The following is a 186,507-nucleotide window of genomic DNA, read 5'->3' as shown; positions in this document are numbered from 1 at the left end:
ACCGTGCCGTTAGGTACAACATAACGGTAACAATAAAACATAGAGCACACATATTGTGCCTTTAGGCACGACATATTGGTAGATAACAACGTAAAACATCCCACCGTGCCGTTAGGTACGGTATATTGGTAACAATAAAGCATAGCATACAAACCGTGCCGTTAGGTACGGTATATTGGTAGATAACAACGTAAAAACATCCCACCGTACCATCAGGTACGGTATATCGGTAACAATAAAGCACAGAATACAAACCGTGCCGTCAGGTACAACATATTATTAAAAAAATTACCATGGCCAACACATACACACAAATCCACATTCAAGCTGTTTTTGCCGTAAAAAACAGAGAAAGCTTAATTCACAATAAATGGAAAGAAGAATTATACAAATACATAACAGGCATTCTTCAAAACAACAACCATAAAATGCTAATAATAAATGGAATGCCTAACCATATCCATATTTTATTCGGAATGCGACCTACACAATCTTTATCCGAGCTCATGCAACAAATAAAACAAGACTCCTCAAAATGGATTAATCAAAAAGGTTTTATTAATGGAAAATTCTCTTGGCAATCTGGTTATGGGGCGTTCTCCTACTCTAAAAATGAACTACCAAGAATTATAAATTATATTAAAAACCAAGAAGAACATCATAAATCAGCTTCATTTTCAGAAGAATATTTGAAATTATTAAACGATTTTAAAGTTGATTTTGATGAGCGTTATATTCTAAAACAAATTGATTAAACAAACACCATATATCATGTCTCTGATGGGGCATCAAAATATTCAATCTTATAAATCTATTTATATTATAAGACAAAAAACTACATGTCTTGTCCTAAAATAGCTATACACTAAAACAAGTGTATGGAAATAATAAAACAAGAAGAAAATTATGTAGAACGTTCAAGCAAACAAGAACGTTATGACAAACGACTGATTTTAAAAATCGTCAAAGAAGTAGAAGAAGGTCTTCCAAGAAAAGAAGCAAACAGAAAATATGGTTTAGGTGCAAGTGCATTGTCTACATGGATGAAAAAGTACGGTTCAGAACATTATCATCAAAACCTAAAAAGAAAAAGCTATTCCAAACTTCAAAAACGCACCATTGTTTCAGCCATAGAGCAAGGCAGAATGAGTGTTAAAGAAGCTCAAGTAGCATACAATATCAAAACAGAAAAAACAATAAGAAGTTGGTTATCAAAATTTAAAGAAGAAAAAGTGGATATTTGTATCGAAACCCAACCTCAAATGGCAAAGCAAAAACCATCAAATACAGAAGCTTTAGAAAAAGCACTACAAGAGGCAGAATTAAAAATTAAAGCCTTAAATACACTGATTGATGTAGCCGAAGACCAGCTTAAAATAGACATTAGAAAAAAGTCTGGTGCCAAACAGTCTTAAAGATGAAACAAGACTTCCCAAAACTAGGGATAGGCTTGCTGTGTCGATTGTTTGGCAAAACAAGGCATGCGTATTACGATGCTTTATGGCGCAAAGAACGTAGTTTAATTAAAGAAGATATTGTACTTCAAGAGGTGCTTTCTATTAGGCAGCAATTACCAAAATTAGGTACTCGTAAACTCCATTATGTATTACAAAACAGACTTAAATCTCATAACATAACCATTGGTAGAGATTACCTATTTGGCCTACTGTTAGAACATAATTTACTCATTAGGAAACGAAAACGTAAAGCGATAACAACCAATTCAAGACATTGGATGAAAAAGTACAGTAACTTAATCAAGGATATGTCCATAACCCGACCAGAACAGGTTTGGGTTAGTGATATAACTTACATCAGAATGGTTAATCAATGGGGTTATTTAAGTTTAATAACAGATGCTTACTCCAGAAAAATAATGGGCTATAGTTTTAGAATGGATTTAACAGCTCAAGGCTGTATTGACGCATTACAAATGGCATTAAACAATAAAATATATAAAGAACCAATGATACATCATTCCGATAGAGGCTCACAATATTGTTCACACCAATATGTAAGCATATTAATTAAAAACAACGCAGCCATTAGCATGACAGAAAACGGAGATCCTTATGAAAACGCCATTGCTGAACGGATTAATGGCATTATTAAATCAGAATTCAACCTACATACAAGCACTTTAGGCTTTGAAAAAACATATAAGCACATAACACAAAGCATTAAAAGTTATAACAGTTTAAGATCACATGCTAGCTGTGATTATCTCACTCCAAATCAAGCACATTTAAAAACAACAAAACTTAAAAAAAGATGGAAAAACTACCAAACATATAATAATCCTAAAATGACTGTACAGTCATTTTAGGATTAAGAAATAATGTTGTATAATTATATCAGGATTAATTTTATAAACTGTATAGTTATTTTAGGACGAGTCAACAAGACAAACTTAAAGAACCTTTCCCGTACCTTTCCCGTACCTTTCCCATGGCTTCCCAATAACTTCATATTCATTATATTTCAATTTCTCTAAACTATTTCCAGCAATAAGTTCAACTGAGCAATATCATAGGCTTTACCAAACAATATCTTTAATTTTACAGAAAGTTATTAAATCTATCATTTTAATAATGAGGCAGTAAATTATTTTCATTAAAATAAAATTAGCTTCAGTAAACTCTAAGAGATTAGTATGGAATTTAGACCTCTAACTGCCCTATCTATCCATTTGGAAAGTCTTATTAAAGGACGATTATGGTTAAAAGTAATTATAGGCTTGCTTCTTGGAGCTGTTGTAGGAATTTTATTAAACCCTTCCACAGGATTAGTTTCAGAGCGCTTTGGTTCATGGATTGCTCATTGGTTGGAATTACCGGGTCAAATATTTATGAGGTTGATTCAGATGGTTATGATTCCGTTAATTTTCGCCTCTATAATTTCAGGGATTGTCAGTAATACCTCAGATAATCTAAAGACATTTGGTTTAAGATTATTTCTATATTTTATTTTTACAACCACTGTTGCTATAATTATTGGTCTTAGCGTAACACTTATTATGAAGCCTGGAAAATATGTGCTTTCTCTTGGAGGGTTTCCTAGTAGTGGAGAGGAAGAAATATTGCCAACAGAACAAACAACATTAATCGATAATGTACCAACAGCCATTTCTAATTTAATACCTAATAATCCGTTAGAATCAATTTTAATGGGAGAAATGTTGGGAGTGGTTATTTTCACTATAATCATTGGTATTGCTATCACACAGCTTAGCGACGAAACTGCAAATCCTATAATTAGATTTACAGAAGCTATTCAAAAAATATGTATGATTGTTGTTTCATGGGCTATGAAACTCGTGCCTCACGCTGTATTTGGACTAATAGCGGCATTATTATCTAGAATTGGAATTAGTATTTTCTTAGGTCTGGGTTATTATATGGGGGTTGTACTCATTGGTTTACTAATCCTCATGTCTTTTTACCTATTGTTAGTATTATTTGTTGGAAAGCAGAATCCATTCAAGTTTTTACAAGCAATTAGAGAACCTCAATTATTGGCATTCTCTACTGCCAGCTCTGCTGCTGTAATGCCGGTATCTATGAAAACGGCCAACGAGAATCTTAAGGTTTCCTCTCATATTAGCGATTTCGTAATTCCTATTGGAGCTACCATTAACATGGATGGCACCGCACTATTTCAATGTGTTACCACTCTATTTATGGCACAAGCTTATGGCGTAGAATTATCAATTATAAATTTAGTTTTAATAACCGCAACAGTAGTGGCAGCTTCCATTGGAACTCCTGCTATTCCTGGAGGTGGCGTTATTATTCTGGCTTCCGTGTTACAAAGTGCGGGCATCCCTATAGATGGCTTGATTGTTATAATTGGAATAGACCGGATTCTTGGAATGTTTAGAACCATAGTTAATGTTACAGGAGATTTAACAGCTTGCTTAGTATTTGATAGGTTCTACGGAACTTCAACAGAAACCAAAGTGATAACCACAGAATTACAACCAGCTGTTAATACCAAATAAAAATATATTAATCTTTAAATCGAAATTAAAATGAACACAACTTTAAAACAATTAAAAAACATACGTTCGGAAAATTGTATTAGTATTATTCTTAATACCCATCGAACAAAACCGGATTATTTAAAAGACGCTTTACAGTTAAAAAATTTGATTAAAGATGCAGAAAATAGGCTGATGGCTGACACCGACAAAAAGACGGCTCAAAACCTAGTAAAAAGGTTAAAGGATCTTGCTGAACAAATAGACCACAGTCAAAACTTAGAAAGCTTAATTCTTTTTGTAAATAAAAATACAGCTGAATACACCAGACTACCAATATCCGTAGTAAACCGTGTGGTAATTGATGATACTTTTGCTACCCGAGATTTAATTAGAGCTATGCATATTGAAGCCAATTACTATGTGCTAGTTTTAAGTCAGGAGAAAGTCCGTCTTATTGAAGCTTCAAATAATAAGGTTGTTAAAGAATTTGGCAACCCTTTCCCTATGGACAACAAACAAGAAATGTCTAGAAGTCAACCAGAATCATCTTTAGCTGCTCGTCAAACCAATTTAATCGCAGAGTTTTTTAATCAAGTAGATAAAGAACTTAATCACATTAGACATAGCAATCCACTTCCTGTTTTTATTTGTAGTTTAGAGGAAAATTATTCGGAATACTTAAAAATTGCAGACCAAAAACAGACCATTTTTGAAGTATATCTTAATAAAAATCAAATTTCACATAAAAACCATGATATTGTATCAGAAGCATGGCGAGTGATTGAAGAGTATCTTGGAAAACAAAATAATAAAAGAAAAGCGGAATTAGAAAAGGCAGTAACTGAGAATAAATTCTTAAGTGATACTAATGAAATTTGGAAAGCCATTACTGAAGGGAAAATTCAAACGCTTTTTATTGAACAAGGCTTATTTCAACCAGCTATTATGGAAAATGATGAAATTATCTACGTATCTGAAGATCAAAGAAGCGACACAGATGTGATTGATGATATCTACGACGAACTTATTGAATACAATATGAGTTATGGTGGAGATGTGGTCTTCCTTCCAAAAGGAGAATTAACAAAATTCAATGGCTTTGGAGCTATAACCCGTTATTAAAATATTCACTCAAGCAGTCTTGAAGTTTTGAGACTGAAATTATTACTAAAATTAAAATATCATAAAAATGAATACAGATAAAAAAGTTATTGTTATTACTGGCGGGGCTGGCGGAATTGGTCAGACTTGTGCCAGAGTTTTTAAAAACAATCCGATAGTAATTACCGACTATTCGCAAGAAAGTGTAGACAAAACAGTAGCAGATCTCACCAAAGAAGGTTATGAAGCTAGTGGTATTGCCTGCGATATTACAAATGCAAAAGATGTTGAAAAGTTAGTAGAATTCACATCAAAAACGGGAGAATTAAAAGCTCTGGTTCATACGGCAGGTGTTAGTGGAACAGTCCAAGATTTAAAAAAAGTATTCACTATCGACTTAATAGGAACAGACATTTTAATTAATGCATTTTATAAGCTGGCAACCCAAGGGTCTTCTGCTATCCTCCTATCTTCAATGATGGCTCATGTGGTTCCTTCCAACGAGGCTTACGATAAAGCTCTTGCAAATCCACAAGACCCAGATTCGTTTAAAACAGTAGAACCTTTTGTAAATGGAAGTTCAGACATCATGTATAATTTTGCAAAACGTGGGGTTATTTTACTTTCTCATAAATATGTAGATGCTTGGGGAGCAAAAGGAGCTCGTCTGGTTACTGTTTCTCCGGGAGTAATTGAAACCCCAATGGCATTAAAGGCAGCCGAAGAACATCCGGAACGTATGGAAATGATTAAACAGGCCACCCCTTTAAAAAGAAATGGAAATCCAGAAGATATAGCAGATGTTATTGGGTTTTTAACTAGTCATGCTGCCAGGTTTATTACGGGAACAGACATATTGGTAGATGGAGGTGTACTTCAAAATATTAAAAAAATGGATCATAAGTAACCTAGAAAATTAAGAGTTGCGAGTAGTTATTTTACTCGCAACTCTATAATTTCCAATCACTATAGTTTATTTCTGGTTTTAAGTAGCTTTAGCTGTGTGCTAAGTTAATTTACTTAAAACCTTAATGCCAAACAACAAAGAATTAATTAAAGTGAATAGTGTTTGTTATCTTCAACATACTTCTACTCATGGCATATAGCCAACGTAACTGCTCCCATACCAAATGTGCTTCCTGAAAATTCCTTTCTGAAGATGCTGTTTCTGAAGCTATATAGCGCATATTATTTGTTAACTGCTCATTAAAAAAAGCATCTTCATCTGGAATTGTAATTAGAGTCTTATCAGGACCTTCTTTCAACGTTTTTAATACCATGACTAAGTTCTGGTCTATCTTATTAGTTGCTTTTATAAACATTTCTGAAGCTTCTGTAGTTGGATGATATTGAATATAAGAACTTAAAGAAGATAAGGAGGATAAAAAAGTATGGTTTATCTCTACTAATTCGTAAATTTTATCTAGGTTTTTCTGTTTAGATTTTGGCTCTTGAGCCATACGCTGAAAGGCTGAATTTAAATTAGAAGTTTCTAAAAAAGCTATTTTACGAGACACTTTATAACTGGTTGGCACCTGACCTTTTAGTTGATAAAAACTACTAATTTCATTTAAAAAATCCTTATTAGCAGCGACACTAGTTTCTATATTTTCACTAATTTCAGAGAAGCTCCATGCCGGCCACAACCAAAGCATTGCCATATAAGATAAACCTGCACCTAATACGGTATCTATAATCCGGAATTGAATTACCGCCAAAACATCAGGTTGGAGAATGGCATAAATAAACACGACGCTCAAAGTAATAAAAGTAGCTGAAGCTTTATAATTTCGCTGTACCATAGAAAAGGCAATAACCAACGAAAGTATTCCTAAAGCACCATATACATACGGATTCTGAATTAAAAACACCATCCCCATTGCAATGGCTCCTCCAATTAATGTTCCAATAATCCGGTCTTTAGAACGGGTTTTTGTTAGTCCGTAACTAGGACGCATTATCACAATAATAGTTAAAAGAATCCAATAGGGATTTTGAAATGAAAATACAGTTCCAATTGTATAACCAATCATTACGGTTACAGATAATCTTAAGCAATGCCTAAAAATATTAGATTTAAAACTCAGGTTTCGTAATAGTAATTTTGGATCGTAATCCTGAGAAACCAGAAAGCGTTTAGACTCAGAACTATCTATAAATTCTATAGAATCCAAATCTGGGTTTCCTAAAAGCCATTTGATACGTTTTAATTTTAGAAACTGTTTTTCCTGATATTCCAGTAAATTTTGAAGCATTAAAAACACTTCATAATCACTTGTTTCTGTTTCAGTTTTAAGAACATTGATTTGGTCTTTCACCTGTTCAAAACATTCAGTTAAGTATTTATTATTAGGTAGTTTTTTACGGCTAGCTCCAACCTCAGCAATAGCTCTCAATTGATTAGCCATTTCAAAAATAAGCTTCTGAAAGCTTAAAATATAATCAGGATGTTTTTCTAATAAAGCATCCATCTTTTTATAGTTTACAGGATTCGCTACCGCTGTTTCAAGCATTTCCACAAGTCGAGCAAAAATTAATAAACGCTTTCCTTTATAGGTTGATCTCCCGGAGTTTTTTCTCGTATGAATTAAAATTTCTCTTAAAGTAGCGTGGTTTTCTACCAAGTCACTTTGTAAGTCCTGTAACTTGGTTTGTAAACTCTCCCGATTATTTTTTGGATCAATTAATTGTCCTCTAGTTTCTAAAAACTCTGCGGTAAGCGTAAAGGTTGTAGCTAATTTTTCTTCAGTTTGAGCCTTCGGATTAATATAATGCCACAACATGGTAACACACAAATACCAAAGCCCTCCTACTCCAATTAAAATGGCATACTCGTAAATTTCTAGGGTATCACTTGTATGAGCAAAACTTAAAACCAAAGCTAATAGTCCAGAAAAGCTAATTAAAGAAGCTCTAAATCCGTAAACAGAAATAAAAGCTATAGCAAAGGTTAAGATGCCTAAAACAGGAATTGTTAACCAAATTCTGTATTGTAAATACCCACCAATAAAACTGACAATTGCAATTAAAAGTGCAGAAAACAGAATGCCATTTATTTTATGTCTGGGGTTTCCACTAACATCACTGGGAGAACACCAAAAAGCACCAAAACAAATAGCTAACCCAATATCTAAATGATCAAACAGCAAACCTAAAACTATAGGTGTTGTAATTGCAAACCCAATGATAACAGCCTTCGAGAAGTCGTTGCTTTTAAAAAACTGTAAAAGCTCCTTATAATTTTTAGAAATAATCTGATTGACTTGGCCCAAACTAATGTATTAAGTGCGTAAAGGTACAATTTAGCAACGAAATGAGTGGTATTTTTACAAATATGACACAGCAAATTTTAAAGTTGAAAACAGAGCTTCTATTAATTGGTAAATTGAACTTTAAATAATCCAAAAAAACATTGTAGTTTACGTATTTTTGTTGAAAAAAGTAAGTCGTTGAAATATGTTTAGACATCAAGGTAAAAGTCGGACCTTAAAACACAATATCCATCTTGCAACGGTATTATCATTTGTTGCTGGTTTAGTTAATGTAACTGGCTTTTTATCTTTTAAGCAATTAACAACAAATGTTACGGGCCATTTTGCTCTTTTTGTAAACGATGTATCTAATTTTGAATTCTGGAAAGGCACTATTTACTTTTTGTATATCTTTTCGTTTTTATTAGGCTCGTTTACATCTGCTTTTTTACTAGAGAAGTTTAACGAGACCAAAAAAATGAATGTATTTGCTCTCCCCACAATTATTGAGTCTCTTATTTTAATAAGTATTGCAACTTTAAGCCATTTTACGGGTCTTCTTCATCCAAATACCATCATCTGTTTGTTACTTTTTTCTATGGGACTTCAAAACTCCTATGTAACAAAAATCTCAAATGCTGTGGTTAGAACCACACACTTAACCGGACTATTTACTGATTTAGGGATCGAACTGTCCCAATTATTATTCCCAAAAACAACGCTACAAAGAGCGAGTATTAAAGCTACAATTAAATTACGGATTTATATTATTTGTTTTTTCTTTTTAGGCGGACTTGCTGGTGGCTTTTTCTTTTCCAGATTAGACTTAGGACTAAACACCTTACTTATTGGTGCTGCTGTTTTATTGATGAGTTTATTTTACGATGATCTTAGATTCTGGTTGCTTGCATCTAAAAGGAAGCATAGAAAAACATAAATGTAAAACAGCTTTAAGGCTATATCTATTTTAGAAATAAAAAACATATAGCCTTGGTTATAGAATTACTCTTTTACATATACCAGGTGGGCATCTTCTTTTACAGTATAGTATTCTACACCATTGTAGAATTCAATTTCAAAGAAATCCGGAAGTTTCACTTTTAATTGGTTTCCTACAATGTTGCCTACAAAATCAAAACTACCATAAGATACACTGATGGTCTTATCGTTTTGAGTCCAATTAGTTTCTACGTCAAAGCCGTCTAAACATGTGTAAACATAAGTGTAATCATCAGGTGCAGTAACCTCTGGAGAAATATCCGTTAATGCGGTTACAACACGCGCAGAGCCATCGGCGTTTAATTGTACAAAATCATTATCGTAGCAAGGTGTTTCATCATACAGGTTTGTATCTGATATCCCATCACCATTAAAATCGAAGGCTGTTTCTATATGTAACGAAACCAGTTTCCAAGTTCCTTCGGGAGTCACTTCCATTGGTGCTCCATCATCGTCATCAGATGAGCAAGACATTAAAACTAAAAGACAGGTAAAAACGATTGAAAGATTAAATTTTGTTGTCATAATTGTATTGGATTTTATAAGGTTTCAATATGCCATCGAAACTTTATAAGAATGTCATCACAATCAATTAAAAATTAGCTATAACTTTTACTTTTCCAATCTTAGCTTGGGTTTTCACAGATAATACTTGTTTACTAATTGTCTTTATTTAACCTGAAACGCAGCCAGATTACTCCACGGCTCTCTGGACAGCGTTTATAAACTCTGTACGAGCTGCAGTTAGTTCTTCTGAACTTGCTTTTGGCCAGGCCGCCATTTGAGCAATTACAAGGTTTTTACTAGGATCAACATAAATCATCTGTCCAAAAATACCAACAGCTGCATAGCTCCCATTATTTGAGCGCCACCATAAATAACCATATCCATCGCCTTCTTCATTTGTTTTATATAAAACAGATGTGGCATCTTTTAACCATTCTTCTGAAATAATTTGATTATCGCCTAACTTACCTTGTTGTAACATTAAACTCCCCAAGCGTGCAAAGTCTCTTAAACTGGCAGATAATCCACTTCCACCAATATTTAGATTACTGCATTCGTCGGCAAGCCAATAAGCACAATGCTCCATGCCTAATGGTTTCCATATTTTTTCCGAAAGATATTCAGCTAAACTTTTACCTGTAGCTTTCTGAACCAAAATACCTACTAAATCGGTTTCTCCGGTACTGTAATTCCATGTAGAACCAGGTTGGTGTGCAAATTCTAATGGCTTCATATAGGTTAAAATATGCGACTCTGTTCCGTTACAAGGCTGTAAATACATTTGGGCCACATCTGAATTATGGTCTACATAATCTTCGTTCCATTCAATACCGGAAGTCATAGTTAATAACTGACGAACACTTACTTCTCCGTAATCATATCCATTTAAATCGGTAATATATTTTTTTAAGGGATCGTCTAAACTTTTAATAGCACCTTCTTTCAACGCCACTCCCACTAACATGGAAGAAACCGATTTTGCCACAGAGAAAGAAGTCCATAAAGTTTCCTTATTAATTTCTGGAGCATACTTTTCTAATTTGATAGTATCATCCTGTATCACAATCACTCCTTGAACGTTATTGTTGTTCATATAAGAAGTTAATGTGGTATTATTTTCCCATTGTGGAATTATATTTTCAGTTTTTTCGAATGCAGAACTTTGTGCAGCTGCTGCAACAGGAATACTTGGAAAAAGTTCCTGCATGATTGGAAAACGTCTTTCTTTTTCTTCCTGGGACCAAAAGAGCAGGCTTTCAAGTTTTTGTCCCATAGTTGTTCCTGGAATATTAGCTATTTCAATACTTTGATCTTTTGTTTCAAGTATTTCGCAATTTTGGGCAGTACCAAAAAGTGTTGAAAAAGCCAAAATTACGGTGAATAGTATGTATTTGTAATTGATCATTTTTACTGAAGTTTTATTGTTTAAACAAGCAAGTATAATTACTTAATCTCTTAAGGAACTTGTACTTAAAATATTAGTAACAGACTGGCTTATTACTGTCTATTTATAAGGCGAAAGTAAAACAAATTAGTGCGAAAAGAAATAATATTAAGCTTTGTTTAATGGTGAATATATATGTACTAATTTATAAACATTTAGCCGCTTTGCACTTGACTTTAAAACCCAAAGCCAAGCCCAAAAGCTATACGCATACCATCTACAGAATGAAAAGCACCTAAATTAGCAGATATAAGATCTATGGCATTAATAAAGACACCTCCACCATAAGAGTTATGCCATTTTTTAGAGCTATCATCTTCCAGCCAAACACGTCCGTAATCAAAACTTCCATACATTCCTATTTTAATAGGGATAAGAGGCGTTTTTAAACTACTAAAACTATAGCGTAAATCTGTGTTTTGATACAGGGAGTTTTTAGCTGTGAATCTTTGGTTTCTAAATCCACGAAGTCCGTCTTCTCCCCCAATTGAAGCAGCTTGATAAAATTCAAAACCATCACCAAAGTTTATATGAGTTTTGACCTTAGAGGCTAAAACTAATCGCCCTGAAGGAATTAATTTTCTTGCAATTCCTAATTCCGAAATAAGATAGCCAAAACTACGGTTGCTTACTTTTAAATTATCTTTATATCCTGCTTCAAGCGAAAAAATCAAACCATTGGTTGGATAAGCTGAATTATCGTAATTGGAGTAATCAAATTTAGCGTTAATCCCTATAAAATGTTTTTCATCAAATAAGTGCTTTGGTAGAATAATATCATCCGTTACATAACGATTATCTGTATTATCAATTTCATAGATTTCATAATTTACTCCAAAATGAATGATGCTTCCCCGTTTTGAATTCCAAATTAACTGAGGACTTATAGTAAACATTTTAGTTTTAACTCTGTTATAATCCATTCCATAGTTATCGTCGAAGTTTTTGGTTTCATTACCATACCCGAAGAAATTAACACTATAATTAGGACTTTGGAAATGAGACTCTAAACCAAAGTTAAAATCCCCAACAACGTTTGCAAACTCTCCCTGATAGTTTAGTTCAAAACCATTGGTTGCAAAGTAATAAGCTCCTTTTAATTTGTGTTGCGATGTAAACGGGTTTCGTTCAAATCCGTAAACCGTATAAGTGTTAGAAAAGCCTAATTTGAAACCATCATCAGGATTAGCACCTAAAAGAGGAAGAAACTGATTGGTATTATTTCTTACTTTTCTGTAGTCGTACACATTGGTATTATAGTCGTCTGTTAATCTAATTCTTGCTTTCTTTGCTTGGCTTATATTATTTTTCTTAGACTTATAATCGTAAATAACAATGTTTTTACCATGTTCTACTTTATAGTCGTCATTATTTTGTCCGCCAATTAAACGGATTTTGATTTTAGAAATTTTCCCTTGAACTTCAAAGCTATCGGTATCATCTAAACCGTAAATCCAGATCTCTTTAGTTGTGTTAGGTTCATAAACTTTATAATGAAACCGATCTTTTATTGTATCCTTTTTTTTACGATATACAGACACTTCTACAGCTCCTTTTTCTAGGGCTTTAACAAGAATATAATCATCTTTATTTGTAGCGGTTATGACGGCATTTTTACTAATTACCTTAACATATCTATCAGATATTTCTTGTAAATTCTTACGTCTATCTTTTAATATGGTTTTAATTTTTACAAGTGTTTTAGCATCTATTTCTTTCGGCATATTTTTAAAAGCCTGATCTATCACCTCATCTGTTATCTGAGATTGGATTAATTGTACTTGCTCATCCCAAATAGATTTATTTGATTCAGAAATAAATGCAACATCTAACGGAAATCCAGAAATATTAAAGCCTTTAACATCTTTTAAATTTGGTTCGTATTTTCTAAACTTTCTAGCGGCTGGAACCAGAGTAACTGCTGTTCCAAACAAAAAGCCCTCAGACATTTTGGAGAAGGCTAGATCTCTATCTCTTGGCAAAGGCTTATAAACTGTTTTATTGTCTTTTTCAAAAACCATCCAACGCCATTGGTCTTGATGTCTATCGGCATCTCCAATTAGCATATCGAATAAACGGGCTTTTATAAACTCTGTTTCATCAATAACTTTAGATTCATCACTCAATACCTCATCCAACATATCAACTGTACTAACAATCTCTCCTGTAAAACTTCCAGTTCCCAATCCTAAATGTCCATCGGAAGCATGTTCTTCAAAAAGATACAGTTCATCTCCAAAATCTTTATTAAAACTCCCTAAAGGATCCTGCTTGGGAATATAATATAGTCTTGGGTTTAGGTGCGCTAAATTAATAGCATCTGATAATGTAGCAAGTGCATAAGGTGCATAAGGATGAGCACCCGTAAAAACATCTTCAATTAAGGCTTCGGAAGCCGTGTCTTGAAATTGTCCTTCTACATATTGGTCTTTAAATATAGCAGCCTGTAAGAATTGATTTGCTTGCTTTTTCATGGCACGCATCACATAGCGTGTGCCATCAGAAGTTTTTAAATGTAAACTCTTAGACTGTGTCCCTCCTCCTTTTCTAAAAGGTTTTAATCCCCCCATTAAGGTGTCTAAATAAACAACCGGAGCAGAAACAAGGGTACTATAATCTTCCCGATATCTTTTTCCCCAAAGAAACTTATGAAAACTAGATTTATTTGTTTCTTCTTTAGTGTAAATAGATGCGTTTATCGAGTCTGAAGTTAATTTAGGGTATTGTACTTCTGAAATACTTTCAGGTTCTTTTATTTGCTTAAAAAATTCTACTTCTTCAGTATTTGAATTTACAAACTGAACATTTACAGCTTTATCTTTAGAAATATTTAGAACCGCATAACCTGGAACTGAATGTCCGTAATTATCAGGGTCACGCATTCTAATAGCTGTTGTTTTAGATCCAGCACCGCTTATAATCTGTACAATATTATCAAATTCTAGATACTGTAAACTGTGCTCATGACCGGAAAGAAAAATAACGTTTTCGTTTTGCTGAGCTGCAGTTATTAAGTTTTTTCTTAAATCGTTATAAAACTGATTTGATAAATCGGCATTAACTATTCCACTGGTCGACCTAATAACGTTTTTAATGGTTCCAAGAACGGGTATCGGACTCATGTGTTCTTTAACATCATAGCGTCCATTATGTGGACCTTCACTATACATGGGGTGGTGAATGGCAACTAAAGTTATTTTCCCCCTGGCTTTTTTTATTTCACTCCTAAATTCATCCAGAAAATCTTCCCGAGTTTTTAATTCGCATTTTTCATTAATAGTTGGGTGATTATTCCAATTAGTAATATACCAATGCGAGTCTACTATTAACAATACCGTATCGTCATTTAATTTGACTCTTTTAAAAGCACAGCCATTTTCTGGTTGAAAGGTGTTTTTTCCTAAAGCTGCTTCCACCATTTTCTCTTGCAGTTTTAGGCCTTTTAAACCGCTATACCAATCGTGATTACCAGGAATAAAATACACCTGACCAGGAAAAGTTTTAGCCACATCTAATTGTAAGTTTAAAGCAGTTTCTGCGTCTTTAATAGCCTGTTCGCCTTTTAAAGGAATTCCTTTAGGATAGATATTATCTCCTAAAAATAAAAGTAAATCGTTTTTATCTGCCTTTTTAAATTGGCTTTGTAATTTTCCCAAAGTTATAGGCGGACTACCATCTTCATTGGGCATGCCTCCATCGCCAATTAAAAAAACATTAGTTGTTTCCTTATTAATTTGCTGTAGTTCTGGTTTACTATTATCTGTATTATGTGGATTATAAGTAGCACAGCCACTTAGAACTAGTAATATAATTATAGAACTAACTAATATGTATTTTTTCATTTTATAACTTTATGTTATTAAACTGCTTGTATGTCTTCAAGGGTGAATATATCGGATACTTTTTGTAGTTCTTTATTTAAATCTACACGAATAGCTTTTAAACCACTTGCTCCTTGCAGCTCTTCTAATTCCAGTAACTCTATGTTTTGTCCGACATAGTTTTTTGCTTGTAAAAACTCAAAATAAGATAAATACTCACGCTCAATTTCTTTACTAGAATAAACCACACACAGCTTATGGGCTTGTGTTAAACGTTCGTTGGTGTTTTTTATATGTGCTTTATCTATACGCTTTTTTATCATTTCAAAACGTACATTATAAGCTCCGTCAACATCAAACTGTTTTTCGTCCATTCTATAGCGAATGCTAATAGGCTCATTATAAGCTAAGATTAAAGATGCCACTTCTAATTGCAACGGAAACCCTTTTTGTTTTTCATAATACATGGCTTCCATTTCGCAAGTTACCTGAAGCTGCCACAAACGCAAATTGTATAAAACTGTTGGATGATAGTGGAATTGCTTTGTAATAGATTGCCCGACATATAGATTGTGTTCCACACCATCTGTTTTAAATTTCTCAAAATAATGAGGAAAAATAGCCTGCGCTTTTATTTGTTGTTTTTCTAAAAATATAGCCAATGCTTCATTTCCCATTTTTATTGTCTCATCATGTGCCTTTCTGGCGAGATATAAGCTGTTAGTTGTTTTATCTAGGGATTTTAAAAATTCTTCCAGCTCTATTTTATTTTTTGAATTATGCAGAAAATGTTCAAATAAAGGGACGAGTTGCTTTTCAAAGAACAGACTGATTTCATGTTCTGTATTGGTAGTAAAGTTATCGTTCAAGCTTGCTAGGTAATTATCTATTTGAAAAATTAATTGCTCGTAAAACGGTAAATTTATTTTAGTTCTACCTATAAGTAGTTTTTTACTAATTTCTAACTGTTTTGTTAAATCTAATTTAATGGCTTCGTTTCTGGCATTTGATGAACCAACTACATCTACTTGTCCAAAAAGAGGAACCACATCTTTAAATACAATTTCATGAAACACAGGGTTTTCCCCATAGTTTCTTTCTTGTATATATTGTCTAGCTTCTTCTTGAAAACGCCATTCTACAGAAGGATGAATAGCTGTACACTCCTGCTGTATAACAGCACTTATTTCATTTTGATATTCCGAATATGTACGTCTAGAATAACTTAAAATAAACGGCATAATAGCATCCAACTTAACCATATTAATGGCATTTAGCTGGTTTGGCTTAAAAGCTGCCAATTCTACTATAAAACCAAGCTCTCCATTAATTGGAATAGGAATTAAAGCCGCACTTTTTAATCCTCTATCTAACAAAATCTTACTTAATCTATTGCCATTGGTTTTCTTGTGATAGGTTTCTACATTTGAAATAATTACTGGTTTACAATCTTTAAATAAACCGTTATTAATATGATTACAAGCATACTTTCCAACACCAACTTTTTCGTTTGGTAAAATGGTTAACATATCGAAACTTCTATCAAAAGGTGGCGTAATTACATTATCTGCTACACTATAGCTACCAAGTTGTAAATCTGGAATATTAAATATGCGTCTAATATCTTCCATTAGATATTGGAAGCTTTCTGTATTAGGTTCAATTAAATGGGTCTTAAAATCGTCTATACGCTCGTCTAAAGAAGTATCAAAAAGATTTACTATTCCAAATCCTTCAATGGTCCAGGAGTTTTTTGGAAAATACTTTTCCCAAACCTCAACTTTATCTGCATTAGTTAATAATTCATCTAAAATTTCTTTTGTAATTTCTATGGCATTTTTATTCGGATAGATATCAATAAAATCGGCATTAAAAGCTACACGGTATCTTTTTCTTTCTCCATTCTTATCAGTAATAGACAAGGTTTTAGGTCTTTCAAAATCTACTTGATAGTTATAATAAACATTTAATATAATGGCGTATATAAATAAGTCGAAAGAATCTTCATAATCTTTATATAGGTCAATAAATATATTTTCGTCTGTATTTGCCTTATTAATAATATTTTGAAGTCTAGAACTACAATAAAATATCTCATTAGTATAAGGAGTTACAGCTGCCTTAATTTCATTGTTCGTTAAGGTTGTTGGGAAAACAAAAGACATTAGTTGATCTAGAACAGCTGTATTATTCTGGATATCTTCTTTTAAGTCTGTTCCGGTTATTAACTTAGGATGCTGAGTAAAAAGCTCTAAAGCTTGCTCCGCTTGCTTCTGAACACTTAAGTTATTAGAAGCCAATAAGTCTTCAAATTTCTCTTTTAATAAGCGAAAAGAAATAATTACTTTAAAAGGACCCTTATCTCTTATTTTCATTGGTTTGTTTTTATTAAAATTATACAGAAAAATAGATGTAATAACTATAAATAAATGCTGCTGCTGAAATAATTATTCCAAACATAAAAACAGTATAGGTAATTCGTAATAGTTTATATTTTTTATTAAGCACTAGTCCCAAATAATATAAGTCTTTAGTTAGCGAATTATATAAAGTTTCTTGATTATTTATTAAGTAGTCGATTCCCCATTCAAAATCTTTCAAATTCATCTTTTGAAAGTTTCCAAAAAAGAGAATATTCGTTTTGTTTTCTCTTATCATGTCTTTAGTAATTGCGACATTAGATATTTTAGGTCTCGTAGATAAAACTGATAACACTATTGATGCAACGCTAAAAAGCATTAAAATTAAGGTAGGATACACTAGAAATAAATTAGACGGACTATCCAGTTTTGGAACCAAATTAGATAAGGCAACAGAAATAATTATAGCGTTTACTGAGAGTAAGATATTAGCTTTGGTATCTGCAATCGCGCTTAACTCTATGTGATTTTTTAATTGCACACGAAACATGGTTTCTACTCCTCTACCAAATCTTGTGTTTTTTTCTTTTTTGTTCTCTTTAGCCGAAAGTTTATCTATTTGTTTTTGAGTTTCTAATTGGTTTATTTCCTTTTTAGGTTGCCAAAGTTGTTTTGCAGAGTTAGAATAAAAAGAATGATTTTTAAGAAACTCCAGATTTTGTTTCATCCATTCTATTTCTGATAAATAACTTTGGTTTTTAGAATTCAATTCCCTCATCAAATTCTCGGAAATATCTTCAAAATCTTCAGATGCTGTATGGCCACAATCTGCATCTTTAATAATTCCTTCCAATTTATGCTTCGGTTCATAGTCACTTTTAGTAGCTAAAATTAATTGCTCAACCAGATTTAATGTGTCTTCAGACACTTCTTTTTCTTTTAAATAAGCATCTGCAATTTTTGCACTCTCTACCTCATGCCCAATGTCTGTATGAATATAACCTGTATCATGAAACCATGCTGCTACCAACAAGGCAAAGGTTTCCTGCTCTGTGCAAGCTTCCAAGCCTGCTAATTCTTTAGCGTTAGCTACCACACGTCTGGTATGAATAGCGTTATGATAATAATTTGTAGACGGGAGTTGTTTATTTAACAGTTCTGCTACATATATTTCTATTTGAAGTAAAAGCTCTTCTTTCATATTACAAATTTACATAGTTTAATAGTGAAGCATACAAGAAACCTCATCTTTACATCTTTTAAAAGTGAATACAATCTCTAAAATACTATAAATAGAAACGAATTTAAATATCATTTCAAAATTGTTTTATACTTTCTGCAAATTCTTTAGACGAAACAGATTCTAAAAACTTAAAAAAATGTTGCTATAATTAATAAAAATGGTTTTAATAAATATCAGGAGTTTGCTTTACAGAAAAACCTTTAAAATTATAAGTTTATAAATAAACCGTTCAATTACTTCTGTTTCCATTGATAGATGAGTCCTAAACTAAACCAACGTGAAGGCATGGGTACAGTGCCTGCTTCTTGGTATGTTGCATCAAACAAATTAGTAACCTCTGCATACAAACAAACAGATTTTATTTGGTAATTTAAGCGTATATCGGTAATATTATAAGCATTGGCAAGTTCACGCTTTAACCATCTGTTTTTTATTTGAAAAGAAAAGTCATTTGTTTGATAATGAATACCTGCAATAAACTGATGCTTTAAAGATTCTAATACATATTTAGACTGCAAATTATTTGAAGTATCCAACGAAGGTTGCAAATAATTATAGCTCACCTGATATCCAATAGATTGCTTATCTTTTAGATTAAAACGCTGTTGTAAACGTCCATAAATACCCTGCATGGTATTATTTCCTAAATTAACTGGAGAATAGGGTTCAGAAGAATCGTCTCGCACCCAATCAATAAAATCGGATATCTGTCGATAAAAATAACCTATTTTAATCTGAGTAACTCCTTTTTTATATTGCATATTTGTTTCGTAATTCCAAGCATTTTCTGGTTCAAGTAAAGCATTCCCGATATTTCCTGGACGTTGATCTAGGTATAAATCTGTAAATGAAGGAATGCGTTGTCCAGATCCCAAATTCATAGAAACTTTCCAATGACTATTAAACAGGTAAGCTAAGTCGATACCTGGATATATTTGCCAGCCAAAATCAGAATTATAATTCGCATAAGCTCCTACCGATCCATATAATTTATCACTTATATTAGTTTTAAATTCGACATAAGCTCCGTGATTATTACGTTTATGATTTCCTATATTAGAGCTATTAATTTTTTCCAATCGCGATTCCCAACCAAAACCAAAGCTTCCTATTTTGGTTTTAAGATTAGAATTTAATTCTAGCATTAAGGCATTGGTGTCATGTAAAGAGCGGCCTTTACTCAAATCGTCTTTGAAATAGCGATAATCGTCCTGGCCGTAGCGATTGCTAATTCTAGGAGAAATGGTAAAGCTTCCCCACCTATGTTTTGAAGACAGACTAAAAATGGAAGACTCCACAAGTTCTTCCGAATTAATATCGCCAGGAGCAGCGTAAAAACCATTGGCGCCAAACTTACTGTTTGCATAACCTGCCATAGCTTGAATACTATTATTGTAGTTAAAATTATAATGTCCATTATAAAAAATACGCGTGTTTTTTGATGCCGAATTATAACGCTGACCGTTATAAACACTTTGAGACACCGAAAAAAGCTGACTCTGTTTATCGGTTCCGAAAATACCTGTTAATGCCATAGAGCCACCACCGTATATTCCTGAACCATCACCTTCATCTTTAGACTTAAAAGAGCTTCCACCTTGAGCATCTGCAGACACCGAAGAGGTATTTCCTTTTTTGGTTACTATATTAACAGCACCAGTAAGCGCATTAATTCCATATATTCTTGCAGCAGCTCCTCGGATAATTTCAATACGATCTACAGCATTTAAAGGAACTGGAATATTCATCATATTATGAGCCGTTTGCGAATCTATCATTTTTACACCGTTAATAAGCACCAAGGTTTGCTCTGAAGTGCCACCATCAATAGAAATATCTGTTTGTGTTCCAAATGGACCACGTTGCCTAATATCTACTCCACCAATAAAAGTCAACACTTCGTTAAGAGATTTTACAGGTAAAGCTTGTATTTGCTTTTGGGTAATTACTTGAACATCTCGCGTTGCTTCACTAAAAGGAATATGCAACCGGTTTCCTTGAATAATTACCTCTTCTAAGGCAGTATTCTCACTTTTTAAATGAGGGGACACATCTTTTTGTTGTGCTAACACAGGAATTACAGCCAATAGTCCTAAAACGACTAGTTTGTTTTTCATAAATATTTATTTAAGGAATTACTTAAATTGATGTGCAAATATTTGTATAAAAACTGTAGCTTTGATAGTCCGATATATAAATAATGAGTAGTCCAGTAGATATTCCTTTTCACTCTTTTGTAAAAATAGATCGTCGTAAAAAAGATGCCATCTATTTACAAGTTGTTTACCAGTTTATTAATGCTGTAAAAAGCAATCTTTTAGAGGAAGGAGACCAGCTTCCTGGCAGTAGGTTAATAGCTAAAGAATTACAGCTTCACAGAAAAACTATAGTAGCTGCCTTAGAAGAATTGCAAGATCAAGGCTGGGTAGAAGCAGTTCCCAATATTGGAACTTTTGTAAAAAACCCTGAACAATCTACTAATGCTGCCGAAAAAAATCAAGGCTTTAAACACCCTCCAGAAAAGGCCTCTTTTTATTATAGAAAAGAATTTATTCTGGACACAGCTTTAGAAGAAAATCTAGGAACCTATTGTTTTACCGATGGGACACCTGATTTTCGGATTATGAAATTGGAAGAATTGGTACGTTTTTATACATCGGCAATAAAAAGAAAAAAACCATCGGGTTTTGTATCAAAAACGATTGATGGTAATTTATATTTTAGAGATCAACTACGATATTTTCTAAATGTTACCCGAGGATTCCACCTTTTAAAAGGTTTTGTACTACCTATGGCAGGATTCGAGCAAGTACATTCCATCTTAGCGCGTTTGCTTATACATACAGGAAGTGTCGTTTTAGTCGAAGAACTTAGCTATTTTTTACCCAATATGATTTATAATCAAGCTGGTGCCAAAATGAAAACTATTCCCGTAGATACAGACGGCATGGATACTAATTATATAGAGAAAAACTTTAATCCTGGCGACATTCGTTTTGTATACCTCAATCCCAGGTGTCATTATCCAACAACCGTAAAGCTCTCTGAAGAACGAAAGTTGCATTTACTCTTTTTAGCAGAACAGTACAATTTTATTATTATTGAAGATGATAGCGATTTTGAATTTTCATTAAATAAAAACAAACAGGACTCTTTATTTCGAAAAAATGGTGGACATCGGGTTATTTATGTCGGTGCTTTTGGACGGTTTTTAAATCCAGGGTTTCAACGAAATTTTATCATTGCTCCTAAAGACTTGTTGCAAGAAGGTGCAAAATACTTGAATATTTTTGGCAAACCAGATATTATGATGGATAAAGCTTTGGGAGAACTTATTCATCAAGGAGATATTCATCGATATCTAAGAAAATCTAAAAAAATAATTGCCGAACGCAGAGATATGTTTGCTCAATTACTTCAAATAAATTTTAAAAATCAAATCGATTTTAGAACACCAACCTCAGGTCTGGCCTTTTGGATAGCTTTTAAAGAGGTGTTCTCACTAACTCTTTTACAAAAAGCAGCAGGTAAAAAAGGACTCTTTATTCCAAGTATTTGTCTATACCAAAACCAATCTATTACAGCTCTAAGACTTGGATTTGCACATCTTAACCTACACGAAATGGAGACTGCTATAACACTACTTGCCGAAGCGTATTGGGAGGTAAAAAACTCTATATAGATAAAATTAAAGAGTGTCATAATTAGACAAAAAACCTGCTTCATTAAAATGTTAAAAAAAACATCCTTAAAAGGCAACTTATTCGTGTAATGCCATCAAACAAGCTGGATTATGGTTAAAAAAGTTGCTCGAACTCAAACAAATGTCATTATATTACATTATTTAAATCCAGAACGTCCTAAACAGTTATATTTTTCAATTCTAATGTATTGTATTCGTTAGTTTTACGAGTTTTAATTTGAGATGGTTTGTTTTTAGAAATGCCCAATTTCGGCCTATCGAAGATTTATCGTAAAACCTGCCCGACCGGCAGACGGGTTTAAGTAAACAAAATCTTGAATTAGCCATGATTTTTTAGATGAGGTTCGTCAGCCTACATTTTCCTGCCCGACGATGTAATTCAGGTGGATATGTTTCTCCCGATAGCTATCGGGATTGGGCAATACTAAAAAGAAAAATTAAATATTTTTTAAATGTGAGTTGTCTTGAGAAATTTATTTAGGACGAGATCTGATTTATACCTTAAATTGACACTAAAATAGATTCAAACTTTTGTCCACTCCTAAAAAAACTATATTTATAATTTTTGGACTTGACTTATAAGCTGTTTGTTAATAAAATATTAATCATTTAAAAACATTTACTAACAATTATTTGTAAGAAAGATATTTAATGACCAAATTGTAAACACGATTTTAAAAACAAGAATTCATGAAATTTGTTGGCAGTCAATTAGCCTTTTATTTAAGTGACAGAGACTTTAAGAGAAACTCTAAGATTCTCCTTAAATATTTAATTGTTTTAGGAGTTGTCGTCATCGTTTTCTCTGTTCTTTTCCATTTTATTATGGAGATAGAAGGCCAGAACCACTCTTGGATTACGGGTCTATATTGGACGCTAACCGTTATGAGCACCTTAGGCTTTGGTGATATTACATTTGCTTCAGATATCGGGCGTTTTTTCAGCATAGTAGTCTTACTTTCTGGAATTTTTATGTTGCTTATTTTTTTACCTTTTGCTTTTATTAGACATTTTTATGTTCCACTTTTAGAGTCGAGGAAAAAAAATAGAGTTCCAAGAAGTGTTCCAACGGGAACAAAAAATCATATTCTAATATGTGCTTATGATGCTATATCAAGAGATCTAACTGAGCGTTTAAAACAAGACCAAACACCTTATTATATTATTGAAAAAGATCCAGAGAAAGCCCTTAAAAAATATGAAGACGATATTCCTGTAATATTGGGTAAATTGGACAACAAGGATACGTATCTCAATGCGAATGTTAAAGAAGCCAAATTGGTTTTAATTAATAGAGACGACATACTAAACACAAAGATTATTCTTATCATTCAAAGCCTTGCACCCGATATTACTATTGTTGCTTTAGCTTCAGATGACGAAACGATAGATGTACAAGAACTAAGTGGTGCTAATTTTGTTTTACCAGTTAAAAGATGGCTTGGCGAACAATTGGCTAATAGGATAAATACCCAAAGTGCCAAATCTAAACCTATAGGACAATATGAAGACTTATTAATTGCGGAATTGCCTGTTCTCCATACTAATTTAATAACTAAAACAGTACGTGAAACAAAGTTAAGAGAAAAATACGGGGTTAGTATTGTAGGTTTTTGGAATCGGGGTAGATTAGAGCCTATAAATGGAAATGAAACCTTGACTCACGACACAGTTATGGTAGTTATTGGAAACAAAAAACAACTGGACAACATGGATGAGCTTTTTTACCCTATTCCCAGTAACCCCAATCCGGTTTTACTTATTGGAGGAGGTAAAGTGGGGTCGGCAGCTGCGCAATCTTTATACAAAAATGGTGTTTCTGTAAATTTAATTGATAAAGAAGAAGAACTATGTAAAAAAGTAAAGCCTTTTTGTAACAATGTTTTTATTGGAACAGCATCAGATTACGAGCTCTTAAAAGAAGCTGGAATCATGGAAGCACCAGCTGTATTACTTTCTACACATGACGATGCTATGAACATCCATTTAGCATCTTATTGTCGTAAATTAAACAAAAAAGTAAGAATTGTAAGCCGTATCTCTGAAGCTCAAAATATGGATATCATGCATCGAGCTGGAGCCAATTTTGTATTAAGTTATGCTACTTTAGGATCGGAAGCAGTTTTATCTATCTCTAAAGGACAAGAACTAAATATACTTGGCGAAGGAATTAATTTATTTAGTATTCCAGTACCACCCTCACTTATAAATAAATCTTTAGGAGAATCTGGTATAGGTGCCAAAACAGGAATCTCAGTTATTGCTTTAAAGAAAAACTCTGAAGTAACCACCATGCTTTCAGCAGATAGCATCATGTCTAAAGATGTCGAAATTATCCTATTAGGCAATATTGAAATGAGAGAGAAATTCAATGATATTTTCGTAAATAATAGTTAACTGTAGCTTTCGGCTTTAAACAAAGTAGTCATCCCACTTTCAATGGCCACAATCTGCATCTTTAATAATTCCTTCCAATTTAGCCCAATGTCTGTATGAATATAACCTGTATCATGTAACCATGCTGCTACCAATAAGGCAAAGGTTTCCTGCTCCGTGCAAGCTTCCAAGCCTGCTAATTCTTTAGCGTTAGCTACCACACGCCTGGTATGAATAGCATTATGATAATAATTTGTAGACGGGAGTTGTTTTATTTAACAGTTCTGCTACATATATTTCTATTTGAAGTAAAAGCTCTTCTTTTATATTACAAATGCACAATCAAAATAAAGTGAAACCTAAGACATACAAATCAAAAAAGCTGAACAATCACGTGATTATTCAGCTTTAATTAATAAATTTAATCCTTTAATAATCTGTATCGGTTATTTAGGACTAGACATAATCTCCATTTTACCTGAAGGCATTCTTCTATAAACTTTAGAATTAAGCAAATGTTTTCATGTAATCAATCACCTCTTTCCAACCAGGATAACCTGCTTCCTTATTAGCAAAATGAACGTGTTTACCATGAAATTCTCCTGCCCCATTTGCCGTACGGTCATCGATTAGGAAATCTCCTTTAGCCAAATGTTTGTTGTGTGAAAGAATCAATCTTTTATAGGCTGAATCTGGTAAGTGCTTTTTAACCCAATGTAACTTGTCTTGCCAGGCAGAAGGATTGTCCCAAGGTGCAGTAGATAATATATAGGTATCAAAGTTTTCATTTAGCCATTCATAAGCATCTATAGCTCCTTCTATAGGATCCATCAAGGAAAAAATACCTGGAACATCATCTAGATCGCCTTCATATTTTTCTTTATCTTCTTCAGAAATCCTATCAATACCAGATTGAAAGTTTACCAATACATTATCCATATCCACAAAAACAATGTGCTTCTTATTTTTTCTTTTTTGGTCTAAATCCGCTTTCTGCCTTTTGGTTTCTAGTACCACTTCTTTACAAAATAGATCGGAGGAATTGTCTCGAGAAAAGCAGTTATTATCTACTGGGCTTATACCAAAAGCTTTTCTTTTCCTATTTATTCGGTTTATGTAATCTTGCGACCAAGGATTGTATTTATCGGCAGTCATAAAATTCCATTCTTCACCAAACAAGGCAAGTTTTAAGCTTTCTGCTGAAAGGTTGGGTGAGGTTAATTTCATTTTTTCAAGTTCGTTAATTTCAGGATCGGTTAAGTATACTTTATAATTACTTAAAATTTTTTCAAGGGTTAATGTTTTCATAGATTGTTCTTATTTAATTTAGTTTTAAAATTATACATTAATTATTTTTATTTGGGTTTATTAGCTTGACAATAAAAAGCTTTAGTTAGTAAAAAAGCTAAAATTCACGGAAGTGTGTTTTTCTGCCATAATTATTTACTTATGCTCATTTTGTTTTAATTTCACATAGAAATGCTATGCAAGATTTTGCACATAGAGTTTTTTTATAGAAACCTTTGAACTCTGACAATGTTGTTATTGTGTTTTTAATTTATAAAAACACAAAAATCGATAAATATTTAAAAAAAAGAGTAAATCATATTTTTCCTAGAACTAGGCTCATCTTCTTAGCACCTTCGTCTGATTGGACAGGTTGCTATCACTATATGTGATTCTTAATGATATCTCAAATATAAGGAGATTTATTGAATAAAACACTTAAATTATAAACTTTTGTGGGTAATGATTTACAATAAATTAATGTGAAGGATTTGAAGTCTCACCTTTATCTAAACATTCATTTATAGGCTAGTTTTTTAATAGAAATAGTTGGATCGCCTATTTCAATACGATGATACATTTACAAATATGTACAGTTTCGATAAAAAGGTGCCACTTTATTAATTGGAAGTTGCCTCGATAAAGGTTAATTGTGAATACTTATTTTTTCATTTTTTCCAGAATTTTCTCTTTCCTATTATCTCTATCTGGATGGTATGTTTTATACATCTCTCCCATTTGAGATAAGTACTTTTCTGGATTAGTTGTTCCTCTGTGACACATAACACAATTTACCACATGAACCTGAGCGGGTTTTGGATCAGGAAAGTGAGGTTGAAAATATTTTTCATTAACTTCATTAGTCATAACTATCATCCCACGTGCAATTTCCTTCTCTATTTTCTCATCGCTTGAAAAATCTAATTCTGTTGGATCTTCTTTACTAGGTACATGACAGTGATTACAGTTTACCCCAAGGGATTTAGAATAATTTTTCATTAAATGTGTTAAGCTATCCTTTGAAATATCTTGAGGTAAGACTTTTAAATTATCCCAAGGAGTTTGTAGTACGTATTCTTTGTCTACTCCAGAATTCGACTTAAAAGCATAAAGTCCCAATACCATCAATAGAATTCCAATACTATAAAAAAGCGTGCGTATTTTTTTCTTAAACCTCATAATATATTGATTTTTAATAAATTGAAACTTAAATATAAGTAAAATTTCCTTTAGATTTGTTATAAATTATATGTTCAAAAGGTATCATTTAGCTTCGAGATCTCCTTTAAGAAATCTTAAATTTATTCTGGTTTATAATATATGGAATGTGAATAATTTTAGTGAAAACAGAAATTTATCAGCTTTCTAAGCAAAAAAAAGAGAGCTTTAAAAAGCTCTCCTCATTACCTCTAATATACCTTAATTTAATGTACGTCTGCTTTCACTTCTCCTGACTGATTCATCATCATATCGTGATCGTATTTGCAACATCCAGGTAAATTATCATAGGCTTCTAAGTTGCCAGTTGCTTTTTCTGTATCGTAGCCAGAAGCTGCAATAGCATTATGAATTTCCTGGGCATCTGTTTTAGTGTCATCAAAAGATACATCGATTTTCTTTTTATCGACATCCCAATTGGCACTTGAAACCCCTTCCACTGCATTCGCGGCTTTTTCAATGGTTTTCTTACACATGCCACAATTGCCTCTTACACCAAAAGATACATCTGTCATAGCCAATTCACTGGATACCTCAGTAGTTGTTTCTGCTGCCTGTTTTCCTTCGTTTTTGCAGCTTGTAAATCCGATAGCTGCCACAACAGCCATACTTAAAATCACTTTTTTACTCATACCAATTACATGGTTGTTTTTGTGGTCGTGACTTTTCTTTGAAAAATTCATTGTTTTAAAATTTAATAATTATACTTGGTTTTAATTTATTCTATAATTTGCTTTACTTCTCCACATTTTAACATGGCATCTCCAAAATAAGGATTTAGAACATGCTCCTCCGTGCTTAACCAATAGCCTCCCTGGTCGTTATTTGCCATAGGACAAAATTGAAGATAGACTTTTTGGTTAACTCCAAATGTTTCAACAGCATTTATTACGTGCAACGACAACTGTTTAAAATGTATTCTTTGTGCTTCCACTCCTTTTTCATCTACAATTAAAAGAGCAGATTTTTTAATTTCATTTTCCAAACGCATCCAACGATTATGTGCCTTGTCGTCTGTTAAAGTTTTCATGTCGATGTTGGCTAAATGATTGAGTAAATTGTTAGCATCGGTTACTACTGTTTTAGAATCGTCTTTAACTAAAGCATCTTTTAATTGGATATAATCGTTGAAAACTGTTTTCAATTGATTTTGAAAATCAACCGACACTTTCAATCTTTCATTCTTGTTAGTTGTTTCCGGATCCATTGCATGATGGCTCTCGTGGTTAGTAGATGATTTACTTCCGGCTTTATTCATCATCGATTTTTTACCTTGCAATTGTGCTGCAGCATCAACAGTAAATGTTCCATGGGTAACTATTTCATCACCATCAGCTAATCCTTCACTTATCTCATAATTATTTGCCATTCTATGTCCCAGAACTACATCTTTCATTTCAAAAACAGGCTCATTAGGATTTGTTTTAATATAAACCACAGAACGTTCTCCTGTCCATAAAACAGCAGATGCTGGAATTGTTAATACTTGATTTTTAGACGAAGAAATTCCGCCATCTATTTTTCCTTCTACAAACATGCCTGGTTTGAAAATACCGTTTTTATTATTCAAAATAACCCGTAAAGTGACTGTTCGTGTATTCGTATTTAAGGTAGGATTGATAAAATCGACTTTCCCCTGAAACTCATTATTTGGATAAGCATTGGTAGAGACCAGGACCTCCTGTCCTTTTTTGAACAGATCGATTTGGTTTTCGTAGACATCAAAATTTGCCCAAACCGTGTTGAGATTGGAAACTTTTAATAGGGGTTGTCCCTGATTGACATAATCGCCTTGATTAACCAACTTTTCGGTAACTGTGCCAGAAACTGTGGCATAAACAGGAACGTTCTCTGTGACTTTGCCAGATTCTTCTATCTGGTCGATCTGATTTTCCGATAACTTCCATAATTTTAATTTATTCCGAACGGCTTTGTATAAAGCTGGCTGCGATTCTTTCAACGAAGCTGCTGTAAGCAACTCTTGTTGTGCAGCATATAATTCTGGCGAATAAATGGTTGCCAAAAGTTGCCCTTTCTTAATTTCTTCACCGGTAACACTAACATATAATCGTTCTATTCTACCAGAGAAATAACTGACTTGAACTGTATTTGCCTCTTCATTTTCTACTATTTTACCGGATAGCTTTATCTTTTGACCCTTCTTATTTCCAGTACCTACTATAGTGGTTTGTACATTAGCCAAGGCCATGGCGCTTTCGGAAAGTTTAAATTCATCTGGCATTAAACCTTCTGAACCGTTTTCTGCAGGAATTAAATCCATACCACAAATGGGGCAATCACCAGGTTCGGGTTGCATGATTTGTGGATGCATCGAGCAGGTCCACATTTGATTGGTTTCTGATACCTCCTTATGATTGTGGATTGCTTCTGAATGTGATGAATCACTAAAAAGCAACCAACCTAGTAATATACCCATGACCAATAAACCTATATTTATGAATAGCTTTTTATTTTTCATTTTCTAATCGTTTAATCATTGCTTTCATTTCTTCTATTTCTTTTCGTTGTGCTTCTATAATTTCGTTGGCCAATTTTTTAACTTCTGGATCTTTTATGTCAGCTCTTTCACTTGTTAATATAGCTATTGAATGATGTGGTATCATAGCGCGTAACCAAAGTAAATCTCCAACAATAGGTTTTTGTGCTCTTACCAATCCTAATGCTGAGACAAACAGAATGAAACTACCTATAAGAATGGCTATGTTTTTCTTTTTGTTAGTGTACATTTTTCGCATAAAAAACCACATAATTACTGCCATTGCCGAAATACCCAAACAGGTCATATAAAAACGAGTCAAGCTAAAATACACGTGATCTATAGCATAGGTATTTAAATACATGGTAACGTACATGGCCACAAATGAGCACGCCAGCATTATAAAAAAGGTTTTGTAATTTTCTTTATTTGAATGTTCTTTTAAATCTTTCATAAATAATTATATTTTAATAGTTCTTAATCTCAAGGCATTTGCAATTACAGAAACCGAACTAAAACTCATGGCTAAAGCTGCTATCATTGGCGATAGTAATAATCCGAAAACCGGAAATAAAACGCCTGCTGCAATTGGAACTCCTAAGGTGTTATAAACAAGTGCAAAAAACAGATTTTGTTTGATATTTTTCATGACCGCATGACTCAGGTGTTTTGCTTTTACAATACCATGAAGATCTCCTTTAACCAAAGTGATCATAGCGCTTTCAATAGCCACATCTGTTCCTGTTCCCATAGCTATACCCACATCGCTTTTTGCCAAAGCTGGAGCATCGTTAATACCATCTCCAGCCATGGCAACTACTTTACCTTCTTTTTGAAGTTTCTCTACTTCTTTAAGTTTATCTTCTGGAAGCATGCTGGCTTTAAAATCTGCTAAATTAAGTTCTGATGCTACAGCTTGTGCTGTATCCTTATTATCGCCAGTTAACATGATTACATCAATCCCTTTATTTTGAAGTTCTTTAATAGCTTTGGCACTTGTTGCTTTGATTTTATCGCCAATAACCACATAACCAACAACAATTTTATCAATCGCTAAATATGAAACCGTCTTACCCTGTTTTTGAAAAGATTTGGCTTCTTCCTGCATGTCAGAAGTTATTTTAGCTTTCGCATAATCCATCATTTTCGGATTGCCAAGCGCTACTTTTTTACTGTTAATAGTAGCTTCAACACCTTTTCCTGTTACGGCGTTAAACCCCTCTGATTTTAAAATTTCTGTTTTCTGCTTTTTTCCGTATTTAACGGTCGCTTCGGCCAATGGATGTTCGGAATTATTATTTAATGAGACAATATATTGAAGTACCTCAGCTTCCGAAAAATTATCACCAAAAGCTCCAACGCTTTCAACCGTTGGTTTGCCTTCGGTAATGGTTCCTGTTTTATCCACAATTAAGGTATCTACTTTGTCCATTTTTTCGAGAGCTTCGGCATTTTTAATCAGTACACCATTTTGAGCACCTTTACCCACACCAACCATCACCGACATAGGTGTTGCCAGTCCTAAGGCACATGGACAGGCAATAATTAAAACCGCAATGGCATTCACCAAAGCATAAACATAAGTAGGTTCTGGTCCTAAAATAGCCCAGACTATAAAAGTGATTACAGAAATTATTACCACTACCGGCACAAAATACCCAGACACTTTATCTGCTAAATTCTGAATGGGCGCGCGACTTCTACTAGCCGTATTTACCAAATGAATAATTTGAGACAATAAGGTGTCGTTTCCAACTTTTTCAGCTATCATTAAAAAAGATTGATTGCCATTAATAGTACCACTACTTACTTTATCTCCCTCCACTTTATCTACAGGAACAGGTTCTCCCGTAATCATAGATTCGTCTATCGTGGTTTCTCCTTCGGTAATAGAACCATCTACAGGAATTTTATCGCCTGGTTTTACTTTTAAAATATCGTTTAATTCGATTTTATCAATATTGACCTCGACATCTTCACCATTAACAACTTTCGTGGCTTTATTTGGTGCTAATTTTAATAACTCTTTTACTGCCGAATTGGTTTTACTATGTGCACGAGCCTCCAGCACCTGTCCCATAAGTACTAATGTTAAGATTACGGTTGCTGCCTCAAAATACACGTGTACTGCTCCGGATTCTGATAAGAATTGCTCTGGAAAAAAGTCTGGAAAAAATAAACCAAACACACTAAATAACCACGCCACGCCAGCTCCAATACCAATGAGGGTAAACATGTTTAAATTCCATGTTTTGATACTTTTATAGGCCCGTTCAAAAAACATCCAAGTGGCGTAAAACACAACAGGAATAGACAATACAAACTGAATCCAATTCCAGTATTTCTGCTCTAGCACCTCATATAAAGGATTATTAGGGAGCATTTCGCTCATAGCAATTAAAAAGATGGGCAGCGTAAATGCTATGGCAATCTTAAACTTTTTTATAAGTTTTTTATATGCTTTCTCTTCGGAAGACAAATCTGGCTCCATAGGTACTAAATCCATCCCACAAATAGGACAGGCACCTGCTTCCTCCTTTTCAACCTCTGGATGCATTGGACATGTCCATTGTTCTGAATTACCAATTGACAGGTTTTGCTCTTCCACCAAATCCATTCCACAAACCGGGCAATCGCCTGCTTTGTCATAGGTTTTATCGCCTTCGCAATGCATGGGACAATAAAATGTTCCTGTGCCTTTGCCCTGAGGTTTTTCAACTTTTGTATCGTTATTAGGCTGTTCTCCTGGATTATGAATACTATAGTTACCTCCATCATTTTTCAAAGCCTCTTGGAATGTTTTTATCGAAAGATGAGATGCCATTTCAATAATAGCTTCTTCTTTTTCTAAATTCACCCTAGCTTTAGAAACGCCTTTCACTTTAGATAGTGTTTCTTCAACATGACTGCGACAACCGTTGCAGGTCATTCCGTGTATATGGTATGTATGTACCGTTTCACCATCTTTTAACTTATAAATTGAATATGTATCTCCATCCTTTTTTAAAGCTTCTTGGAAAGTCGCTAAAGGAATATGCGATACCATTTCAATGCTTGCTTCTTTCTTTTCTAAGTTGACTGTGGCTTTTGAAACACCTTCCACTTTTGAAAGTATTTCTTCAACATGACTGCGACATCCGTTGCAGGTCATTCCTTGTATGTGATATATATGTTTCATTTTTAATTCTGCTTTTAATAATTTTAAAATCTGTTATTAAACCTTAAGATAGTTATAAATCTAGATGTTTTCACTTTCTTTTTACTGAGTCAAATAATTAATAATTGACGTTTGCTCATAATAAGCTTTTACAGATTCAACTTGTCCCATTTGAAACTTTAGTTGCAATTCCTGAATATCTAAAACATCATTAAAATTAATCGTTCCCGTTTCATAGTTTTTAATAAGAATCTCTTCGGCATTTTTAGCCTGTTTTAGGTTTTTATCTTGAGTATTAAATTTTATGCGTGCCTGATTACGATTAGATATTGCTTTTGATAATTCTGAGGTCAGTATATTCAAGCGTTCATTTTTTTGTGATTCGATTTCTTGTTTACGCAAATCGTTTTGCCTGGTTTGAGATTTATACTTTTTATTAAAAATGGGTATAGAAACCGAAAGCATAGGCATTAGCATATCTTTATACGAACTGGTAATCATCGGGCTGTTATCCTGATTAATATACTCCAAGCCAAACCCGACCATTGGTCCACTCTCCTTTTGATTTAGCAATTCTGATTGTTCTACAGATTCATATAATTTGTCGTATTTAAGTAATTCCGGGTTTAGAGACAAAGCCTTATAATCATAAAAGCTGTCATCTTCAGGGATTTCCATATTGGAAACTACAGTTACCACATCATCATATTTACGATTCATCAAACTATTTAAAGCAACCTGAATGCCTTTGTTTTGTTGTGTTAAAACATCTTTTTCCTGCTGTAATTCATTTTGTCTAATCTGTAATCGCAAAACATCTACTGCCGAAGCTTTTCCTACTTCCAAAGAAGTGAGTGCCAATTGTTCATAAGACTTTAACAAGGCTATATTTTTATCAAGGACATGTTGTTTGGCCTGAATTTCATAAAGTTGATAATAAAACTGAGAGACAGACAGTGCCAGTTTTCTTTTGGCAATAGTAACTTCAATATATTGAGCATCGGCCATAGATGAAGCATAATTTTCTCTGGCTGATATGGTTCCAAACCAAGGAAGCATTTGCATGACAGAAACACTAAATCGTTCCATAGGCATTTCCATTTCGGGCTTTACTGCCATAACACCCACGTTAAATTCGGTGTTAGGTAGACTATTAGCTTCATTTATTTTTTCTGAAGTAATTTGATATTGAAGATCAAATTTTTGAATCTCCGGATTGTTTGTTAACGCTTCATCAATTAACAGTTCTAATTCTTGACCACTAATAAAGTGAATAATGAAAAATGAAAAACTAAAAATTAGAAAGTTTTTTTTATGTGATCTTATATAATTCATTTCATTGTTCTTTTAAGTTGAAATTCAGCTTTCCAGCTATACAATACTGGCACTACAAATAAGGTAATTAGCGCAATGAGCATCCCACCAAAACTTGGGATTGCCATAGGAATCATGATATCGCTTCCTCGACCTGTGGATGTTAACACTGGTAATAAGGCTAAAATGGTTGTAGCAGTTGTCATCAAACAAGGACGAATACGTTTTTCTCCTGCTTCAATTATGGATGCTCTAATTTCTTTTTGGGTTTCTGGGGTATTTCTATCGAAAGTTTGCATTAAATAGGTTGCCATAACCACACCATCATCTGTTGCAATTCCGAAGAGCGCAATAAACCCAACCCAAACGGCCACACTTAAATTAATTGGATGCATTTGAAACAGATCTCGCATATTTTCACCAAAAAAGTTGATGTTTATAAACCAGTCCTGGCCATACAGCCAAATCATTAAAAATCCACCTGCAAAAGCAACGGCAATTCCTGTAAACACCATTAAAGACGTTGTAACCGATCGGAATTGAAAATATAGAATCAAGAATATTATTGCTAAAGCCAAAGGCACCACAATTGATAAGGTTTTTTCGGCTCTTATCTGGTTTTCATAAGTTCCTGTGAATTGGTAAGAGATGCCCTTTGGAACTACTAATTCGCCACTATCAATTTTTTCTTTAATTAAAGCTTGTGCATTTTCGACTACAGTGACTTCTGCAAAGTCATCTAATTTATCAAACAGGACATAACCCACTAAAAAAGTGTCTTCACTCTTAATAACCTGTGGCCCTTGTTCGTATTTAATACTAGCCAATTCGCTTAATGGAACCGGACTGCCTTTTTCAACTGGCACATAAATCTGCTGTAAGTCTGTTGGATTTGCTCTTAATTCTCTTGGATATCGGACGCGAACGCCATAACGTTCTCTGCCTTCAACGGTTTGTGTGAGTACCATACCACCAATAGCAACCTTTAAAACACTTTGGACCTCTTCAATCGTGATGCCATACCTAGCAAGTTTCTCTCTATCGATATCAATTAATAAATACGGTTTTCCAACAATACGGTCGGCAAAAACAGCCTCCTGTTTAACACCTTCGGCATGTTTTAGTATGTCTTCTAATTGGACCCCAAAGGCTTCTATTTGTTTTAAATCCTGCCCTTTAACCTTTATTCCCATTGGCGCACGCATACCTGTTTGCAGCATGACCAATCGGGTTTCAATAGGTTGCAATTTGGGTGCAGAAGTAACACCTGGCAATTTTGTTACGCGCACAATTTCATTCCAAATATCGTCTGGGGATTGTATTTCTGGTCGCCAGTTGCGGTAAAACTCTCCATTGTTGTCTGGGATCAGTTGTTCCTTTGCATTTAGAGATTGCCACGCTTCACGTTGTTCCGCTCGCAATGACATGCCGTTTTTTAGTACAAATTCCTCATCAGCATTCACTTTATATCGTTGTCGTTCTCCATTTTCATTGAGCATATATTCTGGTTTATACTGAATGATGTTCTCATACATGGATAATGGTGCGGGATCTAAAGCAGACTCTGTTCTTCCTGCTTTACCAACTACGGTTTCAATTTCTGGAATACTGGCTACTGCCATATCCAATTGCTGTAAAACGCGTTTATTTTCTTCAACACCAGAATGAGGTAAAGACGTTGGCATTAGTAAAAATGAACCTTCGTTTAATGATGGCATAAATTCTTTACCTGTGTTTTTCATAATGAAAAACCCTGCAATAACAATAGCGGTTGGGATTGATAAAAACAATAATTTATTATCTAAACACCATTTTAAAATTCGTGTATAAAACTTTATAAATAAGGAAAACACACCTAATATACTGAAGCAAATAAGACCAACAAAAATGAGGTTCCAGAAAATACTTTTGTCAACCCCTAATGGTCGCCAATATTCTGCTAAAAGAAATACAATAGCTGTTGCAGAAATTATGATATTTAGAAGATTTGCTTGCTTAGCAGTCATTTTCTCTTGAAGTTTTAAAATGCCCGTAACTCCAAAAGCTATCAGAATTAAGCCCAACCAATAGCCATTAATTAACCCTATTAATCCTGCTATTATTAAAGCTGCATTTATAAGATACTTAAAACTTTTTTTATTACTTTTTCTTCTAAATAAAAAGGCCGCAAACGGTGGAATTAAAAATATAGCCACAATAAGAGCCGCGATTAAAGCAAAGGTTTTGGTAAAGGCTAAGGGTCTAAATAGTTTGCCTTCGGCACCAATCATGGTAAACACCGGAATAAAACTAATAATGGTTGTCATCACAGCCGTTACAATGGCACCAGATACTTCAGCCGTCGCGTTATAAACAATTTGGTTAATTGAACGTTTGTCATTCTGAACGGAGTGAAGAATCTCATCTTCAGAATCTGCATCGCTAAACTCACTTTCAACTTTTAACTTTTCACTATTCACTTTTCCCTTTTCACTTGCCTCATCCAAATGTCTAATAATGTTTTCAGAGAGAATAACGCCAACATCTACCATTGTTCCAATAGCAATAGCGATACCGGATAATGCGACAATATTAGCATCGACACCAAAGATTTTCATGGCGATAAAAACCATTAAAACGGCGACGGGTAATAAACCGGAAATTAAAATAGAAGCCCGAAGATTAAATACCATAATGATAATGACTAAAATGGTAATTAAAACCTCTAAAGTCAAGGCTTCATTTAAAGTGGCTAATGTTTCTTGAATGAGTTCCGATCGATCATAAAAAGGTACTACAGTTAGCTGTGATGTTCTTCCATCTTTTAATACTTTAGAAGGTAATCCGGCGCTTAATTCACTTATTTTTTCTTTTACATTATTGATAACTTCCATTGGGTTGGCAGCATAACGCGCTACAACAACACCACCAACAACTTCGGCTCCTTCTTTATCTAATATTCCTCTTCGTGCTGCAGGTCCTAAGGCAACTTTTGCAATATCTTTAATTTTAATAGACGTGAAATCCTCAGAATGCACTACGGCATTTTCAATATCAGAAATAGACTTTACATAGCCCAAACCACGTACTAAATATTCGGCTTTGTTAATTTCTAAAGTTTGTGCGCCAATGTCTTTATTGCTTTCTTTAATCGCTTTTACAACTTGATTTAATCCAATATTGTATTGGCGCATGAGTTCTGGATTGACATCTATTTGATATTCCTGAACATATCCGCCAATTGAAGCCACTTCCGAAACACCACTTGCCGACGACAAGGCATATTTTACATAATAGTCTTGAATGCTGCGTAACTCATGTAAATCCCAGCCACCAGTAACCTGGCCGTTTTCATCACGACCTTCTAGGGTGTACCAAAATATCTGTCCCAAGCCGGTGGCATCAGGTCCTAAAGCTGGATTTACATCTTCGGGCAATAAGCCATTGGGTAATGAGTTTAGTTTTTCTAGAATCCGACTCCTGCTCCAGTAAAATTCTATATCCTCTTCAAAAATGATATAGATGCTTGAAACCCCAAACATAGACGAACTTCTAATGGTTTTTACTCCCGGAATACCAAGCAAAGTTGTGGTTAACGGATAGGTAATTTGGTCTTCAATATCTTGTGGAGAACGACCATCCCATCTGGTAAAAACTATTTGTTGGTTTTCGCCAATATCTGGAATGGCATCTACAGCCACAGGATTGCTAGGTAACCCCGATAGCCATCGGGACTGTTCCCAATTAAAGGGTGCATTTACCAATCCCCAACCTATAAAGAGCGTGAGTAGCAAAACAGCTACCAATTTATTTTCTATTAAAAATTTGATGCTTTTATTTAGCATTGAAATAAGATTTTAGTAGTGAGTACAAAGTATCAAATACCTTGTGTTGAGAAACAAATTTTAAAGTTTCATCAAAACACAAAAAGGTCCTAACACAAAACAATTTGTATTATAACCAACTACTAAAAATCAAATTAAATAGGTCTCGTCTATCTTGAAGATGTCCTTGACGACGAGTGGTGGTTTGTATGCTTCAAAAGAAGATGCATTTTTATCTAAACCTTCAAAAAGGTTGATATAAGAATAAATAAATGAAGCAATAAATACCTGTTGTTGAAACGTTACTTTATCAACTTGAAGTTGTAACTCATTTTGACCTTCAATGGCCAATTGTTTATCATCACAACAGTTTTTCTTAGTAATAGAACATGCTTCGGTAGAGGGTTTTTCCATTTCCATACCACAACCTTTTGCTTTGTGGAAAATGGCAGTTTCTACTAAAGTATCTCCACAATAGTGCATATTTAAAGTAAACGACATTGTAGAGAATAACACTACAAAAGCCATCAATAAAGACCCTATTTTATGGAAAAACTGCTTCATATCTATTTACAAATATATAAAAATACAAGAACTATTGTTTTTGTTTAACAGAAGTTTAGGTTCTAAAACCTGTATTATCTAGCTTTCAAGAGTTTCGTTAAACTACATTTTTAGATGGTATATTTCCTAAAATAATCTATAAATTAAAGACTTCGGTTTAATTACTAGAAACTGAGACAAAGAAACCTTATAATATAATTTCATTGATATCATTTTTCAAATACGACTGAATATTTTTAAACAAATATAAAAGGCAAAAATCCTATCTTTGCGCACCTAAACAATAAGATGGCTCTCACATTACTTTCATCACCTTTACAAGGGTTTACAGATTTCAGATTTCGCAATGCCTTCCATCATTACTTTGGTGGCATAGACACTTTTTACGCCCCATATATTCGGCTCAATGGAAAATTGAAAATTAAGCAATCTTATCAGAACGACTTACTTCCAGAAAACAACACAACTTTAGAGGTGATTCCTCAAGTTATTACTAACGATCCCGATGAGTTTTTATATGTTGCTAAATATGTACAAAGTTTAGGTTATAAAGAATTAAATTGGAATTTAGGTTGCCCTTATCCTATGGTTACTAAATCTGGTATGGGATCTGGGTTAATTTGCAATCCGATTAGAATTAACGAGGTCTTAGATAAAGCTCATACTGAAACTGATATTTTGGTTTCTATGAAAATGAGAATGGGATATGAAAATGCTGAAGAAATTTTAGAGACCTTTCCTATCTTAGATCAATATCCACTTAAAAGTATTGCAATTCACGCTAGAATAGGTAAACAACTTTATAAAGGTCCTGTAGATTTAGATGCTTTTGAAAAATGTATAGGCAGTACCAAGCATAAATTATACTATAACGGGGATATAACCAGTGTTTCTGCATTTAAAGAGATTGAAAAACGATTTCCTGATATTGATCATTTTATGATTGGACGAGGGCTGATTGCTGATCCATTTTTACCCAATATGATTAAAAATAACAGCACAGAATATCCTGAAAACCGATGGGAGATTTTTTCGGAATTTCATGATAGTATTTATCAACAATACGATGAATATTTATCTGGACCAACTCCTATAAAAATGAAAATGTTAGGGTTTTGGGAGTATTTTTCTCAAGCAACATCAAACCCACATAAAACATATAAAGCTATAAAAAAGGCAACAAATCCGATAAAATATAGACTAGCGGTTGATCAAATTTTAAAAACGGAAATGAAACGTTAAATGCAATTGTGTTTAATCTAAAATTTAAGAACTTGCCATTTTACTTGTATTAAGTCTAAAAGATTTTCTATTCTATTTAGTTGTTTATACAAAATAAAAACGGGTAGAATCTCTTAATACTAAACGTGATTGCATTAATTAAAAAACTTACATATTATGAATAGCAACAGATCATACGGAATTGGTGGTAGTACACCCGAAGAAGAACTTTCAAAATTAAGTGAGCCAACAACAAAACCAGCTCCTATTAGTGAAAAAGAATTCCAAAACAGACTTGATAAAGCATGTACAGCTTTAAAAACAAAAGGATTGGATGCCTTATATATTAATGCTGGCACTAATTTATACTATTTTACAAATACAAAATGGAATCCATCTGAACGTTTAGTTGGCGCAATTCTTTTTGCAGATGGAAGTCTTAAATATGTGGTTCCTGAATTTGAAATAGGAACTTTCAATGATTTTATAGGAATAAAGGGAGAGCTTATTCCATGGGCAGAACATGAATCTCCTGTACAGAAAATAGCAGAAGCTGTAGCTGAAGGTACAAGACTAGCTATTGATGATACTACAGCATTTACAATGGTTTCACGCTTTCAGGAACATAAAAAGTTTAAAATTAGCAGTGCTGAAGAATTAATTAGAGACATCAGAATGCTTAAAAGTGAAGCCGAAATTGCACATATCCAATACCCGATGGACTTAACCATGCAAGTACATCAAGCTGTTGCACGAATTTTAAAACCAGGCATTACCACCAGTGAAGTTGAAAACTTTATTCATAAAGCGCATCAAAAACTAGGAATAGCTAGTGGTTCGTACTTTTGTATTGTGTTATTTGGTCGAGATTCTAGTTTTCCTCATGGAGTCAAGTCGCCAAATCCATTAAAAGAAAATGATATTGTTTTAGTAGATACTGGTGCCAGATACAATGGGTATCTATCGGATATTACCAGAACTTATATTTATGGAGACGCCACAGATAAGGAAAAGAAAATTTGGGCTAATGAAAAAGCTGCGCAATTGGCTGCTTTTGAAGCTGCACAACTAGGAAAACCGTGTGGACATATAGATGATCAAGTACGAGTACAATTAGAAAAAGATGGCTTAGGACCAGATTATGATTTACCAGGATTACCACATAGAACTGGTCATGGCATTGGACTTGAAATACATGAGCATCCATTTATTCTAAGAGGAAACGACATAAAGTTGCAAGCCGGAATGGCTTTTAGCATTGAACCCATGATTGTGGTCCCTAATGAATTCGGAATCCGTTTAGAAGATCATATTTATATGACAGAAAATGGTCCAAAATGGTTTACAGAACCAGCACATAGTATTGAAAATCCATTTGGAGTCTAAGCCAAAAATATAGCTTGCTTTTTTACAAAGTTGGAATTTAATTGAATCCGTCATGTTTTTTAGTATGACGGATTTTTTATTGATAAAAACAACAATAGTCACCAACAAATTATAATAATTCTAATCTTATTTTATCACGAACCCACGAACCCTTTTTCATGCTCTCATTTTTTAGACTTTTATTTTTTCATTAGTACATGTTTACCTTTTTCATTTTTTAACACAAATTAATTATAACACTATTTTTAACTAAATATCACACTTAAAATTTGAAAACAAAAACATCAACTACAGCTTAGTATCTCAAAAATTTAGATTAGCTATTATTAATTAATAAAAAAATAAACATGAAAAATTTACAAATAAACTTCAAACCATTAGTAATCTTATTATGTATTGCCGCTGCTTTCTGCAGTTGTAGCAATGACGATGACGTTACTCCTGCAAAAATAACCTATCAGGTAGCTATAAATGCCTCCCCAAGTGAGGGCGGAACGGTTTCTCCACAAAGTGGAAACTTTGATAAAGATCAACAAATAGATATAACAGCCACACCTGCCACCGGCTGGGAATTTAAAGAATGGCAAGGCGATGTAACGAGTACCAACAACCCGATGCAACTCACTGTAAATACGTCTAAAACCATAACAGCAGTCTTTGAAAGAGACCTGTTTTATCTAGCAGAAAACGGCGTAACCATACTAGCGCCAGAGGCTGCTGTGGGAGATGCCGGTGTTGTAAATGGTATTACTTACACCAAACGTACGGCCGACCAAATTACACCTGAAAATGCCGAAACCACCTGTACAACAGGTATTACAGATATGTCTGAATTATTTTTGGACCAAACCAATTTTAACGGAGACATTAGTCATTGGGATGTAAGCGCTGTAACAACTATGAACCGGATGTTTTATAAAGCTTCTAGCTTTAACCAAGACTTAAACCATTGGGATGTGAGCCGTGTAACAAATATGAGCTATATGTTCCGGAATGCAAGTCTTTTTAACGGAAACATAAGTAACTGGGATGTAAGCAGCGTGATGGATATGAGCTTTATGTTCGCGCTAACTGACGTGTTTAACGGAGACCTTAACAGTTGGGATGTGAGCAACGTAACGGATATGAGTAGGATGTTTTTGAGTAGCATAACCTTTAACAGCGATATAAGCAACTGGGACGTGAGCAACGTAACTGATATGCATAGAATGTTTCTGGCAGCATACGCTTTTAACGTAAATATAAGCAATTGGAATGTGGGCAGCGTTACAAATATGGAATCTATGTTTCGTGACACCCACAACTTTAACAGCAATATTGGTAATTGGAATGTGAGTCAAGTAACAAATATGGAAGGGATGTTTATCCGAGCCACTTCCTTTAATCAAAATCTCAACGCATGGAATGTTAGTAATGTAACAAACATGAAACACATGTTCAATGGTGCTTCCCTTTTCAACGGAAATATTAGTAACTGGATTGTAAGTGGTGTCACCAATATGGATTATATGTTTTCCAATGCAACCAACTTTAACCAAAACCTAACCAGCTGGTGTGTTATAAATATTCCTACAGAACCTATTAATTTTGCTTTCGGAAGTGCACTAACGGATGGTAATAAACCAACATGGGGTACCTGCTTTTAATACAAGCTTAAAATGAATGACACATCTATGGATTAAAAGTATATCGTTATGTACCTTGTGCCGAAAACATGAGAGTTTAGTTATAAAAACAGACTTTTCAGACTTTTAAATATTATTATATGATTGAAACAGGCATAAAAAATGAGCTAAAGATGGACACTAAAATAGTCACTAATAACCTATGTAAAAAGTGACTTGATATTGCCCCCTTTGGCTGATTTTATTGCTAAAACAAGAAACGAATACAATGAGTAAACTAAAAAAGGCTTGAACTATTTTAAGTAAAAAAAAACAGTTCTAATGGAAATAGTACACCAGGAAGATTAATAAAGGTATAACCAGAATTATTAGCCATACATTCTGAATAATATCCTACAAAAACTCAATAGGTTTTGTAGGATATTTTTATAATTATCAATTTGTGTCATCCAAAGTTTTGATGTTTATCAACAAAATTGTACTTCTAGTGTACAATTCTGCGAAATCTACAAATTTAGAACCTCCTATTTTCCGATACAATATCTTCCTAATACCGCTATTGTTGAGTTGATAAACATTAGGCAACAAATAGGATACAAATAATGCTTGAAAAGCATCAATTAAAGACAATGAAAAATAAATTGAACTACAAATATAGTATAAAAAAAACCACTCGTTAAGAGTGGTTTTCAATCAAAAACACCAAGCATTAATTAGCTATTCCAGAGCCTAAATAAGTACTGTTTGATACTTGATTACCATCAGCAGTGATAAAAGCCATAAAAAGCTCTACTGTATCTCCTGCGTAGGTTGTTGGGATAGCAACAATTTGAGTCCCAACTGTTCTATCAGCACCATCGGTTAAAGAAATAGATTCTTTCTTTGATGGATTGTAAACCAATAACATTGATTTATCAGTAGTGTTTGCATTTCCTTCAGCAGAGTTATCATCCCAGTTAAAAGTCACTTCTCCTGGATTAGCAAGATCAGTAGTAGGGTTTAAAGCAGTCGATAAACCTCCTCTACTGACTAATGCGTTAGGAAAATCAACCTCAAAGTTAGGTTCGATCCCTGTAATCGCATTATTTAACACATAAGACATAGCGGCATTAAATGCAGTCTTTTTTACAGCTAAAAGCTTATATCCTTTTTGGATAAAAGGTTTAACAGCCTGAATAAATTCTAAAGTCATTGTAAACTTATTTCTTTGGTTTACCTGACCTACAGTTCTTGGATTGGCTACACTTGAAGGTTTAATTCTTATGTAATCAATTCCTTTCCAGCTTCCACCGATAATGTTTCCAACTTTACCTGAAAGCCCTCCTAAAATACCTTGAGCAATTTTTCCCATAACATAAATGATTTAAATGAAACTTATTTTTCTTCGGACTTGGTACGGACTTGACACGAAGTTGTACCTTCCGTTGAAATATATGGCAACTTTTATGCTATTCGTTAGATATGGATTTTGTTGCTTTAGATTGCTTCCTTTTGCATCAGAAATAAAAAAATGAATATTTTTTTTACAAAGAAAAAGAGAAAAAAGAAAGCCGTTTCTTTGATGGCGTTGACATACTGTCAAGTTTTTTGGAAAAAATATTGCTAATGGAAAGGGTTTTGAAATTTGCGCCTGACCAAAGGGGCAAGATTTTTTTCAAAACCCGTAGGGCTTGAACTTTATAGTATGATGAGCGTGGGATGAAGGAAGCCAGCTAACTTTGCAATCTTTTTTATTTTTTGCTTTCATTCAAATTGTATAGAAAATTAATGCCTTTGACATCAAACTTAATGAATGCACTGTAAATCTTTTTTAACAAGTCTTTAGGTTCTAAGTTTTTATTTCCCTCTTCAGTGAGCCATTTTTTTACAATTGGATTCTTCTTAAGCTTTCCTCTTTCAACAGCAGCTGGACTAAAGGGAGTAATAACAAAAAACTCCTTTGATGACTCCTTGGCTTTCATCGATAGGTTATTTATTGCGGGAAGTGTTAAACGAACTTTGAAAATAATTTTATGTGAAAGTCGATCATTTAATAATTTAATATTCCTTCTTTCTACAGGAACCCATTCTTTATTTTTACTATCAAAACTGAAGTTTAGATCGAACTCAATTTTGCAGTTTAACTCTTGAAGACTTCTGAAAAATAAATTAAATGCAGATAAATTTCCCTTAAATGTATTTATCTTATCAGCAACTGAATATTTACTGTTACTTGTTGCAAATAGATTGTTACCGCCAAAAGTGGATGATGTATTAAATAAGATCCTATTCAAATTGCTGTTACTAAAAATGTGTTTCAATAAATCTAAATTGATAACAACCTCATCTAAACAAGAGTCCTTATGAGAATACTCTGTACGTCTAGTTGAATATATTATATCGGCATAATTAATTTCATTTGTATTAAGATATTTACATAAGCTCTGTTTTGCTTCAAATGGAGATTGATTACCAAATATTTTTTTCAACTCATCTTCTTGCAAAAGTATATCCCACATCATATTTCGGTTTCCATGATAAAAAGGAACTTTTGGTGGTGATATCTTGCTATTATCTGGATTGGATAATTTATCTATTTTATGTTTCACAAATACATCATTGTAGTGTAAATAGCTAATTGGTGGAAAAGTGCCAATAATGTATTTATCATAAAGTTGAAGTTTGAACATTTTTACATAAGGATGGATTTCAACTGGAGGTTCCTTAGGTAGCTTAAAATCATTTTCAATTAGAAAATTTATTAATTCTTTATTTTGATTTTGAAGCTCTTTAAATGAGACTTCAGTATCTACAACCCGGTTATGTTTTAACTTCATAAACTCTTGTTATAAGGTGATTAATTTAAATATATAACGAAGTTTTTTAAGAAAAAACTTGACTTGTATTAAAACCAACTTTTTAAATAATGTATAGGAATAGTCAATTTAATTTTATATGAAACCCTTTCTTACCAGGTTTTACTCTTTAACAACTCAGCTATTGTAGGGACATCAGGTAGTTTTTTAAGAGACAAAACTGTTTTCAAATTAAAAAACTTTGTTCCTTGTAGTGGGTAGTTTGTTTCTTTCTTAAAATCAGTTTCATAGAATTTTTCGACACAAAAAAATCTATGATTTTTGCTTAAATCCCATCCGTTGTTTTTCAAAGCAGCTGGAATAACGTTTTTTATATTATTAATCTCTGTTTCTGAAAGCGGTTTAGTTTTCTCTTTAATAATAAGTTCTCCTGATGAATCCATATCAGCCAGTACAATATTTGATATTTTACCAATACCCCTTATACTCTTATTGGCATAAATTCCTATGTAGCTATGTTCAGAAAATCCCTTTTCTTTTTTGGCATAATATAAATCATAATTAAAATTTTCTTCTAATGTCCATCCACAAGTGACGGCTCTCATTCTACTCTTACTTGTAGATATCAGTCCTGATGACCAACAATAGGATTCAAAATCATCAATTATTTCATTTAATTCAAAATCATAATCTTGGAGGACTTTTCTAAATTTAGAAATTAGGGTTTCAAAAGTTGTAGATACAAATCGTACATTTATTCCACTTGTTATTATAGCTTCTATAACTTTTTCTTTAATCAAATTAGAGGGTATTTCTGGACTTAATGAAAGTAAAACTTTGTAATCCTCATCGTTAAACGAATTAAGATGATTTATTAACTGTTTTGAATTAAACCCCTTATGAAGTTTAGTTTCGATTTCAACTTTGAAACTTGGTTGATAAATGCTACCATCTGGTATTGAATCCTTATTTTTTTCTTGTTGATTAAAACTTATACTTGTATCATCAATTGAATCTTCTGTTAAATCTGTTAAAAATGCATGAAATTTATATGTTGAATGTTGATATAATCTTGACAACAACAAAAGAGTGTTATTAGTTGCTACATTTTCCCGTTGTGAATACCTTTGAAAATAGTGTATTGAACTCATTGAATATTTTTTTTAAATATATGCTTTTTTAAGCAGGTAATCGCGTAGCGTATGGCGGTAGCCATAATAGCGAGCCGCCAGCGAGTTGAGCAAGGGTGGTGTGGGAACATAGCCCGATAGGGCTACCACGCCTACGTTGAAAACGCAAGTGTGGCGCAATTTTTTGATGCCGTTGGCTTTAGCTTGGATGTAGCGATGGAAAGCAAGTGTGACAATTGATTGAGACTATTGAAGGTAGGTTACCGTTTTTAAATTTTAGCAATTGTGTTATTTCTTTAAATAGAAATAGGTTTTAAGGGTCTTGAGGATATTCAGGAAATTGAGAATATTTAATTTCATTTTTTAAACAATTGCCAATTTAAAAATGGTTGATGCGTTGGATGAAATAGTTGATTGAATGCGTTACTCTTGCTGTGCGTTTGCAAAATATAATAATCCGCTTTAGGATTTAAAGACCATTTAATCAACATTTATATATGCTTTAAAACTAATCAATATCATCATTTTACTTGAAGCGGTTATTTTATTTGCAAAATGGCTGCTTTCAAAAATTGTGACACACTGATTAGCCCGCAGCGATCCGCAGGCGAGCCAAATTGTGAAGCAACGGTTGTACCCTAATTAATTTTATATGCGCCTCAAGCGCATACCTATTTGGGTTTTAGGGTACAAAAGTAGTTGCGGGTGAGGAAGTTGTGTAGTGTGTGAAATAAAGCAAATACATAGTGCTAACGAGGATGTGTCACCGCAGTAGTGCTATGTATGGTATATGCAAGCCATTTAATCAAAAATGCACCTTTTAATATTAGATTTCTCAACTGCGCTCGAAATGACATTATTAGCACCAAATAGCTTGCAGATATGCTTTATGAAACAAAATGGAACAGCTGACGAACACCTTATTACCTGCCTTCCTTAATGTTTAATTTTAGTTCTGAGGTTTGTTTAGAGTAACGATATTGAGCGTTGGCAAAAAGCATAGGCAATAATTTTGATATGACTTTTAATTTATTGTTTTCATATATTAAAATTGTTGCTTATGCTGAGCGGAACCGTAGGCTCTTGCGATTGAATGCGTGTAGCTTGCGGAATAAATGAATGAGTATGTGCCGAAGGTGTGGACTTTGATAGTTCTTTATTTTACCAATATGATTTTCTTTTTGGTTTTAAAGTGTCTCTATCAATGTCTTCTAAGAGTTTTACTTCTTTTTCAATAAATGGATCATACCAATCTGCTTTTTCTTTAGCCCACTCTATCCATTGTTGTTTTTCTTCATTTAAACTGTTTGATTTGATTGCATAATCTTCAAATTCTTTAATGTAATTTCTAATGTATTGTGATTTATGCCATCTTGTAGCTGATTGAAATAGGGCTTCAAAATTTGCGATTTCATTATCTTTTAGCTTTTGAACTTCTTGTTGTTTAATGCGAATTTTCTCTTGATGCTGTCTTATTCTTTCATTTTCAATTTGACGCTCTCTATCTCGTTTTGCTCTTAGTTCTATCCACGCTAAAATATCAACTAGTTTATCTTCTAAAGGTTTTGTTTGACTATCTGACCATTCTTTAATTGGGTAGGAATCATCTAATTTTAAAGATAAGTTTCCTGTAGGTACAAGATCGTATTCATCCCAACTGTATTTAGTTTCTCGTTTAACTCTTTTATTTTTTTCAGTTAATCTAATGTTATACGATTGTTCCTTTATTAATATTGTTGTTCTATTCTCTGTAGTTATTCTATATCCTCTTTTTTCTATAATCTTGATAAATGTATCCATAAAGCGTAAGGCTCTCGGTAATAATTTATCTGATACATTTATACTTATTACATTAGAGCTGTCTAAATGCGTGCTCCAATCTCTATTTCTATTCCTAACTTTGAGTTTTTCGTGATACTCTTTTGTTGCTGTGATGTATTTATGAGGTTTAGCTAATTTAGCAGGTACAGCTATCTTTAATTCCTTTGATTCCTCAATTTCCTTTTTCCTTAATGCTAATTCTGTATTTGGATGCTTTCCTTTATAAAGTATGTTGTTGGTTTTTTCTAGACTGATTTTTGGGTTATCATTTTGTTTAGGAAGTTTTACCTTTTCTACTTTTTTATTGAATTTTAATTTCATCCAATACCCTGCTTTAGGTAATGGTATATTGTGCTTTTTACAAATTTTACGAAACCCATTATCTGAAAATCCATAGTCTTTTACTATGTGGGTTATTGGCTTGCTCCAAACCAAATCATATAACTCTTTTCTTGTAATGGTTTTGTTATCCATAACGATTAATCGAACTGAACGTTTAATTTATGCATTCTTAATGCTACTGCTTTTTTAGTGCGCTCTAATTGAGCTGCAATTTCTAAAACAGTATATCCGTCATTTACCATTTCAATTAATTTATTTTCGTCTTCTGGTGTCCACGGATTAGAAAAATCTGGTTCTGTTATGTAAGTAACGGTAACTGTTTGTCTATTTCGTTCTATATCGAATATGTCTCTATCAAATAAATATTGAGGTTTTATAGTTTTAAAAGCTTCTATAGGTTTTGGGATGTGTTGGGATGGTATGTATAAAATGTTTTTAGTACGTGTTGCACTTACATACAATAGATTAATTTCTTCATTAATTGCCTTTTGATCTAAAGATGGTGCTTCGGGACCATTTAATTGTTTGTTTATTTCTTCCCAATCTATAAAGTCATTACATACTTTTACCACGTCATACTCCATTCCTTTACTTCTGTGAGCTGTTGTAAATATTAGGTCTGCTGATTCTCTTTCATTTTGAGGTACACATCGGTCTCCTAAAGTTTTGAGGATATTTGGGAAGCTTGATTTGTATTGTAAAATAATTTCAACAATTAGATTTAATTCTAAATCTCCTGTTTGTTTGATGTATGATTGCAGTTCATTAATACTATTCATACTTCGTATCATCTTATCTTTGATGTACTTATGATTACCTTCATATAAATTGTAAACATCCCATAAAGAAGCGCCTGAACCTGCAAACGTATATGACTTAAAACCACCTTCAAAGTAGATTCTTTTTGCTACTTGTGCTTCAATTACATAAAAGAATGCTTCTGAAAGTAACTGTACATTGGTACGTGCTATAACTGCTTTTATCTTGTTTGCCTTTGATTTACCTCTACCTACAATTTTACAATCGTTTGGAACGTCTAATACTTTTTTGTAAGCTAACAAGTGTTTAGAAAGTGTTGCAACTTCTTTATTAAACCTAAAGCTATTTGATAAATGTAATGTTTGAAAATCGACTTGTTCTAAAGAGTTTACTGCATATCTCCAAGAGTAAATTTGTTGATGCGTATCGCCTACAATTACCTTAATACAATCTTGTTTTAAGAAAATATCTAGCATTGCTGGTGATGCGTCTTGTCCTTCATCAAATAAGATGTAATCAAACTCTAGAATAGGGTTTGTTAATTGAAATTTCTTTAGATAATAATCGTGTGTTACAGGAATTTTACCTATATCCATTAAATTAAAAAACTGCTTAGTGTATTTTAAAATGAACTTTTCGTTAGCTATTGCGAACGCTAAAGCTGTAGGTTCATTTACTGATTCTGCATAGTCTAATTCTTCGAATGAAGCTGCTGTACTGTTACAGAAATATGCAATAAAGTTTCTAACGTGTGTACATAAAATATACACATAGTAATCCTTAGCCTTTCCTTTAAGGTTTAATATATCTGCAATTTGATGCGGTTTATATCCATCTCCTTGAAGCTCATAATTACCTCTATCTATAATTTCTCTTTTGGCCAAAGAATGTGCTGTTTTTGAAAACACATTATGAATGCCTTTTTCTTTAAATTTATGGTAGGCTTCTGATTGTACTGAGCTATTAAAAGCTAAGTATAATAATCTCTTATTTTTAGGTTGATTAGCTGCATATTCAATTAAGGTTGATGTTTTACCAGAACCTGCAATTGCGTTTACTCTTAAATTTCCTTTAGCCTCAATTATGGCTTGTTGTTCTTTAGTCCACTTCATTATAAAAACCAAAGTTTGTCTTTGGCATCCTTTGGTATAGGTGCTTTAAATTTTGGTGCTAATTGTGCTACCATTTCAGGATATTTTATCGTTACTGGTACGTTTTGTTGACGTAGTGACTTCCAGTATAACCTGCTAAATTGATAGACTTGGGTTAATAATTCTTCTATAATTTCTAAATCTTCAAATGCATCTTCATCAGGACTTGTAATACCTATTTTTATAGGAAACGGAAACCCTTCTGCTATTGGGTATTTATTATCGTTATTGTAACGTGCGTTATTGAATAATAAGAATTTATTATATCCTATTCTTATGAATGTTCCGCTTTTAGGCATTAGGTTATGCCATCCTAAATCGTAAGCAATTAGATCTTGTGCATCTGTTTTATTGATGTTTAATATGTATAAAGGCACGTTAAGGTCTAATTTTCGCATCCCTTCTTTGATTGGCGCAATCTCTTTTCTGCTCATATCTTTAAAGAAATGAATCACTACCTTATCAGCCTCATATTGTGATGTAAACTTTCTTATTTTTTTGGTAATACTTCCTGCCAAATCATCACTATTATTTTCTGAGAAGTATTCGAAATCTCTAAAAATACCATTGTTTTGAAAGCTAAATGCGCTTGCTATATATCGTTTGTTTTCATCTTGATAGGTATATGCTCCTACACCAATTACCAATTCCTTTTTTTCTGTTTCTGCTAATTTCCAAGGAACACCACCTAATTTGGCGTGTATTGCCAACGCTATATTGTTAAGTGTATATTGAAAGTTTTTAGGCTTTTTGATATCCTTTTTCATTTTTTGATAATCGATAGCCTGGGTTACAATACCTTCTTTTAACATTAATTCTTTTACCCTTGCATAGACTAATCTATCTTCTGGGTTTGGTGTAAACTTATCAAACGGACTGATATAGAAAGCTGCATATTTTACATTCTCGTGGTCGAAATCTAATTCTGCTAATCGTTCTTCTATTTTTGGTAGAGGATCACTTTCATCTTCAAATTCTATAAAATGATTAGGTGCAAGTGATGCCTTGACATTTATATATTTTTCTAAACCTTTAAAATATGTTCCTTCACCTGTGCCTTCTGTTAAAAACTCGTATAATGTTCTTATTTCTGGCTGATGATTTTTGTGATGTATGAAAAAGAACTTAATGTTTGGGTGCTTTGGTCTTCTATACGGTTTAAACTTACCTAATTCCATTTTTGGAATACGCCCTGTCTTCTTAAAACCATATTCTAAAGTTCCTTTTATCGCATCTATATGATTTACTCTATTCTTTGGCACTTTTATAAAAGTATTACCATAAATAGGTATGATATTTTTAAACTCTTCTGTTAACAGATAACCCTTAGCAAACGCATTTATCATTTCGAGATATTTTTTATAACGGTTCTCTCTATCTGGTAATGGAACCTCTATATTATAGGCTCTTGCTAAGTCTCTGTTTAGTAATGGAAAAGCTTCTTCGAAATCTATTTCATTAAAAAAATCTTCTTTATCTGGATGCTGCATTTTTTGGTAATTGAATGCGCCTTGATTGTAGATTGTTTTTTTGATTAGTGTTGTATCTTCAATATCTGCGATGGACTTTTTCATTACTTTGGAAATACCATCATACGCCACGACTAGCTCAGGATTTTTAGAAACTGTAGCAAATTGAATTTTTAATGAAAATTTGTAATATCTACGATAATGTGGATTGTTATTCTCTTTTTCTGGTAGCCAAACTTCTAAGTCTTGCACAAAGTTTCTAAGGACTACTAAGCCCTTTTCTTTGAAATAGGCTTTTATTCTGTGTCTTAATGCCTGTTTGTAAATCTTTAGCTCTTCATCATACATTTCTAGCTCTAATGCTACAGCATTTTCTATGGGTTTATCAAACGATGTGTATACATATTCTATATCTGTATCTTCTAATTCGGGCAATGCTTCTAGTAGTTGCTTAGAGAATTTTGAGCGATGTACTCTGTGTAATCCTTCTGCATCTTGAAGTGTAAAATAGAATATTGGTGCTTTTGATGGCCAATCGAATGATAATATGTTGAAATGAAGTTGTTCTGACATAAGCTGTTGATTTTTTGATTTACATAAGGCTATTATTTAAGGGTTAATTATTTTAAATTATGACAGTGCTTTTTTTATTATTTCTTTTACATCGTCATCTGAAAATTTATCTCTTGATTCTAGTAAATCTCTAACATCATCATTATCACTTAGAGACTTCAATAACTGTTTAAATTGAATACCTATTTTATTATTGGATTTGATCTCTAAGGTCATTGAAACCTCATCTTTATAAGACATAAAACTGTCATACAATTTATGATAAGCTATACCAATAGCTCCTGAAAAAGGTATCATTTTTGGCTTAGTTACTTCCTGACCTCCTTTTAGAATCTGATCATTTGAAATGCCAGGGTAAGGGTCTATAAAATATATTTTCTTTATACCAAGTTGATAAGCCTTTTTAGAACATAATTCACAAGGACTAGCAGTGGTAAACAATATACCATTTTCAACCCCTTGCCCTCCTAACTTAGTTATTTGAAGCATTGCATTTTCCTCTGCGTGTAGAGACCTTGTATGAACCTGATTTGCTTCACCTTCGTAATGATTATGAACAGTTTTAAAACAAAAAGCGCAATTTTTCCCTTTCAGATCAGAACCATTTTTTTCATAAGCAGTCTCAAAATAATCCTGTAAAGCTTCATTAAACTTACTAGGCTTTTCATTCTTGTATTTATAAGATGATTTTGAAGACACCTCTCCTTTTTCAAAAGGACTGTAGTGTTTACTTTTTTCTAATTGTGCAGGGTTACTCGGTTTAATTATGTCATTTACTTCTCTTAAATTACAAGGGGTATGACCTTTAGCAACATCATTCCAACCTATCGATTTAACATAAAAATTATTATCAGTAATGGCTGCCCCTACATTTCTAGAAATACAGCCAGAATTTAATTTTGCTGAATTAGCTACTTGCATTGATCTTTCAACTGAGCTAGGGGTTACAAGTCCTGGTTGAGAAATTAAAGCAACAAGCTTTAACAACTGTTCTTCTCTTGTCAAAAAATTTAATTCTTCAAATGGTGGATCGTATTTTTTAATAAAAGAAGGTATGTCTGATTCTTTTAGATTAAGTATATGATAATCGCTTTTTTGAATACAATTTTCTACATCAGGTGATGAAAATAAACCTTTCGCAAAATCACCAGTCTTGTATTCTATTTCATCTAATTCCAATAATTTATCTGCTAGTATCTCCCTTTTATTTACATCTTTTATTGATTTAGGTAAACGTTTTAAAATTCTATCTCTAGAATTATCCATTACATCCTTTGTAGCAAGCATATAGAAAGCTGAATATCTTTCCCTGAAAAACATTATTTCTAAAGAGTTCCTTAATGAATCAATTACAATTCTAGTTGGCCTTTCTTTATTTGCCAACTTTCTAGCCTTAACAATACGGTTAATTACGTTGGCTATTTGATAAATATTTTCAACTGTCTTACCATTTGGAATACGAGGGTCACCCGACTGTCTAATATTACAAGCAATATGGTGTAGAAAATTTGTTCTGCGGTAATATCCTTCAGATTGTAAAGCCTTAAAAATTTCATTACTAAAACTTTTAAAAGGCTTTCCAAAGAAAATTTTGTTAAGTAAGATTAAATCATCTTCTTTCTTTATTTTACCTAAATTTTCAATTGACTTAATTTCTGCTATAAGCGTTGAATATTTAACGTGAATTTCTAGAATCTTTTGATGTACATCAGAAACAACATCTTCATTATCCTCTTTTTTAGATTCTCTATAAAAATCCTTCAGTAATCGGTATAGCTTATAGTAATTCCCTCCATACCTATTAAACAAATAGAGTAATAACACATTCTTATAACTAATTACATCAAATGGTGTCCAATTACTATCTGTAGACACAAAATTCTTTATAATATTATATTTTCTAATAAAAAGCCCATTTGAACTCATCTCATCAGAAAAATTTCGTAAACCTTCCTTCTCTAGATTAGAGTACGATCCAGATAATAAATTAGCCATTGTTGTGCAACCAGAACCTGTACGACCTGTAAGACCTATAACTGTAAAATTTCGTCTTAATGAATATAAGTGATCTAATTTCATATACTTATTTTATAATTGAACTGATGGTTTCTATGCGCTCTAATAGGGTATTTACAAATTCTTCTTTGCTTACAAAGTAGTCTTTGTATTTACCTGTGGTTTTGCCACCTGCCATTGATACTGTTATACGCCAATTACCATCTGCTAATTTTACACCTAAATTTTCTACTTCTTGGGATGGTATTAGTAGTATTTTATCGCTCATTTTCATTTTGCTTTGATCGAAGCTAAATGCTACTATGTAGTATGAGTGATGTGGTTTGAAGGTGTTACCGTTAATGGTTAAGATTAAGCGGTTGCGTTTGTGTACGTTAAAGCGTGTTTTTACCTGTAAGTAAATTGGTGTATAGAGTTTTTCTTTTAATACGATTAGATCTATGCCTCTATCATCTATTACAGGTTTGTATACATTGAGTAAACCTTGACTGTAAAGTAAAATGATTTCTTTTGCCCAATCTTCGCCTATATTACCTTTCATTTGAGAGGATAAGCCCGACATATCTATAAAGTTTTCATCGTCCTCTTCTTCATCGTTTTCTAATACCGCTTCAATATTGTTTAACTTGATTTTTATTTGTTCTTGAGATACCTCAACTTCTATAATACTACCTGCTGCAAGATTATTATCTCTATAAAAACTGGTTAAGCCAAAAATGCGGTTATAGTCTGAATTGTAGCTGTGTTTATTAGTGCTTTTAGCATTAGGTAAAAGTACATTTAGCTCTGCGTTTTCATTAGGTAATTCTGCGCGTGCTTCGGCAGGTACATACAAAAAGCCTAGTTCAACTTCTTTGCCTATTAGTTTACGTTGGTATGTTATGGTATTGGTCATTGATTGAAGCTATAGCTGGTAATTATTTATTATCCTTGTTTTTAAGGTGTTTGATGTGTTTATCAAAATCTGAAATGATTTTTTGAGATTTGTTAAAGGTGTCGTATTCTTTTTCTGCTTTAGAAATAGCTTGTTTGTGAGAGATACGCCCTTTACCTTCTAGTATTTGATATTCATTAAAGTTTAAAAACTTGTCTACGCTTTCTGCAAGACCTTGCATTGTAAAGGTGTTACGTCTTTTAATTAGATTTTCGACATAATCGAAGTAGCCAGAAACGTTGCGCTCTAGTTCTTTAATTTCGTCTTCCTCTAAATAGTTTTTTGCGATTTTAGCATCGGTTTTTAAGACTCTGCCGTCTGGTGCATTTTTATAGGTGGTTAAGCCCATTTTTGGTTTTTTGCTGTCTGCTCTTTTATGAATAATTTCGGCTGCTGTTTGTCCTGTTATAGCGAAATGAAACTTGTTTTGCACCATTGCATAAAAGTTTTTTGTAATCTCGCTTTTAGGATTATAATCTATACTACACTCTGCAAATATTTGTGTTACTTGGTGGTAAATGCGTTGCTCACTAGCCCGTATAGAGCGTACTCTATCGAGTAACTCTCTAAAATAGTCTTTGCCGAATGTGCTTTGTGCTTGCTTTAAGCGATTATCATCTAAAACAAAGCCTTTTATAATATATTCGCGTAAGGTTTTTGTTGCCCAAATACGGAATTGTGTACCCTGATGCGATTTTACACGATAGCCCACAGAAATAATAACGTCTAGATTGTAAAATTTGGTGGTATGTGTTTGTGTTTTACCCTTTATAGCACCGTGTTTTGTGGTTGTTCGGAAATTCCGAACAACCTCTTCTTCTATGAGTTCACCTTCTTGAAATACATTAGAAATATGCTCGCTAATGGTAGATTTTGCTCTGCCAAACAATTCTTGCATCCCTTCTTGGGTGAGCCAAACGGTTTCGTCTAAAATAAGTACTTGCAAGTTTACCACACCTTGCGGTGTTGTGTAGAGTAAAAACTCGCTTTCTTTTGGCAATTGGTTGCTCATACTACAAATACTTTTTAATTACTTCTTCCTTACGAGCCGCAATAGTTTCTAATACTTTTTTTGCTTTTTGGATTTTAGCTTCGTGTTTTTCTACTTGAGCAACAAGTTTTTCTTGTACTTGTTTTGTAGGTACTGAAATAGACAAGCCTTTTATACTATCCATAGAAGCGCGATTTGATCTTGAAAAACGTACTCTTTCACCTTCTTTTAATAATGCCCAAACCATATATTTTGGATGGACTTTATCATTCTTAATACGTAACACACCACTATGGTCTGTAGGGTAAAAAGGTTGTTTTGCAGGAATATAGTTAGTCATCCAGTCACCGTCAATACCCCATAAAATTGAAGGTGTATCAAAATCTTTTAATAGCTCTTTTTCTATATAACCAAAAGGTTGATGCACATTAGCACTATATACAGGTATGCCTTTACCTTCTTTATTTATTTCATTTTTTAATACGCGTTTTCCTATTGCAACTTCAAATACCTCATCATCATTTAAGCCTAAAGTTTCAGTTGCATTATTTACAGCATCAGCATATAATGTTTCAATGGCTTGTTGTGCTGTTGAAATTACAGTTTCCGCTTTCTCCGCTTCTTTATCAATTTTTAAACACTCATCTACTATTTTTTGTTGAATGTCTTTAGGTGGTTGTGGGATTTTAAAGTCTTTTACTTGTGAAGGCGACAGGTTACCTTGGGCATTTCCTTGAGCATCTCCTTGAGCAAAATCATAAAAGTACTTTCCAAAAATAAATAATGATATATAGTAAAGTTCCTTTTCTTCTCCTCTAATAGCCAAGACTCTTTGATTCAATAAACTCTTTTCAGTTACATAACCTGCTTTACCAACGGTAGCTCCAGTAAGACCGATTACTAAATCACCTTTTTTAAGAGTAACTTCGCTATAATCTTTCGAGATATGATATTGTGAAGCACTGAAATCCGTTATATTACTATTTAATGAAATGGTTCCAATCTTAACAACAGGAAGATAATTGTCATTTAACTTTACATCTAATAAATCTGTACTTTTAAATGCGTAGCCATTAATGAATTGGTTTAAACCTTTAAATTCTTTTAATGGTTTTAGTGGATATTTACTTTCTATATAAACAGTCCTTTTAGGTGAAAGTGTTAGTGCTTTCGCAAAACCTATTCTATCAAAATCTAACATTTCAGTCAATTTTGCTTTAGATAAGAACGGTTGTAAGTCTTCAGGAATAGTAATTGCGTTACCTTCAAAATTTTGACTAATCCAATAGTTTATTTTTTCTTCATTATTTACTTCTTGAGGATCGTATAAAGGTGTATTGATTTGCTGAAAGTTTAGCAAGTTGGTTAATACACGTTTATCTTCACTCTCTAATGCTTCTACGCCTTCCTCTTCATCATCCTCTGGAAGATCTTCTACTGTGGCATTACCTAAGTATTTAATCCCTTCGTTTCCTTTTGCGCTGCTCCACTCGTAGCCTAAAAATTCTTTCATTTCGCTACTTTTTGATGGGCTTTTTACAATAAGTACCTCTTGCGGGTTTTGACTTGCTAATACAAAATAGTATAGTTTGTCTTTTTCGTTACGCACCAAGAAGTTGGTAAATCTTTTATCTAGCTCTGTTTTTTTATCGTCTGCTGATAATTGTTTGTAGGCTTGACTCTTTTTGTAGTGTTTTATAGTACTCCATTTATCAAACTCCTTTTTATACTGTACGAATATTTCGTGTTCTAAGAGCTTTTCACTTGGTTCTGCTTTTAATAAGGTTATGTATTCTTTAAAGTCAATTTCTAGATGGCTACAGTATTGTTTGATGTATTTTTCATCTTCGAATACCTTATCTTTTTTACGCTTGTTACTGAACCAGTCGTTTACTCTAATTTCGTAATGTTTAGCCGGTGCAGGATCTTCTTCTTTACGACGTATAAATAAGGTTACCGTATTGGTCCCTGTTTTACCAAATGTACCACTACCAAACTCTGCTATGGCTACAATATCAAAGTACTTTAGCAGGATTTCTCTAGTTGCTACATAGATATTTTTATTTGTAGATGTGCTTTTTGCTTTCCCTTTGCTTAAAATAGAAGAAGGCACAATAATAGCAGCTACACCACCAGGTTTAAGTACCTGTTTAGCACGTTCTATAAAAAAGGTTTCAATACTATTATTGTTTGGGAAGCTTTTTTCATCAACTGTATTGATAAGCTCATAACGCTTTCTATCTTTTGCAGGTAAGGTTTCTAAATAGCCTTTTACACTATATGGTGGATTAGCCACTAATACACTATAGGTTTTGTCTTTAACTTTTGGGATTTCTGAAAGCGCATCTGCATAAATGATTTCGATATCATCTTGTCCGTACATAAACGATGATACTTTTGCTACTTTAGACAAACGGTATTCTTTTTCTATACCAGTAATAGCCGCATAGTATTGTTCTAACTCTGCTTCTTTATTTTCCTTTACTATAGGTTTTATTTGTTTGGCATATTCATTTAAAAAATGACCTGCACCACACGCATAATCGATTACTTTAGGGATTTCTTCACTCTGGGTTACTATTTGTTTTAATGGTAGTGCTTTAAGAATAAATTTTACAATAGGCATTGGTGTAAAAAACTGTCCTTCGCTTTGTTTAACACCTTGGTCTAAAAAGCCTTCGAACATATCTCCTAAAAACTGATTGCCCTCATCATCCTTATCTTCTGTTTGCTTTAGTCGTATGTCTTGAAGCATTTGTACCATTTTAAGTAATACCGTAGCATTTTGATAAAACAGCTTTTCGTTATGTACATCTACAAAAGCAAAATCGTTGTTGGTAAAGAATTTTAGCTGTCTGAAGTATTTTTTAATGGTTTCGCGAGTTGCATCTGGATCGTTTTTGAAAAAGCGGAACGCATTTTCAATAGCATCATTATCTATATAAGTTACCTCTTCACCAAGGAAACGTTTCATTCCTTCTTGATAAAGTTTTTGAAGTCTGTCTTGCAAATCAAAATAGCTATCGTAAGCAATCCCTTTCCAATAGAATTTGAGTTCGTTAGGGTTGTTAGTTTCATCAACTATTTTACAAAGGAATAAGTTTACTAACTTATCAAATGCATTTTCGCGACCTGAAACATTATGTTGTCTTAATATGGTTGCAAATTGGTGGTATTTACCTTGTATATCCCTACCTGAAATACTAGCGAGATCGTCTAAGCTATATTTAGATTTACCAATTAAATAAGGCTCATTATCCTCAAAAACACCTCTGGTTTCATAGTGTTGATCGTAGGTTTGAGTCCAGGCTTCATAAATATCTTCTTTATCTAGTAATTTTGCAGCTGCAAATGAAAGTGGTTCTTTATCTGCTAATTCTTCGAGAAGTTTTTCGTTATCTTTTAGTGTTATTAAATAATACTCTGCTTTTACCTTACCATCTACAAAGTCTGATGCGTATAGTGCAACAAATTGGGTACTACCTGCCTGTTTTGCGTAGGATAAAATCTGTCCACCGTTGATTTTAGTTTTATCCCATTCTTTTTTAAACTCTGTACCAGCGGTTTTACACTCAATAATCATTAATGATTTACCTGAGTTATCTTTTACCATAATATCGGCTCTACCACCACTAGCACCGTGACCAACAGTCCATTTAGGTTCTAATTCGATATGTTCTGGTTTATAACCTTGTTCAAAGAGACGATGTACACATTCAAAAACAACAAAGTTTTCTTTTTGTGTAAAAGATGTAGTAAAATCACCTGCAATGGTAAACCCTTTATCTATAGGATAAACGAGTTTTTCATTTTTGAAGTCTACTTTTAAAGCGCAACCTAAATCTGTAAATTTCTTGGTATATGTATTGGTGGATTTTTTAAACCCTAAAGTATCAAGTACTTTTTTGAAGTTATCCTTTGTTATCATTATGTTTATTCTAAATCTTTAAAGTTCTTAATTTTTTCTTCAGCAATTTTGAGGATTTCCGTACTGTTCTTTTCCTCTTTTAGCATTTCTGATATTTTATCTGCCATCCAGATTTTTAATAACTCCGTTTCATTTTCATTGAGTGCAACTGCTAAAGCTTGTACTTGCTCTTTTCTTGCTATGCGTGTGTTGCGTTCAATTTTGCTTAGTAAGGCTGTATCGATATTCATTTGCGATGCGACCTCACGTAACAATAATTGCTTTTGCTCTCTTAGCTTTCTAATATGTTCGCCGAACGTCATTTTTGGGAAAATTTTGACTTGTCAATAATTGTCTAATGTAAGAAAAAGAAAAAAACAACTGATAAAAAGAAGTGAACAGTTGTTAACAATCTTTTTAGAGTAGGAATAATGAGGGATTAGCGGATATTAAGTAAAGTAAGTGCTTGATTATTTTGGAATTACAATTAAAATATTTCTATTTTTACCAGCTGGAAGAGTTGGTTAGCTGAGAGGCACGTTTATTTATGACGCTTTTAGCGTGTTCCACTGCGGACGCTCCGCAGTTTGTACGGGAATTCCATATAACCAAATATGTGAGACACTTTCTACTAAAGAAAGAGCTGAACATATAGCCGTTAGGAATACCTTGAGGTGGTCTTTATGATTATTATGATACATTGTTATTATATTATTTATTAAAGATACAACTTTAATTCTAAGAATGAGTGGCGCTACCTATGAGATAAAGTAGCAAGCCGATGTGTCCTCACGACAGTAGTCAAGCATAGCCGCGACTGACTCTTCCTTTTTTTTATTATGGCAAAAACAGACTGGTTTAAACTAAAGAAATATCCTCATATTGGCTTACCTCTTCAACCTAGTGAAAAGGGAAAGTTAATTGCCTACGTAAAAAACAAAAATAATATTGCCAAACACCGATTTACCCCGTTTATTCATAGACAGATAAAGCAACGTAAATATCGTGCTACTTCTAAAGATAATAAGAATGCATACGGTAAACGTGTTAGAGAGAAACTAGATCCTAAAGACAGACCTATATTTTTTGCTTCGCATTTAGATTCTTTAGTTTATAGTTATTATAGTCATTTAATTACCAAAGCCTACGAACGCTATCTTAAACATAAACCCTATAGGTATAGTGCCGTAGCCTACAGAAAAATACCTAAAGGACACGGTAAAAAAGGTAATAAGTGTAACATTGAATTTGCTAAAGAAGCTTTTGAATTTATTGATGCCAATAGAACAAAAGCTATGACCGTGATTGTTGCAGATGTGACCTCGTTTTTTGACAACTTAGACCATAAAATACTTCACCAAAAATGGAAGGAAGTTATGGGTAAGAAAAATGCTAAAGGTGAGTTGATAATGACTGATGACCACTACAATGTTTACAAGTCTTTAATCAATAAACGCTACGTTAACGAACACGAAATGCACAATCGTTTTTTTAAACGCTTGTGGGTAGAACGTGGTGAGTTGAACAACCCTGATGTAAAAGTTAAGAAACGAAAACAGGTACGAAAAAAACGAAATTATAAACGTGAAAATGTTATTGCTTTTTGTACCAAAAAAGAGTTTTTCAATAGGCATTTAGATTTAATACGTTCTGTAAAAAAATGTAGCCATCAACATCAAATTTGTAGAGGTACTTGCCCTATGAAAGGTATACCACAAGGTAGCCCTATGAGTGCTACACTAGCTAATGTATATATGCTGGATTTTGATAAATTAATGTATGAAACAGTTACTAATATTGGTGGTTTTTATCAGCGTTATAGTGATGATCTTATTTTAATTTGTGAACAAAAAGATGAAGCTGAATTAAAGCAAATTATGGTTGAAGGCATCACCCAACTTTGTAAACTAGATATTCAAGAAAAGAAAACCCAAACTTATAGATATAGTCCAGAAGGTGGTGTTTTTTCAGGTGGAATCGTTGATCCTGATAATACCGTTAACCCTGATAAGCAATTAGAATATTTAGGATTTGAGTACAATGGAACTAATGTGTATGTAAAAACTGTTGGGTTTTCAAAATTTTACCGAGGAATGATACGCAGTATCAAACGCGGTAAATTTTATGCTTCAAAAGCTCACCATAGTTCAAAAGGACTTTTTAAAGAAAGGCTTATTAAACGCTTTACCATATTAGGTGGTAAACGTCGATTGAAACGTGTACTTGATCCTGCTAATCCTGGTAAATACAAAAAAGATCCTTTGAAACGATATGATTGGGGCAACTACTTTAGCTACCTTTTAAAAGCAAATGAAGCTATGAAAGATCTAAATGGTGGCGAAGACACCATTAAAAGACAAAGTAGGAAAATTGAAGGTAACTTTCACCGTGCATTAAAGCATCCTGACACGAAACTAAAGCAACGCAGTAAAAGATAAAAAAACCGAGGGAATACTCCCACTATATTCATTTTTAATGGAATCCATATAAATTGAGTCTAAAACATTTTAAATCTTGTCAATTTAATACAAACTAAATTAAGACATAAACTAAGCATAAGGATTTTTATTTTCTCTTAGTCGAGACAGCATATCATAATAGCAGCCTACTCGAAGGTTAGCTTTATTTAGATTGAAGTAATTTATTCTTAAAAAACCCAGAATAGCCTTAATAACAATTACTGATAAAATTTGCTTAAATCTATCTTCACGCTCATGAACTGAATATGTATTAAAACTACTCTCTAAATTAGATTTAAATTGAATAAGCGGAAAGTGCAAATGATCTGTTTCAATAATGTCATTAGTTTCTTCAAATACTGAATTGCAGAACTTAGATATATTACTACCTGTAATCACACAAAAACTAATAGTATAGATGCGAGTATAATGTTCACTTAATTCATAGAGAGCATTTGCAACTAATTTACTAGTGACTTTGTCAAATTCTTTAAATGAGAACTTACTCCTATTAGCTAATCCATTTGATTTTTTAGTAATTTCAGTATGTAAGCTTAATGTTTCAGAAAAATCATTAATATTTTTTAGAAAGCTAATCTCTATTGTAGATCCACCACAATCAATGTTTATTCCTATATTGTTATTCTTAAAATACTGCCTTTTAAATTCCTCTGTTTTAAATAATGATTTTTTGGTACTGTACCAAGAAACAAAGCTTAACTGGGATTCTTGATACTTTGACAAAACCTCTATTGAAAAATTCTTATTTCTAGATTGATTTACTATTGCATCCTCTACCATTTTTATAATATCACTAATATTTTCTGCCATTCTGTAATAGCCTGTAGCAATAATCTTAAAAACTTCTGGGTTTCTTGCATTTCTTATATGTCGATATAATCTAATAATTAAAGGAAGAACTTCTGCTTCAAATCTTTTTTCATCTATGGTTTTATCTTCTTTAAATAGTTGAAATAAATTATAAATCAATTTACGATCATCTGAAAATTTTGATAAATCGTCTCTCTTTCTTACCTGCATGGGACAAGCAGAAATGGATTTAACACCTGATGAACTTAATTCTATAACAGCAATACTTATTTTTTTAGAATATTCTATAATCATAGACATAAAATTAACATTTTTATTTTGTATTTCTACTTTTTTGTTGTAATTTAGCTTCAAAGAGATACGAAGCCGCCCATAGCGATAACTTGGGGAATACACGATTTTAGGGTAAATACCTCTAGTCATTATATTCGTCTCTTTTCAAAACTCATTAGAGACATTCTTTCTAATGAGTTTTTTTTTGCACATAATCTTCAGAATGCAAAGTCGACTTTCAAAATAAAATTACTTTTTAATCATTTATTCCCCAATTATCTAAGTTTAGCTTCTATCTCATACGAGTTTGTTTAATTTAATATTCATTACTATGAAAAACAAGTATGAGTGCCTAGATGAAAAGCTGAATGGCCAGATGCGAGATAACGCATTGAACAGCACAACCCCAGAAACGTTTGATGCGGAAATTTTCGCAGAGGAAAACGCTGATTGGATGAACTCTAACGATACTGACTTTAACAAAGTATCGATAATACCGAAAAACAACAATACTTTAAATTCTGATTCTGTTGACGAGATGATAAGCAATGCCGTAGAGGACGATCATTTCACAAAAAAAGTTGAAGAAGAGTTGAAAAGGACACTTACACAAAAATGGACACTTGCAACAAGAATTGGGAATCCTAGTCTATACAAGTTTGCTAAAGCTCATAGTAGGCAAATGCTATCGATTGGCTCAGAAGAGCAGCAAAAACTGCTCCAGGATATGTTCAGAGCAAAACGTGCAGCAATGAATATTTGGGTTGGTGGAAAGCTTCGAATGGTAGCAGCTACTATAAATAGACAAACTAAAGAATGGGTATTGAATGAGCTTAATAAAGCGCATAATGCACAACGACAGTTGGAAAGAAAATATCTCTCAGATTTTATTGAGGATTCAAAGCATAGCGAAACGTTGGATAAAGAAGCAAGGGAAGTTTATAAACCTCATATTAAAGCAAAGTTTATCAACCAACTTGAAGCCTTAGAAAAAGAATCTGTTTATACAGAGCAGGTAATGTCTATAATAGCGAGTATACCTGGCGTAAAATAATCAATTGCCCTGTTTGATTTATAAACAGGGCTTAATTAAACTTTTAGAAATAATTTAATACATATAATTATGAAAACATTACTAATTTATTTAAGTGGAAAATGCCCTCAACTTTTAAAGCAAGCAGGTGCAACAGCAACACATCGGGCAAAAATGGATGGAATTGCAATTCTTATTCCTGGACTAGTTGCTTTAGGTAGTTACTCTTACACAATTTATTTAATTTCTAGCTCCGTTATAGCTGGTATTATAGGCGGTATACTTTCTGCATTCGTTTTGATTATGATAGACCGAAGTATAATGAATGCTGATTCTGTTTGGAATCTTGGTGTTCTAGGACGTGTAATATTTGCTGGCGTAGCAGGTTTTGTAGTTGCTGAAGGTGTAATACTACTGGCATTTTCTGATAGAATAGAAAGTTATCTAAAAGATGACGTTTTTAAAGAGCAGCGAATTGCTGCAGCAGACTACGACAATGATATTGCTAATTTAAGAAAAGATATATCTAGTCGAAATACTTTTCTTGAGAGTAAACAAAAAGAGGTTTGGGCAGAAATGGACGGTATTGGCGAATTGCGATATGGTCAAGGACCTAATTATGATAAAAAGTTAGCTGATTATACTAAATCAGAAAAGCAAGTGCGAAGTTATAATACTGCTGATTCTTTGAATATTTTATCAATAGAAAAAGAAAAAGAAGCTCGATTAAAATCTGTGAAAGACAATTATGAAGATGGGTATTATGCAAAGTTAAAAGCCCTACAAAAAGCAACTAATGATGATGAACGTGGAATAATGATTTTGTATCTGTACTTATTCAGAATTTTATTTGCTTCAATTGAATTAATACCGCTTTTTATGAAACTTTCTCGCTCATCCAAAAATGATATTTTGAATGTACTTCATAAAAGCAATGAAAAGAGTATTATCGAAGCAAATGAAGAGTTACAAAAAAGTAAGACTAGTAGTTATAAATTGAAACGAATGCTAGACGATTTAGAACATCGGTTTAAATTAGAAAACGTACATCGTAAAAAGATGTCAGACAGCATTCGAGTTGCAAGTCAAGATAAATATCAAATGCTTGAAAATCACGCTTTAGCTCAACAGCGCGCAGAGAGACGTTTATTAAAAAACATCAAAAATCCTATTGATCAAGAACGCTTACTGAGTAAATTACAAGAGATTAATACTCTTGAAATTGAACGCATAATGTCATTAATAAAGAGCAATTATTACAGGTCTGAAAAAGAAAATCTTAGTTATGACTATAAATCAATAGATCTAGATATAAATGATGATGTAAGTGTCGAAAGTGATACAATAAATGGTTTTGATGATTCAATTTTTGATGACGATAATTTTAACGGTAAAAGTAATGCGGTATGAAATCAATATTGAAAATTATAATCTTCGCAGTTCTATTCCTATTAGGTTATAACTTGCTAAGAGACGAGAACAAGGATGTAAAAGCCTTAGAGTATGAATTAACAACTACTTCCATACAAAAGGTCGTGGAAAATCCCCTAAAATATTCAGAAACAACTGTATCAGGTAAGGTTAATAAATCAATCAATATTTTAGGAATAGCATATTACACTTTGCAAGATTCAGACAATCCGAATTACGAGATTTGGATAAAACCAAAGAATGGTACTGCACCTACTGAAAATAGCTTACAAAAAGTAAGCGGTACTGTGAAACAAAAGTTGAAAATTGCAGGAATAGAAGTAGTTTGTTTAGAGGAAAGGTAGTCCGTTTGGACTACCTTTTATTTTATTTTTTCATACTTGCCGTGAGAATCGCGATGTATTATACCGAACTTTACAAATGAGGTAATATAGCCCTCAGCTGTTTTATGAGGAATTTTAAGTTTGTCGGCTACTTCTAAATAATCTTGCCTTGTAAACTTTATTGCTAATTGCTCTAGAAACCTTTCTTTTTTGTTCAGTCGCTTTTGTGCTTTAGGTTCTACAGGTAAATCGTTAAACACTTTGCTACTATGCTTTATTAATACCTCTATCATTGCTAATGCGTTGTTGAAATCTGCATCTTCACATTCTTTAACTTTATTTACATCTCCATCTTCCATAATTCTTAACGCTGTAAAAAGCATTGCTATACGAAATGCGATCAAGCCCAATCTTCTTACTGTAGCTATATACTCTTCTGGTTGAAGCGAAATATACTTTGTTTGTAAGGCTGCAAAAAACTCATTGAATTTTTGTTGCTGCCTAGTCGATAATAACACCTGAATAGGCGGATTATTCTTTAATGTTTTGTATAAGCCTAAAAACTCTCTACCTAAATTTTCATAATGTTCCTCTAAACCTACTGCTGCTCTTTTTGCAAACACATCTTTCCATACTGGTTTAATATTCATATAATAGAATATAAACCTACTGAATAAGCCATTTTCAGCATTAGGAACTAATGCTGCTATTTGTTTGGGTGTACCTGATAATACCGTAGATAAACAAGGGTTTTCAATATCTACATACTCGCGATCTGTTCTTCGGTAATAGCTAATTGTTTCGTGATGAAATGCTTTTCTAAATCCATCGCTATAATTACCGTAATCACTTTTAAAGGCTTGCGCTAAAGTATCTCCTTCGGTTTCGAACATTAGCCCTTTACCCTTATTATCTGAGATTAATTGATATACACCTGTTACGCTATTGTTAGCAGGGATAAATAGCATTCTTTCTGGTGGCTTGCTGGGTTTTTCTATATTTTCATTTTTTCCCTTATTCATATTATAAGTAGCCATTTCAGAATCAAATTGCTGTTTGAGTGTTTTTGCCTGTTCACGGTGTAATTTGTGAATTGGTGTTACCAATTGCTTTATTTGATTCAGCTTTCCTTTACCTGCAGATGCAGGTGCTGTTATAAATAAATACAGATTACTATATACTTTACGTTCGTCATAGATTCCGAATAAATTAGGGAAACACGCACTAAACGCTGTTAATGCTCCCAACAGCATAATATCGCGTTCTTCATTACTGCTTGCTGGATAAACTACTTCTTTTAGAAATTCAGGTATTGATTGAAATAAGCCCTCTGGAAATGTTGGCATTTCCTGTTTAGGTTCTTCTACAACATCTGTAACTTCAATCTTATCTTGTTTAATTTTAATACCTGCTTGATGCGCATAGTGATAGAATGTAGCAATAGTAATACCGTGTCCTTTAGCTTGTAAACATTTATCGTATTGCTCGTCACATTCTTTAGCCTCGTAGCCTGAATAGTTTTTACTTACCCTATGAAAGTAATCACGTCCTGCTTCTGAATACTCTTCTGCGAAAGCAAAACCTATATCACGCCATTTTGCATAATTATCTGTAATATCTATACCTGATTGTTCTAGTGCTGAGATATACGAATTTATATCATCATTATTTAAAACAACTTGCGTAGGAACTACGTTGGTTGTTTTTGGTTCTTTAGAATCTCTGGAACTCTCTAACCAATCTTTAGGGTTAAAATTCTTCTTCATAATGCTTGGTGTCTTTTTTTTAGAAATGCATTAGGGTCGTATGGTAGAAAACAAGCTCTGGATATGTCTTTACCTGATGCATCTACATCTATATTATAAGTTTGCTTAATGTAATTGGTAATTGCTAGAAAATACTCTGAATGTGTAGCTTCGTCTAGGTTAATCCTTACAATCCACTTTAGGCCATCACCGGAAGGTGAAACAAATAACATTTCAGTATCGAAATAGGCATCGCTTAATAACTGTTGTCTTACTTTATCAATGTTATTTAAGTGATCAAAATCAATAGTTATAAGATTAGAGTGCTTTAAAAGATATTTGTCATTTCTACGTTCAAACACTCCTGAAAACGTAACGTAATCAAAGCGATTAGCTTTGAATTTACGTTTTTCCTTAATGTCCTTAATTTCCCTTAATTCTTGTGTTATTGCCTTATAGGTATTACCTGTGATTAGTTTAAATATCTTATCTAACCGTAAAGTTTGTGAAGGAAACACATTGCGAACAGGTGCTTTGAAAAAGCTACAATCTGTATACCAGGTATCGTCTGGTGTATCTAACCAATCTGTTTCTTTAATGGCTTCTCCTTTTAGATTAAGATGCAAAGCATCGTTAATCTTATTTAGTAACTCTTCCTCGGTCTTACTTTGAAAATATAGTTTCGCAAAATTGAAAGCATCTCCTTCAAAACTTTTCTGCTCTGTATCTGAGTATATTGCACAATTATTTTCAATTCTTATTGATAAGGTTTCTTTATCTTCATTAAAAGGGTTTCTGGTTATCCCGCAAGTCCTTCCCGAAAGGGAAAGGACTGTTGCGTCTGGATAAAACTGTCTTAACACATAGGCAAAAATCTTAATGCCGTACTGTGTTTTATCTAGGATATTTTTTCTATTTAACTCCATCGCACTTAAAATTTGGGTTGTAATAATTGCTTTGAAGTAGTTCTTCTATATCAGAAACCTTGTAATAGAATTTACCTTGAACCTTACTATACGGTAAAGTGCCGTTAGATCTAAATGTTTGCAATGTTCTTTTACTAATATGAAGCAATTGCAATACATCTTGATTATCAATCCACGTATCTTTTAAGACTTCAGCTCTGGACAGCCTTATTAATTCTATACGTGCTTTTAACTCTTTTATCTCTTGCGAGAGCGCAAGGATTAAATCTATAATTTCACTCATAACTTAACCCTTCCTTTTTTGATTAGATAATCGGCAGCTTGCTGTTCGATTTCATCTTGTGAATCCATACGGTTACGAAGTAACCAATGGTCTAATTCCTCTCTTTGGAAATAAATCTTTTTGCCGTTTGGCTTGTAATGTGGAATAGCTCCAGTACTTGTAAGTTTATACAAGTGAGATTGTGATAATTCCAAATAATTACAAGTTTCGTTAAAGTTTAAAACTTGCTTTTGTAATGTTTGCTGTTCTACTAACAGCTTCTCGATACGATTTAATTGTTCTATAATATTCGTGTCCATTTCTTTTATGGATTAAAATTGAAAAGGACATCAGCGCTAATGTCATCCCTGATTATCAAGGACAATGCATAGATATTTCAATACATAAAGGAATAGAAAAGTGGAAATATAATCACGCCTAAAACACTATTTTACAGTGTTTTAAAAATAAAAATGGAATTAGTAAATGGTAATAAGTAAGGCTATTACCGAATTTGATTTGGTAGGTTTTTAAGCAAATAATCGGAATTTATAATTGCATTGCGTTTTTCATCATCGCCTTCAAGAATTTTTAATTGTTTCCTTGCATTAGTATTGTAACGATTGTTTAAAAAACGGACGATGTCAATAGGCTTTATTTTCTTAAATGGATTCATTTTAATATCGTTGAAGTATTGCTTTTGAATAAAAAGAAAGTAAATAGCTCCTAATACAGTTTTGTTGCTCTTGGCTTTGTTTTCGATAAAATCGTAGTTCTTATCAATTATACCAAATTCAAACATCATTTCCTCAGCTCTTGAAAGGCTTCTAGGATACTTTACAATTTGGCTATATGACAATACATTCCCTTTTACCGTACGATGCGGTAAATCGTCTTCTATTGCAGTAAAGGCATTTTCAATCTGCTTAGGTTGAATTGTTGTTTTTCCTATTTCTGAAGGTTTGATTTCTAATTCGTTCAACTCTTCATTAAAGTAATATTTATATACTTCCTCGATACTCATTTCATCCTCATTACCATACTTTGAAAAACGCTCTTGTAACTCCATAAAAAGCCATATCATATTGGCTTTTAAGTATTGAATTATATAAGTGTTTTCGTTAGATAAGGTTACTCTTGATAAATTGTGCTTGTCAATATATGATTTTACATCTATGAGATAATGCTTGTATCTATTGTATAGTTGCTGGTAATTGAATTTATACTCTTGCTCAATTGTATTTTCTGGAAAATCTTCAATGAGGTTGTTGAAATTCGATACTGCTTGATTATCAATTACGGCTTTATAATACTTGCGTTTTGCCCCAAAAGGTTTTTCAGCAAACTCTATTGTAAATAAAGGGGCTGCTTTATAAAGAGCATCTGTATTTAGGCTTTGATATAATTCTTTATAGTCTCGTTCTGTTCGGTTATCTCTATGCAATCCTTTTGTGATAGAGGTTAAAGATTCAAAAACATCTGTTGCCATTATAAATCTAATTTAATACGATTAGACGCTTCTCTCTTTTTATCATCAATTACCTTAGCATAGATTTGCGTAGTTCTTAATTCTTTATGCCCTAATAATTTTGATACAGTATAAATATCTGTACCCAAAGTTAACTGTAAAGTTGCATAGGTATGACGCGCGCAGTGAAAGGTTATTGTTTTCGTAATTCCTGCATTCATCATCCATTGCTGTAATTTTAAATTAGTCCAGGCACTATAATGTAACCCTTTTATGACTAGCTCATTTTCTTCACCTCTTTCGCCAAGTAGTTCTGCTGCTTGATCTGATATTGGTAAAGTTTCAGCACCCTTAGTTTTCTTTTGTCTAAAGCGAATGTAATATCCCATTTCTTTTGAATGTTGTATTTCAGACCACTTTAGTTTTTCTATATCTGACCAACGCAAACCTGTTAACGCTGATAGTATAAACGCTTTTTTAAGTTGAGGTAACTCACATTCTGTATTAACAGCTTTTTGTAATTCTTCCAAGGTTAAAAACTCTCGTTGAGGTTCACCTTGCTTAAAATGTGAAACACCATTAGCAGGATTACTTTTTAAAATACCATCGGATACTGCTTGTTTTAATGCAGCTGTAAATTTCCCGAAGTATGAATATTTAGAATTTTGAGATAGTGGTTTTTGAGCCTTACCTAAAGCTTTTTTGTCTAAATGTTCTTTAAAGCCTTCAACAAATTGCTTATCTATATCTTGAAAGCTTACATCATTAGGACAATAATTATTGAAATGCTTTAACATACTGTTCCAATTACCATAGTTTCCAGAACTAGTGTTTTTCTTCTCTGCTAAAGCTGTTATATATGTAGTGAAATTACCCTTTAATTTCTCTATATCACTAAAGCCATAATGTCCTTGTTGAATTTCAACCTGACGTTGCGCCCAAATGGTTTCAGCTAATTCTCTCGTTTTTTTATTTAAAGCTCTTTCTGTCTTGTTTTTTGGCTTAATAATAAGATATAGACTTAGGTATTCTGTTTTTCGCTTACCCTTGTTATAATAGTCTAAATACAATGCTATTTTGCCGTTTTTTTCTCGTTCTCTTAAAGTGACTTTCATAATAAAACTAATTAAAGAGGTTTTCTATTTGCCATCTGGCTACTATACGTTTTCTACCAAAAGAAACAGCTTTTAAACGTCCTTGTTGGATCATTCTTTGAATGGTCCATCTACTAACGCCTATTAATTGTGATGCTTCAGTAACACTCAAAAAATCTTTGTTGTTTACTGCATTTGTATTTGGAACTTGAACAACTTCTTTTTGCTGTTTCATATCCTTTGAGAGAGTAGCTTGTATTTTTTCTTGACGCTTGCGTGCCTTGTAAGCTTTTTTAGCACAAGTATCACCACAGTATTTAGTTACTGTTGTACGTGCTGTAAAGGCATTACCGCAATGTTTACAAGTTTTTGGGATGTATAAATTACTGCTCATAAATGGTGCTTTATGTAGCGTTATGGTGCAACGTGGGGCAATATGGTGCATCATTTCGCCAATATCTCAGCCAACATAATTAGGCAACAAAACCGTAATTAAGGCAACAGATATACAACAAATATAGCTTAAAAAATGCAAAAAGGCAACAAAAAAAGGAATATAAATTTATATAAATACAAGAAAAACAGTTACTTAACAATAAAAAGAAGTATAATTACTTCCCGATACAAAAATTGGCAAATATATTACCCAAAAGCTCGTCGTTAGTAACGCTTCCTGTAATTAATCCAAACTGATAAAGGGCTTCTCGAATATCTATAGCAAGCAAATCGCCAGACAAATCAGATTCCAAACCGTATTTTACTTTTTGAATTTCTTCCAGTGCTTTTAAAAGCGCATCGTAATGACGTGTATTGGTTATAATGGTTTCATTATTACGTAAAGCTCCTGTATTTATTAAATTAAGAAGTTTGTTTGTTAACTCTTCCACTCCGAAACCTGTTTTTGCAGATAACAATTGAATCTCAGGAATTTCAGCTTGCATTTCTGCAATAAGTACATCGTCTACTTTGTCTATTTTATTAGCAATAACTAATAATGGTTTCAATGGGTATTTATTTTTAATTTTTTCCAGCTCTACTTTAAAAACCGAACATTGCGCTTTAAAATTAGTAGAGTCGAACAAATAAATAACCACTTGAGCTTGTTCAATTTTTTCAAAAGTCTTTTTAATACCAATACTTTCAACCACATCTTTTGTGTCTCTAATTCCTGCGGTATCAATAAAACGGAAACCAATACCACCTATAGAAATTTCATCTTCAATAGTATCTCTCGTGGTTCCAGCCACATCAGAAACTATGGCTCTTTCTTCATTTAATAAGGCATTTAACAGCGTAGACTTTCCAACATTTGGTTCTCCAACAATAGCTACTGGAATTCCATTTTTAAGCACATTACCAACAGCAAAAGAGTCAATTAATCTTTTTAAAACTAATGTAATACGCTCTACAAGTTCTTTAAATTGCGTTCTATCTGCAAATTCCACATCTTCTTCTGCAAAGTCTAATTCCAGTTCAATTAGCGAGGCAAAATTTAGTAATTCTTCCCGAAGTTTAGCAATTTCACCCGAAAAACCACCACGCATCTGTTGCATGGCTATTTGGTGCGAGGCTTCATTATCGCTAGATATTAAATCGGCTACAGCCTCAGCTTGACTTAGGTCTAATTTCCCGTTTAAGAAGGCTCTTAAAGTAAATTCACCAGCATCTGCCATTCTACAGCCATGTCGCAAAAACAGTTGTAAGATTTCCTGTTGAATATATACAGAACCATGACAGCTTATTTCCACCACATCTTCACCTGTATAAGATTTAGGGTTTTTAAAAACCGACACTAAAACCTCGTCAATGGTTCTTTTGTCGTCCATTATATGTCCTAAAAGAATGGTATGTGTTTCTTGCTTTGTTAAATCTTTATTATGAATAGATTTAAATAATTTAGAACAAATAGTTATAGCATCTTTTCCAGATAAGCGAATAACCGCTATAGCTCCTGCTCCAGAAGCTGTAGCCAAAGCTATAATAGTATCGTTTTGCGTCATAATGCAAAAATACTAAAATACAAGCACATAATATAGTGAATATATTAAGCTATTCTTAACAAGGTTAATTTTTAAAACCTAGTATATTTGCAGCCAATATTAAAATTTAAATTAATTATGGTACAGAAGATTACTACTTTATTCCTTGTTGCTTTTATGTTTATATCTTGTAAAAATGAAGCTCCGCAAACAGGATTTATTATTGAAGCTAACATAGATAAACCACTTGATAATGTAAAAGCTAAATTATTTAGTATAGATGGTGAAAAAGAAGTTATTTTAGATTCTACCACAGTAATAGACAGTAAACTTACCTTAAAAGGAGAAGTATCTTCTCCAGATTTATACTATTTAAACATTGAAGGTATTCCTGGCTTTCTTCCAATTATCGTTGAAAATGAAAATATGAGCATGGAAATTTATAAGGATAGCTTACAAAGTTCTGTAGTTTCTGGAAGTAGAGAAAACGATTTACTAGGTTTATATCATCAAGATTCTCAAATTTTAAAAAAGAAAAACTCAGAATACGCCCAGCAATTTAGAGACGCTCAAGGTCAAGGAGATAACGATAGGATGAATGAAATTCAGGCTGAATTCAAACAATTAGTAGATGAAGCTAATTCCAGACATTTAGAGTTAATTAAAGAACGTCCAGATTTGGTTACAAGTGCTGCTATTTTAGGAAATATTCTAATGAGTGAAGGGATTTCTAAAGCAGAGGCTCAAGAGATTTTTAATTCTTTTTCTGACGAAGTTACTAATAGTAAATTTGGAAAAGCTATAGATGGTAACTTGTCTAAAGTAACTTTAGAAGTTGGAAATATGGCTCCTGACTTTTCAGCTCCAAGTCCAGAAGGAAATCTAGTTAGCTTATACGATATTAAAGGAAAAGTAACTATTATCGATTTTTGGGCAGCTTGGTGTGGACCTTGTAGAAAAGAAAATCCAAACGTGGTAAAGATTTATGAAAAATATAAAGACAAAGGCCTAGAAATAATAGGGGTTTCTCTAGATGGTTCGCCTAACCAAAAAGATGCAAAAGCTGCTTGGTTAGATGCTATTGAAAAAGATAATTTAACTTGGCCACAAATATCAAATTTGGCATTTTTTAACGATCCAATAGCAAAGGAATATCAAATTCAAGCTATTCCTGCTACTTTTATCATAGATAGCGAAGGTAAAATAGTGGCTAAAAACTTAAGAGGCGCAGCACTTGACAATAAGATTGCGGAGCTTTTAAATTAAAAAGAGGATTTCGAAAACAACAAAGCCTTTCACAATCTGAAAGGCTTTGTTGTTTTACAACTTCCCAAGTTTCTTTAACACAAACAAAAGTATAATGGGAATAGCTAACAATACAATCATTAGTAAATGTTCTTCAAACAACCAAGATGCAAGTATTAAAGTTATTACATAGCCTCCAATAGCTCCTCCAAAATGGGCATCGTGACCAATATTCCCTGATTTATTTTTCATTCCATAAATTGAATACAACAAATATCCTACTCCAAATACATAGGCCGGAATAGGAATAGGTATAAGGAATAAATATAAGCTCATATCTGGTTGCAATAAGATAGCAGAATACAAAACACCTGTTACTGCACCACTAGCTCCAACAGCACTATAATAGTATTCGTCTCTATGAAAATAAAAAGACAGTAAGCTTCCTAATAATAAGCTTCCAATATAAACTATTAAAAAATTAAATGTTCCAAGAAAGCTTACAACAATGTCTGCGAAAAAGTAAAGTGTAAACATATTGAAAAATAAATGAGCTGTATTTACATGAAGAAATCCAGAGCTAAACATTCTAAATTGTTCTCCTTTACGAATACTACCAATATTAAACTTATATTTTTCGAAAAAGGCAAAATCATTAAATCCTTTAAAGGAGATAATTACATTTGCAGCTATTATTACTAGTAATACAACACTTAAATTGCCCATAAATTCTTGTCGTTAGTTTTTAAATAAAACATATATTTGTTTCTGCAAATCTAAAATTAATTCATGCAATTCCTTGCTTACATTTTAATTTATCCGTTTTTATGGGGTATTTCCATATTACCTTTTAGATTACTTTACCTTTTTTCAGATGGAGTTTATATACTTATCTATCATATAATAGGCTATAGAAAGAAAACAGTTAGAGAGAATTTACATTTAGTTTTTCCTGATAAGTCTGAAGAAGAAATTAAGTCCATTAGAAAAAAATTCTATCATCATTTATGTGATATGGTTGTGGAGTCTATTAAATCTATGACTATTACTGAAGCTGAAATGAAAAAGCGATTTACATTTTCGAATGTGGAATTAATTCAGCAGCTAGAAAAAGAAAATAGAAGTATTGCATTAATGTGCGCGCACTATGGGAGTTGGGAGTGGATTTTTATACTTCAAACTTATATGAATGTCAAAGGATATGCTATTTATAAACGTTTAGGGAACAAGTATTTTGACCGATTGGTTAAACGTATTCGCGCTAAATATAATAGTCACCTAATAACTACAAAAGAAAGTATTTCTGTGCTATTACAAGCCAAAAGAGAAGGTAAAGTTACCATTTGCGGATTTGTATCAGATCAATCTCCGAAAGCAAATAAAGCCTTTCATTGGAATGAATTTATGGGCATAACCGTTCCTGTACACACAGGTGCTGAAATGTTAGCAAAAAAAATAGATATGTCGGTTGTGTTTTTCGGTGTTAAAAAATTAAAGCGTGGATATTATGAAACCTCTTTTAAAACCATTGCTTACAACCCAAAAGATTACCCAGATTACGAAATTACAGATCAATTTCTAAAATTGGTAGAAGCCCAAATTAATGAAGCTCCAGAATTCTATCTTTGGACCCATAAACGCTGGAAACACAGAGATAAAGTGCCTGAGAGCTATAAGTAAAATGTGTATGCTCTATAAATGTTTGTTATTAAGATTCAACCCTAGTTTCCCATACAATTCTTTATAGCTTCATCCAATAAATCAAGAAGATTGCATCAAATTACTTTATTAAGAAATTGAATTAATCTCGGCAATTATCTTATCCGCCAATTCATCCGCTTCCTTTTGTGTTGGCGCTTCCGTATACACTCTAATAATGGGCTCTGTATTACTTTTACGTAAATGTACCCAACTATTAGCAAAATCAATTTTCACACCATCAATAGTCGTTAAAGTTTCATGCGCATATTTTGCTTCCATTTGCTTTAAAATAGCATCTACATCCAAGCCTGGTGTTAATTCTATTTTTTTCTTACTCATAAAATAACTTGGATAACTCGCTCTCAATTCGCTTACTTTCATTTGTTTTTCAGCCAATAAACTTAAAAACAAAGCAACTCCAACCAACGCATCTCGTCCATAATGAGATTCCGGATAAATAATTCCTCCATTGCCTTCGCCACCAATTACAGCGTTATTTTTTTTCATTAACTCAACCACATTCACTTCGCCCACGGCGCTAGCTTCATAAGTTCCTCCATGTTTTTCGGTAATATCTCTTAAAGCTCTTGTGGAACTCATATTACTCACTGTATTTCCTGGGGTTTTACTTAACACGTAATCTGCACAAGCTACTAGGGTATATTCTTCGCCAAACATCTCCCCTTCTTCATCCATAAAAGCCAATCTATCTACATCTGGATCTACTACTATTCCAAAATCGGCACGTTCTTTTACTACAGCTTCAGATAGATCTGTTAAATGTTCTTTTAGAGGTTCAGGATTATGAGGAAAGTGTCCGGTAGGTTCACAATACAATTTAACAGCTTCCACCCCTAACCTGTCTAGCAATAAAGGAATTGCAATTCCTCCTGTGGAATTTACACCATCTACAACCACTTTAAAATCGGCTGCTTCAATGGCTTGTTTATTTACTAGTTTCAGGTTTAAAACCTCATCTATATGAATGTCTATATAAGCTTCATTTTTAGAAATTCTACCTAAACTATCCACATCAGAAAACGACATGCTACCACTTTCAGCAATTTCTAAAATTTTAGCTCCTTCTTCTCCATTTAGGAATTCGCCCTTCGCATTTAAAAGTTTTAGAGCATTCCATTGTTTTGGATTATGACTGGCTGTTAAAATAATCCCACCATCTGCATGTTCCAGTGGTACAGCAACCTCAACAGTTGGTGTAGTTGAAAGCCCCACATCAATAACATGGATTCCTAAACCTACCAATGTATTCATTACTAAATTCTGTATCATTTCTCCCGAAATTCTAGCATCTCGTCCTACCACAACTCTGTAATTTTCCTTATTACGTTGTTGTTTTAACCAAACGCCATAAGCCGAAGCAAATTTAACCGCATCAATTGGCGTTAAATTCTCTCCTACTTCGCCTCCAATGGTTCCACGAATTCCCGATATAGATTTTATTAATGTCATAGTAGTTTATATTAATTTAAACAAATATACAATTACAAATTGTAAATCTAATTGTAAAACCTCAGGAGTAATTTGTAAATTCACAGAATGAATTTTCTTGCACATATCTACCTATCTGGAAATAACGAACTTGTAACTATGGGCAACTTTATGGCTGATGGAATTAGAGGAAATAAATATAAAGCCTATCCTAAAGACGTACAGATTGGTATTTTGCTACATCGGGAAATTGATACGTTTACAGACGCACATCCAATTGTAAGGCAAAGTACCAAAAGACTTCATAAGAATTATAGCCATTATAGCGGCGTGATAGTCGATATTTTATACGATCATTTTTTAGCAAAAAACTGGTCAAATTATTCTGAAATACCGTTAGATATATATGTTCAAAATTTTTATGAAATAACTACAAAACATTTCGAAATTCTCCCAGAAAGAACACAACACATGATGCCTTATATGATTTCTGGAAATTGGTTGCTAAATTATGCAAGTATTGAAGGTATACAAAGCGTATTAGAAGGGATGAACCGACGTACAAAATTTATATCCGGGATGAACAAGGCTACCGTAGAACTAAAGCAATATTACAAAGAGTTTGAAGAAGAATTCAAACTTTTTTTTGAAGAGTTAATAAGCTTCGCTAATTTGAAGAGACAAGAAATAACTGATAAATTTTCCGAACAATTATGAAAATTAAAATACTTATCATTTTTATCATAGGCTGTTTTCTTTCGTGTAAAACAACTACTAAAGAAACGCCTATTCAACGTGGGCTCATAACTCAAAAAGCCATGGTAGTTTCTGCCAGACAAGAAGCGTCTAAAATTGGAAGCGACATTTTGGAAAAAGGAGGAAATGTCTTTGATGCCATGATGGCCACAGAAATGGCTTTAGCAGTTTGTTACCCTTATGCGGGTAATCTTGGAGGAGGAGGCTTTATGGTTTACAGATTGAATACAGGCGAAACTGGAGCCTTAGACTATAGAGAGAAAGCACCCTTGGCTGCCACCAAAAACATGTACTTAGATTCCTTAGGAAATATCATTGAAAACAAAAGTTTGATTGGGGAGTTTTCGGTTGGAGTTCCTGGAACGGTAGCCGGAATTTTTGCCGCACAGGAAAAATTTGGAAAACTATCTGTTCCGGAGGTTCTACAACCTGTGATAAATCTTGCAAATAACGGTTTTGTAATAACTAAAAAACAGGAACGTAGATTTCATAGTTACGACAGTATTTTTAGAGTTGTAAATGGTAAAGAGCTTATCTTTTCTAAAAATAAAAAAGCTGGAGACACACTTAAAAATATAGCCTTAGCAAAAACGCTGACACGTATAGCTAATTATGGTAAAAACGAATTCTATAAAGGTGAAACAGCTCAGAAACTCGTTGACTTCCTATCAAAAAAAGGTGGAATAATTAGTATGAGCGACATGCAAAAATATGAAGCTGTATGGCGAGATCCCATTAAATTTAAATACAAGGATTTAAACATAATTTCCATGTCGCCTCCTTCAAGTGGGGGTATTTGTTTAGCTCAAATTATGAAACAAATAGAACCTTTTCCATTAAAAAAATATGGTCATAATTCTTTAAAAACTATTCAGGTAATTACCGAAGCCGAACGAAGAACTTATGCCGATAGAAGTTATTTTCTTGGAGATCCGGATTTTGTAGATATTCCAACAGATTCCCTTTTAAGTAAAAGTTACTTAGAAAGAAGAATGAGCAATTTTTCCTTTGAAAAAGCAACACCCTCGAGTAGTATTTCTCATGGTACTTTTAAAGGTTATAATATGGAACATGAAAGTTCTTCCTATGCTAAGGAAAGCACAGAAACTACCCACTACTCTATTGTAGATCAATATGGAAACGCCATCGCGGTTACAACAACCATAAACAGTGGTTATGGTTCTAAGTTATATATAGATGAACTTGGTTTCTTTTTAAATAACGAAATGGACGATTTTAGCAGCAAACCGGGTGTTCCAAATGTGTATGGTCTAATTGGTGCCGAAGCTAATAGTATTGCGCCAGAAAAACGCATGTTAAGTGCTATGACGCCAACTCTGGTGGAGAAAAACGGCAACCTATTTATGTCTGTTGGAACACCTGGAGGTTCCACTATTATTACTTCTGTTCTTCAAACTATTTTAAATGTTGAAGCGTTTAATATGAGTATGCAAGAGGCCGTAAATGCCCCTCGTTTTCATCATCAATGGCTCCCAGATGAAATTAGAATGGAACCCCATGTTTTTGATAAAGATTTGATAAAAAAACTAACAGAAAAAGGCTATAAGATTAACGAAGAGCATTCGCCAATTATTGGCATTGTAGATGGTATTTTAGTTTTAGACAATGGCACTCTGGAAGGTGGTGCCGATAAACGTGGAGATGATACTGCTGTTGGTTTTTAATTGTTTTACATTTAAAGAGTTAATATATTTACAAAGTAACCCAACCAAAAAAGATGACCAAGAAAGTAAAACGTATTTTAAAAATAGTTGTTGGAGTTATTGTTTTCTTTACACTACCAACTTTGCTACTTTATGGTTTTGTCTATTTTAAATACAACGAAGAACTTCCTGTAGGAACTCAAGGAGAACAGGCAGATGCTCTTGCAATTAAAATGCTTGACGCTTTAGATTATGAAGCCTATAAGAATACAAACTATATAGAATGGACTTTTAAAAAAAGGCGTCATTATCAATGGCAAAAGGACAAAAATATCTGTTCTGTCTTTTGGAAAGACTATAAAGTAGAACTCGATTTAAAGGACTATTCTGCCAGCAATGCGTACATTCATAGCTTTAAAGTTCAGGATGAAAAAGCGGACGAGCTTATAAAAAAAGCTATTGATTTTTTTAACAACGATTCTTTTTGGTTAGTGGCTCCATATAAGGTTTTTGATAAAGACGTTGAAAGGCGTTTAGTTAAAACTAATAGTGGTAAAGACGCCTTATTAGTAACCTATACCTCTGGTGGTTCTACACCTGGAGACTCGTACTTATGGCATTTAAAAGACAACGGAATGCCTGAGAGTTTTAAAATGTGGGTAAGTATTTTACCTATAGACGGATTGGAAGCCTCTTGGAATAACTGGACAACAACAGAAAGCAATGCCAAACTCCCAACCTTCCATAAAATGTTAGTTTTTGGTTTGGAAATAGATCATATAATAGGAAGAGAATAAGGTCACCTATCAACTTTACAAATGAGATTCATAAAGAAAATATTTATAACATCTGATAAAATAAACTTCAGTTAAAAATTCTTCCAATGAAGTTTATTTTTAATTTTTAACTTCTCTGTCCAACAAACTGCTGTTCTTTCAATTTAAACAACACATTAAACGTGGTTAAACTTCCGTAGCTTCTTGTTAGATATTGTTGCAAATCAATTTTCTCTTGCTCGCTTAGATTGCTGGAATTAATTTTTTGCTCCATAACACGGAGTCTATCCCGAACCATGGTTATTTTTCTAAAAAATGTATCAATTGGAACTTCATTAGATTTTAAATTTGTGTCTCCTGGTTGTAAAATTAGTTTTCCACCTTTCCATTTATCTGCAATATGCACCACTTCTGATACATCGCTCCAACGTTTTAAAATCTGTACCAGACTGCTTTCAACTTCAGCAAAACTCACGGTATCTACATCGTCTTCGGCTACTTCAATAATTTCAAACTCTGAATCAATATCAATGGTTTCTAAACCACTTTCAATAAAAGTCACCCAATAGTGTTTAGAAGTTACATTGGTTACCACGCCTTTTCCAAATTCCGGATGATTGATTCTTGAGCTTATTCCTAATATTTGATTCATATTTATGTGTATGATTTACTATTTAACTATGAGTTCTTCTAAGTGTGAAATTACTTTTTATTTAAATATTCAATTTCTGTTTTTCCAATTTTACCATTAAAAGGAAACGGAGCTTGGTCAAAGTATTCTAAACAAACTGGCGAATCTAAATCGGTTCCAATATCAAAAGTAGCATTTGAGGTAAAGTGAAGCGACATAGCACGTGGCACACGTTTAGTTCCAACAACTTTTCCATTAATCTTAATGCTAACATCCATAGCTCCACCAATTTTATCTACCAATTTTGATTCTACTTCTACAGTCGATTTTCCTTTTGGCAGTTTTTCACTAGATCTAATTTTGGTTCTTTCAATCTCAAATAAATTGAATTCATAATTGATATATCCATCTTGAACAAAGCAAGCAACTCCACCTGCAAAGCCAGCTAAAGCATATAAAACGCCTTCTGCATTTTCTGGAGCATCTTTTATCTCCATTTTTACAAGACTACTCATTTTTCCTAATTTAGGTGCTGCCGATTCTGGCATACGCGTCAATGGGACATCAAAAGTCCATTTAGTTAATGGAGAAGCTGGAGCATCTTCTGGATGAAAAAAAGCAGTTGCCCATAAGCCACCACCAATTGGTAAGTTTTTATATTTTGTAGATTCCGAAATAAATAACATTTTCATTTCTTCTAATTTTTTAGGATACTTAGCTGCTAAATCATTAGCCTGACTCCAGTCTTCATCTAGATTATATAGTTCCCATGTATCATTCATTGGACTCCATGTTTTGGCTCCTTCAGGAGCACCCCCTATCCACGGTTTTCTTAATCCCATAGTACTAGCCATCCATCCGTCGCTATAAATCCCTCGACTGGCCATAATATCAAAAAACTGTGTTTTATGTGTTCCTTTAGCATCTGGATTGTTTAAAGAATAAACCATACTCACTCCATCCATATCGTCTTGTTCAAAACCATTTACCACTTCTGGCTCTTGAATATTTAAAATTTCATAAATGGTAGGTGTTACATCTATAACGTGGTGAAATTGTGCACGAGGTTTGCCATCATGTTTAATTCCTTTAGGCCAAGACACTGCCATTGGTTGTCTGGTTCCACCAAAATAACCTCCAACTAATTTAGTGCCTTTGTAAGGTGTTGATCCTGCCCATGCCCATCCAGCATGAAACATATTGTCCACTTTATTAGTTCCTAAAACATCTAAACCTCCTAATTCATTTAAAGCTTCAATATGTTGAGAGATTTTAGTAGGAATGGCGTTTTGAGCTAATTGCTCACTAATTGTTCCGTTTAATCCTTCGGAAGAAGAACCGTTATCTCCCCAAATGTAAAAAATAAGCGTATTGTCTAATTCTCCCATTCTTTCTATTTCATCTATAACACGCCCAGCATGGTAATCGGCATGTTCTGCAAATCCTGCCCAGACTTCCATTAAGCGTCGTTGAAAAGGTTTTTCGTTTTCTGGGATAGAAGCCCAAGAAGCCATAGTTTCCGGACGAGGTGTTAACTGCGTGTTTTGTGGAATCCATCCCATATCTTTTTGACGCTTAAAAACACGTTCACGATATTTATCCCATCCGTCATCAAATTTTCCTTTGTATTTATCTGCCCATTCTTTTGGCACATGATGTGGTCCATGTGCTGCACCTGGAGCCCAATACACAAAAAATGGTTTCTCTGGAGCGTATGTTTTTTGCTCTTGAAGCCATTTAATAGTTTTATCTGCAAGATCCTCAGATAGGTGATACCCTTCCTCGCGCTCTTCTGTAACATACGTTGTATTATGAACCAAAGTTGGCTCGTATTGAGATGCTTCTCCAGCTAAAAATCCGTAAAAGTTTTCAAAACCGTAACCTGTTGGCCAATAATCAAAAGGTCCTTTATTAGTAATTTGGTCTTCAGGTGTATTATGCCATTTTCCAAAAGCAGACGTATTATATCCATAAGCTTTTAAAACTTCAGCTACAGTAGCAGCCGACTTAGGAATTACTCCAGAAAAACCATCAAAATCGTTAGCTAAAGCTGCAATTTGCCCGTTCCCCACTCCTGTATGATTTCTTCCAGTAAGCAGTGCAGCACGTGTTGGAGAACACATGGCAGTAGAATGAAAACGATTGTACGAAACCCCCAGATCTGCCACACGCGTTAAGTTTGGCGTATTGATTTCTCCCCCATAGGTAGAGGCAGAACCTGGGCCAATATCATCGATTAAAATAATAAGAATATTAGGCGCATTATCTGGCAAATGTTTGGCTTCTTCTCTTTTTTTATAGGTTGAAGTTTCCATAGTTAAACCTGCCTGCGATCCGGAAGGCTCAGGAGGAAACGGGAGTATCTGTTGGGCAGACATGGCTCCGGTTATAAGAAATGTGGTGAACAATAATACGTGTCGTAATTTCATAATAGGGTTTGGATTAATTCAGTTTTACATGTACAGTATTGATAATACCATTAAATTCAAAAGGACGTTTGTCAAAATAATGATAAGAAACTGGCGAGCCTAAATCGACACCAACATCGAAAGTTTCTGTGGCTGTAAAGGCAACAGCAACAGTTCTTTTTAAGTTAGTGGTAGCCACTTCCTTTCCATCTACACTAATACTAACTGTCCCAGCTTTTCCGGGACCTTCAATTTTAGTCTCAATTGTTACTTTATGTTTTCCAGCAGCGATTGGAGAGCTGCTTTTAGCTTTATAATTCTCAATTAACTCCATATTATATTCATAATTAAGATAACCATCTTCCATATAAAATGAAATTCCTCCTCCCGATCCTCCTACAGCGTATAGCACGCCATTTGCCTTCTCTGGAACCTCCATATCTATAACAATTGTATTGCTCTGTCTCCCAATTCCTGGAGCACTAAACTCTGGCATTCGTCTTGTATTTTGTTTAAATGTCCATTCTGAATACGATGGCTTATGCACATCTTCCGGATAGATTCGAAGCCATAAACCTGCGCCAATTGGGAAGTCTTTATTGTCCTCAGCTAAAACTAAGAACTCTTTTTTAAGTTGTTCTAACTTTTCAGGATATTCCTGAGCTAGATCGTTGGCTTGTGAAAAATCTTCGTTTAAATTATACAACTCCCATTGGTCATTATCGGAATCCCAAGCATTAATTCTTGGCACAGAAGCTGGTGTATTCCACGGAATAAAGGGACCAAAAGTAGAAGCCATCCAACCTTCTTTATAAATGGCTCGACTAGCATTATTATCGAAAAACTGTTCATTTTTATGTGTTTTCTCGGTAGCATTATTAAAAGTATAAGCTAAACTTATACCATCCATTTTTTGTTGTTCAAAACCATAAACAACTTTTGGAGGTGTAATTCCAAGTATTTCATAAATTGTAGGTGCAATATCTATCACGTGGTGAAATTGTGAGCGAATTTTATCATCATGCTTTATTCCTTTTGGCCAGGAAATAGCCATAGGGTTTCTAGTGCCTCCAAAATAGCTACCCAATAATTTGGTGCCTTTAAAAGGTGTACTTCCTGCCCATGCCCAACCCGCATGATACATATTATCTGTATGCGAGGTTCCTAAAGCTGCAAGGCCTCCAATTTTATCTAAAGCAGAAATCTGATCTTCTACGGTATTCGCAATATTATTTTGTGCAAGTAATTCTGAAATAGAGCCTCGCTGCCCTTCAGAACTCGAACCATTATCTCCAAAAATATAAATAACAATTGTATTGTCTCGTAAGCCTCGTTCTTCTAAACCGTCTATTAATTTTCCTACTTGTGCATCGGTATGTTCTACGAAACCTGCAAAAATCTCCATCAATCTCAATTGAAATGCACGCTGATTTTCAGGGATATCGTCCCAAGCTTCCAAAGTAGAATCGCGAGGGGTTAATTTTGTTCCTTTTGGAATGATTCCCATTTCAAGTTGGCGATTATAAACACGTTCTCTGTACGCATCCCAACCATCATCAAACTTTCCTTTGTATTTATCTGCCCATTCAGTAGCAACATGATGTGGCCCATGAACACCTCCTGGTGCCCAATACATAAAGAAAGGCTTGTCTGGTGCAAATGCCTGGCTGTTATCCATCCATTTCAAAGCCTGAGTTACTAAATCTTCAGTTAAATGATAATTTTCATCTTCTGGCGGCTCAATATGATCGTAATTCTGGGTTAATCTAGGTTCCCATTGCGAGGTTTCGCCTCCAAGAAATCCATAAAAATGCTCAAAACCATAATTATTTGGCCAATGGTCTTTTGGTCCCATCATGGTTGTTTCTGTCGCTGGTGTATTATGCCATTTTCCGAATGCCGAAGTATGATATCCATATTCTTTTAAAATTTCTGGAATGGTAGCTGCTGTTTTAGGGATAACTCCTGTATATCCGTCAAATGCCACGGCACGTTCAGCAATAGTACCGGAACCTACCCGAGTGTGATTTCTTCCGGTAAGAAGCGCTGCACGTGTTGGCGAACATATAGATGTGGTGTGAAACGTATTATACAATAAACCTTCATCTGCAACACGAGAAAAATTAGGAGTATGTATATCGCCTCCCATTGTTTCCGAAATTCCAAAACCTACATCATCCAATAATATCACTAAGATATTTGGTGCATCTTTTGGAAGACGTTGTGGATGGGTTGGCCATTTCATTTTGGAGTCTTGAATACGCTCATTCGTAACACTTTCCATTGGTGTAGGTGGAAAAGGAAGCACATCTTGTGCAAGAACTGCTGTGGTTGAAGTACCAATTATAAAAAGTATTAAAATCCTTAAAGTTTTAGTTAAGTGTAGTTTCATATGTCGATTTTTAATTGGTTATACATACAAATATAGTATAAAGTCTTAAAACAAAGAGAGGCTTAAAACAAGAATAAGTCAGAGCGTGGAAAACTGTTTTGGGATTATTAGAAAATAATACATCTCTAATAGCATGTGAAAAGTTTTAAATTATAAGTTTTAATTCTTATTCTTTTAATCCTTGAATTTCAAAGTCCAAACCCTCTTCTCTTCATTTTTAAATGCAGAATCTGTACCTTTGCATCTTTGTCTTTCTAAACGACAAAATCTCCGTGATTATATGAGTCAATTCGAAGAAAATATTGAGGTTAGAGGCGCACGCGTTCACAACCTAAAAAACATAGATGTTACCATTCCTAGAGAGAAATTAGTAGTGATTACTGGCTTGTCTGGTAGTGGAAAATCCTCTTTAGCTTTCGATACAATATATGCCGAAGGACAACGTCGCTATATAGAAACTTTTTCAGCTTATGCCAGACAGTTCCTTGGAGGATTAGAGCGTCCGGATGTGGATAAAATTGACGGACTTTCGCCTGTAATTGCTATTGAACAAAAAACAACTAGTAAATCGCCTCGATCTACAGTTGGAACCATCACAGAAATTTATGATTTTTTAAGATTGCTTTTTGCTAGAGCCAGCGATGCCTATAGTTATAATTCTGGTGAAAAAATGGTAAGCTATAACGACGAGCAGATTAAAGAGCTTATTATAGAAAGTTTTAATGGCAAACGCATTAATGTTTTAGCCCCAGTAGTCCGTTCGCGAAAAGGACATTACAGAGAATTGTTTGAGCAAATAGCCAAACAAGGGTTTGTAAAAGTTAGAGCTGACGGAGAAGTTAAAGACCTTGTAAAAGGCATGAAACTAGATCGTTACAAAACGCACGATATAGAAATAGTTATAGACCGACTAAAAATTGACAATTCTGTTGATAACGACAAACGCTTAACAGAAACCATTAACACAGCCATGTATCATGGTGAAGATGTCTTAATGGTTTTAGATCAAGATACTCAAGAGACACGATATTTTAGTAGAAATTTAATGTGTCCGAGTTCGGGAATTTCCTATCCAAATCCAGAACCTAACAATTTTTCGTTTAATTCCCCAAAAGGAGCTTGTCCAAAATGTAACGGTATTGGCACTTTGTATCAGGTAAACGAAAGTAAAATTATTCCAGACCCAAAATTATCTATTGAAGCCGGTGCATTAGCTCCTCAAGGTCCAAAGAAAAACTCATGGATATTTAAGCAACTTGAAGCTATAGCACAACGTTTTAATTTTTCTTTAAGCGACCCATATAAAAGTATTCCTGAAGAAGCCAAGCAAATGATTATGTATGGTGGAAATGAAAAGTTTTCAGTTGAAAGTAAAACTTTAGGTCTGACACGTGATTATAAAATTGAATTTGAAGGTTTAGCTAACTTTATTGAAAGTCAGTACAACAATGCTGAAACCACCTCGTTAAAACGCTGGGCAAAAGATTATATGGATAAGGTTAGTTGTACTGAATGTCACGGCTCCCGTTTAAGACAAGAATCTTTATATTTCAAAATAAATGAAAATAACATAGCCGATTTAGCCAATAAAGACATTGTCGATTTGGCTGCTTGGTTTGACGATTTAGAAAATCATCTTTCAGACAAACAGATAAAAATTGCTGAAGAAGTCATCAAAGAAATCAAAACCAGATTACAGTTTTTACTGGATGTAGGTTTGGAATATTTATCCTTAAACCGAAGCTCTAAATCGCTTTCTGGAGGAGAAGCACAACGTATTCGCTTGGCAACACAAATAGGGTCTCAACTGGTTGGCGTGCTTTATATTCTGGATGAACCTAGTATTGGACTTCATCAAAGAGATAATGAAAAACTAATAAAATCTTTAATTTCCTTAAGAGATATCGGGAACTCTGTAATTGTGGTAGAACACGATAAAGACATGATAGAACATGCCGATTATGTAATAGACATCGGGCCAAAAGCAGGAAAGTTTGGGGGCGAAATTATAAGTATTGGCACTCCAACAGAATTAAAAACACATCATACGCTTACAGCCGATTATTTAAATGGCACAAAAGAAATTGAAGTTCCCAAAAATAGAAGAGAAGGCAATGGAAACTTTATAGAGTTAAAAGGCTGTACAGGAAATAATTTAAAGAATATTTCTGTCAAAATTCCTTTAGGAAAAATGATAGGTGTTACTGGTGTTTCGGGTAGCGGAAAATCTACTTTAATAAACGAAACCCTCTACCCTATTATGAATGCCCATTATTTTAATGGCGTAAAAAAACCAATGCCTTATAAAAGCATTAAGGGTTTAGAGCATATTGATAAAGTTATTGACATTAACCAATCGCCAATTGGAAGAACTCCAAGAAGTAATCCAGCCACGTATACTGGGACTTTTAGTGAGATTAGAAGCCTATTTGCTAAAATTCCTGAAGCTATGATTCGTGGGTATAAGCCTGGCCGTTTTAGCTTTAATGTAAAAGGCGGACGTTGCGAAACTTGCCAAGGTGGTGGTTTACGGGTTATTGAAATGAATTTTCTCCCAGACGTTTATGTAGAATGCGAAACCTGTCAGGGAAAACGTTTTAATAGAGAAACCTTAGAAATTCGTTATAAAGGAAAATCGATTAGCGATGTTTTAAATATGACTATCAACGAGGCTGTTCCGTTTTTTGAGCACATTCCTAAGATTCATAAAAAGCTTAAAACCATCAAAGATGTTGGTTTGGGATATATTACACTTGGACAACAAAGCACCACTCTTTCTGGAGGCGAAGCCCAACGTATCAAATTGGCTACAGAATTAAGCAAACGCGATACAGGAAATACCTTTTATATTCTGGATGAACCTACCACAGGATTGCATTTTGAAGATATTCGAGTGTTGATGATTGTTCTCAATAAATTAGCTGATAAAGGCAATACTGTTTTAATTATTGAGCATAATCTGGATGTGATTAAAGCTGTTGATCATATTATAGATATAGGCTACGAAGGAGGTAAAAATGGAGGCGAAGTTATTGTGGAAGGAACTCCAGAAGAAATAATTAAGCATAAAAAAAGCTATACAGCAAAGTTTCTAAAAAAAGAATTAAAATAAAAAAATTCTCACATAAATTTATTAAATTAGTTCCTTAACCATAAAAACCTATATTATGAGAAGTTTACTTTGGTTAGTAGCTGTTATCTGTATTGTAGTATGGCTACTAGGATTTTTAGGCGTTGTTGATGGCATTCCAACCGGTAATTTAATTCATATTTTACTAGTAATTGCTATTATTGTTATTTTATACAACCTTATTTCTGGACGTGGTCCGTTAAAATAACCCTAAATTAAAATTAGAATAAAATTAATAAAAGAGGCTTATCTCGTTTGAGATTTGACTCTTTTTTTGTGTAAACTACATTAAGAAAACAGAGTATATTAATAGTTTTTAAATATCTAATTATAATTCCTTTAAAGAAAGCATCCAATATGTTCTTATTTCTCTTAAATTTGCCTTTGGATTTATTTGAACAAACAAATTTGTTAAACTAAATTTTACACAAAAAATATTATAAATGAGAGACGAACAACACTATAAACGTTGGAATCAAATTAAAACAAACGATTCATGGGCTATTTTTAAAATCATGGGTGAGTTTGTAAACGGTTACGAGAAACTTAGTAGAATTGGACCTTGCGTATCTATTTTCGGATCTGCAAGAACAAAACCAGATAATAAATATTATAAATTAGCCGAAGACGTAGCTTCTAAAATTGTAGACCACGGTTACGGTGTAATTACAGGTGGTGGCCCAGGAATTATGGAAGCTGGTAATAAAGGTGCCCATATTGCAGGAGGAACATCTGTAGGATTAAACATTGATTTACCTTTCGAGCAACACGACAATCCATATATTGACGGAGATAAAAGTTTAGATTTCGATTATTTCTTTGTTAGAAAGGTCATGTTTGTTAAGTATTCTCAAGGTTTTGTTGTTATGCCAGGAGGTTTCGGAACTTTAGACGAGTTGTTTGAAGCCATTACACTTATTCAAACTAACAAAATTGAGAAATTCCCTATTATTCTAGTGGGAACTGACTTTTGGGGAGGCTTATTAGATTGGATAAACCAAACTTTACTTGAAAAGTTTAATAATATTAGTGCAAAAGACCTGGATTTAATTCACTTGGTAGACACGCCAGAGGACGTTATAGAAATTCTTGATGAATTCTATAAGAAGTATAGACTGAGTCCTAATTTCTAAATGCAATAATAGTAAATAAGCAATATGTTAGAACCATACAAATGCTATCTCTATGCTGATAGCATTTGTTATTAGTTTATTTTTATAAGACGAATTAAACTTATTATTTTATAAATTCGTTTTTTTAGTCTATCAATCACCGTGAAAACGTAGTCTGAGCTAACGAGCATAATTTTTCAATGTCATTCATTATAAATTAAAGTTAAAACTTATTAATCGAAGTAGTTATCCTTTATATTTAAACCTGTGTGCTTATTGTTTAAAAGCCACTAGAATTACAATCACTAAATCTGAATATTTGTTGTATTTTAAAATAAAGAATGCAGTCAATATTATTCGTTCTAACAAATCTTCGAATAAAGATTTAAATAATTTAAAAATGAACGTGTATTATATAAATATACCAAATACGAATGTGCAACCTTTAAAGTTTATAAAATAAGTTGAGAATACGTATTTTAAGTTATGTCTTATTTCTTTTTATACCTGCATTGGTTTTAAGTCAGAATAAAATAGACTTAAAAGCAGAATTTCATGTAGAAAAAAATCAAATTAAAATTTCTCAAACAATTACTTATTTCAATACATCTAACGATGTTTTAGATGTTATTTATTTAAACGATTGGAATCAAAGTTACGCCACAAAAAACACCCCGTTGGCCAAACGTTTTGCCGAAGAGTATAGCACAGCATTTCACTTTGCAAAAAATGAAGACAGAGGTTATTCGGTAGTTACATCTATTGAACAAAACAATCAGGAATTAGTCTTCGATAGGCTTAAAGAGAATATAGATGTTTTAAAAGTACAGCTAGAAACTCCTTTAAAACCAAACGAAAGCTACACACTTCACCTTAAATATATAGTACAAATACCGAGCGATAAATTCACCAGATATGGAATTACTAACAATGGAGATTTCAATTTGCGCTATTGGTACATCACTCCCGCTGTTTACAATGGCGAATGGGAATATTTTAGTAATAAAAATTTAGACGATTTATTTGTACCTGTTTCAGACATCAACTTAGAATTGCAAATTCCAAATAATTATCACGTAACATCAGAACTGAATCAAGTAGACATTATCCAAAAAGACAGTCTTTCTATTGTTAAACTTGAAGGAAGAAATAGAGTAAACACCAAATTATTTTTGAATAAAGCCAAACAATTTACCCAGGTAAAAACCGATTATTTTACTCTGGTGTCTAATTTAGATGAAGAAGATTTAAATATGATTGACAATTTGGTAATAACCGATCATGTTTCTGAGTTCTTAGTTAGAAATCTTGGTCCCTACCCTTTAGAAAAACTCTTAATAACCGATATTGACTATAGAAAAAATCCTATTTATGGTTTAAACCTACTACCTAGTTTTATTCGTCCGTTTCCAGATAAATTTCAATACGAAATGAAAATCTTAAAAACGGCCTTAAACAACTATTTGGAAAATATTCTGATTTTAAACCCTAGAAAAGACCAATGGCTTATAGACGGATTACAAACTTACTATTTAATGAAATATGTAGAAGAAAACTATCCAAATATGAAGCTTGCTGGAACCTTATCTAAAATTTGGGGAATTAAGTCTTTTCATGCCACTCAATTAGATTTTAACGACCAATACGCTTTTTTATACATGCACATGGCTAGAGAGGGTATAGATCAACCTTTAAGCATGGAGAAAGATTCGTTGTTAAAATTTAATAAAAATATTGCTAACAAATATAAGGCAGGCGTGGGATTACGCTATTTAGACCAATATATAAATGCAGATATTCTAGAAAATTCCATTAAAGAATATATATCCGAATTCACATTTAAGGAAACCAAAACGTCGGACTTTGAAACTATTTTAAAATCTAAAACTACAAAGGATGTTAATTGGTTTTTCACCGATTTTCTAAAAACCAAAAAATATATTGATTTTACTATTGCAGACATTCAAGAATCTCGAGATTCGGTAAAGGTAACTATTAAGAATAAAACCAACGCCAATGTCCCAATTTCTGTATTTGTTTTAAATAAAGACACCGTAATTTCCAAGGCATGGGTAGCCAATGTTACAGACACAAAAACCGTAACACTAGCGAAAGGAAACGGCACCAGAGTAGTATTAAACAAAGATTTTGTAGTTCCAGAGTACAATTTAAGAGACAACACAAAATCTTTAACAAACTCCTTATTCAACAGACCACTTCAAATTAGATTGTTAAAAGACATTGAAGATCCTTCGTACAATCAGGTGTTTTTAATGCCAATGATAGAATTCGATAATATTTACGATGGCATTGTTCTTGGCGTAAAAGCCTATAATAAAACGGTTCTTAAAAAGCCTTTCTACTATAAAATTGAGCCTCAATACGGAACAAAATCTAATTCTTTAACTGGCTCCATAACTTTAAATTATAATCAATATGTAAAAAATAACTCCGATTTATTTAGCGTAAGTTACGGCATATCGGGAAGCTACTCCAGTTATGCCGAAGATTTATTTGTTAGAAAATTAACGCCTGGAATACGCTTTAAATTTAGAGACAAATCTAATTTACGCTCTAATAAAAAGCAGTTTATCACCTTGAGGTATGTGGATATTCATAGAGATAAAAACCCGATATCTACTGCAGATGCTACACAACCTAATTATAGTGTTTTAGACCTTCGTTATAATAACATCAATAAAGGCCTAAAAGATTATACTGCCTGGTTTGCAGATATGCAATTTGGTAAAAATTTTGGGAAGTTAGCTTTCAATTTTGAGTATAGAAAGCTTACCGAAAATAACAGACAATATAATTTAAGGCTTTTTACAGGTGTTTTCTTGTACAATAAAACCTACGAGACTTCAGATTATTTTAGTTATGCACTAGACAGGCCAACAGATTATTTGTTTGATTATAACTATTACGGACGTTCTGAAAGCTCCGGACTTTTTAGTCAGCAGATAATTATTGCCGAAGGTGGTTTTAAATCTAAGCTAGATACACCTTATGCCAATGCCTGGATAAGTACAGTTAACGGAAGTGCTACAATTTGGAAATACATTTTAGCTTATGGAGATCTTGGTTTGGTAAAAAACCATGGAAAAAATACGAAGTTTGTTTATGATGCTGGAATTCGAGTAAGCCTTATGCCAGATTATTTTGAATTATATTTTCCAGTTTACTCTAACTTAGGTTGGGAAGTCTCTCAACCCCAATATGCAGAAAAAATTCGCTTTATAGTAACTCTAGACTTCAAAACCCTCTTTGGTTTATTTACTAGACGTTGGTATTAAAAAACGCTTTACTCTAAATCTCATTTCCAATAACATATTTTTAACCATTTCGGAAATAACTGATAATCTTTCAGTTTTTTGTTATATTTTACTCTAATCACTGATAATTTGATAAATCTTTAACGGTTTAACCAATTGCAAAACACATAAATATTGACTAATTTTGTGTTTTTAAAACAAGAACTATGCAGACAAATCCAGACGTACAAAAAGACCTGTCTTTCGAAGACTTTAAAACAGAAGTTTTAAACGACTATAAATTGGCTGTCACCTCGCGTGAATGTAGCCTTTTAGGGCGTCGTGAAGTGCTTACTGGAAAGGCCAAATTTGGAATTTTTGGAGATGGAAAAGAAGTGCCTCAATTAGCTCTTGCTAAAGCCTTTAAAAATGGTGATTTCCGTTCAGGATACTACAGAGACCAAACTTTTATGATGGCTATTGGAGAACTTAATATCCAACAATTTTTTGCCGGTCTATACGGTCATCCAGATTTAGAACACGACCCAATGTCTGGTGGAAGACAAATGGGCGGACATTTTGCTACGCATAGTTTAGACAAAAATGGCGACTGGAAAGATTTAACAAAACAGAAAAATTCCAGTGCAGACATCTCTCCTACTGCTGGACAAATGCCACGTTTATTAGGATTAGCCCAAGCATCAAAAATATACAGAGAGGTCACAGGAATCGACACCACTAATTTCTCTGAAAAAGGGAATGAAGTAGCTTGGGGAACTATTGGAAACGCCAGTACTAGCGAAGGCTTGTTTTTTGAAACTATCAACGCTGCAGGAGTTTTACAAGTACCAATGGTTATGAGTGTTTGGGACGATGAATACGGGATTTCAGTGCACGCTAGACATCAAACAACAAAAGAAAATATCTCTGAAATTTTAAAAGGATTTCAAAGAGATGAAGACAATAAAGGCTTCGAAATTCTTCGTGTTAACGGTTGGGATTACCCAGCTTTGATAGAAACTTACCAAAAAGCTTCAAAAATTGCCAGAGAAGAACATGTGCCTGTTTTAATTCATGTAAACGAATTAACGCAACCTCAAGGACATTCAACCTCTGGATCTCACGAACGTTATAAAGATGAAAATCGTTTAGCATGGGAAGCAGAATACGATTGTAATGTGAAGCTTCGCGATTGGATGATTTCCAACAGCATTGCTACAGACGAAGAATTAAAAAAGATTGAAAATAACATAAAAAAAGAGGTTCGTGAAGGTAAAAAAGCAGCATGGACAGCTTTCGTTCAACCTCTAAAACAAGAGCAACAAGAACTTTTAGCACTTTTAGAAACCATTGCCAATTCTAGTGCTAACAATGTTTTTATCACAAAACTTAAAAACGATTTAGCCGAAATTAAAGAACCTATTAGAAAAGATATTCTTTCTACGGCCAGAAAAGTTTTGCGTTATGTGGTAAGCGAAACTTCAGCAGAAAAAACACAATTAGTCAATTGGATCAATTCTTATTTTGAAGAGATCCAACCTAAATACAGCTCTTATTTATATAGCGAATCGCCAAAATCAGCTTTAAATATCAAAGAAGTAAAGCCAACTTATGATGATAATAGCGAAGAGGTCGATGCCAGATTAGTTATTAGAGATAACTTCGATGCTATTTTTGGAAAATATCCTGAAACCTTAGTATTTGGAGAAGACGCCGGACATATTGGAGACGTTAATCAAGGACTTGAAGGTATGCAAGAAAAGTATGGCGAACTTCGCGTATCGGACGTTGGTATTCGTGAAGCAACCATTCTTGGACAAGGTATTGGAATGGCTTTAAGAGGTTTGCGTCCTATTGCCGAAATTCAGTATTTAGATTATATTCTATACGCGCTTCAAATTATGAGCGACGATTTAGCAACGCTGCAATACAGAACAAACGGTCGCCAAAAAGCGCCACTAATTGTTAGAACTCGTGGTCACAGACTAGAAGGTATTTGGCATTCAGGCTCTCAAATGGGAGGTGTAATTAATTTAGTTCGTGGAATACATGTATTAGTACCAAGAAATATGACCAAAGCTGCCGGTTTCTATAACACGCTTTTAGAAAGCGATGAGCCTGCATTAATTGTAGAATGCTTAAATGGGTATAGATTAAAAGAAAAAATGCCTAGTAATATTGGAGAGTTTAAAACGCCTCTTGGTGTGGTTGAGACCATTCGTGAAGGAAAAGATATTACTTTAGTGTCCTATGGTTCTACTTTAAGAATTATTGAGCAGGCAGCCAAAGAACTTCAGGAAGTAGGGATTGATGCTGAAATTATAGATATTCAGTCCTTATTACCTTTCGATTTAAATCAGGATATTGTTAATAGTGTGGCTAAAACCAATCGTTTGATGGTTATTGACGAAGATGTTCCAGGAGGTGCTTCAGCTTTTATTTTAAATGAAGTTTTAAACACACAAAACGCCTATAAACATTTAGACAGCAAACCAGAAACCTTAACAGCACAACAACATAGACCAGCTTATGGAACAGATGGAGATTATTTCTCTAAACCTTCTGTAGAAGATGTGTTTGAAGCTGTGTATAAGGTGATGCATGAAGCGAATCCTTCAGACTATCCAAAATTGAGATAATTAAGGATTAAAAGTATCATAAAAGACCTCATGAGTTTAAAACCTTATGAGGTCTTTTTTTTATATATTTATCACAACTAAAAAAACTAAAAATGAAAAAAAACCACTACGATTTAGCCTTATTAATTGCCAGACTCGGTTTTGGCGGCTTTATGCTAACACATGGCATTCCAAAAATTGAACGCCTTTTTTCAAGTCCCATAGAATTTGGAGACCCCATTGGTGTAGGACCAACACTATCCTTAATCCTTGCTTTAATTGGAGAAGTAATTGCTCCAATTTTAATAATTATTGGTTTAAAAACCAAGTTAGCGGCTATTCCTGCTGCTATAACCATGTTTGTTGCTGCCTTTATAGTTCATGCCCCAGACGATTTTGGTACAAAGGAAAAGGCTTTATTATATTTAGTTGGCTTTGTAGTTATCTTTCTAGCTGGTCCTGGAAAATATGCCATTGATAAGAATAACTAAAAATTTCTATGTTTAATTAAAAGAACCTCGATTTTCTGGGAATTAGTATGAAAGCAGTCTCCGTAGTCACCATCAAGAAAGAATTACAGCATCGTTCTAAAGAAGAACTTATGGAGCTCTGTTTGCGTTTGTCTAAATTCAAAAAGGAAAACAAAGAGCTTCTTACCTATTTATTATTTGAATCACATGACGAAACAGGTTATATAGAAACTGTAAAACAGGAATTAGATTTACAATTCGAAAGCATTAATACAGACAGTTATTTCTATATAAAAAAAAGCGTTCGGAAGATTTTAAGGCTTATAAAAAAGTTTAGCAGGTATTCTTTAAAGAAAGAAACTGAAGTTGAACTCCTCCTCTACTTTTGCAATAAACTAAAAGATTTTTCACCTTCTATAAAACGCAATGTCACTTTGACCAATATATATGACAGACAGATTTTAAGAATTAAAAAAATAGTCACTAGCCTTCACGAAGATTTGCAATACGATTATAATTTGCAGTTGGAAGAGTTAGAGGATTAGAGGCTAACAAAATATCCAATATCCTCGAAGTATAAATGATAAACGACTATAGTAGTTATTATATAACTGGTTGCAAACAATTTAACCAAACTATACAAATGAAAAAACTTATTTTACTCTTCACTTTATCTATTGGACTTATGACCTTCTCATCCTGTTCGAATAACGATGACAATAATGATACTGAAATTGAATTATCAGTGGTTGGAGGTTGGTCTGTAGGTGAAACTACATTAAATGGAGAAATAATTACTAATCAAAGTATTACTCGATTATTATCTGCCGAAAATAGAGCAGAATTTAGATATTTAATTGATGTTGGTGATCCTAGTGGTGAATTAGAATTAAGAGTTTTACAAGCTAATTGGACAAAGAACGAAAATATATTAACAATAGATTTTGATAATGTAGATATGGGAACGAAAATTTATACTGTTTCTGAATTAACAAGCAACTCTATGACTTGGGAATCTCAAATTTTAGGAGAAGGTATTTTAATAGAGACTTTAACCAGATAACAATTATTTACAACACCGTGTCAATTAATGGCTAGTTCATGCTTGATTACGAAAATCCTCGAGGATTTTCTATTCGGGTTGTATTCGCTAAATTAGTGGCTTAATACACGTAACAAAAGCATGCACAATCACGTAAAGTATAATATGAGAAATGAGTCGTCCAAAAATTAAAATTAGGAAAAATAACATTGATAAAGGAATAGAAGCTCTGACTTTTGCTCTGATTTTGATTTCTGCTATATTAATTGGAGTTTATTACAACCAACTGCCTGAAAAACTTCCTATTTACTTTAATTGGCCTTCAAAAGACAATGACGGATTGGGAACAAAAGACCTTTTATGGATAAGTCCAATAGTTTTTGGAATTATCGATATAGTACTTTATAAATTGAATCAATATCCTTGGCTTTTTAACTATCCTTCTGAAATTAGTAACAAAAATATTGAATACAACTATAAAATGTCAACTCAAATGTTACGAAATTTAGGACTTTTTATCAGTATAATGTGTTTACTAATAACTATAGCCTCAATATTAAATGGTCTTGGCAACGACACTGATTATAACAAATATTTGTATCCTTTTTTGCCAATATTATTTATTGCATTGCCAATTATATATCTAATTAAAATATTAATGCACAAAAAGATTAAGTACAATAAAGAAGAATTAAACTAATTAGTACCAGACAACTTCCAAGAACTCGTTCGTCTATACCCAAGTTAAAAAAAACAAAAGATTTTTTTAATTAGTGTTCCTTATAAATACTAGAAACAAATCCTTTAAAACTAAGCAGCACGAAGCCATTTATCTCCTGAGTTTTCCTTAAATTTAACCCATAAAATAAGTATATGAAAAATTATAGTTTAGCAATAGCCCTTTTCGCCAGCCTTTCAGTTCTAGCTCAAGACAAACAATTAACTATGGAAGATGCCGTAATAGGCTTAGGAACCAATCTAAGAGTAGAAAGTTTATCGCAATTAAAATGGATTCCAGATGAAAACAGTTTCACCGAAGCCGTTAAAACTTCCTATGGAAATGCTTTGGTGCTAAGAACACTTCCATCTCTAAAAACAGATACTCTGGCGCGCTCTAATGAGTTTACAGATATGAAATCTGTTCCTTCCTTAAGCTGGATCGATAAAAACACAGCGTCTTATAGAAATGCTCAAGATTTTATGATTTGGAATCGAGAAACGAAGTCATCCGAAAAACTATTAACTATTCCAGAAAATACAGAAGCTCAAGAATTTGAATCTGCAACCAGTTCGTTTGCTTATGTAGTAGATAACAATTTGTATTTATTGGATGGGAAAAAACAAACCCATCAAATAACCGAAGACGGAAAATACGGTATTACAAACGGGAAAGCTGTTCATCAATTTGAATTTGGAATCAGTAAAGGGATGTTCTTTTCACCTAAAGGAAATTTACTCGCTTTTTACAGAATGGACGAAACCATGGTAAACGATTACCCAATTATCGATTGGTCAAAAACTCCAGCTGTCAATAAAAACATTAAATATCCATTTGCCGGACGCGATTCTCATCATGTAACCTTAGGAGTTTATAATCCGAAGACTAAAAAAACTATTTTTCTAGAAACCGGAGAACCTAAAGAGCAGTTCTTAACCTGTGTAACTTGGGCCCCAGATGAAAAATCCATTTATATTGCTGTTTTAAATCGGGATCAAAATCACATGAAATTAAATCAATACGATGCTCAAACAGGAAAATATATAAAAACTTTATTTGAAGAAAAAAGTGAAAAATACGTAGAACCACAACATGATTTGTACTTTTTACCTAATGGAAAAGAATTTGTTTGGTGGAGTCAACGTGATGGTTTTATGCATTTATATCGTTATGATTTGAATGGAAAATTACTAAACCAAATTACCAGTGGTCAATGGTTGGTTAATGATATTTCAGGTAAAAATGAAACATCAAATCAATTATTAATTACAGCTACAAAAGATGGTGCTATGGAAAAACATCTGTATGCTGTAAATTGGAAAAATGGTAACATAGAGCTTTTAGATAGCGATGCCGGGTACCATTTTCCTTCGGTAAATTCAAATGGAACCTATGTTCTGGATACTTGGATGAACAGCACAACCCCTAGAAAAATTGATGTGTATTCTACGGATAAAAAATTCAAAAAAAACTTATTGACCGCAAAAAACCCATTAGCAGAGTATGATATGCCTAAAGTTGAAAATGTAACTTTAAAGGCAGATGATGGGACAGATTTATATGGAAGGATGATTTATCCAACCAATTTTGATGCCAACAAAAAATATCCGGTTATCGTGTATTTATACAACGGTCCACACGCTCAAATGAATATAAATCGTTTTCCTGCCAGTGGAAATCTATGGTACGATTATATGGCTCAAAACGGCTATGTAGTTTGGGTTATGGACGGACGTGGAAGTAGCAATCGTGGTTTAGAATTCGAACAAGCTATTTTCAGAAACTTAGGTCAAGTGGAAATGAAAGACCAAATGGTTGGTGTAGATTATTTAAAATCACTGCCGTTTGTAGATGGAGACAAAATGGGAATGCACGGTTGGAGTTATGGTGGTTTTATGACCACGTCGTTCATGCTATTACAGCCAGATGTTTTTAAAGCAGGTGTTGCTGGTGGTCCGGTAATGGATTGGAGTATGTATGAAATTATGTATTGCGAACGCTATATGGACACCCCACAAACCAATCCAGAAGGTTATGCTAAAACCAGCTTATTAGATAAAACTCAAAATCTAAAAGGAAAATTATTGTTAATTCATGGAACCGATGACAATATAGTGGTTTGGCAACATTCCATCGATTTTTTAAGAAATGCAGTAAGCAATGGTGTGCAGGTAGATTACTTTGTTTACCCAGGTTATGAGCATAATGTTCGAGGAAAAGATAGAGTGCATTTAATGCAAAAAGTAACAGATTATTTCGATTTATATTTGAAATAAATCTAATTAGTTACAAGCGATAACGCCATCAATTTAATAAAGCAAGGATAGAATTGATGGTTTTATCTCTGTGATAAAAAGCTAAACAAAACATACCTTATGAAAACAACTCCCGAACATAATCAGCGTATCGCAAAAATGACATTTGCTTCGGTTTACCCACACTATATCAGCAAAGTAGAAAAGAAAGGCCGAACAAAAGACGAACTACATCAGGTAATTGAATGGCTTACTGGTTTTAATGAAAACAAACTACAAGAATTTATAGCGGATAAAATAACATTCGAAACATTCTTTCAAAAAGCAAATTTACATCCAAATGCGACTCTTATTAAAGGAGTAATTTGTGGTTACCGAATTGAAGAAATCGAAACTCCCTTGACACGACAAGTTAGATATTTAGATAAGTTGGTGGACGAATTAGCAAAAGGTCGTAAAATGGAAAAGATTTTACGAGTTACTTAATTCAAAAGTATATATTGATAATTAATCCTAATCTTCAGTATATGTGGTGTCCTGGAGACTTTAATTATTTGTACTCTACAATCAGGTAAACAGAAGTGGTATTTCCCACATTAACCACTTCATGCGTACTTACCTGGTCTTTACTCCAAGATACTCCTGCTTTAACTTCTTTGGTTTCGGTACCATCGGCATCTGTAATTTGAAAAGTACCACCTTCTAAGGTATAACCAAAATGTGGTTGATGTTCGTGTTTCTCATGTCCTACTCCTGGAGGAAAAGTACATTTTAAAACACGTATTTTAGTATCTTCATGAAGAACCTCGCAAACGCTTTCACCTTTCCAACCAGCTTCTAAGGGGTCTGGTAGTTTTGATTCTTCATTACAGGATAAAAATAACACGGAGACAACTAAATAAAGTAATTTTTTCATTATTATATTCCACCTATATGGAAATTGATTTTACAAATTAATTCATAATTCTTACTACCATCTCTTTAAGCAAATCTCCTTGCTTAACAGCGTTCGATCCTACGCCTTTTCCCTTTACATCAAACTCTCTTAAAATAGCTATAACACCACTAACTTTTCTCATGGGATAATTTTTTGAAGCCGTAATATAATCGTTAACAAAATAGGGGTTAATTTTTAAGGCTGAAGCTACGCTTCTAGGCGATTTATCTGTTAAACCATGTAGATACAACAGTTTAGAGAAAAAATTATACAGTAAAGCCACAGTTACTATCATGGGATTATCTTTTGGGTTTTCGCCAAAATATTTAATTATCTGATTTGCTTTTAAGACATTTCTAGAGCCCACGGCATTTTGCAACTCAAAATTATTATAATCTTTACTAATACCAATATTCTCTTCTATATGCTCAGGAGTAATCTGGGTGCCTTCGGGAAGTACTATTTTCAATTTATCCAGTTCGTTAGCAATTTTACTTAAATCTGTTCCTAAAAACTCGATTAACATATGTGATGCTTTGGGCGAAATGCTATAGTTTTGTCCAGATAATACTCTGCGAATCCAATCGCCTACCTGGTTATCATAAAGCTTCTTACTCTCGAAGACAACTCCAGACTTCTTAATTGTTTTATAGAGTTTTTTACGCTTATCAATGGTTTTATATTTATAATTAAAAACCAGAATGGTTGTAGGTTGCGGATTTTCGGCGTAAGACACCAAATTTTCAATAGTTCTTGATAAATCTTGCGCTTCTTTAACAACTACTACTTGATATTCGGCCATCATAGGATAGCGCTTGGCATGCCCAACAATATCATCAATATTTACATCTCTTCCATATAAAACCATTTGGTTAAAACCTTTCTCGTCTTCTGAAAGCACATTGGCTTCAATGTATTTTGAAATATTATCTATATAATAAGGCTCCTCTCCCATTAAAAAATAAATAGGTCGGAATTTCCTGTTTTTTATATCTGTTATTATTTGTTTGACTTCTTCCAAATCTCAAAAAATTCTCTGTTTACCGATAGGTAAGTAAATTAAAATAATACAAAATCCAAAATAAGCTATGGATATTTGGTTTTTGACGAATGTAACTTAACTTTGAAAAAAATCTATCTGTCTTGATGCAAGAGCTCCATTTTCCGAAGTTTCCATTTCGTTTCAAAAATAACGAAAATAAAATATCTATATTCGATAGTGTTCGGAAAAAATTTGTGATTTTACAACCAGAAGAATGGGTTAGGCAGCATTGCGTTCAATACCTTATTCTGGAGAAAAATTACCCTCAATCTTTAATCAATGTAGAAAAAGAATTAAAAGTAAATGGATTGAAAAAACGTTACGATATTGTGGTTTTTAATCCTGACGGTTCCATATATCTTATTGTTGAATGCAAAGCTCCACAAATAAAGATAAACCAGGATGTTTTTGATCAGGTTGCACGTTATAACCTGGCTTTAAATGCAACTTTTCTTATGGTTACCAACGGATTAAATCATTATTATTGTCAGATGGATTTTGAAAACGAACGATATCAGTTTTTAAAAGACATTCCAGATTATATTAAAAATGAATAAAACTGTTACTTTTGGGTTTGGAATATTAGGGGTTTTATTTTTTATAATTGCCAGTATTTTAGGAGGATTCCAATTTGATAATTACAGCCATATTCAACAATATATTAGTGAAACCTATGCTATTAATGCACCCTATGGAATTTATTTGAGAGTTTTTGGTTTTATACCTAGCGGTATTTTTATCATCCTTTTTTCTTTTTCTGCATTAAAGCTACTTCCTGAAAACAAATTATTAAAGCTAGGACTTGTAGGTTTTGCCTTTCTGTATGGTTTGGGAAATATTCTTGTTAGTATTTTTCCATGCGATATTGGATGTAATAAAGAATTAATAAATCCGAGTGTATCACAAATAATACATACAATTTCTGGCGGTATAACTTATACGCTTGTCCCTTTCTGTTTAATTTTAATTGGTTGGGCTGCACGAACTTGGACAGATGGAAAAAACATCATGTTATTATCCTTTATTTGTGGAATAATTAGCTTTATTTTTAGTTTACTTATTTCTGGCAATCCAACAGGTTATTATATTGGTTTATTCCAAAGGATAATTGAAGGCTCTGTTTTAATTTGGATAACTACCTTTGCCTTTTATATTAAAAATCAACACTAGACTATTGAAAACAGCCATTGTTATATTAAACTGGAACGGAAAAAAATTACTTGAAGAGTTTTTACCTTCTGTTATTAAATATTCAGAAAATGCGTCCATTTATGTAGCCGATAATGCTTCTACAGACAATTCTGTTCAATTTGTCAAACGGCATTTCCCAGAAATAAAAATTATTCAGAATACCGAAAACGGAGGTTATGCTAAAGGTTATAATGAAGCTTTAAAGCAGGTTGATGAAGATATTTATTGTTTATTAAATAGCGATGTGGAAGTAACTAAAAATTGGCTCACACCAATACTAGATACATTTAAGAGCAGACCTGAAACAGCCATCATCCAACCTAAAATTTTAGATTATAAGAATAGAACAGCTTTTGAATATGCTGGTGCAGCTGGCGGTTTTATAGATAAATATGGATATCCTTTTTGCAGAGGACGTATTTTTAATACTATTGAAGAAGATACAGGACAATTTAATGATACTACAAATATCTTTTGGGCATCTGGTGCCTGTTTTTTTGTAAGAAAGACCGTGTTTCAAACTTTAAACGGTTTTGATGAGTCGTTTTTTGCTCATATGGAGGAAATAGATTTCTGCTGGCGTGCTTTTAATTTAGGGTATCTAACTACTTATGTGGGTACATCAACTATCTATCATGTTGGAGGTGCAACCTTGGAAAATACCAATCCAAAAAAAACCTATCTTAACTTTAGAAATAGTTTGTTTACCCTAGTAAAGAACGCCGGAGGAAATATCTTCCTTTTAGTGTTTACACGACTTATTTTGGATGGTTTGGCTGCATTAAAATTTCTTTTTGAATTCAAACTGTCGCATATCTTTGCTATTATTAAAGCTCATTTTAGTTTCTACATGCATTTACCTAAATTATTAAGGCAAAGAAAAGAACTAAAACAGCTTGGAAATTACTATAAAAACACCTCAATAGTTTGGACATACTTTGTAAATAAGTCTAAGACTTTCAATTGTTTATAAAACTGTTAAAATTTTTGTTAATTCGTACGTAAACTCACATTCTTTTGTATAATTTTGGTATGTTAATTAAGAACATCTAAAAACTGAAATTTATTATGAAAAAAACAATGATGATAGGCGTAATGGGTCTACTTCTATTAGGATCATGTGTGTCTAAAAAAGAGTATACTGCGTTAGAAGCTAAACAAAAAGAAACTCAAGACTTATTAAATACTGCAACTGTAAAACTTAATTCTTGTCTAGAGGAAAGAGCATCTGCAACAGCTAGAGCAAAAGTTTTAGAAGAACAAGTAGCAGATTTACGTAAAAGTAACGACAACTTAACAATATTATCTTCAAAAGGTGCTAGTAATGTTGAGAAAACTCTAGAAAGTATTAGAGAAAAAGAACTTAAAATTACACGTTTACAAGATGCCTTAACTCAAAAGGACAGTGTAACACTTGCTTTAGTTACAAGTTTAAAACGTGAAGTTGGAATTAACGATCCGGACATTGAAATTAATGTTGAAAAAGGAGTTGTATTTATCTCAATTGCAGACAAATTATTATTCCAAAGTGGTAGCTATCATGTAACTACAAGAGCTAAAGAAGTATTAGCTAAAGTTGCAAAAGTAGTTAACAGTAAACCAGATTTCGAATGTATGGTTGAAGGTCATACAGACAGCGTTCCTTACCATAAACCACCATTATTAGACAACTGGGATTTAAGTGTTAAACGTTCTACTTCTATTATTAGAGTTTTACAAGATTTAGATGTAAACCCTGCACAGTTAATTGCTGCTGGACGTAGTCACTATGTTCCTTTAGTAGAAAACAATTCTGCAGAAAACAGAGCTAAAAACAGACGTACACGTATTGTTGTAATGCCAAAAATCGATCAGTTCTATGACATGATTGAAAAAGAAATGAAGAATCTTGAAGCTGGTAACAATTAATCAGTTTTAAATTTAAAATACAAAAGCTCAATCTTAAGATTGAGCTTTTTTTTATATATTATTTTAAAAATTTAAAAAATGTCTAAACTTCCTTTTCCTTCTCTTATAATTACTGGTTCACCTTCAGATAAATCAACAACTGTAGAGGCGTGATTATCCCCATAACCTGCATCAATAACCAGATCTACTAGGTGATTCCATTTTTCATAAATTAATTCCGGATCTGTCGTGTATTCTAAAACTTCGTCTTCATCATGAATGGAAGTTGAAATAATAGGATTTCCTAGTTGCTTTATAATTTCAATAGCTATTTTATTATCCGGCACACGTATTCCCACTGTTTTTTTCTTTTTAAAAGGATGTGGTAAAGATTTAGCTCCCGGAAGAATAAAGGTATATGGACCTGGAAGTGCTCTTTTTAAAATTTTAAAAACCGAGGTATCAATTTGTTTCACATAATCGCTAAGATTACTTAAATCTTCACAAATAAATGAAAAGTTAGAGTTCTCCAATTTCACATTTTTAATTCTGGCAACACGTTCTAATGCTTTTACATTATTAATATCACACCCTAAACCATATACGGTATCCGTTGGATAAATTATCAATCCACCAGCTTTCAGAACCTTAATAACCTTAGCTATTTCTTTTGGATTCGGGTTCTCTTCATATATTTTTATAAACTCAGCCATACTATCGGTCTTAAAAATTCGTTATCTTATGCAAGATAATTAATTATATTGTTTATGAAACATATTAGATTCTACTTATTTATTAGCGTGCTTATTGTCTCTTTTAATTCTTGTTCTACGGACGATAGTAATACTTTAAATGAAGTTTCACTAGACTCTACGGAATACTATCAGGAATTTAACGTTTCTTACGGTTCTGATAGCGACCAAGTATTCGATATTTATTTACCTGCCAATAGAAATTTAGATACTAACATTATGATATTAGTTCATGGTGGAGGCTGGAATGCTGGTGATAAAAACGACATGAACGACGTTAGAGATTACCTTAGAAATGAGTTTCCAGACATGGGAATTGTAAATATAAATTACAGACTTGCAGATGAAAATAACCTGCCTTATCCAATGCAATTGGACGATATTACCTCTGTTATAAATCACTTAAAATACAATCAAAACTATTATGTTATTGACGATGATTTTGGTTTTGTAGGCGTAAGCGCTGGAGCACATTTAGCCTTATTATGGAGCTATGCTTTTGACACCAATAGTGATATTGAGATGGTATGTAGTATAGTTGGACCAACAAACCTAACAGATCCGGCTTATTTAAACAATTCAGATCCTATGTTACAAGCCTTACTGGATTTATTTGGTGAAGACGCCTCTATAGAATTTCTCGAAGAAGCAAGTCCATACCACAGAGTAACTGACACCGCTCCTCCAACTATTTTATTTTATGGAGGTCAGGATCCTTTAATTCCAACTTCGCAAGGAACAGATATGAGAGATAAATTAGAAACTCTAGGGGTTCCACATCAATTTACCTTATATCCAAATGCTGGTCATGGGTGGATTGGACCAGATTTATTTGATACAATAACCAAACTAAAAGTCTTTATTGAAACGTATTTTGATTAAGAATATCTTAGAAAGATCGTAGAAACAAAAAATCCTCGAAGAGAATACTTCGAGGATTTTTTGTTTATCCTATAACTTCAAGCTTGGCAAAACGAAGCAATAATTTTTTTACGCCTCCTTTATCAAACTTTATCTCGGCTTTTGTATCACTTCCAACACCGTCAATTTTTACGACTTCTCCTTTTCCAAAACGCATGTGTTCTACCATATTACCCACAGCTAACTTGCCATCGAACAAATTGGTACCTCCACTAGATTTACTCACAGGTTTTAAGTTTTTTGGAGTAGAAATAACTACTTTATCTGAAGGTTTCTCTTGGGTAGGCTTCTTTTTCTTAAAGTCTGGCTGAACAGGTTTCTTAAAGCGAATTTTATTAGCTTGAGCTCGTCGTTTTGTTTCGGGAATATCATCTCCAAAAATATCAGCATCCAACATTGGATTAAAACGTCTTTCCTCTATTGGAGTAATAATATCCAAATATTGTTCGTCTATTTCCTGGATAAATCGACTAGGTTCTGCGTCTATTAATTTCCCCCAACGGTAACGTGTTAAAGCATAGGTTAAATAAGCTTGTTTCTCGGCTCTTGTTAATGCCACATAAAATAACCGTCGCTCCTCCTCTAGTTCACTTCGCGTATTCATACTCATGGCACTTGGAAATAAATCTTCTTCCAAACCAACAATATATACATACGGAAATTCTAGACCTTTTGCCAAGTGAATAGTCATTAAAGCCACATGGTCTGCATCGCCTTTATCTGCATCCAAATCGGTTGCTAGAGCTACATCTTCAAGAAACTCAGCTAAAGATGCGGTCGCATCAGCAATTTCCTTTTGACCTTCCACAAAATCTTTCATCCCGTTTAAAAGCTCCTCAATATTTTCCATTTTGGCAACGCCTTCTGGAGTGCCATCTTTATTGAGTTCTCTAATTAATCCACTAGCTTTTGTAACGTGTTCCGCAAGTTCAAAAACATTTGCTGTTTGGTTTAAAATCTGATAACTTTCAATTTGAGTTACAAAGTTTTTAAGCTTGTTTTTGGTACCAGAATTAATATTAATTTCAATTTTATCAATGTTTTGAATAACTTCAAAAATTGAACGGTTATAACCATTAGCAGCTACAATTAATCTATCTAAGGTAGTTTGTCCAATTCCTCTTGCCGGATAATTAATAATTCGTTTTAAGGCTTCTTCGTCTGCTGGATTAATAATTAAACGTAAATACGAAAGCACGTCTTTTATTTCTTTTCGTTGATAAAACGATAGACCTCCATAAATTCTATAAGGAATATCACGTTTTCGCAAAGCATCCTCTATGGCACGAGATTGAGCATTGGTGCGATATAATACGGCAAAATCGCTGTTTGGTAACTGATTTTCCATTTTATTTTCGAAAATAGAACTTGCTACAAAACGTCCTTCATCTCCATCGGTTAGAGAGCGGTTCACTTTTATCTTGGCTCCTTCATCGTTAGCAGTCCAAACAATCTTTTCTAATTTAGTCTGGTTTTTATCGATAATGGAATTGGCTGCATTTACTATATTTTTTGTTGAACGGTAGTTTTGCTCTAATCGGAATAATTTTACATCGTCATAATCCTTTTGGAAATTTAGAATATTATTGATGTTGGCTCCACGAAAGGCATAAATACTTTGAGCGTCGTCTCCTACCACACAAATATTTTGAAATCTATCTGAAAGTGCTCTAACAATTAAGTACTGACTGTGGTTTGTATCCTGATACTCGTCTACCAGTATATAACGGAACCTATCTTGATACTTAGCCAACACATCTGGAAAACGCGTTAGAAGCTCGTTAGTTTTTAATAATAAATCGTCAAAATCCATGGCTCCTGCCTTAAAACATCTATCGACATAATTCTCGTAGATTTCTCCCATTTTTGGTCGCCTGGCCATGGCATCGGCTTCTTTAAGCTCAGGGTTTTGCTTGTAGGCTTTTACAGTAATTAAATTGTTTTTATATGAAGAAATTCTGGAACGAATTTGTTTGTATTTATATATATCCTTATCCAAATTCATTTCTTTGATTATGGCAGAAATTAATCGGTCGGAGTCCTGAGTGTCATAAATTGTGAAATTACTAGGATACCCCAATCGATCACCTTCAATACGCAAGATTTTAGCAAAAACCGAGTGAAAGGTTCCCATCCATAGGTTTTTTGCTTCGCTATTACCCACAATGGAAGAAATTCGTTCTTTCATTTCGCGAGCTGCTTTATTGGTAAATGTTAGCGATAAAATATTAAAAGAATCAACCCCCTGACTCATTAAATAGGCAATTCTATAGGTTAACACTCTAGTTTTTCCAGATCCTGCTCCTGCAATAACAATCATAGGGCCATCCTTTTGAAGGGTTGGTGCTAATTGTGCTTCGTTTAACTGACTTAAATACTTCTCCAATTCTCTTTCATTTAAAGGGATAAAAATAACCATTGTTAAGGTCTTTCTCCTTTAGATTTATGAATAATTATAAACAATTTGAAAGTTATATTAAGTCCTAAGAATCACTTAGATTTTAATACAACTATTTTTCAAAAATAAAACGGAATTAAATCTCTAATATTTAATACTGAAGGAAACTATAAATCACTAAGTATATGACTTAAACATCTATTGTTTACAAATTAAAACGTCATGGCTTTTAAAAGTCCTGCTCGCGTACTTATCCAGATAAAATTAAATACTGATTGTGTTTTTTGACGTTCTATATTAGTTTTTGTCACTTCCTTAAAAATATCGTCACCAGATTGACTGTTTGTAGAGACGAAAATATTAATTACATCGGATAGGAATTTATTTTTTTCCTTTCCATCCTCTTGGAGCGCTATAATATCGAAAGCTTTATATTTCACTTTAAAATCTATGTCCGAAAGATCGTCAGTACCTGAAATGGTAAAATAGGTTTTATCTAATTGACCTTCTACACGAACGTTTAAATTAGACTTAGTGAAACTATTTAAATAGCTTGCTTGGAGCTCTCCCATTTCTGCACGAAATTCGAATAAATCTGAAGGATTGTTAACATCAAATGTCCAAACAACATGTAATGGAGTCTGCTCCATAAAAAGTGTATTAATATTAAGAACTGTTTTTGTAGGTTCTAAATAGGTATTACTAACTTGGCTAAAATCTCCGTTAAAGTCTGCAAAAGAAACTAGGCCTGCTTTTTTATCTGCTTTAACCTTTTCTTCGTACGAAATAAAACCTTCATGAATTTTGATGTTTTCTACAGTTAAATCAAAATTTAAGTCTCGGAGCATTTTACTATACAATGGCTTTATTGATTCGTCATCTGCAACAAGTTTATCTCGATAAACTTTAAAAACAGGCTGATAAAAATCTATCTGTTTAGTTAAAAAATGCAATTTAGAATTAGATGCAGTTTCTAACAGAGGTTTTTTTATTGTTAAAGAATCGATATTTAAATTATAATGATCTCGTTCTACAGGAATAATTTGCGATAAGTTCTCCCTGGAATATTTAGTAAGCATGCTAACGTCTGTTAGCTTTGTTAATTTATCATTTACTTTAGCACTTTTAATTCTTACATTTTCATATGTGCCCATTTGCGCAAAAAATGATGTAAAAGACATATGATAATTCTTAAAATCTATGGGGATTTTATGCTTTTTTGTACTCTTATTATAAACAATTTTTTCTAGCTTTAAATCAATGTTTTCAGTTTGAAGTTTCAAAGAATCTGTTTCAAAATCCAACACTCTTATCTGTCCTTTATCTAAGTTGAATTCTTTAATATTAATATCTTTATCAAAAGAACCCGATTGAGAAAACTTATATTCTTCTTCTGGAATTAAAGGATTGTGATAATAAGTGACTTTTGGTTTTTCTAAACTTATTTCTTCTATTGAAATTAAATTATTAGCCAAAACCCCCCAATACCCTAATCCAGACACAGAAAGCTTCTCGAGTTGGACAATACCATTTGGTTTATCTACAGTTTTTCCAGAATTAGTAAGATGTACATTTGTTATTTCCAGATTAGCTCTTAGCAAACTGATAGTTAAATCGCTATAAGTTAACTCTACCGTATCTGGTAATTTATTAGTTAAAAAGCTCTCTATTTTAGATTTTACTATGTATTGCGTAATAAAATATCCGGCAATGAGAACAAATAGAACGCTTCCGGCAATAATTACAGTTTTTCGTTTTTCTTGAGTCATTTCATAAAGATATCCATTTTTTTCCTATATATTTTAAATATATTTACCCTAAAATTTATAAATATGGATGCTATTTTCAGTTTTTTAAGTCAGATCTCTTGGTGGATGTGGATTATAATTATCCTCTTAATCATTGCTATTCGAGATGTATTTATACAAAAACGGCATACCATTAGCCATAATTTTCCTATAGTTGGGCATTTTAGATATATGTTAGAGAAAATTGGGCCAGAACTAAGACAATATTTGGTTGCTAACAATAGAGAAGAGCTACCTTTTAATAGAATTGAAAGAGGATGGATTTACGCCTCTGCAAAAAAAGAAAATAATTACGAAGGCTTTGGAACGGATAGAGATATTTATGCGCATCAGCATATTTTTGTTAATAATGCTATGATGCCTTATAAGTTAGCTCCAGACCACCCAAATAGCATAGATCATAGCTTTATGCCATGTGCAAAAGTGATGGGCCTTTATAATAAGCGTAAAAAACCCTTTAGACCAGCATCTATAATTAATGTGTCGGCTATGAGTTTTGGATCTTTATCCGCCCGAGCAATTGAGTCGTTAAATAAAGGTGTTAAAATGGCCGACGCCTATCACAATACTGGAGAAGGCGGATTATCTCCTTACCATAGTCATGGTGGAGATGTTGTTTTTCAAATTGGAACAGGTTACTTTGGTGTTAGAGACGAGCATGGAAATTTTTCTATGGATAAAATGATAGCCTTAGTAAATAAAAATCCTTTTGTAAGAGCAATTGAAATCAAACTGTCTCAAGGAGCAAAACCCGGAAAAGGTGGTGTATTACCTGCAGCAAAAATAACTCAAGAAATTTCAGATATTCGTCATGTGCCCTTAGGGAAAGATGTTATTTCTCCTCCATATCACACCGCTTTTTCGAATGTTCAGGAACTCATGGCTTTTGTTGAAGAAGTAGCAGAAGCCACTGGTTTACCGGTAGGTGTTAAAGCAGCCATTGGAAAACTAAACCAATGGAAAGAAATGGCTAGTATTATGCAAGAAACCGGAAAAGGACCTGATTTTATTTCAGTAGATGGTGGCGAAGGTGGAACTGGTGCTGCTCCTCCTAGTTTTGCGGATCATGTATCTTTACCATGGGTTTATGGTTTTACCGACTTGTATAAAATATTTAAAGACAAAGATCTTTGCGATCGTATTGTATTTATTGGAAGTGCTAAATTAGGTTTTCCAGCAAAAGCTGCAATGGCCTTTGCTATGGGTGCCGACTGTATAAATGTGGCTCGTGAAGCCATGATGAGTATTGGCTGTATTCAGGCTCAAGTTTGTCACACAAATCGTTGTCCGAGTGGTGTTGCCACGCAAAATAAATGGTTACAAAGTGGAATAGATCCAACCTTGAAATCTGTTAGACTAGCTCAATATTTTAAAACTTTTAGAAAAGAGTTTTTAGAAATTACACATGCTTCTGGATATGAACATCCTTGTCAATATAAAATGAATGATATTAGTGTTAATGTAGATGATAAAAGCTTATCAAAAGAATTAGATAGCACCTATATGTACCATAAAGTACCTGTTCCATTTACTTCTGTACAAGATTTAAAAGATTGCAAATATTTGGGCGGATTTAAGACTAACTAAAAGTAATCTCGCATTCAAAAATTATAGGGTAAGAGGCAATTTATAACTTGAACATGCCTTATTTTAAGAAGAGCATTTTTAATTAATAGAAAATATGCTTTTCATTCTGCAAAGGGATAATTTGTGCTAAAACAAAAATAACTTATGTTTGTATTATTAAAATACAACCCTTAATAACTTACACTACTTATGGAGTCTGAAAGAATTATTGACTTATTTATGTTTGCTATTCCCACACTAATTACTGGTTTAATAGCTTATTTCTTTTTTAAAGAACATACAAAAAACGAAGATGGTAGAAGACGCTTTTTACTACACAAAGACATGCAGGTAAACGCCATGCCATTAAGACTCCAAGCCTATGAACGTATGGCTTTATTTCTAGAACGAATTACTCCATCTAAATTACTGATAAGAATAAACCCAACATCCTCAAGCAAAGAAGATTACGAAAGCTTACTTATAGCTTCCATAGAACAGGAATTTGAACATAATTTATCCCAACAGATTTATATAAGTGATGATTGTTGGAACGTTATTACGGCTGCAAAAAATGCAACTATTCAGCTTATTAGAAAAGCAGGGATGTTAGAGAAAACAGACTCTGCAAATAAACTTAGAGAAGTTATTTTAACTGAAATGATGGAAAAAAGAGCACCTAGCGATGCTGCTTTATCTTTTATTAAAGACGAAGTTAGCCAGATGTGGTAAAAACCATTGGGTCAGTAGTATTTTTATTGACCCAAATGCTTCTTCTTTGCATAATCGAATCCCTGCTGCCACCAATCCGTCATTAATCGTTTACTAAAAATTAGAGAGTTCTCTGTTAGGCTAGATGGCGTGTAATACAAGTTGAGTTTCACCCCTTTGTTTACGGCTGCTAATTTTCCAATAACAACATCATTATGCCCAACTTGATTAAGTAAATGCCCAAAAAGATTTATCATTAGTGAAAACGGATTTTTGCCTAATACCTTTTGTTTTTCTATATTTTCGGTTTCTAAAATAATAGCGTCTACCTCTGTAGCACCTCGCTTAATGGCTTCGCGAATTGGCACAACACAACCTAAGCCTCCATCTGCATACTCAAAGCCATTTACTTTAGCAATGGACATAAAAGGAATATAGTTACAGGAAATCCAAATCCAATGACAAAATTCCTCATAAGTAAAGTCGTTTATAGATTTATATTCCACCGTATTCATAGATAAATTAGACACCGTAACGACTACATCTGATTTTTCTGCTTTAATTTTATCAAATTCCTCTTTAGTAAAATTGCGCTTAATACTTCGTCTTAAAGCATTACTCTCCCCAAAAGTCCGTCTCATTCTTACAAATTGCCAAATGGAATTAATAAAATCTATAGACACATATTCTCTATCCCCTTTTTTACGCTGAACAAACGGGCTAACACTAAAAATATCGTGTTGCTGCACATTTGTAAAGATGTCATATAATTTTGGAATATTATTTACTGCTAAGTGCGGAATTAACAAGCTACCGGTAGATGTTCCTAAAAACATATCGTAGGACTTTTCTTGATGTTCCATAAGGTATTGCGCTACTCCTCCGGCGTAAGCACCCTTGCTTCCACCTCCTGAAATTACTAATGCTCTCATTTATTCTCTAACGGACTTACAGATTCGTTTTTAAATTTGGCAAAATTAAAACCACTTTGCCACCATTGGGTCATTTTTTCTTTATTAAACACTAAAGAATTGGTAGTTAAAACGGTTGGTGTATAATAAAAATTAATAATCGCATCCTGATTTGTTGCCACAAACTTACCAATTCTTATATTCTGACTTTCAATTCTGTCCAACATAAAAGCAAACATATTTGTTAAAAGTGAGAAAGCATTTAAAGAAGGCATTCTATTAAATTGCATAACTTCAGTTTTTAAAATAATAGCATCTACATGCGTAGCTCCACGTTTAATTGCTTCTTCAATTGGAACCATTGACCCCAAACCTCCATCTGCATATTCGCAGCCGTTTTTTTTAGTCAAGGTCATAAATGGGGTGTAATTACAGGAAATCCATACCCATTCGCAAAATTCGTCATAATCAAAATCTTTTATAGATTTATACTCTATTTGATTAAGTGATAAATTTGAAACCGTTATAACCACATCTTTTTGAGATTTTTGGAGTTCTATAAATTCCTCTTTAGTAATAGTTTTTTTAATCATTTTTTTAAGATTATAACTTTCGCCAAAGGTTTTACTTCCTCTCAACAAATTTCGCAACACATTAAAATGATTGATTTTAATTGTCTCTACGCCCCATTTTCTTTTTATGGTAAACGGACACACGCTAAAAATAGCTTTCTGATTGACATTTGTATAGATTTTCTTAATTTTATCAACTTTATTTAAAGCCAAATGAGATACTAACAAACTTCCTGTTGATGTTCCTAAAAACAAATCGTAATGAAGTTTTTTATTTTCAATAAGATATTGTGCCACTCCTCCAGCGAATGCACCTTTACTGCCTCCTCCCGAAATAACTAATGCTCTCATTTGCTTTGTTTTTGTAACCTTAAAATAGTTTGTTGATAATCTGAATTCTCTGATAAAACATCCAACAAATTTTTAGCATATTTTTTAAAACGCCAATTATAATGTTGAGATGCTTCTATTAGATTAGATAACACTTTATCATTAAAGATACTCAAAGAGTTTAAATAATTAAAAGCCATTAGTCTTACTTCAAATCCATATTTAGGATCGGTATAACTTATTAATTCATTTAAAACCTCCATTTTACTATCTGACAAATAAGAAGGTGTAGAAAGAGCAAGCGCCAACCATAGCTGTTTCACATTTTTATCGCTTAACCCAATTATTTCGCGAGTTTCATTTAAGTATTCTGCTCTATTTTCAGGAAAATTAATCCATAGATGAAACAAAGCAGATTCCATGGTAATATAAGATGGATCCAGTAATAGGCTTTCGTAATCTTCTTTAAGTTTAAAAGGAATTTTATCCATATTCTGAGCAATAGCCTGTCTTGCCATTAAAGAACCTTCAAAAACCTCAGAAGTCACTCTATTTGGTACTTGTGAGATAAGTTTCTTCTTAGCTTGATCTGAAATTGGAGCTGTTAAATAATAATCGCATTTAGAAGTCACTAATTCACAGTCTACCATTTCGTGCTCCTGAATAAAAGCCGATTGCATCAAGCTTTCGGTTGCTTCTTCAAACGGAAATTCCACTTGAACTAACCATGTATTTTCAAATTCGGTTAAATCTTTTCCACTTGTTTTTTCAACTTCTGAAATAAAATTGGATGTTTCGACAACTGAAAACGGATGAGCTTTTAAATAATTTAACACAGCTTCTTTAAAAGCCTTATCTCCCACTTTCTCTCTTAAAGCATGCAGAACCCACGCTCCACGTTTATAAAATGTAGTGCTGCTAGATTTGGGATTAAACAAAGACGTACTTAATCCTGATCTATTTTGATCTACTAATTCTTGAGCATACTCGTAAAGACTCCAGTAATAATGGTTTTTACCAAAAATATCTTTTTCAGCTAAAAGCGCGTAATAACTTGCAAAACCTTCTTGCAACCAATGGTGCTCGCTACTTGTTGCTGTAACATAATTACCAAACCATTGATGTGCCAATTCGTGTGCATTAACATTTACATAGTTTCTATCTACAAACCCAATTGAATCAATTACAAAAGCATCAGAAAAAACTGTAGCACTTGTGTTTTCCATTCCTGCATATAGAAAATCATGTACGGGAATCTGCTTGTAGTTTTGCCAGGGATATGGGAGGCCAATTTCATTTTCAAGAAAATCGAACATCTGCTTGCTATAACGATAAGTAGGCTCCACTTTTAAAGAATCTTCTGGATAATAATACTTTTCTAAAGGAATGCCACTTTTTGAGGTTTCTGTGTGCACATTATATTTTCCAATTACTAAAGCAAGTAAATAACTAGACATGGGTTCTTTCATATCGAAATGCCAAGTTGTATTTTCAACATTAACCTCTTTGTCGATAAGGACTCCATTAGCAATAACTTCGTATTCGTTATTAAATGTAATGGATAAGTCGAATTCTATTTTATCGTTAGTATCATCTAAACTCGGCATCCAGTTACTCGTATACTTCCCTTGTCCTTGCGTCCAAATTTGGTTTGGCGCTCCATTATCCCATCCTACAAAATACAGGGCTTGTTTTGGTTTGGCTTCATATTGAAATTTTAAATGATGGTTTTGGTTTTTATTAAAATCAGAATAAATAATAAGTTTTTTTCCATCATTTCTATAAACAGCTTTCTTATTATTTAATATTATTTCATCAAACTCCATGGCTATAGCATCCAAATAAACAGAATCTACAGATCCTAAGGTTTTAAAGTGATAATCCACCATACCATAAACCTTTGAAGAGTCTACACTAAAACTTAATTTTACTTTAGCATGAGTAAAATCGACAACTTCTGTTTGCTGAGGAAACACAAAAACACTCACAAAAGCAGCCATCAAACCAAAGATTTTTTTCATTTATTAAATATTTAAAATATTACACTATTAAAAACACTATAGGTTAATTTTGACACTGAGGCTACTTAAATAACCGTTCAATCATAGTATTTTATATGTTGAAGATAATAAACCTTGATTCAAAAAAAAAGCACGTTAACTAATAACGTGCCTCATTTTTATAAAGTTTAAACTAAGTTCTTAATTTACAGTTGGTTTACTAATTGGCGTATTACTTTTAACAACAACAAAAGTAGATGTTGCGTAATAAGCATCTCCATTACCCCCATTATTAACCCAATCTTCATAATCGTACTCAAAAACAAAACTAGTTCCGGCCATAGACGAACCAAATTGATCCTTACGAACTGGCACCTCCATTCCTGGACACCACCCAGCTCTATCAGGTTGCCAATTTCCCGGGCTCTGATTACTTACAGGGTTTGAAGCACAGCCAATAGGCCCCATATAATGTTCGAATGTATTTGCTCCGTTAATAACAATATTATGAGTTCTATAACACCATTCGGCACAGCCTCTACCTCCTGGATCATTAGGGGTTGCATGTCCCCATCCAGAAATAATAGTTCTCAAATGTGTACTTTCTGCATTTCCAGGGATAATGACAGTTTTACCTAAATCGAAGTTATGAGTCACTCCGTAAGGCACGCCAGAAGAGGACCAGTCGTCGTAAGCTATTACTCTAGATACGGCGTAATACGGATAATCTGGAGTTCCTTCAATATAATCGAAATCTACTGAAATCTCATACCCTTTCGAGTTCCAACATTCGGTTCTAATTCGCAATTCTACAGCTCCGGTTAACAAGGACTTAAAGTCAGTAACATCAAATTCAAATCCGCGATCTAACTGACTATTATCGTTCCAATAAGGCGTAATATATCTTCCTAATTCATAAAGTTCTCCGGACTCTGTATCCAATACTTTTACATTAGCATATACATCCCATTCGTCGCAACCACCAGAAGGACATCGTAACTTCACATACATTTTAATTGTTTCTATATCTGTTAAATCGTCATGTAAATTAAACGTCTGAGTGTTCGATTGATCAAACCCGCCACCAAAAGCCAACCTCTCTCCTACAAAGGTTTGGTAGTTATAAATTTCCGGACCAACAACAAGGCCTGTACCGGATAAATTAAGAGTTTTTGAATTTGCGCCTGTACTTTTAAACAATACAGTTCCATTAATTGCACCTACTGCAGTTTCTGCAGGAGCAAAACGCACATAAACAGTTTTATTTCCAGAATTAGCGTCAGTTTTAGTGATAGAAACACTGCTTGAGAAAGTAGCATCATCAAGAGAAACTTGAAAATTATCACTCGCTTCAACCAGCACATTAGCAGTTAAATACATTCCTTTTATCTCAACAGATTGAGAACTGGAAAAACTTAAAACGTCTGTATCGCCAAAATCTGATACAGTTCCAGTTAAAACTAATTCTGATTCTGGAATAGGCTCTGGAGTATTTGACTGATCGTCACTACTGCAATAAAACAAAGTGAACACTAGCGCCATCATAGATAGAGCTTTAATTTTTGAGGTAAATTTCATATGGTTATTTGGTTTGGTTAGTTAAAGTAACAAGATACAAAATATTAGTTTTTTATTCTATAAACTTGTAATTTAGATTTAATTTTACAGAAAACATTTCACTTTTAGCAAACCATGCTACAAACCCCAATAGACTATTTAAAAGGTGTAGGTCCAAATCGAGCCGATTTACTCAGGAAAGAATTAGGCATTCACACCTATCAAGATTTAATTAATTTATTTCCAAACAGATATTTAGATAGAACGCAATATTATAAAATCCACCAGCTACAACGGAATAATGCCGAAGTACAAATAGTTGGTCAAATTATAAACATAAAAGAAGTTGCACAAAAACGAGGAAAACGCCTGGTTGCAACCTTTAAAGACGATACCGGTACAATGGAACTAATTTGGTTTCGAGGTCAGAAATGGATTCGTGAAAACCTAAAACTTAATAAACCTTATGTTATTTTTGGAAAAGTGAATTGGTTTAATGGTGTTTTTAGTATGCCACATCCGGATATGGAACTTAAGGAAGACCATGAAAAGAATTTACGTTCTGCCATGCAACCCATTTATCCTTCTACGGAAAAACATGCAAATCGAGGAATTACCAACCGGGTGATTAATAAAATCATGCAACAATTGTTTCTTGAAACTAAAGGGCGTTTTGTAGAATCTCTTTCTCCAAATATAATATCTGAACTAAAATTACTCTCTAAATCTGAAGCTGTTTTAAACATTCATTTTCCAAAAAACCAAGCGCTTTTAGCACAGGCACAATTCCGATTAAAATTTGAAGAATTGTTTTATATTCAACTGCAATTAATTCTTAAAAATTTAATCCATAAATCGAAAATTAAAGGCTTGCCCTTTACGCAAGTTGGAACCTATTTTATTACTTTTTACAAGGAGCATTTACCCTTCGAATTAACCAATGCACAGAAACGCGTACTGAAAGAAATTAGACAAGATTTAGGGAGTAACGCGCAAATGAACCGACTTTTGCAAGGCGATGTAGGCTCCGGAAAGACCATTGTAGCATTTATGTCAATGTTAATGGCACTTGACAACGGATTTCAAGCCTGTTTAATGGCGCCGACTGAAATTTTGTCAGTCCAGCACTACAACGGATTACTTGAGCTATCTAATAAATTGAATATCAGTATGAAACTACTTACCGGCTCAAGTAATACTTCAGAAAGAAAAGAAATTCATAAATCTCTAGAAAATGGCGAATTAGACATCTTAATAGGGACACATGCCTTGCTTGAAGATAAGGTTAAATTCAAGAATTTAGGACTGGCAATTATTGATGAGCAGCACAGATTTGGTGTCGAACAAAGAAGTAAATTATGGAAGAAGGGGCCTCCTAAATCTTCCCAAAACGAAACAAGTTCTAGTGCAACTCCACCTCACATTTTAGTGATGACTGCTACCCCTATTCCAAGAACTTTAGCCATGTCTGTTTATGGCGATTTAGACATCTCTGTAATCGACGAATTGCCACCTGGAAGACAAGCTATAAAAACGGTTCACAGATACGATACGAACCGACTAAAAGTCTTCAGATTTATTAGAGATGAAATTGATAAAGGCCGTCAAATTTATATCGTTTATCCTTTAATCCAAGAAAGTGAAAATATGGATTATAAAGATTTAATGGATGGCTATGAAAGTATTGTTAGAGACTTTCCTGCTCCTACTTATCAAATTTCTATTGTACACGGAAAAATGAAACCAGCAGATAAGGATTACGAAATGCAACGCTTTATTAAAGGCGAAACTAATATTATGGTTGCCACAACCGTTATTGAAGTTGGGGTAAACGTTCCAAATGCTTCAGTTATGATTATAGAAAGTGCCGAACGTTTTGGTTTATCTCAGTTACATCAATTGCGTGGTCGCGTTGGACGTGGTGCCGAGCAAAGCTACTGTATTCTTATGACTAGCCATAAATTAAGCAGTAATAGCAAAAAACGCATTGAAACTATGTGTAGAACTAACGATGGTTTTGAAATTGCTGAAGTAGATTTAAACCTTCGTGGTCCAGGAGACATTATGGGAACCCAGCAAAGTGGTGTTTTAAACCTAAAGATAGCCGATTTACTCAAAGACAAAGACATTCTTCAGTCTGCTAGATATTATGCGAAAAAAGTGCTTCAAAAGGATCCCAGGTTAGTTTCTCCAGAAAATAAAACCATCTTATACACCTATAAACAGCTTGGAAAGTATAAAAACATTTGGAATTATATAAGCTAGTGCTCAGTATTGTAAGTTGTTATAAGACTTTCACAATCATCTAATTTTTTACATAACTATTCACCATTCAATTACTTCCAGATAATTGACTTTTTAGTAACTTCTTCTTTGGCTCCACTAATATGAAATAACCTGGCTTTTACTAAAATTTTTCTTCCTTCTAAATGCCTTGTATAAAACATTTTTGATTTACCCATATAGTTTTTCCAATGCTTTAGAAAAACATCGCTTCTTTCTTTGTTATCACCAAACAGTTTAGGTACTGGAAAATAATTTTGAATATCTAATTTCTTCCGATACCAAATGTCTTTTACTATAATATAACGTGGATTTCCAATTGGCTGCAATAACTCTTCTAAAGCATTAATAAAAAGCTTACTTTCAATCTGATTAGCTCCTTTAATGGAACAAATAACATCGCCACGTTCTAAAAGTTCTGTTTCTATTTTTATTTGGGATTTATCTGAAGTTATATGCTGTAATTCTAATAAAGTATCGAGAATGGCATGTGCCATTTTTTCAATATCCTTATGTATCATACCATAACGCAAATACAGCTGAATGGCTTTATACGCTTTTACACCAAAGTTTAGCCCTAAAAACCCTAGTAGAGAGTACATAAAATAAATAATTCCTTTGCTGAATAATATATTGAAGTTTTTTACAAAGAATTCGGGTAAAAAAACCAACAGCGTAATGGTGAGCTCAACCATTGTGTACTTTACAGCATCGTTATAATAGATTTTCTTTTGAATGGGATAAGGCTTCTTTCCTTGAAAATGATAATTTACTTCTCTCCCCAATTGACTGCCTTGAAAAATGGCTTTTTCCCATTTATTAGAAATAATACTTCTTTTGCTTGAGTCCACTAAGGTTTGTCTATTTATAATATCTACATCTTCAAGCTTTATGGTTTCGGGGATTCCCAAGCGCTCAAACCCATTAGAAATATAGTTCTCTTCTGTATTTGATATTCCTAAAAAGGCATCAAATCTACGTTTAAGTATCTCTAAATCTCTACCTCCATTATCTGTAGTTGGATCAACACATGCTAAATGCCATATATTGCCGGTTTTTGATGGATTTCCAATTTGCGATCTAATGGCCCTCCCTCTCATTTGATTTGAAGTAACAAACGAGCCCACAAAAGATGCTAAAATTAAAGTGTTTATTGCTGGCGCATCCCAACCTTCGCCTAGTAAAGATTTTGTACCGACTAAAATTTTTAATTTTCCTGACTCAAACAACCTCGTTATAGCGCCAACTAAACTTTTTTTTGAGTTTGTTTTTTCTTCAACAATAACGTATTCTCCATCACATTCAAGGGGTGTTATTTTGTAATCCTTTTCTTTTTCATAGAAATAGAAATCGGCTAATAAAGCTGCATGAATAATAACTAAGCTTCCGGAAAGAACTGCAAGCATTTTTTTATCTTCTATAGAAATGCGCAGGTTTTGAAAAATAGGAACAACCCCTAGTTTGTTTATATTCTTTATTGCGTTTTCAGCTGAATTTAAAAACTCCTTCCGTATATAATCTGTAAGTATTACACTTTGCAACTGATTTCCAAGATTATGAGACTCATGAGCAATGATTTTTACAATACTTCGTAATTTACTCGGACTGCTAAACAACGATTTGTAAATACGGTTATTTCCGATAAGATTGACTTTATGTGTATCTAAAACGTTTAATTTCCGAAGTGTTTTTTCTAAATCAGGAAGCTTATCTTCGTAATCAAGTAAATTAAGCTTATCGTCAATTATGTTCTGTAATAATAACTCAACCCAATTGTTAGTTAACGGAGGGATTTCAATTTTATCTTTTTTTTCAAAACCTAAAACAGCCAGTTTTTCAAATGGAATTTCTTCGCCACTGGTTTTTAAAAAAATAATTATGGCAGAAAAGAATTCCGGATTACTATAAATTTCATCAATAACTCCTGTGGTATTTCTGTAAAAGCGATGCCTCTTTAAAAACAGCTTAAACTCTTGATCCGTTTTCAAATCGTTAATAAAACGAACTATTTTCTGTCTAAAATTAAATATGTAATTAATTTCTAAGTCACTAGGTTTAGACAAATACACAAAGTCTTGATGTGGACACAGATTTCCTTCTTTCACCAAATCTGGAGTTGCAATTTCATCGTCTATTTCTCCACACAATTGGAAGTATTTACTAATTTCTGCAGACCCACTATCGTAAGGAGGTGTTGCTGTTAGAGCTACCATAGTGTACAAAGAGCTCGATTTAAGTTCGTAAAGACAAGTCCACCAGGTGTTTTTTAAATGATGGGCTTCGTCTAACACAATAGTTTCTATGTCATGATCTTTAAAGTATTTAAAATACTCGGCTTTATCCTCAAAAGACTTATAAAAGCTATGTAATGATTGATAGGTTGAAAAGTTGATATCGGATAATGCTCTAATATCAAATGAAACCGGTTTAAAAATTTCCCCTTTTACAAAAAAGTTTTGTAATCTATCTTCCCATTGGTTTCTTATGGTTAAGTTGGGTGCGAGTATTAACGTTTTTTTTCCAATTCTTTTTACTATTTCTAATCCTAATACTGTTTTTCCCGATCCGGGAGGCGCAATAACATGAAAGTGGTTGTCCGAGATATGAGCAGAGAAATTATTTAAAAAATTCTCTTGATAGGTTCTCCAAGGAAATACGAACTGCAGGTCTATAAAAAGATTTTTAGGCAAAGAAAAAAGTTTATGAAAGTCAAATCTATTGTTAATTTGGAATATAAGCAATTTGCCACCATGTTTTATATTTAAAAAATTACGGAGTTGGGAAAACAAATAAAATTAAAAAATTTCTTAAGAAAATATTCGAGCTGACTGTGCTAAAATGCTTCTAGAAACCTATAAGCAAACACTGAAACTTATTCAAATATAAAAGCCACACAACGCTGTTCTATGCACTTATTAACTATATTTGATATTATATAATGAGTTGTCCGTATTTAGGCATCATCTATAAAAAAGAGGTACACAAGAGCAAAACCTATCCCCAGAAAACAAAGTTTATGTCAAATATTTCTGAACAAAAGCTAGCCTATATTGGCTTAATTTTCATGACAGCCATAATAGGTTTGTCATTCATTTTTGTCAAAATAGGACTAAGATATGCTAGTCCTATGGACTTATTAGCACATCGTTTTACAGCTGGAGCGCTTTCAATTGGTGTTTTATGGGTTTTTGGTTTTATAAAATTATCTCCTTTTAGTTGGTCTAAAGTAAAATCGTTACTGTTACTTTCCTTGTTTTATCCCTTATTATTTTTTGCATTCCAGACTTTCGGTATGGAATACAGCACAGCAAGCGAAGCAGGCATTATTTTCGCAACAGTACCAATAATCACCTTAGTTGTTGCTGGTGTTTTTCTAAAGGAAAAAACAACTCTTATACAAAAACTAGGAATTACATTATCCGTTGCAGGTATTGCCTACATTATTTACCGTACGGGCAGTCTTTCTGAAAGCGGTTCGTTTAAAGGAGTTGTCCTACTACTATTATCAGTTTTTTCTGTTGTAGTTTATTACACTTTAGGTAAAAAAATTAGTTTGGAGTTTTCTACTTTAGAAATTACGGTATGGATGACACTTTTAGCATTTATAGCTTTTAATACCTGGAGTATTATCGATCATTTTCAAACCGGCACAATAAACGATTTTTATAGACCATTAAAACAAAAGGAGTTTCTTTGGACTGTGTTATACTTAGGAGTATTATCCTCCGTAGTAACCTCTTTTTTAACAAATTTTGCCTTAAGCAAAATTCCTGCTTCTCAAATTGCCGTATTCAATAATTTAAGTCCAATAATCACAATATTAGGAGGTGTAGTATTTCTAGGTGAAACACTACATCATTATCAAATAATTGGTGGGATTTTAGTAATCTTAGGCGTGTTTATGACACAAATGTCTAACAGAAAGAAGCTTTAAATAACTAATAATATTAACTGAATTATGGGAAGAATAAAAAGAGTGAAACTTAAGTCTGAATATATCTTAATCTGTATTGTTTTATTTACCACCACGGCTTTGGCTCAAAATGAATACAAAGAGACACAAGGATATTACAACTTACCAAGTTTTGAAGTTGCCTCAGGAATTTATCTTTTAGAAAACAAAACATTCTTTTACTACGCGTCTTTTGGGAATATAGACTTGAAAATTTATGGAGAATATAATATTGAAAAAGATGGTTTATTAACTTTTCAACCAGATAAAAAACTGATGCAAGAATTCAATGTTTATGGCACAACAAACAACATAAAGAGCGATAGCATTATATTAACTTACCAAAAGCCATATAATGGAGAATTTGAAAACATAGTTGTTAATAATATTGAATTTCCTAAGTTTAATTCAACAGAAAATACGGTTTCCATCAATATTAACAAACCGAAATCTGGCATATTAAACATTAATCTTCCCAGTGCTGCAAAGGAAACAAATCTCTACACAATCCAGCTAAAAAATGATGAGGATGAGGTATTAATTTTTCATAATTATTATGCACATATGGTGAGAGGGTTTATTTCTAGTACATTTACTATAAAAGATGAGTTTTTAATTTACGACAATAAAAAGTCAGCTAAGCAAGAAATCACTGATAAAATAATTAATGAAGTTATTGCATTTATCGACCAAAAAAGAAATAAGAAGACCATTAATAGAAATGAAAAAACATACAAAGAGCTAACAAACACCACAAAAAAATAAATGCATTGCTGTTTAGTTTCTAAATTTTGACAAGATTGCTTCTAATTAATTCAAAAGCTTATTTAAAGAATATTAGGTTGCTTAAAGTCTTACTCTTGTAATAACTGCTCTACAAAGTTTTCAAATTCCTTTGTGAATTCTGTATATTTTTCGCCAGTAGCTGGTCCATTAAACCCTGTATGTATTTTACGAACCTTTCCAGTTTTATCAATAAAAATGGTGGTCGGGTAACTCAACACCTGATTTAACATAGGTAATTTTTCTTGGGCAGATACTTTACTAGAACTTCCATATTGAGCCAATAAGATTGGGTAATCAATATTTAATCGGTTTTTTAATCTTTTTATGTTTGCAAAAGCCTTTTCTTCGGTATCTGTATATTCAAATGCCAAGCCTATAATTTCAAAATCTTTGTCTCTGTTGTTTTTGTAAAATTCTGTAAAGTATTTACTTTCATCCAAACAATTTGGACACCAGGTTCCCATAATTTGAACCAAGACTACTTTATTTTTAAAACGTGCGTCTTCCAAAGAAACCAGACTCCCGTTTTCATCCGGAAAAGAGAAAGCCACTTGCTCAAAGCCTTCTTTTAAATAGGTTAAATTATTAGCATCAGGTAATTCGAATGCATCGTTACGTTTTGCCGTAAAAGGCTCTTTATAGTGGTTTCCAGAGTAGAACATGCCTTGCATTGTACTGTCTGTAACCGTTGCAAGAAACAAATACGCATGAGCTCCATCGAAAGTTGAGAGCTTTAATTGATTGTCTTCTACAATCCCCTCTAAATACCTATAGTCTCCAGTTGCTGTTCTAAAGGTTCCAGTTACTTTATTTTTTTCTTGTTTAAAGATGCCTTTTGCAATATACTTATCGGTTTCTGAGTTAGGACTAAAGGTAGTTTCCCAATTTCCAGAGACATCTGTTTCTGGTTTATTTGTAACCTCAAAACGTTGCGTTTCTCCATAAATAGCTCTAAAAGGAACACTTCGGTTTAAATCGTCTTTATTATAACTTCCTTCTAAACCCGTTTCTGAAATTTTTGCAGCTATATAACCCTCAAAAACTGGAGGACTTATAAAAACAGAATCGTTTTTATATTTTATTTCATCCACTTTAATAACTTCTTCTGCATTAAAGATTTGGATTTCATTTTTGGTTATAACTTCAAAAATAAAAGGCATGTCGATACTGTCGTTTACTTCCAACAGCGCTTTGTAGGTTCCTGTTTTTAAAGTTTTGTTCTGTTCGTTTTCAGATTTACAAGAAACCAAAATAACAAGTGCAACAAGTAGGCTATATACTTTCATTCTAAAATTATTTAATGGAATTGATTCTTCGCTTACGTTCTGAATGGTCCCTTCCTGTGATAAAAAAAAGCGACCAGTTGGTCGCTTCATCTTTATTTAGTTTTCTTCGGGTTAAATATGGGAAGCAATTGGGTAGAGACTTCACCAAAACCTATTCTGGTGCCATCTTTTTCGCAATGACCTCTCATAATCACCGTATCGTAATCGTTTACAAATTTACGTTCAGTACCGTCTTGAAGTTTAATAGGCTTCTCTCCTCTCCATGATAATTCCAGCATAGATCCGTAAGAATCTGGCGTTGGACCAGAAATAGTTCCAGAACCCATCATATCACCAGAATTAATTGGACATCCATTAACGGTATGATGCGTTAACTGCTGCACCATATTCCAATACATATATTTAAAATTAGAATGACTTATAACCGTCTCTTTTGCTGCCTTAGGCTTTAAGGCTACTTCCAAGTTAATATCGTAGCTTTTCTTTCCTTTATATTGTAAATATGGCAGTTGTGGTTTTAAAGGCTTAGGTCCTTCTACACGATAAGGCTCTAAAGCATCTAAAGTTACTATCCATGGAGAAATAGACGAAGCAAAACTTTTTGCTAAGAAGGGTCCTAAAGGCACATATTCCCATTTTTGGATATCTCTGGCAGACCAATCGTTGAACAATACAAGTCCAAAAATATATTCTTCAGCCTCTTCAATTGGAATTGGTTCTCCTAAATCGTTAGCATCTGTAGTAATAAAAGCCATTTCTAATTCAAAATCCACTAATTTTGAAGGCCCAAAAACAGGGGTGTCACTTCCTGCAGGAAGGGTTTGTCCTTGTGGTCTGTGAACCGGAATTCCCGAAGGAATAATAGAACTACTTCTTCCGTGGTATCCTACAGGAATGTGTAGCCAGTTTGGCATTAAAGCGTTTTCTGGATCGCGAAACATGGTCCCCACATTAGTTGCATGTTCTATACTTGAGTAAAAGTCAGTATAATCTCCAATTTGCACCGGTAATTGCATTTCAATTTCATCTAAACGAAACAGAACAATTTCCTTATGTTTTAAGTTGTTTTTTAATTCGCCGTTTTCTGCATCGAAAATTTCAGCAATTCTATTTCTAACTAATCGCCATGTTTTTCTTCCATCTGCAATAAAATCGTTTAAGGTATCTTGAAGAAAGATATCGTCGGTTAACGGAATTCCATCAAAATAGCCCAATTGATGTAAGGCTCCTAAATCGATAGCTGTATCTCCTATTCGAGTTCCTATTGTAATAATATCGTCTCGGGTAAGAAACACGCCAAATGGAATGTTTTGAATTGGAAAATCTGAATTTTTATCTACGTGTAACCACGATCTTCTATCTGGATTGTTAGCTGATATTGGCATAACCATTGTGAGTTTATTTATAATGTTAAAAATCTATTCAAACCTACATAACTTTTTATTTTAATACTAATAATTAAGAAAAAATGTGGTTTTGCTTTCAATCGTTAATGAAATATTAAAAGCGAAGTAAATATATGTTTTTTGATGATTTAAACTAATCTATTTGCTATTTTTGACATGATTTTAACGATAACAAGATTTTCAATAAAACCCACTTGGGCTTTATTGAAATAAAAAACAAATAAAATTATGCAACGCGACGAACAAATCTTCGAATTAATCGAAGCTGAAAAAAACAGACAACTTGAAGGCCTAGAATTAATTGCTTCAGAAAACTTTGTAAGCAACCAGGTTATGGAGGCTGCCGGTTCTGTTTTAACAAATAAATATGCAGAAGGTTACCCAGGTAAACGCTATTATGGAGGCTGTGAAGTTGTTGACGAAGTAGAGCAATTGGCCATAGATAGAGCAAAAACTTTATTTAATGCAGCTTATGTAAACGTACAACCTCACTCTGGAAGTCAGGCAAATACAGCTGTTTTTGCTGCATGCTTAAAGCCAGGAGATAAGATTCTTGGTTTCGATTTATCGCATGGAGGACATTTAACTCACGGTTCTCCCGTAAATTTTTCGGGTAAATTATACAATCCTGTTTTTTATGGTGTAAAAAAAGATACGGAACTTATTGATTACGATCATGTAGCTGAAATGGCCGAAAAAGAAAAACCAAAATTAATTATTGCTGGAGCTTCTGCCTACTCAAGAGACATGGATTTTAAACGTTTTAGAGAAATAGCAGATAGTGTAGGTGCATTATTAATGGCCGATATTGCTCATCCTGCAGGGATGATTGCTAAAGGCATTTTAAGCGACCCACTTCCACATTGCCACATTGTAACAACTACAACTCATAAAACCTTACGTGGACCAAGAGGAGGAATGATTATGATGGGACAAGATTTTGATAACCCCTTTGGTTTAAAACTTAAAAACGGAAACTTACGCAAAATGTCTTCCTTATTAGATTCTGCTGTTTTCCCTGGAAACCAAGGAGGACCTTTAGAGCATATTATTGCAGCTAAAGCCATTGCTTTTGGCGAAGCTTTATCTGATGAGTTTTTACATTATATGTTACAGGTTAAGAAAAACGCTCAAGCCATGGCTAAAGCGTTTTTAGATAGAGATTATCATATTATTTCTGGCGGAACAGATAACCACATGATGTTAATTGATTTAAGAAATAAAAACTTAACCGGAAAAGATGCTGAACAAGCATTGGTAAAAGCAGATATTACAGTAAATAAAAATATGGTTCCTTTTGATGACAAGTCGCCATTTGTTACTTCTGGAATTAGAATTGGAACTCCGGCGATTACAACTAGAGGTTTAAAAGAAAATGACATGGAAGGTATTGTAGCTTTAATTGACGAAGCGCTTACAAACTATGAAGACCAAACTAAACTAGAAGCTATTGCGGGAAAAGTAAATGCCATGATGAGTGGCTTGCCTTTGTTTGCTTAAGCTAAGTAATTTATACAAAAATGAAAAACCCGCTTTAAAAGCGGGTTTTTTTTATGTGTATTTCTGTCATTTAGTATTCTCATTCAGAGCCCTGTCTTTCTAATCGAAGCGAAGAATCTCTTATAAAAACATATAATACTATAGATTCCTCCTATTGTCTGAACGACAAAAAATTCTATAAACTTGTGTGCTGATAAGCTCCGGCATCTGGAGAAGCCGTTCTGCTTATCCCTAAAATATCGTTTGGCACTTGTCCTGCGAAACTTGTATTTCCTATACCATTTGCTTTAGAATCGTTTCCAATAATCATTTGATTTTTATCTGTATCCTTAAAGTCTGGATTTTGATTAAAAACGTTCAATTCGTATAAGGCAGGATTATTAAAGTCGTAATTAGGTCCCGTAAAATTATCGTAGTTGTCTTGAAACCTCAACAAGCAATTGGTAAACTTAAAATTAAAAACCACGTTAGGATCTTCAATCTCATCCAAGATGAATTCTGGATTGTCGTTTCCGTAAATAATGCAGTTATTAAAATTAGCTTCTATTAAATCTGTGACATATCTCGTGTCTGCTGTGTCAAAAAAGTTGTTCACTAACAAGGCTGGAAATTGCCTAAAGCTGTTATTCCAATAGTTTGCAATGGTACTATGTGTTACATTATATTTACCGCCATAGGTGGCAGCAAAACTCGTTTGTCCGGAATTATTTATCACCAGATTTTCAGCAAGAATGGAAGTTCTTCTTCCTAGAATTCCGAAATTACTAGAATTGTAAATTTGGGAATTTGTTATGGTTAATTTATTGTTTACTTCATTCGGATTTCCTTCGCATAAAATCCCTACAGCGCCATTTTTAATAGTGGCATAATTAATATTATTATTCACGCTTCCATCCAACAACCAAATGGTTCCCCATTGTCCGGGAACATCAGAAAAAATTGGTTCTAATCTATCTCCTTCAAAAACAACTTCATTTTCTAACAAATCCGGATCCGAACTTAAAGCTCCATCAACCTGTAAACTAGCTCCTTCTGAAACTAAAAGTCCGGAATTGGCATGGAAATGTACACGAGCACCAGCTTCCACAGTTAAGGTTTCGTTATTTGGAACAGCAGCATAACCATAAATAACATATGGCTTCTGATTGGTAAACGTGAGTTCGCTTGGCAATAAATAGCGACCTTGAATTTCAGTTTCTACCACTTCTCCTCCAATATTTAAGGTTAGAGTTTCTACAACTCCTGTGGTATTGTCTTTATCGGGATAAATAAATACAGCGTCCTTAACCAGAGTAACCAATTCAACCGATTGAAGGTTACCACCAGAATCGAATTCAATTTTATCTGTATATAAAAACTCCTCATTTAAACTTGGTAAGTTATTGATATCTATAGTTGTTTCAATAAAAACAAACATACTATCTTTGGCAAGAATCTCTACATTCTCAAATACTTTTCCTGGCATACCATCTACATTTAAACGGTACTCAGAATTTTCACCTAAAGCCAATCTAATAGAAGGAATACTAATATCGTTACTGCTTTTATTATATACTTTAAGGTTGTATGTGCTAGATCCTATGTTTGTAAAAACAGTATCCAGATAAACAGTATCTTTAGAAAATTCTAAACTTCCGGTACTAGGTCCAAAATCTAAATCTTTTCTACAAGAATTAGTAGAAATTAAGACGCTTAAACAAAGAATAAAATAAAAGGCTTGCTTCATTTTTTAGTAATCAATTATTATTGCTGCAATATGTACTTGGTAAAAATATAACTTTTGATTTGATGAATTCGTATGAATATTAGAATTTAGTAAAATATTTCAAAAACCTCATCAGTAATTCTTGCTGGCTTTAAAGTCTTGGAACTCATAAAACACCAGGTAGTTTCTGATTTTGCCAGGAGTTTATTGGTATTATTATTTATTATTTCAACTATTCTTGTACAAGTAACTCCTTCAGAATTTGTGATATAAGTTTTAAGTTTAATTTCATCGTCTAAAAATGCTGGGCGTTTATATTCTATACAATGTGTTAGCATGACCCAAAAATTTGCATTTCTAATTTCTTCGGAAGCAAAAGTCAACCAATGATCCTTGGCTACTTCTTGAACCCAATGTACATAACGCACGTTATTAACGTGGTTTAGCTCGTCTAAATCGTCTTTGGATACCGTCAAAAATATTTCGTGAGTTTTCAATATAAATTTTTGTTTTTTAGAAGTGAGAATAAGACTCATTTATATTCTTAAGTCAATTATCTATGTCTATTTCTTTTCTATGGTTTCTTATCTGTAGTACAATAATATTTTCTACTATTCCACAATCTCTACCTCAAACAGTTTATCCCATCGTTTTCCTGTTATAAAAAATGTTTTGGTGTCAGGGTTATAAGCAATCCCATTTAATACATCTAGTTTTGGATGTTGAGAGACTTTTTTTCTTAAAGGTGTAAAATCAATTACTCCTTCTACGGCACCATTTACAGGATTAATAATTGCAACACCATTTTTGTTGTAGCGATTGGCATAAATTTTACCATCTACCCATTCCAGTTCGTTTAATTCTACAACTTTTCCTTTACTATGGTAAGCTTGAATATAGCTTTCTTCCATTAGTGTTTCTGGATTAAGTGTCCATATTTTTTCAGTACCATCACTTTTATATAGCAACTTCCCGTCGTTACAAATCCCCCATCCTTCTTTACTATTACCGTATTTAAAACTTCCCGTTCTTTCAAAAGAATTTACATCGTAAACAAGTCCGGTCCCACTCTTCCATGTAAGCTGGTATATTTTATCATTTAAAATGGTAAGACCTTCTCCAAAATACGCATCGGCTAAATCGATGTTTTTTAGAACCTTTCCTGTTTTATAATCAACTTTTCTAAGTTTCGATTCTCCATATTGTCCTGTACTTTCATAAAGTTCGCCTTTATAAAACTCCAAACCTTGAGTATAAGAGGTAATATCATGCGGATACTCGTTTATAATTTTATACGAATACACTTTAGGAGTTTTATTGTTTAAAATAGTGATTTTTTGGGAAATTGTTTCAGTAGTTCCTCCCAAATTAAAACTGGCTTCAACAAGATGATCTCCTAACTTATATTTACTTAAATCTACTTCATCTGTAACTGGTTTTCCTTCAATTTTAAATTCTACCGAAGAGATTTCGTGATTTTTAGGATTAGAAATAGCTAATTTTAAGGTTTTATCTACGGCTAAAGCATGACCTTCTGCATTAATTTTGATTGAAATTTCATTTTTTTTCTGTGCCGAATTACTTCCACAAGAGAGTAAAAAACTACCTAAAAATATGATTGTAAGATATTTAAATGTCTTCATTTTAACTTTATAATTTTGGGGCAAGTTATTTATTAAAATTCAGTTTAAAAAATCATTGCGTTAAATTTAAAAGATTGTATCTTTGCAGCGGGCAAGTCCTACACAACCAGCTCCTGTTGAATCCTCCAGGGCGGGAACGCAGCAAAGGTAAACGGTCGTAGCGGTGTGATGTAGGTAGCTTGCCCTTTTTTTTTGGAATATATTCAAATCTTGAAAGCTATGGCGAATCAAGATTTTTTTAGTTTACGGACCTTTCGCAACGCTAAGTACGTTAAATTTTAGCTCTTCTTTTTAATTAAGATATTTCCAGTATATTTTATTTTCAGTTTTCTCAAACAACCTTTAAGAAATTTAGATTTGAGCTATCTACTCTCATTTCTTTTTCTTTTTATATCTACTTTCTACAATTCATTTTTATTTTTACATTTTTATTATACCTTTATCGCTATGTCTAAAGTTGTTTTGATTACAGGTGGGTCTTCTGGAATAGGAAAATCTGTTGGTGAGTTTCTTATTCAAAAAGGGTTTATTGTCTATGGAACAAGCAGATCGCCCGAAAAATATCCTGAAAGTAAGTTCCCTATTGTTGGGTTAGATGTTACAAAAAATAATACCATTACAGAGGCCATCAAGGCAGTTCTTTCTAAAGAAGGACATATAGATGTATTAATTAACAATGCTGGGGTTGGTATAACAGGTCCCATTGAAGAGATTCCAGAAGCCGAGATAAAAAACAACTTTGAAACCAATTTATTTGGCCCAATCAATGTTATTAAGGCTGTTTTACCTAGTATGCGTGCTCATGGTTCTGGGTTAATTATAAATATTACGTCTATTGCAGGTTATATGGGCTTACCTTATAGAGGTATTTATAGCGCAAGTAAAGGTGCTTTTGAGCTTGTTACCGAAGCTTTTAGAATGGAGCTAAAAGACTTTAATATTAAAATGACGAACGTAGCTCCCGGCGATTTCGCCACTAATATAGCTTCCGGACGGTACCACGCCCCTATTTTAGAGGGTTCGCCATACAAAACGTCTTATGGAAATACACTAAAACTTATGGACACTCATGTGGACGAAGGAAAAGATCCTCTATTAATGGCAAAAGCTATTTTTAAAATTATTAATACACCCAACCCAAAGGTACATTATAAAATTGGAGAGTTTATGCAAAAGTTTTCTATTGTATTAAAAAGAATTCTACCAGACAAGACTTATGAAAAACTATTGTTGAAGCATTATAAATTATAACCTATTTTATACTGCTTTTGTGAAAGTATTATGAACTGAAACTAATTATGAAAAAATTATTATCCCTCTATATATTTTTAAGTGGATGTATTGGTTATGCCCAAATAATTGATATAAACAACGCTGCTCATACAGAATCTAGTTATAGCCTACAAGAACTAGTAGAAAATGTTTTAATTAGTGGCGATTGCGCTGAGGTAGATAATTTTACTTCTCAAGCTTACGGCTCTCCAAACCAAACAAGCATAAAAAGTTATGGCTATTTTAAAAAACCAACAGGAAGCACATTCGCTTTCGACGAAGGGATTGTTTTAACCACAGGTAATGCCTATCTGGCTGGAAACAACACCGTAAATATAGAAGGTGAGCCTAGTCAAATGAATGGAATATCTGGAGATACCGATTTAGAAATAGCCTTAGGCGTTAGCGGTACTGAAGATGCAACTTATGTGAAATTTAATTTTGTACCTACCTCTCCAGATTTTAATTTTAACTTTATAATGGCTTCTGAAGAGTATAACAACTTCTATGAGTGTCTGTTTTCAGATAGTTTTGCTTTCTTGTTACGAGAAGTTGGCACAACAACATATACCAATTTAGCTGTTTTACCAAATGGACAGCCTGTAAGTGTTACTAATATTAACAACTCAAATAATTGCCCTGCCAATGTTGAGTTTTTTGACGGGTACAACTTACCTCATACCAATTATGGAGGACAAACCAGAGTCTTAACAGCAAATGCTACAGTTACTCCTTATCAAACCTATGAAATTAAGCTTGTGGTTGCAGATCAAGGAGATTCTTCTTGGGATTCAGCTATTTTTATTGAAGCAGGTAGTTTTAATTTTGATCTTGTTATTGGAGAAGATTTAACCATTGATAACGGTAATCCAGCTTGCTCAAACGAAACAGTAACTTTAGACACCCAAATTCCTCCTAATACTGCAGACCACACATGGTTTTATAATGGTATGGAAATTCCTGGAGAGATAGGATCAACTATAGATGTTACTAACGACGGAACCTATAGTGTAATTGTTGATTATGGTACTAATTGTTCCGCAACCGATTCTGTAATTATTGAATTTACAACAAGTCCAGTAGCCAACCCAATTCCTGATATTATAATCTGCGACAGCGATAATGATGGTATTTCAGACTTCGACCTAGTGTCCCAAAATAATTTTATTTTAGACACACAACTCGAAACCAATTTTACTGTAAGCTATTACGCAAGTCAGACAGACGCTGATGCTGGTACTAATCCTTTAGGCGATATTTACACCAATCAGGTAGCATATCAAGAAGAAACTATTTTTGCACGAATAGAAAGTAATGAAAACCCTGATTGTTTCGACACAACTAGCTTTTTAATAGATGTAGCACGTGGACCAATAGCTACTCCCGTTCTTTATGAATTATGTGACAATACCGACGATGGCGATGATACTAACGGATTTGTTGAATTCGATTTAAATTCAATTTCATCCCAAGTGTTAAACGGTCAAGACAGTACATTTCTAAATATTTCATATCATTTAAATCAAGAAGATGCTAATATTAATGCATCTCCTCTTCCTTCTTTATATACTAACATTACTGCAAACGAACAACAAATAGTAGTAAGATTAGAAAGCACTATTAATACAGATTGTTACGGAACCGCTAATATAGATTTAAAGGTTAATGCCTTGCCTATTACAGCAAACAACGTTACTTTAGAGCAATGCGATGACGATTTAGACGGACTAACTCTATTTAATTTAACACAAGCTTACAGTTTAATTTCTGCTAATTATGCATCTTATGACATTAGTTTTTATGAAACCGAAGTTCTTGCTGAGGGCGGGTTGACTGAAGATCAGATTACAAATTTAACTACATATCCAAATCTAATTCCGTTTAACGATGTTGTCTACGCAAGATCAGAAAATGCCGAAGGTTGTAACAGGATTACTAGAATAGATTTAGTTGTTGGAGCAACTCAAATACCTGCCTCGTTTCACTTAGATTATGTAGTTTGCGATGATAATTTAGTGGATGGTGATGATAGAAACGGAATTGCCTCTTTCGACTTTAGCGATGCCACAGCCCAAATTGAAGCTTTATTTCCAGTGGGACAAAATATTGAAGTGAGCTATTATACAAATATAACAGATGCACTTTCAGAAGAAAATGCCATTACAGATATTAGTAATTTTAGAAACGAAAACTCTCCGTTTACACAAAATATATTTGTTAGAATAGATAACGAAAGTATAAACGCTTGTCTTGGATTAGGCGAACATATTACTTTAACAGTAAATTCTCTGCCAGAGATAAATCCTATTTCTAATTACGAACTTTGTAGCGATACTAATGAAGCAACCTTCGATTTAACAACAAAAGACAACGAAGTAATTGGCGCCCAAACAACACCATTATTGATTTCTTATTTTGAAAGTCAGGAAGATGCTAACAACAATACAAACCCAATTGCTGTACCATATCTAAATAACCAAAGTCCGAGAACTATTTATGTAAGAGCATTATTTGATTATAATAACAACGGAGTTGAAGATCCAAATGAGTGCTTAACAACAGATATGAGTTTTGAATTAATTATCAATCCTAATCCAAATCTTAATCCACCTACTCCAATTGAAATTTGTAGTTATCAAATAGAAACTGAATACAATTTAACAATTAGAACGGATGAAATTACCGGAAATAATAATTCCATAAATCTGGCTTATTACGAATCTCAACTAGATATAGATAACAACAACCCTATTACAAATCCAACTACTTACTTAAACACAATTTTAAATAGAGAAATTATGGTTGTGGGAACAAATGAATATGGATGTTATACTCAAACTATCTTAACTTTAAACACCATTCTATATGCTAATTTAAATCTAAACCCTTCTCCTATTGAAGAATGTGAAGTTGATAATGATGGTTATGATAATTTTGATATAACCAGAAGGGAAAACAGTATTTTAAATGGTTTAGACGCTACAGAATTCGAGATATTATATTATGTGGAAGAACAAGATGCTTTAGATGGAAATAACAATACCATTACTAACCCTTTAGATTTTACAAATACGATACCCGTTAATCAGACAATCTATGTTAGAGTTACTCCAAACTCAAATAATTGCTCTCAAATTATACCCTTAAAATTAATAGTAAACCCAGTTCCTAAAATAGCTCTAGAAAACAAATACGTTATCTGTTTAGATGCTAATAGCCAAGTTATAGATCCTGTATCAGAAACCGTTTTACCAAACCCTCCTATCAACACACATTTAAGCGAAACAGAATATACGTTTCAATGGTATTATGGAGAATTTGCTGATAGCAACAACCTAATTGTTGGGGCTACGCAAGCCACATATACACCAACAACTGCCGGTTTTTATACGGTAAATGCCATAAACAATTCAACAGGTTGTACAATTCCAGGAACTACTGAAGTTGTAGACTCCTATCCTCCAGAAAGTATAACTGCCGAAGTTCTAAGTCAATCGTTTACTAACAATAATACAATAGATGTAACTATTGTTGGACAAGGTAATTACTTAATAAGTCTGGATTATGGAGTTTGGCAGAGTAATACCACTTTTGAAAACGTATCTGGAGGAGAACATCATATTCGAGTAAGAGATCAATACAATTGTAACGAGCTAATTTACGAGCTTACTGTAATAGATTATCCTAAATTCTTTACCCCGAATAACGATGGTTATAACGATACTTGGAATCTATATGGAATGCAAGATCAACCAAATGCCAAAGTTCTTATTTACAATAGATACGGCAAACTTATAAAACAAATAAGTCCTGCAGGTTCTGGTTGGGATGGTACTTTTAATGGAGAGCCTTTGCCAACAAGCGACTATTGGTTTACCATAGAGTATACAGAACCAATAACAAACATTAAAAAAATATTTAAATCTCATTTTACTTTAAAAAGATAAAACTTTATTTAACAGATTTTTGCAAACTAATAAGACAAGCAAAGCATTATAAATTGTAATTTTGTAGAACCGATATTTCGGAGTAAACACAACTAAATTCTTAAAAAGAATTAAAAAAATAATTATTTATGAAATTTTTTATCGACACTGCCAATTTAGCTCAAATTAAAGAAGCTCAAGATCTTGGAGTACTTGATGGCGTTACAACAAACCCTTCTCTAATGGCAAAAGAAGGCATTACCGGACATGATAACATTTTAAAGCATTATGTAAACATCTGCAATATTGTAGATGGAGATGTTAGTGCAGAAGTTATCTCGACTGATTTTGAAGGAATGGTTCGCGAAGGTGAAGCTTTAGCCGAATTGCACGAGCAAATAGTAATTAAGCTTCCAATGATTAAAGATGGTGTTAAAGCTTGTAAATACTTTTCTGATAAAGGCATTAAAACCAATGTTACTTTAGTTTTTTCTGCAGGACAAGCCTTATTAGCTGCAAAAGCTGGAGCCACTTATGTGTCACCTTTTATTGGCAGATTAGACGATATTTCTACAGATGGTCTAAATCTTATTGGAGAGATAAGACTAATTTATGACAACTACGGTTTTGAAACTGAAATATTAGCAGCTTCTGTTCGTCATACCATGCATATTATAGATTGTGCTAAATTAGGAGCAGATGTTATGACAGGACCATTAAGCGCTATTGAAGGCCTTTTAAAGCACCCACTTACAGATATTGGATTAGCTAAATTTTTAGAAGATTACAAAAAAGGAAACTAAACGTTTTATTTAATAAAAGAAAAGCCTCAAAATAAATTTTGAGGCTTTTTTTATTGATTTATAACACCTAAAAGTTCTTCTTCAAAATTACTAGAGAACATATTGGCATGAGAGTTAACTATCAAACCTTTATTATTAAGGATAATAACCTTACTTATTGGAAAAATAGCTAAGGTTTGTCGCGCTTCTTGTGGTTTCTTTAAAATGTATTCTTTGGCGCTATCAATATGCAATTTATCCAAAGTTCTTTTCCATAAGTTTTTATCGTCATTATTGGCATTTATTCCAATAAAGGTTATTTCTGGATACTTTTCTTTTAACTCTTCAACTTTCCTATGGCATTCTTCCACATGAGTCATTGTGGCTTGAGACCAAAAGAAAATAACACAAGGGTTATTTCCTAAAACAAATCTTAGATTCAATTCATTATTTTCAACATCAAAAATTCTAACATCCGGCAATGGGTTCCCCGGTTTTAAAAGAACTAAAGCAGACACCAATTTACTTACGTATTCCTTATGTCTTGTATTGGAACTTTTATCAAGAAAGGAACTGAGAACGCTTTGGTAGGTATCCACATCCTTGTTATTACTAATATACTCAATAGTTGCACTAATTAATAAGGAGTTTTTAATGTTTTCATTAGTCATCAAACTATCTATTAAGTTCAATCTTATTAAGCTATAGTCTAGAGATTTTTTACTAAAAATACTATCGTTAGAATGTTTAAAATGTTCTGAAAGTGCTAGGTTTTCAAAATGATGTTTTAAAAACGAAGAATATGGGAAGTAATCTAATAGATCTTCATCGTTATAATCAATATTTTTGCGGTAACTATAAAACCCTTCAGGTAAAGCTTTAAAGTTATCTCGTTCATTTTTAGTGTAATTAATAAACGGATAAGTTTCTTTACTTAAGTAATAATCGTAATTAATATTAGATTCTGCTAAATGGTTGAAAAGTTCAGAGGTTCCTTGTTTATATGTAAATTCTCGTAAGTTATTTAGCTTAAACTCTCTAAGAGAATCCAATTTGTATTCAAATTCTTCCGGAGGCAAGTTACTAAACCCTAAAACAAGCTTATCTTCAATTTCACCATCTAAATACAAGTTAATTAAGTAATTATTCTTTTTGGCTCCAACTCCTGTAAACACCAACGACTCGTCAAATTCCATAGTATTTAATCTAAACATAATACTATCGTTTGGCTCTAACAAAACCATTTGTATTTCACCTCCATGAGAAAAAGTGTATAAACCAGAATCTAGTTCGTTCACTTTATAAATAAATCTATTTTTAGGGTCTAGGGTTAAAGTATCTATAACAGAGTTCCCTTTAAGTAAAACCACAAAATTATTAGATGGGTTTATTATTTCGCCACCAAAATAAGCAACATCTCCCTCGTCTTGCTTAGCATCTCTTTTGCACGACACAAGAGTTATTAGAAGTAATATTAACAGGTAAAGGTGCTTCATAAATCTGTTTAAGATATTCGTTTATATCAAAGACAAAAATATAAGTTGCCAGTAACATCTGTTGTTAATTCGTTGTTAAATATTAATAAGATTGGTTTTGTTTCATGTTGTAGTAGGTTTTGGTTACTTTTGCAAAAAATTAAATTATACGCTTATGTTATCTGTTTCTAATTTATCTGTACAATTTGGAAAACGTGTGCTTTTCGACGAAGTAAGCACAACTTTTAATCAAGGAAATTGCTACGGAATTATTGGTGCCAATGGTGCAGGAAAGTCTACTTTTTTAAAGATTCTAGCTGGCAAGCAAGATCCTACATCTGGACATGTCCATTTGGAGCCTGGAAAACGTATGTCGGTTTTTGAACAAGACCATAATTTATACGATGAGCATACAGTTTTAGAAACAATCTTAATGGGGAACAAACCCTTATTTAAGCTAAAATCTGAAATAGATGCCTTATACGCAGATTATACAGATGAAAATGCAGATAAAATTGGCGAATTACAAGTTCAATTTGAAGAAATGAATGGTTGGAATGCCGATAGTGATGCGGCTTCTATGTTATCCAATTTAGGAATATCGGAAGATTTGCATTTTACATTGATGAAAGATATGGATGGAAAACAAAAAGTAAGAGTGCTTTTAGCACAAGCTCTTTTTGGAAATCCAGATGTATTGATTATGGATGAGCCTACCAACGACTTGGATTACGAAACCATTTCTTGGTTAGAAAACTTCTTGGCAAACTATGAAAACTGTGTTATTGTGGTTTCTCACGATAGACACTTTTTAGATGCCGTTTGTACTCATATTTCTGATATAGATTTTGGAAAAATCAATCATTTTTCTGGAAATTACACCTTCTGGTACGAATCTTCTCAATTAGCTGCAAGACAGCATGCACAGCAAAACAAAAAAGCTGAAGAAAAGAAAAAAGAATTAGAAGAATTTATTAGACGTTTTTCTGCTAACGTTGCAAAAAGTAAACAAGCAACAAGTAGAAAGAAAATGATTGAAAAGTTAAACGTTTCAGATATCAAACGTTCTAGTCGTAGATACCCAGCTATTATTTTTGAAAGAGAAAGAGAAGCTGGAGATCAAATATTAAATATAGAAAACCTATCTGCATCTATTGATGGGGAAACTTTATTTACAAAACTAGATTTAAACCTGGTAAAAGGAGACAAGGTAGTTTTATTCTCTAAAGATTCCCGAGCTACTACTGCTCTATTCGAAATATTAAATGGAAAAATGGAAGCTGATTCTGGGGTTTACAATTGGGGGATTACAACTTTACAATCTTATTTACCTTTAGATAATAGTGAGTTTTTTCAAAATGATTTAACATTAGTAGATTGGTTACGTCAATGGGCTAAAACCGAAGAAGAACGTGAAGAAGTCCATATTCGTGGGTTTTTAGGAAAAATGATCTTTAGTGGAGAGGAAGCTTTAAAAAAATCTAACGTACTGTCTGGAGGAGAAAAAGTAAGATGTATGTTAAGTAGAATGATGATGGTAAGAGCTAACGTACTTATGTTAGACGAACCAACAAACCACTTAGACTTAGAAAGTATTACAGCTTTTAATAACTCTTTAAAAAACTTTAAAGGCACAATTTTATTTTCTACCCATGATCATGAATTTGCGCAAACAGTAGCAAACAGAGTCGTAGAACTAACTCCATCAGGTGTTATAGATAGATACACTACGTTTGACGAGTATATGCAAGACCCGAAAATAAAAGAATTACGTAATAAAATGTACGGGGTTACAGTATAAGCCATCTTGTTTAAAGTCGCAGTTTTTAGCTATAAAATTCTAAAAACTGCGATTCTAAGCCTTAATCTAAGGTTGCAACTCTGCAGTTACACTCTCTACAATAGGTACAGAAGCATCGAGTTCTTCTTCGCTTACAAATATTTCTTGATACCCAGGAATAGAAGATCCAAAACCCGCTAACCTTCCAGATTCAGATTCATCTTTTACAATAGGACTTATTCCAACGGCGTCTAATTTATCTACTATAAGTTGAGCAATAATAAAACTACCTGTATAAATTTTTATATAACCAGATTCCATAGTAATAGATATTAAGAGTTTCTTAAATATACGAAATAAGCCTCAGTTTTGTTCGTATTAATCTCGAAAAATAGAGCCTTTTTAAAAAACAAGAAAAATTTAGTTTGTTAAAAAATATGATTACATTTGTGTATTATTAAATATTTTAAATTATTACAATGAGTAAAGGAACAGTAAAATTTTTCAACGATACTAAAGGATTTGGATTTATTGTTGAAGACGACACAAACAAAGAACATTTTGTACACATTTCTGGTTTAATCGATGAAATTCGTGAAGGCGATGTTGTAGAATTCGATTTACAAGAAGGTAGAAAAGGATTAAATGCAGTAAATGTAAAAGTAATAGATTAATACTTTATTACTTAATTACTTAACAACATTGAAAAAGCCTCGTTAATTCGAGGCTTTTTTTATACACTATATTTTATAACTAATTATCTTAATTCTGCTCCAAGTTCCTTTTTAAAATTCTCTTGAAGTTTTGTCATAATCTTATCTATTTGTTTGTCTGTTAAAGTTTTATGTTCATCTTGAAACGTAAAGCTTACAGCATAACTTTTCTTCCCCTGAGGCAAGTTTTTACCTTGATACACATCAAACAAGTTAACAGTTTTAAGAAGTTTCTTTTCTGTAGTATTTGCTATTCTATCTATATCTTCAAACAAGACTTTGTTGTCAATCAATAAAGCAAAATCTCTCTTAATCTCCGGGTATTTAGCAATATTTTTAAAACTAATCTTATTATTTCTAGCTAACTCTATAACCAAGTCCCAGTTAAAATCTGCAAAGAGCACATCCTGAGAAATCCCAAAATGCTTTAATATAGATTTTTTAACCAATCCAAATTCTACCACTGGCTTTTTTCCTATTAATAAAACTACACCTTCACTAAACACATCGTTAGTAAATGAAGAAGCTTTAAAATTAGATAAACCCAAACGTTTTAAAACACTAGAAACAACACCTTTTATATAAAAGAAATCGGAAGTCTTAGATTCTGCATTCCACCTCTCTGGATGCTTGTCTCCCGTTACAAATAAAGATAAATGCTTATGCTCTTCTCTATTTTCTTTAAAGTTATGATAGGTCTTACCATACTCAAAAAGTTTTAATCGATCTCTTTTTCTGTTGATGTTATGACTTACATTCTCTAAACCAGAAAATAACACCGACTGTCTTAAAACGCTTAAGTCATGACTCAAAGGGTTCAACATTTTTACTTGAAACTCCTCTTTAAGTTGCTCGCTTAAATTAGTATATTCTGGTGTTGTTAGAGAGTTGGTTAAGGTTTCGAAAAAACCTTGAGCCACCAATTGATCTCCAATAATATTCTGCAAGTTATAATCTTCAAACTTAGAAGTACTAGAGATAGAAGCATTTAGTTTTTTAGAAGTTATAATGTTATTATAACCGTATACTCTTATAATTTCCTCTATAATATCGGCTTCACGTTGCACGTCATTTCTATATGCGGGAACTGTTAGACCTAAGCCAGTTTCTGTAACATTATTGATTTTAATATCTAAAGACATCAGAATATCTTTAATAGTATCTTCTGCTAAATCTTGACCAATTAACTTTTTTGCATTGTCGTAACTTAAACGCACTTGAAAATCTTCAATCTTTTTCGGGTAGAAATCAACAATATCGCTAGTAATTTCACCTCCAGCAATGTCTTGAATTAACAAAGCCGCTCTTTTTAAAGCATACTCCGTAATATTTGGATCAATTCCTCTTTCAAATCTAAAAGAAGCATCTGTGTTTAAATGATGTCTTTTAGCTGTTTTTCTAACGCTTACCGGATTAAAATAAGCACTTTCCAAAAATATACTTGAAGTTGAATCGGTAACCCCAGATTCTATACCTCCTAAAACCCCTGCAAAACACATTGGCTTTTCGGTATTACAAATCATAAGATCTTCTTCGTGTAATTCGCGTTCTACACCATCTAAAGTGGTGAACTTTGTTCCTTTTGCTAAAGTTTTTACTTCAATTTTATTTCCAGTAATTTTCGATACATCAAAAGCGTGTAAAGGCTGCCCTAATTCGTGCAACACATAATTTGTAATATCTACAATATTATTTTTTGGAGTTAATCCAATAGCTTTTAATCTGTTTTGTAACCAGATTGGCGAATCTTCTACTTGTAAACCAGAAATAGTCAAGCCACAATATCTTGGAGCCAACTCTTTATTTTTTACATCTACATCAATTCTTTGGGTTCTGTTGGCAACATGAAAAGCACTCACAGACGGAGTAATCATTTCTAAACTTATATTTTTTTGAAGTAAGCCTGCTCTTAAATCACGTGCCGTACCAAAGTGACTCATGGCATCTGCTCTATTAGGTGTTAAACCAATTTCAAAAACATGATCGTTCTCTACTTCAAAAATCTGGTTAAGAAGAGTTCCCACTTTAATTTTTTCGTCGAGAACCATGATACCATCATGCGACTTTCCTAGGCCAAGTTCGTCTTCAGCGCAGATCATTCCAAAACTCTCCTCGCCTCTAATCTTTCCTTTTTTAATGGTCCATGCTTCACCCTGTTCAGTATATAAAGTAGTTCCAATAGTTGCTACTGGTACTTTTTGGCCAGCTGCTACATTTGGAGCACCACAAACTATTTGCACAGGTTTGTCTATCCCAATATTAACTGTAGTTAGTTTAAGTCTATCTGCATTTGGATGCTGTACACAAGTTAAAACCTCTCCAACCACTATACCTTCCAATCCGCCTTTAATAGATTGAAAAGGACTGAGCCCTTCAACCTCCAGGCCTAAATCTGTTAACAACTCGCTAACTTGATCTGGATCCCAAGTAGTACTAATAAATTGTTTTAACCAATTGTAAGAAATCTTCATGTTTGATTTTTTATTTAAGGGTGCAAAGATAAAATATTGCTTTCAAGCATTCAAACAAAGCTTTAAAAATTGTAGCTAATAAATGTTTCTAACTCACAAAAAAATGGATTTACAAAAGCTAATTTCAATTTCAACTAAAAAAACCTAAAAGAATGAGGCATCTCTTCATTTCACGCTTTAGAATAAAATATTGTTACTTAAGAGGGTTTAATCAACAAACTGCTCCATGTCTATTCTATTAATAGCACCATGAGACCCATGTGCAACCACTACGCCATTTTTAATAATAAGTAATTGAGGCGACTCGTGCATGACTTGGAACTTATAGCCAGTTTCTTTAGAAACATCGCGATAATTCAGCAAGTCTAAGAAGTAAAGATCTAAATCCGTTTCAGACAAATTATATGACGAAACAAACTGTTTTAAAACCATTCTGCTAATTCCACAACGGGTAGAATGTTTAAATATAGCCTGTGTTTTAGTTTTCGATTTTTCTTCAATGCTATCCAATTGCTCAACATCTGTTAAAGCTATCCACGGTAGCACTTTTTCTTCTTTTTCTTCGGAAGAAGTACCGAATATTTTATTAAAAATTCCCATGAAAAATATTATATTTTATTTCCATAAAACTATTTACCAATAAACAGTAATAAAAATCTTATTAATTAACACATTTATAGGTCGCAACTAGTTTCAAAATCTTACAATATGACGAAAAGTCACGCTATTAGCGACATGAAAAGACATTTTGTCTTGCTTTTTATATTGGTAAGATAATTGAAATACCTTGTACAAAGAAAACAAAATAATCTTATAACATTAAAAAGATAAACTTTAAAAGCGAATAACTTATCTTTTAAAATAAGACATAAATATTTAAAAACTAACATGTTTCCAATCTTATTTTGTCGAGAGACAGATTTATTGAAACAAAAAAAATAATTCTATATGAACTTAAATAATTTTACCATAAAATCGCAAGAAGCCATCCAACGAGCACAGCAAATAGCTCAAGGTTATGGCCATCAACAAATAGAAAATGAACATATATTTAAAGCCATTTCAGAGGTTGATGAAAATGTATTACCATTTATTTTAAAAAAACTGAATATCAATATTCCAGTTTTAAAACAAGCTTTAGATAAGCAATTAGAAAGCTACGCAAAGGTTTCTGGAGGTGATATTATGTTATCCCGCGATGCAGGAAAAACTTTAAACGAAGCATCAATAATAGCCAAGGACATGAAAGACGATTATGTGTCTATTGAACATTTAATCTTGGCTATTTTTAAGTCTAAAAGCAAAATATCTCAAATGCTTAAAGATCAAGGAGCAACAGAAAAAGGACTTATAGCCAGTATTGAAGAGTTAAGAAAAGGAGACCGAGTTACCTCTCAAAGTCAAGAAGAAACATATAATTCTTTAAACAAATACGCTAAAAACTTAAATCAATTAGCAAAAGACGGAAAACTAGATCCAGTAATTGGAAGAGACGAAGAAATACGTAGAATTCTTCAAATTTTATCTAGACGTACTAAAAACAACCCGATTCTAGTTGGAGAACCAGGTACAGGTAAAACTGCTATTGCCGAAGGTTTAGCCCACAGAATTGTAGATGGAGATATTCCTGAAAATTTAATTGACAAACAAATTTTTGCATTAGATATGGGAGCTCTAATTGCCGGTGCAAAATACAAAGGAGAATTTGAAGAGCGCCTAAAAGCTGTGATTAAAGAAGTTACCGAAAGCGATGGAGATATAGTCTTGTTTATTGACGAAATTCACACATTAGTTGGTGCTGGTGGTGGACAAGGAGCTATGGATGCTGCTAATATTTTAAAACCTGCTCTAGCTAGAGGAGAACTTAGAGCTATAGGAGCAACCACTTTAGACGAATATCAAAAATACTTTGAAAAAGACAAAGCTCTAGAAAGACGTTTTCAAAAAGTAATGGTTAACGAGCCAGACACAGAAAGTGCTATCTCTATTTTGCGTGGAATTAAAGAAAAATACGAAACACACCATAAAGTACGTATAAAAGACGAAGCTATTATTGGCGCTGTAGAATTATCTGAAAGATATATTACAAACCGATTTCTTCCAGACAAAGCTATCGATTTAATGGATGAAGCTGCTTCAAAATTACGTATGGAAATAAATTCAAAACCAGAAGAGTTAGATGTTTTGGATAGAAAAGTCATGCAATTGGAAATTGAGATTGAAGCTATTAAACGTGAAAAAGACGAATTAAAGCTAAAATCTTTACGTTCAGACTTGGCTAATTTAAAAGAAGAACGCAACGAGTTAAATGCCAAATGGAAAAGCGAAAAAGACGTTGTAGATAATATCCAGACAGCTAAAGCCAATATTGAAGAATTTAAACTGGAAGCCGAACGTGCAGAGCGTGATGGCGACTATGGAAAAGTAGCAGAAATTCGTTACGGAAAAATTAAAGAGGCTAAAGAAACTTTAGAAAAACTTCAAAAAGAATTACAAGAGAATCAATCTGAAAACTCTTTAATTAAAGAGGAAGTTACTTATGAAGATATTGCAGATGTTGTAGCCAAATGGACAGGAATTCCAGTAACAAAAATGATTCAAAGTGAACGTGAAAAACTTTTGAAGTTAGAAGACGAATTACACAAACGTGTAGTTGGTCAAGAAGAAGCAATAGTTGCAGTTAGTGATGCTGTAAGACGCTCAAGAGCTGGATTACAAAACGCACAAAAACCTATTGGAACCTTCTTGTTTTTAGGAACAACAGGTGTTGGTAAAACAGAATTAGCTAAAGCCTTAGCAGAATATTTGTTTAACGATGAAAGCGCTCTAACCAGAATAGATATGAGCGAATATCAAGAACGTCATTCTGTTAGTAGATTAATTGGTGCACCTCCAGGATATGTTGGGTACGATGAAGGCGGACAACTTACTGAGGCTGTAAGAAGAAAACCTTATTCTGTAGTGCTTTTAGACGAAATTGAAAAAGCACATCCAGATACTTTTAATATTTTATTACAAGTATTAGACGAAGGACGATTAACAGACAACAAAGGACGTGTTGCCGATTTTAAAAATACCATCATTATAATGACTTCTAATATTGGAAGCCATATTATTCAAGAGCGTTTTGATGCAACTAAAGATATCGACTCGGCCATTGAAGCTGCTAAAGTAGATGTATTAGCGTTATTAAAACAAAGTGTAAGACCAGAATTTTTAAACAGAATAGACGACACCATTATGTTTACCCCTCTATCTAAAGCCAATATTAAAGACATTGTTGGCTTACAAATAAAGGCTTTAACTAAAATGTTATCTGAACAAAGTATAACTTTTGATGCCACAGATGAAGCTATTAAATATTTAGCTGAAAAAGGCTATCATCCAGAATATGGAGCCAGACCTGTAAAAAGAGTCATTCAAAAAGAAGTTCTAAACGAATTAAGTAAAGAAATATTAGCTGGAAAAATAACTACAGATAGTATTATTTTACTAGATGCCTTCGATGATAAACTTGTTTTTAGAAATCAATCAAGTTTGGTTGCAGAAGAACAATAAAAAATATGTTTTTCATATAGTTAGTTAGATTTGTTAAATAAAAAAGCAACGTAACTCCTTAAAAGGAGAGACGTTGCTTTTTGTATTTTATAGCAGTATCTCATAAATTTAATGCTTGCTTCGATAATTCTAAATGCTTTTCCAAAACAAAAATACGAGAAACACAAACAGTATAATTACCTATAAATCATACTATTTATTGTTAAAAATTTAATATCTTAACGTTATAACTGAAAATTTAATAATATGGGCATGTTTTTTTATTACAATTTTCCTGAAACTGAGTTATTCGTTTTCGATGAGTTTTTAATTTGTCAGATTCGTGAAGGGGCCGAAATACATCCAGACCACAATGTTTTATTAAACGAAATTATTCAGAAACATTTTTCTGGTAAAAACCTTGCTTATATTTCCAATAGAGTAAACTCTTATTCTGTTGATCCTCTAACCTATGTAGGAGCAGAAAAAAATTCCGAATCTATTAGCCATAGCCATGATTCCGGAAACAGGAATTATGAGAAGAAATGCTGAATTTGAAAGAGACTTTTTTGACAAACCTTATGAAATTTTTAATAACTTAAGTGAAGCTATTTCATGGGTTCATGGTGTATTGAGAAATAACCACTAAAATATCTTATAGTTAGCAATAGTGTCAAGCTATCATAGACAAACTTCCTAATTATTGAAATTACTTATTAAAGTAAAGATTTACTTTAAAAATCTCTTTATTATCGAATATTCCTTACATTTAGAAAGTTTAATTTGGGCGTGATTTATCTTTAACTTCGACAGCATTTTTTTTTATAAACAAAGCTATCTAATTAATAACAAGGAGATTCCCTCAAAATTCATTCCTATAAAAATAATATAAGACGTAATTTCCTTGGTTTTTCAAGAATTAGAAATTCATAATGTTTTAATAATTTTTAAATGAAATAGCGAAAATATAAACAGTTAGTCGTATTTTTGATACCACTTAACCTATAAATACCTTTTTATGTCCATTAGTCAATACATAGATCATACCTTATTAAAATCGTCCGCCACTAAATCTGATATAAAGCTTCTTTGTGATGAAGCCAAAAAATATCGATTCTATTCAGTTTGTGTCAATAGTTTTTATGTAACTCTTGCAAAACATTTATTGCTAAGAAGCAATGTTAAGGTATGTGCTACCATTGGATTCCCTTTAGGAGCCATGAGTAGCGAATCTAAAGCTTTTGAAGCTACAAAAGCAATTGAAGATGGCGCAGACGAAATAGACATGGTAATTAATATAGGGATGCTAAGAAGTAAAAATTACGTTTCTGTATACAAAGATATTTGCGATGTAAAATTAGCTATAGGAAAAACACCTTTAAAAGTAATTTTAGAAATTAGCGAATTATCTAAAAATGAAATTATTAAAGCCTGCCAAATATGTTTAGATGCTAAAGCAGATTTCATTAAAACATCTACTGGTTTTTCTAAAAGTGGGGCGACTTTAACAGCAGTAAAAATGATTAAAAAAACCGTTAAAAATAAAGCAAAAATAAAAGCTTCGGGCGGGATTAAAGATTATGAAACTGCTCTAAAATACATAGATGCTGGTGCCGACAGAATAGGAACCTCATCTGGAATAGACATTGTTACTGATAAAAAAGTAAAAACAACAAAAACAGATTATTAACATTTTATTTACCAATTCTTATGAGTGTTCATATTGAAGCAAAACCAGGAGACATTGCTGAAACTATTTTATTACCTGGAGATCCCTTACGTGCTAAATGGATAGCCGAAACTTTTTTAGAAAATCCTGTATGCTTTAATAAAGTTAGAGGAATGTTAGGTTTTACTGGCACTTACAAAGGCAAAAAAGTTTCTGTAATGGGCACAGGAATGGGTGTTCCAAGTATTTCTATATACGCTCACGAATTAATTACAGAATATGGTGTAAAAAATCTAATTCGTGTTGGTAGTTCTGGATCATACCAAAAACATATAAAAATTAGAGATATTGTTTTAGCTATGGCTGCTTCTTCTAATTCTGGTGTTAATGAGTTGCGTTTTGGTGGTGCAGATTATGCGCCTACGGCAGACTTTGGCCTATTCCAAAAAGCTGTAGAAGTAGCAAAAGAGAAAAACATTCCTTTAAAAGCTGGAAACGTATTTACGTCAGATGAGTTTTATGCAGACGATTTTGAATCTTACAAAAAATGGTCAAAATTTGGAGTGCTTTGTGTAGAAATGGAAACAGCTGGACTTTACACTGTTGCCGCTAAACACAATGTAAATGCCCTTACAATTTTAACAATCTCAGATTCTCTTGTTACAGGCGAACGTACTACAAGTCAAGAAAGAGAAACCACTTTTAAAGACATGATCAACATAGCCCTAGAAATGGTCTAAATTTGAATAAATTTCTTTTTAAGAATGAATGACATCTGTTGTTCTAAACCTAAATAATGAAGTTCTTTATTATTGTTTTATATAGTATGGTACTTTCGGGATGTGTTCAAGAAACCTCTTCCGAAAGTACAAACTATTACTTAATACGTCATGCCGAAAAAGATAGAAGCGATTCCTCTAACCAGGATCCACATCTGACAAAAATTGGCAAAGCTAGAGCTAAAAAATGGGCAGATATTTTACAACATATAACTTTTGATGCTGTTTATTCTACCAACTTTAATAGAACCAGAGAAACTGGGTTACCCACAGCACTTACAAATAATGTAGGAGTAACTCTTTATAATGAAAATAATATAAATGTTTCTAATTTCTTGAAGGAAACTAAAGGAAAAACAATTTTAGTAGTTGGACATAGCAACACCATTCCAGAGTTTGTAAACACTATTTTGGAGGAAGAAAAATACCAAGACATTGAAGATTCTAACAATGGAAACTTGTACATTATTAACATTGTAGATAAAAAGAAATTAGATCAAGTACTTACATTTAATTAACCGTCACGTTTTTTAATTCAATTTTAGAAAGCAGTTCTAAATCGTTGCTTTCATATAAATGGCCTAATTCCCTTAAACTAACACCCTTGGTTTTTGGCTTGTAATTCCTATAATCCACAAACCGTACCCCATGGATATAACGCTCATTATAAGCTTCTCTAAACCTATATCCTAGACCATTCTCTTCATGGAACGAATACGCCAAATAATCCATTTTAAAACTATCTTTTTGTACCCAATAAATAAACACATCTTCAAAATCTTCTCCGCCTCCATCTTGTTTAAAAGTAACCTCTATTTTATAGTAGGTTTTATCTTTTAATACCTCTTCCCCTAGAAGCTCCTTATTAACAGCTTCATCATTTAAACCATATGGTAAAACCGAAAAGTAATGGACGGAATTAACAGAAGCAGCATATTTTACAGCCATAGAATCTATAAGTTCCAAAGGCTCATTCTCTACAAAACGATTAAATCCGTTATTATCAAGTACATCTTTTACATTAAAAATAGAATCTTTAAAATGACGCTCCAAACTAAACTCCCCATGGTCTCGTTGCGCCACATAATGCATATCTCTAAAATCGAAGGCTATCTTTGAAACATCAAAAAGTTCTCCACCAGAGATTTCAATGGTTTTGTCAATAATATCTTGAGCAGTTAAAACGGAGGATGTTGTTTTTTTACAACTAACAAAGAACAAGGTAAAAATTACGGTAAACAGAACGAATTGTTTCATAAGGTGAATATTTCAAGTATTCTTGTAAAATTAAGGATAATATTCAGGAGATTTTTAAAAGTTCTTTTAAATTATTTACCTTTGACAAGTATGCAGAAAAGTGTAAACATAAAAAACAGAAAAGCCAGGTTTCAATATGAAATACTGGATACTTATACAGCCGGAATTGTTTTATCTGGAACCGAAATAAAGTCCATTAGAGAAAGTAAGGCATCTATTGCCGAAAGTTTTTGTGAATTTAACGACCGTGGAGAATTATTTGTTGTTAATATGACCATTGAAGAATATATTTATGGCACGCATTACAACCACAAGCCTAAAGCTACCAGAAAACTTTTATTAAATAAAAGAGAGCTTAAAAAGCTAGAAAAAGAAGTTAAAAATACTGGACTGACTATTATTCCACTACGATTATTCCTTAACGAAAGAGGCTTAGCCAAAATGAGTATTGCTTTAGCTAAAGGAAAAAAATTATTCGATAAAAGGGAATCCATAAAAGACAGAGAAAATAAAGTAAGATTAGACAGAATTAAAAAAAGTTACTAATTTTTGTTTCCTATTGAGCTCGTTTTAAACTGTTACAAACACCCCGAATTTTAAACACTATTTAACCCTTTCTTTTTAACCCAAACTCAAAAATTATAAAACAGATGAAAAAGTGGAATTTATTACTTTGTTTGTTAGCTGTTAATCTTTTTTTTGTGAATGCTCAAGAAAGTGCTATAAAATATGGTCATAAGGTTAAAACTCTAGAAACTACTATACAAACACTTTACAACGTAGTTTCTGGTGAAAAAGGAGACAAAAGAGATTGGGATCTTTTTAAGTATTTGTTTTTGCAAGACGCCAAGTTAATTCCATCAAGAAAAAATGAAGAAGGTTATTATATAAATAGGTATATGTCTCCTTCAGATTATATCTCTGCTACTGAATCTTGGTTGGTTGATAATGGTTTTTTTGAAAAGGAAATTCACAGAACTGTAGACAGTTTTGGTAATATAGCTCAAGTTTTTAGCACCTACGAATCGTATCAGAATGAAACGGATTTAGAACCTTTTATGACGGGCATAAAAAGCATTCAATTATTTTTCGATGGGTTTAGATGGTGGATTGTTAATATTTATTGGACCCAGGCAACCGAAGAAAACAAAATTCCCATAGAATATTTACCTAGAACTAGGTATTAATTTTTATCCTCTAATAGAGGGACAAACCTAAACTCTCCAAACTCGTGTTTTTCAAATTCTTTAGGTCCTTTTCTAATAAACAAGGTCATAACTTGAACCTCGTCTCCCACCGGAATTACTAATCGGCCACCAATAGCCAACTGACTTAGTAGTGGTTTTGGCACAAATGGAGCTCCAGCCGTTACAATAATCCCATTAAATGGAGCTTCTTCTTTTAAGCCAATATAACCATCACCAAAAATTAGCTTTTTCGCTCTAAAGCCTAAACTAGGTAAAAATTTACTTGTTTTTTTATAAAGTTCTCTCTGTCTCTCAATACTATACACAACAGCTCCAAGCTCGCATAAAACAGCAGTTTGATAACCACTACCAGTACCTATTTCTAAGATTTTATCTCCAGGCTTAACTTTCAATAGTTCCGTTTGAAATGCTACAGTAAAAGGCTGCGAAATAGTTTGATCTGCTGCAATAGGAAAAGCCTTATCTTGATATGCATGGTCTAAAAATCCAGAGTCCATAAATAAATGTCTGGGAATACAACTAATAGCCTCCAATACTTTGGTATCTGTAATACCTTTACTCTTAATAACTTCAACTAATTGCTGTCTTAATCCCTTATGTTTAAACGTATCTTTCACTGTCTGGCTTATTTTCTAGGCTAAATTAATCGAATAAGTATCAAGTTCAAAGTTTAATCTTTAAAGTTTCATTTAATTTCTATTTTCTATTCTCGAAATTCTAAAACTAAAATCTTATTTTTGTTGAAAACGTAAAAACATGTTAAAAGCTGGAGTTTTAGGTGCTGGACATCTTGGGAAAATTCATTTAAGGCTTCTTAAGCAATCAGAAAAATACCAACTTGTTGGTTTCTATGATGCGGATGAAGCCAATGCAAAGAAAATTGAAGCTGAATTTGGCTATAAATACTTTAATTCTATCGATGCTTTAATTGATGCTGTAGACATGGTAGATATTGTAACTCCAACGCTTTCGCATTACGAATGTGCGCAAAAAGCCATTGCAAAAGGAAAGCATATCTTTATTGAAAAACCAATCACAAATACGGTTGAAGAAGCAGAACATATTAGAGAACTCTTGGCACAACACAATATTCGTGGGCAAGTAGGACATGTAGAAAGGTTTAATCCTGCTTACTTAGCGGTTAAAGATCAGATAGTAAACCCTATGTTTATTGAGTGTCATCGTTTGGCAGAATTTAATCCCCGAGGTACAGATGTTCCTGTTGTATTAGATTTAATGATTCATGATATTGATATTATCTTAAGTGTGGTAAAGTCCACAGTTAAGCATGTGTCTGCTAGTGGCGTATCGGTAATTAGCGAAACACCAGATATTGCAAATGCCAGAATTGAATTTGAAAACGGTTGCGTAGCAAATTTAACAGCTAGTAGAATTTCTTTAAAAAATATGCGCAAGTCCAGATTCTTTCAAAGAGATGCTTACATTTCTGTCGATTTTCTTGAAAAGAAATGCGAAGTTGTAAAAATGAAAGACGCACCTAAAAAACCTGGAGATTTCGATATGATTTTGCAAAATGCGGAAGGTGTTAAAAAACAAATTTATTTCGATAATCCAGAAATAGCAGCTAACAATGCTATTTTAGATGAACTAGAATCTTTTGCAGATGCAATAAACAACAGTAGATCGCCCATAGTTACTCTGCACGATGGTACAGAAGCTCTACGAGTGGCAACCATGATTATCGATCAATTTTAATTTTTTGTTCAGACCTAAGTAAGAACCAAAAATATAACATAAACAAGATTTCCTTTTATAGGGAATAAAAAATATTTTTTTTATGAAAAACATAGCAGTAATTGGAGCTGGAACCATGGGAAATGGAATTGCTCACACTTTTGCTCAAAGTGGATTTAAAGTACAACTTATAGATATTAGCGAAGCTTCTTTAAAAAGAGGAATGGATACCATTTCCAAAAACTTAGATAGAATGGTTTCTAAAGATAGAATTACAGAAGCTGATAAGACAGAAACCTTAGCAAATATAACTACTTATACTAAAATTGATGAAGGAGTTAAGGCTGTAGACTTAGTAGTAGAAGCTGCTACAGAAAACCTGGATTTAAAACTAAAAATCTTTAAACAATTAGATGAAGCTTGTCCTAAAGACGCTATTTTGGCAAGTAATACGTCTTCTATTTCAATTACCCAAATTGCAGCAGTAACTTCCAGACCAAGTAAAGTAATTGGGATGCATTTTATGAATCCGGTACCTATTATGAAATTAGTTGAAATTATTCGTGGTTATAATACGAGTAATGAAGTAACTAATACCATAATGGATTTATCTAAAAAGCTTGGTAAAACTCCAACAGAAGTTAACGATTATCCTGGTTTTGTTGCCAATAGAATTTTAATGCCAATGCTTAACGAAGCCATTGAAACTCTTTATAATGGCGTAGCTGGTGTTGAAGAAATAGATACTGTTATGAAACTTGGAATGGCTCACCCAATGGGACCATTACAACTAGCAGATTTTATTGGCTTAGACATTTGCCTTTCTATTTTAAATGTAATGTACGACGGTTTTAAAAACCCAAAATACGCACCTTGTCCCCTATTGGTAAATATGGTAATGGCCGGAAAACTTGGTGTAAAATCTGGTGAAGGTTTTTACGATTATTCGGAAAGTAGAAAAGCAGAACAAGTAGCAAAACAATTCTTAAAGTAAATTAAACGGTTATTTCGAAGACCAATGGCATATCAATCCTTTTGCTATGTCTTAAATTTAGAACATATTATTTTTAGATGAATTTGAAATAACAAAAAACAATTCCTGCTTTTGCAGGAAATAAACATGGCAAAAATACTCCCTTTTAAAGCAGTAAGACCAACACGAGACAAAGTGAGCTTGGTTGCAGCAAGGTCGTATCAAAGTTATTCTAAAGAGCAATTGGAGTCTAGATTACGAGACAACCCTTTTTCGTTTTTACAAATTGTAAACCCAGGTTACAGGTTCGATAAGGAGGTTTCTGGAGAATCCAGATATAGCCTGGTTAAAAATAGGTATTTAGAATTTAAGGAAGATGGCATCTTTACACAAGACAACACTCCTTGTTACTATATTTATAAGATTGTAGATAGAGAAAATCAAGAGTTTAACGGAATTGTAGCTGCCGTAAATGCAGAAGATTATGAAAAAAATGTTGTTAGAAAACACGAAGATACCATCGAATACCGGGAAGTAATCTTTAAAGAATACCTAAAAACTGTTGGCTTTAATGCAGAACCCGTACTCCTTACCTATCCTGATAATCCAGCCATTAAATCTATTATAAACAAAGTTCAGAAAGAACGAGCCGAATTTGAGTTTACAACTACGTACAGAGATACGCATTATTTATGGAAGGTAGATAATATAAAAACTATTGAAACCTTAAAAGCTGAATTCAATAATATTCCCACTATTTATATTGCCGATGGTCACCACAGATCTACATCATCTTATTTATTATACAAGGATTTAAAGAAAGCTAATCCGGAGCATAATGGCACTGAACCCTATAACTTTTTTATGAGTTATTTAATTCCAGAATCCGACTTACAAATTCATGCCTTTAACAGATTAGTAAAAGATTTAAACGGCTTATCTAAAGAAGAGTTTTTAATTCAGCTAGACACCAATTACAGAATAGAAAACAGAGGAGAAATTCCATATCAACCATCAAAAAAACATCATTTTAGCATGTACTTAGATGGTGAATTCTACTCTCTGCATTTGCGTAAAACTGTTTATAAAATGGAATCATCTTTAGACGGATTAGATTCTCAAATTCTTTATAAGACTATTTTAAACCCCGTTTTAGGGATTGAAGATTTAAGGAATGATCAAAGAATCTCATATATTAACGGCAAGAAAGACTTAGTAAATATTAAATCTAGTGTAGATAGAGGCGAATTTAAAGTTGGTTTTGTAATGATTCCCGTTCTAGTAGAAGAAATGAAACAAATTGCAGACGACGGTCTTATTATGCCTCCTAAAAGCACTTATATAGAACCCAAATTACGAAGTGGCGTTACTATTTACGAGTTTTAACAAATTCCTATGTAAATAGGAATCTTATGTTTAAATTTTATATTAATTAAGAATAGCATCTATACATGTCAATAAAACAAAATCTCAATCAGATAAAATCTTCATTACCAGAACAAGTGACTCTTGTGGCTGTATCAAAAACCAAACCTGTTAGCGAAATTATGGAAGCTTACAACGCTGGACAACGCATTTTTGGAGAAAATAAAATCCAGGAAATGGTCGAAAAACAAGAAGAAATGCCAAATGATATAGAATGGCATATGATTGGTCATGTACAGAGAAACAAAGTAAAATACATGGCTTCTTTTGTAAGTTTAATTCATGGAGTTGAAAACTTTAGAACCTTAAAAGAGATTAACAAACAAGCCAAAAAACACGAGAGAGTAATAAACTGTTTACTTCAAATAAAAATAGCTGAAGAAGATTCTAAATTTGGTATGACGGCCAACGAAGCTTCAGAAATATTACGATCAAACGAATTTGAAGAATTAAAAAACATTAAAGTTGTTGGAGTCATGGGAATGGCAACCTTTACAGACGACCAAGATCAGATTAAAACAGAATTCACCCAATTAAAAACAACTTCTAATCAGTTAAAATCTTTAAATTCAGATTTAGAAATTATTTCCATGGGCATGAGTGGCGATTATCCATTGGCTATTGCTTGTGGCAGTAATATGATTCGTGTTGGAAGTCGTATTTTTGGAGAACGAAACTATAATTAATAGATACTAGCCATATTCTACTAAAACTTAACATTAAAAAAACAATATACAATTTACGCAATATTAGATATAGAAACCACTGGTGGTAAATACAATGAAGAAGGTATTACAGAAATAGCTATCTATAAATTTGATGGCCATGAGGTTGTAGACCAATTTATAAGTTTAGTAAATCCAGAGCGTGAAATTCAACCTTTTGTTGTTAATCTTACGGGTATAAACAGCAATATGCTTAAAAATGCACCAAAATTTTACGAAGTTGCTAAACGTATTATAGAAATTACAGAAGATTGCGTAATTGTTGCCCATAATTCTGAATTCGATTATAGAATTTTAAGAACAGAATTTGATCGTTTAGGCTTTGAATATAAGCGAAAATCACTTTGTACGGTGTCTTTGTCCAAAACCTTAATTCCAGATCAGCCTTCTTACAGTTTAGGAAAGTTAACTAGATCATTAGGGATTCCTATTAGCGATAGACATAGAGCAAATGGAGATGCTATAGCAACGGTAAAACTCTTTAAAATGCTTTTAGCAAAAGACGTTAAAAAGGTAATTATTCAAGATGCAATAAAGGTGGAACCTAGCTTTAAAATGGAGCCTAATTTAAAGCAAATTTTAAATGGACTACCACATTCTACTGGTGTTTATTACATTCATAATAAAAATGGAGAGATCATTTATATTGGAAAAAGTAAGAATATTAAAAACAGACTTAGTCAGCATTTTACCAATACCAATGCCAAGTCTAAAAAAATACAATTACAAACATCTGCAGTTACTTATGAAACCACAGGGAACGAATTAATTGCCTTATTAAAGGAAAGTGAAGAAATTAAACGTAACAAACCCATTTTTAATAGAGCCCTACGAAGAACCGTTTTTACACATGCACTTTATAGCTTTACGGATAAGGATGGATATATAAATTTACAAATAGACAAAGCAGATGGTAGAAAAAAAGCCATTACTACTTTTAGCACTAAAAACAGCGCCAAACAATTTTTGTTTAAAGCCGTAGAAGAATTTAATCTTTGTCAGAAACTTACAGGCCTTTATCCAACCAAAGGTAGTTGTTTTAATTATACAATTAAACAATGCGAAGGTGCGTGCATAAAAGAAGAAACTCTGGATTTGTATAACCAACGTGTTAACAAGTTAATCGAAAAATACGCCTATAAAAACAAAAACATGGTTATTGTTGATAAAGGTCGAGATGTTGGAGAACGCAGTGTAATTTTAATAAAAAATGGTATTTATACAGGTTATGGATACGTCAATCTTAATTATCAAATTAATAATGTAAATGTTTTAGAATCTCTAATTACACCCATGGAAAACAATAGAGATACACAGCATATTATTCAAAACTATTTAAGAAGAAATAAGAATATAAAATTAATCTCTCTAGACACTAGATGAAAATAACCTACCTAGCCCTCCTATTACTTCTCCCCTTTTCTTCTAATGCTTAATTTGGATTTAATTCACACGATTATTCAGTAACTCTTGCAGATCTAGAAACCAATTTATTCGATAAAGATTCTACAGCAAACGCTTTAGTTATTTATGAATATGGTAATAGTTATATTGATAAGAAATCTTTTAATCTTATTTCTGAAGTAAAGCGAAAAATAAAAATTATTAACAGTATAGGGTTTGACAAAGCCACCATAACTGTTGCTTTATATAATGATGGTAAGAAAAAAGAAAAGTTTAGTAATATAATTGCCACAACTTATAATTTAGAAGATAATTCCGTTGTCCACACAAAACTAAGAGGTAATGAAATATTTGAAGAAAAATATAACGACAATTATACCCTAATAAAATTTACACTACCCAATATTAGAGAAGGCTCTGTTTTAACTTATAGTTACACCACTGAATCTCCATTTCTTTTTAATTATAAAAGTTGGGAATTTCAAGACGATATTCCAAAACTCTATAGCGAGTATAACACAAGTATTCCTGCAAACTATGAATACCATATTAAGTTGGTAGGTTTCTTAAAATTAGACCTAAAAGAAAGCAAAATAGAAAAATATTGTTTGACAGTTCATGGAGGAGGCCATTCGGATTGTACAGTTTCTAAATATGTTATGGAAGATGTTCCTGCTTACAAAGAAGAGGACTATTCAACTACTAAGGACAATTATTTAGCAAAATTAGGATATGAGCTTAATACTGTAAAGTTGTTTGATGGAAGAGTCGATAAAATAAGTAAAACATGGAAAGATGTAGATAAAGAATTAAGAGCGGATAGCAGATTTGGTAGACAATTAAATATAAAAATCTCAAATGATTCGTTTACTTCTGAAACAGATGAATTAAAAAGAGCCGAAAACATTTACTCTTTCGTACAAAACGAATACACATGGAATGAAACCTATAATATTTTTGGCGATACTTCTGTAAAAGACTTAATGAAAAATAAATCTGGAAGTGCAAGTGAAATAAATATTCTTTTGCATAATCTTCTTGAAGAAAATAACATAGCTGTGAAGCCTGTTCTATTATCAACTAGAGCAAATGGTTTTGTTACTAAGATATTTCCTGTAATTTCAGAGTTTAACTATCTAATTGTTCAAGCAACTATTAATAATAAGACCTACTTTCTAGATGCTACAGATAGTTATTTACCATTTGGAGAATTACCTTTTAGGTGTTTAAACAGGGATGGTAGGCTATTAGATTTTAAAAAAGGTAGTTCATGGGTAGATTTAACACCTAGTGAAACTTCAATCATTCAATACAAAGTAAATTTAAAATTAGAAGAAGATGTTTTGGTTGGAAAATTAAACACAACTGCAACAGGTTACCAGGCTCTACCTTTAAAAAAGAGTTACTATGCAAACCAAACCACTTATTTAAATAACTATAAAGAAAAGTATCCTTCAATTGATTTTACAGACCATAAAGTAACTAGTAATGGAAAATCAAGTGATACGTATTTAGAAGAATTTAATATAGCATATACTATAGAAGACATTGGCGGAAAACTATACATCAATCCGTTTCTTTTTAAATTATTGAAAGAAAACCCATTAAAACTTAAAGAAAGAACTTATCCAATAGACTTTGGATATAAAGACACCTATCTTTATACTCTAAAATTAGATATAGATGAAAATTACGACATTCTTGAAATCCCTAAAGACTTAAAGCTTGGATTACCTAACAACAAAGGGCTTTTAATTTTTAGCACCAAAGTAACAGAAGGTTCCATACTATTGTACTTTAAATTTAACTTCACCGAAACCATCTATAATCCAGAGTATTACAAAAGTTTAAAACAGTTTATGGGCACGATTGTAGACATTCAAAAAAACTCCTTATTAGTATTAAAACGTAAATAGCAATTCTTTTAGTACTTTTGACCCTATGGCCGAACGTAAACCCGATGTAAGTTGGAAAGAAAAACTTTATATAATAATATATGAAGCAGATACTCCAGCAGGGAAATTATTTGATCTCATATTATTAGTTACTATTCTAGCTAGTATTATTCTTGTTATGTTAGAAAGTGTTAAAAGCATTGATACTAGGTTTCATACGTTTTTAGACATTTCTGAATGGATTATAACCATCCTTTTTACTATAGAATATATTGCCAGAATAATTACCGTTAAACGACCGTTAAAATACATTACCAGTTTTTATGGTGTTATCGATTTGCTTTCTACCATTCCTAAATATGTATCTTTAATTTTTGCAGGAACTCACGCTTTAGTAGCATTAAGAGCTTTACGCTTATTAAGAATTTTTAGAATTTTAAAATTAGCTAGATTCTTAGGAGCTTCTAACACTTTATTAAGTGCTTTAAAAGCGAGTAGAGTAAAAATATCTGTGTTTTTATATGCCATTATTATTATTTCCATTATTCTAGGTACAATTATGTATTTGGTAGAAGGCGAAGAAAACGGGTTTACTAACATTCCAAAAAGTGTTTATTGGTGTATTGTAACACTTACTACTGTAGGGTTTGGAGATATTACACCACAAACTCCTGTCGGTCAATTTATAGCGAGTTTAATTATGATTTTAGGGTATGGTATTATAGCCGTTCCTACGGGAATTGTTACTGCAGAGTTTACCTCGCAATCCAAAGAATCACTTCCTAAGAAAAAAGACAAACCCATTCAGTTAAATACAAAATGTTGCGAAAACTGTCTGTCTAGCAATCATCAAGACAATGCTGAGTATTGCGACAAATGTGGCTATAAATTGTAAAAAAACCATTAATTAAAACTACTAGCTGATCATTAAAAATGAACAGAATAAAACTCAATAAAAACCTTTTTAGCTTCAGATTGCTGCAATATATTTTAACCGGACAAACCTTTTTATAAGATGGCAAAAACTCTTATTTCCGTTGTAGGTCCTACCGCTATAGGAAAAACTACTCTAAGCATTAAGTTGGCCAATTATTTTAAAACTGAAATTATTTCAGCAGATTCCAGACAGTTTTATAAAGAAATGTCTATAGGTACGGCTGCTCCTACTTTAACTGAATTGGCTTCGGCTAAACATCATTTTATACATCATAAATCAATTAATGATAGTTATAATGTTGGAGCCTTTGAAAAAGATGCCATAAAGTGTTTAGATCAGCTTTTTAAAACCCACGACTACGTTATTATGGTAGGTGGTTCTGGACTGTATGTAGATGCTGTGGTTAACGGATTAGACTATTTTCCTGAAGTGGATTCTGATATTAGAAAAGAATTAAATAAGACCTTAGAAACTGAAGGATTAGAAATACTTCAACAAAAATTAAAAAAATTAGATCCTAAAGCCTTCAAAAGTATAGCTATAGATAATCCGCAACGTGTTATTCGTGCCTTAGAAATTTGCATAGGTTCTGGAAAACCCTATTCTTCATTTTTAAACAAAGACAAAAATAAGAGACCTTTTAAAACCATTCATATTGGTTTAACTGCAGATAGAGAAATTATCTATAACAGAATTAACAAACGTGTAGATTTGATGGTTCAGGAAGGACTATTAGAAGAGGTTAAGAAACTAGAAGGCAAACAAGATCTTAATGCATTAAATACTGTAGGTTATAAAGAATTGTTTAAATATTTTAAAGGAGAATTGACTTTAGATTTTGCTGTATCTGAAATTAAGAAAAACTCCCGAAGATTTGCTAAAAGACAACTTACTTGGTTTCGAAAAAAAGAAGACTATATCTGGTTTGATTATAAAACATCTTTAGATGATATTTTGGAAGTCATTAATACAAAGACATCAGAAAATTCATAATATATTAAGCCAAAATATAATCTAAAGTAACCTATGGTTTCTTAGACCATTTTTTTAAAAAAAGGCATAAAAAAACCGAAGCTATTAAGCCTCGGTTTTTTAATATAATAAGCTTTTAAGCTACTATATCTTGAATAAGATACCAAATGCAGCATTTCCTCCAAATGGGTTAGCAACATCTCCAAAACCAAAGTTAAAGTTTGTAACAGCTTCTCCTTTCACATCACCAACTTTTGTTTTACCGCTAGAGAAAGACAAGATATCTTTTAAACCAAATGTTAAAGCAATCTTTTCAGTCACAAAATAATTGATTCCTAAATCAAGACCTGCACCAAAAGCATCAAACTTTTCGTCAAAAACACCACCTTTATCTTTAGCAGATGCATAACCAGCACCTAATTCAGTATACGTTTTAAAACGTTTACCTAAATCTAAGAAGTAGTAACGTGCAAATACTCCAGCACCAAAACCATCAACATCAGCTGTAGTAGTTCCGGCAACTTTAGTTTTAGACGATGCGTAAGACAAATCAAGACCAAGCGCTAAATCGTCAGTTAAAAAATAACCAGCTTTAGGGCTAATGTTAAAGCCACTAGCTTTTTCTTCTGTATTTTTATCATTAGAACTATTGAATCCAACGTTACCTTCTATAAAGATATCGCCTTCACCAAAACCATAAACACTAACGTCTTCTTGTGCGTTAACATTTGCAAATCCAAAAACTGCTACTGCAGCCATAATTGCTATTTTTTTCATAATAAATTTGAGATTAAATTGTTTTTAATTAATTGGCAAATTTAGTGGTTTAAGTCAATGTGGACGACTAACAAATGCTAAGTTATTCTTAAAAACATCTAAAAAAAATGGGCCCCTAAAATATTAGTTAATAAACAAGTTTTTTGCGACTAATTTTATGGAAATTTTTAAGTTTTAATCCATATCATTATCAACAAAAAAAGGACCGTCTTTTCAGACAGTCCTTTAACTTTTATAAAAATTGTTGAAATTATAAAGTAAACTCTATTCCTAATCCAATAGTTGACCAATTTCCTCCATCTACGCTAACGCCAGAATAAGAAATATTTGCTCCAATCATATCTGTAAAGCTATATCCAACTCTTGGACGGTAATAAAATCCACCATCATTACCATCATTAATTCCAATAGCATAACCTAAATCCACTCCAATATAAAGAGCTTCTGTAGCTTTAAAACGTGCTGCAGCTGCAACAGGAATAAATTGAACGTCATCGTAATCAGCTTCTACTGTATAACCTAATATAGTTACAGTTTCTGTTTTTCCAAATGCATTAGAAAATCCAGTAGCAGCACCAACCTCAAACTTTTCTGATACCTCTACTAAATAAGCGGCATCTAAACCAATACTAAAAGAAGAAAAATCTCCAGCATCACCAACTGGAAGAGCAAAGTTAGCACCTAATTTGAATCCTCCTTGAGCACTCATTATTGAAAATCCGAAAACTGCAATAGCTGCAGTTAAAAATAATTTTTTCATAATTTATTATATATTTAAATTGATTAATTTATAAGACAAACTAAGTGTTTTTTTGCGAATTAAAAAAGTACTTAGTATAATTATTAACATTTAGAAAATCTATTTTACACAAAAGCTACATTACCAAGTAGTTACACTTAAAGTTGTTAACAATTTAAACTGATTATAGACTTAAAAGCCCTTAATTATCCTATTTAGATAGTCTTTTTAGTCTATTTTTGTTTTCATGAAATGGGAATACGCTTTAAAAGATTATAAACTGTATCTAAAGATAGAAAGAGGCCTCTCTGCGAACTCCATTACTAGCTATAGCTTGGATGTAGAGAAATTAATAAAGTTTTTAGAACGCAATAATATGTCAGCTTCTCCTCTATCTATTAGTAAGGAAGATATTCAACTATTTATTTACGACATAGCAAAACAAGTAAATGCTAGAAGTCAATCCCGGATTATTTCTGGGCTGCGTAATTTTTTTAATTATCTTATTTTCGAGGACTATAGAACAGATAACCCTTTAGATTTAATAGAGTCGCCAAAAATTGGCAGAAAACTTCCGGACACACTTTCTGTAGAAGATATTAACCACTTAATAAATGCTATAGATTTAAGCAAGCCTGAAGGCGAACGCAATCGGGCCATGCTGGAAACCTTATATAGCTGTGGCTTACGTGTAAGTGAATTGACAAACTTAAAAATTTCAGATTTATTCTTTGAAGAAGGTTTTATAAAAGTAACTGGAAAAGGAGATAAACAACGTTTTGTACCTATAGTAACATCTGCGCAGAAATTTATTAATATATATAAAAAGGATGTCCGCATTCACCTAAATATTCAAAAAGGACATGAAGATACGTTGTTTTTAAACCGAAGAGGAAAACAACTTACCAGAGCCATGATTTTTACCATTATAAAACAACTTGCAGTAAAGATAGAATTAAACAAAAATATCTCTCCACATACGTTCAGGCATTCATTTGCTACTCATTTATTAGAAAATGGAGCCGACTTAAGAACCATTCAGCTCATGCTAGGTCATGAAAGTATTACCACTACCGAAATCTACATGCATGTAGATAAAAGTCATTTAAAAAATGTGCTCCACAGTTTCCACCCACGAAAATAAATTATAAATTTTTGACAAATTCCTATTCAAATAGCTGATTATTAATTATTTTAGTAGGAAAGAGCTTAGCAATTTCCCAATTCTCTCATTTTAATAGCAACAATTTAATAACAAATTGATGTAGAAATATGGATTTTAAAAACTCTGATATCACAAATAACTCAAGTCCTAAAGCTTATAGTGAAAAACGGATGTGGCAACTGGCGGTCGAGATAACCAATGTTGGAGTCTGGGAATTTAATGCCTTAAGTAATAAGGTGTATTTTTCTGAAGCTTCCAAGCGCATTATTGGTTTTGAAGACGACCCTACTTTTGGAGATGAAATAAATGACTGGAACAATCGTGTACACCCAGAAGATAAGGCAAAGTATTTTCAAGATTATCAAGATCATATTAATGGTTTAACTCCCATGTATGTTAACGAACATCGCATAAAATGTAAAGATGGGAGCTATAAATGGATTTTAGATAAAGGAAAAATAGTTGAAGAAGATAAAAATGGAAATCCCATTCGGTTTATTGGAACACATGTAGATATAAGTAAGCATGTTGAAAATCAGATAAAGCTAACGGACACCTTAAATATTATAACAAAACAAAACAATCAACTTAAAAACTTTGCACATATTGTAACTCATAATTTAAAGCAACATGCTGCCAATTATGAAAGCTTATTAATTTTTCATGCAGAAGCTACAACCAATCACGAAAAGGAAGAGATAGTAGATTATCTAAAAACCTTATCCACTTCTTTAACAAAAACAATTGGGAATTTAACCGAAATTGTATCTGTTCAAAACAACAGAACAGCTAAATTAGAAAAGCTATATCTGGCAAAAGAAGTAGATCATATCTTAAATGTTTTAAATCTTGTTATTACAGAAAATAAGGCAAAAGTTAAAAATAGAATTCATTCTAATTTGTATATCTATTATAACCCATCTTATATTGAAAGTATTATTCAAAATCTATTAACAAATGCCATAAAATATAAGCATCCAGATAGAGATCCAGAAATTATTGTTGAAAGTTATATTAATGGAAAAACCATACAAATTAAAATAACAGATAATGGTATAGGAATTGATTTAGAGAAATTTGGAGATTCCATTTTTGGACTTTATAAAACTTTTCATAAAAATGATGATGCCGAAGGCGTTGGGCTCTATTTAATAAAAAATCAAATAGAAACTTATGGCGGAAAAATTGAAGTACATAGTAAAGTTAATATAGGAACCAGCTTTATTATTACCATTCCAAATGAAAAAAAATTAGTACCTAACGAAGTTCTTTATAGTTAATGCTAATTTAAACATCAGAATTAAAGTGTCTGGAGCTTCTTATTTATTTTTGAAATAACTCAAATAGTTGCACAAAAAAAAACGTCATTCCTGACGTTTTTTTATTTATAGAATAAACTGCCAAAGGCAAATACTTTTTCTTACTTAGCTATATTTACAGCTCTTGTTTCTCTAATAACAGTTACCTTAACTTGCCCTGGGTAAGTCATATCTGTTTGTATTTTCTGAGAAATATTAAAAGATAAATCAACCGCTTTTTGGTCGTCCACCTTTTCGCTTTCAACTATAACTCGTAATTCTCTACCAGCTTGAATAGCATAAGCTTTTTTAACACCTCCAAAACCAAAGGCAATATCCTCTAGATCCTTTAAACGTTGAATATAACTATCTAATACCTGACGTCTAGCTCCAGGTCTAGCTCCTGAAATAGCATCACAAACCTGTACAATAGGTGCTAAAAGTGAGGTCATCTCTATTTCGTCGTGATGCGCTCCAATGGCGTTACAAACGTCTTCTTTTTCACCAAACTTTTCTGCCCATTGCATTCCAAGAATTGCGTGTGGTGTTTCCATATCTGCTTCAGCATCTGGTACTTTTCCAATATCATGCAATAGTCCAGCGCGCTTAGCTAATTTAGGATTTAAACCTAATTCGGCTGCCATAACCCCACAAAGTTTTGCTACCTCTCGAGAGTGCTGTAATAAGTTTTGTCCGTAAGACGAACGATATTTCATTCTTCCTACTACTTTTACCAGTTCGGGATGTAGGTTATGAATCCCTAAGTCGATAACTGTTCTTTTACCAACTTCTATAATTTCTTGTTCTATCTGTTTGGTGGTTTTTTTAACAACCTCTTCAATTCTAGCAGGATGAATTCTTCCATCGGTAACTAGTTTATGTAAAGACAATCTTGCAATTTCTCGCCTTACGGAGTCAAAACAAGATAAAATAATAGCTTCCGGGGTATCATCAACAATAATCTCCACTCCGGTAGCAGATTCTATGGCACGAATATTTCTACCTTCACGTCCAATAATACGTCCTTTAACATCATCCGATTCAATATTAAAAACAGAGACACAGTTATCTACTGCTTCTTCCGTTCCTATACGTTGAATGGTATTTATAATAACTTTTTTAGCTTCCTGTTGGGCTGTAAGCTTTGCTTCTTCAAGGGTGTTTTGAATAAAAGACATAGCGTCACTTTTAGCTTCTCCTTTTAAAGATTCTACTAATTGCGCTTTAGCCTCTTCAGCAGATAAGCTAGAGATTACCTCAAGTTGTTCTACTTGGCTTCTATGAAGCCTTTCTATTTCCTCTTGCTTTTTATCGAGAACATCCAATCTATGAGTGTAATCTTTAACCTTTTCTTCTAATCTTTGATTGAGTTTGGCATTTTTAGATAACTCACTAGACACCTGAGATTCTTTATCTCTGGTACGTTTTTCGGCATCTGCCATTTTTTTATCTCGAGACGTAATAACTTTTTCGTGCTCGGATTTTAATTCAATAAATTTTTCTTTGGCTTGAAGAATTTTGTCTTTTTTAATGCTTTCTCCTTCACTCTTAGCTTCTTTTAAAATAGAAGCTGCAGATTTTTTAGCATTTTTTATAAGTTTTGAAGCGTTGTTCTTCTCTAGTAGTTTGGCTACTATAAAGCCGATAATAATTCCGAGTAATATGCCTCCTATTATTGATATAATTGAAATTTCCATGTTAGTTTATTTATATAAAAAAAAAGCCTACACTAGTTTGTTTTGTAATAAACTCCTTATAACAAGTTTAGGGCTAACAAACTGATCAAGAATCTGCTCGAGATACTGAAATAAATCAGCACTAGCAGCCCGCTTTTACAGTTTAAACTCACCCTTTTTAAAGAATTAATGTTGAGTTTTCCAAAAAAAGAACTAATGTAGGCAGTAACCTTATTTATTTTAAAGAACGTTTTAAGAGTTCAAATGTACTTCTAACAAATTGTTTAAAGCTTCAAGCTTTTCTTCAACATGTTCACTGACATTTTCTTTATCTATTGATTTTTGTTCTACTTGAGACGCAAATTGTAAAGCACACATAGCTAAAACATCTTGTTTATCTCTCACAGAATAACTTTGCTCAAACTGATTTATCATAGTTTCAATGTTTTTAGCAGCCTTGCGCAATCCTTCTTCTTGATTGGGCAAGATAGTTAACGGATATACCCTGTTTGCTATAGATAACTTTATTTTAAGTTGATCTGACATTGAAATTAATTAAACACTAATCGGATAATTGCGAAATACAATGGTCAATTTCTCTAATTAATGTATTTATTTTAAGCTTTGTTTCTCTTTTATTTTCGTCACTACCAAGCATCGCATTTGCAAATTTTAGCGCCTCGTACTTTTCTTCCCAAGAAATTATAACTTCTTGTTGGCTTCGAAGACTTTGTTTAGTAAGCTCCAACTCTTTCTCTAATTTTAAGTTCGTTTGCTTTACAGTTTCTAACTGTTGTAAAACTTTACCTACCTTAACTTCAAGAGTATCAACAATTTCTTCAATTTTACTCATGTACAATATGCAATACTTATCAGACAAAGTTAAGATACCTTCACATAAATTACAATTGTTTTTACATAAAATTTATAAAATGTTCTAATTGCTTGATATTATTGCAAAATAAGAGCTTCATATATCTTTTGTAGATTACATTCAAATTGATAATTTAGCAGGAATTTTAGAAAATATGAGATTTACTTTTGCCTTTTTATTTTTTATAAGTGCCAGCATTTTTGCACAAGATTATTATCCTAAAGATTACTTTGGAAATCCTTTAGACGTAACTTTGGTATTATCAGGTACTTTTGCCGAATTACGGCCAAACCATTTCCATTCTGGCTTGGATATAAAAACCCAACAACGCACAGGTTTAAAGGTTTATGCAGCAGCTAGCGGTTATGTTAGTAGAATAAAAATTTCTCATTATGGCTACGGAAAAGCCTTATATATTACGCATCCAAATGGTTATACCACTGTCTATGCGCACTTAAGTAAGTTTTCTCCTGAAATTGAAGCCTTCATAAAAAAATTGCAATACGAAAAAGAAAGCTTTGAGGTTGAAGTGTTTCCTAACACTGAAGATCTTATTGTAGAAAAAGGAGAAATAGTTGCCTATAGTGGTAATACGGGTGGTTCCGGAGGTCCGCATCTTCATTTTGAAATTAGAGATAATGCAGAAAGACCTATCAATCCTCTTTTATTTGGAATAGATATTAAAGATACTACTTTACCCGTAATTAAAGAGGTTTACGCCTACCCGATGGACAATAATTCTTATGTAAACAAATCGAACGAAAAACAAAAACTTCGATTAATCAAGCTACCTAATGGCGATTATACTGTGGAACATATTGAAGCCTATGGAAAAATTGGCTTTGCTATCGAGTCTAACGACAGGCAAGATCTAGCCTATAATAATAACGGCGTTTATAATATTCAATCTTTTTTTAATGGCAATCAGAAAATAGATATCGATTTTCAACGTTTTTCTTTCGACGAAACTAGACACCTCAATAGATTTATAGATTACGGACATTATAAAACAAAAAACGAACGCTTACAAAAATTATTTATAGATTCTAACAATCCTCTAAGCTTGTATAAAAACTCAGATAATCGTGGAATTATAACAGTGGAAGACAGTACGTCTTCTGTCTATAAAGTAGCGGTTAAAGACTTTATGAATAATACAGCCTGGTTAACTATAAACATAGAAGGGAAAAAAGAAGCAAAGGTTAAAGCAAAAGACTCCTTTGCTTCTTCTTACTATATATATGCCAACAAAGCGAACGAGTTATTACATAAAAATGTTTCTGTGGAGTTTTATCAAGACACTTTTTATGAAGACTTTTATATGGATTTTGCTATTTCAAACGATACTATCAAGTTACACGACGATAGTATTCCTCTAAAAAAGAGCTTTAAACTCTCTTATAATATTAGCAATTTTAATACTCCAGATGCCGATAAGCTGTATATTGCACGATTAGTAGGATATAAAAACTATCCATGGTATTCCAACACCAAAAGAGAGGGGAACCTACTTTACACGCATACCAAAATTCTTGGAACCTATGCCTTAGTGGCAGATACGGTAAACCCAAGTATAAGACCAATAAATTTTAAAGACGGGCAATGGTTAAGTAAATACCGTTATTTAAAATTGAAAATTGACGACGAAGGTTCTGGTATTTCTAGTTATCGAGCCACAGTTAACGGCCAATGGATTTTAATGGAATACGATTATAAAACAAAAACCATTACCCACGATTTTAACGATAATATAGTTAGTGAAACAAAAAATAATTTAAAAGTAATTGTTACTGATAATGTGGGAAATAATTCTACTTTTGAAGCTACATTTTATAGAAAATAAATATTTAAACCTTTGAAAATTAAATTTTATCTATCGATTTTTCTCCTTTTTTCGATGTCCTACCTAGGTTTTTCGCAAAATGGAACGCTTAAAGGTGTTATCCTGGACGATGCCAATAATCCAATTGCAAATGTTAATATTAAAGCTGAAAGCAAAGGAACTACTACCAACGAAAATGGTTTCTTTATTTTAAAGATTCCTTCAGATAAAGATGTTACTGTCTCTTTTTCTCATCTTGCATTTAAAGACATTCTTGTAACTTTTAATTTAAAAAACGGCGAGGAATACGAATTTCACCCAGTTATGAAAGAATCTGTAGAGCAAATTTCTACAGTAGTTATTTCTAGTAAACAAAGAAAAGAAGTACAAGGTATTATAACTCTAGAGCCAGAGGCTATCCGACAAATTCCTGGTGCAAATGCTGGAGTAGAAAATCTATTGAAAACGCTTCCCGGAGTTAGTAGTAATAACGAGTTAAGTACACAGTATTCTGTGAGAGGAGGTAATTATGATGAAAACCTGGTATATGTAAATGGCATAGAAATTTACAGACCTTTTCTTATCCGTTCTGGTCAACAAGAAGGATTAAGCTTTGTAAATTCAGATTTGGTTCAAAATGTAGATTTCTCAGCGGGTGGTTTTCAAGCCAAATACGGCGATAAATTAGCTTCTGTTTTAGATATTACCTATAGAAAACCACTAAATTTTGGAGTGAGTGCAGATTTAAGCCTGCTTGGTGGAAGCCTTGCTGTAGAAGCCATAAGTAAAGATTCTAAACTTTCTGGAATTATAGGAATCCGATATAGAGATAATAGTTTATTAGTGGATGCTCAAGAAACCGAAACCAATTACGATCCGACTTTTTTAGATATTCAAACTCAAATTAATTATAACTTTTCAGATAAATTTACTTTAAGCTTTTTAGGAAATGCATCTTTAAATAAATACAGCTATCAACCTAAAACTAGACAAACCAATTTTGGAACTATAGAAGATCCTTTGGCTTTATTAGTTTTTTACGACGGACAAGAAAAAGACGAATACCAAACTCTTTTTGGTGCTTTAAAAGGATCTTATTTAGTTAACGACCAGGTAACACTTAATTTAATTGCTTCTACCTATCACACTACCGAAGAGGAATATTTCGATATTCTAGCTCAATATAGATTAGGGGAAGTAAACACCAATATTGGCGATGAGGATTTAGGGGAAGTGGAATATAGCGAAGGTATTGGAGGTCAGTTAAACCACGGAAGAAACGATTTAGATGCGCTTATAACAAATATTGAACACAGTGGAAAATACACTGTAAATGCCAACGACTTTGAATGGTCTATAAAATATACCAACGAAGATATTAGAGATCGCCTAGTAGAATGGGAAGTTATCGACTCTGCTGGTTTTTCCATAAATCCACCAAATATAGACGGCTTTAATAACCAGCCTTACACGCCTTACGAAGGACCTTTAGTTGCTTTCCAAAATGTAAGAGCTAAAAACCATACAACCATTCAAAGACTTCAAGCTTATTTACAATGGAGTAAAAGAACCACTCTTGGAGATCATGATGTTTGGTTTAATGCCGGAGCCAGAGTGCATAATTGGACCGTAAGTGGTCAGGGAATTGAAAAAACAACACAAACAGTTGTTAGTCCTAGAGCACAATTTGCTATTAAACCAGATTGGGATAAAGACATGTTGTTCAGAATTGGTGGAGGACTTTATTACCAACCACCATTTTATCGAGAATTACGCGATTCTTCGGGAACGGTAAATCCAGATGTAAAAGCACAAAAATCTTTTCAAGTTGTAATAGGAAACGAATACAGCTTTAAAATGTGGGAAAGACCTTTTAAACTAACCACCGAAGCTTATTATAAACATTTAACAGATGTCAATCCGTACACTTTAGAAAATGTTCGTATTCGTTATGCTGCAAATAATAATGCAAAAGCGTATGCCTATGGCTTGGATTTGAGATTAAACGGCGAGTTTGTTCCAGGAACTGAGTCCTGGTTTAGCTTTGGATATTTAAAAACAGAAGAAAACATAAATAACAGGGGATATATTCCCAGACCCACAGACCAACGCTTAAAGTTTGCTGCACTTTTTCAAGATTACGTACCTAGTTTACCAAAAATGAAAATGTACTTAAATTTGGTATATAATACAGGTCTTCCAGGTGGCTCGCCTAGTTATGCAGATCCGTATGTGTACCAAAATCGTTTGCCAGATTACAAACGCGCGGATATTGGATTACAATACGTAATAGTAGATTTAAACGAAACCAACCAAGGCTGGAGAAAACCTTTTAAATATTTATCAATTGGATTAGAAATCTTTAATATTTTCGACACACAGAACTCCATTACCAACACTTGGGTTAGAGATGTTTATAGTAAAAGACAATATGCCATTCCTAATTATTTAACGCCTAGAGTTTTTAATGTTAGAACTACTATGAAGTTCTAATAATTGAGATTATTTTAATTGTATTGAAATTAGATGGATAATTAGAAGTACTTCTTCCTAAATAGGTTTGGAAGGAGACTACCACCATGAATTTTCACAATAGTACTAACTGTTAAATCCTCTGTTTTTCTAATAAGTAATTTAGATTTTGAGGAACGTTTGAATTATACATGCGGTAATCTAGCCAACTTTTTAACCAAGCAAAACTTATAAACATTTTATCCTCACTCATTTATCATTCTAAGGGTTTATTAAAAAAGTAATGGGTTCTACAGGAGTTATTCTTACATAAAACAAGAGATTAGGACATCAATAGGGTTAAATATCAACGTCTATTTTTTTTATCTTCCAACAGTTAATTTAACATTTTTTTTAGTTTTTGAATCTCAATCAGTAATACCTTTGTATTCATGAAAACATGGTTTAGAAATATGACGGCGCTGAGCCTTTTATTTGCTTATAGTTTAAGCTTAAGTATTTCTGTACAGAACTACCTAATTGATTCTGTATTAAAAACAGAGAAAAACCATCATGTTTCAACAAAAACTTCCGAGTTTAAAACTCCAGAAATAAATTTATTTCCAAATTTAGAACCGCTGGGAGATGTTGTAAACAGTCTAGCTTCTTATGATGATGTTTCTGGTATTAATTTTAACCATTCACTTTCTAAGCATGTAGAACGTTACACCTTAACAAAAGATAATCATTATCTTAATAAGAGTAAAAATATTCAACCTGGATTGGATATGGAAACCCTACTCTACCCGTTTCATACTTTTTCCTAAAATTTTATTTTTTATTTATTCGCACAACTAGTTATCAACAAGACGATTAGCTGTCTATTTTAATTAATCTTGGTTAAACACCAAGTCAATCACTGTATAACAAATAAAAAATAAACTCATGGAATCATATAGCACATTTATAGGAATTGCAATAGTACTTATTATATTAATACCTCTTTTTTTAATTCAAAAATCGCAAAACAGTCAGAAAAAGAAATCGAAAAAAGGCTTTATTTTAGAAGCAAAAAATAACAATTTAAACATTAGTGACATAGACTCTTGGGGGACGTATTATACCATTGCCATAGACGAAGCTGCTAATAAGCTAATTTATTCTAAAATAATAGATGCAGAACACAAAGTAACTATTGTCGATTTAAGCCAAGTAGACTCTTGCGAAATAGTAAAAACACATAGACCTGTTAAAAATAAAACCACTTATAAAACTGAAACAGATAAAATAGATTTACTAATTACATATAAAACGAAGGCCAAAGACGTTTTAGAGTTTTATAACATAGATGTTAATTTTCAGATGAGCAACGAAATAGCGCTCTTAAATAAATGGGAAGAAAAGATTAAAAGTAACATTGTTAAAAAAGCACATGCAGCTTAAGTGTTAATTAGATTGCAAGAAAAAACCTCCAGATTTTTTAGTTTCTGGAGGTTTTTTTATGTGTTTTCCTAAGTTCTAATTCTTCACAAAACAGATAGATCTAGTAAAATGGAGTATTAACTATTAACAAGTTCTTTTAAAACCTCTATCACATAATCAATCTCTTCTTTGGTATTGTATTTACAAAACGAAAATCTAACAGATGGTTTTTGTTGGTCTTCTTCGCATAAAATATGTGCCAAAACATGAGAACCTTTTCCACTTCCACTTTGGCAGGCGCTACCTTTAGAACAAGCAATGCCTTTTAAATCCAATTGAAATTGAAGTGTTAAGGCTTTCTCGGCAGACATAGGCAAACGAACATTTAAAAGCGTATAGGTGCTTTTAGAATTATCGGAGCAATTTCCATTAAACTTTACATTTGGAATAGCTTTTTCAATTTCAGCTTTAAAATAATCTTTTAAACCTTGTACATAACTGCGTTCTTCCTCTAAATTCTCATAACACATTAAAAAAGCAGTTTCCAAACCTTTAATATTGTGTACAGGTTCTGTTCCGGCTCTAAATCCACGTTCTTGCGAACCTCCAAAAATAAGAGATTTCAAGGTGTTGTTTTTTCTAATATACGCAAAACCAATCCCTTTTGGACCGTGAAACTTATGGGCAGCAGCCGTCATAAAATCGATAGGAGTTTCTTTTACATCCCATTTATAATGACCTATAGATTGTACAGTATCACTATGAAACAAGGCATTATTCTCTTGACAAAGCGAAGACACTTTATTTATATCTAACAAATTCCCTACTTCATTATTAACATGCATTAAACTTACCAGCTTTCTTTCGTCGTTAGCTGTCAATAAACGCTCTAAATCTTCGTAATCTGGAGTTCCACAAGGTTGAAGTTCTACATATTGCACAGTTACATCATATTCATTTCGCAACTCTTCCACCGTATGTATCACGGCATGATGCTCTATTGGAGAGGTAATAATAGTCGTAATATTAGCATCTCTTACAGCACAACGTAAAATCATATTATCGGCTTCTGTACCTCCAGAAGTAAAAATAATTTCCTGTGGCAAAGCATTTAATTCTTTAGCAATAGCCTTTCGCGTAGTTTCTATAATTGATTTCGATGCCCTTCCAAAAGCATGGATTGAAGATGGATTTCCATACTGATGCTCTAAAACATCCTGCATGTCTGTAATAACTTCTTTTCTCACTTGCGTAGTAGCAGCACTATCAAAATATACGGGTTTCATTCGTTGATTTTTAATATTATTAATTTCTCTGTTGAAACATCTAAATAATCATATTCTTTTGTATTTTAAAGCATGATTAAAGATGTCTCAATACAAGATTTTTGTCCTAATTTTATAGTCAGAATTTGAAATCACAAAATTACGCCAATTAAAATTATTTACAAGAAGCCACGTTGTATATTTAACAATTCTTTTATTTTTGCATCTTATATTTTTTATTATGAAAAACTTACTTGTCCTTTTATCTTTCTTATTAGTCTTAAGCTCTTGCGATGATGGCGATGTAATCTTGATAGAAATGGATTTCGACGATTCTTTTGAAGCTTGTGGAGAATTGGTTTTTTATAATATTAGAGAAACCCCCTTTGAATCTATCTCCTTAAAAATAGGCAATCCGCCAATTACTTTAGATAATATTTTTGAAGTAGAGCCCAATGAAACGAATTCTTATCTAGTAGAACTTGTAGAGTCTGAATTCGAGGGGACTATAAATGGTAGCACAAATTTACTAAACTACAGAAGCTATAACTCCAGTGCTTCTAATTTATTTTGTAGCGATATACCTCCTTCCGATTTACAAATTACGCAAGATTTGTCTAGTGTTTCTGGTACATATACCATTCTTAACACTTTAATGGAAGATGACGATGATGGAATTCCAGCTGAGATGGAAGATATTAATGGAAATGGAAATTTATACGACGACGATACAGACGGCGATGGCATTCCGAATTTTTTAGATGAAGACGACGATGGGGATAATGTTTTAACTAAAACAGAACTTCTTGATTACGATGATACAGATGATGATGACAATCCGTTAACAGACCCAAAAGATACGGATGGCGATGGAATTCCTAACTACTTGGACAATGACGATGATGGCGATGGGATACTAACCATAAACGAAGATGTTAATCAAGATTTAAACCCTGCCAACGATTACACCAATCCAAACCTTCCAGATTATTTAAATCCAGATGTGGCCGTAGAAACACCAATTAGCGCATATAGAGTTCATAAAATAAAACAAACGTTTGAAGTTTCTTTAACGGTTAGAGATATCTCATTTCCTACTTTAAATCAGGATTTCTTTGATTTTGGTTATCTTAATAATTCAAAAACCTCCGGAACTAGAAGTGTAACCCCAGAGTTTTAATCTGGATTTACATTTTGAAAAATATAAACTTCTGTAGCACCTAGTCCATATTTTTGAAAATTGGCATCGTAGTATTTCACGTTATTATATCTTCCAAATAAATATTCCAATTCGGTTTTAAGAACGCCTTGTCCTACCCCATGGATAAAAACTACTTTTTGTATGCGTTTTCTAATGGCAAAATCTAACTGACGTCTAGCTGTGTCCAATTGTAAGGTAAGCATGTCGTGATTACTCATTTGGGTTTTATCTGTTAACTGATGAATATGTAAATCGACCTCCATAGTAGGTTGATACCGTTCTTTGGCCTTCTTTTTTACAGAAGTCTTTTTCTTTGGTACTTCCTTTTCTTTTAAAACCTCGTTAAAAGATGTATTTAAAAAGGATTTAGATTTTAAATCCGCTTCATTATTAATAAGAACCAATTCTCTTTTATTAAAGTCCATTTCAAAGCCATTAGCGTCTTCTATGGTAATAATATCACCAACAACCTTAACTACAAATCCGGTTAAGTCTTCGTCTAAAACAGATACTTTATCTCCTTTATTAAACATCGTCTTCTTGATTTAAATCCTGGTTCTTTTCTCTGTCTTTTTTACTGGGAATTCCACTCGAAACACGAAACAAACCAAACATTAAAATAATAATTCCTAGAATTAAAATAACCACATCTTGCTTTTCGCCAGCTTGGGCATAAATAGCAATAATACAGCCAATTACAATAAGCAGGTAATTTAAATATTTCGAATAATTCATATTACATCGGTGTTTTCTAACGGTTTAACGAAAATAAAGTAGACTAATAAATTTTATCCAATTTTATAATTAATTTAACTACTCTCTAATGATTAATTAAAAGTGAAAAATATGAAAAAAAATGATTTTATTGCTAAGTTCCAAATCTTATTTGTCAGCTTTTTATTGTTTTCTTTAGGTGCAACGGCCCAGGTTGGGATTGGGACGACGACGCCTGCCACTACCTTAGATGTTAATGGTGCACTGTCATTACGTGATGGAGGTACACTTACCTTATCTAATGGTAACAATAATAATATTACGTTACCAACAACAGCCGGTAGAGTATACTCCAATTATAGAATTATTGGTCCCACTTCTACTTTTCGAGTTAGAAGCATTGTTCCAGTAGCAGGTGTAGATGGCCAAGTTGTAATTTTACAAAATACCACTACTCAAACTATGATCATTAGTCATGATATTAGTGGAGCAGCAAATAACAGGATTTATGTTCCTTCTGAACAAGATTTAAGTTTAACTGGTAGATATTCATCAGTAACCCTTATCTATAGTAATGCTCAAAATAGATGGATTGTTCAAAATAAATTATCTGATGAGACTATTTGGTACTATCCACCAATAGATATTGACGCAAATACAACATACACTATTACAGCAGGTATTCCTAATTGTAATAGATTTTCTAGTGTGAGTGTTAATCTATCAGGTGATTGGCCTACAAGTCCAGCTGATGATGTCACCATTCATCATGTGGAAGCTAGATCAGGAGCAGTACGCTTTATTGTTACAAATAACACAGGTGCATGGGGAGGAGGAACAAATTTTATAGGAATGGATTTTATAATAAGTGTAAGAAATTAAGCTATGTTTAGATTTATTATTTTATTACTTTTATTTACATGTTCACCTACATTTGCACAAAATGATAATATTATAGAAAGAAAGGTAGTTATTGAACATAAGAAAGCACTAACACAACAAGAGTATCTAACGATGCCTAAAACTAAAAAAAGAATAATAAATACTGTTGACTCTACTATTCAACGTGAAGTTTCTAATAGAAAAACAGTAGTTTTAGAAAGTTTAGCTTTAACCTCTAAAGAGAATGCAATGCAATCAAAATCTGCTAAGAGTATTGTTAAATTAGGTAATTTAAATTCTACAGAAACTGATAGAGAAATAATTAATTTAGAGATACAAAAAGCTTATGCTTTAGAAGAATATTTATTGCAGCCTAAAATTGAAAAAAAGATTGTTAAACATTAATACTAATGTTATTATTTCGAATAAAATGAGAATAAAAACGAAACTTTTGTTGTTCTAGACTAAACTAGAGTTACACCAGTTTTAATCAAAGGTATGCAAGAACAACAACAAATTATTGAAACTCAAAATGATAGAATATCTGCTTTAGAAGAAAAGATGACTTTATTAGAAAATAAATGTATTAATAGAGAATCAAGAATAGTTTCTATTTATTCTAAAAATTAAAATAATGAAACACATAATTACATTAATCCTATTAGCAGCTTACAGTTTCTCATTCGCGCAAACAGATTTACATATCAGTGATAATGCAAATGTATATATATATGTGGATGGCACCGCCTTTACAAGTGGTCCAACTGTTGCTCCTTTATACGTAAACAACGGCATTAATTTGGTGGGAGATGGGAACTTATATCTTAGAAACGAAGCGCAATTAATTCAAAACAATCCAACAGCTAACAATTCTGGAACTGGAAGATTAAGTGTGTACCAAACAGGTAATTCTAATGTTTATATGTATAATTACTGGGGTTCTCCTGTTGGTCAAAATAGTGGAGCTGCTGGAAATACTGATTTAATGCCTAGTAATAATTTTTATCTTGAAAACACAGCACCAATTAGCAGTACCGCTTATGGTTATATTGGTGGCTATAATGGCACAAACACACTTATAGCTAATTATTGGTTATATAAGTTTACGGGAGTACAAGCTTATCCTGACGACTATCAAGATTGGATTGGTTTAGGTGGTGGTGTTAGTGGAGATCAAAATGGAACTTTAGAACCTGGTTATGGTTTTACCATGAAAGGAAGTCCAAGTGGTGCACAACAATATGATTTTAGAGGGAGACCAAATAATGGCGACATAACTGTAATATTAAACCGTAGTAGAGAAACTCTTGTAGGAAACCCATATCCTTCTGCTATAGATGCCCGTGATTTTATTCATAATGCACATAATCAAGCGAACACCACTGGGGTTTTAAAATATTGGGAACAACGAGCAGGAGCAACCTCTCATGTGTTATCTAACTATGTAGGGGGATATGCTACCTATACGGTTTCTTCTGACGGGCTAACAGACTCCTATGTTTCCGCTCCTTTTAACATGTATAATCCAGATGGTACTCCGGCAGGTGGCCCAATAGGTACTGGAGTAAAAACAGCAAGACGTTATATTCCTATTGGGCAAGGGTTTATGATGGAAGGAACTGCAACAGCACCAGCTCAGACCGTATTATTTTCTAACTCACAACGAGTTTTTTATAAACAGTCTGGAGCTGATAGCGAGTTCTTTAGAACTTCTGAAACTTCTTCAAATACATATAATGAATCACAATATAATGAAGATGGATATAATATTGTCTCTGAAGATTATAAACGTTTTAGAATTAATGTTGGTTTTAATAATAACGGAAACGAGTCCTATTCACGTCAATTACTAATGAACTTTCATCATACAGCTACAGATGGTTTTGATTATGGTTTAGAAGCAAAAATATCAGAACAAGTTGCTTCTGATGCGAATTGGGTTCTAGAAGGGGTTCCTTATGTTATTCAAGCTTTTAACTATAACATGGAATTGAGAATTCCTTTAGTTGTTAAAATTGGCAGTCAACAGGCAGTTATGTTTAGAATTCTTGACGTTCAAAACTTCGATACTGATCAACCTATTTTCATCCATGATATAGAAAATGGCGTTTATGTGAACCTAAGAGAAAATAATTATGAAATTAACCTGCCACAAGGTACCTATACAGATCGTTTTGAAATTACATTTACCTCAGAATCTCTAAACATCGATCAGGTTGTAACTGCAGACGATTTAAACATCTATCAAAACAATCAATTAGCACAATTAAACATTGCAAATCCAAAACTTTTAGATGTAAAACAAGTGCGACTTTACGAGGTTTCAGGAAAGCAAATTTTTAACCAAAGAAATTTGAATACAGAAGTTAGTTACAGTTTTTCAACTAAAAATTTAAGTCAAGGGGTTTATATAGCTAGCATCACGCTTGCCGATAACCAAGTAGTTAGCAAAAAGATTGTGGTTTCAAATAAATAAACCTTGAGATTTTATATCTTTAAAACTTCATATTAAAAGATATATCTATGTCTTCCTTTGAAGATTTTATGATTCCCTGCCTAAATAAACAACTTTTTGGAGTTGACTGTTTAGGCTGTGGTTTTCAAAGAGCTTTCTCTTTAATGTTTCAGGGACATTTTACAGCGGCCTTTAAAATGTATCCTGCCATTTACACCATTTTACTTCTCGGGATTTTTATTATCTTTAATTTTTACTTTAAATTTAAACATGCCTATCAGCTTAAAATGGGATTGCTTTTTTTAAACGTTCTCATTATAGTTATTAGTTACTTATATAAAATTATATATTAAAAATAGAAACCAACTTCCATGGAAAAACAGCCCTTACAAAATTCAACCCTTATTTTAGTATTAGGAATATTATCGATTGTTACTTGTTGTTGTTATGGAGTTTTGGGTTTGCCCATAGGAATTGTAGCTTTAATTTTAGCTAATAAATCCACTAAAATTTATACGGAAAATCCAGAATTATACACGGGTTATAACAATCTCAAAACAGGTAAGATTCTTGCCATTATTGGAATTGTATTGAATGTTATTTTCTTAGCTTATGTAATTTGGATTCTTAATATTGTTGGTTGGGAAGCACTTCAAGATCCTGAAATGCTCCAAGAAAAATTACAAGAATTTCAACAAATGCAATCTCTATAATACTTATAACCTATGGAAGTAAAACCACAAAGACCAAATAGCTATTTAGCTTTAGCTATTATTAGTACCATTTTATGCTGCCTGCCTTTTGGTATTGTTAGTATAGTTTATGCTACAAAAGTAAATGCCTTATACGAAGACGGAAATTATGATCGAGCCATAAGCGCTTCTAAAAATGCCAAAACTTGGGGTATTGTTTCGGTTGCTGTAGCATTTTTTGGTTGGTTAATTTATGTGCTAATATTTGGAGTAGCCATGTTTGGAGCATTGCTTAGTGAAGGCAATTATTAAATATAAAAAACCTCTCTTTTTACTGGCCTTACTGGCTGGAAGTGGAATTATTACCTTCTTCTATTTTTGGAATCCGGCAAATAATGTTCTTTTTCCTAAATGCTTGTTTTATAGTGCCACTAATTTATATTGTCCTGGCTGTGGCTCGCAAAGAGCCATTCATCAAATACTTCACGGACATATAACTACAGGCTTAAAATTTAACTATTTAATAGGTTTCTTAACTCTGGTATTGAGCTACCAACTCTATGTGTTTATAGTCCAAGCATATTTTAATAAATCGGTTAAAAACCTTCTTCATAAACCACTTACAACAAAACTCATTTTAATAGTCGTTCTACTTTTCTGGATTTTAAGGAATATCCCTTTTTACCCTTTTAGTTTATTAGCGCCTTAATACTGAGTATTGTTACCGAGGCCTGGTTAATCCATAGACAGTCCGTAGATAGTCCGTAGATAGTCCGTAGATAGTCCGTAGATAGTCCGTAGATAGTCCGTAGATAGTCCGTAGATAGTCCGTAGATAGTCCGT

The 186,507-nt window shown here is 33.0% G+C and carries 149 protein-coding genes, 2 other RNA genes, 1 pseudogene and 1 riboswitch; of the genes and pseudogenes, 80 read left to right on the top strand and 72 right to left on the bottom strand.

The window, feature by feature from the left end:
• Positions 1–293: 293 nt before the first annotated feature.
• From tnpA to OS188_RS07570, 6 genes are all read left to right on the top strand, one after another.
• Positions 294–755: an IS200/IS605 family transposase gene (gene tnpA / locus OS188_RS07595; RefSeq protein WP_267148228.1), complete on the top strand. Its 462-nt coding sequence runs from the start codon at positions 294–296 to the stop codon at positions 753–755.
• Positions 756–878: 123 nt separating this feature from the next.
• Positions 879–1,415, top strand: coding sequence for a helix-turn-helix domain-containing protein (locus OS188_RS07590; RefSeq protein WP_267148227.1), 537 nt, complete (start codon positions 879–881; stop codon positions 1,413–1,415).
• A gap of 2 nt (positions 1,416–1,417) precedes the next feature.
• Complete coding sequence (locus OS188_RS07585; protein WP_267148226.1) at positions 1,418–2,326, top strand: IS3 family transposase; 909 nt, start codon at positions 1,418–1,420, stop codon at positions 2,324–2,326.
• Positions 2,327–2,653: 327 nt separating this feature from the next.
• Positions 2,654–4,000, top strand: coding sequence for a dicarboxylate/amino acid:cation symporter (locus OS188_RS07580; protein ID WP_267148225.1), 1,347 nt, complete (start codon positions 2,654–2,656; stop codon positions 3,998–4,000).
• 30 nt (positions 4,001–4,030) lie between these two features.
• On the top strand, positions 4,031–5,104 hold the full coding sequence (locus OS188_RS07575; protein WP_267148224.1) for an AOC03_06830 family ribosome hibernation factor: 1,074 nt from the start codon (positions 4,031–4,033) through the stop codon (positions 5,102–5,104).
• Between the two features lie 67 nt (positions 5,105–5,171).
• Entirely contained in the window at positions 5,172–5,990 is an 819-nt protein-coding gene (locus OS188_RS07570) for an SDR family oxidoreductase (RefSeq protein WP_267148223.1), read from the top strand.
• Between the two features lie 142 nt (positions 5,991–6,132).
• On the opposite strand, the gene OS188_RS07565 is transcribed toward OS188_RS07570, so the two are convergent.
• On the bottom strand, positions 6,133–8,355 hold the full coding sequence (locus OS188_RS07565) for an FUSC family protein (RefSeq protein ID WP_267148222.1): 2,223 nt from the start codon (positions 8,353–8,355) through the stop codon (positions 6,133–6,135).
• Positions 8,356–8,539: 184 nt separating this feature from the next.
• On the opposite strand from OS188_RS07565, the gene OS188_RS07560 reads away from it, so the two are divergent.
• Positions 8,540–9,271: a YoaK family protein gene (locus OS188_RS07560; protein ID WP_267148221.1), complete on the top strand. Its 732-nt coding sequence runs from the start codon at positions 8,540–8,542 to the stop codon at positions 9,269–9,271.
• A gap of 65 nt (positions 9,272–9,336) precedes the next feature.
• On the opposite strand, the gene OS188_RS07555 is transcribed toward OS188_RS07560, so the two are convergent.
• The 6 genes from OS188_RS07555 to OS188_RS07530 all read right to left on the bottom strand — a co-directional run bounded on the left by OS188_RS07555 (position 9,337) and on the right by OS188_RS07530 (position 20,825).
• The gene (locus OS188_RS07555) at positions 9,337–9,858 is read right to left on the bottom strand and encodes a hypothetical protein (RefSeq protein WP_267148220.1); all 522 of its coding nucleotides are present in this window, start codon (positions 9,856–9,858) and stop codon (positions 9,337–9,339) included.
• A gap of 169 nt (positions 9,859–10,027) precedes the next feature.
• Complete coding sequence (locus OS188_RS07550; protein ID WP_267148219.1) at positions 10,028–11,245, bottom strand: serine hydrolase domain-containing protein; 1,218 nt, start codon at positions 11,243–11,245, stop codon at positions 10,028–10,030.
• Between the two features lie 215 nt (positions 11,246–11,460).
• Complete coding sequence (locus tag OS188_RS07545; protein WP_267148218.1) at positions 11,461–15,126, bottom strand: metallophosphoesterase; 3,666 nt, start codon at positions 15,124–15,126, stop codon at positions 11,461–11,463.
• 17 nt (positions 15,127–15,143) lie between these two features.
• On the bottom strand, positions 15,144–17,480 hold the full coding sequence (locus OS188_RS07540; protein ID WP_267148217.1) for a hypothetical protein: 2,337 nt from the start codon (positions 17,478–17,480) through the stop codon (positions 15,144–15,146).
• 19 nt (positions 17,481–17,499) lie between these two features.
• The gene (locus OS188_RS07535; RefSeq protein WP_267148216.1) at positions 17,500–18,666 is read right to left on the bottom strand and encodes a Pycsar system effector family protein; all 1,167 of its coding nucleotides are present in this window, start codon (positions 18,664–18,666) and stop codon (positions 17,500–17,502) included.
• A gap of 275 nt (positions 18,667–18,941) precedes the next feature.
• A complete protein-coding gene (locus OS188_RS07530; protein ID WP_267148215.1) occupies positions 18,942–20,825 on the bottom strand; it encodes a TonB-dependent receptor plug domain-containing protein in 1,884 nt (627 codons plus the stop codon).
• 83 nt (positions 20,826–20,908) lie between these two features.
• On the opposite strand from OS188_RS07530, the gene OS188_RS07525 reads away from it, so the two are divergent.
• Positions 20,909–22,390, top strand: coding sequence for an aminotransferase-like domain-containing protein (locus tag OS188_RS07525; protein ID WP_267148214.1), 1,482 nt, complete (start codon positions 20,909–20,911; stop codon positions 22,388–22,390).
• A gap of 711 nt (positions 22,391–23,101) precedes the next feature.
• Positions 23,102–24,808 (top strand): potassium channel family protein, encoded by a 1,707-nt coding sequence (locus OS188_RS07520; protein ID WP_267148213.1) that lies wholly within the window; start codon positions 23,102–23,104, stop codon positions 24,806–24,808.
• On the opposite strand, the gene OS188_RS07515 is transcribed toward OS188_RS07520, so the two are convergent.
• From OS188_RS07515 to OS188_RS07470, 10 genes are all read right to left on the bottom strand, one after another.
• A complete protein-coding gene (locus OS188_RS07515) occupies positions 24,805–25,008 on the bottom strand; it encodes a hypothetical protein (protein ID WP_267148212.1) in 204 nt (67 codons plus the stop codon). The genes OS188_RS07520 and OS188_RS07515 overlap by 4 nt on opposite strands.
• Before the next feature lie 286 nt (positions 25,009–25,294).
• Positions 25,295–26,095, bottom strand: a complete 801-nt coding sequence (locus OS188_RS07510) for a 5' nucleotidase, NT5C type (protein WP_267148211.1) — start codon at positions 26,093–26,095, stop codon at positions 25,295–25,297.
• Positions 26,096–26,384: 289 nt separating this feature from the next.
• Positions 26,385–26,481: riboswitch (SAM-I-IV-variant riboswitch) on the bottom strand.
• Positions 26,482–26,734: 253 nt separating this feature from the next.
• Positions 26,735–27,253 (bottom strand): c-type cytochrome, encoded by a 519-nt coding sequence (locus tag OS188_RS07505; protein ID WP_267148210.1) that lies wholly within the window; start codon positions 27,251–27,253, stop codon positions 26,735–26,737.
• A gap of 245 nt (positions 27,254–27,498) precedes the next feature.
• Positions 27,499–27,975 (bottom strand): heavy-metal-associated domain-containing protein, encoded by a 477-nt coding sequence (locus OS188_RS07500; protein ID WP_267148209.1) that lies wholly within the window; start codon positions 27,973–27,975, stop codon positions 27,499–27,501.
• Positions 27,976–28,010: 35 nt separating this feature from the next.
• Complete coding sequence (locus OS188_RS07495) at positions 28,011–29,771, bottom strand: efflux RND transporter periplasmic adaptor subunit (RefSeq protein ID WP_267148208.1); 1,761 nt, start codon at positions 29,769–29,771, stop codon at positions 28,011–28,013.
• Positions 29,761–30,243, bottom strand: a complete 483-nt coding sequence (locus OS188_RS07490; RefSeq protein WP_267148207.1) for a DUF305 domain-containing protein — start codon at positions 30,241–30,243, stop codon at positions 29,761–29,763. The genes OS188_RS07495 and OS188_RS07490 overlap by 11 nt, the downstream gene beginning before the upstream one ends.
• A 6-nt stretch (positions 30,244–30,249) precedes the next feature.
• Positions 30,250–32,967, bottom strand: a complete 2,718-nt coding sequence (locus tag OS188_RS07485; protein WP_267148206.1) for a heavy metal translocating P-type ATPase — start codon at positions 32,965–32,967, stop codon at positions 30,250–30,252.
• Positions 32,968–33,048: 81 nt separating this feature from the next.
• Positions 33,049–34,281 carry a TolC family protein gene (locus OS188_RS07480; protein ID WP_267148205.1) on the bottom strand — a complete coding sequence of 411 codons (1,233 nt, stop codon included), beginning with the start codon at positions 34,279–34,281 and terminating at the stop codon, positions 33,049–33,051.
• Positions 34,278–38,084, bottom strand: a complete 3,807-nt coding sequence (locus tag OS188_RS07475) for an efflux RND transporter permease subunit (protein WP_267148204.1) — start codon at positions 38,082–38,084, stop codon at positions 34,278–34,280. The genes OS188_RS07480 and OS188_RS07475 overlap by 4 nt, the downstream gene beginning before the upstream one ends.
• 129 nt (positions 38,085–38,213) lie before the next feature.
• Complete coding sequence (locus OS188_RS07470; protein WP_267148203.1) at positions 38,214–38,627, bottom strand: HYC_CC_PP family protein; 414 nt, start codon at positions 38,625–38,627, stop codon at positions 38,214–38,216.
• Positions 38,628–38,915: 288 nt separating this feature from the next.
• Here OS188_RS07470 and OS188_RS07465 point away from each other — a divergent pair, with 288 nt between their 5' ends.
• From OS188_RS07465 to OS188_RS07455, 3 genes are all read left to right on the top strand, one after another.
• The gene (locus OS188_RS07465; protein WP_267148202.1) at positions 38,916–39,869 is read left to right on the top strand and encodes a tRNA dihydrouridine synthase; all 954 of its coding nucleotides are present in this window, start codon (positions 38,916–38,918) and stop codon (positions 39,867–39,869) included.
• A gap of 156 nt (positions 39,870–40,025) precedes the next feature.
• Positions 40,026–41,234 carry a M24 family metallopeptidase gene (locus tag OS188_RS07460; protein WP_267148201.1) on the top strand — a complete coding sequence of 403 codons (1,209 nt, stop codon included), beginning with the start codon at positions 40,026–40,028 and terminating at the stop codon, positions 41,232–41,234.
• A gap of 347 nt (positions 41,235–41,581) precedes the next feature.
• The gene (locus OS188_RS07455) at positions 41,582–42,880 is read left to right on the top strand and encodes a BspA family leucine-rich repeat surface protein (protein WP_267148200.1); all 1,299 of its coding nucleotides are present in this window, start codon (positions 41,582–41,584) and stop codon (positions 42,878–42,880) included.
• Positions 42,881–43,568: 688 nt separating this feature from the next.
• On the opposite strand, the gene OS188_RS07450 is transcribed toward OS188_RS07455, so the two are convergent.
• The 11 genes from OS188_RS07450 to OS188_RS07400 form a co-directional block, all read right to left on the bottom strand.
• A complete protein-coding gene (locus OS188_RS07450) occupies positions 43,569–44,210 on the bottom strand; it encodes a DUF6266 family protein (RefSeq protein WP_267148199.1) in 642 nt (213 codons plus the stop codon).
• A 379-nt stretch (positions 44,211–44,589) separates the two neighbouring features.
• Positions 44,590–45,675: a hypothetical protein gene (locus OS188_RS07445; protein ID WP_267148198.1), complete on the bottom strand. Its 1,086-nt coding sequence runs from the start codon at positions 45,673–45,675 to the stop codon at positions 44,590–44,592.
• Positions 45,676–45,806: 131 nt separating this feature from the next.
• Positions 45,807–46,805 (bottom strand): hypothetical protein, encoded by a 999-nt coding sequence (locus OS188_RS07440; protein WP_267148197.1) that lies wholly within the window; start codon positions 46,803–46,805, stop codon positions 45,807–45,809.
• Positions 46,806–47,945: 1,140 nt separating this feature from the next.
• The gene (locus OS188_RS07435) at positions 47,946–49,079 is read right to left on the bottom strand and encodes a hypothetical protein (protein WP_267148196.1); all 1,134 of its coding nucleotides are present in this window, start codon (positions 49,077–49,079) and stop codon (positions 47,946–47,948) included.
• Positions 49,080–49,084: 5 nt separating this feature from the next.
• Positions 49,085–50,818, bottom strand: a complete 1,734-nt coding sequence (locus tag OS188_RS07430; RefSeq protein WP_267148195.1) for a UvrD-helicase domain-containing protein — start codon at positions 50,816–50,818, stop codon at positions 49,085–49,087.
• Positions 50,818–52,899: a Piwi domain-containing protein gene (locus OS188_RS07425; RefSeq protein WP_267148194.1), complete on the bottom strand. Its 2,082-nt coding sequence runs from the start codon at positions 52,897–52,899 to the stop codon at positions 50,818–50,820. The genes OS188_RS07430 and OS188_RS07425 overlap by 1 nt, the downstream gene beginning before the upstream one ends.
• Before the next feature lie 57 nt (positions 52,900–52,956).
• Positions 52,957–54,978, bottom strand: a complete 2,022-nt coding sequence (locus OS188_RS07420; RefSeq protein ID WP_267148193.1) for a cytidine/deoxycytidylate deaminase family protein — start codon at positions 54,976–54,978, stop codon at positions 52,957–52,959.
• 4 nt (positions 54,979–54,982) lie between these two features.
• Positions 54,983–55,810, bottom strand: coding sequence for a hypothetical protein (locus OS188_RS07415; protein ID WP_267148192.1), 828 nt, complete (start codon positions 55,808–55,810; stop codon positions 54,983–54,985).
• 22 nt (positions 55,811–55,832) lie between these two features.
• A complete protein-coding gene (locus tag OS188_RS07410; protein WP_267148191.1) occupies positions 55,833–56,861 on the bottom strand; it encodes a virulence RhuM family protein in 1,029 nt (342 codons plus the stop codon).
• A gap of 1 nt (position 56,862) precedes the next feature.
• Entirely contained in the window at positions 56,863–60,768 is a 3,906-nt protein-coding gene (locus OS188_RS07405) for an N-6 DNA methylase (RefSeq protein ID WP_267148190.1), read from the bottom strand.
• A gap of 5 nt (positions 60,769–60,773) precedes the next feature.
• A complete protein-coding gene (locus tag OS188_RS07400) occupies positions 60,774–61,070 on the bottom strand; it encodes a helix-turn-helix domain-containing protein (protein WP_267148189.1) in 297 nt (98 codons plus the stop codon).
• Between the two features lie 516 nt (positions 61,071–61,586).
• Between OS188_RS07400 and OS188_RS07395 the strand changes: the two genes are divergently transcribed.
• Entirely contained in the window at positions 61,587–63,185 is a 1,599-nt protein-coding gene (locus tag OS188_RS07395; RefSeq protein ID WP_267148188.1) for a reverse transcriptase domain-containing protein, read from the top strand.
• 111 nt (positions 63,186–63,296) lie between these two features.
• On the opposite strand, the gene OS188_RS07390 is transcribed toward OS188_RS07395, so the two are convergent.
• Positions 63,297–64,460 (bottom strand): Ppx/GppA phosphatase family protein, encoded by a 1,164-nt coding sequence (locus tag OS188_RS07390; protein ID WP_267148187.1) that lies wholly within the window; start codon positions 64,458–64,460, stop codon positions 63,297–63,299.
• A gap of 181 nt (positions 64,461–64,641) precedes the next feature.
• Between OS188_RS07390 and OS188_RS07385 the strand changes: the two genes are divergently transcribed.
• The 3 genes from OS188_RS07385 to OS188_RS07375 all read left to right on the top strand — a co-directional run bounded on the left by OS188_RS07385 (position 64,642) and on the right by OS188_RS07375 (position 67,118).
• Positions 64,642–65,364: a hypothetical protein gene (locus OS188_RS07385; RefSeq protein WP_267148186.1), complete on the top strand. Its 723-nt coding sequence runs from the start codon at positions 64,642–64,644 to the stop codon at positions 65,362–65,364.
• 69 nt (positions 65,365–65,433) lie between these two features.
• Positions 65,434–66,753 carry a DUF4407 domain-containing protein gene (locus tag OS188_RS07380; protein WP_267148185.1) on the top strand — a complete coding sequence of 440 codons (1,320 nt, stop codon included), beginning with the start codon at positions 65,434–65,436 and terminating at the stop codon, positions 66,751–66,753.
• Positions 66,750–67,118: a hypothetical protein gene (locus tag OS188_RS07375; RefSeq protein WP_267148184.1), complete on the top strand. Its 369-nt coding sequence runs from the start codon at positions 66,750–66,752 to the stop codon at positions 67,116–67,118. Before OS188_RS07380 ends, OS188_RS07375 begins: the two co-directional genes overlap by 4 nt.
• 17 nt (positions 67,119–67,135) lie before the next feature.
• On the opposite strand, the gene OS188_RS07370 is transcribed toward OS188_RS07375, so the two are convergent.
• The 8 genes from OS188_RS07370 to mnmE form a co-directional block, all read right to left on the bottom strand.
• Entirely contained in the window at positions 67,136–68,863 is a 1,728-nt protein-coding gene (locus OS188_RS07370; RefSeq protein WP_267148183.1) for a DUF3987 domain-containing protein, read from the bottom strand.
• Positions 68,860–69,768, bottom strand: coding sequence for a BT4734/BF3469 family protein (locus OS188_RS07365; protein ID WP_267148182.1), 909 nt, complete (start codon positions 69,766–69,768; stop codon positions 68,860–68,862). Before OS188_RS07365 ends, OS188_RS07370 begins: the two co-directional genes overlap by 4 nt.
• Entirely contained in the window at positions 69,755–70,051 is a 297-nt protein-coding gene (locus OS188_RS07360; protein WP_267148181.1) for a helix-turn-helix domain-containing protein, read from the bottom strand. The genes OS188_RS07365 and OS188_RS07360 overlap by 14 nt, the downstream gene beginning before the upstream one ends.
• Positions 70,048–70,350 (bottom strand): helix-turn-helix domain-containing protein, encoded by a 303-nt coding sequence (locus tag OS188_RS07355; protein ID WP_267148180.1) that lies wholly within the window; start codon positions 70,348–70,350, stop codon positions 70,048–70,050. Before OS188_RS07355 ends, OS188_RS07360 begins: the two co-directional genes overlap by 4 nt.
• A 185-nt stretch (positions 70,351–70,535) precedes the next feature.
• On the bottom strand, positions 70,536–71,519 hold the full coding sequence (locus OS188_RS07350) for a DUF6617 family protein (RefSeq protein ID WP_267148179.1): 984 nt from the start codon (positions 71,517–71,519) through the stop codon (positions 70,536–70,538).
• Positions 71,519–72,613 (bottom strand): site-specific integrase, encoded by a 1,095-nt coding sequence (locus tag OS188_RS07345; RefSeq protein WP_267148178.1) that lies wholly within the window; start codon positions 72,611–72,613, stop codon positions 71,519–71,521. Before OS188_RS07345 ends, OS188_RS07350 begins: the two co-directional genes overlap by 1 nt.
• Before the next feature lie 7 nt (positions 72,614–72,620).
• Positions 72,621–72,986 (bottom strand): helix-turn-helix domain-containing protein, encoded by a 366-nt coding sequence (locus OS188_RS07340; protein ID WP_267148177.1) that lies wholly within the window; start codon positions 72,984–72,986, stop codon positions 72,621–72,623.
• Between the two features lie 217 nt (positions 72,987–73,203).
• Positions 73,204–74,592 carry a tRNA uridine-5-carboxymethylaminomethyl(34) synthesis GTPase MnmE gene (gene mnmE / locus OS188_RS07335; protein WP_267148176.1) on the bottom strand — a complete coding sequence of 463 codons (1,389 nt, stop codon included), beginning with the start codon at positions 74,590–74,592 and terminating at the stop codon, positions 73,204–73,206.
• A 117-nt stretch (positions 74,593–74,709) separates the two neighbouring features.
• Between mnmE and OS188_RS07330 the strand changes: the two genes are divergently transcribed.
• A complete protein-coding gene (locus tag OS188_RS07330; RefSeq protein ID WP_267148175.1) occupies positions 74,710–75,837 on the top strand; it encodes a TlpA disulfide reductase family protein in 1,128 nt (375 codons plus the stop codon).
• 54 nt (positions 75,838–75,891) lie between these two features.
• Here OS188_RS07330 and OS188_RS07325 read toward each other — a convergent pair whose 3' ends face one another.
• Positions 75,892–76,542, bottom strand: coding sequence for a rhomboid family intramembrane serine protease (locus tag OS188_RS07325; protein ID WP_267148174.1), 651 nt, complete (start codon positions 76,540–76,542; stop codon positions 75,892–75,894).
• A gap of 63 nt (positions 76,543–76,605) precedes the next feature.
• Here OS188_RS07325 and OS188_RS07320 point away from each other — a divergent pair, with 63 nt between their 5' ends.
• Positions 76,606–77,496 (top strand): lysophospholipid acyltransferase family protein, encoded by an 891-nt coding sequence (locus OS188_RS07320; protein WP_267148173.1) that lies wholly within the window; start codon positions 76,606–76,608, stop codon positions 77,494–77,496.
• Between the two features lie 108 nt (positions 77,497–77,604).
• Here the strand turns inward: OS188_RS07320 and glmM are convergent, their stop codons facing one another.
• Positions 77,605–78,987 (bottom strand): phosphoglucosamine mutase, encoded by a 1,383-nt coding sequence (gene glmM, locus OS188_RS07315; protein ID WP_267148172.1) that lies wholly within the window; start codon positions 78,985–78,987, stop codon positions 77,605–77,607.
• An 87-nt stretch (positions 78,988–79,074) separates the two neighbouring features.
• Here glmM and OS188_RS07310 point away from each other — a divergent pair, with 87 nt between their 5' ends.
• From OS188_RS07310 to OS188_RS07300, 3 genes are read left to right on the top strand one after another with little or no spacing between them, the layout of a single operon-like run.
• Positions 79,075–79,683, top strand: a complete 609-nt coding sequence (locus tag OS188_RS07310; RefSeq protein ID WP_267148171.1) for an acyl carrier protein phosphodiesterase — start codon at positions 79,075–79,077, stop codon at positions 79,681–79,683.
• Positions 79,680–81,407, top strand: coding sequence for a gamma-glutamyltransferase (ggt, locus tag OS188_RS07305; protein ID WP_267148170.1), 1,728 nt, complete (start codon positions 79,680–79,682; stop codon positions 81,405–81,407). The genes OS188_RS07310 and ggt overlap by 4 nt, the downstream gene beginning before the upstream one ends.
• Positions 81,408–81,460: 53 nt before the next feature.
• Positions 81,461–82,183 (top strand): hypothetical protein, encoded by a 723-nt coding sequence (locus tag OS188_RS07300; protein ID WP_267148169.1) that lies wholly within the window; start codon positions 81,461–81,463, stop codon positions 82,181–82,183.
• Between the two features lie 106 nt (positions 82,184–82,289).
• Here OS188_RS07300 and OS188_RS07295 read toward each other — a convergent pair whose 3' ends face one another.
• Genes OS188_RS07295 through OS188_RS07285 form a run of 3 tightly spaced genes read right to left on the bottom strand, consistent with a single transcriptional unit; the run spans position 82,290 to position 87,593 of the window.
• Entirely contained in the window at positions 82,290–82,814 is a 525-nt protein-coding gene (locus tag OS188_RS07295) for a DUF8685 domain-containing protein (protein ID WP_267148168.1), read from the bottom strand.
• A 50-nt stretch (positions 82,815–82,864) separates the two neighbouring features.
• Positions 82,865–85,222: an arylsulfatase gene (locus OS188_RS07290; RefSeq protein WP_267148167.1), complete on the bottom strand. Its 2,358-nt coding sequence runs from the start codon at positions 85,220–85,222 to the stop codon at positions 82,865–82,867.
• A 13-nt stretch (positions 85,223–85,235) separates the two neighbouring features.
• Entirely contained in the window at positions 85,236–87,593 is a 2,358-nt protein-coding gene (locus OS188_RS07285; protein ID WP_267148166.1) for an arylsulfatase, read from the bottom strand.
• Between the two features lie 280 nt (positions 87,594–87,873).
• Here OS188_RS07285 and uvrA point away from each other — a divergent pair, with 280 nt between their 5' ends.
• The 11 genes from uvrA (at position 87,874) to OS188_RS07230 (ending at position 102,678) form a co-directional block, all read left to right on the top strand.
• Complete coding sequence (gene uvrA, locus OS188_RS07280) at positions 87,874–90,705, top strand: excinuclease ABC subunit UvrA (protein ID WP_267148165.1); 2,832 nt, start codon at positions 87,874–87,876, stop codon at positions 90,703–90,705.
• 55 nt (positions 90,706–90,760) lie between these two features.
• Positions 90,761–90,931, top strand: a complete 171-nt coding sequence (locus OS188_RS07275) for a lmo0937 family membrane protein (RefSeq protein ID WP_267148164.1) — start codon at positions 90,761–90,763, stop codon at positions 90,929–90,931.
• A 235-nt stretch (positions 90,932–91,166) separates the two neighbouring features.
• Entirely contained in the window at positions 91,167–91,856 is a 690-nt protein-coding gene (locus OS188_RS07270; protein WP_267148163.1) for an LOG family protein, read from the top strand.
• A gap of 443 nt (positions 91,857–92,299) precedes the next feature.
• On the top strand, positions 92,300–95,131 hold the full coding sequence (locus OS188_RS07265) for a metalloprotease (RefSeq protein ID WP_267148162.1): 2,832 nt from the start codon (positions 92,300–92,302) through the stop codon (positions 95,129–95,131).
• 185 nt (positions 95,132–95,316) lie between these two features.
• Positions 95,317–97,728: an alpha-ketoacid dehydrogenase subunit alpha/beta gene (locus OS188_RS07260; RefSeq protein ID WP_267148161.1), complete on the top strand. Its 2,412-nt coding sequence runs from the start codon at positions 95,317–95,319 to the stop codon at positions 97,726–97,728.
• Positions 97,729–97,820: 92 nt separating this feature from the next.
• Complete coding sequence (locus OS188_RS07255; RefSeq protein ID WP_267148160.1) at positions 97,821–98,198, top strand: DoxX family protein; 378 nt, start codon at positions 97,821–97,823, stop codon at positions 98,196–98,198.
• Between the two features lie 47 nt (positions 98,199–98,245).
• A complete protein-coding gene (locus OS188_RS07250; RefSeq protein WP_267148159.1) occupies positions 98,246–98,722 on the top strand; it encodes a hypothetical protein in 477 nt (158 codons plus the stop codon).
• Positions 98,723–98,820: 98 nt separating this feature from the next.
• Positions 98,821–99,240, top strand: a complete 420-nt coding sequence (locus OS188_RS07245; RefSeq protein ID WP_267148158.1) for a hypothetical protein — start codon at positions 98,821–98,823, stop codon at positions 99,238–99,240.
• A 151-nt stretch (positions 99,241–99,391) separates the two neighbouring features.
• Positions 99,392–99,919: a hypothetical protein gene (locus OS188_RS07240; RefSeq protein WP_267148157.1), complete on the top strand. Its 528-nt coding sequence runs from the start codon at positions 99,392–99,394 to the stop codon at positions 99,917–99,919.
• 173 nt (positions 99,920–100,092) lie between these two features.
• Positions 100,093–102,213: a S9 family peptidase gene (locus tag OS188_RS07235; protein ID WP_267148156.1), complete on the top strand. Its 2,121-nt coding sequence runs from the start codon at positions 100,093–100,095 to the stop codon at positions 102,211–102,213.
• 99 nt (positions 102,214–102,312) lie between these two features.
• The gene (locus tag OS188_RS07230; RefSeq protein WP_267148155.1) at positions 102,313–102,678 is read left to right on the top strand and encodes a DUF2200 domain-containing protein; all 366 of its coding nucleotides are present in this window, start codon (positions 102,313–102,315) and stop codon (positions 102,676–102,678) included.
• A gap of 64 nt (positions 102,679–102,742) precedes the next feature.
• Here the strand turns inward: OS188_RS07230 and OS188_RS07225 are convergent, their stop codons facing one another.
• The gene (locus OS188_RS07225) at positions 102,743–103,108 is read right to left on the bottom strand and encodes a cupin domain-containing protein (protein ID WP_267148154.1); all 366 of its coding nucleotides are present in this window, start codon (positions 103,106–103,108) and stop codon (positions 102,743–102,745) included.
• A 37-nt stretch (positions 103,109–103,145) separates the two neighbouring features.
• A complete protein-coding gene (gene holA / locus OS188_RS07220) occupies positions 103,146–104,150 on the bottom strand; it encodes a DNA polymerase III subunit delta (protein ID WP_267148153.1) in 1,005 nt (334 codons plus the stop codon).
• A gap of 125 nt (positions 104,151–104,275) precedes the next feature.
• Here holA and OS188_RS07215 point away from each other — a divergent pair, with 125 nt between their 5' ends.
• From OS188_RS07215 to OS188_RS07200, 4 genes are all read left to right on the top strand, one after another.
• Positions 104,276–104,728, top strand: coding sequence for a type I restriction enzyme HsdR N-terminal domain-containing protein (locus OS188_RS07215; RefSeq protein WP_267148233.1), 453 nt, complete (start codon positions 104,276–104,278; stop codon positions 104,726–104,728).
• A complete protein-coding gene (locus OS188_RS07210) occupies positions 104,721–105,341 on the top strand; it encodes a DUF998 domain-containing protein (protein WP_267148152.1) in 621 nt (206 codons plus the stop codon). The genes OS188_RS07215 and OS188_RS07210 overlap by 8 nt, the downstream gene beginning before the upstream one ends.
• Positions 105,342–105,345: 4 nt before the next feature.
• The gene (locus tag OS188_RS07205) at positions 105,346–106,335 is read left to right on the top strand and encodes a glycosyltransferase family 2 protein (protein ID WP_267148151.1); all 990 of its coding nucleotides are present in this window, start codon (positions 105,346–105,348) and stop codon (positions 106,333–106,335) included.
• Between the two features lie 95 nt (positions 106,336–106,430).
• Entirely contained in the window at positions 106,431–107,270 is an 840-nt protein-coding gene (locus OS188_RS07200; RefSeq protein ID WP_267148150.1) for an OmpA family protein, read from the top strand.
• Between the two features lie 71 nt (positions 107,271–107,341).
• On the opposite strand, the gene OS188_RS07195 is transcribed toward OS188_RS07200, so the two are convergent.
• The gene (locus tag OS188_RS07195) at positions 107,342–107,962 is read right to left on the bottom strand and encodes an L-threonylcarbamoyladenylate synthase (RefSeq protein WP_267148149.1); all 621 of its coding nucleotides are present in this window, start codon (positions 107,960–107,962) and stop codon (positions 107,342–107,344) included.
• Between the two features lie 54 nt (positions 107,963–108,016).
• Here OS188_RS07195 and OS188_RS07190 point away from each other — a divergent pair, with 54 nt between their 5' ends.
• Positions 108,017–108,883, top strand: a complete 867-nt coding sequence (locus OS188_RS07190) for an alpha/beta hydrolase (protein ID WP_267148148.1) — start codon at positions 108,017–108,019, stop codon at positions 108,881–108,883.
• A 64-nt stretch (positions 108,884–108,947) separates the two neighbouring features.
• Here the strand turns inward: OS188_RS07190 and OS188_RS07185 are convergent, their stop codons facing one another.
• On the bottom strand, positions 108,948–111,308 hold the full coding sequence (locus tag OS188_RS07185; protein ID WP_267148232.1) for an ATP-dependent helicase: 2,361 nt from the start codon (positions 111,306–111,308) through the stop codon (positions 108,948–108,950).
• A gap of 224 nt (positions 111,309–111,532) precedes the next feature.
• Positions 111,533–113,089 carry an AsmA family protein gene (locus OS188_RS07180; RefSeq protein ID WP_267148147.1) on the bottom strand — a complete coding sequence of 519 codons (1,557 nt, stop codon included), beginning with the start codon at positions 113,087–113,089 and terminating at the stop codon, positions 111,533–111,535.
• A gap of 63 nt (positions 113,090–113,152) precedes the next feature.
• On the opposite strand from OS188_RS07180, the gene OS188_RS07175 reads away from it, so the two are divergent.
• Both OS188_RS07175 and OS188_RS07170 read left to right on the top strand, forming a co-directional pair.
• The gene (locus OS188_RS07175) at positions 113,153–114,715 is read left to right on the top strand and encodes an FMN-binding glutamate synthase family protein (protein ID WP_267148146.1); all 1,563 of its coding nucleotides are present in this window, start codon (positions 113,153–113,155) and stop codon (positions 114,713–114,715) included.
• 189 nt (positions 114,716–114,904) lie between these two features.
• Complete coding sequence (locus OS188_RS07170; RefSeq protein WP_267148145.1) at positions 114,905–115,426, top strand: DUF7935 family protein; 522 nt, start codon at positions 114,905–114,907, stop codon at positions 115,424–115,426.
• Positions 115,427–115,449: 23 nt separating this feature from the next.
• Here the strand turns inward: OS188_RS07170 and OS188_RS07165 are convergent, their stop codons facing one another.
• From OS188_RS07165 to OS188_RS07150, 4 genes are all read right to left on the bottom strand, one after another.
• A complete protein-coding gene (locus OS188_RS07165) occupies positions 115,450–116,337 on the bottom strand; it encodes a patatin-like phospholipase family protein (protein WP_267148144.1) in 888 nt (295 codons plus the stop codon).
• Positions 116,334–117,239, bottom strand: coding sequence for a patatin-like phospholipase family protein (locus tag OS188_RS07160; RefSeq protein ID WP_267148143.1), 906 nt, complete (start codon positions 117,237–117,239; stop codon positions 116,334–116,336). Before OS188_RS07160 ends, OS188_RS07165 begins: the two co-directional genes overlap by 4 nt.
• Positions 117,236–119,239 (bottom strand): M1 family metallopeptidase, encoded by a 2,004-nt coding sequence (locus tag OS188_RS07155; protein ID WP_267148142.1) that lies wholly within the window; start codon positions 119,237–119,239, stop codon positions 117,236–117,238. Before OS188_RS07155 ends, OS188_RS07160 begins: the two co-directional genes overlap by 4 nt.
• Before the next feature lie 180 nt (positions 119,240–119,419).
• Complete coding sequence (locus OS188_RS07150) at positions 119,420–120,796, bottom strand: peptide-N-glycosidase F-related protein (RefSeq protein ID WP_267148141.1); 1,377 nt, start codon at positions 120,794–120,796, stop codon at positions 119,420–119,422.
• Positions 120,797–120,910: 114 nt separating this feature from the next.
• Here OS188_RS07150 and recG point away from each other — a divergent pair, with 114 nt between their 5' ends.
• A complete protein-coding gene (gene recG, locus OS188_RS07145; protein WP_267148140.1) occupies positions 120,911–123,040 on the top strand; it encodes an ATP-dependent DNA helicase RecG in 2,130 nt (709 codons plus the stop codon).
• Positions 123,041–123,111: 71 nt separating this feature from the next.
• Here the strand turns inward: recG and OS188_RS07140 are convergent, their stop codons facing one another.
• Entirely contained in the window at positions 123,112–125,748 is a 2,637-nt protein-coding gene (locus OS188_RS07140) for a DEAD/DEAH box helicase family protein (protein WP_267148139.1), read from the bottom strand.
• A 326-nt stretch (positions 125,749–126,074) separates the two neighbouring features.
• On the opposite strand from OS188_RS07140, the gene OS188_RS07135 reads away from it, so the two are divergent.
• Both OS188_RS07135 and OS188_RS07130 read left to right on the top strand, forming a co-directional pair.
• Positions 126,075–126,992, top strand: a complete 918-nt coding sequence (locus OS188_RS07135; protein ID WP_267148138.1) for a DMT family transporter — start codon at positions 126,075–126,077, stop codon at positions 126,990–126,992.
• 24 nt (positions 126,993–127,016) lie between these two features.
• A complete protein-coding gene (locus OS188_RS07130) occupies positions 127,017–127,775 on the top strand; it encodes a hypothetical protein (protein ID WP_267148137.1) in 759 nt (252 codons plus the stop codon).
• Between the two features lie 89 nt (positions 127,776–127,864).
• Here the strand turns inward: OS188_RS07130 and OS188_RS07125 are convergent, their stop codons facing one another.
• Positions 127,865–129,082 carry a TlpA disulfide reductase family protein gene (locus tag OS188_RS07125; RefSeq protein WP_267148231.1) on the bottom strand — a complete coding sequence of 406 codons (1,218 nt, stop codon included), beginning with the start codon at positions 129,080–129,082 and terminating at the stop codon, positions 127,865–127,867.
• A 92-nt stretch (positions 129,083–129,174) separates the two neighbouring features.
• On the bottom strand, positions 129,175–130,467 hold the full coding sequence (gene fahA / locus OS188_RS07120; protein WP_267148136.1) for a fumarylacetoacetase: 1,293 nt from the start codon (positions 130,465–130,467) through the stop codon (positions 129,175–129,177).
• A 249-nt stretch (positions 130,468–130,716) separates the two neighbouring features.
• On the opposite strand from fahA, the gene glyA reads away from it, so the two are divergent.
• Positions 130,717–131,988: a serine hydroxymethyltransferase gene (glyA, locus tag OS188_RS07115; RefSeq protein WP_267148135.1), complete on the top strand. Its 1,272-nt coding sequence runs from the start codon at positions 130,717–130,719 to the stop codon at positions 131,986–131,988.
• A gap of 175 nt (positions 131,989–132,163) precedes the next feature.
• Here the strand turns inward: glyA and OS188_RS07110 are convergent, their stop codons facing one another.
• From OS188_RS07110 to OS188_RS07100, 3 genes are all read right to left on the bottom strand, one after another.
• Positions 132,164–133,714 (bottom strand): hypothetical protein, encoded by a 1,551-nt coding sequence (locus OS188_RS07110; RefSeq protein WP_267148134.1) that lies wholly within the window; start codon positions 133,712–133,714, stop codon positions 132,164–132,166.
• An 86-nt stretch (positions 133,715–133,800) separates the two neighbouring features.
• Entirely contained in the window at positions 133,801–134,229 is a 429-nt protein-coding gene (locus OS188_RS07105; protein WP_267148133.1) for an acyl-CoA thioesterase, read from the bottom strand.
• Between the two features lie 75 nt (positions 134,230–134,304).
• A complete protein-coding gene (locus tag OS188_RS07100) occupies positions 134,305–135,336 on the bottom strand; it encodes a glutaminyl-peptide cyclotransferase (RefSeq protein WP_267148132.1) in 1,032 nt (343 codons plus the stop codon).
• 89 nt (positions 135,337–135,425) lie between these two features.
• Here OS188_RS07100 and ffs point away from each other — a divergent pair.
• The 4 genes from ffs (at position 135,426) to fsa (ending at position 141,337) form a co-directional block, all read left to right on the top strand.
• Positions 135,426–135,524: signal recognition particle sRNA small type (gene ffs, locus OS188_RS07095), an RNA gene on the top strand.
• A 259-nt stretch (positions 135,525–135,783) separates the two neighbouring features.
• Positions 135,784–136,587, top strand: coding sequence for an SDR family oxidoreductase (locus tag OS188_RS07090; protein WP_267148131.1), 804 nt, complete (start codon positions 135,784–135,786; stop codon positions 136,585–136,587).
• A 47-nt stretch (positions 136,588–136,634) separates the two neighbouring features.
• Entirely contained in the window at positions 136,635–140,555 is a 3,921-nt protein-coding gene (locus OS188_RS07085; RefSeq protein ID WP_267148130.1) for a T9SS type B sorting domain-containing protein, read from the top strand.
• Positions 140,556–140,683: 128 nt separating this feature from the next.
• Positions 140,684–141,337, top strand: coding sequence for a fructose-6-phosphate aldolase (gene fsa / locus OS188_RS07080; RefSeq protein WP_267148129.1), 654 nt, complete (start codon positions 140,684–140,686; stop codon positions 141,335–141,337).
• 50 nt (positions 141,338–141,387) lie between these two features.
• Here fsa and OS188_RS07075 read toward each other — a convergent pair whose 3' ends face one another.
• Positions 141,388–142,812 carry a TlpA family protein disulfide reductase gene (locus tag OS188_RS07075; RefSeq protein ID WP_267148128.1) on the bottom strand — a complete coding sequence of 475 codons (1,425 nt, stop codon included), beginning with the start codon at positions 142,810–142,812 and terminating at the stop codon, positions 141,388–141,390.
• Between the two features lie 154 nt (positions 142,813–142,966).
• On the opposite strand from OS188_RS07075, the gene OS188_RS07070 reads away from it, so the two are divergent.
• Positions 142,967–144,592 carry an ABC-F family ATP-binding cassette domain-containing protein gene (locus tag OS188_RS07070; protein WP_267148127.1) on the top strand — a complete coding sequence of 542 codons (1,626 nt, stop codon included), beginning with the start codon at positions 142,967–142,969 and terminating at the stop codon, positions 144,590–144,592.
• 66 nt (positions 144,593–144,658) lie between these two features.
• On the opposite strand, the gene OS188_RS07065 is transcribed toward OS188_RS07070, so the two are convergent.
• Positions 144,659–144,892 (bottom strand): putative signal transducing protein, encoded by a 234-nt coding sequence (locus OS188_RS07065; protein WP_267148126.1) that lies wholly within the window; start codon positions 144,890–144,892, stop codon positions 144,659–144,661.
• Positions 144,893–145,050: 158 nt separating this feature from the next.
• On the opposite strand from OS188_RS07065, the gene OS188_RS07060 reads away from it, so the two are divergent.
• The gene (locus tag OS188_RS07060) at positions 145,051–145,245 is read left to right on the top strand and encodes a cold-shock protein (protein ID WP_267148125.1); all 195 of its coding nucleotides are present in this window, start codon (positions 145,051–145,053) and stop codon (positions 145,243–145,245) included.
• 83 nt (positions 145,246–145,328) lie between these two features.
• On the opposite strand, the gene pheT is transcribed toward OS188_RS07060, so the two are convergent.
• Both pheT and ytxJ read right to left on the bottom strand, forming a co-directional pair.
• Entirely contained in the window at positions 145,329–147,755 is a 2,427-nt protein-coding gene (gene pheT / locus OS188_RS07055; protein WP_267148124.1) for a phenylalanine--tRNA ligase subunit beta, read from the bottom strand.
• 207 nt (positions 147,756–147,962) lie between these two features.
• Positions 147,963–148,355, bottom strand: coding sequence for a bacillithiol system redox-active protein YtxJ (ytxJ, locus tag OS188_RS07050; RefSeq protein WP_267148123.1), 393 nt, complete (start codon positions 148,353–148,355; stop codon positions 147,963–147,965).
• A 348-nt stretch (positions 148,356–148,703) separates the two neighbouring features.
• Here ytxJ and clpB point away from each other — a divergent pair, with 348 nt between their 5' ends.
• The 5 genes from clpB to OS188_RS07025 all read left to right on the top strand — a co-directional run bounded on the left by clpB (position 148,704) and on the right by OS188_RS07025 (position 154,258).
• Complete coding sequence (clpB, locus tag OS188_RS07045; protein WP_267148122.1) at positions 148,704–151,313, top strand: ATP-dependent chaperone ClpB; 2,610 nt, start codon at positions 148,704–148,706, stop codon at positions 151,311–151,313.
• 246 nt (positions 151,314–151,559) lie between these two features.
• Positions 151,560–151,844 carry a hypothetical protein gene (locus OS188_RS07040; protein ID WP_267148121.1) on the top strand — a complete coding sequence of 95 codons (285 nt, stop codon included), beginning with the start codon at positions 151,560–151,562 and terminating at the stop codon, positions 151,842–151,844.
• Positions 151,845–152,310: 466 nt separating this feature from the next.
• A complete protein-coding gene (deoC, locus tag OS188_RS07035; RefSeq protein WP_267148120.1) occupies positions 152,311–152,982 on the top strand; it encodes a deoxyribose-phosphate aldolase in 672 nt (223 codons plus the stop codon).
• 20 nt (positions 152,983–153,002) lie between these two features.
• Positions 153,003–153,701, top strand: coding sequence for a purine-nucleoside phosphorylase (gene deoD, locus OS188_RS07030; protein ID WP_267148119.1), 699 nt, complete (start codon positions 153,003–153,005; stop codon positions 153,699–153,701).
• 56 nt (positions 153,702–153,757) lie between these two features.
• Entirely contained in the window at positions 153,758–154,258 is a 501-nt protein-coding gene (locus OS188_RS07025; RefSeq protein ID WP_267148118.1) for a SixA phosphatase family protein, read from the top strand.
• Here OS188_RS07025 and OS188_RS07020 read toward each other — a convergent pair.
• Positions 154,251–154,997, bottom strand: a complete 747-nt coding sequence (locus OS188_RS07020) for a DUF6503 family protein (RefSeq protein WP_267148117.1) — start codon at positions 154,995–154,997, stop codon at positions 154,251–154,253. The two genes, OS188_RS07025 and OS188_RS07020, sit on opposite strands and share 8 nt — an antisense overlap.
• Positions 154,998–155,087: 90 nt before the next feature.
• Here OS188_RS07020 and smpB point away from each other — a divergent pair, with 90 nt between their 5' ends.
• Together smpB and OS188_RS07010 are read left to right on the top strand one after the other, a co-directional pair.
• Positions 155,088–155,543, top strand: a complete 456-nt coding sequence (gene smpB, locus OS188_RS07015) for an SsrA-binding protein SmpB (RefSeq protein WP_267148116.1) — start codon at positions 155,088–155,090, stop codon at positions 155,541–155,543.
• Positions 155,544–155,647: 104 nt separating this feature from the next.
• Entirely contained in the window at positions 155,648–156,184 is a 537-nt protein-coding gene (locus OS188_RS07010) for a hypothetical protein (protein ID WP_267148115.1), read from the top strand.
• Here OS188_RS07010 and OS188_RS07005 read toward each other — a convergent pair.
• The gene (locus tag OS188_RS07005; protein WP_267148114.1) at positions 156,181–156,822 is read right to left on the bottom strand and encodes a protein-L-isoaspartate(D-aspartate) O-methyltransferase; all 642 of its coding nucleotides are present in this window, start codon (positions 156,820–156,822) and stop codon (positions 156,181–156,183) included. The two genes, OS188_RS07010 and OS188_RS07005, sit on opposite strands and share 4 nt — an antisense overlap.
• A gap of 139 nt (positions 156,823–156,961) precedes the next feature.
• Here OS188_RS07005 and OS188_RS07000 point away from each other — a divergent pair, with 139 nt between their 5' ends.
• The 9 genes and pseudogenes from OS188_RS07000 (at position 156,962) to miaA (ending at position 166,252) form a co-directional block, all read left to right on the top strand.
• Positions 156,962–157,921, top strand: coding sequence for a Gfo/Idh/MocA family protein (locus OS188_RS07000; protein ID WP_267148113.1), 960 nt, complete (start codon positions 156,962–156,964; stop codon positions 157,919–157,921).
• Between the two features lie 82 nt (positions 157,922–158,003).
• On the top strand, positions 158,004–158,894 hold the full coding sequence (locus OS188_RS06995; RefSeq protein ID WP_267148112.1) for a 3-hydroxyacyl-CoA dehydrogenase family protein: 891 nt from the start codon (positions 158,004–158,006) through the stop codon (positions 158,892–158,894).
• Between the two features lie 126 nt (positions 158,895–159,020).
• Entirely contained in the window at positions 159,021–160,259 is a 1,239-nt protein-coding gene (locus OS188_RS06990; RefSeq protein WP_267148111.1) for a DUF1015 domain-containing protein, read from the top strand.
• Between the two features lie 65 nt (positions 160,260–160,324).
• The gene (locus OS188_RS06985; RefSeq protein ID WP_267148110.1) at positions 160,325–160,984 is read left to right on the top strand and encodes a YggS family pyridoxal phosphate-dependent enzyme; all 660 of its coding nucleotides are present in this window, start codon (positions 160,325–160,327) and stop codon (positions 160,982–160,984) included.
• Between the two features lie 51 nt (positions 160,985–161,035).
• A complete protein-coding gene (locus tag OS188_RS06980; protein ID WP_267148230.1) occupies positions 161,036–162,406 on the top strand; it encodes an exonuclease domain-containing protein in 1,371 nt (456 codons plus the stop codon).
• A gap of 143 nt (positions 162,407–162,549) precedes the next feature.
• A pseudogene (locus OS188_RS14810) lies at positions 162,550–162,975 on the top strand (DUF3857 domain-containing protein); the annotation flags it as partial.
• 60 nt (positions 162,976–163,035) lie between these two features.
• The gene (locus OS188_RS06975; RefSeq protein WP_267148109.1) at positions 163,036–164,343 is read left to right on the top strand and encodes a DUF3858 domain-containing protein; all 1,308 of its coding nucleotides are present in this window, start codon (positions 163,036–163,038) and stop codon (positions 164,341–164,343) included.
• 25 nt (positions 164,344–164,368) lie between these two features.
• Complete coding sequence (locus OS188_RS06970) at positions 164,369–165,217, top strand: ion transporter (RefSeq protein ID WP_267148108.1); 849 nt, start codon at positions 164,369–164,371, stop codon at positions 165,215–165,217.
• A 120-nt stretch (positions 165,218–165,337) separates the two neighbouring features.
• Positions 165,338–166,252 (top strand): tRNA (adenosine(37)-N6)-dimethylallyltransferase MiaA, encoded by a 915-nt coding sequence (gene miaA, locus OS188_RS06965; protein WP_267148107.1) that lies wholly within the window; start codon positions 165,338–165,340, stop codon positions 166,250–166,252.
• Between the two features lie 123 nt (positions 166,253–166,375).
• Here the strand turns inward: miaA and OS188_RS06960 are convergent, their stop codons facing one another.
• Positions 166,376–167,008, bottom strand: a complete 633-nt coding sequence (locus OS188_RS06960) for an outer membrane beta-barrel protein (RefSeq protein WP_267148106.1) — start codon at positions 167,006–167,008, stop codon at positions 166,376–166,378.
• A 250-nt stretch (positions 167,009–167,258) separates the two neighbouring features.
• Positions 167,259–167,768, bottom strand: a complete 510-nt coding sequence (locus tag OS188_RS06955; protein WP_267148105.1) for an outer membrane beta-barrel protein — start codon at positions 167,766–167,768, stop codon at positions 167,259–167,261.
• Positions 167,769–167,994: 226 nt separating this feature from the next.
• Between OS188_RS06955 and xerD the strand changes: the two genes are divergently transcribed.
• Both xerD and OS188_RS06945 read left to right on the top strand, forming a co-directional pair.
• Positions 167,995–168,891, top strand: coding sequence for a site-specific tyrosine recombinase XerD (gene xerD / locus OS188_RS06950; protein WP_267148104.1), 897 nt, complete (start codon positions 167,995–167,997; stop codon positions 168,889–168,891).
• Between the two features lie 128 nt (positions 168,892–169,019).
• Entirely contained in the window at positions 169,020–170,192 is a 1,173-nt protein-coding gene (locus OS188_RS06945; protein ID WP_267148103.1) for a sensor histidine kinase, read from the top strand.
• A gap of 140 nt (positions 170,193–170,332) precedes the next feature.
• Here the strand turns inward: OS188_RS06945 and rny are convergent, their stop codons facing one another.
• The 4 genes from rny to OS188_RS06925 form a co-directional block, all read right to left on the bottom strand.
• Entirely contained in the window at positions 170,333–171,907 is a 1,575-nt protein-coding gene (rny, locus tag OS188_RS06940; RefSeq protein WP_267148102.1) for a ribonuclease Y, read from the bottom strand.
• Between the two features lie 49 nt (positions 171,908–171,956).
• Positions 171,957–172,084, bottom strand: a non-coding RNA gene (gene ssrS / locus OS188_RS06935) — 6S RNA.
• A gap of 54 nt (positions 172,085–172,138) precedes the next feature.
• Complete coding sequence (locus OS188_RS06930; protein ID WP_267148101.1) at positions 172,139–172,432, bottom strand: cell division protein ZapA; 294 nt, start codon at positions 172,430–172,432, stop codon at positions 172,139–172,141.
• A gap of 16 nt (positions 172,433–172,448) precedes the next feature.
• Complete coding sequence (locus tag OS188_RS06925; RefSeq protein WP_267148100.1) at positions 172,449–172,739, bottom strand: coiled-coil domain-containing protein; 291 nt, start codon at positions 172,737–172,739, stop codon at positions 172,449–172,451.
• A 175-nt stretch (positions 172,740–172,914) separates the two neighbouring features.
• Here OS188_RS06925 and OS188_RS06920 point away from each other — a divergent pair, with 175 nt between their 5' ends.
• The 4 genes from OS188_RS06920 (at position 172,915) to OS188_RS06905 (ending at position 178,476) form a co-directional block, all read left to right on the top strand.
• Positions 172,915–174,603, top strand: a complete 1,689-nt coding sequence (locus OS188_RS06920) for a M23 family metallopeptidase (protein WP_267148099.1) — start codon at positions 172,915–172,917, stop codon at positions 174,601–174,603.
• Between the two features lie 54 nt (positions 174,604–174,657).
• The gene (locus OS188_RS06915) at positions 174,658–177,075 is read left to right on the top strand and encodes a TonB-dependent receptor (RefSeq protein ID WP_267148098.1); all 2,418 of its coding nucleotides are present in this window, start codon (positions 174,658–174,660) and stop codon (positions 177,073–177,075) included.
• A gap of 410 nt (positions 177,076–177,485) precedes the next feature.
• Positions 177,486–177,860 (top strand): hypothetical protein, encoded by a 375-nt coding sequence (locus OS188_RS06910; RefSeq protein WP_267148097.1) that lies wholly within the window; start codon positions 177,486–177,488, stop codon positions 177,858–177,860.
• A 118-nt stretch (positions 177,861–177,978) separates the two neighbouring features.
• Entirely contained in the window at positions 177,979–178,476 is a 498-nt protein-coding gene (locus OS188_RS06905; RefSeq protein ID WP_267148096.1) for a hypothetical protein, read from the top strand.
• 116 nt (positions 178,477–178,592) lie between these two features.
• Here the strand turns inward: OS188_RS06905 and OS188_RS06900 are convergent, their stop codons facing one another.
• The gene (locus OS188_RS06900) at positions 178,593–179,741 is read right to left on the bottom strand and encodes a cysteine desulfurase family protein (protein ID WP_267148095.1); all 1,149 of its coding nucleotides are present in this window, start codon (positions 179,739–179,741) and stop codon (positions 178,593–178,595) included.
• 220 nt (positions 179,742–179,961) lie between these two features.
• Between OS188_RS06900 and OS188_RS06895 the strand changes: the two genes are divergently transcribed.
• Positions 179,962–180,900 (top strand): hypothetical protein, encoded by a 939-nt coding sequence (locus OS188_RS06895; protein ID WP_267148094.1) that lies wholly within the window; start codon positions 179,962–179,964, stop codon positions 180,898–180,900.
• On the opposite strand, the gene OS188_RS06890 is transcribed toward OS188_RS06895, so the two are convergent.
• Positions 180,897–181,454 carry a DUF8465 domain-containing protein gene (locus OS188_RS06890; protein ID WP_267148093.1) on the bottom strand — a complete coding sequence of 186 codons (558 nt, stop codon included), beginning with the start codon at positions 181,452–181,454 and terminating at the stop codon, positions 180,897–180,899. The two genes, OS188_RS06895 and OS188_RS06890, sit on opposite strands and share 4 nt — an antisense overlap.
• The gene (locus tag OS188_RS06885; protein ID WP_267148092.1) at positions 181,447–181,656 is read right to left on the bottom strand and encodes a hypothetical protein; all 210 of its coding nucleotides are present in this window, start codon (positions 181,654–181,656) and stop codon (positions 181,447–181,449) included. The genes OS188_RS06890 and OS188_RS06885 overlap by 8 nt, the downstream gene beginning before the upstream one ends.
• Before the next feature lie 111 nt (positions 181,657–181,767).
• Here OS188_RS06885 and OS188_RS06880 point away from each other — a divergent pair, with 111 nt between their 5' ends.
• The 8 genes from OS188_RS06880 to OS188_RS06845 all read left to right on the top strand — a co-directional run bounded on the left by OS188_RS06880 (position 181,768) and on the right by OS188_RS06845 (position 186,373).
• Positions 181,768–182,517, top strand: a complete 750-nt coding sequence (locus OS188_RS06880) for a hypothetical protein (protein ID WP_267148091.1) — start codon at positions 181,768–181,770, stop codon at positions 182,515–182,517.
• 3 nt (positions 182,518–182,520) lie between these two features.
• Positions 182,521–182,922, top strand: coding sequence for a hypothetical protein (locus OS188_RS06875; RefSeq protein WP_267148090.1), 402 nt, complete (start codon positions 182,521–182,523; stop codon positions 182,920–182,922).
• A gap of 93 nt (positions 182,923–183,015) precedes the next feature.
• A complete protein-coding gene (locus tag OS188_RS06870; RefSeq protein ID WP_267148089.1) occupies positions 183,016–183,147 on the top strand; it encodes a hypothetical protein in 132 nt (43 codons plus the stop codon).
• Between the two features lie 4 nt (positions 183,148–183,151).
• Complete coding sequence (locus tag OS188_RS06865; RefSeq protein ID WP_267148088.1) at positions 183,152–184,993, top strand: DUF8693 domain-containing protein; 1,842 nt, start codon at positions 183,152–183,154, stop codon at positions 184,991–184,993.
• Positions 184,994–185,040: 47 nt separating this feature from the next.
• Positions 185,041–185,325, top strand: coding sequence for a DUF2752 domain-containing protein (locus tag OS188_RS06860; protein WP_323370451.1), 285 nt, complete (start codon positions 185,041–185,043; stop codon positions 185,323–185,325).
• An 18-nt stretch (positions 185,326–185,343) separates the two neighbouring features.
• Positions 185,344–185,685: a CCC motif membrane protein gene (locus OS188_RS06855; protein ID WP_267148087.1), complete on the top strand. Its 342-nt coding sequence runs from the start codon at positions 185,344–185,346 to the stop codon at positions 185,683–185,685.
• Positions 185,686–185,697: 12 nt separating this feature from the next.
• Complete coding sequence (locus tag OS188_RS06850; protein WP_267148086.1) at positions 185,698–185,976, top strand: CD225/dispanin family protein; 279 nt, start codon at positions 185,698–185,700, stop codon at positions 185,974–185,976.
• Positions 185,960–186,373: a DUF2752 domain-containing protein gene (locus OS188_RS06845; protein ID WP_267148085.1), complete on the top strand. Its 414-nt coding sequence runs from the start codon at positions 185,960–185,962 to the stop codon at positions 186,371–186,373. The genes OS188_RS06850 and OS188_RS06845 overlap by 17 nt, the downstream gene beginning before the upstream one ends.
• Positions 186,374–186,507: the final 134 nt, after the last annotated feature.

Origin of the sequence: Xanthomarina sp. F1114 (assembly GCF_026410255.1) — a bacterium.
Taxonomy (GTDB): Bacteria; Bacteroidota; Bacteroidia; order Flavobacteriales; family Flavobacteriaceae; genus Xanthomarina.
This window is presented reverse-complemented; position numbering and strand designations above follow the sequence as displayed.

Coding starts and splice junctions, on each gene's coding strand:
- OS188_RS07240 (WP_267148157.1), top strand. CDS start 99,392: ATGAGTCGTCCAAAAATTAAAATTAGGAAAAATAACATTGATAAAGGA.
- OS188_RS07465 (WP_267148202.1), top strand. CDS start 38,916: ATGGCTCTCACATTACTTTCATCACCTTTACAAGGGTTTACAGATTTC.
- OS188_RS07365 (WP_267148182.1), bottom strand. CDS start 69,768: ATGGAGTTAAATAGAAAAAATATCCTAGATAAAACACAGTACGGCATT.
- OS188_RS07580 (WP_267148225.1), top strand. CDS start 2,654: ATGGAATTTAGACCTCTAACTGCCCTATCTATCCATTTGGAAAGTCTT.
- OS188_RS07155 (WP_267148142.1), bottom strand. CDS start 119,239: ATGAAAAAAATCTTTGGTTTGATGGCTGCTTTTGTGAGTGTTTTTGTG.
- OS188_RS07480 (WP_267148205.1), bottom strand. CDS start 34,281: ATGAATTATATAAGATCACATAAAAAAAACTTTCTAATTTTTAGTTTT.
- OS188_RS06955 (WP_267148105.1), bottom strand. CDS start 167,768: ATGAAAAAATTATTTTTAACTGCAGCTATTGCAGTTTTCGGATTTTCA.
- OS188_RS06960 (WP_267148106.1), bottom strand. CDS start 167,008: ATGAAAAAAATAGCAATTATGGCTGCAGTAGCAGTTTTTGGATTTGCA.
- mnmE (WP_267148176.1), bottom strand. CDS start 74,592: ATGACGCAAAACGATACTATTATAGCTTTGGCTACAGCTTCTGGAGCA.
- OS188_RS06875 (WP_267148090.1), top strand. CDS start 182,521: ATGTTTAGATTTATTATTTTATTACTTTTATTTACATGTTCACCTACA.
- OS188_RS07165 (WP_267148144.1), bottom strand. CDS start 116,337: ATGAGAGCATTAGTAATTTCAGGAGGTGGAAGCAAGGGTGCTTACGCC.
- OS188_RS07180 (WP_267148147.1), bottom strand. CDS start 113,089: ATGACTCAAGAAAAACGAAAAACTGTAATTATTGCCGGAAGCGTTCTA.
- OS188_RS06910 (WP_267148097.1), top strand. CDS start 177,486: ATGAAAACATGGTTTAGAAATATGACGGCGCTGAGCCTTTTATTTGCT.
- OS188_RS07520 (WP_267148213.1), top strand. CDS start 23,102: ATGAAATTTGTTGGCAGTCAATTAGCCTTTTATTTAAGTGACAGAGAC.
- OS188_RS07485 (WP_267148206.1), bottom strand. CDS start 32,967: ATGAAACATATATATCACATACAAGGAATGACCTGCAACGGATGTCGC.
- OS188_RS07255 (WP_267148160.1), top strand. CDS start 97,821: ATGAAAAAAAACCACTACGATTTAGCCTTATTAATTGCCAGACTCGGT.
- OS188_RS07320 (WP_267148173.1), top strand. CDS start 76,606: ATGCAATTCCTTGCTTACATTTTAATTTATCCGTTTTTATGGGGTATT.
- OS188_RS07075 (WP_267148128.1), bottom strand. CDS start 142,812: ATGAAGCACCTTTACCTGTTAATATTACTTCTAATAACTCTTGTGTCG.
- OS188_RS07505 (WP_267148210.1), bottom strand. CDS start 27,253: ATGAGGTTTAAGAAAAAAATACGCACGCTTTTTTATAGTATTGGAATT.
- OS188_RS06945 (WP_267148103.1), top strand. CDS start 169,020: ATGGATTTTAAAAACTCTGATATCACAAATAACTCAAGTCCTAAAGCT.
- OS188_RS07225 (WP_267148154.1), bottom strand. CDS start 103,108: ATGAAAAAATTACTTTATTTAGTTGTCTCCGTGTTATTTTTATCCTGT.
- OS188_RS07430 (WP_267148195.1), bottom strand. CDS start 50,818: ATGAAGTGGACTAAAGAACAACAAGCCATAATTGAGGCTAAAGGAAAT.
- OS188_RS07275 (WP_267148164.1), top strand. CDS start 90,761: ATGAGAAGTTTACTTTGGTTAGTAGCTGTTATCTGTATTGTAGTATGG.
- OS188_RS07355 (WP_267148180.1), bottom strand. CDS start 70,350: ATGGACACGAATATTATAGAACAATTAAATCGTATCGAGAAGCTGTTA.
- OS188_RS07295 (WP_267148168.1), bottom strand. CDS start 82,814: ATGAATCAAATATTAGGAATAAGCTCAAGAATCAATCATCCGGAATTT.
- fahA (WP_267148136.1), bottom strand. CDS start 130,467: ATGCCAATATCAGCTAACAATCCAGATAGAAGATCGTGGTTACACGTA.
- OS188_RS07570 (WP_267148223.1), top strand. CDS start 5,172: ATGAATACAGATAAAAAAGTTATTGTTATTACTGGCGGGGCTGGCGGA.
- OS188_RS06885 (WP_267148092.1), bottom strand. CDS start 181,656: ATGAATTATTCGAAATATTTAAATTACCTGCTTATTGTAATTGGCTGT.
- OS188_RS07290 (WP_267148167.1), bottom strand. CDS start 85,222: ATGAAATTACGACACGTATTATTGTTCACCACATTTCTTATAACCGGA.
- ytxJ (WP_267148123.1), bottom strand. CDS start 148,355: ATGGGAATTTTTAATAAAATATTCGGTACTTCTTCCGAAGAAAAAGAA.
- OS188_RS06860 (WP_323370451.1), top strand. CDS start 185,041: ATGTCTTCCTTTGAAGATTTTATGATTCCCTGCCTAAATAAACAACTT.
- miaA (WP_267148107.1), top strand. CDS start 165,338: ATGGCAAAAACTCTTATTTCCGTTGTAGGTCCTACCGCTATAGGAAAA.
- OS188_RS07250 (WP_267148159.1), top strand. CDS start 98,246: ATGAAAGCAGTCTCCGTAGTCACCATCAAGAAAGAATTACAGCATCGT.
- OS188_RS07215 (WP_267148233.1), top strand. CDS start 104,276: ATGCAAGAGCTCCATTTTCCGAAGTTTCCATTTCGTTTCAAAAATAAC.
- OS188_RS07065 (WP_267148126.1), bottom strand. CDS start 144,892: ATGGAATCTGGTTATATAAAAATTTATACAGGTAGTTTTATTATTGCT.
- deoC (WP_267148120.1), top strand. CDS start 152,311: ATGTCCATTAGTCAATACATAGATCATACCTTATTAAAATCGTCCGCC.
- pheT (WP_267148124.1), bottom strand. CDS start 147,755: ATGAAGATTTCTTACAATTGGTTAAAACAATTTATTAGTACTACTTGG.
- OS188_RS07125 (WP_267148231.1), bottom strand. CDS start 129,082: ATGAAAGTATATAGCCTACTTGTTGCACTTGTTATTTTGGTTTCTTGT.
- OS188_RS07545 (WP_267148218.1), bottom strand. CDS start 15,126: ATGAAAAAATACATATTAGTTAGTTCTATAATTATATTACTAGTTCTA.
- OS188_RS07210 (WP_267148152.1), top strand. CDS start 104,721: ATGAATAAAACTGTTACTTTTGGGTTTGGAATATTAGGGGTTTTATTT.
- OS188_RS07300 (WP_267148169.1), top strand. CDS start 81,461: ATGACCAAGAAAGTAAAACGTATTTTAAAAATAGTTGTTGGAGTTATT.
- OS188_RS07105 (WP_267148133.1), bottom strand. CDS start 134,229: ATGAGTCTTATTCTCACTTCTAAAAAACAAAAATTTATATTGAAAACT.
- OS188_RS07590 (WP_267148227.1), top strand. CDS start 879: ATGGAAATAATAAAACAAGAAGAAAATTATGTAGAACGTTCAAGCAAA.
- OS188_RS07350 (WP_267148179.1), bottom strand. CDS start 71,519: ATGGCAACAGATGTTTTTGAATCTTTAACCTCTATCACAAAAGGATTG.
- OS188_RS07060 (WP_267148125.1), top strand. CDS start 145,051: ATGAGTAAAGGAACAGTAAAATTTTTCAACGATACTAAAGGATTTGGA.
- smpB (WP_267148116.1), top strand. CDS start 155,088: ATGCAGAAAAGTGTAAACATAAAAAACAGAAAAGCCAGGTTTCAATAT.
- OS188_RS07500 (WP_267148209.1), bottom strand. CDS start 27,975: ATGAATTTTTCAAAGAAAAGTCACGACCACAAAAACAACCATGTAATT.
- OS188_RS06900 (WP_267148095.1), bottom strand. CDS start 179,741: ATGAAACCCGTATATTTTGATAGTGCTGCTACTACGCAAGTGAGAAAA.
- OS188_RS07375 (WP_267148184.1), top strand. CDS start 66,750: ATGAAATCAATATTGAAAATTATAATCTTCGCAGTTCTATTCCTATTA.
- OS188_RS07385 (WP_267148186.1), top strand. CDS start 64,642: ATGAAAAACAAGTATGAGTGCCTAGATGAAAAGCTGAATGGCCAGATG.
- OS188_RS06905 (WP_267148096.1), top strand. CDS start 177,979: ATGGAATCATATAGCACATTTATAGGAATTGCAATAGTACTTATTATA.
- OS188_RS07330 (WP_267148175.1), top strand. CDS start 74,710: ATGGTACAGAAGATTACTACTTTATTCCTTGTTGCTTTTATGTTTATA.
- OS188_RS07560 (WP_267148221.1), top strand. CDS start 8,540: ATGTTTAGACATCAAGGTAAAAGTCGGACCTTAAAACACAATATCCAT.
- OS188_RS07460 (WP_267148201.1), top strand. CDS start 40,026: ATGAATAGCAACAGATCATACGGAATTGGTGGTAGTACACCCGAAGAA.
- OS188_RS07270 (WP_267148163.1), top strand. CDS start 91,167: ATGAGAGACGAACAACACTATAAACGTTGGAATCAAATTAAAACAAAC.
- OS188_RS07200 (WP_267148150.1), top strand. CDS start 106,431: ATGAAAAAAACAATGATGATAGGCGTAATGGGTCTACTTCTATTAGGA.
- OS188_RS07555 (WP_267148220.1), bottom strand. CDS start 9,858: ATGACAACAAAATTTAATCTTTCAATCGTTTTTACCTGTCTTTTAGTT.
- OS188_RS07285 (WP_267148166.1), bottom strand. CDS start 87,593: ATGAAACTACACTTAACTAAAACTTTAAGGATTTTAATACTTTTTATA.
- OS188_RS07445 (WP_267148198.1), bottom strand. CDS start 45,675: ATGAAGTTAAAACATAACCGGGTTGTAGATACTGAAGTCTCATTTAAA.
- OS188_RS07190 (WP_267148148.1), top strand. CDS start 108,017: ATGAAACATATTAGATTCTACTTATTTATTAGCGTGCTTATTGTCTCT.
- OS188_RS06920 (WP_267148099.1), top strand. CDS start 172,915: ATGAGATTTACTTTTGCCTTTTTATTTTTTATAAGTGCCAGCATTTTT.
- glyA (WP_267148135.1), top strand. CDS start 130,717: ATGCAACGCGACGAACAAATCTTCGAATTAATCGAAGCTGAAAAAAAC.
- OS188_RS06970 (WP_267148108.1), top strand. CDS start 164,369: ATGGCCGAACGTAAACCCGATGTAAGTTGGAAAGAAAAACTTTATATA.
- OS188_RS07550 (WP_267148219.1), bottom strand. CDS start 11,245: ATGATCAATTACAAATACATACTATTCACCGTAATTTTGGCTTTTTCA.
- OS188_RS07025 (WP_267148118.1), top strand. CDS start 153,758: ATGAAGTTCTTTATTATTGTTTTATATAGTATGGTACTTTCGGGATGT.
- OS188_RS07450 (WP_267148199.1), bottom strand. CDS start 44,210: ATGGGAAAAATTGCTCAAGGTATTTTAGGAGGGCTTTCAGGTAAAGTT.
- OS188_RS07085 (WP_267148130.1), top strand. CDS start 136,635: ATGAAAAAATTATTATCCCTCTATATATTTTTAAGTGGATGTATTGGT.
- OS188_RS07425 (WP_267148194.1), bottom strand. CDS start 52,899: ATGTCAGAACAACTTCATTTCAACATATTATCATTCGATTGGCCATCA.
- OS188_RS07040 (WP_267148121.1), top strand. CDS start 151,560: ATGGGCATGTTTTTTTATTACAATTTTCCTGAAACTGAGTTATTCGTT.
- OS188_RS07170 (WP_267148145.1), top strand. CDS start 114,905: ATGGAGTCTGAAAGAATTATTGACTTATTTATGTTTGCTATTCCCACA.
- OS188_RS07230 (WP_267148155.1), top strand. CDS start 102,313: ATGAAAACAACTCCCGAACATAATCAGCGTATCGCAAAAATGACATTT.
- OS188_RS06915 (WP_267148098.1), top strand. CDS start 174,658: ATGTCCTACCTAGGTTTTTCGCAAAATGGAACGCTTAAAGGTGTTATC.
- OS188_RS07235 (WP_267148156.1), top strand. CDS start 100,093: ATGAAAAATTATAGTTTAGCAATAGCCCTTTTCGCCAGCCTTTCAGTT.
- OS188_RS07010 (WP_267148115.1), top strand. CDS start 155,648: ATGAAAAAGTGGAATTTATTACTTTGTTTGTTAGCTGTTAATCTTTTT.
- xerD (WP_267148104.1), top strand. CDS start 167,995: ATGAAATGGGAATACGCTTTAAAAGATTATAAACTGTATCTAAAGATA.
- OS188_RS07325 (WP_267148174.1), bottom strand. CDS start 76,542: ATGGGCAATTTAAGTGTTGTATTACTAGTAATAATAGCTGCAAATGTA.
- OS188_RS07360 (WP_267148181.1), bottom strand. CDS start 70,051: ATGAGTGAAATTATAGATTTAATCCTTGCGCTCTCGCAAGAGATAAAA.
- OS188_RS07490 (WP_267148207.1), bottom strand. CDS start 30,243: ATGAAAGATTTAAAAGAACATTCAAATAAAGAAAATTACAAAACCTTT.
- OS188_RS07135 (WP_267148138.1), top strand. CDS start 126,075: ATGTCAAATATTTCTGAACAAAAGCTAGCCTATATTGGCTTAATTTTC.
- tnpA (WP_267148228.1), top strand. CDS start 294: ATGGCCAACACATACACACAAATCCACATTCAAGCTGTTTTTGCCGTA.
- OS188_RS07345 (WP_267148178.1), bottom strand. CDS start 72,613: ATGAAAGTCACTTTAAGAGAACGAGAAAAAAACGGCAAAATAGCATTG.
- OS188_RS07525 (WP_267148214.1), top strand. CDS start 20,909: ATGAGTAGTCCAGTAGATATTCCTTTTCACTCTTTTGTAAAAATAGAT.
- OS188_RS07495 (WP_267148208.1), bottom strand. CDS start 29,771: ATGAAAAATAAAAAGCTATTCATAAATATAGGTTTATTGGTCATGGGT.
- OS188_RS07410 (WP_267148191.1), bottom strand. CDS start 56,861: ATGAGCAACCAATTGCCAAAAGAAAGCGAGTTTTTACTCTACACAACA.
- fsa (WP_267148129.1), top strand. CDS start 140,684: ATGAAATTTTTTATCGACACTGCCAATTTAGCTCAAATTAAAGAAGCT.
- OS188_RS06895 (WP_267148094.1), top strand. CDS start 179,962: ATGAAAAACTTACTTGTCCTTTTATCTTTCTTATTAGTCTTAAGCTCT.
- OS188_RS06880 (WP_267148091.1), top strand. CDS start 181,768: ATGAAAAAAAATGATTTTATTGCTAAGTTCCAAATCTTATTTGTCAGC.
- OS188_RS07585 (WP_267148226.1), top strand. CDS start 1,418: ATGAAACAAGACTTCCCAAAACTAGGGATAGGCTTGCTGTGTCGATTG.
- OS188_RS06870 (WP_267148089.1), top strand. CDS start 183,016: ATGCAAGAACAACAACAAATTATTGAAACTCAAAATGATAGAATATCT.
- OS188_RS07415 (WP_267148192.1), bottom strand. CDS start 55,810: ATGACCAATACCATAACATACCAACGTAAACTAATAGGCAAAGAAGTT.
- glmM (WP_267148172.1), bottom strand. CDS start 78,987: ATGACATTAATAAAATCTATATCGGGAATTCGTGGAACCATTGGAGGC.
- ggt (WP_267148170.1), top strand. CDS start 79,680: ATGAAAATTAAAATACTTATCATTTTTATCATAGGCTGTTTTCTTTCG.
- OS188_RS07470 (WP_267148203.1), bottom strand. CDS start 38,627: ATGAAGCAGTTTTTCCATAAAATAGGGTCTTTATTGATGGCTTTTGTA.
- OS188_RS07455 (WP_267148200.1), top strand. CDS start 41,582: ATGAAAAATTTACAAATAAACTTCAAACCATTAGTAATCTTATTATGT.
- OS188_RS07160 (WP_267148143.1), bottom strand. CDS start 117,239: ATGAGAGCATTAGTTATTTCGGGAGGAGGCAGTAAAGGTGCATTCGCT.
- OS188_RS06890 (WP_267148093.1), bottom strand. CDS start 181,454: ATGTTTAATAAAGGAGATAAAGTATCTGTTTTAGACGAAGACTTAACC.
- OS188_RS07195 (WP_267148149.1), bottom strand. CDS start 107,962: ATGGCTGAGTTTATAAAAATATATGAAGAGAACCCGAATCCAAAAGAA.
- OS188_RS06855 (WP_267148087.1), top strand. CDS start 185,344: ATGGAAAAACAGCCCTTACAAAATTCAACCCTTATTTTAGTATTAGGA.
- OS188_RS07020 (WP_267148117.1), bottom strand. CDS start 154,997: ATGAAACAATTCGTTCTGTTTACCGTAATTTTTACCTTGTTCTTTGTT.
- OS188_RS07000 (WP_267148113.1), top strand. CDS start 156,962: ATGTTAAAAGCTGGAGTTTTAGGTGCTGGACATCTTGGGAAAATTCAT.
- OS188_RS07175 (WP_267148146.1), top strand. CDS start 113,153: ATGGATGCTATTTTCAGTTTTTTAAGTCAGATCTCTTGGTGGATGTGG.
- OS188_RS07340 (WP_267148177.1), bottom strand. CDS start 72,986: ATGAGCAGTAATTTATACATCCCAAAAACTTGTAAACATTGCGGTAAT.
- OS188_RS07475 (WP_267148204.1), bottom strand. CDS start 38,084: ATGCTAAATAAAAGCATCAAATTTTTAATAGAAAATAAATTGGTAGCT.
- rny (WP_267148102.1), bottom strand. CDS start 171,907: ATGGAAATTTCAATTATATCAATAATAGGAGGCATATTACTCGGAATT.
- OS188_RS07110 (WP_267148134.1), bottom strand. CDS start 133,714: ATGAAGCAAGCCTTTTATTTTATTCTTTGTTTAAGCGTCTTAATTTCT.
- OS188_RS07100 (WP_267148132.1), bottom strand. CDS start 135,336: ATGAAGACATTTAAATATCTTACAATCATATTTTTAGGTAGTTTTTTA.
- OS188_RS07380 (WP_267148185.1), top strand. CDS start 65,434: ATGAAAACATTACTAATTTATTTAAGTGGAAAATGCCCTCAACTTTTA.
- uvrA (WP_267148165.1), top strand. CDS start 87,874: ATGAGTCAATTCGAAGAAAATATTGAGGTTAGAGGCGCACGCGTTCAC.
- OS188_RS07130 (WP_267148137.1), top strand. CDS start 127,017: ATGGGAAGAATAAAAAGAGTGAAACTTAAGTCTGAATATATCTTAATC.
- deoD (WP_267148119.1), top strand. CDS start 153,003: ATGAGTGTTCATATTGAAGCAAAACCAGGAGACATTGCTGAAACTATT.
- clpB (WP_267148122.1), top strand. CDS start 148,704: ATGAACTTAAATAATTTTACCATAAAATCGCAAGAAGCCATCCAACGA.
- OS188_RS07390 (WP_267148187.1), bottom strand. CDS start 64,460: ATGACTAGAGGTATTTACCCTAAAATCGTGTATTCCCCAAGTTATCGC.
- OS188_RS06930 (WP_267148101.1), bottom strand. CDS start 172,432: ATGTCAGATCAACTTAAAATAAAGTTATCTATAGCAAACAGGGTATAT.
- OS188_RS07540 (WP_267148217.1), bottom strand. CDS start 17,480: ATGAAAATAAGAGATAAGGGTCCTTTTAAAGTAATTATTTCTTTTCGC.
- OS188_RS07090 (WP_267148131.1), top strand. CDS start 135,784: ATGTCTAAAGTTGTTTTGATTACAGGTGGGTCTTCTGGAATAGGAAAA.
- OS188_RS07260 (WP_267148161.1), top strand. CDS start 95,317: ATGCAGACAAATCCAGACGTACAAAAAGACCTGTCTTTCGAAGACTTT.
- OS188_RS07530 (WP_267148215.1), bottom strand. CDS start 20,825: ATGAAAAACAAACTAGTCGTTTTAGGACTATTGGCTGTAATTCCTGTG.
- OS188_RS07395 (WP_267148188.1), top strand. CDS start 61,587: ATGGCAAAAACAGACTGGTTTAAACTAAAGAAATATCCTCATATTGGC.
- OS188_RS07245 (WP_267148158.1), top strand. CDS start 98,821: ATGAAAAAACTTATTTTACTCTTCACTTTATCTATTGGACTTATGACC.
- OS188_RS07440 (WP_267148197.1), bottom strand. CDS start 46,805: ATGAGTTCAATACACTATTTTCAAAGGTATTCACAACGGGAAAATGTA.
- OS188_RS07575 (WP_267148224.1), top strand. CDS start 4,031: ATGAACACAACTTTAAAACAATTAAAAAACATACGTTCGGAAAATTGT.
- OS188_RS07420 (WP_267148193.1), bottom strand. CDS start 54,978: ATGAAATTAGATCACTTATATTCATTAAGACGAAATTTTACAGTTATA.
- OS188_RS06925 (WP_267148100.1), bottom strand. CDS start 172,739: ATGAGTAAAATTGAAGAAATTGTTGATACTCTTGAAGTTAAGGTAGGT.
- OS188_RS07370 (WP_267148183.1), bottom strand. CDS start 68,863: ATGAAGAAGAATTTTAACCCTAAAGATTGGTTAGAGAGTTCCAGAGAT.
- OS188_RS07435 (WP_267148196.1), bottom strand. CDS start 49,079: ATGGATAACAAAACCATTACAAGAAAAGAGTTATATGATTTGGTTTGG.
- OS188_RS06850 (WP_267148086.1), top strand. CDS start 185,698: ATGGAAGTAAAACCACAAAGACCAAATAGCTATTTAGCTTTAGCTATT.
- OS188_RS07310 (WP_267148171.1), top strand. CDS start 79,075: ATGAATTTTCTTGCACATATCTACCTATCTGGAAATAACGAACTTGTA.
- OS188_RS07535 (WP_267148216.1), bottom strand. CDS start 18,666: ATGAAAGAAGAGCTTTTACTTCAAATAGAAATATATGTAGCAGAACTG.
- OS188_RS06995 (WP_267148112.1), top strand. CDS start 158,004: ATGAAAAACATAGCAGTAATTGGAGCTGGAACCATGGGAAATGGAATT.
- OS188_RS07150 (WP_267148141.1), bottom strand. CDS start 120,796: ATGAAATTTACCTCAAAAATTAAAGCTCTATCTATGATGGCGCTAGTG.
- OS188_RS07070 (WP_267148127.1), top strand. CDS start 142,967: ATGTTATCTGTTTCTAATTTATCTGTACAATTTGGAAAACGTGTGCTT.
- OS188_RS07510 (WP_267148211.1), bottom strand. CDS start 26,095: ATGAAAACATTAACCCTTGAAAAAATTTTAAGTAATTATAAAGTATAC.
- OS188_RS07405 (WP_267148190.1), bottom strand. CDS start 60,768: ATGATAACAAAGGATAACTTCAAAAAAGTACTTGATACTTTAGGGTTT.
- OS188_RS07400 (WP_267148189.1), bottom strand. CDS start 61,070: ATGACGTTCGGCGAACATATTAGAAAGCTAAGAGAGCAAAAGCAATTA.
- OS188_RS06985 (WP_267148110.1), top strand. CDS start 160,325: ATGTCAATAAAACAAAATCTCAATCAGATAAAATCTTCATTACCAGAA.
- recG (WP_267148140.1), top strand. CDS start 120,911: ATGCTACAAACCCCAATAGACTATTTAAAAGGTGTAGGTCCAAATCGA.
- OS188_RS06990 (WP_267148111.1), top strand. CDS start 159,021: ATGGCAAAAATACTCCCTTTTAAAGCAGTAAGACCAACACGAGACAAA.
- OS188_RS06865 (WP_267148088.1), top strand. CDS start 183,152: ATGAAACACATAATTACATTAATCCTATTAGCAGCTTACAGTTTCTCA.